235 protein-coding genes, 1 CRISPR repeat array and 2 riboswitches (1 of these 238 cut by a window edge) are annotated in these 230,686 nt (G+C 39.2%); of the genes, 216 read left to right on the top strand and 19 right to left on the bottom strand.

The window, feature by feature from the left end:
* Window positions 1-124, bottom strand: partial view of a DEAD/DEAH box helicase gene (locus tag EO127_RS02555; protein WP_127447883.1) — the start only. It extends 1,175 nt beyond the left edge of the window; the window shows 124 of its 1,299 coding nt (coding positions 1-124); the start codon lies at window positions 122-124; the stop codon falls past the left edge of the window.
* Between the two features lie 430 nt (window positions 125-554).
* On the opposite strand from EO127_RS02555, the gene EO127_RS02550 reads away from it, so the two are divergent.
* The 7 genes from EO127_RS02550 to EO127_RS02520 all read left to right on the top strand — a co-directional run bounded on the left by EO127_RS02550 (window position 555) and on the right by EO127_RS02520 (window position 7,427).
* On the top strand, window positions 555-785 hold the full coding sequence (locus EO127_RS02550; protein ID WP_127069011.1) for a FeoA family protein: 231 nt from the start codon (window positions 555-557) through the stop codon (window positions 783-785).
* Between the two features lie 14 nt (window positions 786-799).
* On the top strand, window positions 800-3,202 hold the full coding sequence (gene feoB, locus EO127_RS02545) for a ferrous iron transport protein B (RefSeq protein ID WP_127447882.1): 2,403 nt from the start codon (window positions 800-802) through the stop codon (window positions 3,200-3,202).
* Between the two features lie 140 nt (window positions 3,203-3,342).
* Window positions 3,343-3,531, top strand: coding sequence for a FeoB-associated Cys-rich membrane protein (locus tag EO127_RS02540; protein WP_127447881.1), 189 nt, complete (start codon window positions 3,343-3,345; stop codon window positions 3,529-3,531).
* Window positions 3,532-3,657: 126 nt separating this feature from the next.
* The gene (locus EO127_RS02535) at window positions 3,658-3,918 is read left to right on the top strand and encodes a DUF6110 family protein (protein WP_126938499.1); all 261 of its coding nucleotides are present in this window, start codon (window positions 3,658-3,660) and stop codon (window positions 3,916-3,918) included.
* 3 nt (window positions 3,919-3,921) lie between these two features.
* Window positions 3,922-6,051, top strand: coding sequence for a heavy metal translocating P-type ATPase (locus EO127_RS02530; RefSeq protein WP_127447880.1), 2,130 nt, complete (start codon window positions 3,922-3,924; stop codon window positions 6,049-6,051).
* A 124-nt stretch (window positions 6,052-6,175) separates the two neighbouring features.
* Entirely contained in the window at window positions 6,176-6,571 is a 396-nt protein-coding gene (locus EO127_RS02525) for a hypothetical protein (protein WP_127447879.1), read from the top strand.
* Between the two features lies 1 nt (window position 6,572).
* On the top strand, window positions 6,573-7,427 hold the full coding sequence (locus tag EO127_RS02520; protein ID WP_164742261.1) for a hypothetical protein: 855 nt from the start codon (window positions 6,573-6,575) through the stop codon (window positions 7,425-7,427).
* Between the two features lie 293 nt (window positions 7,428-7,720).
* Here EO127_RS02520 and EO127_RS02515 read toward each other — a convergent pair whose 3' ends face one another.
* Window positions 7,721-8,893, bottom strand: coding sequence for a class I SAM-dependent methyltransferase (locus EO127_RS02515; RefSeq protein ID WP_127447877.1), 1,173 nt, complete (start codon window positions 8,891-8,893; stop codon window positions 7,721-7,723).
* 457 nt (window positions 8,894-9,350) lie between these two features.
* Between EO127_RS02515 and waaF the strand changes: the two genes are divergently transcribed.
* From waaF to EO127_RS02420, 19 genes are all read left to right on the top strand, one after another.
* Window positions 9,351-10,370, top strand: coding sequence for a lipopolysaccharide heptosyltransferase II (gene waaF / locus EO127_RS02510; protein ID WP_127447876.1), 1,020 nt, complete (start codon window positions 9,351-9,353; stop codon window positions 10,368-10,370).
* Complete coding sequence (locus EO127_RS02505; protein WP_127448066.1) at window positions 10,370-11,413, top strand: glycosyltransferase family 9 protein; 1,044 nt, start codon at window positions 10,370-10,372, stop codon at window positions 11,411-11,413. The genes waaF and EO127_RS02505 overlap by 1 nt, the downstream gene beginning before the upstream one ends.
* Before the next feature lie 2 nt (window positions 11,414-11,415).
* The gene (locus tag EO127_RS02500) at window positions 11,416-12,327 is read left to right on the top strand and encodes a 3'-5' exonuclease (protein WP_127447875.1); all 912 of its coding nucleotides are present in this window, start codon (window positions 11,416-11,418) and stop codon (window positions 12,325-12,327) included.
* A gap of 27 nt (window positions 12,328-12,354) precedes the next feature.
* Window positions 12,355-13,740 (top strand): aminopeptidase, encoded by a 1,386-nt coding sequence (locus EO127_RS02495; protein WP_127447874.1) that lies wholly within the window; start codon window positions 12,355-12,357, stop codon window positions 13,738-13,740.
* Window positions 13,741-13,744: 4 nt separating this feature from the next.
* Window positions 13,745-14,125 carry a hypothetical protein gene (locus EO127_RS02490; protein WP_127165128.1) on the top strand — a complete coding sequence of 127 codons (381 nt, stop codon included), beginning with the start codon at window positions 13,745-13,747 and terminating at the stop codon, window positions 14,123-14,125.
* A 13-nt stretch (window positions 14,126-14,138) separates the two neighbouring features.
* The gene (locus EO127_RS02485) at window positions 14,139-14,507 is read left to right on the top strand and encodes an arsenate reductase family protein (RefSeq protein WP_126938202.1); all 369 of its coding nucleotides are present in this window, start codon (window positions 14,139-14,141) and stop codon (window positions 14,505-14,507) included.
* A 107-nt stretch (window positions 14,508-14,614) separates the two neighbouring features.
* Entirely contained in the window at window positions 14,615-15,073 is a 459-nt protein-coding gene (gene rimP, locus EO127_RS02480) for a ribosome maturation factor RimP (RefSeq protein WP_127068996.1), read from the top strand.
* Between the two features lie 12 nt (window positions 15,074-15,085).
* A complete protein-coding gene (gene nusA, locus EO127_RS02475) occupies window positions 15,086-16,183 on the top strand; it encodes a transcription termination factor NusA (RefSeq protein ID WP_127068995.1) in 1,098 nt (365 codons plus the stop codon).
* A 1-nt stretch (window position 16,184) separates the two neighbouring features.
* Window positions 16,185-16,451 carry an RNase P modulator RnpM gene (gene rnpM / locus EO127_RS02470; protein ID WP_038145077.1) on the top strand — a complete coding sequence of 89 codons (267 nt, stop codon included), beginning with the start codon at window positions 16,185-16,187 and terminating at the stop codon, window positions 16,449-16,451.
* Window positions 16,444-16,755 (top strand): ribosomal L7Ae/L30e/S12e/Gadd45 family protein, encoded by a 312-nt coding sequence (locus EO127_RS02465; protein WP_127447873.1) that lies wholly within the window; start codon window positions 16,444-16,446, stop codon window positions 16,753-16,755. The genes rnpM and EO127_RS02465 overlap by 8 nt, the downstream gene beginning before the upstream one ends.
* Before the next feature lie 13 nt (window positions 16,756-16,768).
* Window positions 16,769-19,399, top strand: a complete 2,631-nt coding sequence (gene infB, locus EO127_RS02460; RefSeq protein WP_127447872.1) for a translation initiation factor IF-2 — start codon at window positions 16,769-16,771, stop codon at window positions 19,397-19,399.
* Window positions 19,400-19,408: 9 nt separating this feature from the next.
* A complete protein-coding gene (gene rbfA, locus EO127_RS02455; RefSeq protein ID WP_126938196.1) occupies window positions 19,409-19,759 on the top strand; it encodes a 30S ribosome-binding factor RbfA in 351 nt (116 codons plus the stop codon).
* The gene (locus EO127_RS02450; RefSeq protein WP_127447871.1) at window positions 19,759-20,700 is read left to right on the top strand and encodes a bifunctional oligoribonuclease/PAP phosphatase NrnA; all 942 of its coding nucleotides are present in this window, start codon (window positions 19,759-19,761) and stop codon (window positions 20,698-20,700) included. Before rbfA ends, EO127_RS02450 begins: the two co-directional genes overlap by 1 nt.
* Entirely contained in the window at window positions 20,700-21,599 is a 900-nt protein-coding gene (truB, locus tag EO127_RS02445) for a tRNA pseudouridine(55) synthase TruB (protein ID WP_127447870.1), read from the top strand. The genes EO127_RS02450 and truB overlap by 1 nt, the downstream gene beginning before the upstream one ends.
* Window positions 21,600-21,716: 117 nt before the next feature.
* On the top strand, window positions 21,717-22,442 hold the full coding sequence (locus EO127_RS02440) for a hypothetical protein (protein ID WP_164742260.1): 726 nt from the start codon (window positions 21,717-21,719) through the stop codon (window positions 22,440-22,442).
* 165 nt (window positions 22,443-22,607) lie between these two features.
* A complete protein-coding gene (locus EO127_RS02435; RefSeq protein ID WP_127447868.1) occupies window positions 22,608-23,549 on the top strand; it encodes a bifunctional riboflavin kinase/FAD synthetase in 942 nt (313 codons plus the stop codon).
* An 11-nt stretch (window positions 23,550-23,560) separates the two neighbouring features.
* Complete coding sequence (locus EO127_RS02430; protein WP_127165121.1) at window positions 23,561-24,328, top strand: shikimate kinase; 768 nt, start codon at window positions 23,561-23,563, stop codon at window positions 24,326-24,328.
* Window positions 24,325-26,472, top strand: a complete 2,148-nt coding sequence (locus EO127_RS02425; RefSeq protein WP_127447867.1) for an ATP-dependent RecD-like DNA helicase — start codon at window positions 24,325-24,327, stop codon at window positions 26,470-26,472. The genes EO127_RS02430 and EO127_RS02425 overlap by 4 nt, the downstream gene beginning before the upstream one ends.
* Before the next feature lie 176 nt (window positions 26,473-26,648).
* Window positions 26,649-27,125 carry a ComF family protein gene (locus EO127_RS02420; RefSeq protein WP_127447866.1) on the top strand — a complete coding sequence of 159 codons (477 nt, stop codon included), beginning with the start codon at window positions 26,649-26,651 and terminating at the stop codon, window positions 27,123-27,125.
* 3 nt (window positions 27,126-27,128) lie between these two features.
* Here the strand turns inward: EO127_RS02420 and EO127_RS02415 are convergent, their stop codons facing one another.
* The gene (locus EO127_RS02415; protein WP_127447865.1) at window positions 27,129-27,731 is read right to left on the bottom strand and encodes an HD-GYP domain-containing protein; all 603 of its coding nucleotides are present in this window, start codon (window positions 27,729-27,731) and stop codon (window positions 27,129-27,131) included.
* A 740-nt stretch (window positions 27,732-28,471) separates the two neighbouring features.
* Here EO127_RS02415 and EO127_RS02410 point away from each other — a divergent pair.
* From EO127_RS02410 to hpf, 5 genes are all read left to right on the top strand, one after another.
* Window positions 28,472-29,287: a basic amino acid ABC transporter substrate-binding protein gene (locus tag EO127_RS02410; protein WP_371412850.1), complete on the top strand. Its 816-nt coding sequence runs from the start codon at window positions 28,472-28,474 to the stop codon at window positions 29,285-29,287.
* 64 nt (window positions 29,288-29,351) lie between these two features.
* On the top strand, window positions 29,352-30,035 hold the full coding sequence (locus tag EO127_RS02405; RefSeq protein WP_009372151.1) for an amino acid ABC transporter permease: 684 nt from the start codon (window positions 29,352-29,354) through the stop codon (window positions 30,033-30,035).
* Window positions 30,032-30,754: an amino acid ABC transporter ATP-binding protein gene (locus EO127_RS02400; protein ID WP_127447863.1), complete on the top strand. Its 723-nt coding sequence runs from the start codon at window positions 30,032-30,034 to the stop codon at window positions 30,752-30,754. The genes EO127_RS02405 and EO127_RS02400 overlap by 4 nt, the downstream gene beginning before the upstream one ends.
* Before the next feature lie 714 nt (window positions 30,755-31,468).
* Window positions 31,469-31,666, top strand: a complete 198-nt coding sequence (locus EO127_RS02395; protein WP_009354004.1) for a cold shock domain-containing protein — start codon at window positions 31,469-31,471, stop codon at window positions 31,664-31,666.
* A 240-nt stretch (window positions 31,667-31,906) separates the two neighbouring features.
* On the top strand, window positions 31,907-32,440 hold the full coding sequence (gene hpf, locus EO127_RS02390) for a ribosome hibernation-promoting factor, HPF/YfiA family (RefSeq protein ID WP_127447862.1): 534 nt from the start codon (window positions 31,907-31,909) through the stop codon (window positions 32,438-32,440).
* A gap of 168 nt (window positions 32,441-32,608) precedes the next feature.
* On the opposite strand, the gene EO127_RS02385 is transcribed toward hpf, so the two are convergent.
* Window positions 32,609-36,664 carry a phosphoribosylformylglycinamidine synthase gene (locus EO127_RS02385; protein WP_127447861.1) on the bottom strand — a complete coding sequence of 1,352 codons (4,056 nt, stop codon included), beginning with the start codon at window positions 36,662-36,664 and terminating at the stop codon, window positions 32,609-32,611.
* A gap of 232 nt (window positions 36,665-36,896) precedes the next feature.
* Here EO127_RS02385 and purF point away from each other — a divergent pair, with 232 nt between their 5' ends.
* The 37 genes from purF to sufU all read left to right on the top strand — a co-directional run bounded on the left by purF (window position 36,897) and on the right by sufU (window position 78,091).
* Window positions 36,897-38,312, top strand: a complete 1,416-nt coding sequence (gene purF, locus EO127_RS02380; protein WP_127447860.1) for an amidophosphoribosyltransferase — start codon at window positions 36,897-36,899, stop codon at window positions 38,310-38,312.
* Window positions 38,299-39,360, top strand: a complete 1,062-nt coding sequence (gene purM / locus EO127_RS02375) for a phosphoribosylformylglycinamidine cyclo-ligase (protein WP_127447859.1) — start codon at window positions 38,299-38,301, stop codon at window positions 39,358-39,360. Before purF ends, purM begins: the two co-directional genes overlap by 14 nt.
* A complete protein-coding gene (purN, locus tag EO127_RS02370; RefSeq protein ID WP_127447858.1) occupies window positions 39,353-39,961 on the top strand; it encodes a phosphoribosylglycinamide formyltransferase in 609 nt (202 codons plus the stop codon). Before purM ends, purN begins: the two co-directional genes overlap by 8 nt.
* Window positions 39,962-39,995: 34 nt before the next feature.
* Entirely contained in the window at window positions 39,996-41,279 is a 1,284-nt protein-coding gene (gene purD, locus EO127_RS02365; protein WP_127447857.1) for a phosphoribosylamine--glycine ligase, read from the top strand.
* Window positions 41,280-41,364: 85 nt separating this feature from the next.
* A complete protein-coding gene (nhaA, locus tag EO127_RS02360) occupies window positions 41,365-42,549 on the top strand; it encodes a Na+/H+ antiporter NhaA (protein ID WP_127069206.1) in 1,185 nt (394 codons plus the stop codon).
* Between the two features lie 170 nt (window positions 42,550-42,719).
* A complete protein-coding gene (locus EO127_RS02355; protein WP_127447856.1) occupies window positions 42,720-43,724 on the top strand; it encodes an iron ABC transporter permease in 1,005 nt (334 codons plus the stop codon).
* Window positions 43,724-44,530 carry an ABC transporter ATP-binding protein gene (locus EO127_RS02350; protein WP_127447855.1) on the top strand — a complete coding sequence of 269 codons (807 nt, stop codon included), beginning with the start codon at window positions 43,724-43,726 and terminating at the stop codon, window positions 44,528-44,530. The genes EO127_RS02355 and EO127_RS02350 overlap by 1 nt, the downstream gene beginning before the upstream one ends.
* A complete protein-coding gene (locus EO127_RS02345) occupies window positions 44,527-45,582 on the top strand; it encodes an ABC transporter substrate-binding protein (RefSeq protein WP_127447854.1) in 1,056 nt (351 codons plus the stop codon). The genes EO127_RS02350 and EO127_RS02345 overlap by 4 nt, the downstream gene beginning before the upstream one ends.
* A 61-nt stretch (window positions 45,583-45,643) precedes the next feature.
* Window positions 45,644-46,699, top strand: coding sequence for an ABC transporter substrate-binding protein (locus EO127_RS02340; protein WP_177428927.1), 1,056 nt, complete (start codon window positions 45,644-45,646; stop codon window positions 46,697-46,699).
* Window positions 46,700-46,995: 296 nt separating this feature from the next.
* Entirely contained in the window at window positions 46,996-47,253 is a 258-nt protein-coding gene (locus EO127_RS02335; protein ID WP_062403139.1) for a SemiSWEET family transporter, read from the top strand.
* Window positions 47,254-47,685: 432 nt separating this feature from the next.
* Complete coding sequence (locus tag EO127_RS02330; RefSeq protein ID WP_240645969.1) at window positions 47,686-48,489, top strand: peptidoglycan-binding protein; 804 nt, start codon at window positions 47,686-47,688, stop codon at window positions 48,487-48,489.
* A 204-nt stretch (window positions 48,490-48,693) separates the two neighbouring features.
* Window positions 48,694-49,353, top strand: a complete 660-nt coding sequence (locus EO127_RS02325) for a TerC family protein (protein WP_127448064.1) — start codon at window positions 48,694-48,696, stop codon at window positions 49,351-49,353.
* Between the two features lie 350 nt (window positions 49,354-49,703).
* Window positions 49,704-51,095 (top strand): 23S rRNA (uracil(1939)-C(5))-methyltransferase RlmD, encoded by a 1,392-nt coding sequence (gene rlmD, locus EO127_RS02320; RefSeq protein WP_127447853.1) that lies wholly within the window; start codon window positions 49,704-49,706, stop codon window positions 51,093-51,095.
* Between the two features lie 220 nt (window positions 51,096-51,315).
* Entirely contained in the window at window positions 51,316-51,555 is a 240-nt protein-coding gene (locus EO127_RS02315; protein WP_127447852.1) for a GlsB/YeaQ/YmgE family stress response membrane protein, read from the top strand.
* A 186-nt stretch (window positions 51,556-51,741) separates the two neighbouring features.
* Window positions 51,742-53,088 carry an anaerobic C4-dicarboxylate transporter gene (locus EO127_RS02310; protein ID WP_127447851.1) on the top strand — a complete coding sequence of 449 codons (1,347 nt, stop codon included), beginning with the start codon at window positions 51,742-51,744 and terminating at the stop codon, window positions 53,086-53,088.
* Between the two features lie 91 nt (window positions 53,089-53,179).
* Window positions 53,180-54,463: an APC family permease gene (locus tag EO127_RS02305; RefSeq protein WP_127447850.1), complete on the top strand. Its 1,284-nt coding sequence runs from the start codon at window positions 53,180-53,182 to the stop codon at window positions 54,461-54,463.
* Window positions 54,464-54,842: 379 nt separating this feature from the next.
* Entirely contained in the window at window positions 54,843-56,096 is a 1,254-nt protein-coding gene (locus EO127_RS02300; RefSeq protein ID WP_127447849.1) for an N-acetylmuramoyl-L-alanine amidase, read from the top strand.
* Window positions 56,097-56,099: 3 nt separating this feature from the next.
* Window positions 56,100-56,654 (top strand): GerMN domain-containing protein, encoded by a 555-nt coding sequence (locus EO127_RS02295; protein ID WP_127069191.1) that lies wholly within the window; start codon window positions 56,100-56,102, stop codon window positions 56,652-56,654.
* Between the two features lie 112 nt (window positions 56,655-56,766).
* The gene (locus EO127_RS02290) at window positions 56,767-58,308 is read left to right on the top strand and encodes a glycine betaine ABC transporter substrate-binding protein (RefSeq protein ID WP_127447848.1); all 1,542 of its coding nucleotides are present in this window, start codon (window positions 56,767-56,769) and stop codon (window positions 58,306-58,308) included.
* Window positions 58,309-59,037: an ABC transporter ATP-binding protein gene (locus EO127_RS02285; RefSeq protein WP_127447847.1), complete on the top strand. Its 729-nt coding sequence runs from the start codon at window positions 58,309-58,311 to the stop codon at window positions 59,035-59,037.
* 247 nt (window positions 59,038-59,284) lie between these two features.
* Window positions 59,285-61,240 (top strand): thiamine-phosphate kinase, encoded by a 1,956-nt coding sequence (thiL, locus tag EO127_RS02280; RefSeq protein WP_127447846.1) that lies wholly within the window; start codon window positions 59,285-59,287, stop codon window positions 61,238-61,240.
* 163 nt (window positions 61,241-61,403) lie between these two features.
* The gene (gene tsaE / locus EO127_RS02275; protein WP_127447845.1) at window positions 61,404-61,877 is read left to right on the top strand and encodes a tRNA (adenosine(37)-N6)-threonylcarbamoyltransferase complex ATPase subunit type 1 TsaE; all 474 of its coding nucleotides are present in this window, start codon (window positions 61,404-61,406) and stop codon (window positions 61,875-61,877) included.
* Entirely contained in the window at window positions 61,874-62,662 is a 789-nt protein-coding gene (tsaB, locus tag EO127_RS02270) for a tRNA (adenosine(37)-N6)-threonylcarbamoyltransferase complex dimerization subunit type 1 TsaB (RefSeq protein ID WP_127447844.1), read from the top strand. Before tsaE ends, tsaB begins: the two co-directional genes overlap by 4 nt.
* A complete protein-coding gene (gene rimI / locus EO127_RS02265; protein WP_127447843.1) occupies window positions 62,662-63,114 on the top strand; it encodes a ribosomal protein S18-alanine N-acetyltransferase in 453 nt (150 codons plus the stop codon). Before tsaB ends, rimI begins: the two co-directional genes overlap by 1 nt.
* Window positions 63,111-64,151, top strand: a complete 1,041-nt coding sequence (gene tsaD / locus EO127_RS02260; RefSeq protein ID WP_127447842.1) for a tRNA (adenosine(37)-N6)-threonylcarbamoyltransferase complex transferase subunit TsaD — start codon at window positions 63,111-63,113, stop codon at window positions 64,149-64,151. The genes rimI and tsaD overlap by 4 nt, the downstream gene beginning before the upstream one ends.
* The gene (locus EO127_RS02255) at window positions 64,144-65,604 is read left to right on the top strand and encodes a sensor histidine kinase (protein WP_164742258.1); all 1,461 of its coding nucleotides are present in this window, start codon (window positions 64,144-64,146) and stop codon (window positions 65,602-65,604) included. Before tsaD ends, EO127_RS02255 begins: the two co-directional genes overlap by 8 nt.
* The gene (locus EO127_RS02250) at window positions 65,582-66,154 is read left to right on the top strand and encodes an ANTAR domain-containing response regulator (RefSeq protein ID WP_127447840.1); all 573 of its coding nucleotides are present in this window, start codon (window positions 65,582-65,584) and stop codon (window positions 66,152-66,154) included. Before EO127_RS02255 ends, EO127_RS02250 begins: the two co-directional genes overlap by 23 nt.
* 174 nt (window positions 66,155-66,328) lie before the next feature.
* Complete coding sequence (gene groES, locus EO127_RS02245; RefSeq protein WP_126938549.1) at window positions 66,329-66,607, top strand: co-chaperone GroES; 279 nt, start codon at window positions 66,329-66,331, stop codon at window positions 66,605-66,607.
* Window positions 66,608-66,649: 42 nt separating this feature from the next.
* Window positions 66,650-68,278: a chaperonin GroEL gene (groL, locus tag EO127_RS02240; protein WP_127069181.1), complete on the top strand. Its 1,629-nt coding sequence runs from the start codon at window positions 66,650-66,652 to the stop codon at window positions 68,276-68,278.
* Between the two features lie 284 nt (window positions 68,279-68,562).
* Window positions 68,563-70,032 (top strand): catalase, encoded by a 1,470-nt coding sequence (locus EO127_RS02235; RefSeq protein ID WP_177427627.1) that lies wholly within the window; start codon window positions 68,563-68,565, stop codon window positions 70,030-70,032.
* Between the two features lie 530 nt (window positions 70,033-70,562).
* Window positions 70,563-70,982 (top strand): DoxX family protein, encoded by a 420-nt coding sequence (locus EO127_RS02230; protein ID WP_127447839.1) that lies wholly within the window; start codon window positions 70,563-70,565, stop codon window positions 70,980-70,982.
* A 429-nt stretch (window positions 70,983-71,411) separates the two neighbouring features.
* Window positions 71,412-72,665 (top strand): diaminopimelate decarboxylase, encoded by a 1,254-nt coding sequence (locus EO127_RS02225; RefSeq protein ID WP_127448063.1) that lies wholly within the window; start codon window positions 71,412-71,414, stop codon window positions 72,663-72,665.
* Window positions 72,666-73,189: 524 nt separating this feature from the next.
* Window positions 73,190-73,933, top strand: a complete 744-nt coding sequence (sufC, locus tag EO127_RS02220; protein ID WP_127069170.1) for a Fe-S cluster assembly ATPase SufC — start codon at window positions 73,190-73,192, stop codon at window positions 73,931-73,933.
* Between the two features lie 9 nt (window positions 73,934-73,942).
* The gene (gene sufB / locus EO127_RS02215) at window positions 73,943-75,352 is read left to right on the top strand and encodes a Fe-S cluster assembly protein SufB (protein ID WP_127447838.1); all 1,410 of its coding nucleotides are present in this window, start codon (window positions 73,943-73,945) and stop codon (window positions 75,350-75,352) included.
* 9 nt (window positions 75,353-75,361) lie between these two features.
* The gene (locus EO127_RS02210; RefSeq protein WP_127447837.1) at window positions 75,362-76,411 is read left to right on the top strand and encodes a SufD family Fe-S cluster assembly protein; all 1,050 of its coding nucleotides are present in this window, start codon (window positions 75,362-75,364) and stop codon (window positions 76,409-76,411) included.
* 14 nt (window positions 76,412-76,425) lie between these two features.
* Entirely contained in the window at window positions 76,426-77,655 is a 1,230-nt protein-coding gene (locus EO127_RS02205) for an aminotransferase class V-fold PLP-dependent enzyme (RefSeq protein ID WP_127447836.1), read from the top strand.
* 10 nt (window positions 77,656-77,665) lie between these two features.
* Window positions 77,666-78,091 (top strand): Fe-S cluster assembly sulfur transfer protein SufU, encoded by a 426-nt coding sequence (sufU, locus tag EO127_RS02200; RefSeq protein ID WP_127447835.1) that lies wholly within the window; start codon window positions 77,666-77,668, stop codon window positions 78,089-78,091.
* Window positions 78,092-78,230: 139 nt separating this feature from the next.
* On the opposite strand, the gene EO127_RS02195 is transcribed toward sufU, so the two are convergent.
* Window positions 78,231-78,455, bottom strand: coding sequence for a (2Fe-2S)-binding protein (locus tag EO127_RS02195; RefSeq protein WP_127447834.1), 225 nt, complete (start codon window positions 78,453-78,455; stop codon window positions 78,231-78,233).
* Window positions 78,456-78,732: 277 nt separating this feature from the next.
* Between EO127_RS02195 and EO127_RS02190 the strand changes: the two genes are divergently transcribed.
* Window positions 78,733-79,404, top strand: coding sequence for an HAD-IA family hydrolase (locus tag EO127_RS02190; protein WP_127447833.1), 672 nt, complete (start codon window positions 78,733-78,735; stop codon window positions 79,402-79,404).
* 217 nt (window positions 79,405-79,621) lie between these two features.
* On the opposite strand, the gene EO127_RS02185 is transcribed toward EO127_RS02190, so the two are convergent.
* A complete protein-coding gene (locus EO127_RS02185; RefSeq protein WP_127447832.1) occupies window positions 79,622-80,848 on the bottom strand; it encodes an aminopeptidase in 1,227 nt (408 codons plus the stop codon).
* A gap of 85 nt (window positions 80,849-80,933) precedes the next feature.
* Between EO127_RS02185 and EO127_RS02180 the strand changes: the two genes are divergently transcribed.
* Genes EO127_RS02180 through EO127_RS02150 form a run of 7 tightly spaced genes read left to right on the top strand, consistent with a single transcriptional unit; the run spans window position 80,934 to window position 92,690 of the window.
* Window positions 80,934-81,530, top strand: a complete 597-nt coding sequence (locus EO127_RS02180) for a helix-hairpin-helix domain-containing protein (protein ID WP_127447831.1) — start codon at window positions 80,934-80,936, stop codon at window positions 81,528-81,530.
* Window positions 81,527-83,737 (top strand): ComEC/Rec2 family competence protein, encoded by a 2,211-nt coding sequence (locus EO127_RS02175; RefSeq protein WP_127447830.1) that lies wholly within the window; start codon window positions 81,527-81,529, stop codon window positions 83,735-83,737. The genes EO127_RS02180 and EO127_RS02175 overlap by 4 nt, the downstream gene beginning before the upstream one ends.
* Window positions 83,738-83,747: 10 nt before the next feature.
* Window positions 83,748-84,716, top strand: coding sequence for a DNA polymerase III subunit delta (gene holA, locus EO127_RS02170; protein ID WP_127447829.1), 969 nt, complete (start codon window positions 83,748-83,750; stop codon window positions 84,714-84,716).
* A gap of 7 nt (window positions 84,717-84,723) precedes the next feature.
* Window positions 84,724-86,076 carry a VanW family protein gene (locus tag EO127_RS02165; RefSeq protein WP_127447828.1) on the top strand — a complete coding sequence of 451 codons (1,353 nt, stop codon included), beginning with the start codon at window positions 84,724-84,726 and terminating at the stop codon, window positions 86,074-86,076.
* Between the two features lie 12 nt (window positions 86,077-86,088).
* Window positions 86,089-89,787: a PolC-type DNA polymerase III gene (locus tag EO127_RS02160; RefSeq protein ID WP_127447827.1), complete on the top strand. Its 3,699-nt coding sequence runs from the start codon at window positions 86,089-86,091 to the stop codon at window positions 89,785-89,787.
* 12 nt (window positions 89,788-89,799) lie between these two features.
* A complete protein-coding gene (locus tag EO127_RS02155; RefSeq protein WP_127447826.1) occupies window positions 89,800-91,353 on the top strand; it encodes a gluconokinase in 1,554 nt (517 codons plus the stop codon).
* Between the two features lie 17 nt (window positions 91,354-91,370).
* Window positions 91,371-92,690 carry a gluconate:H+ symporter gene (locus tag EO127_RS02150; protein WP_127447825.1) on the top strand — a complete coding sequence of 440 codons (1,320 nt, stop codon included), beginning with the start codon at window positions 91,371-91,373 and terminating at the stop codon, window positions 92,688-92,690.
* A 289-nt stretch (window positions 92,691-92,979) separates the two neighbouring features.
* Here EO127_RS02150 and EO127_RS02145 read toward each other — a convergent pair whose 3' ends face one another.
* The 5 genes from EO127_RS02145 to EO127_RS02125 all read right to left on the bottom strand — a co-directional run bounded on the left by EO127_RS02145 (window position 92,980) and on the right by EO127_RS02125 (window position 100,081).
* Window positions 92,980-94,161 (bottom strand): sodium/glutamate symporter, encoded by a 1,182-nt coding sequence (locus EO127_RS02145; protein WP_127447824.1) that lies wholly within the window; start codon window positions 94,159-94,161, stop codon window positions 92,980-92,982.
* Window positions 94,162-94,518: 357 nt separating this feature from the next.
* Window positions 94,519-95,289: a pyruvate formate-lyase-activating protein gene (gene pflA, locus EO127_RS02140; protein WP_126940921.1), complete on the bottom strand. Its 771-nt coding sequence runs from the start codon at window positions 95,287-95,289 to the stop codon at window positions 94,519-94,521.
* 6 nt (window positions 95,290-95,295) lie between these two features.
* A complete protein-coding gene (gene grcA3 / locus EO127_RS08875) occupies window positions 95,296-95,535 on the bottom strand; it encodes an autonomous glycyl radical cofactor GrcA3 (protein ID WP_126938357.1) in 240 nt (79 codons plus the stop codon).
* A gap of 2 nt (window positions 95,536-95,537) precedes the next feature.
* Window positions 95,538-97,661 carry a formate C-acetyltransferase gene (gene pflB, locus EO127_RS02130; protein WP_164742257.1) on the bottom strand — a complete coding sequence of 708 codons (2,124 nt, stop codon included), beginning with the start codon at window positions 97,659-97,661 and terminating at the stop codon, window positions 95,538-95,540.
* A 248-nt stretch (window positions 97,662-97,909) separates the two neighbouring features.
* The gene (locus EO127_RS02125; RefSeq protein ID WP_127447823.1) at window positions 97,910-100,081 is read right to left on the bottom strand and encodes a nitrilase-related carbon-nitrogen hydrolase; all 2,172 of its coding nucleotides are present in this window, start codon (window positions 100,079-100,081) and stop codon (window positions 97,910-97,912) included.
* Between the two features lie 276 nt (window positions 100,082-100,357).
* On the opposite strand from EO127_RS02125, the gene EO127_RS02120 reads away from it, so the two are divergent.
* The 35 genes from EO127_RS02120 (at window position 100,358) to EO127_RS01950 (ending at window position 136,413) form a co-directional block, all read left to right on the top strand.
* Window positions 100,358-100,963, top strand: coding sequence for a hypothetical protein (locus EO127_RS02120; RefSeq protein WP_127447822.1), 606 nt, complete (start codon window positions 100,358-100,360; stop codon window positions 100,961-100,963).
* A gap of 320 nt (window positions 100,964-101,283) precedes the next feature.
* A CRISPR array of direct repeats spans window positions 101,284-102,161; the repeat unit is 35 nt; unit sequence GATAAAAAAATAATCCCCAGTACGGGGACGGAAAC.
* A gap of 123 nt (window positions 102,162-102,284) precedes the next feature.
* Complete coding sequence (cas1, locus tag EO127_RS02115) at window positions 102,285-103,280, top strand: CRISPR-associated endonuclease Cas1 (RefSeq protein WP_127447821.1); 996 nt, start codon at window positions 102,285-102,287, stop codon at window positions 103,278-103,280.
* A 37-nt stretch (window positions 103,281-103,317) separates the two neighbouring features.
* Window positions 103,318-103,593, top strand: a complete 276-nt coding sequence (gene cas2 / locus EO127_RS02110) for a CRISPR-associated endonuclease Cas2 (RefSeq protein WP_009353619.1) — start codon at window positions 103,318-103,320, stop codon at window positions 103,591-103,593.
* Window positions 103,594-103,615: 22 nt separating this feature from the next.
* A complete protein-coding gene (cas10, locus tag EO127_RS02105; protein WP_127447820.1) occupies window positions 103,616-106,144 on the top strand; it encodes a type III-A CRISPR-associated protein Cas10/Csm1 in 2,529 nt (842 codons plus the stop codon).
* Window positions 106,137-106,613, top strand: a complete 477-nt coding sequence (csm2, locus tag EO127_RS02100; RefSeq protein WP_127447819.1) for a type III-A CRISPR-associated protein Csm2 — start codon at window positions 106,137-106,139, stop codon at window positions 106,611-106,613. Before cas10 ends, csm2 begins: the two co-directional genes overlap by 8 nt.
* A 2-nt stretch (window positions 106,614-106,615) precedes the next feature.
* Window positions 106,616-107,296 (top strand): type III-A CRISPR-associated RAMP protein Csm3, encoded by a 681-nt coding sequence (gene csm3 / locus EO127_RS02095; RefSeq protein ID WP_127447818.1) that lies wholly within the window; start codon window positions 106,616-106,618, stop codon window positions 107,294-107,296.
* A 9-nt stretch (window positions 107,297-107,305) separates the two neighbouring features.
* A complete protein-coding gene (gene csm4 / locus EO127_RS02090; protein ID WP_127447817.1) occupies window positions 107,306-108,304 on the top strand; it encodes a type III-A CRISPR-associated RAMP protein Csm4 in 999 nt (332 codons plus the stop codon).
* Window positions 108,297-109,451 (top strand): type III-A CRISPR-associated RAMP protein Csm5, encoded by a 1,155-nt coding sequence (gene csm5 / locus EO127_RS02085; RefSeq protein WP_127447816.1) that lies wholly within the window; start codon window positions 108,297-108,299, stop codon window positions 109,449-109,451. Before csm4 ends, csm5 begins: the two co-directional genes overlap by 8 nt.
* Window positions 109,438-110,220 (top strand): CRISPR system precrRNA processing endoribonuclease RAMP protein Cas6, encoded by a 783-nt coding sequence (gene cas6, locus EO127_RS02080; RefSeq protein WP_127447815.1) that lies wholly within the window; start codon window positions 109,438-109,440, stop codon window positions 110,218-110,220. Before csm5 ends, cas6 begins: the two co-directional genes overlap by 14 nt.
* Entirely contained in the window at window positions 110,217-111,566 is a 1,350-nt protein-coding gene (locus tag EO127_RS02075; RefSeq protein WP_127447814.1) for a hypothetical protein, read from the top strand. Before cas6 ends, EO127_RS02075 begins: the two co-directional genes overlap by 4 nt.
* Before the next feature lie 126 nt (window positions 111,567-111,692).
* Window positions 111,693-112,487: an S-methyl-5'-thioadenosine phosphorylase gene (gene mtnP, locus EO127_RS02070; protein ID WP_127447813.1), complete on the top strand. Its 795-nt coding sequence runs from the start codon at window positions 111,693-111,695 to the stop codon at window positions 112,485-112,487.
* Window positions 112,488-112,519: 32 nt separating this feature from the next.
* Window positions 112,520-113,764 carry an adenosylhomocysteinase gene (locus tag EO127_RS02065; protein WP_127160232.1) on the top strand — a complete coding sequence of 415 codons (1,245 nt, stop codon included), beginning with the start codon at window positions 112,520-112,522 and terminating at the stop codon, window positions 113,762-113,764.
* A 426-nt stretch (window positions 113,765-114,190) separates the two neighbouring features.
* Window positions 114,191-115,339: an ABC transporter substrate-binding protein gene (locus tag EO127_RS02060; RefSeq protein WP_127447812.1), complete on the top strand. Its 1,149-nt coding sequence runs from the start codon at window positions 114,191-114,193 to the stop codon at window positions 115,337-115,339.
* Between the two features lie 10 nt (window positions 115,340-115,349).
* Window positions 115,350-116,231 (top strand): branched-chain amino acid ABC transporter permease, encoded by an 882-nt coding sequence (locus tag EO127_RS02055; RefSeq protein ID WP_127447811.1) that lies wholly within the window; start codon window positions 115,350-115,352, stop codon window positions 116,229-116,231.
* Entirely contained in the window at window positions 116,228-117,241 is a 1,014-nt protein-coding gene (locus tag EO127_RS02050) for a branched-chain amino acid ABC transporter permease (protein ID WP_127447810.1), read from the top strand. The genes EO127_RS02055 and EO127_RS02050 overlap by 4 nt, the downstream gene beginning before the upstream one ends.
* Window positions 117,242-117,250: 9 nt before the next feature.
* Window positions 117,251-118,009, top strand: coding sequence for an ABC transporter ATP-binding protein (locus tag EO127_RS02045; RefSeq protein ID WP_127068790.1), 759 nt, complete (start codon window positions 117,251-117,253; stop codon window positions 118,007-118,009).
* A 1-nt stretch (window position 118,010) separates the two neighbouring features.
* Window positions 118,011-118,721, top strand: coding sequence for an ABC transporter ATP-binding protein (locus tag EO127_RS02040; RefSeq protein ID WP_127447809.1), 711 nt, complete (start codon window positions 118,011-118,013; stop codon window positions 118,719-118,721).
* Between the two features lie 410 nt (window positions 118,722-119,131).
* On the top strand, window positions 119,132-120,376 hold the full coding sequence (locus tag EO127_RS02035) for a pyridoxal phosphate-dependent aminotransferase (protein ID WP_127447808.1): 1,245 nt from the start codon (window positions 119,132-119,134) through the stop codon (window positions 120,374-120,376).
* Between the two features lie 437 nt (window positions 120,377-120,813).
* Window positions 120,814-121,251: a division/cell wall cluster transcriptional repressor MraZ gene (mraZ, locus tag EO127_RS02030; RefSeq protein ID WP_127447807.1), complete on the top strand. Its 438-nt coding sequence runs from the start codon at window positions 120,814-120,816 to the stop codon at window positions 121,249-121,251.
* Between the two features lie 10 nt (window positions 121,252-121,261).
* Complete coding sequence (rsmH, locus tag EO127_RS02025; RefSeq protein ID WP_127447806.1) at window positions 121,262-122,194, top strand: 16S rRNA (cytosine(1402)-N(4))-methyltransferase RsmH; 933 nt, start codon at window positions 121,262-121,264, stop codon at window positions 122,192-122,194.
* A gap of 15 nt (window positions 122,195-122,209) precedes the next feature.
* Window positions 122,210-122,617 carry a hypothetical protein gene (locus tag EO127_RS02020; RefSeq protein ID WP_127447805.1) on the top strand — a complete coding sequence of 136 codons (408 nt, stop codon included), beginning with the start codon at window positions 122,210-122,212 and terminating at the stop codon, window positions 122,615-122,617.
* A 48-nt stretch (window positions 122,618-122,665) separates the two neighbouring features.
* The gene (locus EO127_RS02015) at window positions 122,666-124,150 is read left to right on the top strand and encodes a UDP-N-acetylmuramoyl-L-alanyl-D-glutamate--2,6-diaminopimelate ligase (RefSeq protein ID WP_127447804.1); all 1,485 of its coding nucleotides are present in this window, start codon (window positions 122,666-122,668) and stop codon (window positions 124,148-124,150) included.
* Window position 124,151: 1 nt separating this feature from the next.
* The gene (gene murF / locus EO127_RS02010) at window positions 124,152-125,516 is read left to right on the top strand and encodes a UDP-N-acetylmuramoyl-tripeptide--D-alanyl-D-alanine ligase (RefSeq protein ID WP_127447803.1); all 1,365 of its coding nucleotides are present in this window, start codon (window positions 124,152-124,154) and stop codon (window positions 125,514-125,516) included.
* Between the two features lie 17 nt (window positions 125,517-125,533).
* Window positions 125,534-126,496, top strand: a complete 963-nt coding sequence (gene mraY, locus EO127_RS02005) for a phospho-N-acetylmuramoyl-pentapeptide-transferase (RefSeq protein ID WP_127447802.1) — start codon at window positions 125,534-125,536, stop codon at window positions 126,494-126,496.
* Window positions 126,497-126,557: 61 nt separating this feature from the next.
* Entirely contained in the window at window positions 126,558-127,910 is a 1,353-nt protein-coding gene (murD, locus tag EO127_RS02000) for a UDP-N-acetylmuramoyl-L-alanine--D-glutamate ligase (protein WP_127447801.1), read from the top strand.
* A 10-nt stretch (window positions 127,911-127,920) separates the two neighbouring features.
* Window positions 127,921-129,027 carry an undecaprenyldiphospho-muramoylpentapeptide beta-N-acetylglucosaminyltransferase gene (gene murG / locus EO127_RS01995; protein ID WP_127447800.1) on the top strand — a complete coding sequence of 369 codons (1,107 nt, stop codon included), beginning with the start codon at window positions 127,921-127,923 and terminating at the stop codon, window positions 129,025-129,027.
* A gap of 14 nt (window positions 129,028-129,041) precedes the next feature.
* Complete coding sequence (murC, locus tag EO127_RS01990) at window positions 129,042-130,415, top strand: UDP-N-acetylmuramate--L-alanine ligase (RefSeq protein ID WP_127447799.1); 1,374 nt, start codon at window positions 129,042-129,044, stop codon at window positions 130,413-130,415.
* Between the two features lies 1 nt (window position 130,416).
* Entirely contained in the window at window positions 130,417-131,349 is a 933-nt protein-coding gene (locus tag EO127_RS01985) for a D-alanine--D-alanine ligase (protein ID WP_127447798.1), read from the top strand.
* An 8-nt stretch (window positions 131,350-131,357) separates the two neighbouring features.
* Window positions 131,358-132,224: a cell division protein FtsQ/DivIB gene (locus EO127_RS01980; RefSeq protein ID WP_127447797.1), complete on the top strand. Its 867-nt coding sequence runs from the start codon at window positions 131,358-131,360 to the stop codon at window positions 132,222-132,224.
* Window positions 132,225-132,236: 12 nt separating this feature from the next.
* Window positions 132,237-132,914, top strand: coding sequence for a DUF881 domain-containing protein (locus EO127_RS01975; protein WP_127447796.1), 678 nt, complete (start codon window positions 132,237-132,239; stop codon window positions 132,912-132,914).
* On the top strand, window positions 132,914-133,264 hold the full coding sequence (locus EO127_RS01970; RefSeq protein ID WP_127447795.1) for a small basic family protein: 351 nt from the start codon (window positions 132,914-132,916) through the stop codon (window positions 133,262-133,264). Before EO127_RS01975 ends, EO127_RS01970 begins: the two co-directional genes overlap by 1 nt.
* A gap of 150 nt (window positions 133,265-133,414) precedes the next feature.
* On the top strand, window positions 133,415-134,431 hold the full coding sequence (gene ftsZ, locus EO127_RS01965; RefSeq protein WP_240645966.1) for a cell division protein FtsZ: 1,017 nt from the start codon (window positions 133,415-133,417) through the stop codon (window positions 134,429-134,431).
* Between the two features lie 23 nt (window positions 134,432-134,454).
* On the top strand, window positions 134,455-135,030 hold the full coding sequence (locus EO127_RS01960) for an outer membrane beta-barrel protein (protein ID WP_127447793.1): 576 nt from the start codon (window positions 134,455-134,457) through the stop codon (window positions 135,028-135,030).
* 257 nt (window positions 135,031-135,287) lie between these two features.
* Window positions 135,288-135,896, top strand: coding sequence for a hypothetical protein (locus EO127_RS01955; RefSeq protein WP_127068772.1), 609 nt, complete (start codon window positions 135,288-135,290; stop codon window positions 135,894-135,896).
* Window positions 135,883-136,413, top strand: a complete 531-nt coding sequence (locus tag EO127_RS01950; protein WP_127447792.1) for a biotin transporter BioY — start codon at window positions 135,883-135,885, stop codon at window positions 136,411-136,413. The genes EO127_RS01955 and EO127_RS01950 overlap by 14 nt, the downstream gene beginning before the upstream one ends.
* 276 nt (window positions 136,414-136,689) lie before the next feature.
* Here EO127_RS01950 and EO127_RS01945 read toward each other — a convergent pair whose 3' ends face one another.
* The 3 genes from EO127_RS01945 to EO127_RS01935 all read right to left on the bottom strand — a co-directional run bounded on the left by EO127_RS01945 (window position 136,690) and on the right by EO127_RS01935 (window position 138,831).
* Window positions 136,690-137,745 carry a tyrosine-type recombinase/integrase gene (locus EO127_RS01945; protein ID WP_127447791.1) on the bottom strand — a complete coding sequence of 352 codons (1,056 nt, stop codon included), beginning with the start codon at window positions 137,743-137,745 and terminating at the stop codon, window positions 136,690-136,692.
* Window positions 137,746-137,857: 112 nt separating this feature from the next.
* Window positions 137,858-138,283, bottom strand: a complete 426-nt coding sequence (locus tag EO127_RS08920) for an ImmA/IrrE family metallo-endopeptidase (protein ID WP_127447790.1) — start codon at window positions 138,281-138,283, stop codon at window positions 137,858-137,860.
* Window positions 138,284-138,438: 155 nt separating this feature from the next.
* A complete protein-coding gene (locus EO127_RS01935; RefSeq protein ID WP_206168933.1) occupies window positions 138,439-138,831 on the bottom strand; it encodes a TIR domain-containing protein in 393 nt (130 codons plus the stop codon).
* Between the two features lie 28 nt (window positions 138,832-138,859).
* Between EO127_RS01935 and EO127_RS01930 the strand changes: the two genes are divergently transcribed.
* Window positions 138,860-139,075 carry a hypothetical protein gene (locus EO127_RS01930; RefSeq protein WP_127010571.1) on the top strand — a complete coding sequence of 72 codons (216 nt, stop codon included), beginning with the start codon at window positions 138,860-138,862 and terminating at the stop codon, window positions 139,073-139,075.
* Here EO127_RS01930 and EO127_RS08915 read toward each other — a convergent pair.
* Both EO127_RS08915 and EO127_RS01920 read right to left on the bottom strand, forming a co-directional pair.
* Entirely contained in the window at window positions 139,059-139,496 is a 438-nt protein-coding gene (locus tag EO127_RS08915; protein ID WP_127447789.1) for a DUF4231 domain-containing protein, read from the bottom strand. The genes EO127_RS01930 and EO127_RS08915 overlap by 17 nt on opposite strands.
* 1 nt (window position 139,497) lies before the next feature.
* The gene (locus tag EO127_RS01920) at window positions 139,498-139,920 is read right to left on the bottom strand and encodes a helix-turn-helix domain-containing protein (protein WP_127447788.1); all 423 of its coding nucleotides are present in this window, start codon (window positions 139,918-139,920) and stop codon (window positions 139,498-139,500) included.
* Window positions 139,921-140,078: 158 nt separating this feature from the next.
* On the opposite strand from EO127_RS01920, the gene EO127_RS01915 reads away from it, so the two are divergent.
* The 67 genes from EO127_RS01915 to nrdG all read left to right on the top strand — a co-directional run bounded on the left by EO127_RS01915 (window position 140,079) and on the right by nrdG (window position 180,427).
* Entirely contained in the window at window positions 140,079-140,273 is a 195-nt protein-coding gene (locus EO127_RS01915; protein ID WP_240645986.1) for a helix-turn-helix transcriptional regulator, read from the top strand.
* A 40-nt stretch (window positions 140,274-140,313) separates the two neighbouring features.
* Complete coding sequence (locus EO127_RS01910; protein WP_127447786.1) at window positions 140,314-140,544, top strand: hypothetical protein; 231 nt, start codon at window positions 140,314-140,316, stop codon at window positions 140,542-140,544.
* Between the two features lie 18 nt (window positions 140,545-140,562).
* On the top strand, window positions 140,563-140,775 hold the full coding sequence (locus tag EO127_RS01905) for a hypothetical protein (protein ID WP_127447785.1): 213 nt from the start codon (window positions 140,563-140,565) through the stop codon (window positions 140,773-140,775).
* An 11-nt stretch (window positions 140,776-140,786) separates the two neighbouring features.
* Entirely contained in the window at window positions 140,787-140,996 is a 210-nt protein-coding gene (locus EO127_RS01900) for a hypothetical protein (protein ID WP_127447784.1), read from the top strand.
* 14 nt (window positions 140,997-141,010) lie between these two features.
* Window positions 141,011-141,328 (top strand): hypothetical protein, encoded by a 318-nt coding sequence (locus EO127_RS01895; RefSeq protein WP_127447783.1) that lies wholly within the window; start codon window positions 141,011-141,013, stop codon window positions 141,326-141,328.
* The gene (locus EO127_RS01890) at window positions 141,328-141,639 is read left to right on the top strand and encodes a hypothetical protein (RefSeq protein ID WP_127447782.1); all 312 of its coding nucleotides are present in this window, start codon (window positions 141,328-141,330) and stop codon (window positions 141,637-141,639) included. The genes EO127_RS01895 and EO127_RS01890 overlap by 1 nt, the downstream gene beginning before the upstream one ends.
* A 295-nt stretch (window positions 141,640-141,934) precedes the next feature.
* The gene (locus EO127_RS01885; RefSeq protein WP_127447781.1) at window positions 141,935-142,285 is read left to right on the top strand and encodes a LysM peptidoglycan-binding domain-containing protein; all 351 of its coding nucleotides are present in this window, start codon (window positions 141,935-141,937) and stop codon (window positions 142,283-142,285) included.
* The gene (locus EO127_RS08910) at window positions 142,282-142,500 is read left to right on the top strand and encodes a helix-turn-helix domain-containing protein (protein WP_371412847.1); all 219 of its coding nucleotides are present in this window, start codon (window positions 142,282-142,284) and stop codon (window positions 142,498-142,500) included. The genes EO127_RS01885 and EO127_RS08910 overlap by 4 nt, the downstream gene beginning before the upstream one ends.
* 25 nt (window positions 142,501-142,525) lie before the next feature.
* Entirely contained in the window at window positions 142,526-142,699 is a 174-nt protein-coding gene (locus EO127_RS08690; protein WP_164742256.1) for a hypothetical protein, read from the top strand.
* A gap of 50 nt (window positions 142,700-142,749) precedes the next feature.
* Entirely contained in the window at window positions 142,750-142,884 is a 135-nt protein-coding gene (locus tag EO127_RS08870; protein WP_256359600.1) for a hypothetical protein, read from the top strand.
* Window positions 142,885-142,990: 106 nt separating this feature from the next.
* Entirely contained in the window at window positions 142,991-143,503 is a 513-nt protein-coding gene (locus EO127_RS01880; RefSeq protein ID WP_127447780.1) for a siphovirus Gp157 family protein, read from the top strand.
* On the top strand, window positions 143,503-144,144 hold the full coding sequence (locus tag EO127_RS01875; protein ID WP_127447779.1) for an ERF family protein: 642 nt from the start codon (window positions 143,503-143,505) through the stop codon (window positions 144,142-144,144). Before EO127_RS01880 ends, EO127_RS01875 begins: the two co-directional genes overlap by 1 nt.
* Window positions 144,128-144,685, top strand: a complete 558-nt coding sequence (locus tag EO127_RS01870) for a hypothetical protein (protein ID WP_127447778.1) — start codon at window positions 144,128-144,130, stop codon at window positions 144,683-144,685. The genes EO127_RS01875 and EO127_RS01870 overlap by 17 nt, the downstream gene beginning before the upstream one ends.
* A complete protein-coding gene (locus EO127_RS08905) occupies window positions 144,663-144,911 on the top strand; it encodes an HNH endonuclease (RefSeq protein WP_127447777.1) in 249 nt (82 codons plus the stop codon). The genes EO127_RS01870 and EO127_RS08905 overlap by 23 nt, the downstream gene beginning before the upstream one ends.
* A complete protein-coding gene (locus tag EO127_RS01860; protein ID WP_127447776.1) occupies window positions 144,908-145,126 on the top strand; it encodes a hypothetical protein in 219 nt (72 codons plus the stop codon). Before EO127_RS08905 ends, EO127_RS01860 begins: the two co-directional genes overlap by 4 nt.
* A 1-nt stretch (window position 145,127) precedes the next feature.
* Window positions 145,128-145,856 carry a hypothetical protein gene (locus EO127_RS01855; RefSeq protein WP_127447775.1) on the top strand — a complete coding sequence of 243 codons (729 nt, stop codon included), beginning with the start codon at window positions 145,128-145,130 and terminating at the stop codon, window positions 145,854-145,856.
* A complete protein-coding gene (locus EO127_RS01850) occupies window positions 145,795-146,673 on the top strand; it encodes an ATP-binding protein (RefSeq protein ID WP_164742255.1) in 879 nt (292 codons plus the stop codon). The genes EO127_RS01855 and EO127_RS01850 overlap by 62 nt, the downstream gene beginning before the upstream one ends.
* A gap of 4 nt (window positions 146,674-146,677) precedes the next feature.
* Entirely contained in the window at window positions 146,678-147,016 is a 339-nt protein-coding gene (locus EO127_RS01845; RefSeq protein ID WP_127447773.1) for a DUF3310 domain-containing protein, read from the top strand.
* 157 nt (window positions 147,017-147,173) lie between these two features.
* Window positions 147,174-147,503, top strand: a complete 330-nt coding sequence (locus EO127_RS01840; protein WP_127447772.1) for a hypothetical protein — start codon at window positions 147,174-147,176, stop codon at window positions 147,501-147,503.
* A 112-nt stretch (window positions 147,504-147,615) separates the two neighbouring features.
* Window positions 147,616-147,825 carry a hypothetical protein gene (locus tag EO127_RS01835; RefSeq protein WP_127447771.1) on the top strand — a complete coding sequence of 70 codons (210 nt, stop codon included), beginning with the start codon at window positions 147,616-147,618 and terminating at the stop codon, window positions 147,823-147,825.
* Window positions 147,826-147,831: 6 nt separating this feature from the next.
* Entirely contained in the window at window positions 147,832-148,269 is a 438-nt protein-coding gene (locus EO127_RS01830; protein WP_127447770.1) for a hypothetical protein, read from the top strand.
* Window positions 148,270-148,460: 191 nt separating this feature from the next.
* Window positions 148,461-148,649 (top strand): hypothetical protein, encoded by a 189-nt coding sequence (locus tag EO127_RS01825; RefSeq protein ID WP_127447769.1) that lies wholly within the window; start codon window positions 148,461-148,463, stop codon window positions 148,647-148,649.
* Window positions 148,633-149,076, top strand: a complete 444-nt coding sequence (locus EO127_RS01820) for a hypothetical protein (RefSeq protein WP_127447768.1) — start codon at window positions 148,633-148,635, stop codon at window positions 149,074-149,076. The genes EO127_RS01825 and EO127_RS01820 overlap by 17 nt, the downstream gene beginning before the upstream one ends.
* An 8-nt stretch (window positions 149,077-149,084) precedes the next feature.
* Window positions 149,085-149,249 carry a hypothetical protein gene (locus EO127_RS08685; RefSeq protein ID WP_164742254.1) on the top strand — a complete coding sequence of 55 codons (165 nt, stop codon included), beginning with the start codon at window positions 149,085-149,087 and terminating at the stop codon, window positions 149,247-149,249.
* An 11-nt stretch (window positions 149,250-149,260) separates the two neighbouring features.
* Window positions 149,261-149,689, top strand: coding sequence for a dUTP diphosphatase (gene dut, locus EO127_RS01815; RefSeq protein ID WP_127447767.1), 429 nt, complete (start codon window positions 149,261-149,263; stop codon window positions 149,687-149,689).
* Window positions 149,690-149,691: 2 nt separating this feature from the next.
* Window positions 149,692-150,075: a hypothetical protein gene (locus EO127_RS01810; RefSeq protein ID WP_127447766.1), complete on the top strand. Its 384-nt coding sequence runs from the start codon at window positions 149,692-149,694 to the stop codon at window positions 150,073-150,075.
* Window positions 150,076-150,153: 78 nt separating this feature from the next.
* The gene (locus EO127_RS01805; RefSeq protein WP_164742253.1) at window positions 150,154-150,516 is read left to right on the top strand and encodes a DUF5651 domain-containing protein; all 363 of its coding nucleotides are present in this window, start codon (window positions 150,154-150,156) and stop codon (window positions 150,514-150,516) included.
* 8 nt (window positions 150,517-150,524) lie between these two features.
* Window positions 150,525-150,893, top strand: a complete 369-nt coding sequence (locus tag EO127_RS01800) for a hypothetical protein (RefSeq protein ID WP_127447764.1) — start codon at window positions 150,525-150,527, stop codon at window positions 150,891-150,893.
* Entirely contained in the window at window positions 150,886-151,275 is a 390-nt protein-coding gene (locus tag EO127_RS01795) for a single-stranded DNA-binding protein (RefSeq protein WP_127447763.1), read from the top strand. Before EO127_RS01800 ends, EO127_RS01795 begins: the two co-directional genes overlap by 8 nt.
* A gap of 80 nt (window positions 151,276-151,355) precedes the next feature.
* Window positions 151,356-151,802, top strand: coding sequence for a hypothetical protein (locus EO127_RS01790; RefSeq protein ID WP_127447762.1), 447 nt, complete (start codon window positions 151,356-151,358; stop codon window positions 151,800-151,802).
* A 232-nt stretch (window positions 151,803-152,034) separates the two neighbouring features.
* Window positions 152,035-152,190 (top strand): hypothetical protein, encoded by a 156-nt coding sequence (locus tag EO127_RS08680; protein ID WP_164742252.1) that lies wholly within the window; start codon window positions 152,035-152,037, stop codon window positions 152,188-152,190.
* A 211-nt stretch (window positions 152,191-152,401) separates the two neighbouring features.
* Window positions 152,402-152,599, top strand: a complete 198-nt coding sequence (locus EO127_RS01785) for a hypothetical protein (protein WP_127447761.1) — start codon at window positions 152,402-152,404, stop codon at window positions 152,597-152,599.
* 58 nt (window positions 152,600-152,657) lie between these two features.
* The gene (locus EO127_RS01780) at window positions 152,658-152,849 is read left to right on the top strand and encodes a hypothetical protein (protein ID WP_127447760.1); all 192 of its coding nucleotides are present in this window, start codon (window positions 152,658-152,660) and stop codon (window positions 152,847-152,849) included.
* A complete protein-coding gene (locus EO127_RS01775; protein WP_127448060.1) occupies window positions 152,846-153,577 on the top strand; it encodes a ParB N-terminal domain-containing protein in 732 nt (243 codons plus the stop codon). The genes EO127_RS01780 and EO127_RS01775 overlap by 4 nt, the downstream gene beginning before the upstream one ends.
* The gene (locus EO127_RS01770) at window positions 153,570-154,430 is read left to right on the top strand and encodes a hypothetical protein (RefSeq protein ID WP_127448061.1); all 861 of its coding nucleotides are present in this window, start codon (window positions 153,570-153,572) and stop codon (window positions 154,428-154,430) included. Before EO127_RS01775 ends, EO127_RS01770 begins: the two co-directional genes overlap by 8 nt.
* Window positions 154,430-154,801 (top strand): hypothetical protein, encoded by a 372-nt coding sequence (locus EO127_RS01765; protein WP_127447759.1) that lies wholly within the window; start codon window positions 154,430-154,432, stop codon window positions 154,799-154,801. Before EO127_RS01770 ends, EO127_RS01765 begins: the two co-directional genes overlap by 1 nt.
* Complete coding sequence (terL, locus tag EO127_RS01760) at window positions 154,794-156,182, top strand: phage terminase large subunit (RefSeq protein WP_127447758.1); 1,389 nt, start codon at window positions 154,794-154,796, stop codon at window positions 156,180-156,182. Before EO127_RS01765 ends, terL begins: the two co-directional genes overlap by 8 nt.
* A gap of 10 nt (window positions 156,183-156,192) precedes the next feature.
* Window positions 156,193-157,638: a hypothetical protein gene (locus EO127_RS01755; protein ID WP_127447757.1), complete on the top strand. Its 1,446-nt coding sequence runs from the start codon at window positions 156,193-156,195 to the stop codon at window positions 157,636-157,638.
* Complete coding sequence (locus EO127_RS01750; RefSeq protein ID WP_164742251.1) at window positions 157,601-159,436, top strand: hypothetical protein; 1,836 nt, start codon at window positions 157,601-157,603, stop codon at window positions 159,434-159,436. The genes EO127_RS01755 and EO127_RS01750 overlap by 38 nt, the downstream gene beginning before the upstream one ends.
* Before the next feature lies 1 nt (window position 159,437).
* Window positions 159,438-159,611 carry a hypothetical protein gene (locus tag EO127_RS08675; protein WP_164742250.1) on the top strand — a complete coding sequence of 58 codons (174 nt, stop codon included), beginning with the start codon at window positions 159,438-159,440 and terminating at the stop codon, window positions 159,609-159,611.
* Window positions 159,612-159,660: 49 nt separating this feature from the next.
* Window positions 159,661-159,810, top strand: a complete 150-nt coding sequence (locus EO127_RS08670; RefSeq protein ID WP_164742249.1) for a hypothetical protein — start codon at window positions 159,661-159,663, stop codon at window positions 159,808-159,810.
* A 139-nt stretch (window positions 159,811-159,949) separates the two neighbouring features.
* Window positions 159,950-160,567 (top strand): hypothetical protein, encoded by a 618-nt coding sequence (locus EO127_RS01745; RefSeq protein WP_127447755.1) that lies wholly within the window; start codon window positions 159,950-159,952, stop codon window positions 160,565-160,567.
* Between the two features lie 21 nt (window positions 160,568-160,588).
* Window positions 160,589-161,548 (top strand): major capsid protein, encoded by a 960-nt coding sequence (locus tag EO127_RS01740; RefSeq protein ID WP_127447754.1) that lies wholly within the window; start codon window positions 160,589-160,591, stop codon window positions 161,546-161,548.
* A 10-nt stretch (window positions 161,549-161,558) separates the two neighbouring features.
* Entirely contained in the window at window positions 161,559-161,822 is a 264-nt protein-coding gene (locus EO127_RS01735; RefSeq protein ID WP_127447753.1) for a hypothetical protein, read from the top strand.
* On the top strand, window positions 161,815-162,279 hold the full coding sequence (locus EO127_RS01730) for a hypothetical protein (RefSeq protein ID WP_127447752.1): 465 nt from the start codon (window positions 161,815-161,817) through the stop codon (window positions 162,277-162,279). Before EO127_RS01735 ends, EO127_RS01730 begins: the two co-directional genes overlap by 8 nt.
* A complete protein-coding gene (locus EO127_RS01725) occupies window positions 162,236-162,661 on the top strand; it encodes a hypothetical protein (protein WP_127447751.1) in 426 nt (141 codons plus the stop codon). The genes EO127_RS01730 and EO127_RS01725 overlap by 44 nt, the downstream gene beginning before the upstream one ends.
* Before the next feature lies 1 nt (window position 162,662).
* Window positions 162,663-163,130: a hypothetical protein gene (locus EO127_RS01720; RefSeq protein ID WP_127447750.1), complete on the top strand. Its 468-nt coding sequence runs from the start codon at window positions 162,663-162,665 to the stop codon at window positions 163,128-163,130.
* Between the two features lie 15 nt (window positions 163,131-163,145).
* On the top strand, window positions 163,146-163,631 hold the full coding sequence (locus tag EO127_RS01715) for a phage tail tube protein (protein WP_127447749.1): 486 nt from the start codon (window positions 163,146-163,148) through the stop codon (window positions 163,629-163,631).
* Between the two features lie 10 nt (window positions 163,632-163,641).
* Window positions 163,642-164,040, top strand: a complete 399-nt coding sequence (locus EO127_RS01710; protein ID WP_127447748.1) for a hypothetical protein — start codon at window positions 163,642-163,644, stop codon at window positions 164,038-164,040.
* A gap of 143 nt (window positions 164,041-164,183) precedes the next feature.
* On the top strand, window positions 164,184-164,375 hold the full coding sequence (locus EO127_RS01705; RefSeq protein WP_127447747.1) for a hypothetical protein: 192 nt from the start codon (window positions 164,184-164,186) through the stop codon (window positions 164,373-164,375).
* Complete coding sequence (locus tag EO127_RS01700) at window positions 164,375-167,554, top strand: tape measure protein (protein ID WP_127447746.1); 3,180 nt, start codon at window positions 164,375-164,377, stop codon at window positions 167,552-167,554. The genes EO127_RS01705 and EO127_RS01700 overlap by 1 nt, the downstream gene beginning before the upstream one ends.
* Window positions 167,554-168,123, top strand: coding sequence for a DUF2460 domain-containing protein (locus EO127_RS01695; protein ID WP_127447745.1), 570 nt, complete (start codon window positions 167,554-167,556; stop codon window positions 168,121-168,123). The genes EO127_RS01700 and EO127_RS01695 overlap by 1 nt, the downstream gene beginning before the upstream one ends.
* Window positions 168,120-168,971, top strand: a complete 852-nt coding sequence (locus EO127_RS01690) for a DUF2163 domain-containing protein (protein ID WP_127447744.1) — start codon at window positions 168,120-168,122, stop codon at window positions 168,969-168,971. Before EO127_RS01695 ends, EO127_RS01690 begins: the two co-directional genes overlap by 4 nt.
* Window positions 168,968-169,417 carry a C40 family peptidase gene (locus EO127_RS01685; protein WP_127447743.1) on the top strand — a complete coding sequence of 150 codons (450 nt, stop codon included), beginning with the start codon at window positions 168,968-168,970 and terminating at the stop codon, window positions 169,415-169,417. The genes EO127_RS01690 and EO127_RS01685 overlap by 4 nt, the downstream gene beginning before the upstream one ends.
* Window positions 169,417-173,583, top strand: coding sequence for a phage tail protein (locus EO127_RS01680; protein WP_127447742.1), 4,167 nt, complete (start codon window positions 169,417-169,419; stop codon window positions 173,581-173,583). The genes EO127_RS01685 and EO127_RS01680 overlap by 1 nt, the downstream gene beginning before the upstream one ends.
* A 3-nt stretch (window positions 173,584-173,586) precedes the next feature.
* Window positions 173,587-173,898 (top strand): hypothetical protein, encoded by a 312-nt coding sequence (locus EO127_RS01675; RefSeq protein ID WP_127447741.1) that lies wholly within the window; start codon window positions 173,587-173,589, stop codon window positions 173,896-173,898.
* Entirely contained in the window at window positions 173,891-174,103 is a 213-nt protein-coding gene (locus EO127_RS01670; RefSeq protein WP_206169244.1) for a CD1375 family protein, read from the top strand. Before EO127_RS01675 ends, EO127_RS01670 begins: the two co-directional genes overlap by 8 nt.
* A gap of 63 nt (window positions 174,104-174,166) precedes the next feature.
* Window positions 174,167-174,511, top strand: a complete 345-nt coding sequence (locus EO127_RS01665; RefSeq protein WP_127447740.1) for a hypothetical protein — start codon at window positions 174,167-174,169, stop codon at window positions 174,509-174,511.
* On the top strand, window positions 174,508-174,678 hold the full coding sequence (locus EO127_RS08665; RefSeq protein WP_164742248.1) for a hypothetical protein: 171 nt from the start codon (window positions 174,508-174,510) through the stop codon (window positions 174,676-174,678). Before EO127_RS01665 ends, EO127_RS08665 begins: the two co-directional genes overlap by 4 nt.
* A 1-nt stretch (window position 174,679) precedes the next feature.
* Window positions 174,680-175,060 (top strand): hypothetical protein, encoded by a 381-nt coding sequence (locus EO127_RS01660; protein WP_127447739.1) that lies wholly within the window; start codon window positions 174,680-174,682, stop codon window positions 175,058-175,060.
* A gap of 9 nt (window positions 175,061-175,069) precedes the next feature.
* Window positions 175,070-175,720 carry a hypothetical protein gene (locus EO127_RS01655; protein ID WP_127447738.1) on the top strand — a complete coding sequence of 217 codons (651 nt, stop codon included), beginning with the start codon at window positions 175,070-175,072 and terminating at the stop codon, window positions 175,718-175,720.
* A 3-nt stretch (window positions 175,721-175,723) separates the two neighbouring features.
* A complete protein-coding gene (locus EO127_RS01650) occupies window positions 175,724-176,110 on the top strand; it encodes a hypothetical protein (RefSeq protein ID WP_127447737.1) in 387 nt (128 codons plus the stop codon).
* Window positions 176,103-176,258, top strand: a complete 156-nt coding sequence (locus tag EO127_RS08660; RefSeq protein WP_164742236.1) for a hypothetical protein — start codon at window positions 176,103-176,105, stop codon at window positions 176,256-176,258. Before EO127_RS01650 ends, EO127_RS08660 begins: the two co-directional genes overlap by 8 nt.
* On the top strand, window positions 176,255-176,638 hold the full coding sequence (locus EO127_RS01645) for a D-Ala-D-Ala carboxypeptidase family metallohydrolase (protein WP_127447736.1): 384 nt from the start codon (window positions 176,255-176,257) through the stop codon (window positions 176,636-176,638). The genes EO127_RS08660 and EO127_RS01645 overlap by 4 nt, the downstream gene beginning before the upstream one ends.
* Window positions 176,639-176,649: 11 nt before the next feature.
* Entirely contained in the window at window positions 176,650-176,913 is a 264-nt protein-coding gene (locus EO127_RS01640; protein ID WP_127447735.1) for a hypothetical protein, read from the top strand.
* Between the two features lie 840 nt (window positions 176,914-177,753).
* A complete protein-coding gene (nrdD, locus tag EO127_RS01635) occupies window positions 177,754-179,904 on the top strand; it encodes an anaerobic ribonucleoside-triphosphate reductase (RefSeq protein ID WP_127447734.1) in 2,151 nt (716 codons plus the stop codon).
* Window positions 179,905-179,929: 25 nt separating this feature from the next.
* Window positions 179,930-180,427 (top strand): anaerobic ribonucleoside-triphosphate reductase activating protein, encoded by a 498-nt coding sequence (gene nrdG, locus EO127_RS01630; RefSeq protein ID WP_127448058.1) that lies wholly within the window; start codon window positions 179,930-179,932, stop codon window positions 180,425-180,427.
* A gap of 66 nt (window positions 180,428-180,493) precedes the next feature.
* Here nrdG and EO127_RS01625 read toward each other — a convergent pair whose 3' ends face one another.
* Both EO127_RS01625 and EO127_RS01620 read right to left on the bottom strand, forming a co-directional pair.
* A complete protein-coding gene (locus EO127_RS01625; RefSeq protein ID WP_127447733.1) occupies window positions 180,494-181,042 on the bottom strand; it encodes a gamma carbonic anhydrase family protein in 549 nt (182 codons plus the stop codon).
* A 112-nt stretch (window positions 181,043-181,154) separates the two neighbouring features.
* Window positions 181,155-182,093, bottom strand: a complete 939-nt coding sequence (locus EO127_RS01620; RefSeq protein WP_127447732.1) for a nitronate monooxygenase — start codon at window positions 182,091-182,093, stop codon at window positions 181,155-181,157.
* Window positions 182,094-182,281: 188 nt separating this feature from the next.
* Between EO127_RS01620 and EO127_RS01615 the strand changes: the two genes are divergently transcribed.
* The 31 genes from EO127_RS01615 (at window position 182,282) to EO127_RS01465 (ending at window position 222,550) form a co-directional block, all read left to right on the top strand.
* Window positions 182,282-182,836: a LemA family protein gene (locus tag EO127_RS01615; protein ID WP_127447731.1), complete on the top strand. Its 555-nt coding sequence runs from the start codon at window positions 182,282-182,284 to the stop codon at window positions 182,834-182,836.
* Window positions 182,837-182,908: 72 nt separating this feature from the next.
* A complete protein-coding gene (locus EO127_RS01610; RefSeq protein WP_127447730.1) occupies window positions 182,909-183,679 on the top strand; it encodes a YgcG family protein in 771 nt (256 codons plus the stop codon).
* A gap of 190 nt (window positions 183,680-183,869) precedes the next feature.
* A complete protein-coding gene (locus EO127_RS01605) occupies window positions 183,870-184,007 on the top strand; it encodes a rubredoxin (RefSeq protein WP_009354175.1) in 138 nt (45 codons plus the stop codon).
* Window positions 184,008-184,185: 178 nt separating this feature from the next.
* The gene (locus EO127_RS01600; RefSeq protein ID WP_127447729.1) at window positions 184,186-184,698 is read left to right on the top strand and encodes a DUF177 domain-containing protein; all 513 of its coding nucleotides are present in this window, start codon (window positions 184,186-184,188) and stop codon (window positions 184,696-184,698) included.
* Between the two features lie 32 nt (window positions 184,699-184,730).
* The gene (gene rpmF, locus EO127_RS01595) at window positions 184,731-184,910 is read left to right on the top strand and encodes a 50S ribosomal protein L32 (RefSeq protein WP_009354192.1); all 180 of its coding nucleotides are present in this window, start codon (window positions 184,731-184,733) and stop codon (window positions 184,908-184,910) included.
* Between the two features lie 130 nt (window positions 184,911-185,040).
* Entirely contained in the window at window positions 185,041-186,327 is a 1,287-nt protein-coding gene (locus EO127_RS01590) for a manganese-dependent inorganic pyrophosphatase (RefSeq protein ID WP_127447728.1), read from the top strand.
* A gap of 65 nt (window positions 186,328-186,392) precedes the next feature.
* Entirely contained in the window at window positions 186,393-188,576 is a 2,184-nt protein-coding gene (gene pcrA / locus EO127_RS01585; protein WP_127447727.1) for a DNA helicase PcrA, read from the top strand.
* Window positions 188,577-188,588: 12 nt separating this feature from the next.
* Window positions 188,589-190,577, top strand: a complete 1,989-nt coding sequence (gene ligA / locus EO127_RS01580; protein ID WP_127447726.1) for an NAD-dependent DNA ligase LigA — start codon at window positions 188,589-188,591, stop codon at window positions 190,575-190,577.
* A gap of 68 nt (window positions 190,578-190,645) precedes the next feature.
* Window positions 190,646-191,098: a PaaI family thioesterase gene (locus tag EO127_RS01575; RefSeq protein ID WP_127447725.1), complete on the top strand. Its 453-nt coding sequence runs from the start codon at window positions 190,646-190,648 to the stop codon at window positions 191,096-191,098.
* A gap of 17 nt (window positions 191,099-191,115) precedes the next feature.
* Window positions 191,116-192,138, top strand: a complete 1,023-nt coding sequence (gene pheS / locus EO127_RS01570) for a phenylalanine--tRNA ligase subunit alpha (protein WP_127447724.1) — start codon at window positions 191,116-191,118, stop codon at window positions 192,136-192,138.
* 9 nt (window positions 192,139-192,147) lie between these two features.
* Window positions 192,148-194,592: a phenylalanine--tRNA ligase subunit beta gene (gene pheT, locus EO127_RS01565; RefSeq protein ID WP_127447723.1), complete on the top strand. Its 2,445-nt coding sequence runs from the start codon at window positions 192,148-192,150 to the stop codon at window positions 194,590-194,592.
* Between the two features lie 70 nt (window positions 194,593-194,662).
* Window positions 194,663-197,119 carry a DUF3656 domain-containing protein gene (locus tag EO127_RS01560; protein WP_240645964.1) on the top strand — a complete coding sequence of 819 codons (2,457 nt, stop codon included), beginning with the start codon at window positions 194,663-194,665 and terminating at the stop codon, window positions 197,117-197,119.
* Window positions 197,119-199,494 (top strand): endonuclease MutS2, encoded by a 2,376-nt coding sequence (locus EO127_RS01555; protein WP_127447721.1) that lies wholly within the window; start codon window positions 197,119-197,121, stop codon window positions 199,492-199,494. The genes EO127_RS01560 and EO127_RS01555 overlap by 1 nt, the downstream gene beginning before the upstream one ends.
* Before the next feature lie 97 nt (window positions 199,495-199,591).
* A complete protein-coding gene (locus tag EO127_RS01550; protein WP_127447720.1) occupies window positions 199,592-201,682 on the top strand; it encodes a penicillin-binding protein 1A in 2,091 nt (696 codons plus the stop codon).
* 14 nt (window positions 201,683-201,696) lie between these two features.
* Window positions 201,697-202,905, top strand: a complete 1,209-nt coding sequence (gene tyrS / locus EO127_RS01545) for a tyrosine--tRNA ligase (RefSeq protein WP_127447719.1) — start codon at window positions 201,697-201,699, stop codon at window positions 202,903-202,905.
* Between the two features lie 705 nt (window positions 202,906-203,610).
* Window positions 203,611-205,983, top strand: a complete 2,373-nt coding sequence (ppsA, locus tag EO127_RS01540; protein WP_127447718.1) for a phosphoenolpyruvate synthase — start codon at window positions 203,611-203,613, stop codon at window positions 205,981-205,983.
* Between the two features lie 51 nt (window positions 205,984-206,034).
* Entirely contained in the window at window positions 206,035-206,664 is a 630-nt protein-coding gene (locus EO127_RS01535) for a CBS domain-containing protein (RefSeq protein WP_009354020.1), read from the top strand.
* 8 nt (window positions 206,665-206,672) lie between these two features.
* Window positions 206,673-207,491, top strand: a complete 819-nt coding sequence (locus EO127_RS01530) for a pyruvate, water dikinase regulatory protein (RefSeq protein WP_062402939.1) — start codon at window positions 206,673-206,675, stop codon at window positions 207,489-207,491.
* Window positions 207,492-207,506: 15 nt separating this feature from the next.
* On the top strand, window positions 207,507-208,493 hold the full coding sequence (locus EO127_RS01525) for a deoxyguanosinetriphosphate triphosphohydrolase (protein ID WP_062402936.1): 987 nt from the start codon (window positions 207,507-207,509) through the stop codon (window positions 208,491-208,493).
* Window positions 208,494-208,763: 270 nt separating this feature from the next.
* Window positions 208,764-209,054, top strand: a complete 291-nt coding sequence (locus EO127_RS01520) for a TetR/AcrR family transcriptional regulator (protein WP_127160195.1) — start codon at window positions 208,764-208,766, stop codon at window positions 209,052-209,054.
* 6 nt (window positions 209,055-209,060) lie between these two features.
* Entirely contained in the window at window positions 209,061-209,351 is a 291-nt protein-coding gene (locus tag EO127_RS01515; protein WP_127160194.1) for a hypothetical protein, read from the top strand.
* Window positions 209,332-210,498 carry an efflux RND transporter periplasmic adaptor subunit gene (locus EO127_RS01510; RefSeq protein WP_127160193.1) on the top strand — a complete coding sequence of 389 codons (1,167 nt, stop codon included), beginning with the start codon at window positions 209,332-209,334 and terminating at the stop codon, window positions 210,496-210,498. The genes EO127_RS01515 and EO127_RS01510 overlap by 20 nt, the downstream gene beginning before the upstream one ends.
* Window positions 210,499-210,507: 9 nt before the next feature.
* Entirely contained in the window at window positions 210,508-213,672 is a 3,165-nt protein-coding gene (locus tag EO127_RS01505; protein WP_127447717.1) for an efflux RND transporter permease subunit, read from the top strand.
* 1,023 nt (window positions 213,673-214,695) lie between these two features.
* Complete coding sequence (locus EO127_RS01500; RefSeq protein ID WP_127448057.1) at window positions 214,696-216,522, top strand: B12-binding domain-containing radical SAM protein; 1,827 nt, start codon at window positions 214,696-214,698, stop codon at window positions 216,520-216,522.
* A gap of 1 nt (window position 216,523) precedes the next feature.
* Entirely contained in the window at window positions 216,524-217,486 is a 963-nt protein-coding gene (locus EO127_RS01495) for a TIGR01212 family radical SAM protein (protein ID WP_127447716.1), read from the top strand.
* Window positions 217,487-217,496: 10 nt separating this feature from the next.
* Window positions 217,497-218,468: a PhoH family protein gene (locus EO127_RS01490; RefSeq protein WP_127447715.1), complete on the top strand. Its 972-nt coding sequence runs from the start codon at window positions 217,497-217,499 to the stop codon at window positions 218,466-218,468.
* On the top strand, window positions 218,465-218,941 hold the full coding sequence (ybeY, locus tag EO127_RS01485; RefSeq protein ID WP_127447714.1) for an rRNA maturation RNase YbeY: 477 nt from the start codon (window positions 218,465-218,467) through the stop codon (window positions 218,939-218,941). Before EO127_RS01490 ends, ybeY begins: the two co-directional genes overlap by 4 nt.
* Entirely contained in the window at window positions 218,934-219,833 is a 900-nt protein-coding gene (era, locus tag EO127_RS01480; RefSeq protein WP_127447713.1) for a GTPase Era, read from the top strand. The genes ybeY and era overlap by 8 nt, the downstream gene beginning before the upstream one ends.
* Window positions 219,834-219,961: 128 nt before the next feature.
* On the top strand, window positions 219,962-221,296 hold the full coding sequence (locus tag EO127_RS01475) for a hemolysin family protein (protein WP_240645960.1): 1,335 nt from the start codon (window positions 219,962-219,964) through the stop codon (window positions 221,294-221,296).
* A gap of 43 nt (window positions 221,297-221,339) precedes the next feature.
* On the top strand, window positions 221,340-222,032 hold the full coding sequence (locus EO127_RS01470; RefSeq protein ID WP_127447712.1) for a DNA repair protein RecO: 693 nt from the start codon (window positions 221,340-221,342) through the stop codon (window positions 222,030-222,032).
* Window positions 222,033-222,109: 77 nt separating this feature from the next.
* Window positions 222,110-222,550 carry a GNAT family N-acetyltransferase gene (locus EO127_RS01465; protein WP_127447711.1) on the top strand — a complete coding sequence of 147 codons (441 nt, stop codon included), beginning with the start codon at window positions 222,110-222,112 and terminating at the stop codon, window positions 222,548-222,550.
* A 118-nt stretch (window positions 222,551-222,668) separates the two neighbouring features.
* Here the strand turns inward: EO127_RS01465 and cytX are convergent, their stop codons facing one another.
* Window positions 222,669-223,850 (bottom strand): putative hydroxymethylpyrimidine transporter CytX, encoded by a 1,182-nt coding sequence (gene cytX, locus EO127_RS01460; protein WP_127447710.1) that lies wholly within the window; start codon window positions 223,848-223,850, stop codon window positions 222,669-222,671.
* Between the two features lie 131 nt (window positions 223,851-223,981).
* Window positions 223,982-224,089, bottom strand: a riboswitch (TPP riboswitch).
* Between the two features lie 181 nt (window positions 224,090-224,270).
* Window positions 224,271-224,367: riboswitch (TPP riboswitch) on the top strand.
* A gap of 66 nt (window positions 224,368-224,433) precedes the next feature.
* Between cytX and thiD the strand changes: the two genes are divergently transcribed.
* From thiD to rplS, 6 genes are all read left to right on the top strand, one after another.
* A complete protein-coding gene (gene thiD / locus EO127_RS01455; protein WP_127447709.1) occupies window positions 224,434-225,240 on the top strand; it encodes a bifunctional hydroxymethylpyrimidine kinase/phosphomethylpyrimidine kinase in 807 nt (268 codons plus the stop codon).
* A 106-nt stretch (window positions 225,241-225,346) separates the two neighbouring features.
* Window positions 225,347-226,018 carry a thiamine phosphate synthase gene (gene thiE / locus EO127_RS01450; protein ID WP_127447708.1) on the top strand — a complete coding sequence of 224 codons (672 nt, stop codon included), beginning with the start codon at window positions 225,347-225,349 and terminating at the stop codon, window positions 226,016-226,018.
* Window positions 226,019-226,395: 377 nt separating this feature from the next.
* Window positions 226,396-227,271, top strand: a complete 876-nt coding sequence (glyQ, locus tag EO127_RS01445; protein WP_009354040.1) for a glycine--tRNA ligase subunit alpha — start codon at window positions 226,396-226,398, stop codon at window positions 227,269-227,271.
* A 1-nt stretch (window position 227,272) separates the two neighbouring features.
* Complete coding sequence (glyS, locus tag EO127_RS01440; RefSeq protein ID WP_127447707.1) at window positions 227,273-229,306, top strand: glycine--tRNA ligase subunit beta; 2,034 nt, start codon at window positions 227,273-227,275, stop codon at window positions 229,304-229,306.
* A 6-nt stretch (window positions 229,307-229,312) separates the two neighbouring features.
* Complete coding sequence (locus EO127_RS01435; RefSeq protein WP_127447706.1) at window positions 229,313-230,206, top strand: zinc metalloprotease HtpX; 894 nt, start codon at window positions 229,313-229,315, stop codon at window positions 230,204-230,206.
* A 127-nt stretch (window positions 230,207-230,333) separates the two neighbouring features.
* Window positions 230,334-230,675 carry a 50S ribosomal protein L19 gene (gene rplS / locus EO127_RS01430; protein ID WP_062402893.1) on the top strand — a complete coding sequence of 114 codons (342 nt, stop codon included), beginning with the start codon at window positions 230,334-230,336 and terminating at the stop codon, window positions 230,673-230,675.
* The last annotated feature ends 11 nt before the right edge of the window (window positions 230,676-230,686 follow it).

The following is a 230,686-nucleotide window of genomic DNA, read 5'->3' as shown; positions in this document are numbered from 1 at the left end:
CATCCTGACCTTTAAAGATAAGGGGAATCGATTTTTCTTGAATTGGTGTAGGCTCTTTTATTCCTATCTTTTGTAATGCTTGTATTAGTTCAGGCACAATGCCTAAGGATTGAAATGATTTCATAGTGTATCTCCGTTTCTAAATGACTTAATGCATATATTATATCATACTTCTATGAGACTATGATTGTAAAAGTTCTTGTGGTAGAGGGGGCTAGAATACCAAAAGAACACTTACGTATTGAGGTAAGCGGTCCTTGATTCTGAGAATATATAATTTAGAGAATGAGAAACATATGGTATACATTTCATTATTGATTAGTTAATGATATTGATAATAATAAAAACACATACCAAATATAACGCTATAATATACATGTCTTTAATAGGTTGTACTTGATAAAAATAAAATTATAATTTTAAAAATAATGGAAAATAAAATGAGATTCTTTATTGATTATATTTTATAATGTGCTATAATATAAATATTATTCATATATTGTCTATATATGTGATAGGTTTGGTTATTTTGTTTTATATGTAGGAGGTGTACTATGGTTAAGAAACTATCCGAGATGAAGCCTGGTGAAGTTGGTACTGTTGTAGCTATCAATGGATCTGGCAACATCAAGCATCGCTTGGTGGACATGGGTGTTGTACCAGGAACGGCTGTGCGTGTTATGAAGTATGCGCCATTGGCAGACCCAGTGGAAATTAAAGTGAAAAACTTCGAGTTATCACTACGCGTAAGTGAAGCACAAATGATCGAAATTGAAGTCCAATAAGGAGAGTTGCTAAGATGGCAGACAACACACATACCAAGATTGAGGTTGCTTTAGCGGGTAACCCTAACTGTGGTAAAACAAGTATTTTTAACAATATGACGGGATCCCGTCAACACGTAGGTAACTACGCAGGTGTTACAGTAGAGAAAAAAGTTGGGGATGCGAAAATTGATGGTCATGACATTGAAATCATCGACTTACCAGGTACGTACTCCTTAACAGCACGTTCTCTCGATGAATTGGCAGCACGTAATGTTATCATCAATGAAAATCCAGAATTGATTGCCAATGTAGTGGATGCATCTAATTTAGAACGTAACCTATACTTAACAGCGCAATTAATTGAATTAGAACAACCATTGCTACTTGTATTGAACATGGTCGATGTAGCAAAAGAAATGGGATTACAGTTCAATGTTAAAAAATTAGAAGAATTAACAGGATCCACTGTAGTAGAAACCATTGGTCGTTCCAATAAAGGTACAGAAGATGCCCTACGTGGTATTGTGAAAGTATCTAAAGAGCGTAAAATCCCTAATGTTCGCGTTAACTATGGCGACGTATTGGAGCCAGCTATCGCGGAATTGGAAGCGGAAGTAGCAAAACTTGACACTGGTCGTTATCCACATCGTTGGGTAGCTATCAAATTGTTAGAACAAGACACAGATATCTTAGAAAAAGTACAAGAATTAGACAAATCTGGTGCTGTGTTGAGCAAAGCAGAAGCATTACGCACAGAATTGAACAAATCTGTAGACATGGATATCGTGTTCCAAGAATATCGTCACCGTTTTGCAGTAGACGTATTCAACGGCGTCCTAGAAGTAGTTCCTGAACATAAAGATTCTAAATCCGATAACATCGATAAAATCTTAACGAACCGTTGGTTAGGGATTCCTATCTTCTTGTTTATCATGTGGGTAATGTTCTACTTGGTTATCAACGTAGCGGAATATCCAAAAGGATGGTTAGAAGATGCGTTCAAACTATTAACAGAATTTATCGGAGCTAACATGGATGACGGCTTGCTAAAATCCTTGATTAACGATGGTATCATCGGTGGTGTAGGGGCCGTTATTAGCTTTATCCCTCATATCGTTCTATTATTTGTATGTATTTCCTTCTTAGAAGATACTGGTTACATGGCTCGTGCGGCATTCGTTATCGACCGCGTGATGCGTGGTGTAGGTCTACATGGTAAATCTTTCATCCCTATGTTATTGGGCTTTGGTTGTAACGTTCCATCCATCATGGGTGCTCGTATTCTTGACAATCCAAGAGACCGTATGATTACGATTTTAGTATCTCCGTTCATGAGTTGTAGTGCTCGTTTGCCAGTATATACGTTGCTAGCAGCTGCATTCTTTGCACCAGAAGATGCACCAACTATCTTATTGGGTATCTATGTATTGGGTATCATAGTAGCTGTTGTGACTGCAAAAGTACTTCGTACATACGTATTTAAAGGTGCAGCAGAACCATTCGTAATGGAAATGCCTCCATACCACATGCCAACACTTCGTTCTGTAGGTATTCATATGTGGGAACGTTCTGTAATGTACCTTAAAAAAGCTGGTACATTCATTTTGGCAGCATCCATCCTTATTTGGTTCTTAACATCTTTCCCACAAGATGTAGAATACTCTAAAGACTATGATGCTGCGAAAGCAGAAGTAACAGCAATGCATGAGCAAAAAGCTGATTCTATTCTTGATGAAGCACAATTAGCAAATGACGAAGACAAAGATAAAGTCTCTGCTATTTATGATCAAATGCTTGCCTTAGATGAAGAGCATAAAGATGATCCAAAAGATGAGGAAGAAGAAGCAACAGCAGAAGATGCAACACAAGATGGAGCAGAAGCTGCTGATGAAAAAGAAGAAGTAGAAGAACCTGCGTACTTTGAAGAGTTAAAAGCTGAAGAGTTATATCCAGTGGCTTGGAACTTATATGTAAACCATAAAGCCGAAGAAGATGAAATTAAAGAATTAGATCTTCAACAAGGTAAAGAAAAAATTGAACAATCCTATGCTGCACAAATTGGTCATTTCATTGAACCTGTAACAGAACCACTTGGATTTAACTGGCGTGTTAATATCGCAGTAGTTGCGGCAGTAGCAGCGAAAGAAGTAATGATTAGTACATTAGGTACGATCTATGCGATCGAGGCTAGTGAAGATGATTCCACAACATTGCAAGAGTTCTTGGCAAACGATCCGGACTTCACACCATCTATTGGTTTAGGCTTGATGGTATTCGCCTTATTATACTTACCATGTTTAGCAACTATGGCTGTATTAAAACGTGAAACTGACTCCTGGAAATGGTTCGGTGCTGTATTTGCTTACACTAGTATCCTAGCTTGGGTAGGTGCATACTTAGCAGTTCATATTGGTCGTGCCTTAGGATTAGGTTAATCAATAATGATAGTGAACAATCAACATAATTGAGATTGAGAAAAGTTTTATTTCAAAATAATGCTTAATTATGCGGTTTGTTACATTCGCAAAATAATTTTTAAAAAGTACTTGAAAATGAGAAAGAGATGGTGTATACTATGGATAGTGTTATTGTATACGCAATTGGTTTACTAGCTGTTCTCTATGTTGCATACCGAGTATATAAAAGCGCCACAAGCGCAGGCGGTTGTGGTGGTGGATGCGGGGGAGGATGTGGTTCCTCTTCTGAATCCGAATCAGGATGCGGTTGTGGCTGTGGTGGTCATGAAGAACAATCTGAAAAGTAACTAATTCGATACCATAAGTTTGGTAAGAGGGACTCCGATAACACGGGCCCCTCTTATCTTTATAATTATTAATTGTATTATATTTTCATGTATTAATGTGACAGAGCTCACAGAAAGGAACTAACAATGTTCAACGTAAAAAAAGAAACTTTAAGAGATGCTAATGTATTCGCAGCTGGTTTAGCTTTAGGCACAGTAGGTTTGAAAGTATTAACTTCTAAAGATGCTCGCAAAGTATATGCTAACGTAGTAGCAGCAGGTCTTCGTGCAAAAGATAGCATCTTAAAAACAACTGAAAAATTACAAGCTTCCACAGACAGCATCTTAGCAGAAGCACAAGAAATCAACGAAACTCGTGACGAAGAAGTGTTAACAGAAGGAAAATAATCCATGATGCAATTTAAAATGTTGCAACGCTTGTCCCGTCGTCTTCATGTACGCATTGAGGGACGTAAGTTTAATGACGCACAGGCTCAATATATCGAAGATACATTGATGGCCTGTGAAGCCATTAACAAAGCGAACTTCTATACGCGTTCTGGAGACATCATCATCAAACATACTGGTGATGAAAGCGCTGTGAAAGCTGCTTTATTCGGACTTAACGATTTAGATTTAGCTAATGCACCAGCATTACATGAACTTTCACCTCGACTTGTCAACAAGCGTTACAAAGAAGAAATGATCGATAAAACATTGCTTTACATCGGTAAAAAAATCGTTTTACCAGCACCTATCGCAGCAGCGTGGTCCTGGTTCGACGGTATCAAGTTCATTGGTACAGCGATCAAAACATTGTGGAAACGCAAATTGACCGTAGAAGTATTAGACGGCGTAGCTATCGGTGCTGCATTGTTACAAAAAGATTACTCCACAGCGGGTGCTGTTATGTACTTATTGGGCATCGGTGAAATCTTAGAAGAGTGGACATTACGTAAATCCGTGCTGAACCTTGCTGAAAGCATGTCCTTGAACGTAGACAAAGTTTGGGTTCTTGTAGATGGCGTAGAAGTAAGCAAACCAATCGGTGAAGTTCAAGTTGGTGATATCGTAGTGGTTCGTCAAGGCGAAGTAGTGCCATTGGACGGTCAAGTTGTGGACGGCGTAGTACTTGTAAACGAAAGCTCCATGACAGGGGAACCTGAACCAGTACGTCGTGATGCAGGTACATCTGTGTATGCAGGTACTGTTGTAGAAGAAGGTCAGTGTTCCTTCGAAGTACGTACCACATGCAAACACACTCGCTTCGAGCAAATCGTAAACTTAATCGAAGAATCGGAACAAATGAAATCTGGTATGGAACAAAAAGCATATCGCATGGCAGATAAATTAGTACCAGTGAGTTTCCTAGGTGCATTCGCAACCTTCGCCTTAACTCGCAACTTAATGAAAGCTCTATCTTTTGTTATGGTAGATTTCTCTTGCGCATTGAAATTGTCCATTCCATTGGCGGTATTATCCGCTATGCAAGAAGCGTCCAACCGTGGTATCACTGTAAAAGGTGGTAAATTCTTGGAACGCATTGCAGAAGCAGATATGATCGTCTTCGATAAAACAGGTACCTTAACAAAAGCAGAACCTGTATTCCAAGAAATCATTCCTTTCAATGGTAATGATGCCGATGAAATGTTGACATTAGCAGCTTGCTTGGAAGAGCATTTCCCTCATTCCATGGCGAAAGCAGTTGTGTCTGCTGCACAAGATCATCATTTACCACATAAAGAAATGCACTCCAAAGTAGAATATGTTGTGGCACATGGTATTGCATCTAAAGTGGGTAACCGCAAAGTGCGTATTGGTAGCCATCACTTCATTTTTGAAGATGAAAAAACAACAGTTCCAGCAGGAGAAGAAGCTAAATTTGAAAACCTTCCAGAAGGTTGCTCCTATCTATATCTAGCAATTTCTAATGTCTTATCTGCGGTTATTTGTATTAAAGACCCAGTACGTGAAGAAGCAAAAGATGTTATCCGTGAACTTCACGAGTTAGGCGTGAAGAAAATTGTTATGATGACTGGTGATAGCCGTAAAAATGCTGAGCGCGTAGCAGCAGAAATTGGTATTGACGAAGTACATGCTGAAGTAATGCCAACTGATAAAGCTGATTACGTTCGTAAAGCAAAAGAAGAAGGTTACACAGTGATGATGGTAGGGGACGGCATTAACGACTCCTTGGCCTTATCTGAAGCGCATGTAGGTATTGGTATGAATGAAGGTGCACCAATTGCACAAAAAATTGCCAATGTTACAGTGTCCAGTGATAACTTGACTGCTATCGTTGACTTGCGTCGTATTTCCATGAAATTAATGGATCGTATTAAAATTAACTATAACTCCATCGTAGGCGTGAATGGTGGTCTTGTAGGATTGGGTGTATTAGGCGTAATGCCTCCTAGCTCCACTGCATGGATTCACAACTTGTTCACACTAGGTGTGGGTATGTATAGCATGACTCCATTATTGGAAAAACCTAAAACAACAAACGATGACTGCATCGAAGTAGAAGCAGTTGTAGCATAATACAGAAAAGCATCCGTAAGGGTGCTTTTTTGTTTGTAAAATTGAAACAGTATATGTATTTATAAGATGGCTGATGTTTGTTATACTATAGGGAGAGATGATTTTGGTATAGAAAGGAAATTATATGTCAACGATACAAGACGTAGTGCAACGCACAATGTATATGAGTATATTTTTTATATTGATTCCCCTAGGGGCCTATACGATTCATACGGGGATGAGTGCCATGGTAGCAGGGGTGAGCTATGGGGTATTGTCCCTATTCATTCCTATTTTCTACTTACGTTCTAGTGAAAGTGGATTTGGTCCAAAAGCTCGTAGAATACCGATTTGTGTGTATGTACTAGCTTGGGCGATTGTACAAGGGGGTACATTCTTAGTGTTCAATAATTTGGATTTATCTTGGCTGTGGAATCTATCTACTATCGGCCGTGATGTGGTATTTGCCATCATCATGTATTGCCAAGTGACCCTGTCTTTGATATTGGCATTAGCAGGTGGAAAGAATACAGAGGTGTAATATGAGAAGTTATATAAAATTTTACAGCTGGTCCATGCTCTGGATTATTCCGCTCAGTTTGGTGTTTAGCTTAGGACAGTTTGATACATCTAGCATCATCATGTTCGTCATTGCCTCCTTGGGCATTCCTTTGGGGCTGAAAGCTGTACCAAGACTGGCGGGGCAATTTGACTTTCACTTAGGAAAAGGTCATTATACGTACGCCTGGCTTTGGTGGAATCTATTCTTTTTCTTTGGCAATGGTGTGTTGCCCTTTACCTTGCCAAAAGAGCCAATCTATTTGCTCTTAGTTTGGGTGTTGACTATGTTAGTTGTGGTGGCACTCATGATCGGTACCGCAAAACTATTAGATTGCTGGATGGCGCGTAAAGAACGTCATTACTTTATCGACACAGTATTAAACATCTCTACCTATGCGTTGCCGTTGCCAATGCTATTTTTAGGGGATGTGATGTATCTGAACCTAAATGATCCTATCATCCAAGCCTCTTTAGATGCACAGGGCTTTGCGGGATTAATCGCAAGTTTGTATATCGGGGTCGTGCTCATGATGCTTACCACTATCGGCAGTATGGTATTGTATTTATACCCACGTCGTACAGCATTGTGGCCTCGTGTGACAGCCATTGTGGTCATGACAGTATGGTGGGTAGCAACCAATGCACATATCCTATTCGGTGGATATATTCCTGACATTGTGAAAGTATGGGCAGGAAAAGCATTGCCAGCTTTCACAGGCAGTCCATTGGTGTATATTACACCGTCCATCTTTGAAATCTGTGCCATTGCACTAAGCGTGGCGATTGGACTAGGCATTGAAAAATTGTGGCTGTCTAAAACAGATAGATCTAGCTAATATGTGGTGTAACAAAATAAAACTCAATAAAATAGAGGAAAGTTAATCAAAAGTATCAACTTTCCTCTATTTTTATGCTTTTCTAGGCAAATGGCATCTGTAGCTTTCTTATTCATTGCTATAATATAATTATGAAAAAATATATAGGAAGTATATATTTTTTGATGGCAGGACTGGCATAAATTATTTCTATAGAATGGCTCTTTTTGCACAATAAAGAGCTGTCACTCACATGTAGTAAATCCTACACATACAGTGACAGCTCTATAGTATTAAATACTACAATATATGATTTAGTACCAACGTGTTAACGGTAGTTCATTGTTAATGCATTTTGTCATCAAAATTTGATGTAAATCCATGTTGCCAATATAGAAACCAGCGGCACAACCGCAAAGGTATAAATCCCACATACGTACAAATTCAGTGCCCCGTACTTTTTCTACTTGGTCACGTACGCCTTGGAAATTATTGTACCAATGCATCAATGTTTTATAATAATGAAAGCGTAAATTTTCTACATCGACAACATTCATATCATTTTCGTAGGCAAGACCAATGATTTCTCGGAGGGAAGGTAAGGATCCACCTGGAAAGATATATTTACGAATCCATGCACTAGTTTCTTTTTCCGCTGGATCACTGATGTAATGAAGTAAAAATAATCCTCCTTCTTTTAGCATAGCTGAGGCATCTTCCATGTATATAGGTAAATTAGGGCGACCTACATGTTCTAACATACCTACACTTACCAAGCGATCGAACTGACGACCAGAGGCAGCCACATCGCGATAATCTATTAGATCAATTTCCACTTGACCTTCAAGACCAAATTGTTTAATTCTTTCTTGTCCTTTTTTCCATTGCTCTTCTGATAATGTACAGCCATAGCCTTTGACTCCATATTTTAGGGCCGCTTCAATGAGTAGGAAGCCCCAACCGCAACCGATATCAAGAAGTGTCATTCCTTCTTGTAAGTGTAATTTATCGAGAATATGATGTACTTTTTGATATTGTGCATCTTTAAGGCTGTCATCTTCCTCTTTGAAATAGGCGCAAGAATAGCTCATAGTTTCGTCAAGCCATAAACTATAGAAATCATTGCCTAAATCATAATGGGATGAAACTTGTTGTTTTTGGTCTTTCTTTCTAAGACCCATATTAAAGAGGGAACTGAGTACTTTTTTGTTAATAGAGTCTTTGTTAACATGCCCTAATACGACGCAAAGAGCTTTGAATAAATCTCCTTCAATTTCTATATCTTTACGCATGTAGGCTTCACCTAGTGCCAATTCTGCGGATACTAATATATCTTTTTTAGGGATATCTTTATTGACAATAATTGTAAACTCTGGATCTCCTTCACCGATGGTATATTCTTTATCGCCAACTTTTACAACAAAGCAATGATCATTGAATCGTTCCAAATAGTGTACTAAAAAAGTATCAAAAAGTTTAGAAAACATAAGTAAGTCCTTTCTTGTCTTTATACATAATATACAATATATGCACCATTTAGATATGCATTTACATCGTTTATCTAATCACACATGACACAGTTTGTAAAGCTGCATAGCAAATATATATAAGTGTAAAAGAAACAATCCTTGAAGTATGGGTATTTCTTGTATACCATATATATTTGCTATGAATAGGTAAACCTAATGAAGACATTATATACCCTTTATACAGAAAATACATTATATACATAATAAATCTATTTCATAAATACATTTATGTATTGTATTATAAAGTTTGCTTCACTTGTGATATAATAATTGATTACTAAATTTTAATACTATTTTACTAAAACTTTATTAAATCATGGTTACTAAAGAAAAATACAAAATACTTTGTCATCTTTGTTTCTATCTTATGGTATACTAGAAGAGTATAGTATTAGGTAAACGAAAGGGATGGAATATGAAAGAAGATGTACGAATTTTAATCATTAAAATGAGTTCTCTAGGCGATATTATTCATGCCTTACCAACGCTGTATGCATTGCGCCAGCAATATCCAAAAGCACATATTGCATGGGCTGTCCATGAACAGTTTAAAGATGTTATCCCTCCAAAACCTTGGGTGGATGAAATCATTATCATAGATAAGAAACAATTAAAACGTCTTTCCTATTGGAAACAATTATGGAAGTTATTGCATGATAAGCACTTTGATATTTCTTTAGATTTGCAATCCATTGCAAAAAGTGCTATCGTGGCTGCTCTTAGTGGAGTGAAGAAACGTTATGCGTACTGGGAACTTCGTGAGGGTAGTTGGCTGGTGAACACAGCGCTAGTAGGTGACCATAAAATGGATCACGTCATTGAGCGTTATTTAGATACGGCTCGTGCCTTGGGCTGTAATGTGGACGATATTGTGTTCCCATTGCCGACTTTCACAGAGGCAGAAACTTCGGTAACACAGAAATTGAATGATAGAGGCACTTTTATAGAAAACCCTTATATTGTTATTGCTCCAGGTGCTCGTTGGGCAGTGAAAGAATGGCCGATTTCTCATTTTATCGACCTTGGTAAGCGCTTGGTGGCAGCCGGTGAGACGGTGGTGCTCATTGGAGCTAAAGAGGATGCAGAAAAAGGGCGTGCCATTGTAGAGGGTGTTGGTAGTGACAATGTGGTGAATCTCATTGGGGATACGAACCTAAAAGAACTCATTGAGGTCATTCGTCATAGTGCTTTGTACATCAGTGCTGATACGGGCCCTCTGCATATTGCGAATGCTTTAAAAGTACCATTGATTGCTCTATTTGGGACGACGTGCCCAGAACGGACAGGTCCGTATGGGGGTGATCATATTCATATCATTGTGTCACCTACATCACGAGCGACGCTAGAACAACCGTTGGTGGAAGATTTAGAATGTATGGCACAGATTACGGTGGACACTGTATTTGATACGGTGAAAGAAATGAGGAATCTATGATAGAGTTAGATGGAAAACGGATTGTGGTAACCTTCTTGATGCATTTAGGCGATGTGGTGCTCACCACACCGTTTATCCATGCTCTTAGAAAGTTGGCGCCTCACAGTCATATTACTTATGTGATAGACAAGAAGCTAGCGGATGTATATCGTCATAGTCCTTACATTGATGAGTTAGTGGAAGTGGACAAAAAAGGCATCCATAATAGCATTGGAGGATTGAATCGAATTGCTAAAGACATTCGTAGTCAAGGACCTGTGGATGTAGTCATCAATTTGCATCCCAATGAACGGACGTCCTATTTAGCTTGGAAATTGAAAGCCAAGGTGACCACAGGGATGAGTCATTTTCTGTTCCGACCGTTCATGACGAAGGTCACACGGTTGAATCGTAAAACGGTGCATGCTGCTCAGATGTATATGAATGTGTTAGAACAGTTAGGATATACAGTAGAACATGAAGGATTAGAAATCTTTACTAGTTCTGAGTGGAAGCAAAGGGTACAGGAATTTTATGCCTCTCAAGGAGTGGCGGAAACAGATCGGATCATCGGATTTAATATTGGTAGTGCGGTTCCAGAAAAACGTTGGCCTAAGGAGCGATTTGCTCACATTGCAGATACCTTAGCTAAAGAAGGATATAAAATTGTATTCTTCGGTGGTCCCATGGATGAAGATATGGTGCAGGACGTGCTAGATACGATGACAGAACCAGCCATTAAGGGAACGGGACAATTCAGCATTGGAGAATTGGCAGCAGCCATGAAACGATGTGATTGTTTGGTGACTAATGACTCGGGTCCTATGCATGTAGGGGTAAGCCAGGGGGTGCCTATTGTGGCGCTTTATGGTCCGTCGAATCCAGCCTTGTATGGTCCTTTCACAGAGAATGCGGTGGTCTTAGAGTCTATGGATCATTATGATGTCAATAAAAACATGAAACAGGTTTTGAAAGAAGGCAACTACAAAGGTTTGTCTGTCATTTCTGAGGAATCTGTATTAGCAGGCATACGGACAATGTTAGAGAGAAAGGGTATGAACTAAGGATGCACTATATTGTATTTGACTTGGAATGGAACCAGCCCTATACATTAGAACCGAATATGATACGACGATCGGGCTTTCCCTTCATCGGTGAAATTATACAAATAGGCGCCGTAAAATTGGATGAAAGTTTGCAAATTGTAGACCAATTTGAAGTGTTTATTGCTCCTAAATTTTTACCTGTTATGCATCATTCCGTGGAGAAGTTAACTCATATTACTATGGATAAACTGCGTAAAGAAGGGGTGTCTTTCCGCCGTGGATGTGAGAAGTTTTTACGCTTTATTGGTTCTGATGGTATTTTGATATCTTGGGGACCTGATGATATTGAAATGTTGATGGATAATGCCCTTTGTCACAAGGTACATGTACATCAGGAAGTGCCTTGGTTTGATGCACAATCTTTATATGCAAAAACGATGCACAATTGTAGCCAACAATATGCATTGCAAAAAGCGATGGATGAGATGCATGTGCAAGCGCCTAATTTACAAGCTCATAATGGATTGCATGATGCCATCTGTACAGCCATGGTATGCCAACGATTTCCGTTTTTAGAAGCATTACAAAAGAAGCGAGAAAAACAAGGGAAACAACGATGTTTTTACGGACTTTCACGGCATGAACATAAAATATTTGAGTCCATTGTGACCATGCCTCGTATATTCCGACAAAGCAATCGAGCGAAAACCACATGTCCTGTTTGTAAGGAACCCCTGCACTTAGACCCTATTGTGGGGGTGGTAAAACATCGCTTTTTATCAATGGGATCTTGCAAGGAACATGGTACATTTGGGGTTCATTGGTATGTGGGAAAATCGATTAGTAAGCATTTAGGAAAACGATATTATGTTTCCAAAATGGTTACGAATGCACCTAAAGGATTGCGTGAATTGTATGCGCGTAAAAAATAACAATTAGAATTAAGAAAGGAGCTAAGTATGGAACGTAGAAATGCTTGGCATGAATATACAGAACAACAATTACAAGAAATTGATACTTTGGCAACGAAGTATCGCCATTTTCTAGATCATGGTAAAACTGAACGTGAATGTGTGGACCAAATTGTAGCGGCCGCGGAAGCAGCTGGATACCGTAATATGGATAGTATTATCAAAGAAGGTACTACCCTAAAAGCAGGGGATAAGGTGTATTATGTGCATATGAAAAAAGCGGTAGCTATGGTGAACATTGGTACAGAACCGATTGAACAGGGTATGAATATTCTTGGTGCACATATCGATTCTCCGCGTTTAGATGTGAAGCAAAATCCGTTTTATGTGGATAGCGATTTGGCTCTATTAGATACGCATTATTATGGGGGCATCAAAAAATACCAATGGGTGACTATGCCTTTAGCAATCCATGGGGTAGTGGTAAAACGTGATGGCACTGTCATCAATCTTGCCATCGGTGAAAGCCCAACGGATCCAGTATTTTGCGTAACCGACTTATTGCCACATTTGGGACAGGAACAAATGGAGAAAAAGGCTGCTAAAGTGGTAGAAGGGGAACAACTAGACCTTCTTATTGGTAGCCGCCCTGTGAAAGGGGAATTAAAGGATGGCGTTAAATCCTATGTATTACAAGTGCTACAAGAGCAATATGGTTTTGATGAAGAAGATTTCTTATCTGCAGAACTCGAAATCGTGCCAGCTGGTGCTGCTAGAGAATTAGGATTTGATCGTTCTATGATCATCGGTTATGGCCAAGATGACCGTGTATGTGCGTATACATCCTTAGTTGCGATGTTAGAAACAGAGAATGTGAGCCGAACTACATGTACTTTATTGGTGGATAAAGAAGAAATTGGCTCTGTTGGCGCAACAGGTATGCAATCTCGTTTCTTTGAAAACTTCATGGCAGAATTATTGGAAGCTATGGGCCATACTTCTCCATTAGCAGTACGTCGTACTTTATCTAACAGTCACATGTTATCTTCTGATGTTAGCGCCGGTTTTGATCCACTCTATGCGAGTGCCTTTGAAAAGAAAAATGCAGCTTTCTTAGGTCGTGGTGTAGTATTTAATAAATTTACTGGTTCCCGTGGTAAAAGTGGCTCTAATGATGCTAATGCAGAATACATGGCTCGTATTCGCCACTTGATGGACCAAGATAATATTTCTTATCAAACAGCTGAATTAGGTAGAGTAGACCTTGGCGGTGGCGGCACGATTGCCTATATCATGGCTTTGTATGGTATGAATGTTATCGACTGCGGTGTGGCTGTGCTCAGTATGCACTCTCCTTGGGAGGTTACGAGCAAAGCTGATATTTACGAAGCAAAACGTTGTTATTTAGCCTTCTTAGCGGCGAAAGGGGAATAACTCTATGACAACACATGGTGAAGCGGAACGTGTGAAAGTAGATATTTTTAGCATGACTAAAGAGGAAGCAGCACAGTTTGTGAAAGATAAAGCCTACTTTATGATGGTTCTTCGCAAATTGATGTATGAATATTGTCCCATTGTAAAGGTAGAACGATTTGAACCTACAGAGGGGGAAAGTATTTCGGCGTACTTGACGAAAAGTATGGAACAAGATCAAACCCCCGTGTTATCTGTGGTACTAGATCCTTTTGAAGTATCCGCCATGAAAGTCGCAGAGGAGCGAGGCAAACTAAAGGAATACGTCTTTGCTGCTAGCGAAATGACAGAAGTGTTATTACAGGTGTTAAAAGAAAAATTTTGTGAATCTAAAACAGAAAAATAGAAAGGACAGACATATGTTATATATTGAATATCCAAAATGTACGACTTGTAAACGAGCAAAAAAATATTTAGATGATCATGGTATTAGCTATACACACCGTGACATCAAAGAAGAGAATCCAACAGCGGAAGAATTAGGCGTATGGTATCCTAAGAGTAAAAAAGCAGATATTAAAGCCTTCTTTAATACATCTGGTCAAATTTATCGTGGGGAAGGCATTAAAGATAAATTGCCAACTATGACAGAAGATGAAAAATTAGCCTTATTGGCAACCAATGGTATGTTGGTGAAACGTCCTATTTTAGTTTTAGAAGATACAGTGCTTGTGGGATTCAAAGAAGCAGAGTGGGAAGAAGCGTTAAAACGCAATGGTTTACTGTAGCTATTTTTAGAGAGTTGTGGTATACTAAAAGTAACTTTTATAGAATCTATTAAAAGAGTGAGCTGCGGCTCACTCTTTCTCTTATACTGTGGCAAGGAGGGGATAAGATGAAACGTGACGCCGTAGAGGAATTTGTGTCCGGTGTAGTAGAAACGATTATAGAGTCTACGGAGTTAGAGCTTGTGGACGTGGAATACGTGCATGAGCGAGAATGGTACTTGCGCGTATTTTTAGACAAAGAGGGTGGCATCGATTTAGATGACTGCCAAATGGTGAGTGAAAAATTAAGCGAAGTATTGGATGCAAAGGACCCAATCAAAGAGAATTACTTGTTAGAAGTATCGTCTCCAGGACTGGATCGTGTGTTGAAGAAAGAAAAAGATTTCATCCGTTACCATGGACGTGATGTGGACATTCAATTGTTTAAACCCATAGATGGAAAAAAACAATATACAGGATCCTTACAAGGATATTCTGATGAAGTCATTACGATTCAGGTGCAAGAGGAAAGTATTGAACTAGAACGCGCAGCAATTGCACAAATTCGTTTGCATTTAGATTTTTAAGGGAGGAAACCAGTGAGTCAAGAATTAGTACAAGCGGTATTAGCAGTTACTAAACAAAAAGGTGTGGCACCAGAGATTATTTTTGATTCTCTTGAAGTGGCATTATTACAAGCCTATCGCAAAGAAGTAGGAGCAAATCAAGAGGCATATATTTATTTCAATCGTGAAACAGGAGATTATAAGGTGTTGGCTAAGAAAACCGTAGTGGACACTCCTGAAAACGAAGAAACAGAGATTGCCTTAGCAGATGCTCGTCAATTAGATAAGCGTATGGAAATCGGCGATATTATCGAAGTGGATGTAACGCCTAAAAACTTCGGTCGCAGTGCGGCTCATACGGCAAAACAATTATTGATTCAACGTTTGAAAGAAGCAGAACGCAATATTGTCTATGATGAATACTCCAGCCGTGAAGGCGATATTTTGACTGGTTTGGTGGAACGTATTGAAGGTCGAAATGTATTTATTAATCTAGGAAAAACTGAGGCGATTTTACCTGTGTCCGAACAAATTCCTAGTGAAAGCTATGCTGTGGGAGACCGCATTAAATGCTATATTGTGGAAGTGAAAAAGACCACAAAAGGCCCTCAAATCATGATTTCCCGCACACATCCTGGTTTATTAAAACGCTTATTTGAATTAGAAGTACCAGAAATTGCAGAAGGCACAGTGGAGTTGAAATCTGTAGCTCGTGAACCAGGTATGCGTTCTAAAATTGCTGTTGTATCTCGCGAGGAAGAAGTGGATGCAGTAGGCGCTTGTGTAGGTCCTAAAGGACAACGTGTACAAAATATCGTGGATGAGCTCAATGGCGAAAAAATCGATATTGTGAAATGGGATGAAGATCCAGCGGTATACATTGCTAATTCCTTGAGCCCAGCGAAGGTAGTAAGTGTAGTGGCTCGCGATGAAGAAAAAACATCTTCTGTGGTGGTGCCAGATTACCAACTTTCACTAGCTATCGGTAAAGCAGGTCAAAATGCCCGTTTAGCAGCGAAACTAACCAACTGGAAAATCGATATTAAAAGTGAAACACAAGCCGCTGAAGCCGGTGAATATGTGGAATCCGATGATATGATTTCCTTAGATGCTTTTGGAGATGAAGACTAATATGAAACAGAAGTCTCAGCCTATGCGAGTCTGTGTGGGATGTGGAGAACTTCTTCCCAAGAAAGAATTGACACGTGTTGTGTTGAGTCCAACGGGAGAGATTTCTATTGACCCTACAGGTAAAGCCCCTGGACGGGGAGCGTATATGGAAATGAAAGTGGAATGCTTAGATATGGCGTATAAAGCTAAACGATTAGAGCGTTCGTTGAAACATAAAGTTTCACAAGAAATTTATGAATCTTTAAAGGAACAAATATCCCATGAATAAAGAAAAAGTGTTGAATATATTAGGATTAGCACAGCGAGCAGGTCGCTTATTATCTGGCGATTTTGTAGTGGAACGATCCATGAAACGACAAGCCTATCCACTGTTGATTATGGCGGAAGATTGTGCGCAGAATAATGCTAACAAATATAGGCACTTAGCCGAATCTTATCAGGTACCCCTTCGTTTAGTAGGGACCAAAGAGGAATTAGGCAGAGCATTGGGAAAAGAAATGCGAGCAGTTATATTAGTAAATGATGCTGGATTTGCTAAATCCTTGCTAGCTGAAATAGATAAGAATCAGTAGAGGGGGAATGTAGATGTCCAAAAAAAGAGTATATGAAGTAGCAAAAGATCTAGGTGTAGAAAATAAAGTCGTTATTGATGCTTTAAAAAAACACAATGTAGAAGTGAAAAGCCATATGAGTACAGTGGAGGATTCACAAGTATCTATGATTAAACAATCGTTAGCAGGTGGCACTAAACAAGCACACAGTGAGGCACCAAAAGCAACGCAACAAGCACCGCAAAAGAAAGTTCACGAATACCATAGCAATGAGCAAGGTGAAAGACGTGGACCAAAACAAGATAGAAATCATCGCAATGATCGCAACGAGCGTGGAGACCGCAATGACCGTGGTGAAAAGCGTGACCGCCCATTCAATCGTGATGGTAAAAACAATGGTCAACGAGATCATCGCAATGACAGAAATGACCGCGGTGATAATCGCTCTAATCAACGTAATGGTCAAAACCGTGATGGCCGTCGTCCAGAAGGTCGCAATGATCAACGTCAAGATAATCGCAATGGTGGTAATCGCCCTAACAATGGTGGTAGATTCGACCGCAACAATGATCGTAATAACGACCGTAACCATGATCGTCGTAATGATGGACAACGTCGTGAACGTCGCTTAGAGATTCCACAAGTGGATCCAGCGATGACAGCAAAACCAGAAGGTCGTGATCGTCAAGCTAGCCGTGAAGCAGATCGTCAAAAAGAAAATCGCCGTTATGAATCTGAACATCGCAATGAAAATCGTAACGAGCGTCGCAATAAAAAAGATAAAAAAGGCAAAAAAGGCGAACGTACACAATCCTTAGTATCTTCTGCATTGCAAAAAAATAAAAATAAAGTTAAACAACGTAATGAACAACATATCAAACAAAAAGAAGAAGAGCGCCGTAAAGCAGAAGCTGCGATTGCTACTTCTATCGAATTGTCCGGTCCATTAACAGTAAAAGAATTGGCTGAAAAAATGGGCCGTGAAGTATCTGAAATTATCAAAAAATTGATGATGCTAGGTGTTATGGCTACGATCAACCAAGAAATTGATGTAGAAACAGCAATGGTACTGGCAGAAGACTTCGGCGTAGAAGTGGTAGAAGTAGAGCCTGAACAAGACCCTACAGAAATCATTGAAATCGAAGATAGCCCAGAAAGTCTAGTAGCTCGTCCACCAGTTGTTACTATCATGGGTCACGTTGACCATGGTAAAACCTCTTTATTGGATGTAATCCGTTCTACGAATGTTACTGCTTCCGAAGCAGGTGGTATTACGCAACATATCGGTGCATACCAAGTTCGCTATGAAGGAAATAAAATTACATTCCTAGATACACCAGGCCATGAAGCTTTCACAGCGATGCGTTTACGTGGTGCTCAATCTACAGATATTGCCGTTCTTGTGGTAGCTGCAGATGACGGTGTTATGCCACAAACCATCGAAGCCATCAACCATGCGAAATCTGCAGAAGTGCCAATCATCGTGGCTATTAATAAAATGGATAAACCAGGTGCTAACCCTGATCATGTAAAACAACAGTTGTCTGAGCATGGCTTATTACCAGAAGAGTGGGGCGGCGATACCATCATGGTTCCTGTATCTGCGAAACAGCGTCAAGGTATTGAAGACCTATTGGAAACAATCTTGCTTGTAGCAGAAGTGCAAGAATTAAAAGCGAATCCTAACCGTAAGGCACAAGGTATCGTTATTGAAGCACAATTGGATAAAGGCCGTGGTCCAGTATGTACTGTATTGGTACAAAAAGGTTCCTTGCGTGTAGGCGAAACCATCCTTGCTGGTGTAGCATACGGTAAAGTACGTGCTATGACGAATGAACGTGGTGAAAAAGTGAAAGTAGCTCGTCCATCTATGCCGGTGGAAATCTTGGGCTTGTCCGATGTGCCATTGGCAGGGGAAGTGATGTTCGCTGTAGATGACAACGAAGCACGTTCCATTGCGGAAAAACGTATCGAAAAACAACGCATTACTGAAATGAATGCGAAAACAAAAGTCACTCTTGATGATTTGTTCAACCAAATGCAACAAGGAGAATTGAAAGACTTAAATATTATTATCAAAGGTGACGTACAAGGCTCTGTAGAAGCATTACGTCAATCCTTAGAGGGCATTAAAAACCCAGAAGTACGCATCAATATTATCCACAGTGCAGTAGGTGCTATCAATGAATCTGACGTAATGTTAGCTTCTGCATCGGGTGCGATTATTATCGGCTTTAACGTACGTCCAGATGCAAATGTACGTAAAGAAGCAGAAAAAGAAAGTGTTGACCTTCGTACATACCGTGTCATCTATGATGCCATCAATGAAATCGAGGCCGCTATGCGTGGTATGTTAACTCCTGAATTTAAAGAAGTTATCTTAGGCCGTGCAGAAGTTCGCCAAGTGATTTCTACACCGAAAGCTATCGTAGCTGGTTCCTACGTGACGGAAGGTAAAATCACAAATAACTCTGAAATTCGCTTAATCCGTGATGGTATCGTTATCCATGAAGGTCATATCGATTCCTTGCGCCGTTTCAAAGATGAAGTGAAAGAAGTAGCTACAAGTTTTGAATGTGGTATTTCCTTGGAACGTTACCGTGACGTGAAAGAAGGCGACGTAATCGAAGCGTACAAAATGGAAGAAATTGCCCCAGAATTATAGGAGGTATCCATGAGCGAAGTTCGTGTACGAAAATTACAAGAGTTTATTAAACAAGAAGCAAGTCAAATCTTATTGCGTGGGTTGAAAGACCCTCGTATCGGATTTGTTACTGTTACCGATGTGCGTGTGACAGGTGATTTGCGAGAAGCTACGATTTATGTGAGCTTATTCGGCAGTGAAGCGGAGAAAAAACAGTCCCTAGAAACTTTGCGTAGAAGTGCTGGCTATTTCCGATCTGAACTAGGAAAGGTGCTCCAATTACGTCACATTCCTAGCATTGCTTTTGACGCAGATACATCCTTAGATTACAGCATGCACATCGAAGGATTATTAAATTCTATTAAACAAGAGGAACAATAATGGCGAAAATTAGTATTGATCAACTGAAAGCATCGATTGATACAGCCCATTCCATTCTTCTTACTGTTCATGTCAGTCCCGATGGGGATGCCATAGGCTCTATGCTTGCTATGTATGAAGCTTTGGTAACTCAAGGGAAAGCAGTCCGTATGGTAGTAGATGATGTAATTCCTGAAAAGTTTTCTTTTCTTTCCTTGTGCTCTAAGATTGAGCCCATAGAAAGTTTAGAAAATGGCTATACATCAGATATGCTACTCATTTTGGACGCTAGCACATTTGAACGAATTGGAGAAGTAGGTGTACGAGTGAGTGCACCTACTTTTAATATAGACCACCATATTTCTAATACAGAATTTGCAGACGGTTTATATTTGCGCCCAGATTTTTCTTCTACAGGAGAAACAGTAGCGTACCTATGTAAGATGTGGAATTGGGAGATTACCCAATCGATGGGGCAAGCCTTGTATATGGCTATGGCTACTGATACAGGGTTCTTTAAATTCTCCAACACCACAGCTCATACGATGGAAATGGCAAGCTTATGTTTACAAGCTGGAGCAGAGCCACATGTGATTTCCGAAGCTATCGAACAAGTGGAACCATGTCGTATCGAGGTGATGAAAGAAGTCTTAGATAATGTGTCCTTTCACCATAAAGGACAAGTGGTCTCCATGTGTTTGACCTTACCCTTGATGGAGCGTATTGGAAATGATACAGATGGATTTGTGGACATAATCCGAAACATTAAGGGCGTGGACGTGGCTATCGTATTGAAAGCTAAAACAGAGACCTTAACGCGTGCTAGCATTCGCTCTAAAGTGCGTGATGCGAACCAAATTGCTAGCCATTTTGGTGGCGGTGGACATATTCGTGCAGCCGGTTGCTCTATTGATCGTCCTATTCATGAAGCATTGGAACAAATCTTAGCGGTGATTGAGTAATGGATGGAGTTATTTCTTTAATCAAGCCACCAGGCATTACCAGCCACGATGCGATCGGTATTTGTCGACGCATTCTGAAAGAACGGCGTATTGGTCATAGTGGGACTTTAGATCCCTTAGCATACGGTGTGTTGCCTATCTTTGTGGGCAAAGCTACTCGTGCCATTGAATATACGGAATCCATTGGTAAAACCTATGTAGCAGAATGTAAATTAGGTATCGAAACAGATACAGAAGATAGTACAGGGAATGTGCTGCGGGCAATGGATATCTCTAAGGCTCCTAGCTGGGATGTTCTAGAGCAGGCAGTGAAGTCCTTTCAAGGTTCTATTGAGCAACGACCATCCAAGTATTCAGCCATTAAAATTAATGGGCAAAGAGCTTATGATTTAGCCCGTGCAGGAGTAGAGTTTACACTACCATCTCGTTTGATTCATATCTATGATATTGAGTTATTGGCGTATGCGTATCCATTCTTTACCATTCGTGTACGATGCTCTGCTGGCACTTATGTGCGTGCTTTGTTACGAGATATATGCCAGCAATTAGGCTTGTGTGGTATGATGACACAGCTATGCCGTACTGCAGTAGGACAATGTGATATTGAACAGTCTGTAACCATTGAAGAATTAGAAACACTGGTGGAACGAGCTGTGCAACCTGTGGATGCGTTGTTAACGCACTTGCCAGCGGTGTATATCAATGATATTAACCGTACCCGACTCGTACAGGGCAAACAAGTGCCGATCCATACAGTGAAACCGAACGGAACGTTCTGTGTGTCGCCAGATGAAATCCTAGTAGATACATTAGTGAGAGCCTATGATGCGAATGGATTTATGAGTATATTGCGACGGTTGGATAGCACTTTGAAAGTGGAAAAAAATATATACATATAACATACGTATAAGAAATGGTCAGGAACCTTATGGGATCCTGGCCATTTTTCTTTTTTTATAATATTTGATATAATACAAGCAAAATTATAATGTGTGGTAATGATGGAGGGAAAATTTTTGAGAGATATTAATGCGGGAATATGTGAAAAACTACGAGTTATTGGATATGATGCCATGAAGGATAGTAGTCCAGTAGAAAGAGTTAAAAAGTTAAAAAAAGCATATGATGATGGATATATTACTGTCGGAGAATTTGAAAATGCCTGTTGGTTTTTTGAAAAAACAAATGATAAAGGAAACCATGAGGCTAATATGCGTCGACGAAGAGATTTAAAAAATTTAAAAATATATGATTCTAAAAAGAAAAAAGAAGCTTTAGAGAATAGTGTTTTAATTGATTATGATATACCAGAGGATCTTCAAAATACTATAGATGCTTATAAAGATGTTCATGCTGATAGTGAAAAGTGTATAAAAGCGTTTCAAAGTATTATACATTCCTATGAAGATCTTGATAGTGGTAATGAGAATTGTATAGAAATGTTATTAGATTGTGTATTAGAGGTGACACAAATAACAGTTGATAAGCTTAGGTTTAATGAATATTTTTTATATGATGTTGATAAATGTCTTATTATTTCTTATGCAAATACTATTTGTGACGTAATGCATATTCATAATTTGTGTGGATATGAGTATACATGTGTTAATGAAGAAAACTCGCCAATGGTTAAGTTAGGAAAATTATCTATCAGTTTATTTGTAAAAGTTTTTGATGTGGAACTAGCTTTTTCATATATAGAAGATGTAAAACAATATGTAAATGTTTATTTAGAGAAATAATATATAGTTAATTATAATTTGCCAGGATATTACCATTACTATTGTATGTCCTGGTATTTTTTGCTTTCATACATGTATACACTTTCTATAGTCTACGGTTGTGTTATAATAAGGAGTACACTGAAATAAAAGTTCTATTTCATAGTTCAAAAGATAAGGATTAGTATGAATATTTTATATACGATATCAGAGTTAGATACGATACAGGAACCCATTGTGTATGGCATGGGAACCTTTGATGGATTGCATTTAGGTCATCAATCGATTATTAAAGAAGTCTGTGACAGTGCGAAGGCATGTAATGGAGTTTCTGTGATTGTTACCTTTGATGCTCATCCATTTACTATATTACAACCGAAACAAATTCCACCTCGTCTGCTACAACGAGAAGAACGATATGCCATGCTAGAGGCCATGGGTGTTGATTATGTGCTAGAACTACCTATGACAGAAGAATTAGTCACAAAGTCAGGGGAAGAGTTTATTCATGGTTTATGTGCCCATCGTAAGGTACGGAAAATAGTAGTCGGTGCAAATTTTAATTTCGGATATAAAGGCTTAGGAAGTTCAAAGCTAATTCGAGAATTATATCCGTCTATTGAAGTCCATGATCAAGAATTGGTTCGCTATGACTGGATTGATGCACCTATATCTAGTACGGCTATACGCAGTAGCATTGTACGGGGTGATATTGAGCTAGCTAATACAATGTTAGGTAGACCGTACCGTTTTACGGGGACCGTAGTGAAAGGGGATCAACGGGGACGTACCCTGGGATTTCCTACATTAAACTTTCATTTCCCCGATACAATGGCAACGCCAGCGGATGGTGTGTATGTAAATCAAGTATACATCGGTGGCAAATGGTATGGTGCAGTGGGGAATATGGGAGATAATCCAACTTTTATTAACCAATATCATCGATTTGAAACGCACCTATTTAATTTTTCCGATGATGTGTATGGAGAAGTGGCTACGGTAGAATTTCTTGCTTTCATCCGTGGAGAAGTAAAGTTTGATTCCCTCCAAGCCCTCATTGATCAAATGGAAGATGATAAGGCCTTTGCATTAGACCATTTACATAGTACGATCTATAAAAAATTCTAAGGAGTATGTTCATGAAATTACAAGAAAGTCGCAAAAAAATTGATGCTATTAATAAAGAGTTAATTCACTTGTTTGAAGAGCGTTTACGTATCGTGGTAGATATTGCGAAGTATAAAGAAGAGCATCAGATGAAAATTCATGATGTACAGAGAGAACAGGAAATTCTTGCATCCGCTGTACAAGCATTGGAAAATCCTGAATTAGCAGATTACGCAAAAGAATTTATGAATGAGATAATCCGTATTTCTAAAGATTATGAAAAGAACCACATTCATCAACATATTTTCCTAATTGGTATGCCAGGAGCGGGTAAAACAACCATAGGTAAGGCCTTAGCGCAAGCATTGGGATTAGAGTTCTTTGATGTGGATACAGAAATTCAAGAGCGTACTGGGAAATCTATTCAAAATATTATCATTCATGATGGAGAAGATGAATTCCATCAATTAGAACTTAATGTTATTCAAGATTTAGTGAGCAAAAAGAATGCCAGTGTCATTGCTACAGGCGGTGGTACGGTGTTGTGTGATGCCACGGCTGAACTGATGCGTGAATCTGGTTATGTGGTATTGATTCAACGAGATGTAAAACAAATTCTCGATGATTTAGATATGGAAATTCGTCCATTATTGAAAGAAAGTATTGAATATATTTTCCGCTTATACGAAGAACGTCAACCGATTTACGAACGTGTGAGTCATATTAAAATTGAAAACATCAGCAATGTAGCAGATGTGGTGCAAGCTGTCATTTCTGCATTGCCTAATGCATCCTTATGATAACGCTACTAGGAACGGTATACCGTGTGATCTATAAGTCTCCGCAAGAGAATTTTTGCGTATTTGTACTACGGGATTACCAAGAAGATACCCATATTTGTACCGGTAATATTACCCCTCCAAAGGTAGGAGAAGAGGTAGAAATCAAAGGTAACTATATTATCCACAAAAAATATGGGAAACAGATTTCAGTTCAAAGCATACAACGTGTGATGCCAGATACCTTGGCTGGGGCAAGACGATATTTAGAAAGTCTTGGTGTGAAAGGATTAGGCCCGAAGTCATTAGAGAAACTGTTGGATTATTTTGGTATTTCTATATTAGAAATTCTAAAAAAAGAGAATCCCATAGAAATACTCGAGGCACCGATTTCTTCTCGTAAAACTAAGCAAGAACTGTATAAAGTATTGCTGGGCGAAGGTGTTCTACAGGAAATTAATGACTTCTTTGCCAAGTACAACATGAGTAATCGTTGGAGTCGTCAGCTCTATGAAATATACGGTGCCAAAACGATTGAAATGTTACAGGATAATCCATATTATTTGTTGACCGTAGATACCAATTTACCATTTCATGTAGTAGACCATTTTGCAGAAGAGTTAGGATTTCCCTTCGATAATCCTAAGCGTATTGATGCAGGTATCCGCTTTACCATGGAACAAATTGGAGCTTCTGGACATTCTTGTATGCCCATAGAGGAATTGATGGTGCAGTTGTCGAATCTATTAGGTGATGACTATATTGATGTGACCGTAGACCGTTTGGAAACGTTAATTGAAACAAAACGCTATGTACAGGTGGATCACGATGATGTATTGTATATCTATCATCCTACTGTATATCGAGCAGAAGTTGATAGTGTAGAGTTCACAGAAGCCTTTTTAGATGAAGATGTGCTACCTTTACTGGATGGTGATGATTTCTGTAAATGCTACGAAATTAAGCATTCCATGGAGTTAGGTAAAGAACAAAAGAAAGCAATCAATATGGTGTTTAGTCATCGATTCTCTATTATCACTGGTGGCCCAGGTACGGGGAAGACTACTATTATTAAAGCCTTAGTAGAAGGATTCCAGCAAGGAAACTTAAAGCGTATTGTCCTCTGTGCACCTACGGGGCGTGCTACGAAACGATTGTCGGAAGCGACGGGGATGGAGGCTTTCACTATTCACCGTTTATTAGAACCGGAGTTAGAGAATAATACGTATACCTTTGCCCGTAATCAAGATGAACCATTAGAGGTGGATGTAGTTATCGTAGATGAATCATCTATGCTTAATTTGGAGCTGTACTATGCGCTGATACAGGCGATTCCACCTAGTGCATATGTGGTACTTGTGGGTGATGTAGACCAATTGCCACCGATTGGTGCAGGCTTTATCCTACGGGATATGTTGACTAGTTCTATCGTGCCGTACCAAGGATTGACGCAAATTTACCGTCAACAGGAAGGAAATCGTATCATCGATAATGCGTATGCTATCAATCATGGTGAGATACCCGATTTGTCCAGTTGTGATGAATTTCAATTTGAAGGTGCTCACGATGTGGAAAGTGTTCTTTCAGCAATTACTAAGCACTATAAAGAAGAGTTGCAACACGTAGAGTCTGATTTGGATATTCAAATTGTTTGTCCTATGCGTAAAGGTTCTATAGGAAGTGCAGCAATTTCTAAATATTTGCAAGAGGAATTGAATCCGAAACGAAGTGGCAAAGAAGAGCTGAAAGTAGATGGAACCGTGTATCGTATCGGCGATAAAGTCATTCAAATGGAGAATAACTACGACCAAGATGTGTATAATGGAGAAATTGGTGTTATCACAGATATTCTTGGGAAACAAGTGCATGTGAAATTTCCAGATAAATCCATGACTCTTGACGAAGAAGATATGATGATGATGGCACTTGCCTATGCCATTACGGTGCATAAAGCACAGGGTAGTGAATATGAACGGATTATTTTGCCATTTATTTCTGCCTATAATGTGATGTTGCAGCGGAATCTACTCTATACGGCAATCACTCGTGCCAAAGATAAAGTGATTCTCATCGGTAGTGAAACGGCTGTAGAGACAGCGGTGAATCGAATAGATACAAATTATCGGTATACATTATTTAAGGAACGCTTAGAGGGGGCGATCTAATGAGGTTATGGGACTTATTGTGTCCACCTACGTGTATTCATTGTGGTAAAGATGTATATACCCAAGGTGAGTGGTGTGATACATGCTTGCAAGTAGTTATGCATGAACGTTGTATAATGGGTCCAAAATATTCTTCTTTAGAATGTATATATATTCTAGCGGATTATGTAGGTGGTATGAAAACCATGCTACACGATATAAAATTTAATGGAAAAAAGGAGCGAGCTCTAGGAGCCGCTCCTTTTTTGCAACGTTTTACAGTTACTTGCTTGGATATGAATTACATGCCAACCATTGTTGTACCTATTCCCATTAGCGACAGCAAACGGAAACAACGGGGATATAATCAAGTAGATATGTTGTTTAAAAATTGGGTTAACCAACAAAATTGGAAGTGGGTAGATTTATTGGTGAAATTAGATGGCTCTAAACCGATGTGGACTTTGACGAAAGAAGAAAGACGGAAAAATATGAAGGGTCATTTTTTAGTTCGTTCTGATATGGTGAGTGCCTATGCAGATAAGAACATTAGTATATTATTAGTAGATGACATCTATACAACAGGGGCTACCTTGCTAGAAGCGGCGGACACAATCCACGCCGTCTTGCCCAGGGCAAAGATAAAGGCTCTCACTTTAGCAAGTGGAGCCTAATGATTATCCTAATATTTCTATAAATGCTTTTACCACATCTGGATCAAATTGTGTACCCGAGTGTCTAAATAGCTCTTGTTTGATTTCGCTGCGAGGTTGTAATGTTGTATCTGATGCAGGGTCGATAGCTGTTACATAGTAATCAGCAATGCCGATGATGCGAGCACCTAATGGAATGTTGGCACCTCTTAGATGTTTCGGAAACCCTGTACCATCCCAACGCTCATGATGGTATTTAATGTAAGGAATGATAGGCTGGCAACATGGATAGTTTTCAATCATGCTAGCCCCAAATACAGGATGCTGCTTGTATTTAGACAATTCCTGGCGGTTGAAGTAAGGAAACTTCATTAACACAGTGGAAGGTAAGCAAATTAAGCCTAAATCGTGTAAACATGCTGCGTGGCGAATCAATTCAATTTCACCTTTTGGCAATCCCATTTTAGCAGCAATGGCTACAGCATAATTGGCAACCTGCACCGAATGCACATATAAAGTTTGGCTTTTCATTTGAATCATTTGTAAGAGCTGTAAAGTGACTAACTCTAAGGTGCTCTTATCTTGCTCGTAAGCTCCTGATTCCTGAATTAGTGATAACATAAACATGCGCAAACCCTTCCTAACAAATAGAAACGGTGTACTCTCTTCTGGAAAACCACCGTTTTTATATTCTTCGTTTACTTAAGTACACACATTATACAATAAAATTTTATCCTTGAATATACCCTATGGAGTGGACAAAAATGTACTGAAAAGTTCTCATCATTCATTGAAAAAGTGAGAATGTGATAAGCATGGGGTATACTAAAGTTAATGTATATTTGGTGAAAAAAAGCAAGTCTTTTTTCTGAATGTACTATATAAAAATGATATAAGTAGAATGAAAAAAATCATGATGGTTCCTAAGTGACAAAAGTAAGAAATATAGATATAATAAGAGTACATAACGGGTCTGTGGTTGAAAGTCGAGGCCAGTCGCAGGCAAAACGATCCACATAAGCAATGAGAAATTGTGAGCATGGTGCGGCTTAGATGTAAGACCTGCCGACAAACTATGTCGAGAGGGGTAGTAGTGGGGAGCACGGCTTATGAGCGAACCTTCCAGCAGGCGAGTGTGGGGGCAAAGACCAGGTCAGCCGTATGAAACACAGCAGAAATTGTTCTGCTGTGTATTTTTTTATGCTTTTTCGGTATAACAGTCTTTGAAACTAGTTTATGCAATTTAGTACATGTAACAATGATTAATAAAAATACATAAAATTTGCAAAAATATGTTGACTAAATATTCATATAGATGTATAATCATTGCATAAGATACAACATGAGTGATTTAGTAAAGGAGAAACATCATGAAAACAAATGTAAAAAAACTAATATGTACTGGATTATTAGCCTTAGGTGTAGTAGCACTACTAGGAGGATGTGGTTCTCAAGGAGGAGAACAAGCACAAAAAAGTAATGTATTAAAAATAGGTACTAATGCAACATTTGTACCATTCGAGTTTAAGCAAGAAGGTTCAGAAGAATTACAAGGCTTTGACATCGATGTAGCTAAAGAAATTGCAAAACGGACTGGTAAAACTATTGAATTTAAAAATGTTCCCTTTGATGGACTAGTACCAGCCTTAGATAATGGTGAGATTGATTTGGCGGCATCAGGTATGACTATCACAAAAGCTCGGATGGAAAAAGTTGGTTTCAGTATGCCGTATTATGAATCTGGTATGGCTGTAGTGGTAAAAGAAAATTCTGCGATTAAAGGGTTAGATGATTTGACTGGTAAAACGATTGCTGTACAAATGGGGACTACAGGAGCAGATTTAGCTAGCAAAATCAATGGTGCTATGGTAAAAAACTTTGACCATACCAGTGATGCCTTATTAGAGTTACAAAATGGTGGTGTAGAAGGGGCATTGATCGATTTGCCAGTAGCACAGTATTACGTGGCTAAACATGGGGATCAACACTTAACGGTAATCGAATATCCAAATACGAAAGAATACTTTGGATTGGCTATGAATAAAAAGAATAAAGAGCTTATAGATAGTGTAAATAAAGCATTGACAGAGATGAAACAAGATGGTACTTTAAATAAGATTTACCAAACATGGTTTAAAACTGACATGCCTAAGGATATTCCCGTGACATATGAAGGAAAATAATGTACTATATAAGGAGGCTTTGTGCCTCCTTATCTGTGTTAAATGAAAGGATGGATAGGTAACGATGGATTTTAATTGGCAGTTAATTGTCGACTCTTTACCCCTGTTAATTGGAGGGGCTGGAATTACGATTCAAATCACCCTCATGAGTGTGGGGTTTGGTTTCTTTATTGGCCTTGTAGTGGCGCTGATGAACTTATCACGATTTAAAGTGATTCGTTTAATCGCAAAATGTTATGTAGAATTATTCCGTGGTACACCACTATTAGTTCAAATCTTTATGATTTATTTCGGTGGTCCTAAATTGTTGGGGGCTATCGTTAATGCCAATGGTGCGCCAGAGCCAATTGGACCGTATTTAGCAGCTGTATTGGCATGTTCTATTAACTCTGGTGCCTATGTATCTGAAATTTTCCGTGCCGGCATCCAATCCATTAATAAAGGGCAGATGGAAGCAGGTCGTTCTTTAGGTTTAACTTGGTTCCAAACGATGCGCTATGTAATCATGCCACAAGCTTTCAAAGCGATCATCCCACCATTGGGCAATGAATTTATTGCCATGTTGAAAGATACGTCTTTAGTGGCAGTTATCGGTTTTGAAGAATTGACACGTCGAGGACAATTAATCATCGCTCGTACCTATGGTTCCTTTGAAATCTGGACAGCTGTAGCGGTGATTTACTTGATTATGACATTAACCATTTCCCGACTCGTAGCGTACTTAGAAAGGAAATATAATATCAAATGATTCAATTACAGAATGTACATAAATACTTTGGACAATTGCATGTCTTAAAAGGCGTTTCTACAGAAATTGATGCTGGTGAGGTAGTAGTTATCATTGGACCATCTGGTTCTGGTAAAAGTACAGTATTGCGTTGCATGAACTATTTAGAAGAACCCACAGAAGGCGACGTAATTGTAGATGGTAAAAACTTAAATGTGAAAGAAAATATCAACAATGTACGTGCTGAAGTGGGCATGGTATTTCAACGATTTAATTTATTCCCTCATATGACCGTACTAGATAACATTACCCTAGCGCCGCAAAAAATTAGAGGGCTTTCAAAATCTGAAGCGGAAAGCATTGCTCATGATTTATTGGGAAAAGTAGGTTTATCCGACAAAGCAGCCGCGTACCCAGAACAATTATCCGGAGGCCAGCAACAACGTGTAGCCATTGCTCGTGCCTTAGCAATGAAACCGAAAGTAATGCTCTTTGACGAACCTACATCTGCTCTAGATCCAGAGATGGTTAGCGAAGTATTAGACGTTATGAAAGACTTGGCAAAAGAAGGCATGACAATGGTCATCGTTACTCATGAAATGAGCTTTGCTAAAGAAGTAGCTACTCGCGTACTATTTGTAGATGGTGGCGAAATTTTGGAAGAAGGAACACCAACAGAAGTGTTTGATACACCAAAAAATGAGCGGACAAAATCATTTTTATCAAAAGTGATTCGGTAAGGACTGGTTCTTTGTTACGCTTTAGATAGCAAATTTAGTTTTTTTCTATAAGAATTGTTACTACGAATATGTATATAAAAAACAACTACCCTATAAACGGAGTTTCCTATGTAGGGTAGTTTTTGCTTTGCCGTTATTATATTTCTAAATGATTTTCAATGTATTCCAGTGCATTGACGTATATGGCTATATATATGCTTGTATGTATTACCGTGATATATAGCCATATAATCGTAGTACATTATAGGCGATATAAAGGATAAAAATTTTGAGTTCTATTGTATGTACATTTATATAATTTGTTCTGAATAAAATAGGCAAAAAGAATAAATATTATGGTATTTCATAGTAGATAGTAAAGAAAAATAATTATTAAAATGATATACATACAGAATAAACACAACGATATGAATAAAATTTGTCAATACAATCTTGATAATTGATAGATTGTATAAATTTATAAAAATAAAAAATATTATGAATATAAATTGAATTAGATAATAAATATATAAAATGTGATATATATCCTAAATGTGTATAATATAAGTAATAATTGGAATTATTGATTAATAATTGTGTTGAATTATATCAATGTGGCATACACTTGAAAATAAAACGATATTTTGATTGACACCATACATATATAGTGATAACATGAAAGCAAGATTTAGATACTCTAAATCGCTTGCAGTATTAAAGGTAGGAGGAATTATCATGCTTGGGAAAGTAAAATGGTTCAGCGCAGAAAAAGGTTATGGCTTTATTGAAAGAGAAGATGGCAGCGATGTATTCGTTCATTTTTCTGCAATCCAAGAAGATGGCTTTAAGTCTTTATCCGAAGGACAACAAGTTGAATTTGAAATCGTAGATGGCAACCGCGGTCTTCAAGCGGCTAACGTATATAAAGCTTAGTTCAAAACAAAAAGGCTTAGGATATTCCTAGTAGGAGATCCTAAGCTTTTTTTATTGGTAATTAGTATAGTGAATCTGTAATATATCTATTGATTGTAGATATGTTGAGAATGGAAGCGTAGAAGAACAAAGAGCGATTAAACTAAAATTCTTTTGAAAAATAAAAAGGATTTTAAGGATTTCTGTAGAACTATATAAATATGGTACTTGTTTATAGGTAATACAGAAAGGATGAGCACTATGAAATTAACAGTACGAGGCAAAAATCTTGAAGTGACAGCAGCGTTACGTGAATATATTGAAAAACGAGTAGAAAAGTTATCTCGATATTTTGAAACTCCAGTGACAGTGCAAGTTGTATTATCCGTTGAAAAAGAAGAACGCAAAGTAGAAGTGACATGCTTTGTAGAAAGTGTAGTATTGCGTGGTGTAGAAAGCCATTTAGATATGTATGCTGCCATTGATTTAGTAGTGGATAAAATTGTTCGTCAAATCCATAAACATAAAACACGGTTAGCAAAACGATTCCGTAAAGAAACTGGATTCCATGTAGATGTAACACCTGTGGAAGCGATTCCAGAAGAAAAAGAGTTAGAAGTAGTACGTCGTAAAAACTTTACTGTACGTCCTATGAGCGTGGAAGAAGCAATCTTACAAATGAATCTATTGGAACATGACTTCTTTATGTTCTTCAATGAAGATACTGAAATTATGAATGTCGTATACCGTCGTCATGATGGCAAATATGGTTTATTAGAACCAGAAGTAGGTTAATCAGTTTATACGAATAGAATAAAGAGCTGTAACAACATGCAGATTGCATAGGGTTACAGCTCTTTTGTTATGTGAACATAGAAATGAGTAGAGGGCTAGTGATTAGCGGCTAATATGTATGTGCCCTCTAATTCAGATTGTTATAAGTTTAGTTTGGTTTGCATATGTTTACTCTGTAAAGTATTTAACTCCCGATGCAAAGATAGGCATCACAAGTTGTCCTTCTATATTTTTATGAACGCCGTATCCGATGCGCTCTACATGTGCCATTTTTCCGAACACACGACCATCAGGGCTGAGCAAGCCTTCTACAGCGCCCATGGATTGATTAGGATTCCATTGTGGACTCGTAGTGGTATTGCCTAAAGGGTCTACGTATTGGGTAGCTATTTGACCATTGGTATATAGTTCGCGTAGTTGCTCTTGGGATGCAAGGAAACGACCTTCTCCATGAGAAATAGGTACAGTATAGATATTACCTACTTCACAGGTACTTAGCCATGGTGAAGCGGTAGATATTACTTTAGTATGAACTATCCTAGATATATGATGCCCACTGGTGTTGTACGTCAAGGTAGGACTGTTTTTAGTCAATGTTTGTATATGTCCTGTAGGTAGAAGACCTAATTTAATGAGCGCCTGAAATCCATTACATATACCAAGGATTAATCCATCACGGTGGTACAACAAATTTTCAAGGGACTCTTGCAGATAGGGATTGTGAAACAGGGTAGCTATAAATTTACCAGATCCTGCTGGCTCATCACCGCCACTGAAACCTCCAGGGAAACATACAATTTGAGTACTGTCTATACTGCGTTTTAAGGCTAGTATAGATTCTTGCAACTCTTGGCTATTTCGATTGCGAATGATTAGAGTTTCTACTTTAGCACCTTGTTCTATGAAAGCCCGTGCAGATTCGTATTCACAATTGGTACCAGGGAATATAGGAATCAGCACTTTTGGATGAGATAGAGAGGTATACTTACTACATGGTTTGCTTTGTGTAGTGTGTAGTAGTTTGCTGTCAGTAGAGGTACTGGTGTCGCCGAATATATTTGATACATCAAGTTGTTTACACAGGTTACTAGATTTTGTATTCTGTAGTGCATTTGTTGCATGAAGTTCTATGAAATTTGTTTTCCTTTTTTGATTTGACATATTTCCTGTGGATAAGATTTTTTCTTTTGTGTAGATAGGAAAGATAGATGCTAAGGTGCTTTCATAGGAATTGGTTAAGTCATCTAATGAGATAGTGGTATCCCCCATAATAATTGTGGGGTCTTCTTGTGTAGTACCAATGTGGTAGATATGAGGCATTGTAAGTAATGCCTGAGCTGTCTCAGTATCCACCTCTATGAGGAGGGAACCACGGAAGGGGTAGAATAATATATCCTCAGGAGTTAAAGAGGTATGGAGGCTAGGATTCTCTGATGCATTGGAACTATGATTCTCTAATGTATTGGCACAGAATTGAGTTATGCTTGTTTGGTCTAGTTCTCGTTTTTTATGCATAGAAGATACAGCCATAACTAGTCTTTGCAGTTCGTCTTTATGGTAGACACAGCCAATGGCGTTGCCTAGACAAGCTTTCACAGTGGCAGGACCTATACCGTCCTGTTCTACTACATAAGCGCTATACACTTGTTGTGCGATATTGTAGGAACGCAAAGTATCAGAATGTGCTTTAAAGGTTATCCAATCAGGTGTGCCATCATAGTTCTCTGGTACGTGCAGAAATAGGATATGATGATGTGCTTCATGAACGTGTGGTGAGAGTATGCGGTGAATATCTTCAGTGGTGACAGCGAAAGAAATGAGTGTAGGGGGCACATGGAGATCTTGGAATGTACCGCTCATAGAATCTTTGCCACCAATGGCTGCCACACCTAATTGACGTTGTGCCTCATAGGCCCCTAAAAGGGCAGATACAACTTTGCCCCAGGAGGTAGGGCTATTGAGTTTTTCAAAATATTCTTGAAAACTTAGATAGGCCTTAGAGATATCTCCACCTAGAGCAGCTAATTTTGCTAAGCTAAGGAGCACAGCATACTGAGCGCCATGGTATGGACTCCATTCCGATAGAAACGGATCAAACCCGTGAGTCATGATACTTGTAGTCGTAGTAGTTCCCTGTAAAACTGGAAGTTTTGCCACCATCCCTTGGACAGGAGTTTTCAGATAGTTTCCACTGAAAGGAAAGAGTACAGTATTCCCACCTACGGTAGAGTCAAACATAGCTCGTAATCCCTCTTGCGAGGTACTGTTCAAATCTTTCAAGGCTTGATGAAAGCGTGTTTCAATGGAAGCTTTGGTTGTTGTAGAGATAGAAGATAGATTCGTAACAAACGAAGGATAATGGTTTGCTCTTGGAGATACAATATGAGCATTAGCACATTGTGTAGCCCCATTAGTAGCTAAAAATTGACGCTGCAGGTTAACGATAAGTTCTCCTTGGAACTCCATCACTAGGCGCCCAGTATTGGTCACTTCCCCTACGATAGTAGCATCCAGATTTTCCTCGGTACAATAGGACTGCAAGCATTCCCAATGAATAGGGTCTATGATGCAAGCCATTCGTTCTTGGGATTCTGAGATGGCTAGCTCTGTACTAGTGAGCCCAGTGTATTTGGTAGGTACCACATCTAGGTGAATATGAATACTATCTGCGAGCTCTCCAATAGCAACAGCTATACCGCCTGCTCCAAAATCGTTGCATCGTTTGATGCATTGTGTCACCTCTGGGATACGGAATAAACGTTGTAACTTTCGTTCTGTTACAGGATTTCCTTTTTGTACTTCTGCACCACATGTATAGAGGGAGTCTTTCGTATGAGTTTTAGAAGATCCCGTAGCCCCGCCACAGCCATCACGGCCGGTCTTACCACCTAATAATATAATAAGGTCTCCTTGGACAGGGCTTTCACGACGTACATGAGAGCGTGGCACAGCCCCAATGACGGCTCCTATTTCTAATCGTTTTGCTCTATAGGACTCATGGTAATATTCCCGTACTTCCCCTGTGGGAACACCGATTTGGTTACCGTAGGAGGAAAAACCTTTGGCAGCGGTTGTGGTGATATAGGATTGTGGTAATTTACCAGGTAAGGTATGTTCTTTTGAGACTAGAGGGCTCCCAGACCCAGTAATGCGCATGGCTTGGTATACATAGGCACGACCACTCAGAGGATCTCGAATACACCCACCTAAACAAGTAGCAGCACCACCGAAAGGTTCGATTTCAGTAGGGTGATTATGGGTTTCGTTTTTGAACAATAATAACCATTCTTCCTCTGTATCATCTACCTGCACTGGAACAATAATGGTGCAAGCATTGATTTCGTCCGACACATCTAATTGATGTAGTTTACCTTGATGACGAAGTTCTTGCATAGCCATTGTGGCCATGTCCATTAATGTGGGTACTACATTGCTCGATGGATTCAGTTGTTGTTTTGTTTCAAGATACGTTTGATACGTTTTTTGAATCGGCTCGGTAAGGGCAGACTCATCAAAAGTAATCTCCGTTAATTGGGTATTGAATGTAGTGTGGCGACAATGGTCTGACCAATAGGTGTCTAATACACGAATTTCGGTGACAGTTGGATTGCGGTGCTCCTTTTGAAAATACTTTTGAATGCATAGTAGGTCTTCTAAGGTCATAGCTAATTGCATGGAGTGTAGGAGTTCTTTTAGTTTCGCTTCCGACTGAGTGATAAACTCCTCTATGTGCGAAGTTGTTAGTACCACTGGTGTTACTATGTCTAGGGTTGTAGGAAGTTCCATGAAGCTTTCACAGGCATCGATAGGTTGTAAAAGATATTGGCGAGCCCTATCCATATGTACCTTAGAGAGAGGTCCTGTTAAAACATACACTCGTGCAGTACGGACTGTATTTTGATCATGACCAGTGAGGATGGATAGGCATTGCTCTGCAGAATCAGCGCGTTGGTCATATTGTCCTGGCATAGGTGCAATGGCAATAGGATGGTCTTGAGAGGTCAGAGGCAATGTGGTATAGGTAGCCTCTAGGGAAGGCTCAGAAAAGATGAGAGTTTTGGCACGTTCAAACTCTGATTCTGTAATTCCAAAGATATCGTATCGTTCGTAGATTGTGAGCTTGGTAAGAGGAATTTGTAAATCTTGTTCAAAGGTTATACGTAATTGTTCTGATTCTTGTGAAGTAGTTGTGCGAGGAGCGACGAATAGACGAAATATGTGCATACATAGCCTCCTTTAGGTGGATAGGACGATACTGGGATTTTCCATACATCCTATCGTGTGTTTGTTAGCGTTCCATACGTGATTGTTGTATCTTAAGTATACCACGTTTTTTTGTTGATTCCCTGAGTTTATATTGAAGATAGCGGTGTAGCAAGTTATAATAGAGATAGTTTGACATTTGATAATCTGTCCGATTGCACGATATGAGTAGGGTATAACTCTAGGGGGCATAATGAAATATGATGGCGTGTTAGATACATGGCATGAGGAGTGTGGGGTCTTTGGACTCTATGACAGGACCTCTACTATCGGAACAACTTTATATGAAGGGCTTGTGGCTTTACAGCACCGAGGGCAAGAGGGCGCGGGTATCGCTGTGGTTCATGGATCGCAAATAGATGTGGTGAAAGGTCCTGGACTGGTGAAAGAGGTCTTACAGGATGTTTCTACCTTAGTAGGTCATATAGGGATTGGACATGTACGGTATTCCACGACAGGTATAGAGAATCCTAATGATGTACAACCTCTTGTAGGAACATCACAGTGGGGGACCTTTGCAGTAGCCCATAATGGAAATTTGACAAATGCCCTAGTGTTACGACGTGAATTGGAATTGCAAGGCTCTAAGTTTACGACGACGATGGATTCAGAAGTGATCGTCCATTTGATCCAGCAGTCCAATGAATCGACGCTTCTAGGTGCTATTCAGCAAGCTTGTAGGAGATTAGAAGGAGCTTTTTCTCTAACAATTATTACGGATATGATGCTTATCGGTGTACGAGATTTTCGAGGGTATCGGCCTCTTTGTGTAGGGCGTACACCACATGGATATGTACTTGCCTCTGAAAGTTGCGCTATAGACGCTATAAAGGGGATTTTCATTCGTGATGTAAGACCCGGTGAGATAGTCATCATTGATAAAAAAGGAATCTGTAGTGTACCTTATCATCCTAAAGAGAATACACAGCATACTTGCGTGTTTGAATATATTTATTTTGCGCACCCTACTAGCGTTATAGATGGTCAAAGTATATCAGAAGCAAGGGTGGCTATGGGTCGTCAGTTGGCAAAAGAAACCCAATATGAAGCGGATATTGTTATGCCCATACCTAACTCAGGGACTTTATCGGCTCAGGGATATGCAGAGGAAGCTAGTATACCTTATAGGGAAGGATTAATACGTAATCCGAAGGTATTGCGGACTTTCATAGAGCCTAACCAATTGAGTCGAGAAGAAGCGGTACGTAACAAGTTTAGTGTTATTTCTGATGTGGTACAAGGTAAACGCATTGTTCTCATTGATGACTCCATTGTACGAGGTACCACAAGTCGATATATCGTTTCCATGTTGCGACAAGCGGGAGCGAAAGAAATATATTTATGCTTAGCTTCTGAACCAGTTCGATATCCTTGCTATTTTGGTATCGATACATCCGATACAGAAGAGTTGCTAGCTCATCGATATTCCATAGAAGAAATCCGCCAATACATTGGCGTTGATCGTTTATATTATTTGTCTCATGAAGGATTGATGCAGTCTATGAAACAATTAAAAGCACAACATTTGTGTGCGGCTTGTTTTACTGGATACTATCCAAGCCCTATAGGGGATGAGTATACCAAGGGAGGTACTTATGTCTGTGGATAATACACCTGTGACCTATTTAGATGCTGGCGTAGATGTGGAATCGGGGAACCAGCTCATTCAAAAGATTAAAGACCGTGTGGAACGCACCTATACACCATCTGTGTTAGGGTCCTTAGGCGGTTTTAGTGGACTCTATTCTTTGGCACAACATACTATGAAAGAACCTATTCTTGTATCTAGTACGGATGGAGTAGGTACGAAAATTCGGTTTGCCGTCCTTATGAATGAACACCGCCAGATTGGTCAAGATTGTGTGGCTATGAGTGTGAACGATGTAGTAGCACAGGGAGCAACACCTTTATTTTTCCTAGACTACATTGCAGTCGGTAAATTGGAACATGATCATATTGAAAGTATCATCGATGGTATTGGCGAGGCCTGTGAAACATGTGGTTGTGCCTTAATTGGTGGAGAAACATCGGAAATGTCAAGTTTCTACGGCGATGGCAATTATGATTTAGCCGGCTTTGCAGTGGGGATTGTAGACAAGGAACAATGCATTACGGGAGCCTCTATCGAGGCAGGGGATATGGTCCTAGGTTTACCTTCTTCAGGCTTGCACTCCAATGGATTTTCCTTAGTGCGTCATATTATTTTAGACAAAAAGCAAATGCCATTGGACACGTATATAGATGAGTTAGGATGCACGATAGGAGAAGAAGTACTACGACCAACGAAATTGTATGTAAAACCGATTCTACCACTACTGAAAGAACAGTTAGTGAAGGGGATGGCTCATATTACAGGAGGATCTTTCTACGACAATATTCCTCGTATATTACCGAAAGGATTGTCTGTCACGATTCATAGTGATGCTTGGCCAGTGCCACCTATTTTTAAATTATTACAAGAATGGGGACATGTGGAAACGAGAGAAATGTATCATACTTTCAATATGGGCATAGGTATGGTGCTAGTAGTGAAGCCAGAGTTAGTAGAACGTGTGGTAGAAGTGTTACAAGAGCAAGGAGAAGTGGTGTACTCCATTGGACTTGTTACAGAAGGGCAGGGAGATGTGAGGATTCTTGGTGAGGCATTCCATGCGTAAACGATTGGCTCTATTTGGCAGTGGCAGAGGGTCTAATGGAGAAGCCATCTATAAGGCCATAGAAGCGGGGCATATAGAGGGTGAAATAGTTCTTATCATTAGTGATAGATCCAATGTGGGTATTGTGGAGAAGGGATGTGCTTGGCACATTCCTGTACACGTAGTAGAGCCTACTCACTATGGTAATGGAGAAGCGTGGACACAGGCTATGCTAGATATATTGCAGCAATATGAAGTAGACGGCATTTTGCTAGCTGGGTATATGCGTATATTACTTCCTAGATTTGTGCAAGCCTACAGAGGAAAGATTTTGAATGTTCACCCTTCCTTGTTGCCAGCATTCAAAGGTATGCAGGCACAGAAACAAGCCTTGTTACACGGTGTAAAGTATACAGGATGTACCGTTCATTTTGTGGATGAAGGCATGGATACGGGTCCTATCATTGCGCAGGCGGTGGTACCTGTCTATGAAGATGATACGGTGGATACGCTATCGAAACGAATCTTACATGAAGAGCATCGCATCTACCCAGAGGCGGTGCGCTTATTTTGCGAGGATGCCTTGGAGATAGTGGAATTTCGAGTTTTCATTAGGAAGTAAGCTGTTAGAAAATAGTCTATATTGAGAGGTATCTATGAAAGTATGTATTATTGGCAATGGTGGTCGTGAACACGCATTAGCTTGGAAGTTACATCATAGCCCATCTGTAACAGATGTCTATGTAGTGCCAGGCAATGCAGGAATGACTTCGATAGCCACTGTAGTCAACCTAGATTGGAAGAACCGAGACACCTTACTAGCTTGGTTATTAGACTATAAGATTGATTTGGTTGTTATAGGGTCTGAATTGCCTCTTGTCGAGGGACTTAGCGATGCAATTCGAGCCGTGGGGATTCCAGTATTTGGACCATCCCAAGGGGCATCACGGATAGAAGGGTCTAAGTCTTTTGCGAAAGAGATGATGCATCGTTATGAGATTCCTACGGCTAAGTATGAGGTCTGCCAAGATGTAGAAACAGGAAAACGCATCATCCATCAATGGGGCGTGCCCATTGTATTAAAAAGGGATGGCCTCTGTGGTGGTAAAGGTGTTACCATTTGTAAGACTTTCACAGAAGCAGAACGAGTGTTGGAAGAGATGCTGAGTAGTTCCGAAGAAAGCATTATAATTGAGGAATATATGCGAGGACAGGAGCTATCCTTGTTGTCCTTTGTGGACGGCACTCACGTATTGCCTATGATAGGAGCAAGAGATCATAAACGATTGTTAGACCATGATGAAGGTCCTAATACGGGTGGTATGGGAGCCTATGCACCAGTGCCAGAACTGAATGAGACTTTGGAACAAGACGTGGTAGATACCATAGTAAAACCTATCGTGAAAGCTATGGCAGAAGCAGGGCATCCTTATGTGGGTTGTTTGTATACGGGTCTTATGCTTACTGAGGAAGGGCCGAAAGTGGTAGAGTTCAATGCCCGTTTTGGAGACCCAGAAGCACAAGTGGTATTACCATTATTAGAGAGTGATTTAGGAGAAATCATGTATGCTACGGCTACGGGTCAGTTAGAGGGGATGACCTTGGAGTGGTCCAAACAATATGCTTCTTGTGTGATCTTAGCATCCGAAGGATATCCACATCAGCCATTGATAGGTCGAAGCATCACCGGTGATATACAGGCTGTGGATATTAGGTCAATGGTATTTCACTCTGGAACAGTATTTGAAAGCGATCACTATGTAACACAAGGAGGCCGTGTTCTAGGTGTCGTAGGATTGGGAGATACCTTACAAGAATCTTTGGATATTGCCTACACAAGAGTGAGGACAATTCATTTTGAAGGACGACAATACCGTAAGGACATCGGGGAATTGAGTTTGGATTTTGTATACATGCATAATATAGAAAAAATTCGATAGATAAAGAATATATTTAGTGCTATAATAACAAAAGACGTAGTTTACTTATTCAATGATATATATTACATAGTAGAGGGGTAATTATATGAATCGAATTGTATCTTTTTTTACATCACCATCAGCAGGGGGCGTACTACTCTTCGTAGCTGCTGTGGTAGGGGTGCTATTGGCAAACTCTCCAGTAGAAAGTTTGTATCACTCTTTACTTCATGCTAAATTGGGACCATTATCCATTGAATTATGGATTAATGATGTGGCCATGGCGGTCTTCTTTTTATTTGTAGGCCTAGAAGTAAAACGGGAAATGATTGCAGGGGAATTGAATACCAATGCAAAACGATTTTTACCAGGTATTGCTGCATTCTTTGGTCTTTTAATGCCAGCCTTAATTTATTATTTCATCGTTGGTTACCATCCAGACTATATTCATGGTTGGGGGATACCAACAGCTACAGACATTGCCTTTGCCATTGGTATTGTTTCACTCTTAGGTGATCGAGTACCGATCGCAATGAAAGTATTTTTAACTACCTTGGCTGTTATGGATGATTTGATGGCTATTGTTATCATTGCTTTTTTCTATACAGCGGAGTTAAATTTCTTTTACTTATTCGTAGCAGCGATCATCGTGTTTATGTTGCAATACGTAAACCGTATGAACTATACACGACCAATCCCGTATTTAGCCTTAGGATTTGGCCTTTGGTTCTGTGTGTTTAAGTCTGGACTACATGCTACCTTAGCAGGCGTTATTCTAGCGGCTTTCATTCCATACCATGGTATACGTGATGGACGTCATGTATCTCCTTTATCGGAATGGGAGCACACATTAAGTAACTGGGTTACATACTTGATTATTCCAATTTTTGGATTTGCCAATGCAGGGGTATCCTTCCATGGATTTACCTTAGAAAGCTTTGCTCATCCAGTTGTATTAGGCGTAGCAGTAGGCTTAGTATTAGGTAAACAAGTAGGTGTATTTGGTACCTTATTTTTGCTAGTAAAATCTAAACTAGTAGAAATGCCAGCTCAAACTAATTGGACGCATGTGTATGGTATTGCTCTTTGTTGTGGTATTGGATTTACCATGAGCTTGTTCGTATCCTTATTAGCCTTCCCTCCAGGAGAAGCACAAGAAATGGCAAAGGTTGGCATCTTCGTAGGTTCCATCGTATCTGGTATCTTGGGATATACAGTATTACGAATTGCTGGACGAAAACAACAAGTGAGTGTGTCTGAATACGATATGATCAAAGGACAACATATTTAATTGCATACTTCATAGAGAGTAGAGGCTCTATATAAGCTGTAGTGAAAGGAAACTTTCATTACAGCTTTTTTAATTATGAATGTTTTCAATACGTAAAAAAACTCCTTGCAAATTTTGAAATAACTATCTATAGTAAGTGTATACGTGTAACTGAGAATAGGGGGATTATTATGTATCATTATAAACGGACTATGATGATAGCCATCCTTGTGTGTGCAGGAATTTTTTTGTTGTCTTTGGTGATGGGACGATTCTTTATTCCTGTTCAAGAAGTGTGGAACATATTACTATCAAGATTTTTAGTAATACCCATCACTTGGGATGCGTCGATGTATAATGTAGTTATGGAGATTCGATTGCCTCGTGTACTGGGTGCTATTTTGGTAGGCGTTGCGTTAGCTGTATCAGGAACAGCCTATCAAGGAGTTTTCCGCAATGATTTAGTATCACCAGATTTACTAGGTGTCTCACACGGTGCTAGTGTAGGAGCCTGCTTAGGTATCTTATTGCATTTGTCATTATATGGGGTAGCAGTGTGTGCTTTTATTGGTGGGATTGTAGCGGTATGCCTTACATTATTATTACCTAGATTGATTCAAAACCAATCTAGGATTGTTCTTGTCTTATGTGGCATCATTGTGTCTGGATTTATGTCAGCCATCATTGGACTGCTGAAATACATTGCAGATCCAGATACAGAGCTTCAAGATATTGTGTATTGGCAATTAGGTAGCTTGGCGAAAGTTACATGGGATAATTTGTATTATGTGTTGCCGATTATTGTGGTAGGAACAATAGCAATAGTAGCCTTGCGGTGGCGCTTAAATATTTTGTCCTTGTCTGATCAGGAAGCACAAAGTTTAGGTGTCAATGTACAGCGAGAACGGATTGTCATAATAGGTATTTCTACGTTATTGACGGCAGCGGCTGTATGTTTGAGTGGTACCATTGGTTGGGTAGGTCTTGTGATACCACATTTATCACGTATGTTAGTAGGTCATGATCATAAAAAATTGATTCCCGCTACGATAGTAGTCAGTGCCTCCTTTTTGATGGTGGCAGATTTATTTGCTAGAGCGTTAACAACAGCAGAGATTCCACTAGGAATACTCTGTGGATTCATTGGAACGCCATTCTTTGCGTGGGTATTGTATAAACAACGGAGGTATTTCTAATGGATTCCTTTGAACTTTCAGTAGATTCTATCTCTTTTTCGTATGGCAAGGGAGAGCCTAATATTTTTACGGATTTATCATTCTCTGTGAAAGCTAGCGATACCTTAGCTCTATTAGGGCGTAATGGGGTTGGAAAATCTACATTGCTTAGTTGTTTGATGTGTTTTCAGCCGGTGCAATCGGGACATATATACTGCAATGGTGTAGATTTAGGGAGTGTGTCTATTCAAGAACGAGCGAAGTTAATTGCTTTTGTACCACAGATTATAGGGGCAGATATACCCTATACGGTACGAGATTATATATCCTTTGGAGCGACGTTGCGAACGGGGATGTTTTCTTCGCCAGGAAAAGAAGAATTTCAAAAAACAGATGATATATTAGAGATGCTAGGGATTACAGAATTACGAGATAAACCGTGTCGCGATTTAAGTGGTGGACAACGTCAATTAGTGGCCATTGGACGCGCTTTATTGCAAGATACAAGATTATTATTGATGGATGAACCAACATCTGCATTGGATATACGTAATCAAGTGATTGTTCTAGAAACGATAGAACAGTTGCGAACACAAGGATATGCTATTATTTTTACTACACATGTGCCGGAACAGGCTTTATTACTGAATAGCCGTGTCGGTTTATGTCGTGGTGGAACAATAGATTTTTATGATTCTGTCAGTGATCTGACTGTGGAAGTATTGGAGAGAATTTACCGGACGAAGCTTAGTTTGTTTTACAGCGAAACGGTACATCGCACAGTTTGCGTAATCCCACAGTTAGGTCAGAAAGGGGAGATTTTATGAATCGTATTGTAGTATTGTTGTTAGCCTTATTTACCGCCATTTGTATGCTGGCTGGTTGTGGTACAGAAAATGCATCCCAAGGGAATACATCTTCTACGAGGGTTGTCACAGATATTGATGGAACGGAAGTGACGATTTCAAAAGATATCAAACAAGTAGCAGATTTATGGCATGCTAATAACCAAGTGGTATTGATGTTAGGGGGCGCAGATACATTAGTATCTACTACAAAAAATGTGCAAGGATTGCCTTGGTTTGTAAAAGTATATCCTAGAATTAAAGAGATTCCAGCTCCGGTAAAAGGAACAGATGTGCAAATGGAGGAAATTCAAAAATTAAATCCACAAGTGGTATTGGTTAGCAATAAGAACCAAATTGAAATGGCTCGCAAAGCAGGTCTTCCAGCAGTACGTGTGAATTTTACTGACTATGAAGGATTGCGCAAAACCGTGGCTATTACAGCCGATGTATTAGGTGGTAAAGCCATCGACATTAGTAAACAATATCTAGCTTATTTAGATGGTAATGTAAAATTAGCGGAAGAAAAAACTAAACATCTTAGCGATGCAGAACGTCCAACCGTGTTGCATATCGTAGGTGGAGATAATCTATTAAAAGTAGATGGAGACAAAACGATTATCAATGAATGGATTCGTTATGCAGGCGGTAAGAATGCCATTACAGCAGCAGGTCCACAAATCGTAGTAACTTTGGAAGAAATTATTAAAGCTGACCCAGATATTATCATCATTGGTGGCACACAAGCTCAAAAAGGTATAGACCAACTCATGAGTGATCCACAATGGGCAAGTTTAAAAGCTGTTAGGAATCATCGAGTATACCGCAATCCTGTAGGAACGTTCAACTGGGATCGTTATAGTGCAGAAGCGGCATTGCAAATTTTATGGGCAGGTCAAATCATTCAACCACAATTATTTGCGGATATTAACCTAGTGAAAGAAACACAAAAGTTCTATAAAGATTTCTTACATTTTGATTTATCTAGTGATGATGCAGAACGTATTATCCATGGTGAAAGTCCTGCAAATTAAATGTATAGACACGTGATTTTGAAGTAGTTAGTTTGTGTATGGAAGCTAGTTAGGAGACGTTATGAAACGAATTATTACTATGCTCTTTGCATTGTTGATTTCCATTGGCTTGTTAGCCGGTTGTGGTACAGAAAATGCATCAAAAGGAGCAACGCAAGAAGTACATACTATCACCGATATTGGTGGCACCCAAGTTCAATTACCAACACATGTGGAGCGGATTGCTGACTTATGGCCAGCGAATAATCAAGTTATGTTGATGCTAGGTGGAGCAGATAAGTTAGTTGCTACTACACAATATGTACAAACATTACCTTGGTTCTCACATATTTATCCAAATATTAAAAATATTGCTGCACCAGATCGTTTTGGCTTTGATTTACAATTAGAAGAACTACAAAAAGTATCACCACAAGTGATTATTGTAAATAGTAAAAAACAAGCAGAACAAGTCCGTCAAGGTGGCTTTACAGCAGTGCATATGGAGTTTACTGATTATAAAGGACTTCGCAATGTAGTATCCATGACTGCCGATATTCTTGGTGGCAATGCGGTAGAGATTGCTAAGAGTTACAATGCGTATTTAGATAAAAATATCGCTTTAGCAGAAGAAAAAACGAAAGCTTTAACTGATGCGGAACGTCCAAGAGTGATGCATATTGCGACAGGTGAAAATTTACTAAAAGTAGATGGTACTAAAACAATTATTGATGAATGGATTCACTATGCTGGGGGTATTAATGCGATCGAACAAAAAGGTCGTGGGCTTACACTAACCATGGAAGAAATCATCAAAGCGAACCCAGATATTATTATAGTGGGTGATGTGAACTCTAAAGCAGCTATTGAAAAAATTATGAATGATCCACAATGGAGTGGCATTAAAGCGGTTCAAATGGGTCGTGTATATAGTAATCCTGTAGGAACATTTAAATGGGATCGATATAGTGCTGAATCAGCATTACAAATCTTATGGGCAGGTCAAATCATCCAACCACAATTATTTGCGGATATTAACCTAGTGAAAGAAACACAAGATTTCTATAAAAACTTTATGCATTATGATTTATCTAACGTAGAGGCAGAGCGTATTATTGCTGGAGAAGGTCCACAATAGTGGCAATAGTAGCAAATAGTTCCGGTTGACTCTATATTAAAACCGTAGTAAAAGGACACTTTTACTACGGTTTTATTAGGTTTATTTTCACCGTGGCAAAATGGAAAGATAGAGCGAAGTCATAAGATTGATGGGGAGAGATTCTATACCAGAAAGTTTAGGGTTGTGTCACAAATGTTTGACTACTTCATAGATATTATATAAAAACTTAAATTTAAGTATTGATTTCCTAACATTTTGTGATATACTACTAAAATATTTAAGTTAATTGATCTTATAAGAGGGAAGATAATAGAATGAGTGAAAAAAATTTAAAAATGTTAGGATGGCTTGGAACATTCCTTTCAGTAATGATGTATGTGTCTTATGTTCCGCAAATCATGGGAAACTTGGATGGGAATAAAACATTTTTTCTGCAGCCCTTGGCAGCGACGATTAACTGTATCATATGGGCAAGTTACGGACTTTTAAAAGAAAAAAAGGACTATCCTTTGGCAGTAGCAAACTTGCCGGGAATTATCTTTGGATTGCTTGCAACCATTACGGCATTTTAAATAATCTCATTTTAAAGATGTATTGTGAAAAGCTCATTTGAATGATGATTAGTCATTTTAGTGAGCTTTTTGTTATAATTATTTTTCAAGATATAATTCTAACTTCTTCAATTTTAAAATACTATTTATTATGATTATTTTAATATGTAAAACTTTTGTATCACATCATATTGAAATGATCTATTATACCAATTTAGTATAGCAACTCCATTTTTATGCATATTTACTATAGAAATTGAGGAAAATTAACATTTTTTGTGTACATATGTAGTAGGTGGTGTTTCCTATGGGAAGTAATTTATACTATATGTGGGAAAAATGTGATAAAAATGGGCACTAAGTGGTGTTGAAGTGTTAAAAAAGCCCTGTTTTTTTGACGTATCTCCCAAAAAATGGTAAAATGTATAAGCATTTAGATATGAGGTGAACATCGTGAAAAAAATAACTCTCATAGCGATTTTACTCTTAGTTTGTTGTATGGCTACAGCTTTTGCAACATCTGGACGTGGTGATCGCGGTAAAGAGGTAGAGGAGTTACAAGCGTTGTTAGTAGCCCAAGGCTATTTGCTTGATACAGCAGATGGAGTATTTGGGAATAATACAGAATACGCAGTGCTCGTCTTTCAGAAAGAACACGGGTTAACTCCAGACGGTAGAGTAGGTACAGAAACAATGCGTGCTTTACTAGAGAATCAAAAACAATTTGAGGGGCAGCAAGCGTCTCGAAATACCCGTAGTGTGGAGGTATCACGGTTTGGTGACCGTGGTCGAAATATAGAAGAAGTACAACTTAAATTAGTAGATAGTGGATTTTCTCCAGGAGCTGTTGATGGAGTTTTTGGGAATGGTACGAAAGAAGCATTAATTCGTTTCCAACGTCATTATGGTTTACCAGTGACAGGGACTATTGATAGTGCTACATGGTCAAAATTATCTATAAAACGAGGCAAACCAACAAGCTATAAGAAAACGATAGACATGGAGGCCAGTGCCTATTCCAGTTATGAATCTGGTACACATACAGCTAGGGGTAATGCGCTTCGTCGTGGATATGTTTCGGTGGATCCTAATGTAATTCCATTAGGAACCGAGGTGTATGTGGAAGGATATGGTTATGCTGTAGCAGATGATACAGGTGGTGCTATTATAGGGCATCGTATTGATTTGGCTATGGATAGCTATAATGAGGCCATACAATTTGGTCGTCGAACGGTGAAAGTATATATTCTGAATTAGAGAAGTCATTGATTTGTTGTAAAACAGAAAGAACATCTAATTGCAAATGTGTAGTTACACAAAATAAAAGATAGGAAACTACTGTGATGTAGATCCTAACATACTAGAAGGATAGTCGGTTCATTGGAATCGGCTATCCTTTGTTTTACAGGTTCTCTATGATATAATAAAATGTATTCTAAGTAGTATATATAGGAGGAAATGGTGGATATTACATCAACACAAGGGTTATTAGCAATTCTACAAATTATTATTATTGATATATTATTGGCTGGAGACAATGCTATAGTGATTGGCATGGCGGCGAAAAATTTACCAGAAGCATTACGTAAACGTGCTATTTTCTGGGGCACTGCCGGTGCGATTGTTTTGCGTCTTGTGATGGCGATTTTATTCATTGAAGCCTTAGATAATATTCCAGCATTACGCATCGTTGGCGGTATTATGTTGCTTTGGATTGGTTACTCCTTATTGAAAGATGGAGATAATGAGCATAACATTGAAGCAAAAGACAATATCTGGGGTGCTATTGCCACTATCATCATTGCCGATGGTGTAATGGGCATCGATAATGTACTAGGTGTTGTGGCTGCAGCGGAAGGTCATTTTGGTCTTGTTGTGGCAGGTATGCTCGTGACAGTACCAATTATTGTTTGGGGCAGTACAATCTTTGTCAAACTAATCGATAAATTCCCTGTGATCTTATATGTAGGTGGCGGTATCTTAGGCTGGGTATCTGCTAGCATGATTCAGCATGATCCGATGGCAACACCATACATTGAACCATATAGCTTGCCATTCCATATCGGCTGTGTTGTATTGGTATTAGGCGCAGCAATCATCCGCAATCGTTTGGTAAAATAAACTGATATTAGTGAAAGTAACAGCTCAATGCACTAGAACATAAGACGGACTAGTTTAGAAAAAGAAGTGTAATACATAGGCATATAGCATCCATGATGGAGGCTGTATGCTTTTTCTTTTTTGAGAAGAGCAGGTTATAGGACGAAATGAACTGGTTTTACTAACGATGAGCCTTGTTCAATAGTAGGCTCATTGAATGTTAAAATTGTTTTAAAAGACTTTGAGGTAGAACAAAATGAGTTGCTTTTACTAACGATGATGTTGGAATCCGTATTAAGAACACCTAAAAAATGATATAATAAAAGGAAATACATTGATAAAACGATTACATTGTGTATAAGGATATATAGATGAGCGAGAAGAAGAAACAACAGAAGGCACCAGTGTGCGTTGGAAATACATATACCATTACTATTCACGGCACGGGTAGTAGTGGCGAAGGAGTAGGCAGATACGAAGGATTTACCGTATTTGTGCCCTATGCATTGCCCAATGAAACGGTACAAGTAAAAATTAATGTAGTTAAGAAAAATTATGCCGTAGGTGACATCGTATCGGTTATGACACCGTCTGCAGAGCGAGTATATCCGCAATGTGAAGTATATGGCAATTGTGGAGGCTGCCAATTACAACATGCATCCTATACAGAACAATTGCGACTAAAAACAGAATCTGTAAAAGCTGTCATTGAACGTATTGCTAAATGTGATCCAGAGTTAGTATTACCTTGCATAGGCCCCAAGGCTCCTTGGCGATATCGTAATAAAATGCAAATGCCTGTAAGTGGCACCATCGGCAACATCCGCATGGGCTTTTATCAAAAAGGTTCCCATAGCATTATCAATCACGAGCATTGTCCTATCCAAGATGCGGGCAATGATGAGATTCGAAAAGTTTGCTATGAAGCCATGAACGAATTAGGTATCGAGCCCTATGATGAGCACTCTGAAAGAGGCATCATACGCCATATCGTTGGACGTATTGGGAAAGACGAATGGATGGTTATCCTTGTGAGTCGCACCGCTAGTATTCCTCGTGAAACGGAATTGGTGGAGCGCATCGTAACTGTGTTGCCACAGGTGACATCTATCGTAGTGAATCACAATCCAAAACAAACGAATGTGATTTTAGGCCCTACGAATCGTACCATCTATGGGAAAGATCAAATTACAGATTATATTAAAGATTTGTCCTTTCAGTTATCACCGCATTCTTTCTTTCAAGTCAACCCAGAACAAACCACTGTGTTGTACGACACAGCCTTAGAATTTGCAGACTTGAAAGGCCATGAAACAGTGATTGACGCTTATTGTGGAACAGGAACTATTTCTTTGTTCTTGGCGCACAAAGCAAAGCACGTCATCGGTATTGAAATCGTTGAGCCTGCTATTGTAGATGCGAAAAAGAATGCAGAACGAAATGGATACACTAATACAGAATTTATCGTAGGCGATGCAGCCGTTGAAATGCCTCGCTTGTATAAACAAGGTATCGAACCTGACGTCATCGTATTCGACCCTATCCGTGCAGGTTGTAAAGAAGACGTGCTGCATGCAGCTATCGGTATGGCACCACAGCGTATCGTCTACGTGTCGTGCAACCCATCCTCTATGGCACGAGATATAGAAATCCTTACGAAGTATGGCTACAAATTAGTGAAAGTCCAACCAGTAGATATGTTCCCGCAGACATATCATACTGAGGCCGTATCTTTGCTTACTAGGAGCGAAGCGACGCAGTAAGCATTAGAGCGGCCCATGTCAGGGATGTCCAAGAATTCGAGCGAAGCGAAGAAGGAATGGAAACAGCCTACGACTGAGGCCGTATCTTTGCTTACTAGATGAGAAGGAAATTTGATTAATCACAACAGTTGATGTAGAATACAATTAAGTTTTTCGTTATAGAAGCTACTAAATATAGTGCTTCTATATAAATATATACAATTTATAAAGGAGGGGTAGTATGATTTGGTCATGTATTATTGGTGGATTTATAGGATTTTTAGCAGGAATCATCACTAAAAAAAGAGGCTCTATGGGCATTATTGCTAAGGTTGTAGCAGGTTTATTAGGATCCTCAGTAGGGCAGGCAATTTTTGGCACTTGGGGACCAAGTTTAGCTGGAATGGCCTTAATTCCTTCAGTCATCGGCGCAGTGATTGTTATTGCTGTGGTATCCTTTTTCTTTGGAAAGAAAAAGTAAAAATTCCGAATTGCTGATGATTTAGATAATGTAGAAAAGTGTATTAAGCTTTTTATCTCTGTAAACCATAACCAACTTTCATGTAAAATATATCCTATAGAAGAGGTTTATCACTGTTTTTATTGAGTCACTTGCCGTATAATGATTACGGCAAGTGTTTTTTATTAGAAAGGATTGAGTAATTTCATGATTATTTTATTCGGATTTATTCTATTGTTAGCTTGCTTAATTGTTGGTGTAAGACACGGTGGCTTAGGATTAGCTGCTGTATCTGGTATCGGTCTTGCTATTTACGTATTCGTAATTGGTCTTGTGCCGGGTAAACCACCAATTGATGTAATGCTAACTATCATGGCAGTGGTAACATGTTCTGGATTTTTACAAGCCTCCAAAGGGTTGGATGTTATGCTTGTATACGCAGAAAAATTTCTTCGTAGTAATCCAAAACAAATTACTATTTTAGCGCCTATCACAACATGGTTCTTAACTGTGTTATGCGGAACAGGTCACGTAGTATATACGATGTTCCCAATTATCTATGATATTTCTATCAAAGAAGGAATTCGTCCAGAACGACCAATGGCGGTGGCATCAGTGGCATCCCAAATGGGGATTTGTGCGTCACCAGCTTCAGTAGCTGTAGTGTCCATGGTGGCTATGTTGGGAGCTGTCAATTTCCACGCTAGTGTAGTGACAATCTTATCTATCACGATTCCAGCTACATTTGCTGGCGTTATTATAGCCGGTATCTGGAGTATGCGCCGTGGTAAAGAGTTGGCTAATGACCCTGAGTTCCAAGCTCGCATTCAAGATCCTGAGCAACGTGCCTATATCTATGAAGAAAATAAAGAAGCTAGTGTTGTGAAAGAACTTCCTCGCACAGCATATTGGGCAACTATCATTTTCTTACTTGGTATTTTAGTCATCGCTCTATTCGGTAGTTTCCCTAACCAATTATTGCCATTAGTTCCTAATGCAAAAGGTTTATGGAAACCATTGTCTATGACTCCTACTATTCAAATTGCAATGCTTGTAATGGCAGCATTAATTCTTCTTGTATGTAAAGTAAAAGTAAGCGATGTAACTAGTGGATCTGTCTTTAAATCTGGTATGATTGCCGTTGTATCTGTATACGGTGTAGCTTGGATGGCAGAAACCTACTTTGGTGCATATATTCCACAATTTAAAACGACTCTATCTACTATTGTAGTAGAGCATCCGTGGACCTATGCTATTGTATTGTTTATTATTTCTAAGCTAGTAAATTCTCAAGCAGCAGCACTTGCTATCGTAGTGCCTATGGGTTTAAGTGTTGGTGTAGAACCATTGATTATACTTTCTTTCATTCCTGCATGTTATGCGTACTTTGTATTGCCAACATATCCGTCTGACTTAGCATGTATTGGATTTGACCGTTCTGGTACAACGCGCATTGGTAAATTTGTTATTAATCATAGCTTTATTTTACCAGGTCTAATCGGAGTATTCACAAGCTGTGTTGTAGGTTATTTTATTGCTCACGCATTGTTTTAATATGACGTGAAAGTATGTGTATATCTTATGGATATACATTCTAGTAGTACAATTGTAAGCATTGAAAGGCGACAGTTTAGGAGAAAGTAGTATGTTAAATAACAAGCTAGGCCTTATGAGTATCATACTCTTAGGGGTAAATGCAATTATCGGTACAGGAATCTTCCTGCTTCCAGGTAAAGCGGCTGCATTAGTAGGCGTAAATAGTTTATGGGTTATCGTATTCGATGCGCTATTGGTTATGTCTATTGCCTTATGCTTTGCTGAAATGGGCGGTATGTTCAATAAGAACGGTGGTCCGTATGTGTATGCGAAAGAAGCTTTTGGTAACTTCGTAGGCTTTGAAGTAGGTTTTATGAAATGGGCCATCGCTACAATTGCTTGGTCTGCTATGGCTGTTGGATTTGCTACCGCTCTGGGGGCAGTATGGGAACCAGCAAGTACAGAAATGGGGAAAAATATCATCGCTACATTGATAATTGTGGTACTTGGTATCATGAATATCATGGGGGTTAAGATTTCTAAAATCATCAACAATATCGTAACTATTGGTAAATTGTTGCCGTTGATTTTCTTTATCCTAGTAGGTATTTTCTATGTGAAAGGTGTTAACTTCGCGCCAATGGAATCTGTACCAGACATGACACAAGCCAGCTTTGGTGCGGCAGCATTGATTATTTTCTATGCTTTCACAGGATTTGAATCCATTGCAGTAGCGGCGGAAGATATGGAAAAGCCTGAACGCAATGTACCGAAAGCGATTATTCTTGTGTTAACACTAGTATCTATTGTGTATATCTTAATCCAAGCAATTTGCATTGGTATTATGGGGGATGCTCTTGTAACTTCTAAAACTCCAGTGGCAGATGCGGCGTTCGTATTTATGGGACCTTTAGCGAAAGCTATTGTTACAGCGGGTACACTGATTTCTATCGGCGGTATCAATGTAGCATCTTCTTTCTTGGCGCCACGTTCTGGGGTAGCTATGTCGGATGATGGATTGATTCCTAAAGTAGTGTCTAAACGTAATAAAAAAGATGCTCCTTATGTAGCGATTATCGTCACTGTCGTATTTGCTGTTGTATTATCTTGGACTGGTAGCTTTGAAAAATTGGCAGCTATCTCCGTAGTATCTCGTTTTGCGCAATACTTGCCTACTTGCTTAGCAGTACTTGTATTCAGAAGCAAACGCCCAGATATGGCTAGAACATTCCGTGTTCCATTGGGACCAGTGATTCCAGTATTAGCAGTTGTAGTTAGTATTTGGTTAATCACTCAATCTTCCTTGGAAAAAGTATTCTGGGGACTTGGCGGTTTAGTAGTAGGTGCTGTATTGTACTACATTATGAACCGTAACGGAAAACAAACAGCGTAGCCGCTAAAATAATAAATTTATAACTTATTTGTAGATTACTAATATTAGAGGTTTACAAGTAGATTATGAATGCTCGAGTGGTACGTTCTAAGTAATAAATACATATAAAAAGTAGGAAACATAAGTAGGTAATGTAGTCAATGGTGATGAAAAAAGCCTGCTTATGTTTCTTTTGTATAGGAGTGAATGTTAGCCATAGGTTGACGATGAGAGAGGATACTTTCAAATCAAAAGGATAGGAAACAGCTGTGATTTGGATGAAATTAGAAAAAAGAATAATTTTCACTAATTTTTCATGTATGGACTTGGTAAGTGTGGTATAATTAAGATACTGTCTAAAGGAAAACTATCCAGTGCAACATAGATTGGAGTGAGATATTTGCGTAAGTTATTTGCCCTTTTGGGTATGTTAGTATTGGTGTTACCAGTCCTATTTGGAGCCACAAAGGCTGCAAATGTGACAGATCTTCATTGGGTGACGAGAAATGATGCGCCCATCCCTTTTGTGAGAATGGTCTTTAGCTTGTCTAGCCCCGTTCATGCGACGGCATCTATTAGTGCCAGTGGTACATCTACCACATTGGTTTTGAAAAATGCTACGCTTACAGGGATACCTACATCGATTGTGATGGACGATGGAATTGCAAAGAGTGCCACACTTTCACAGTCAGGATCAGATACGGTAGTGAAAATTGAAACACCGAAGGCCATCGATGTAGAAGATTTGAAAGTATTTACCCTAAAAAAAGATACAGTTAATAATAAACCATATCGCATGGTGGTGGATATTCAGAAAAAAGGAGTAGCTCCACGGGAGAATTATTACGGTAAAAAGCCAGTAGCTCCAGTGGCTGATAAAGCACCAGCTAAGGAACCACCAAAAGCAGAGGTAAAACCTACTGCAAAAGCAGCGGAAAAACCAACGGCTAAACCGGCTACACCGAAGTCGAATCCACCAGCTAAAACGGAGTCTAAACCAGCACCGAAGCAACAGATTACATTGCCCACAGTGCCTGAAAAACCAATTCCACAAGTGGTCAATTATCGAGCCACAGGTGGTATTAGTGGTAAAACTATCGTATTAGACCCAGGCCACGGTGGAAGTGATCCAGGTGCCATTGGGCCAACGGGATTACAAGAAAAACAAGTGACTTTGCCTATCGCTGAGTATTTAAAATCTATCTTAGAAGCAAAGGGCGCTAAGGTCATCTTGACTCGTACTACAGATGTGGATGTGTATGGTCCACATGCGAGTGGTGTGGATGAATTACAAGCCCGTGTCAATGTGGCGAATGGTAATCAAGCTGATGCATTTATTAGTATCCATATTAATTCTTTTTCAAATCCCAATGTAGGTGGTATCGCTACTTATTATTTTGATGGATCTGAGCAGTCGAAAAAATTAGCTTCTTCTGTACAAGGTCAGATTGCTGATCATAGTGGATTTAATGGTGATCGTGGTATTCAACCAGGCAATCTTTATGTATTACGACACTCTTTTATGCCATCTATATTGGTAGAGTTAGGGTTTATTTCAAATCCTAAGGAGGAAGGTCATTTAAAAGAATCATCTACACGACAAGCATTTGCTAATGAATTAGCGAAAGGTTTGGAACTATATTTTGGAGGTTAATTCATGAAACAATCATTACGCTATGGCTTAGTGGCTATGATGAGCGTATGTGTCATCGCATTGGCAGGTTGTAATTCTCAAGATTTGAAAGTAGATTTAGGGAAACAAACAACAGCACAATCTTCTGCGTCGCAAGATAAGAAGTCGATGGATAAAATGACAAAAATTGTGGTCTATGTACCGCGACAAGATGGGAAGGGCGTAATGCCACAACCGCTTACGATAGATAAAGAGCGTAAAACGGTAAAAGATGCCATAAATTTGATGATTGAGCAAGATGGTCGTGCTGACTATCCAGTCTTTGCAAAAGGCACAAAAGTAGTAGAAACGGCGAAACATGATGATACAGTTACCGTGGTATTAAATGATGACTTTTTGCAGGATGCAACAGGTTTAACAGCTACTCTTCGTATCGCAGCTATTGTGAATACGGCTGTAGAATTTGATGGTGTACATAAAGTGTATGTTAAGGTAAAAGGAGTGACCTTACCTACCTATGGCAACATTGATTTAACGCATCCATTAAAACAAATGAAAGATAAGATCGTAAAAGATTAAGTAGTATGTTGGGGGACTCTTAGCAAAGAGCCTCCAACATTTTTATACCTTGAATTCATGGTAATTTAGTATGAAAATAATCTACCAACATATTGTAGAAAGGGAGGATTTGATGATACAAAATTTATTAGAAGAGTTAGGCAAGAACGGATCATTTTATTTACATTTATTATTGGAGCATATAGGAATTACCTTTACAGCAGTTATTATTGCCACGATTTTGGGGTTGGCTATTGGGGTATTCATCGCACAAAAACAGAAACTGGCTAATTCGGTTATATCTGTGGTGAATATTGCATATACAATCCCTTCTATTGCCTTGTTAGGGTTTCTGATTTCTTTCACAGGAGTAGGGAATACAACAGCGATCATTGCTCTTACTATCTATGCGTTATTACCTATTGTGCGCAGCACTTATGTAGGGATTACCACCATTGATCCAAAAATTATTGAGGCTAGCCAGGCTATGGGTAGCACAGATAGCCAAATTTTATGGAAGATACAGTTGCCACTAGCATTCCCTGTTATCTTTGCAGGTATTATGAATATGGTGACCATGACCATTGCCTTAGCGGGGATTGCCTCCTTTGTGGGTGCAGGTGGGCTAGGTGTTGCTATTTATCGTGGGATTACCACTAATAATGAAGTGCTCATCTGGATTGGGGGCATCCTCATTGCTGTATTAGCCTTGGTGATTGATGGCATACTAAGTGTGATTGGTAAGTTGGTGGAAGAACACAAGGTGCATACGATTGTGAATAAAAAAGTAGGCTATGCATTGGGTATTCTCTTAGTGATTATTATAGGTATTGTAGGGATGCAACAGTATAGTAAAAGTGATACCATTCACATCGCATCAAAACCAGTATCGGAAGGATATATCTTGGCAGAGATCGTGGGGACGCTCATTGAGGCAGATACCAACCTAAAGGTCGAATATACCCATGGTGTAGGGGGTGGCACCTCTAATATTCATCCTGGTATGGTGCGAGGCGATTTCGATATGTATCCGGAGTATACAGGAACATCTTGGCAAATCGTGTTGAAACATAAGGAAGACTACAAGAACGACAAGTTTCCTATGTTGAGTGCAGAGTATAAGGACAAATATCATTTCTTATGGAAGGGTATGTTTGGTTTTAATGATACCTATAGTATTGGCATTCGAGCGGACCTAGCGAAGGAATATGGCATTAAAACGTTTACTGACTTGGCTAAGTATGCAGGACAGTTAACATTTGGAGCAGAATATGACTTCTTTGAACGAGAAGATGGTTATAAAGCGTTAGCTAATGCCTATAATTACCATTTCAAAAAAGTAGTAGATATGGATAATGGGTTAAAATACCAAGCCTTATTTGATAAGAAAATTGATGTTATGACTGTATTTACTACAGATGGTCAGTTGTCTGATCCACGGGTTGTTGTGTTAGAGGACGATCGAAATTTTTATCCAAGTTATATGGCAGGTATGGTCGTTCGTGAGGAAATATTGCAGAAACATCCTGAGTTAGAGGCCGTGTTACACCGTTTAGATGGTATTTTAGATGAAAGTACCATGGCACAATTAAATAAAAAAGTAGAGATTGATAAGGAAGATCCGAAACAAGTGGCGAAGGAATTTTTACAATCTAAAGGATTGGTGGTGAAATAAATGAATCAAATTATAGAGTATAAACATATTGGAAAGTCCTATCAAGGTAAATGGGTGGTAAGAGACTGTAATCTGTCTATCAATGAAGGAGACTTTCTTTGTATTGTAGGCACATCTGGGTCAGGAAAGACGACGCTGTTAAAAATGATTAATGGATTGATTGTACCGGATGAAGGAGATATTACTATTTTTGGAACTCGTGTCATCGATCAAGATATAATTTCCTTGCGTAGAAAGATTGGCTATGCTATTCAAGGAGATGGATTATTCCCACATATGACGGTAGCAGACAATATTGGGTATGTGCCTAAATTAGATGGCGTACCAAGAGGAGAAGTGGATACTATCGTAGATCGTATGCTTTCATTAGTGGGATTACCATTGGATAGTAAAGAAAAGTATCCTAAGGAATTATCTGGAGGTCAACAGCAACGAGTTGGTATCGCCAGAGCCTATGCTAACTCACCGAAGATATTACTCATGGATGAGCCGTTTGGTGCGGTGGACTCTATTACGAGATATCAACTGCAAGAAGACTTGAAGAAAATTCACAAACAAACTGACTGCACTATTGTATTCATTACCCATGACATGCACGAAGCTTTCAAGCTAGGCACACATATCCTTGTCATGCACGAAGGGAAAATACAACAATACGGAACCACCGAAGAAGTAAAGAACCATCCGAGCAATGACTATGTGAAACAGTTGGTGGAGATGACGAGGTAGTGTTACATAGTTAATGAAGATGATGAGGCAGAGGCACATAATTTGCAATCACATAATGAAAGGGGACTCTTATAGGAGTCCCTTTTATTTTTGTTATCCTTTAGGCTCTAGTATGGTACAATAAGAGCAACATGTATAGAGAAAGTGATATATAAATCGTATAGTTTAGTTGAAATAGTTTTGTTTCATTAGTCTGTGAGAATAGATAATTAGTTAATGACATGTATAAAAGAGACGAGGTGGTACGATGCACAAGGATCCCTTTGAGGAATATATACGGCAAGGAGAATCCAACCAGTATGAAAAAGCCCAAGCCTGGAAGACTGCCATTGGTTTGCAAGCGGTTGATGGCTTAACGCCGTCTGCATACTTGGTAGAACTAGCAAAGAAGAATATTGAGGGAGAGATGTCTCTGCAGGCTCTTCATACACTATTGGAAAATTATTACGAATCTTATCAAAACCCTAAAGATAGAACCGCAGAGGCGGATATAGTATCACTTCGGATTTCGGAATTGTTGTTAGAAAAAGCATTCAGTTTTACACCTAGCGAGTATCTATCGATTCATAGGCGATTGTTTACAGATATCTATCCTTATGCAGGCACTATGCGAAATTACAATATGACAAAAAAAGAATGGATTCTCGATGGTGATACGGTGACTTACGGCAGTGTATCTGAATTAGGGGCGACCTTACTCTATGACATAGAGCAAGAAAAAAGTTTTTCTTATGCGAACTTAGATATGTCAGAGAGTATTCATCATTTGGCAACTTTTGTTGCCAAATTGTGGCAGATTCATGTGTTCGGTGAAGGGAATACGAGAACGACGGCAGTATTTTTTATTAAATATCTTCGCACCCTAGGTTTTACGGTGACGAATGATATGTTCGCCAACCATGCGTGGTATTTTAGGAATGCTTTGGTACGTGCCAATTATCAAAATTTGAAACTGGGTGTGTATAGAACAACAGAGTATTTAGAACGTTTCTTGCGGAATGTGTTGTTAGACGAAGATCATGTGTTATCGAATCGGAGTATGCATATTCATAATGGTAATGGTAAGAATAATATCAACAACACTGACGATACTAATGGGAATAATAAGAGTAACAATAACTTGCGAGAAAGTAGCATAGAATATACTATTGATAGAGATACGATGCTACAAGACAATGTAAATAAGGATATAAAATATACTATAGAGAGTAATTCTAATGTATGCAAACCTATGACGCCTAGGCTCGATGAATTTGCTCTTATAGACAAACTAACACAACACACTATTAATGATTCTACATACGTAAAGGTCGGAGTCGGCGATGATTGTGCTGTGTATGATACTCCTCATGATGTAGATCAACTGGTGAGCACGGACATGATGGTGGAAGGGGTTCACTTTAGTGAAAGCACCACATCTCCGTTTGACGTAGGCTATCGTTTGGGGGCAGCGAACATCAGCGACATTGCAGCGATGGGTGGCACGCCACGGCATATGGTGGTTTCCATCGCAGTACCGAAGGAACGACATACGGCCTATGTAGAAGCAGTTTACAATGGGTTGCGTAACATCTGTGCAGACTACGATGTGAATATCATAGGTGGAGACACGGTGTCAACGGAGGGGCCTTTTGTGATTTCCGCCACAGTTTTTGGAGATGTTCCAAAACATCAATCTGTTTTACGCAGTGGTGCTCAGGACAGTGATGCAGTGTTTATCACGAATTATTTGGGATTATCCTATGTGGGTCTCCTCAGTTTACTAGAGGGTAGCAAGGAGTATCCGGTGAGTCAGTCTGTTCATCAACGGCCCATTCCTCATGTGGAATGTGGTATAATAGCAAGAGACTTAGGTGCCACGTCTATGAACGATATCAGTGATGGCTTGTCCAGTGAGCTCAACGAGATTGCTAAAGCATCGCAGGTGACCATTTACGTCGATGAAAGTACTTTACCTATCCATCCAGAGGTGCAGGCCTATTGTGAAAGTAAGGATATGAGTCCATACTTTCCTATGTGGACGGGAGGCGAAGACTTTCAGCTAGTGGGGACTATTCCAGCTGAGAAAGCAGATAGCTTGCCAAGTGAGACTTTTACCATTATTGGGTATGTCAAAGCAGGCAGTGCACAGGTATTAGTAGACCGTGATGGACAATGGATGACAGTGGAACCTAAAGGATATAATCATTTATCTAAGGCATAAGTAGTTAGCTGATTGACAATATGGTTACTCATAGAGCGATGTGAAAAATATTTAATTGTTATAGTGAGATAATATATAATAGTGGAATGCGCCTATATCATGAGTTAGAATCGTTAGAAATGCAACGTATAGATTAATAAACGATATAATATAAAGGATTAATATGAGTAGTATACAATATACAACACATTCCGTAGAGGAAACGTTGGCCCTAGGTCATAACCTAGGGAGATTTATGAAATATTATGAAGGCCCTATCTGTATTGCTTTAGATGGTACATTAGGGGCGGGAAAAACGCATTTTTCTCAAGGTATTGCCAAAGGTTTTGGGGTCACAGAAGAAGTGACAAGCCCTACGTTTGCCTTGATGAATACCTATGAAGTAGATGGAATCTATTTGTATCATTTTGATTTATATCGAATGGATTTGGTAGAAGAGTTGGAAACTATCGGCTTTTACGAATATACAGAGGAAACGAAGTCTGTTGTAGAATGGGCTAGTAAGTTTACGGACGAATTGCCAGATACGACGGTATGGATTGAAATTACCATCGATGATGATGGGTCTCGTCAGTTTGCAGTTCGGACAGATTTACTTTCAGTAGATGAATTACAACGCATAGGAGAGTACCTATGATTTTAGGAATCGAAACGAGTAGTGCCATTGCCAGCGTGGCGGTAGGAAATGACAAAGAAATACGGAGTGAACTCATTGTACAGGCAGGGCTTACGCATTCTGAACAATTAGTGCCACATATCGAAACAGTGCTGACAACGGGGAAAGTGAAGAAATCTGATATTACCGGCATTGCAGTAACTATTGGACCTGGTTCGTTCACAGGATTGCGTATTGGCTTGGGCACGGCGAAAGCCTTGGCATATGCTTGGAATGTGCCTGTTGTGGGCGTGCTCACCACAGACGTATTGGCACAAGGATTTATGTACTCAAATTATCGTGTGTGTACCGTTGTGGATGCGCAGAAAAAGCAAGTCTATGCCCGTCAATATGAGTGGAACGGTACAACTATAGATGCCTTGGATTCAGTGGAAGTTCATCAAGTGCCGGAATTGCTAACATCCTTAGTGAAATTATGTGAGGAACATCCAGTGGTGATTGTAGGAGATGGCCTGAAACGTCTGGAAAAAGAATATGCTCTAGGCATAGAAGAAGGGCGTATTGACCCTATGAGACTGGTACTCGGGCATGAATCAAAGCAACGACCACGGGCCTCTCATGTAATTCAAGTAGCATTGCCACAATTCGCAAATGGAAATATCCCTGAGGCACAGTCCATTGAGCCATTCTACATTCGTAAATCGGAGGCGGAAGTGGTCTGGGACGAGAAAAATAAAGACATGTTGGCTACAGGTACCTACATAGAACCTACGGTAGTAGTCCGTGAAGCGGCAGGTGAACGATAATGGTCACATTACGAGAAGCCTTACGAAGTGATATTGAAGGTATCTACGAAATAGAACTGGCCTGTTTTTCAACCCCTTGGTCGAAAGAGGCTTTATTAGATGATTTAGAAGTAGAAGATAAGCTATACCTCGTGGCAGAATTGGAAGATGGAAAAATTGTTGGCTATGCAGGATCATGGTTAGTCTTGGATGAAGGACAGATTACGAATATTGCTATTCATCCTGAATATCGTCGTGCAGGTTATGGAGCTAAAATGACTCGTAAATTAACACAAATGCTCCGTAAACGAGGTATGAAACATATTTTTTTAGAAGTGCGTGTCTCCAATATTGCTGCTCAAGCGATGTATCGTAGATTGGGTTTTACTGCAGTAGGAGTACGCAAACAATTTTATTCAGATCCAATAGAAGATGGATTGATTATGACGAAAGAAATGGAGGAACTGACATGAGTATCTACACATTAGCTATTGAAACTAGCTGTGATGAAACATCGGCAGCGGTGTTGCAAGATGGTAGAACAGTCATTTCTAATGTGATTTCCAGTCAAGTTCCTATACATAGAAAATTTGGCGGTGTCGTGCCAGAAGTAGCATCCCGTCATCATATTGAACAGATTATGCCAGTTATCTACCAAGCTTTGGAAGATGCGAATGTAACATTAGAGGATATAGATCATATTGGTGTCACTTATGGGCCAGGTTTAGTAGGGGCTTTGTTGGTAGGTGTATCGGCGGCGAAAGCGTTATCCTTTGCAAAAGACATTCCCTTAGTAGGTGTTCATCATATGGAAGGGCATATCTTTGCAAACTTCTTGTTACATCCTGATTTAGAACCGCCTTTCTTGTGCTTAGTTGTATCTGGTGGGCATACTATGATCGTTCATGTCACAGATTATGAAAGCTTCCAGGTACTGGGACAAACACGTGATGATGCGGCAGGTGAAGCCTTTGATAAAATTGCTCGTGTATTAGGTTATCCTTACCCAGGAGGGCCACATATTGATGGGTTGGCGAAAGAAGGTAATCCGGAGGCTATCGAGTTTCCACGGCCTTTATTGGAAAAAGGAAATTTTGACTTTAGTTTCAGTGGTCTGAAGTCAGCTGTTCTTAACTACATCAATGGAAAACAACAAAAAGGTGAATCTATCTGCCATGAAGATGTGGCAGCATCCTTTCAAAAGGCCATTACAGATGTATTGGTAGAAAAAATGAAAGAAGCGGCTCATACCTTGGGAGAAACGAAGATTGCCTTGGCTGGCGGTGTATCTGCGAATAGTGGATTGCAACGAGATTTACAGGCTATGTGTGAAGCAGAAGGATTGACATACCTCACAGCGGGATCGATGTTGGCTACCGACAATGCGGCCATGATTGGATGTCGAGCTTACTATATGGCACAAGCTGGCAAATTCAGCAATTACACATTGAATGCAAAACCGTCCATTCCATTGGGCAGCGATTTGTGGAAAGGAAACCAATATGGCTAGTTGGAAAGACATCCTAGACAAAGAAACCGATTTATATCCTACACAACAGGCTTTACTATTGCAATTTTCTCAGCGATTAAACTTTGGTAAAGCCATCAGTGAACAAGGGGTGTCCCTCTTAGTGCAAGCTAAGGACGGACACCTTTTACTCAGCGGAGCGTTAGATAACGGTCATACGGGAATGGTACAGAAATACGAAGTGCCTATAGACCATCCTATGCAGCAGATATTAAGTAGTGGTAAACCTTACGCAGGTATCATGGATTGGGAAGAACCTACGGATACAGGGTCCACCATCGAGTCCTACTATGCCTATGCATATCCTATCGTAGATAATGGGGGGAAGTGTATTGGGGCCTGTGCATTCACGAATCCTGTGTCTGAAGTGTATTCCAACCGTTATGACGAGTTCATGTCCATTGTGTCACAGACGACATTTCAAGGTATGTTGGTGCCACAATTGCAGCAACCAGAGCTGTATGAAGGAATTTCCGTCTTAGATGGGATCCTTTTTTTTGAGCAAGATGGAACCATACTCTATGCGAACCGAGCGGCTAAAAAGCTAGGGGACATCTTTGGTATCGATCGACGATTACAGGGAACATCCATTTACAGTAGTACTTTGAAAGTAGGCCGTATCAAAAAGGCCTTAGAAGATAGGGTGGGCACCATTGATGAAGAATTGTATGGTGATATCGCTCTGCGACAAGTGATGATTCCCGTTGTTCTTGGGGTGAAATGGAAACGTGGCATTTTAGTCTTACAAGATAAAACAGAATTACGTAAGCGAGACCAAGAATTACTGGTGAAAAACTCTGTCATTAAAGAGGTGCACCATCGTGTGAAAAATAATTTGCAATCTGTGGCAGGTTTACTGCGCATGCAAAGCCGTCGCAGTGGGTCTGATGATGTGAAACAAGCCTTACAAGACAGTATTCATCGGATTGAAAGTATGGCTCTGGTCCATGAAATTGTATCGAATTTTGATGAAGATTATGTAGCGTTGCGCAGTATTATAGAAGAATTGTGGCGCTTATTGCGACAAGGTTTGGGTTCTTCTGAACAACGGATCGACATGGAATACACAGGAGATGATATCATCATGTCATCTCACAAGGCCAGCTATGTGTCCTTGGTACTGAACGAACTGTTCTCCAATCTTTTTAAACATGCTTTCAAAGATAGAATGGAAGGACAAGTGCAGGTAGAGGTGCGAGAGGTGATGGATCAAGAGAATCGTGATATGTTGAACATTATCATCACCGATACAGGTTGTGGTTTGCCAGAGAATTTTGAAGACACTAGACAACGACGATTAGGATTGCAGATTATTGATAATCTAGTGCGGAATGAACTGGATGGAACGATTTCGTGGACATCCAAGGGAATAGGGACTGTCGTAGATATTTGGATTCATAAAGGAGAAGAGTATGCGCGTCTTACTAGTAGATGATGAGTCGCTGATTCGCATGGACTTGCGAGATATATTAGAAAGCCAAGGTCATACTGTTGTAGGGGAAGGTGCTAATGGAGTAGAAGCCATTCAACTATGCCAAGGCCTTGCGCCTGACATAGTGCTCATGGATGTGAAGATGCCTGAGTTAGACGGCATTGAGGCAGCGCGGCAAATCCGTCACAAGCGATTGGCGCCGGTGGTGCTATTAACGGCGTACAGCCAAGATGATTTAATTCAAAAAGCATCCCAATCTGGGGTATACGGCTATTTGATTAAACCTTTGCGGGAACCAGACTTAGGTCCAGCGCTGCAGATGGCTATGGGTCGCTTTCAAGAAGAACGGGATTTGCTAGAACAGGTAAAAGGTTTAACAAGTTCCTTAGAAGAACGAAAATATGTGTCGAAAGCGACAGGCATATTGATGGATCTGCACGGATTTTCTGAGGAAAAGGCGTACGAAAAAATACGAGCTTTCAGTATGGATAAACGTATTAGCCTAGTGGAAACGTGTAAAAAAATTATCGCAGCCCATGAGGCCAAATCATAAAATAATTATTGTGGCCCATGAAGCAAAGTTTTAACTATGAAAAAGTATTTGGTCAAAAAGTCAAAAAGGACTTGCAAAAATTTAAAAATGATTTATAATAATACTTGTGATTAGCACTCACTCTTATTGAGTGCTAACATCGATATTATAGTGTATAAGAGAAGAGGTATAACAATGAAACCATTAGGCGATCGTGTCATTATTCGTGTATTAGAAGTAGAAACAAAAACGGAAAGTGGTATCTTTTTAGCATCTTCCACAAAGGAACGTCCATCTGAAGGTACAGTTATCGCTGTGGGTCCTGGTAAATTATGTGATAATGGCGAACGTGTAAAACCAGAAGTAGAAGTGGGCAATACAGTTATGTTCTCCAAATATGCTGGTACTGAGTTCAAAATTGATGGTGTTGACCATTTAATCATCAGCGAAAAAGATATTTTAGCAGTATTATAATCTGACCAAAGAAGGGGACGACCCCATATAGGAGGCTATACAATGGCAAAAGAAATTTTATTTAACGAAGAAGCACGCCGTGCATTAGGCCGTGGCGTTGACCAATTAGCAAATGCTGTAAAAGTAACATTAGGACCTAAAGGTCGTAATGTAGTGTTAGAGAAAAAATTTGGCGCTCCAACAATCACTAACGATGGCGTGACTATCGCTCGTGATATTGAACTTCCAGATCCATTTGAAAATATGGGTGCACAATTAGTGAAAGAAGTAGCTACAAAAACTAACGATGTAGCTGGTGACGGTACTACAACAGCAACTGTATTAGCACAAGCTATGATCCAAGAAGGTATGCGCAATGTAGCTGCTGGTGCAAATCCAATGATCCTTAAAAAAGGTATCGAATTAGCTGTAAAAAAATTAGTAGCTGAAATTCAATCTAAAGCGATTGACGTAAACGGTAAACAAGACATTGCCCAAGTAGCATCTGTATCTGCAGCTGATGAAGAAATCGGCGCATTGATCGCAGAAGCAATGGACCGTGTAGGTAACGACGGTGTTATCACTGTGGAAGAATCTAAAACATTACAAACTGAATTGAACGTAGTAGAAGGTATGCAATTCGACCGTGGTTATTTATCTCCTTACATGGTAACTGACCCAGATAAAATGGAAGCTGTTGTAAACGAACCATTAATCTTAATCACTGACCGAAAAATCTCCGTAATCGCTGATTTATTACCAGCCCTTGAAAAAGTGGTAAAACTAGGTAAAGAACTTGTGATTATTGCTGAAGATGTAGATGGCGAAGCATTGGCTACATTAGTAGTGAACCGCCTTCGTGGAACATTAAAAGCAGTAGCTGTGAAAGCTCCTGGTTTCGGCGACCGTCGTAAAGCTATGTTAGAAGATATTGCTATCTTAACTGGTGGTGTTGTGATCAGTGAAGAAGTGGGCTTGAAATTAGAAAATGTAGATTTAGAACATTTGGGTACAGCTCGTCAAGTTCGCATCACAAAAGATGAAACGATCATCGTTGACGGCAATGGCAACAAAGACGTAATCGCTCGTCGTGTAGCACAAGTTCGTGCGCAAGCAGAAGAAGCGACTTCTGAATTCGACAAAGAAAAATTACAAGAACGTTTGGCTAAATTGTCTGGCGGTGTAGCTGTTATCGAAGTAGGTGCAGCAACAGAAGTAGAATTGAAAGATAAAAAACTTCGTATCGAAGATGCATTGAATGCTACTCGTGCAGCTGTGGAAGAAGGTATCGTTGCAGGTGGTGGTACTACATTGATCGACATCATCCCAGCATTAGACGGTATCGAAGCAACTGGCGACGTATTGACAGGTGTAAACCTTGTGCGCCGTGCAGTGGAAGAGCCTCTTCGCCAAATCGCTTATAATGCAGGTTTAGAAGGTTCCGTGGTAGTAGAACGTGTAAAATCTACTGAAAGCGGCATCGGTTTCAATGCATTAACAGAAGAATATGTAGACATGGTAAAAGCTGGTATCGTGGACCCTGCTAAAGTGACACGCTCTGCCTTGCAAAATGCAGCATCCATCGCAGCATTGGTATTAACTACTGAATCTATCGTAGCAGACAAAGTAGAAGAAAATGCGCCAATGATGCCTCCAATGCCTCCAATGGGTGGTATGGGCGGTATGATGTAATCTCAGATTGCATCCGTGGATCGCAGTATTGACTAAGTAAACATTATGGGGACTATGAAAGAATAGGTGACTATTCTTTCGTGGTCCCTTTTTGTTATTTCACAGATTGATAATGTTATAGTTTGTAACATCAAAAATAATATAAATTAATGGAAAATCATTATTGACAATGTATAGAAAAAGTTCTATAATGAGTTCATGAGTTAACGGATAATTATTATCCGTTGTAATAATTATAGGTTTTAATTTTATTATAAATGTATAAGTTTACAAAGGAGAAAGTTATGAAAGAAGAAAAATTGACAACAGCCTTTGGCGCCCCTGTGCCTGACAATAACAACAGTGCCACAGCTGGAAAACGTGGTCCTGTATTGATGCAAGACGTGTGGTTGATGGAAAAGTTAGGCCACTTCGCTCGTGAAGTGATTCCTGAACGCCGTATGCATGCGAAAGGATCTGGTGCGTTTGGTACTTTCACAGTAACAAATGACATTACAAAATATACGAAAGCAAAAGTGTTCTCTGAAGTGGGCAAACAAACTGATTTGTTCGTACGTTTTTCCACAGTAGCTGGCGAACGTGGTGCTGCTGATGCAGAACGAGATATCCGTGGTTTTGCTGTGAAAATGTACACAGAAGAAGGTAACTGGGATTTAGTAGGCAACAACACACCAGTATTCTTCATTCGCGATCCATTGCAATTCCCAGACTTGAATCGTGCAGTAAAACGTAATCCTGAAACTAACTTACGTGATGCCACTGCAAACTGGGATTTCTGGACTAGCTTGCCAGAAGCAATGCACCAAATTACTATCGTAATGAGTGATCGTGGTATTCCTGACGGATATCGTCATATGCATGGTTTCGGTTCCCACACATATAGCTTAATCAATGCAAATGACGAGCGCGTATGGGTTAAATTCCACTGGGTATGCCAACAACCAATTAAAAACTTAACTGAAGAAGAAGCATCTGCGATTATTGCAAATGATCGTGAAAGTGCACAACGTGACTTATTCGACGCTATCGCTAAAGGTGATTTCCCTCGTTGGAAATTGTACATCCAAGTGATGACAGAAGAACAAGCAGAAGCACTTCCATATAACCCATTCGACCTTACAAAAGTATGGTATAAAAAAGACTTCCCATTAATCGAAGTAGGGGTAATGGAATTGAATCGCAACCCTGAAAACTACTTCCAAGATGTAGAACAAGCAGCGTTTGCTCCATCCACAATCATTCCTGGTATTGGATTCAGTCCTGACCGCATGTTACAAGGTCGTTTGTTCTCCTATGCAGATGCGCAACGTTACCGCTTAGGTACAAACTATCCATCCATTCCTGTGAATGCGCCTAAATGCCCATTCAATTCTTACCATCGTGATGGACAAGGTCGTGTAGATGGCAACCATGGTGCGACTATTGGATATGCTCCAAATAGCTTTGGCCAATGGGCTAACCAACCACAATACAAAGATCCAGGATACGACGTATCTGGTAAAGCATACCAATACGACTTCCGTGAAGATGATTCCGATTACTACACACAACCTGGTAAATTGTTCCGTCTCATGACTCCAGAACAACAACAAGTATTGTTCAAAAATACAGCGAACAACATGGCAGGAGTTCCATTGTTCATCCAAGAACGCCATGCAAAACATTGCTATGCATGTGACCCTGCATATGGTGAAGGCGTAGCGAAAGCATTGGGAATTACAGTAGATTTCTCTACACCTGCTGACATCGGATAACACTTGAAGCGCTATTTGTCTATGGCGTTCCTTTGAAAATAGTATAATCGTAGGAGTGCGACACATTCCCTCACAAACGGTATTTCATAATGTTTGTTCGGGAACATGTCGCACTCCTTTTGCATTGTCATGACTTTGTCGGAAGGAACACCATAGGCTTCTACACGCAACTACGTTCAAAGGAAGGTTTGGGAACATGTCGCACTCCTTTTGTATTGTCATGACTTTGTTGGAAGGAACAGCATAGGCTTTTACACACAACTACGTTCAAAGAAAGGTTCGGGAACATGTTGCGGTCTTTTTGTGTTAGTATGATTTGGATGAAAGGAACGTCATAGACTGTTATGTGCAACTACGTTCAAAGGTTGGTTCTAGAGCATGTAGCAATTGTATTAATCTATTGTTACTATGATATAAGGTGTAGAATTATGAATAGATTTGTACTTAGGAGAGTGGTACGATGTTATGGTATACTTATGTATGTTAGTTCATTATTTGTAGGAAGATTTATTTAGGGAAGGGATATAATTATGGTTCATTTTTTGTTGCGTGGTAAACCTACGTATGTTAACTTTGGAATATTGGTGTTGAGATTAGCTTTAGGAATCTCTATGGCTTATCATGGATATTTGAAGTTTTTAGGCGGTGCATCTGGGTTATATAAGGTAGGTGCTATGTTGGCAGCCTTAGGAGTACCTGGATATTTCGAATTTTTTGGTGCGATGGCTGCAATTTGCGAGTTCTTAGGTGGTACTTTGGTTGCCTTTGGATTATTTACTCGATTAGGATCCTTATTGTTGGCTGGAGTTTTATTTACGGCTACGCTTCTTCATGTAGATGCAGGATTTTTTGCTTGGGATTATCCGTCACAAATGGGATTTTCTGCATTAGCTATATTCTTTATGGGTGGTGGGCGATATAGTGTGGATTGTTCCCTGTTCGGGAAGTAACATGTTGTGCTATGTAGCCTGTGGTATTCTAATCTGAATAGAAGTAAAGGGAAGAGCATGGTATACTTCTCACAAACGGCACTACGTAATGTTTGTTCGGAGCACACCGTGCTCTTCTTGAGGGTATCTAATGTATGCAGTAAGGAACGCCACAAGGCGATTACTTTCAACAGTTTTTAATTCTATAGAATCTTTACAATTCTATAGAATGTATGTTACAATACGTTACGGTATTCACAGATTACCATTGTTTGATGGCATAGTGTTATGTACATCTTTTAAGAGTAATCGTATATCTTGTTAAGGCTTAGGCAGGATGTGCCATCTCTTATCGAGATACTATTTGCAGAATGCCTATTGTTTTATAAATTGCTATGTTACAGAAAGAGGCTGTCACATGGTGTATTACAAATAGATTGAGGAGTTATGATGAACGCAAAAACAACACCATTTACAAAGGAACAATTAGAGGCGATTATTGCTCAATATCCAACGCCATTCCATATTTATGATGCAAAAGGGATTATGGATAATATGCGCGCATTTTTAGATGCTTTCAGTTGGGCACCTGGTTTTAAACAATATTTCGCTGTAAAAGCAACGCCGAATCCGCATATTATGAAAATGATGAAAGAAATTGGTATCGGCGCTGACTGTTCTTCTATGGCGGAATTAATCTTGAGTGAAAAGGTTGGTATCACAGGAGAGAATATTATGTTCTCTTCCAATGATACTCCTTACGAAGAATACAAAAAAGCTATGGATTTAGGAGCCATCATCAACTTGGATGATATTACGCATATTGCGTATTTAGAAGAGCATGGTACATTACCAGAACGTTTCTGTTTCCGTTACAACCCAGGTTCTTTAAAAGAAGGCGGTAATACAATTATCGGTCTTCCAGAAGAAGCAAAGTATGGTATGACTGAGGCGCAAATTATTGAGGCTATTACATACTTAAAAGGAAAAGGTATCACTAACTTCGGCTTGCATACAATGGTGGTGTCTAATGAATTAGACATCGATGGTTTAGTAGGTACAGCTGAATTAATGTTTAAATTAGCTTTACGAGTGAAAGAACAAACGGGTGTAGAAGTATCTTTCATTGACCTTGGTGGTGGTATTGGGGTAGCCTATAAACCTGAACAAACACCAGTGGATTACAAAGTATTAAGTGCAGGTGTGAAAGAGGCATATGATCGTTTAATTGTGGGTACTGGTCATAGCCCAATTCAATTGGCTTATGAATGTGGCCGTATGGTTACTGGACCGTATGGTTACCTGGTAGCTACTGCCATCCATAAAAAAGATATTTACAAACATTACATTGGTTTAGATGCATGTATGGCTAACTTGATGCGTCCAGCGTTGTATGGTTCTTACCATCATATTACGGTGATGGGGAAAGAGAATGAACCAGCCACTATGACGTATGATGTGACTGGCTCTTTATGTGAAAATAATGATAAGTTTGCTATCGATCGTCAATTACCAAAAATCGAGATGGGCGATCGTATTGTGATTCATGATGCGGGTGCTCATGGTCATGCTATGGGATTCAATTACAATGGTAAATTGCGTTCTGCTGAGTTGTTATTACACGAAGATGGTAGTGTCACACAAATTCGTCGTGCAGAAACATTAGACGATTATTTTGCTACATTAGATTTTTCTAATTTATAATTAGAAACATAGCGGACTATCTGTCGTGATAGGTATTTAGGGTTATATAGACATATACTTTATCTGCTTCTGAGAAACTGTTATATTTCTCAGAAAATGGAGTATATGTCTATTTGTATAGAGTATAGTATGTTATGACAATATCAAATGTTGTTCATAATCCCTAAAAAAATATGGGAATAGCATTTACAATATTGAGAAAATTCAGTATAATGAATATTGTTGAGTCTCTTGGTAGAGAATTAAAGTTTCAATATGCTATAGATGAATAGATGATATACAAAACTATCATCAAATTCATAGTAAAATAGTAGAAATTAGCTTGCGGTCCAAGTCTGTACACGGTATAATACATATAGTATATTTACTATTTTAGATTTGAGCCAAAGTGGCGTTCTCATGCTATGAATATGACAGCGGATTACACTTTGGTGGAATCCGTTTTTTTACGGTATTCGACACATTCTAAGACCTAACTAGTCTTCTTTTGTATATAGTAGCTTATTTGATAAGGAGTGACATACGTGGCAGAATTACTTCGCGTAGACAATGTGCGTGCCTCTATTGAAGAAAAAGAAATCTTAAAGGGCATCAATTTAACAATTAATAAAGGTGAAATCCATGTGGTAATGGGCACAAACGGTGCTGGTAAATCTACATTGGCAAATGTAATCATGGGCAATCCTGCTTATGAAGTAACAGAAGGTTCCATCGTATTCGATGGCGAAAACATCACAGAAGAAGCTGTAAACGATCGTGCGAAAAAAGGCATTTTCATGTCTTTCCAACATCCAATTTCCGTGCCTGGTATTACAGTAGAAAACTTCATCCGTACAGCTAAAAACACCATTACTGGTGAAAACGTGCGCGCTTTGGCTTTCAAAAAAGAATTGAAAGCAAAAATGGAAGAATTATCCTTCGATACATCTTATGCTAATCGTTATGTAAATGAAGGTTTCTCCGGTGGTGAAAGAAAGAAAAATGAAATTCTTCAAATGTCCATTTTAAATCCTAAATTGGCTATTCTTGATGAAACTGATTCTGGTCTTGACGTAGATGCGGTTCGTATTGTATCTGAAGGTGTAAACCGTTTCCACAATGAAGATAACGCAGTGTTAATCATCACTCACCACAATCAAATTCTTCAAAAATTACAACCAAACTTCGTACACATCTTAATCGATGGTCGTATTGTAAAAACTGGTGGCCCTGAACTTGTTCGTGAAATCGAAGAAAAAGGCTACGATGCATACAAAAATTTAGCATAGGAGGATCTCATGGAAGCGAGAAAGAAAACTCAAATTGAGGAGATGGATCGCGGCGTCTATGACATTCGTAATGAATTTGAATTCTCCTATAAATCAGAAGCTGGTTTAACAGAAGATATCATTCGTGAAATGTGGGCTAACAAAAATGAACCACAATGGATGTTAGATTTCCGTTTAAAATCCCTTGAAATTTACAATCAATTAGATGTTCCTAATTGGGTACCTGATATTAGCGCTTTAAATATGGCGGATATCGTGACCTATGTAAAACCAAAAGTTGATATGAAAGAAGACTGGAACGAAGTTCCAGACGATATTAAAGATACCTTTGACCGTCTTGGTATCCAAGAAGCTGAAAAAACTTCTTTGGCTGGTGTAGGCGCTCAATATGACTCTGAGGTTGTATATCACAGTATTCAAGAAGACTTGATTCGTCAAGGCGTTGTATATACAGATATGCAAACTGCATTACATGAACATGAAGATATTGTAAAACAATACTTTATGACATTGGTGCCACCTACAGATCATAAATTTGCAGCTTTACATGGTGCAGTATGGTCTGGCGGTTCCTTCGTATATGTGCCAAAAGGAGTGACTGTAGATATTCCATTACAGTCTTACTTCCGATTGAATGCGCCAGGAGCAGGTCAGTTTGAACATACGTTGATTATCGTAGAAGAAGGAGCGAAAGCACACTTCATTGAAGGTTGTTCCGCTCCAAAATACAATGTAGCTAACTTACATGCTGGTTGCGTTGAGTTGTTCGTAAAAGATAATGCGACTTTGCGTTATTCTACTATCGAAAACTGGTCCAAAAATATGTACAACTTGAATACAAAACGTAGTCGAGTAGGTAAAAATGGTACGATTGAGTGGGTATCCGGATCCTTTGGTTCCGCTGTATCTTGCTTGTATCCAATGAGTATTTTGGCTGGTGAAGGGGCACACTGTGAATTTACAGGTGTTACATTTGCTGGTGAAGGCCAATACTTAGACACAGGGGCAAAAGTAATTCATGCGGCACCACATACAACAAGTAATGTTAACTCCAAGTCCATTTCTAAGAGTGGTGGTACAGCAATTTATCGTGGTGTATTAAACATCGGTAAAAATGCAGACCATTCTAAAGCAACTGTATCTTGTGAGTCCTTGATGTTAGATCAAGAATCTCAATCCGATACAATTCCATCTATTACGATTGAAAATGACAATGTCGATTTAGGACACGAAGCAAAAATCGGTCGTATTTCTGATGAGGCTATTTTCTACTTAATGACTCGTGGTATTAGTGAAGAAGAAGCAAGAGCTATGCTTGTTCGTGGTTTCGTAGAACCAATTTCTAAAGAATTACCATTGGAATACGCTGTAGAAATGAATAATTTAATTACCTTAGAACTTGAAGGTTCTATCGGTTAGGAGGTTAGAATGAGCAACACATTACATTTTAATGAATTGCCTAGACCGACTTTCCGTTGGTTAAAGGTAAATCATACAGAAGGCAATGTATGGGCTGGTACAGAACCGGCAACGGTGACCGTAGAAGGCTCCAAGCACATTGTCACAGATATTACAAATAAAGAAGTATTAGAACCTTCGTATGAAGGGGTTCATGCTGGTGCGTTGCGCGATGCATCTCATCACTTTACACATGGCTATCACATTCAAGTGCCAGCAGGTGCTAAAGAAGCATTGACCATTGTTGTTGATGTGCAAGGTGCGGTCAGTGAAAGAACTCGTTTACAAATCGAGGCTGAAAAAGACTCTACTTTAGAGTTAACGCTTTGCTTGAAAGGTGAAGCTACTGATGGTCATGTAGGATTGCTTTCAGAAATCGTATCTCACACAGGGGCGTCTGTAGTATTCAAAAAAGTGCAGTTATTAACTGGTAAAGTGCAGCAATTTGAACATCGTTATACACGAGTAGAAGAGTCTGGTCATGTAGAGTTCATCAACATTGAGTTGGGTGGATCTGAAAACTTCTTGAATTATCAAGAAGACTTAGTAGGAGACTACGCAGAAGTGGAACATGATTTAGGCTACTGCGGTACTGGTACGCAAGTATTTGATATCGCCATGTTAATGAAACATATCGGTAGAAAAACAATCAGTAATATTAATAACTTAGGTGCATTGAATGGTTCTTCTAAAAAATCATTCCGTGGTACTTTAGATTTCTTGCGTGGTAGCTTGGCATCTGAAGGTGCAGAAGAGGATACATGTTTACTATTAACGCCACAAGTTAAATCCATCTCTTTACCATTGTTATTATGTAAAGAAGATAATGTATCGGGTAATCACGCATCCAGTGCTGGTCAATTAGATCAAGCTAAATTATTCTACCTTATGAGCCGTGGTTTTAACGAAGATGAAGCAAAACATATCATCGTAGAGTCCATGTTACGACCATTGATTGATCGTATTGGCCATGAAGAAGTGGAAGAAACTGCCTTAGCAGTACTACGACAAAAAATATAATTGAGAGGGATAGTATGAAACCAATAGCAGAGGCATATAAAGATTTTCCAATTTTAACAAGAACCAATCGTGGTAAACGCATTGCATATTTAGATAGTGGTGCCACCACACAAATTCCAGTACCTGTGATGAAAGCATTAGAAACGCATATGGCAAATCACAATGGGAACCCTCATCGTGGGGCCCATGTGCTTGCTATGGAAGCGTCCGAAGCATACGAAGGTACTCGTGACGTGGTGCAACGATTTATCAATGCTCGTAAACGTGAGGAAATTATTTTTACTCGCAATACAACAGAAAGCTTGAACTTAATTGCCCATTCCTATGGATTGAAGCATGTGAAAGCGGGAGATAAAATCGTTATCACTGTGGCGGAGCATCATGCAAATCTTGTGACTTGGCAATATGTATGCCGAATGACAGGGGCTACCTTGGAATATTTGTACCTAGATGAAACTGGTCATATTAAAGATGGTGAAATGGATAAAATTGACGCATCTACGAAAATTGTATCCTTTGCACATGTAAGTAATGTACTAGGTATGGAATTTCCTGTGAAAGAATTGGTAGAACGTGCTCATGCTGTTGGTGCTATCGCTATCCTAGACGGAGCGCAATCGGCTCCCCATCAAGTTATTGATGTGCAAGCTTTAGACTGTGATTTCTTCGTTTTCTCAGGACATAAAATGTGTGCCTCTCAAGGTATTGGTGTTGTATATGGTAAATATCACCTATTAGAAGACATGGATCCATTCCTTTTTGGTGGAGACATGATTGAATATGTGAAAGAACAAACTACAACATTCAATGAAGTGCCTTATAAATTTGAGGCAGGTACACCGAATGCACATGGTGCTATCACATTGAAAGCTGCCATTGAGTATTTGGAACAGTTTGGTATGGATGCCATTCATGAATATGAACAAGAATTAGTACGCTATGTATTACCTAAACTAGCGGCTATGCCACATATTCATTTACTAGGTAGCGCTAATCCAGAAGAAAAGCATGGTGTTATTACTTTCACTGTGGATGATGTACATCCACACGATGTGGCAACCATCATGGATAGCCATGGAGTGTGCTTACGTTCTGGCCATCATTGTGCGCAACCATTAGGTGCGTATTATGGGGTACCGGCATCCAACCGTATTAGTATGTACATTTATACTAAAAAAGAAGATTTAGATCAATTTTTGGAAGCCCTAAAAACAGTTCGACTAACCATGGGCTTGTCAGAATAAGGAGAATACCATGGAAATGGATCAAGTGTATACGGAACTGATTTTGGAGCATAATCAAGACAAGCGTAATAAGCGTTTGTTAGATGTGTTTACTGCTAGCGAGCATGGTCATAATCCAAGTTGTGGTGATGATTTAACATTGCAAGTGAATGTGGTAGACGGCATTGTAAAAGACGCTGCTTATACAGGTTCCGGCTGTGCTATCAGCCAAGCATCGGCTTCTATGATGATTGATGTCATTACTGGGAAGACCTTAGAAGAAGCGTTCCAATTAGTGGACCTTTTCTTAGGAATGATAAAAAAAGAAGTGACAGATGAAGAAGAATTGGAAGCCTTAGAAGATGCTATAGCTTTACAGAATATTTCTAACATGCCTGCTCGTGTGAAATGTGCAGTGCTGGCTTGGCATACATTGTGTGAAGCATTAAAGAAATAAATAGAAGGCTGCTACAGAATGGTGTACATTCTTGAGCAGCCTTTTTTGTGCCTTGAATTTATAATCTAAGTGTAACTAAAAAAGATAGGTCCCTGTAGGGCCTATCTTCAAGATCCGTATGTTTTGGTATATTGTAGAATTACCATTGTCCTTCTTGGTGTTCTTTTAACAGTTTCACCACTCGGGGGCCACAGCCTTTACCACCACATGCACCGGTACCAGCACTAGTGCGCTCTCTAACTTTAGGAAATGTATCGCAACCATCTAAGATGGCTTCCTTAATTGCTTTTCTTGTAATACTACGGCAGGTACAAACTTTTGTTAATTTATCTAAAATGGCCGTAGGAATTTGAGTATCTTCCATACTGTCCTCCTATATATAGAAACTTTTCTATATATAGTATACTCTGCAATTCTTGTATTGTAAAGGATGTTCATAAAGCTTTTATATTATACAAGGTGGATGGTTCTGTATTTTGTGGTTTGTATAGAATATTTTTGGAAGATGGATTAGAATTGGAAAGAGCGTATACGAGCTTAGATACTATCATAAGTAATGATATGGTTGAGTTGATAGCAAACTAAGCAATAGTGTGTATAGGCATATACAAAATGATATGTTAGATAATATAGGAGTTATTATGATTTGTGTTATTTTTGATTTAGATGGAACATTAACAGATTCTCATGAAGGGATTTTAAAATCTATACGTCATGCCTTAACGAGTATGAACTATCCCATTCCTGATGAGAAGACATTACAATTGTTTATTGGTCCACCCTTGGCAGATTCTTTTAAAGAACATTGCCATATGACAGATGAAGAGGTGGAGCAGGCCTATAACTTCTTCAAAGAACGGTATGATTCTGTGGGGAAATATGAAAATGCAGTGTATCCTCAAATTGAGGAAGCCTTAAAAGCACTCCGTAAGACGGGTGCTTATGTTGGGATTGCTACGGCAAAACCAGAAGAACAAGCGAAGGATATTATTAAGCATTTCAAATTGGATCAATACTTTGAAGTCATTCGCGGAGCCAATCGAGAAATTGGGTTAGTACATAAAAAAGATATCTTGCAAGAAGCCTTACAAGATATGAATAAGGTGACTGAACTAAAATATAAAATCTCTCGTTGGTATATGGTGGGAGATCGTAAATACGATATGGAAGCTGCTAAAGAATTAAACTGTGTGGCTATGGGGGTATCCTATGGCTATGGTTCAGTAGAAGAGCTAGAAACTGCTGGTGCTGATTACATCTGTGAAAGCCCATCAGATATAATAGTGAATATTGCGGTGGATACATTGTTATAAGCTCTACACATTAATTTACTATGAGATGCTCATAAGGACGTTAGTTGATACTAGATACGTACATATGAAACTTAGGCAAACAAAAAGAGGCGCATTGCTGTGATGCAATGTACCTCTTTTTTATATTACTATATATTAGTCCTTACAGACTCCAATAAGTGGGGAAGTTCTGATGGTTGCAAGGGAAACAGTATAGTATTATGTAAATAGAGTTTTCCTATACCTGCAATCTTCCTTCAATCATAATAGGAACTGTTTTCCCATCTTTTGTAGTGCCCATGATGTTCATGTTTTCGTGACCAATCATAAAGTCCGTATGAGCTAAGGATGTATTCAGTCCACGAGCATGGAGTTCTTCTTGAGATAATCCATCGCTATTTTCTAAACAAGTTGGATACGCAGCACCTAAGGCCAAGTGACAAGATGCATTTTCATCGTACAAGGTTTCAAAGAAAATCATATTGGATTGGCTAATAGGAGAGTAATGGTCTACGAGAGCTACCTCTCCTAGGTAGCAAGAGTTTTCATCTGTCTCAATGAGGTTTGTTAGATATTCGCGACCTTGTTTCGCATCATAGTCAACGACTTTTCCGTCTTTGAATGTGATGTAGAAGTCTTCGATACGGTTTCCATCATAGATTAATGGTTTTGTAGAGTACACTATACCGTTGGCGCGCGCATAGTGAGGTGCGGAAAATACTTCTTCTGTTGGGATATTGGCATCAAAGATGATGCCTTTCTTAGAGGCTTCTTTGCCACCTAACCATAAGTGACCTTTTGGCATTTGTAAGGTTAAATCTGTACCATTTGGACATGTGTAATGTAGGGACACGAGTTGTAAATCGTTTAGCGTTTTAGTACGTTTCGCTAAGCGATCTAAATGGTTAGCAAAAGATTCTTCTTCTGGTACATGTTTCATACGACATAAGGTGAAGATAGTATTCCATAAGCGATTGATTTTTTCTTCTTCTGTGCCTTCATAGCCCAGCAAATCAGCCCATGTAAGCGTTGCTACAGATGCCACACACCAAGTAAGGGTGGAATCCATAATGGCCTCGTGATAAAATTTAGTTAACTTACCCATACTACGAGAAGCGAGAGCAATTTTTTCAGATGGCACACCTTCATAAGCAAATGGATTAGCACTGATTAAGGATAAAATACAGGCATTGGAATCAAGGATATGATGATACATATCTTGGATCCAAGGAGCAGGGTTAGATAAGACTTCATCTTTTACATGGGATAGACGAGATTTAGCCGTAATAGTGCTACGCCAGTTAATATGTACATCTTTGGCGCCAAGTGCATAGGCTTCGTCCACAACGATATATACAAAATCTTTATTTTCAACATCTCCGTTGATGACCAATAGTTGGTCTTGTTGTAAATTGACACCTTCTTGTAGTAAAAGCCGGGCATATTGTTGTAAATCTTCTTTCATAATACCTCCGAATATATACTGGTAGTGAATTTTAAAGGATATAACTCATCTATGACGAACCTTTTGCTTGAAAGGATGTGATAGAATGAAAGTAACAAATCAAAAACGAATTGGCATCATCCTATGCCTATTCCTACTGTGTGTATGTGGATACTATCTTATTATAGCAGATACACCCATGAAAGGCGATGAATTACCATCCGATAGTCCAAAGATTGTCAAACAATCAGAAAAAGGGGACCGAGGTGGCCCAGTGGAGAAGGAAACGAAAGCAACTACAATTTTGGTGTATGTTACAGGAGCTGTAGAAGAGCCGGGGTTGTATGAGCTACAAAGTCCTGCGACAGTGAAAGCGGCTATTGAGGCGAGTAAAGGACTATTGCCTTACGCAGATGTCAATCATCTACAGCTACAGGATACCTTAGAAGAAAGTACACATATTCATGTAGACTTTAATTTTCACGGTAGCCCAGAAGAATTATTACGGAAACAAAACATATCCATTAATGATGGAACAGAAGCAGATTTACAAAAAGTATCTGGTATAGGTCCGAAGATGGCGAAGAAGATTGTGGACTATCGGCAGGAACATGGTCCGTTTAAAAGTTTAGAAGAATTACGACATGTGAAGGGCATAGGACCTGCATTGTATAAAAAAATTGTGGAGAAAGTGCGATTATGAAATGGTTACCAAAACCAATAGACTTAGGTATTACCAGCGTATTGGGAATACTGTTAGGCATCTGTATTGGATTATATCAAAATGAATTACATACCTACCTCATGCATTGGCTAGCTGTAATCACTACATTTGCTATCATTGGAGTGGTAGTTTTACGTGGGTATGAACAACGAAATAAACCTACCTATACATCGTTACGATATGTAGTAGCCATGGTAGGCGTTATGTGTACGTTTGCAAGCATAGGATATATCCATACAGATCGAGTTATCACACACTATTTTGAAGATAGACCTTTCTATTATGGTGCCGATGGTGCTTATTATGTACAGTTCACTAGCAATCCACAGTCTACAGTGACATTAGATGGGGTTATGACCATGGTAGATGCTACTGTGGAAGGAATGGATGTCGATAAAAATGGCACTACAGAGCATGTTCCAGCAAAGGGCAGTATCCGAGTGTATGTACCAGGAGAGCCAACAATTCATATGGGAGACCGCTACATCATTCGTGGTACCGTGAAAGGCTTTACGTATTATGAGCAAAGTGGTGCGTTGTCTATGAAAACGAGACACATCAATGATGGACTACAAGGTAATTTGTACCAAGGAACCATAGAAGGTACCTATACAGTAGAGAAAACCCTAAGTATACAGCTAGTTGGTGCTTGGTATACTATCGGTGCTTACCTAGATAAGGTCCACCATTGGGTGGCACAACAATTTGAAGAGAATCTAGATCCATCTATTGCTACCTTGGGTTCCTCTTTGGTACTAGGTGGTCAATACGCGATGTTGCCAGAAACGATGGTAAAGTTATTCAGTGAAACAGGGCTTATCCATATTTTGTCGGTGTCAGGATCTCATATTGCCTTGTTATTTCTTATCATTTCTACCTTGTTACAACGGTTGCAGTTACGTAAAGGCATAGAATTTTCCATCACCTGTACGTTGATTTTACTGTACTGTACGATTGTGGGCTGGAGCCCACCAGTATTACGGTCTGCCATGATGGGGCTATTAAGCGGATACGTGGTTATGCATGGTGGTACGTATCGGGCGTTACATGCGCTCTTATTAGCTGCCTTATGTTTGCTGTTGTGGAAACCATTGTTCGCGGTAGATATTAGTTTTGTCTTATCCTTTGGGTCTACCTTGGGCATCATTGGATTGTATCCCTATGTGTATCGACTGTTTCCGCCGAATCCTATCTCAAAAGGCATCGCCCTATGTATATCAGCACAAGTTCTCATCTTTCCTATAGAACTATATTATTTTCATATCCTCAGCCTTCTTAGTATCTTGTCTAATCTGATTGTAGGTCCCTTGTTAGATATAGCCATCATTGTAGGACTGTGCCTATCTTTGCTTAATGTAGTATTTACCTTTACATTAGGGTGGTCCCTCTTAGGTTTTATTTTGAAAGCCAGCATGTCTCTTTTATTTGCTATCCGTAATCTAGGATTATTGTGGTCACCGCCCATGCCGTTGTGGTTAGTGGTAGTATGGTATATGGGCGTAGGGTATGTATATTGGCTATTGGCACTGAAAGCGCCTATTCAAGTAGCATGGAATAGGATTGCTAGCATTGCACTATTAGTACTAGGTATGTTGCCCTTAGGACTATCCTATGTCAAACCAGTAGTGCAAGTGGTGCCTATCGCTATCTCTTCAGGACCAGCTTTCATGATCTGCAAAACAGGCTTTCATAGGGAGGCATACCTCTATATAGATGCTAAGAATGGCGATATTTCACCGCGAGCTATGAAACAATGTGTCGATGCCTTGCATCATCGTGGATTTAGTCAGTGGAATGGTGTTTTTATAGAGGGGTATCAGAAGGGATATACGCATGTTGATACCTTAGAACATCTATACAGTAAAGGACAAGCTGGTAAAGAGCTAACACTAGATTGGTTATCTGTACAACTTCATACCAAAGCAGGCTATGAAATTATCGTAACAGGACAGAGAAAGTTTCATTTTCACCCTAGAAAAGAAGGAGAAAAAGTTCAAGAAATAGTGTATAATACTAAGAGAGAAATGAATACAATATATGGCCTCACAGCTAGTAATCAATTGTTGCACTATCAAGAACAAGGGATAACGCAGTTTATCGTATGGAGTACCTTGCATAGTCAATTTGATGTGGAGGAAGGCGTGTATATTGTAGGCAGTGATGAAGACAATGTAGTAACATTATAAGAGGTGACAGATGGTTACATTACTCTATGGAGATGAACCACAATTATTAGAAGAAAAAAAACAGAATCTCTTACATCAATATACAGATCGGACCTTGCTTACCTTGCGTGAGGAGCAAGGTCCGGGTTCTATTTTAGGACAATTACAAGAAGTATCCCTCTTTGGTGAGCCACGAGTATTTTTGCTTATCCATTTGCCCATCTTTGATAAACCAAAGAAAAAGATGGATCCAGAGTGGCAAGGGTTGCGAGATTATTTACAAAGTTATAGTGGAGAAGACCCTATTATTCTAGTGTATGCCGAAACTATTGATGGACGGTTGCAAGGAAATAAATCATTTTTGGGAGCTGTAGAATCCTTTAAGTTTGAAAAAGTAGAGGGAGAAGCGCTCTTTCAGTGGATACAACAATATTGTAAGGCGCATAAGCAAAAGATAGATCCTGATGGCATGGCATATGTACGTGACTTGGTAGATTTGTGGAAAGATGTGCCCTTAGCATTTTTGCGTACAGAATTTGATCGATTGTTCCTCCTACTCAATAAAGGAGAATCCATAACAGCACCATTTTTAAAAGAGTATATGACGGACTTTGGAGAGAAAAATATTTTCCGTTTTAAAGATGCTTTATTAGCAAGAGATGCGAGGACATTGCTAGACCTGTTTCCTTCTATGTTAAAAAACAAAAGTGTAGATATGGCGATGGCTTATGTGCATAATCAAATGCATTTACAACTCATGGTCAGTGAATGTGCTTATTATGGGATGACATTACCGGAGATCCAATGTTTATTTAAGGAAAAGGGGATGAAAGCCAATCCCTATACAATCAAATTAGCCTTTGAAGCTCGCCGAAAAATTCAAATTCCAGCAGTGGCAAAGTTGATTAGCCAGTTGTATCATTTAATTTTGCAAAGTCGCCAAGGTATAGCAGATATGAATCAATTTCAAGATATATGTTTAGCCTATTGTGCAAACTAGGAGAAGTATGAAAGGAAAGTATATTGCCACTGTGGCAGCCTTAGTAGCTGTCGTGGGAGGAGCTGTAACAGGGCTTGCATGGCCTACAGGAAAGACTATTTATGGATTAACTATAGACGGTCATAGTCTATCCCATCAAAGCATGGATGAAGTAGATAGCTACTTACAAGAGCGGAATACACAATCACAATCGATTCGTATAGTGGGTCCCAAGGGAAAAGAAACAACTATTCATCTAGCGGATTTAGGAATTACCATAGATAGAATAGGAACTGTCACTGATGTAATGGATTATGGCTATGAAAGTGATGTCATGACTTATGTCATGCACCGAGTGGATGCGTTGCTCCATGGAAAGGAGATGAACATTCGCTATAAAGTTGATGGACCTATGGCTGAGTCGTATTTTTTGAATTATGCTAAGGCTATGGGACAAGTAGGAACTAATGCAACGATTACCCTTGAGGGTAATAAAGTTGTACATCAGCCTGCTAAGGTAGGTCGTAAGTTAGATGTGATAGCTACTATGAAGCGATTGCAAGAACAACTGCAAGAAGGTAAGGTAGAGACTTTAGAACTTGTTATTAATGAGTCTGCACAGCCTACGATTACAGATAAAGATTTAGTGTCTATCACGTCCATATTAGGGTCTTTTACGACGTATTTTGATGGATCTAATACAAGTCGAGCTCATAATATTCATTTAGCATCGCAAAAAATTCATCAAACCTTTATTCCTACAGGTGGTATTTTCTCCTTCAATCAAGTGGTAGGAGAACGTACTCCTGAAGCGGGCTATGATGATGCGCCTGTATTTATGGGCGGGCGATTAGTGCCAGGTATTGGTGGCGGTATCTGCCAAGTAAGTTCTACCTTGTTCAATACGGCATTATTATCTGGTATGGATATTGTAGAACGTGATACGCATTTTGCACCAGTGTCCTATATTCCAGTTGGGTTAGATGCTACTGTGGCGTGGGGCTATATAGACTTTCAGTTTAAAAATCCTTATTCCCATCCTATCTATGTGATTGCCGAAGAAGGTGCTGGTTACGTGACCATTACCATATTAGGAGCTAAGGAGGATGTACCACAGTCTGTAACGATTACGAAAGGTAGAGAACAGAAAATTCCTAATAAAAAGGTAGAAAAAATCGATGATACTGTGAAAGAAAAAACTATTGAAGAAGCTGGTCATGAGGGAATTTCCGTAGATACAACAAGAACCATTGTGTATGGTGATGGTCGATCTTCTACGTATACATTTAATTCTTATTATGAGCCAGTGGATCGTGTCGTTGTCACAGGACCTAATGTGGTGAAAAAAGCTAACGCTGAACCGGTGAAGTCAAATCCGTAAGGGAGACGTACTATGAAATGTTATCATATGGTACTAAAGGGAGAGTCTAAAGTAGACTTTCACTTTTATTTAAAAAACGGAAAATTGCATATATTTGGTTCTCAGTCGATAGGAGCCTTAGATAAGGCAGTACAAGCACGCATTGAAGAAATCTGTCACAGTATTGGTTGCACTTATGAACTTGTAGATACAGAGGATTTTAGGAACCAAATTGTTCTTACTCGTATACCTAATGGAACAGAAGGGACTCCTTTTGTGTCTAATATAGATGATAAAGGGCTAGAAGATACAGAGTATCTTTTTTTGCAACAAGCGAATGAAGTAGCAGATTACGATATCTATTGGGACATGGATGAAGAGAATCGATTCGATGAAATGGAGCTCTATGTAGGTAAGGATGGCACGATCAAAACATCATCGGATTATGATGTTTTGTATGATGCACCAGTGGTCATAGATCGTCCTAATACTGCGACTTCAACGGCGGCGGGTAATTCTGCCTATCCTATGCGGAGACGAAAGCTAACCACGGAAGATGGGATGTTGTTAGGACCAGCTTTTGATGAGGCAGACACGCATCGCACAGATGATTTCTTTGTGAGAACTGGAGAAAACGTTGTTATCTCTGGGTACTTTCACAGTTTGGATATACGAGAAATTCGCCCTAAGGAAGATAGCAAGGCTGTACAAAAAGCTCGTGAAAAAGGTGAGGAGCCCAAAAAACGGTATATTATTACAGGGCATCTAGTGGATGATCATAATAGTTTGGCTATTAAGCGATTCACCAGCCCTTCTGAAGATGGACCAAAGTTATTAAAAATTTTAAAATCTGTTGGGAAGGTGCAAATTAAAGGGGAAGTCATCTATGATGAGCAATTTGTACGAGACTATGTGTTAAATATGGATTCCATCCGTCCTGTGGAGGATACGGATAATGCAAAACGCACAGATACCCATGAGGAAACAAGGGTAGAACTTCACTTACATACGAAAATGTCAGAGAAAAATGCTTTGGTAGCAGTGAAAGACATTGTAAATCGTGTGAAAGATTGGGGACATCCAGCGGTAGCGATTACCGACCATGGGGTGGTACAAGCATTTCCAGAAGCTCAGGCCTATTCTTTGGAAAAAGGTGTGAAGATTCTCTATGGTGTAGAGGCCTATTTGATTGAAAAAGAGGACCAAGCCATACCACATCATATCATTATATTTGCAAAAAATATGGTAGGTTTGCGGAATCTGTATAAGATGATTTCCATAAGCCATTTAAACTATTTTGATGAGTACCCAAGATTGCCAAGAGCTGTCATTGAAGATCATCGTGAAGGGATTCTTATAGGAACATCTTGTAAATCTGGAGAATTAATTCAAGCTATAGCGCATGGTGCCACCGATGAAGACTTGCAAGAGATTGCTAAGTTTTATGATTACCTAGAAATTCAACCCCATGATAATTACAAGAGCTTTATTAAAGAAGGCTTGTTAAAACATGAGGAGGACTTAAAAGACATAAATCGTCGTATTGTTACTTTAGGGGAGACGTTGCAAATGCCTGTAGTAGCTACAGGGAATGTGCATTATATGGACCCTAAAGACAAGATGTATCGTGAAATCATGCTCACAGCGAGCGGTGTGAAAGATGCCAAAGACAAAGCGGATCAGCATATGCGTACTACCGATGAAATGTTGGAAGAGTTTGCCTACTTAGGAGAAGACATTGCTTACCAAGTGGTAGTCACCAATACCAGAGCATTGGAACAAAGTATAGATTATATCATACCTATTCCAAATGGTACGTATTCTCCGAAAATCGAAGGGGCCGACAAAGCCTTGGAAGATATGTGCTATGCTAAAGCGAAGTCTATCTATGGAGATCCTTTGCCAAAAACAGTGCAGGACCGCTTAGATTATGAGCTTAAAAGTATTATCGGCAATGGTTTCGGCGTGTTGTATTATATCGCTCATAAATTAGTAAAAAAATCTTTAGATGATGGGTATTTAGTAGGCTCCCGTGGTTCCGTAGGGTCTTCCTTCGTAGCCACCATGGCAGATATTACGGAAGTAAATCCACTGGAACCGCATTATGTGTGTCCAGAATGTAAGTGGAGTGAGTTTTATTTAAAAGGGGAATATGCAGGGGGCTTTGACTTACCGCGTCGTAATTGCCCTGAGTGCGGTACGCCACTTATCGCCAATGGACACGATATTCCCTTTGCCATCTTTATGGGATTCCACGGAGATAAAGTGCCAGATATTGACTTGAACTTCTCTGGTGATTACCAAGGTCGTGCCCATAAATATACGGAAGAATTGTTCGGACGAGACAATGTATTTAGAGCGGGAACAATAGGTACCATTGCAGATAAAACGGCTATTGGCTACGCCTACAAATATGCGGATGTCAATGACTTACAAAAACGGCGAGGCTTTATTGAAAAGTTATCCACAGGCTTTACGAAAGTAAAGAATACTACTGGTCAGCATCCGGGAGGCATTATGGTTTGCCCTCGAGATATGGATGTACATCATTTCACACCCGTTCAATATCCTGCGAATAAAAAAGAAAGTGGTATTATTACTACACACTTTGACTATCATTCTATTGAAGGTCGTATGACCAAACTAGATATACTGGGTCATGATGATCCTACGATTATCCGTATGTTGGAAGATATGACGGGTATTCCGTCTACGAGTATTCCTTTTGATGATCCTGCTACATTAAGCTTATTCTCATCAACGAAAGCATTAGGCCTGACACCAGCTCAATTGCAAGGGGATAAAGTGGCGACCTTGGCAGTACCTGAATCAGGTACTGGGTTCGTACGGGCCATGCTAGAAGATTCTAAGCCACAAACTTTTTCGGACTTAGTGCGGATTTCTGGTTTCTCCCATGGTACCAATGTATGGGTAGATAATGCACAAACTTTGATAAAAACGGGAACATGCAAATTGAATGAAGCTATCTCTACCCGTGATGACATTATGAACTTTTTGCGCAACCATGGGGTAGCAGATAATGTAGCCTTTTCCGTCATGGAAAATGTGCGTAAAGGGAAAGGTATCGAAAAGCGTAATAAAGAGGGGATTGCTCAAACAGATTATGAAGACCAAATGCGAGCAGCGCAAGTGCCGGAGTGGTTTATTGGATCTTGTAAAAAGATTTCCTATCTATTCCCTCGGGCCCATGCAGTGGCTTACGTTATGATGGCATTCCGCATTGCTTGGTATAAGATTAATTATCCATTGGCATTTTATGCATCATACTTTTCTATTCGGGCGAAAGCTTTTGATTTAAAAATTATGATGGGTTCCTTAGAAGAGCAACAACAAGAATTTAAACGGTTGAAAGCGTTAGCTGCTAAGTACGAAGCATCGCCAAAGGAAAAGGATTTGATGTCTGCTTTAGAGGTATCCTTGGAAATGAAACAGCGAGGCTACTCTTTCGCCAATGTAGAGTTATACAAATCACAAGCAAGGCGCTTTATGATTAAAGATGAAACATCTTTATTACCGCCATTTGTGGCTGTTACTAGTTTAGGCGAAAAGGTAGCGGATGCCATCGTAGAAGAACGAGAACAAGCGGAGTTTTTATCTATTAAAGATTTGCGAAGACGTACAAAAATGTCTCAAACCATTGCGAATCGCATGGTAGAATTAGATTGCTTAGGTGACTTACCAGAAGACGAACAAATGAGTTTATTTGGATGATAGGAGGTATATATGTCAGAAGTTAGAGAAGCAGTATGGATAGGCGTTGATGTGGGTACAACAGGCGTACGTGCTATGGCATATACAGCACAAGGTAAATCAGTAGCTGTACGAGATGCTTTTTATCCATTAGAAACACCACAATATGATCGAGCAGAACAGAATCCTCAACAGATTTATGATGCGGCAGAAGAAGTCATTGCTGGAGTGGTTAAAGAGTTACAATATAAACTTGTCACCATATCCGGAATTGCTTTGAGTTCAGTCATGCATAGTTTTATTCCTCAAGATGAACAGTTTGACTTATTAGGGAATATGATTACCTGGGCAGATAGCAGAAGTTCCAACATTGTACACCGCATGGAACAAAACGAAGCGTGCAAACAATTCTACTTTAGAACAGGCTGCCCTTTACATGCATCCTATCCATTGGCTAAAATCATATGGGTCAAAGAAAATCAACCTGAAATCTTTGATCGCATGGCTCATATTGGATCTATTAAAGATTACATGTTCCGGTTGATGACAGGAGAATGGGTCACAGATAAGTCTGTAGCCTCTAGTTCTGGTTTATTTAATGCCTTTACAGAAACTTGGGACCCTGAGATTTTAGACTATGTAGGGATTCAAGAAGAGCAACTGCCTAAGGTAGTATCCACTACATATAGTGGTAAGTTACTAGCTAACGTAGCAGAGCGTTTAGGGTTACCTGTGAATACACCTGTTGTCATCGGTGCTACGGATGGAGTACTGGTGAATGTAGGTATTGGCGCTGTGTCGAAAGGGCAGTTAAGTGCGACCATAGGTACATCTGGTGCGATACGCATGCTTACAGAAAAGCCGCAAATGGATCCTAAAGGTCGTACATGGTGCTATAATTTAACAGATACCATGTGGGTGGCTGGCGGAGCTATCAACAATGGCGGTATGATTTTGCGTTGGATGCGTGATCGGATTCTCCATTATCATGGCTCCCAAATGGAACAATTATCGGTGGACCCTTATGATTTAATGACCATGAAAGCAAGACATGTACCAGCTGGATCTGGTGGATTGCTATTAATGCCATATTTTACTGGCGAAAGAGCTCCGTACTGGAACTCAGATTTGCGTGGTGCATTCGTAGGCTTATCCTTAAATCATAGTCGATCTTACATGATTCGTGCCACAATGGAAGGCATTTGTTATAGCTTACGTTTTGTTCTTGATGCATTACGTGAGTTTGAAGATGTGAAAGATATCCGTATTAGTGGTTCTTTCACTAAATCTGAATTATGGGTACAAATTATGAGTGATATATTCGGTGAACATATCACCTTACCAAATAATAGTGAAGGCGCCTCCTTTGGTGCCGCTGTATTAGGGTTTATTTCTGATGGCACTTTATCAGATATTAAAGATACAGCTGAGTTAGTACAGCCCGAATGTATCTATCACCCTAAGGAGCAGAATCAAGCGGTATATGACGAACTTTTCTCTATTTATGAAAGTTTGTATATTCATATGAAAGACGATTTGGCACGTCTTGTTCAGTTCCAAAAGGAACATCCGTTTAGTCGTTTATAATTAGAAAGGAGACTTACATGCCATTAATTATTCTCGCATTAGGAATTATTTTACTATTTTTCCTAATTGTAAAAGTAAAGATGAATAGCTTTTTATCATTGCTATTAGTCTGTGTATTATTAGCCTTTGGAGAGGGATTGCCTATCGATAAGATTTTCCCAACTATTCAAAAAGGCTTAGGAGCTACCTTAGGGGGCTTAACCATCGTAGTAGGTTTTGGCGCTATTTTAGGTAAATTGATGGCCGATAGCGGTGGAGCACAACGTATAGCGACTACCTTGATTAATATGTTTGGTCGTAACAATGTAAGATGGGCTGTATGTTTAACTGGATTCATTGTAGGGATTGCTTTATTCTATGAAATTGGCTTCGTCTTATTGATTCCTTTAATCTTTACTATTGCTAAATCTGCAGATATTCCATTATTAGAAGTAGGTATGCCAATGGTAGCAGCCTTATCTGTAACACATGGTTTCTTACCGCCACATCCAGGTCCGACAGCAATTTCTGTATTATTTAATGCAGATATTGGATTAACGTTGGTATATGGTATCTTAATCGGTATTCCTACAGTTATTTTGGCAGGTCCATTATTGTACAATACGGTGAAAGATATTAAAACAGATATCCCAGAAGGTCTTCACAATGATAAAGAATTCACAGAAGAAGAAATGCCATCCTTTGGAGTATCCATCTTTACTGCCTTAGTACCAGTTATCTTGATGGCAGCGACAGCTATCGGTAAAATGATGAACTTGCCAAAAGCATCTCCGGTGATGGTCATACTTAATTTCATTGGCGATCCATCTGTGGCATTAACAATTTCCTTGATCATTGCCTTCTATACATTTGGCTTCGCTCGAGGCAAATCTATGAAAGAGATTATGGCTACTTCTGAAAAAGCAATTTTAACAGTAGCTATGATTTTATTCGTTGTAGGTGCTGGTGGAGCCTTAAAACAAGTATTAATCGATAGCGGTGTGGGTACTTATATTGGTGAACTAGTGATGCAAGTGAATGTATCTCCACTAGTATTAGCTTGGTTAATTGCTGTGGTGATTCGTATTGCTGTTGGCTCTGCTACCGTGGCAGCCATGACAGCTGGTGGTATCGTAGCTCCATTGATTCCATTAACAGGTGTAAGTCCTGAATTGATGGTAATCGCAGTCGGTGCTGGTTCAGTATTCTTTAGCCCACCAAATGACCCAGGATTCTGGTTGTTCAAAGAATTCTTCGGATTGTCTGTAAAACAAACATTGCGCTCTTGGTGTATGGTGGAAACAGTGATTGCTGTATGTGGATTAATTGGTGTAGAAATCATTAATTTATTCTTATAATTATAATCATGAGATGATAAGTACATATGTGATAAAAAAGGGCTGTAATAAAATAGCCCACAAATGAAATAGAGGAAAGTTGATTAAAAAGTATCAACTTTCCTCTATTTTTATATATAGTCTACAGTAATTGTTATAGCATGGGGATATAATGAAAAATCTGATGTTTTACATATGTAGTGTGTTAGTCTCAATAGTATGCAGTACATAATAAGAATACCCCAACCTAACAAAGTAGGTTGAGGTATATGTATTAAATAATTTTAAATTTAGTGTGGGAAAATTTAATTTACCAGTAGAACTGCATAATCCAATGCAAGATAGGAATACCGAACACATTGATTAGTACAGTAGCTGTAATGGGAACAACTAGGAAAGCTTTCACAGATTTTCTGTAGCGACCACCGAGGGTAGCGATGGTTGCTACCGTGTTTGGTGTGATGCCTAAGCCGTGACCAAGGAGAGCGGCGCCGATGACAACACCGTCGTAATCTTTGCAGAGCACAGGAAATACGATGAATCGTGTGAATAGAATAATCGCAATCACTTGTACAACCAGAATCACAAGCATTGGTCCTGTCAAAGATCGTAATGCGATTACAGGGACGCTCATGAACACAGTAGTTAAGAAGATAGTAATGCTAATTTGGCTGAATAAGGCAATGGCTTTGGAATTGATGAAAGTTTGCCCCATTGCATCACCACCGTTGCGGATAGCAATGGCCAATAACATAGATACGATGAACGTAGGAATATGTAATCCGAAGGTATCTAATAAGTAATGGGAACCGCCGATACCGATGCTGACACAGATAAGAACTAACAATAAGTTAACAATAATGCCAACCGGTGTGGGTGCTGGGGAATCTGGTGGCGGTGGAGCTGTTTCATAGCGATTGAACTTTTCGATTAAATATTGTCCCATAGGACCGCCGATGAACACGCCGATAATAGTAGTGAAAGCAATGATCCCATGCGCTACCGTCTCACCATTTAATGCATTCCCTAAATCATGACCTAAGGCAGAGACAAAGTTGTAACTACTTTCAAGAGATAAAGAGCCCAATAAAATGGCATAGTGTTTGTCCAATCCGAATAGACTCGCTAGTCCTAAGCCAATGCTAATTTGCATAATCACAAGTAAAGTACTCATACCCCAGTAGCGAGGGATGGCTTTCAGAGAAGATGTACAAATTTGCACGGGCGCTACTAGCCCCATAGTGGCGAAGAATGCCACCATAGCGGGAACGAGAACAGCTTTGTCTAAAGTGATTAGGATAAGACCAGAAATTTGTAATAGAAATACAAGCACTGCTACGGTTAAACCGCCAATAGCAGGTACTGGGATAGCCCAACGATGCAAGATATTGATGTGCTTGTGCATAAAGGTACCCAGTAAAAAGGAAAACAGTGAGAGTATGACCGTTTCTACGGCGCCAAGGTGTAATTGTAGCATGTATGACGATGCCATGAAATGCCTCCTAACTTTAGATACATAGCCTATGCAAGGGCATAGGATTCACTTGAATCAAAATCATAGTGAGATAGTCTGAAATAATACCCTCCTATTATACAACTAAACATCTAATATGTAAAAGCTATCCATTAGAAATACATATCAATATTTCAACAGAAGAGGCTAGTGTACTAGATATATACGCATATACAGATACAGACAAACCTATGTATACAGATACACATATGTATAGAGATACAGATACAGACATACATAGGTATACAGATATGCCGATAGAAGCATAGAGAAAAGCGCACCGTCCACGAGGGATAGTGCGCTTTCATGAAAGATCAGGAAAGTATTGTTATGAGTTTAACTTTCAGGTGTTTTAAGAGGACACCATAAACCTCGGCGGTAGTCGCGTATTCCAGAAAGGACAACGCGGAGTGCACGCTGTGCGTCAGCTTTTGAGAGGGGCGGGATTCCATCTAAGCGATAGGAAATGCCAAGACTTTCATATTTATTAACCCCCATGACGTGGTAAGGTAAGCAATCTACGGCTTTCAAATGTTTGAAAGCACCTAGAAAGAAACCAAGCCGATACCAGCGATCGCGATTATCTGTGATGGTTGGGACTACCACGTGGCGTACCCAAAAATCGGTACCTTGCTCGTCTATAAACTTAGCGAACTCTAGGACCGCATCATTAGGTTTGCCGGTTAGTGTTTCGTGTATAGAGGAATCGATCTCTTTCACATCAAGAATGACTAAATCCGTTACGTCAAGAAGCAGTTTGTACTCTCTAGCCTGTTCTTGTGTGTAGCAAATCCCGCTTGTATCTAAACAAGTATGAATTCCCTTTCCATGAAAGAAAGTAAAGAGTTCGATAATAAAAGGGAGTTGCAACAATGCTTCGCCACCAGTGACAGTAATGCCACCAGTGATATAAAAGTCACGATTCCTTTCAAATTGTGTCCACACATCTGCCACAGTCATCTCTTGGGCATACGTAGAGGGATCCCAAGTATCTGGATTATGGCAATAGGCACATCGCAATGGGCAACCTTGGAGGAACAAGACAAATCGCATGCCTGGGCCATCGACAGTACCCATGGTCTCAATGGAATGAATGCGACCTACCATAGTGCATTACATGGATTGATGGAATGTACGGGAGATCACTTCGTCTTGTTGAGCTTTTGTCAACTTGTTGAAATGAACAGCGTAACCAGAAACACGGATAGTCAATTGTGGATACAATTCAGGATGTTTTTGAGCATCTAATAATGTTTCACGATTGAATACGTTTACGTTTAAATGGTGGCCGCCTTTTTTGCTGTACCCATCTAACAATTGTACTAAATTATCTACTTGTTGTTCGTTAGTCATATTTACTCCTTTTCTTCAGGGAAAGTAACATTTGGCTCACGGCAAGCTAGATTTTCACAACCATCGGCTAAGGCATGTTCAATGTTGCCTAGGTCTAAGTCTAAGTCGCCTAGTGTCACCATAGACTCTCCGGATTTACCTAGAGAATCTGGAATAATAGAGAATGTATTAGAAATACCATCGCAACAATCACGCCATGGCATTTTAGCAACAGATGCTAGGGAAGAGATAGCACCGTGTTCGTCACGACCATGCATAGGGTTTGCACCTGGAGCAAATGGAATACCTGCTTTACGTCCGTCAGGAGTAGCACCAGTAGCATTACCATATACCACATTAGATGTAATGGTTAATAGTGACATAGTTGGTACGGATTGACGATAGGTTGGATGTTTACGAATTTTATTCATAAAGCCAGATACTACCGTAGCCGCCAAATCATCTACACGATCATCATCATTACCATATTTAGGGAATTCGCCTTCAATTTCAAAGTCAATAGCAATACCATTTTCATCACGAATTGGTTTTACTTTCGCATATTTAATAGCAGATAGAGAATCGGCTACTACGGAAAGTCCAGCAATACCTGTGGCAAACCAACGTGTTACCTTACGGTCATGTAATGCCATTTCTAATTTTTCATAGGCGTATTTGTCATGCATGTAATGAATGATATTTAAGGCATTCACATACACACCTGCTAACCATTCCGTCATATCTTCAAAGCGTTCCATCACTTCATCGAAGTCAAGGTATTCTGAAGTAATAGGGCGGAATTTTGGACCTACTTGTTTTTTCAGCTTTTCATCTACGCCACCATTGATAGCATATAGTAAGGCTTTCGCCAAGTTACAGCGAGCGCCAAAGAATTGCATTTCTTTACCGATACGCATAGGGGATACGCAGCAAGCAATCGCGTAATCATCACCGGAGTTAGGGCGCATGATTTCATCGTTCTCATATTGAATGGAAGAGGTTGCAATAGAGAGTTTCGCACAGAACTTTTTGAAACCTTCAGGAAGAGAAGGAGACCAAAGTACTGTTAAGTTTGGTTCAGGAGCAGGACCAAGGTTTTGCAATGTATGTAGGACACGGAATGCCGTTTTAGACACTAATGTACGTCCGTCAGTGCCCATACCACCGATAGACTCTGTTGTCCATACAGGATCACCAGTAAATAAATTGTTGTATTCATGGATACGTGCGAAACGTACCATGCGCAATTTCATAATGAAGTGATCCACCATTTCTTGGATTTGTTCTTCTGTATATTTACCAGATTTCAAATCACGTTCTGCATAGATGTCTAAGAAAGTGGAGTTACGTCCGATGGACATAGCTGCCCCGTTTTGTTCTTTGATAGCACCTAAATAGCCAAAGTATAGCCATTGGATAGCTTCTTTTACATCGGTAGCAGGTTTAGAGATGTCAAATCCGTAGGACGCTGCCATTTCTTTTAATTCTTTTAAAGAACGGATTTGATCTCGAATTTCTTCGCGGTCACGAATGACATCTGGCATCATATCGCCCATGGTAATGTTGAATTGATCTTCTTTGTCCTTAATCAAATAATCGATACCATATAAGGCTACACGGCGATAATCACCGATAATTCGGCCGCGACTATACGCGTCAGGTAGGCCCGTAATAATGTGAGCGGAGCGAGCAGCTCTCATCTCAGGTGTATATACATCAAATACACCGTCATTGTGTGTCTTACGATGAGTTTTAAAGAAAGCCTCAAGAGTTGGATCCATTTTGTAACCATACTCTTCGATAGCACTTTTAGCAGTTCGTAAACCACCATAAGGGAACATGGCACGTTTTAAAGGATAATCAGTTTGAAGACCAACGATTTGTTCATCTTCTTTAATAATATATCCAGGGGCATGCGCCGTAATATGAGTTGCTACATCAGTATCTGCATCGATGACAGAACCTTTTTGTCGTTCTTCCTCATATAAATCTAATACCCGTTGCCAAAGTCTAGTAGTTCGTTCTGTTGGACCTACTAGAAAAGAATCATCGCCTACATAAGGCACATAGTTTCGTTGGATAAAATCGCGTACGTCCACGGATTTATCCCATACACCTGTATTGAAGTCTTTCCATGCTTGTTGCATAATATACCTCCAAATACACATTAAAACGTAACCCATAGGGTTAACTTTATTGTAATCTATAACGATTATCATTACAATATACTTTTTATTGGTGGTTATATTATTTTTGAAAGTAGTGTATGAGTAAATGGTCAAACATTAAATAACGCTATATACAGGATGTAAGATATCTAATAAGGTATATTACAACGTTGTATATAGCGTTACTATAGTATAGGGTTATATTATTTAACTAAGAAATATACTCACTATTTAGATAGGTGATGTAGAATTCTATCTTTCATGACATAGTAAGTACGTGAGAAATATGGTTTTAATTGACTTTCACTTAGGTCACTGCCAAAGGCACGTTCGCTGATGAGAAGCAGCGGTGGAGACTGGATGCGTTTTGCCACGGCTAATCCATTGAACGATTTCCACCACCGTTCAAGGTCATTGATAAACTGTTCTGTTGACGTGAAATAGTGAGAAACAGGGTTTGGCAATCCTAAGAGTGACTCCAAAGTATCGTTCTCGTAGGCCCGCAAGATATCCTCAGGAGTCAAACGCTGATGAGGCAGTGTATGTGGTGTACCCTCTACAAAGGCACGGAATAAAAGGTCATGATATTCGTACTGTAATGGGTCGCCTAGGCCTTGGGTTACATCCTGTGCGTCAGATAACTCGGCGCTCGGCACCACATCGATAGAACCTTGTGGAATGACCTCACGTTGAAAGATTGTTTCATTCATGTAACGAGCCAGAGCATAGACGTCCGTTTTCCACACATCTCCCGTCACAGCGAGAAAACCAGCTAAATCACCATACATCGTAGCATAGCCAACAGTGAACTCTGTTTTATTGCCATTGCAGGTGAAAGCCCCATTCACAGCGGATGCTATACCGGCTAAGATGCGAGACGAACGATCACGGGCTTGGATGTTTTCCTTGGCGAGAGTGGATAGCTGTAAGAGTGTGGTAGTTTCTAAGTTGGTATCTACATGAGTCTGCTCGGTACAGTATGTAGTAGTTTGCTGTGATTCATATATAGTATCTGTAGTAGAATTGGAGATAGTAGAATCATCTACTGGTGTATGCTTATGTATATGACCAGAGGTCTTTATAGGAAATTTTGTGAAAGGTTGACTTTCTAGCTGTACAACCGTGGTATTCACACCTTCCTCAATAGGGAATACACCATAATGGCAACCGATGTTCTGTGCTAATTGGTAGGCCAAATCTTTCGTCATATCTGAGTTATAACGGCTTGGCATATTGACTAAGTATAAATTCTCTGGCGGTAATACCGTGCTGTACAAAGCAGCATTAAGGGCAGAGTCGATACCACCAGACGCACCAATGACAATCTTTTTAATCCCAGTTTGTGCTAAAAATTGACGAATACCGTATTGAAGGGCTTTGAACAGAGTAGGGATGTAGGTAGGAGTTGCATCCTGTATATGATATGTATCATTTTTATCACATCTATTATGTTCTAGGGACAGTTGAAGTGCTGTACTATCTTCAGAAGTATCCCGTTGTTCAGAGTTAGCATTTGAAAGTGGTTGCCACAAGGTATCTTTTAATAATGTAGGGCGTACTGTATTTTCAAAAGCTGGTACTTCTTCCACAACAGAACCGTTCACATCATACAAAGTAGAACATCCATCATAAATGCAGATGTTTTTGCCATTGTTTTGAATGCCTACATGATTTGCATAGGCAATCGGTGTAGAGTATCGTTTCGATTGGCTCCTAAATAAGGCACGACGTTGTTCTTGTTTGTGTATGGTGTAAGGAGATGAAGAACAATTGACAACTAGGTCAATATGCAGACCTTTCATTTTAGCAGATTCCAACATAAGACTTGTGGGACAATGTGGGTAGTGCGTATGCCAGCTATCTTCACAGATAACAGGAGCAATAGTGAAAGAACCTTGACGAGTGGAAAGGGTGAGTGGCTGATTAATATCAGATAACGATAGATTGCGCTCTTTCGCCACTACATTGGCGCTAGTAAAATACCGTGGCTCGTTAAAGTATCGATAACATGGCAATAATGTTTTTATGGTAAACGGATACGGTTGTGACGGATTAGATACTAATTTACCTTTGGATGCTACATAAAGAGCATTATACTTGCGAAGACTGCCGTCTAGATTGCGGAGACTTTCATCAATGCCTATATTGCCAAAGATAATCGTAAGGTTGGTGTTTGCTGTGGCTTTCACCAGTTCCTCACCGTAATAGAGACAATCCTTCACAAAGGGCACTTGGTCCCACAAGTCGCCAACCATGTAACCGCTGAGGCACAATTCTGGAAAGATAAGGATATCCGTGCTTACCGCCTTGGCATAGTCGATGGCATGCATCATAGATTGAAAGTTTGTAGCAGGATCACCAGGGTGCACCTGAATTTGACCAAAAGCAATACGAATCATGGGAAACTCCTTTGTTGTATAGATTAACGTGTTGATAATTGTTGAGTATATTATAGCATTTTATGGGGGATTTGTAGTGGGAAGCGGAAATAAAGAAAAATTGAGGGATCTCATGTGTGAGGCGTTATTATTGAGGAGAAAGAGTATATAAGGTGTATTTGAATGAAAAATTGTAGATTGGCATGACGTGAAATTATGGGATGTATACTAGTTTTTAATTGAAAGATTAAGTATAATGAACTCATATAGTTTTGGTTTGAGAGAGGACGTATATATATGAATAAATTAATAAAAGCGACAATATGCGTAGGCTTAGGCGTAGCTTTTCTAGGGGGAGTTTCCTCTGAAGCCAAGTTTAATAATGTGGATTCAGCAACAATTGATTTTAAAAACTATGATAAAGATTATAAGATATGGTTTAATAACGATGCAGATGAAGTGTATATGTACCCAAATGATGGCAAGCTTGAATTGAGAGCCAAAGGAAAGAAAACACAGGTGCCGACTACTTTAGGAGAAGATACTTTTCGGATTAGATCCTATTATGATGTTAATCGTGATATTACTTTATATGTGATTACAGCAAGCCGATTTGACTATAAATATGATACCAAAAGTCGTACCTTTATTTATCGATATAATCGACAAACAAAAATGTGGGAAAAACTGGTAGATTCTGCTAATTATTATTCTCCATATAAAAAGCAAGATTCTTCAATTCAGTCTTCTCAAGACTTAAGCATATATCAAGCAGATTTTGCGTTAGAATTTCGTAATTGGGATGATCATAGAGAAGGATATGGATATCCACTAGTTTGGAATGATAATACACAAAATATGGAATATGGTGAACCATATCATATTATGATAGATACGAATTGATTTATAAAAAAGAAAAGGGCTTATAAAGAGAAATTCTTGACAATTTGTTTGGATAAGATTATTCTGTAGACGAGTCAAACTCCTCACATCCGCAAGGACAGATATGCTAATCTGACGTGAGGCTTTTTTATTGCTTGAAATTTGCAATTTATTCTATATATATGGTATTCTTGTGTTAGATACAAATCTCCACCGATGTGATAAGAATAGGCTTGAATGACAGTTTTTGAGAGTCTTCTTGAAGTTAAAAGTATCTTTATAAAGACTCCGCCGATAACCATAGTTTAAACGCACTAGTTATCATAACTATAGAGGGTAGGGATAAAAAAATAATCCCCAGTACGGGGACGGAAACAATCTAACTACACCTGTTGATACTTTTGCCATGGTTAAAATGATAAAAAAATAATCCCCAGTACGGGGACGGAAACAATTCAAAACCTTTTTTATAAACTGCAATAACACACATGATAGATAAAAAAATAATCCCCAGTACGGGGACGGAAACCACAAAATAATCTTCTGCTAAACCTTCTTGAATGTCTTGTTTGATAAAAAAATAATCCCCAGTACGGGGACGGAAACTAACTTATAACATGTCAAGCATACTTTTAATCGTTTCTTCAAGATAAAAAAATAATCCCCAGTACGGGGACGGAAACGACTTCGTCCATAAATTACTCCTTTCTTAACTTATAAGTAAAGGATAAAAAAATAATCCCCAGTACGGGGACGGAAACCTGCATCATGCGTTTGTTCTTTCATTAATCCTCTCCTATTGATAAAAAAATAATCCCCAGTACGGGGACGGAAACGTTTCAAAACGGAAACTATTAATGTATTGTTTTCCAAAGTCCGATAAAAAAATAATCCCCAGTACGGGGACGGAAACACGAAACTCTCATTAGACATTTCAGCGATTTGTTTGTCCAGATAAAAAAATAATCCCCAATACGGGGACGGAAACGCTGGTATGCTCTTGCAGTATGTCATTTCGCATTGTGATAAAAAAATAATCCCCAGTACGGGGACGGAAACTCATATTCCAAACCCAAATCATCGAGTACTAATAAATCAACATGATAAAAAATAATCCCCAATATGGGGGACGGAAACTCGTCGTCTAAGTCGTTACCTAAATCATCGTTGAAGTCATTCACGCGATAAAAACATAATCTCCAGTATGGGGGCGGAACTCGGTAAAAAACTTAAGATTGTAGTACCTAATCCTACGCGTAAACAATGCACCGCGTTCTTTACGTCCTATAATATGGGATCGGAGAGTATAATAATAGTTATGTATGATAAGGGAGGCATTTGTATGACGACTTTATATGTGACAGAATCAGGCTCGTTTATTAAACGAAAAGGTGGGCATGTTATTGTTGGTAGGAATCATGAAGTATTATTTGAAGTACCATTTGAGTCTATTGATGATGTAACAGTGTTTGACTCGGTTCATATTTCATCATCATTATTGACTGATTTTATATCTAATGGTATTCCAGTGACCTGGCTATCAGGATATGGGAAATATTTCGGTACTTTGATTAATACAAATACTGTAGATATTCATAAGCATCAGAGACAATTTACTATAAGGGGAGATAAAGAGTTCTGTTTAACACTTAGCAAAAAGCTAATCAATGCTAAAATAAATAATCAGCTAACTATATTGAGACGCTATGAAAGGAATCTTGTTGATGATAGTGTTATGATGTCCATTAATAACATTTGTCATATCCGTAAGAATATACATAAAGCCGTAAGTATTGAAGAATTGATGGGATATGAGGGAATTATTAGCCGTTTATATTTTGAAGGGCTAGGCAAGATTGTCCCTTCAGAATTTGCTTTTACAAAACGAAGCAAACAGCCTCCATTAGATCCATTTAATGCTATGTTAGGATTAGGGTATAGTATGCTCTTTAATGAAATTATGGCAGGAGTTATTAATGCTGGATTACATCCTTTTGTAGGGTGCATGCATTCTATTAAGGGTGGGCATCCAGCCTTAGTATCTGATTTAATTGAAGAATGGAGAGCCCCCGTAATTGATTCATTAGTACTTAATTTAGTTAAACGAAATATGATAGATGTAGATGAAGACTTTCAATATTCTGGTGAAGGGTGCTATTTAAATGGAGAAGGAAGAAAACTATTTTTGAGTGCCTATAATAAAAAGATAAAAAGCATGAATCAATATATGGATAGAGGACAAACATTTAGAGAATCTATTTTTAGTCAATGTAAAGCCTATGCATCAACAATTATGAATATAGATCTTGAGCGATATACACCACTAGAGATAAGATAGATATCCAGAAAATGATAATTCGATAGAGTGCCTAATTATGAAAAAGTTTATAGTTTTGATTATTTATGATATAGTAGATAATAAGATACGATTAAAAATGGTGAAGTGCTTGGAACGATATGGTGTTCGTGTTCAAAAGTCAGCGTTTGAGGCATTGTTAAATCGTAAACAGTACGATGCTATGATTCGCCAATGTAGTCGTTTAATTAATCCGAATATTGATTCTTTGCGAATATATATTCTTGATGATTTAGTTAAGATATATACTTGGGGAATTGGAGAAAGAAAAGAACAAGATTGTGTCATATTATAAAGGATTCATGAGGGAGAAAACCATGGGGTGTTTAGAAACATTGGTAAAAGGTGCCTTATTACATGATATTGGGAAAGTAGTCTATCGCGCTAACGAAGGATTAGGAGATCATTCGATTGCGGGGGCTACTTTTTTGCGTTCTTATACAGAGGATAAGGAGTTATTGAGATGTGTTCAATATCACCATGGAAAGCAATTGTCTAAGGCCATAATTCCAGACACTAGTTTAGCCTATTTGGTGTATGAAGCAGATAATCTTGCATCGGCCCTGGACCGTAGAGAGTTTGATGAAGGTACTATGGTGGAGGGACAAACCTTCGACAAGAATATACCGTTAATATCTGTATTTCATACATTTGGTGGAAATATTTCGAACACTGAGCAAAAATATCATCTTCGAGGTTTAAATGTAGCTAGCAATTATAATTATCCGAAAGATGGAAATATTTTAGCCACATCTGATACCTATAAAATACTCTATCACACAATGAAAGATAATTTTTCTGTGCAAAGTATAGATGCCATGACGGTTAATGAATTATTACGGATTTATGAGGATACTACTAGTTTTGTTCCTTCTAGTACATACAGAAAAGAAGTAGCAGATATATCTTTGTACATGCACTCTAAGTTGACAGCAGCCATTGCTACATCTATGAAATTATATTTTCAAGAAAATGGCATAGAGGATTATAAAAAGTATTGCTTTACAGATTCAAAAGTATTTCGTGAACAAGAAGCTTTTATGATGATTTCTGGAGATGTGTCTGGTATACAAGATTTCATTTATACAGTGCCATCAACAGGTGCATTAAAATCCTTGCGTGGTCGCTCAGTGTATTTAGAGATATTATTAGAATCTATAATTGATTCTTTGTTAGAAGACTTACAGCTGAGTCGATGTAATGTATTGTATTCTGGTGGAGGACATTTCTATATACTAGGGCCTGCCACGGAAACTGCCAAAGGGATTGTCAGGGCTCTTGAAGCCGCAGTGAATCAATGGTTACTTGAACATGTGGGTACAAAGTTATATATCTCACTAGGAATGGCTACATGCACTGGGAACGATTTAATTAATGGAGAAAAACAGCATAAACTATTTGGTGAAGCTAGCCGAGAGACCGCAAAAGGTAAAATATTTAGATATACTAAAAAAATTTTAGAAGACTTATTTAACCCTAATAGTAGTATTAATTCTGTACGAGAAGGGGATAAGGAATGTTCTATTTGTCATACATCTTCAGTAGAATTGAAAATCTATGGGTATACGGAATCATTGGCTTGTCATATGTGTGATTCTTTATATCATTTGGGAGAGGTATTAGTACAATCTGAAGAATCGGTATTAGGAATTGCAGAAGAGCAAGAAGTATTAGAAATGATCCCATCTATTCCAATTTACAGTAGTAATGCAACAAATTTATATGTTATATCAAAGCGCAAATTAGAAGAGTTAGGATATAGTGCTACATGGAAACATATATATGTGATTAATGAAGCCGAAACAGGAAGTAAAGTAGCAAGTCGATTATGGATTGCAGACTATGTTAGTCGTAAACCCAATGGAGAAGTATATACATTTGAGGACTTAGCTCAGATGAGTGGAACTGAAAAAGTAGGTATGCAGCGATTAGGGGTCTTAAGAGCCGATGTGGATAATCTAGGGGCGGCTTTTATTAGTGGCTTTATAAGTGACACCAAAGAAAATCCATATCACTTTAATACATTTTCAAGATATGCAGATTTATCAAGAGCTTTATCCATGTTTTTTAAAGTAGGTGTTAATAAAATTGTATCTGGCAATGTTAGTGGTGTTGAAGATGTAAAAGATACGTATCGACTTTGGAATAAGGATACTAGTGAAAAGGGTCATATTCATATTATCTACTCTGGTGGAGATGATGTTTTTTTAGTAGGCCCTTGGGATGAGCTGATTGAGGTGGCTATTGATATTCGCAACAGGCTTAAAGATTTGACAGGTGGAAAAATTACTATGTCTGCTGGTCTAGGAATGTTTACACATAACTTTCCTATCACTAAAATGGCGGAGATAACAGGTAGTTTAGAGTCAACTGCAAAGGATATGCCTGAAAAAGATAGTATTGCTTTATTTGGATTTGATACAGAGAATGAAGGTAATGCTCCACGGTGTCGTCATGTATATACATGGGATCGATTTATACAATCTGTACTAGGTGAAAAGTTTAATATGTTGCAGTCAATATTAGCAATATCTAAAGAAGGACCCATTTCAGATTTATCGAAGATGACCTTTACAAGAAGTGCCATGTATAGAATTATGGAATTATTAGAAGAAATTATAGGAGATGATTTAGAGACGATTCATAGAGCTAGACTGTTATATACTTTGTCTCGTATGGAACCTGAGCAAGCTAGTGAAGCACAATTAGAGGCATATAAGAAGTTTATTTCTATGATGTATGAGCACACTAAGGATAAAGAATCGACTAGAGAATTATTAACAGCCATTCATATAGTAATATATAGTCTACGGGAGAAAGGTAAAAGGGAGGAATATCATGGTTGATTATGTAGCAGAAGCAGAAGCAGTGATTAAGGATTTAAAAAGAACAGATAAAGGTGTTATTGCCTTAAATACTAGTCAACTTAGAAAAATTTTATCTGCTATTACTGATGTAAAAAATAAAGTAAATGTTGAAGTAGCTAAAAGTAAAGAAAAAGTGAAAACAATATCCCCAGAATTACAAATGGAAATTCGCTTTCTTAAAACACTTTTCTGTTATCAAGCTGGTCGTGAGATTGAAAAAAATAATGAAAAATCTAATACGATTAATGCAGTTGATGATTTTATTCAAAAGGCAGAGTTGATTCCCCGTTTAGATAATATTCAAGGCGATATTAATGAGTTTAATAAATATTGTAAATATATTGAGGCGTTAGTTGCATTTCATAAATATTACTCAGCAGTATCATCAAGAGATAAAAAGGACAACAATAAAGTTAATAGAGTGAATAGCACTGGAGGGGGACGATAATTATGAATGAAAGATCCAAAGATGTACTGCGAAAAAAAATTATCATTCGAGGTGAATTACTTATAAAAACAGGAATGCATATAGGAGGAGGCAGTGATTATGCTCCAATTGGGTCAGTAGATAGTCCATTTGTAAGAGATATACTAACACAAGAGCCAATTATTCCTGGTAGTTCTTTAAAAGGGAAACTTCGAATTTTATTGGCTCGTTTTAGAAGTGAAACGTATTTTGTAAAGGACATAAATGATGATGATAAAGTGATAAAACGATTATTTGGCTCTACAAGCCCTCAAACTATCTCTCGTTTACAGTTTCAGGACTTATTTGTAACTGATAATAGTAAACGTGTATTTGAATCAATTGAAACTGATACTTATATGGGGGAAGTAAAATTCGAAAACAGTATCAAACGTAATACTTGTAAAGCTACTCCTAGACAAATAGAGCGAGTGCCAGCAGGAACAAAATTTGGATTCCACTTAGTATATACTGTTATTGATGAAGCGGAGATTGAAGAAGACTTGCAAACGTTACGTTTTGGATTAAATTTATTGGAACTAGACTATCTTGGAGGGCATGGTACTCGAGGTTATGGACGTGTGTCTATTGAACATATTACAGTAAAAACTTTCCCGGATGATTCTGAATTAAGTGAACGTTGTGAAGCTTATTTACAAGGTTAAGGTGATGTAATGAGATATTATATCTTTCCATTTACATTCACCAGTTCAGTACATTTTGGGAATACGAGCGAAGGCGGTTCGCTAGACAAAGTGCAACTCACAATATCATCAGATACATTTGTGTCTGCTTGTGTGAATGAAATTGGCTATAATCGAGCAGAAGTAGAGTGGTTTCTGGAGTCCTTACGATTGGGGTATATAAAAATTTCAAGTCTTTTTCCATTTAAAAATCTAAGTCAAGAGTTAGAGTTATTTGTACCACGTCCAATTTATGTGGGACATAGAAAGTATGATACCATTACTAATATTTCAATATTACAAGAACAAGTAAAACAACAGAAAAAAATAAAGAAAATAGGTTATGTACGTGCATCTAATCTATATAATGAGTTTGGTCAGTACTCACTTTCTGGAGTAACTGATGAACCTATTTTTGGACAGTTCCTCACATCTCAAAGAGTAGCATTACGAGAAGATAGCAGTAAGCCTTATGTAGTAGGAACTTTTAAGTTCGTGCCTGATACAGGGCTATATTGTATTCTTGGGGTCAAAAATGAAGCGGATATAGAAAGAGTTAGAACAATTTTTGAATCCTTAAGTTATACAGGAATCGGTGGAAAACGGAGTTCTGGTTATGGACAATTTATATTAGAGGATGAGTTCGAGTTAGACGAATTACCTTTATGTGGTGAAGATGATGCGGCATTATATCATTTGTTACATCAAGAAGGGTCTACATATATGTCTCTTAGTGCAATTACACCTAAGTTGGATGAAATTGAAACACTGAGTCAAGGTTCGTATAAATTGATGAGGAGAAGTGGATTTGTATATAGTGAATCTATAGAAGCCCCGTATAAACGAAATTCTTTTTATGCCTTGCAAGAAGGAAGTTGTATGCCTATACAACTAGAGGGACAAGTGATAGAACTATGTCATGATCAAATCTCACATCCAATTTATAAATATATGAAAGGATTTTGGCTGGGGGTGAATATTGATGAGTAGTGAATCCATGCCGATTACAATCCCATTTACATTAGAAGTAATCACACCAGTTTCTATTGGAAATGGACAAGTAGCAAAAGTGCTTGACTATATTTTGGATGCTTCCAATCAAGAGGTATATATTTTAAATCAGAAAAAATGGTTTCAATATCTATATTCGTTACATAAACTTGCTGACTATGAAGCATATATTAAAAGTTATACATCAGGATATACAAAAGAAACTATCTATGAATGGATGGCACGGACTATCGGTATTCCCAATGATACCGTGTTATCTAGTGTTTCAAAACGCCAATTGCGTTGTGTTAAAAGTTCTATATTTAAGCGATCATTGAATAATGTAAACTTATGTATGACTGATCTTGATGGAATGCCGTATATTCCAGGTAGTTCCTTAAAGGGAGTTATTATTTCTGCTGTGATAGCTTATATAGTAGAAAATAATGAAGTATTTCGTCGCGAATGGCAGAAAAAACTTATAGATGCCTCAAATAATGATAGAGAACTTCGTAGATGTATAAGAGAGTATGGAAAAGCTTTGGATATCTTAATACTATCTTGTATAAAAGAATCTACAGGAAAATGGCATAACGATGGTGCAAAAAAGCTATTTCATAGTATTTCAGTATCAGATGTTATTTTATCATCAAAGGATAAAATGACTACGTATATTTTACCTAGATATGATTCTGTAGCAGGACAATATAAAAGAAATACGTTATCTTTATATAGAGAGTGTATTACGCCAAATACAAAGTTAGAAGGTATGTTGAGTGTTAATATTCAGGAATTACGAAAAGTAGGAATACACTCCGTAACTGAATTAGTGAAAATTGTTGAAATGCATACGCAACGATTATTAAGTCGATGGAAGCAAGTTTTTAGAGGAGATATTGAACAATCATGTATACACGATTTAGAAAGTGTTACTTGTCTAATAGGAAATAGTATTGGATTTTTACACAAAACATTACTCATACCTTTGTTTGATGATCATAGATATGAAGTTAATGTGGTAAAATCAATTTTAGGTAATGGACATCGTAGGGATCGAATCATTTCCCCTCGAACGTTAAAGCTAACGAAGTATAAAGGAAAAGATTATATATTTGGAGGCGTGAAGTTACATCTTGAAAACGGTTGAAATTAAAGGCATAGAATTTGATATTCACTTAGATAATGGGCAGAAAATTGCTCAATCATTAGGAAGTGTGTTACATGGTGTGATTATGTCATATATCTCTACAGAATATGCTACATTTTTACATACTACACAGATACCACCATATCACCAATATGTGTACTATGATAAAGAGCGTAATACTAGTGTATGGAGAATTACTGCTTTATCAGAAGAGAGTATACAGAAGTTGATTGCGCCATTATGGGATGTATCTTCTACTATAGAGCTCATACAAAAAAATGGGAGTTTAATCATAGATGATAGACGCGTTGTATTAGAAACAGATTATGCCAGTATAGCCCAATCATTTTTAGGTGACACTAAGCAATATAAAAAAGTAGATATTACATTTGTAACACCAACTTCATTTAAGGTAAATCAAGCTTATGAGATCTTTCCCAATATTGAAAGAATCATGAGAAGTTTTCTAAAAAAATGGAATGCGTTCAGTACTTCAGATGTATATGATGACGAAGAGTTATTTCAAGCTCTGTGTGATAACATATATGTAGCGGACTATCGTATGCGATTACAAAAGTTTTATTTGGAACAAACTAAAATTCCAGGCTTTCAAGGAAACTATATATTGATTTGTAAACGAAATATGATTTTGTCTAATTTAGCCGCGATGCTATGTTATTATGGCTCCTTATGTGGTTGTGGAATTAAGGTAGCTGTCGGTATGGGAGCGTTGGATATAGAGTTAGAAGAAGTGAAGCGTGTATTATGAAAATATTATATTCTGCAATAGGAACTACAGATCCTATTCGTGGCTGTTATGATGGAGCAATGTTACATATCATTCGTCATTATAAACCAGACATGGCCGTTTTATTTCTATCAAAAGAAATGGTGGATGAGGAAGAGCGTAATCAGCAATATACAAAAGCGATTTTGTATGTAAATCCACAGTGTGAGGTAAGGTTAATCAAAACAGAACTTCAAGAAGTTCACAAAATTGATACATTGTATAGTTTAGTAGAGGAATTCTATAAATTGAAAGATGAGTTTTCAGAGGCTGAGTTTTTAATCAACTTAACATCTGGAACACCACAAATGTGTCAGTTACTCACATACATTGCGATTGAAAATTTAGATACAATTGGGGTTCAGGTTGATACACCTACTGAGCGTTCCAATAGAACAGAACATGCCTTACAAGGTAATGAAGATATTGATTATGTGATAGAATGTAACTTTGATAATGAACTAGGGACAATTAATCGCTGTCATGAACCAGTTTTAAAAATCATCAAACGACGTTTTTTAAAAGAACGATGTATATCATTAGTAAAAGCTTATGAATATAAACAAGCGATCCAGGTATTCAAAGAATATAAGATACTAGCTGAGGAGCAGGATAAGGAATATCTCGATGTAATAGGTAAGCTATTACAACATAGTATGTATCGAAGTGCTTTCGAGTATGATAAATCTCTGACCTATATACCTAAAGAATTGAAACAAAGTATTACACACTTTATACCTTCTTCAAAAGTGGAGATTAGAAATTTAATTGAATATTTATATATTGCACAAATTCGTATTGAAAAAGGGATGTATCAAGATTTTATAGTGAAATTGACTCCTTACTTATTTCAATTTATGAAATGTATTCTTAAAGATATATATGGAGTTAATTTTAGAAACATTGAGGTTAGAGGTCGTAGAGGGATGGTAGATCATATCAAACTATCTAAAGTATATCCTGATCTATATAAGTCCTGGGAATGTTCTATGAATCAGTTAAATTATGAAACTAAAGATTTTGAACTATCCTTTTTTCATATGCTTAATATGATACAGTTTCATTCCTATACTAGATCTGATTTAGTGAATAGTCTAAAAATATTTACCCCGATTTTAAAGAATGTTAGAAATATAGTAGCGCACGAAATTGCTACTATTACACAAGAGGATATACGTGAAGCTAGTGAAGGTAAAGACTGCCAAGAAATCTTAGCTAATATGCGTTCTATGATGGAAAAATACATGAATATTCCAAAACAACAATTAAAACTGGTGTATACTTTGATAAATGACAAAATTATACAGTATTTTGGCATGATGAAGTAGTTTTTTATATGTATTTTTTATAGTCCATAAAAGTTTTTACATATAATTGATTATACCTAGATTAAAGGTCGTTTATGATATACTAGTTATGTAATATGAATTCTATCTTTCACAAGGAGGAACTATATGTCAGCCATTGCTATTATTGGTGGTACCGGTGTGTACGATCCAAATATGTTTGAAACTATGACGGAATCGTCTTTGATGACACCTTATGGTGAGATTCATTATGTATGTGGCACTTATGAAGGTAAGACGGTGTACTTCTTAGCCCGTCATGGCCGTGATCATTCGATTCCACCACACAAGATTAATTATCGTGCTAATATTTGGGGCTTGAAAAAGTTAGGTGTTAATTTTATCGTATCTACCACAGCGGTAGGTTCTTTGGATCAAAAATTTGGACCTGGTCATTTTGTGTTGACTGACCAATTTTTAGACTTTACGAAAAACCGTGTGAATACATTCTACGAAGGTGGAGATCGTCCGGTGGCACATGTGGATGTAACGGAACCATATAGTCCTGAGTTGCGTTCTATTGTTGAAAGTGCCGCAAAATCTCTAGGCTTAACGGTTCACAATGGCGGCACCTACGTATGTACAGAGGGGCCTCGTTTTGAGTCTCCTGCTGAAATTCGTATGTATGCTATGTTAGGTGGCCAAACAGTGGGCATGACAAATGTACCAGAGGTGACCTTAGCTAATGAAGCAGAAATGGCATATATGACAATTTCCATGATCACTAACTATGCAGCGGGCATTTCTGAATCTGCCTTGACTCATGGGGAAGTAGTAGATATGATGCAACAAATGGCAGAACAATTGCAATCGCTAGTGAAAGAAGTCATCAAAGGCATCGATGTGAATGCAGATTATCCAGCCCATCATCGTATGGCTGAGTATGGTGGCTTTCAATTATAATTTATCATGAAGAATCTAAAAGGAGAACGCCAATGCAATCTTTAATTCGAGATATTTCCTTAGCCGCAGAAGGTCGTAAAAAAATCGACTGGGTAGCTAATTTTATGCCTACTTTAAACACATTAGGAGACCGTTTTGAAAAAGAACAAACTTTCAAAGGTCAAACCATCGTTGTATCTGTTCATTTAGAGGCGAAAACTGCCTATTTATCTACCGTGTTAAAACGTGGTGGTGCTGATGTTATCGTTACAGGATCCAATCCATTATCTACCCAAGATGATGTGGCAGCAGGACTTGTGGACATGGGTCTAACTGTCTATGCTTGGTACAATTGTACAGACGAAGAGTATACGATGTTCTTGAACAAAGCGTTGGATCATAAACCGCATATCATCATCGATGACGGTGGCGATTTAGTAAGCTTACTTCACACGACTCGTCAAGATGCGAAAGAACGTTTATTGGGGGGTAGTGAAGAAACCACTACAGGTGTACATCGTTTGAAAGCCCTTGCTGAAGCGGAACAATTGACATTCCCTATGATTGCAGTTAACGATTCCAACTGTAAATATTTATTCGACAATCGCTATGGTACAGGCCAATCTGTTTGGGATGGTATTATGCGTACTACGAACTTGACGGTAACAGGTAAAAATGTAGTCGTTGCTGGTTATGGTTGGTGCGGTAAAGGTGTGGCACTTCGTGCCAAAGGCTTAGGCGCCCACGTGTATGTAACAGAAGTGGATCCAATTAAAGCTATCGAGGCTGTATTTGATGGTTTCAAAGTATTGCCAATGGTGGAAGCTGCTAAAATCGGTGACATTTTCTGTACTGTCACAGGTTGTAAGGATGTCATCACGGAAGAACATTATGCAGTGATGAAAGACCGCGCTGTTCTTTGTAATGCGGGACATTTCGATTGCGAAGTGAATGTGAAAGACTTAGCAGCCATGGCAGTATCTCATGAACGAGTACGCCAAAATATCGAAGCCTACCATATGCAAGATGGCCGTCAATTGTATGTACTAGCCGAAGGCCGCCTTGTAAACTTAGCAGCAGGTGATGGACATCCAGCAGAAATCATGGACTTGTCTTTTGCAATGCAAGCCTTAGCAGCAGAATATATCTTGCACCATGGAGCAGATATGGAACATGATGTACATGTATTGCCATATGAAGTAGATGCAGAAATTGCGAAATTAAAATTGCAATCTATGGGTTACGATTTAGATACATTGACACAAGAACAATATGATTATTTATATACTGTAAACTAAATAATGATGAAATTTTATTGATACATAGTAAATAAAATTGCAACTGTGTTAAACTGGCGATGAGAGTGATCACTTTCATCGCCAGTTTTAATATGCTTAAGTAGTAGATCGGGGTATACTTTAAAAAAGGACATACTTGGTAATGGAACGTATCTATTTTTATATTTGCTTTTCAAAAAAAGATATTTGTCCACTATGCAAATACAAAAATGAGAAAAATATACGTGACTAGTTTACTAAATAAACTCATATATAAATTCTTATAATTATATTTGACAAACTACTCATGTTACATTCATAATAGATAAGAATAGGGTTTCTATAGAATTGTCATTTGTGTTTTAATCTGATAAAGAGAAAAAGATTGAGGTGGCTTTCAGAAACAGAAAATCCGTAAGATAGAGTTTTAAGGAGGAAGGTTGTAACATGAAAAAATCCATGTTCAAACGTGCACTAGCATTGGGTGCTACGGCTATTTTAGCTGCGGCGATCGCTGGTTGCGGTGGCAATAGTTCATCAACAAACAATGCAAATGAAGCAAAAGTAGCTTTATTGACAACAACGTCTGGCGCAGCAGCTGCCTATGGCGAATCCATTAAAAATGGTGCAGAGTTAGCAGTAGCACAAATTAATGGCGATGCTAACAATGTAAAAATCAATTTGTTAGTGGAAGATACAAAAGGTGACAAAAACGAAGCAATCAATGCGATGAATAAAGTCATTGCAAAAGATAAAGTCGTAGCTGTGATTGGACCTATGTTATCAGGTGAAATGATGGCAGCAGGCCCAATTGCTAACAAAAATAAAGTGGTAGCATTGGGTACTTCTACAACTGCAGAAGGTATCACTGATATTGGAGATTACATTTTCCGTAATGCCGTACCAGAATCTTTAGCAGTAGACGCAGCGATTCGTCAATCTCACAAAGTATTAGGCTTTAAAACAGCAGCGATTATGTACTCCAACAACAATGACCAAATGGTATCTGTAAATAATACTGCTAAAAAAGCATTGGAATCTGAAGGGGTTCAAATTGTAGCGACAGAAACATTTGCTGATAAAGATACAGATTTCTCTGCACAGTTGACTAAAATCCAACAAGCAAAACCTGATATTATCATCGTTGCTTCTTTGTACCAAGAAGGTGCATTGATTATGAAAAAAATGCGTGAACTTGGCATGAACCAACCAGTAGTAGGTTCCAATGGTTTCAACAGCCCAGCGTTCATTAAAAATGCGGGTGCCGCTGCTGATGGTGCGATCGTAGGTACACCTTGGTTCCCTAACAAAGATGACCAAAAAGTTCGCGACTTCCGCAAAGCCTATGTAGAAAAATATGGTCATGAACCAGATCAATTCGCAGCACAAGCATATGATGCAGTGTTCTTGTATGAATCAGCTTTGAAAGCAGCAGGCTCTACTACAGATCGCGAAAAATTCCGTAACGCCTTAAAAGGTATTACAGACTTCGTAGGGGTAACTGGTAAATTCCAATTTAACGAAAAACGTGACCCATCTATGGAAGTTCAAGTTTTACAAATTAAAAACGGTCAGTTTGACGCATTACAAAAATAGGAGTAACACGATGTTTTTACAGCAATTAGTGAATGGCCTTACTTTAGGCAGTCTCTATGCGGTATTAGCCATCGGATTGACACTCGTGTTTGGTGTGTTGAACATCATCAACATGGCTCACGGAGGCATCTTTATGATAGGTGCCTTCGTGGGTTTATTTATGGTGACAGTCTTTGAAGTTAATATCTTTGTAGCCATCCTTGTGGCTATGGTCGTAGGGGCAATTCTTGGATATCTATTAGAATTTGTGGCACTTCGTCCACTTCGTAAGAAAAACGTATCCCATTTGGCGCCATTAATTTCTACAATTGGTGTCTCTATTTTTATTGAAAGTGTAGCCTTGCTTGTATGGGGCCCACAAACACGTTCATTCCCACCAGACTTTATCGGTGGACTTATCGATTTTGGTATGTTCAAAATCTCCATGGTTCAAATCATTGGCCTTGGTGTATCCATTGTGTTAATGTTGATTTTAAATGTACTCATTAAAAAGACTAAAATCGGTAAAGCTATTCGTGCTGTATCTTTGAGCACAGAAACAGCATCCTTGTTGGGGATTAATCCAACTTTAGTTATTTCCGTAACAGTCATGTTAGCATCCGCCTTAGGTTCTGCTGCTGGTGTATTAGTTGGCTTATCCTTCGATGCCGTAGAGCCTATGATGGGTGTTGTTATCGGATTTAAAGGGTTAGCGGTGTTAATCCTTGGCGGACTTGGTAATATTACCGGTGCTATGGTAGGTGGATTCATCTTAGGTGTATCTGAGGTATTCTCCGTAGCTTATGGGGCATCTTCGTACCGTGATGCTGTAGCCTTCGGTTTAATCATTCTCTTATTATTCTGGAGACCACAAGGGTTATTCGGATCCAAAGATAAGGGGGGACGACCATGAGTGAAATTTTAAATCCATATTATCTACAAATTGTGATGTTCTTCATCATCAATGCTATCATGGGTATTTCCATTTTCTTCACCCTTTCTACAGGACAGTTGACGTTGGGTGCGGCTGGCTTTATGAGCGTAGGTGCCTATGTGGGTGCTTTGCTTACTCTGAAAGCGGAGTTACCGATTCCAATTGCTATCTTCATTGGTGGCATCGTAGCGGCATTAGTCGCTGTTGTGATTGGTTTACCAACTACACGCTTGAAAGGTTTATACTTGGCTATTGCTACACTAGGTTTTGGTGAAGTAGTACGTGTTATCTTTTTGAACTTAGAAGTAACCAATGGAGCTTTGGGCCTTTCTGGGATTCCAGCGATTGCACAAGAATTAACAAACTACGTCTATGAATTCGATATGGACGGTTTGTTAGACATCGACGCATTAACATGGGGTAACTTGTTAACGATCATTATCTTATTAGTGATTCTAGCGCTAGTGATATTGTTCTGTTTACGTATCCACAATAGTCGTGTAGGGCGTGCGTTCCAAGCTATCAAAGCTGATGACCATGCAGCAGAATTGATGGGTATCAATGTGGTGTATTACAAAATGTTAGCCTTTGTAATCGGTGCTTTTATTGCTGGTATTGGTGGTGGTTTGTATGCACATATTACAAACTTCATTAACCCTACAGATTTTAGCTATCACAAAGTAGTACAAATCTTATTGTTCCCTGTATTTGGTGGTTCCAATGTAGTATGGGGGTCTGTACTAGGCTCTTTCATTTTGACATTGTTACCAGAAGTATTACGTTTCTTAGCAGATTATAGGGATATTATTTATGGCGCATTACTAGTCATCTTGATGGCTGTTCGCCCAGATGGTATTTTGACAGAAGATTTGATGGACAAAATTTACCGTAAATTAGGCGTGAAAAAGAAAGCATATATTCCAGAAACGCAAGTGTTAACAGAACGCTTTGAAGCTTATAAAGCGCAAAGTAAGTCTGGTCAAGAATAGGAGGTACCCATGCTATTACAATTAGATGATGTAAGTAAAAGCTTTGGCGGTGTGGCTGCCTTGACAGGGGTTACCTTCCAAGTGAACCAAGGGGAAGTCTTTGGTGTAATTGGACCGAATGGTGCCGGCAAAACGACGCTGTTTAATTTAATTACAGGCGTGTTCCCGGTGAGCACTGGCAATATTGTGTTCGATGGTATGAATGTGGTGGGTATTAAGCCGCATCGTACAGTGGAAATGGGGATTGCTAGAACATTCCAAAATATTCGTTTGTTCGGTAATATGACGGCGTTAGAAACTGTATTGACAGGTATGCATTGTCGCACGGGTTCTGGTGTGTTATCTAGTTTCTTCCGTACGAAACGTCAACGAGTTGAAGAAGAGCGTTGCCGTGGTATTGCCTATGAGTTTTTAAAACTCGTTGGATTAGAAGAAGATGCAGAAGAAGTAGCCACATCCTTACCATATGGTAAACAACGTCGTTTGGAAATTGCTCGTGCCTTAGCAACGCATCCACAATTGATTCTGTTAGATGAACCAGCAGCCGGTATGAACGATAGTGAAACAGAAGTGTTGCGCCAATTAATCGGTAAAATCCGTGATTTGGGCATTACCGTGGTAGTCATTGAACATGATATGGCGTTGATGATGAATATTTGTGACCGCTTGGCGGTGTTAAACTTCGGTAAAAAAATTGCAGAAGGAACGCCACAGGAAATTCAAAATCATCCAGACGTTATTGAAGCATACTTAGGAAAGGAGGAATAATATGTTAAAAATTGAAAATGTAGTGGCTGGCTATGGTCATATTACAGCATTAAAATCTATTAACTTAGAAGTTCCTCAAGGGTCCATTGTATCTTTGATCGGTGCCAATGGTGCCGGTAAATCCACAACTATGCGTTCCATCATGGGCTTGGTAAAACCAACAGAAGGCCGCATTACCTTTGAAGGTAAGGATATAACATCTATGAAAACTCATGATATTGTGAAAGCTGGTATTTCCCTCGTTCCAGAAGGGCGCCAAATTTTACAAGATATGAGTGTTTATGAAAATCTTGAAATGGGCGCTTATATTCGTAAGGATGCTGAAATCAACGATGATATTAAAAAAGTATTCAAGCGATTTCCTATTCTTGATGAACGTAGTTACCAATTAGGTGGTACTTTGTCTGGTGGACAACAACAAATGCTTGCTATCGGCCGTGCTTTAATGGCTCGTCCTAAATTGTTGTTACTGGATGAACCATCCATGGGTTTGGCACCATTGGTGGTGAATGAAATCTTCGAGGTTATCAAGGAAATCAGTGCTGAAGGAACGACAGTGTTGTTGGTAGAACAAAACGTGCGTCAAGCTTTGAAAATTGCTGACTATGCATATGTACTAGAAACGGGTAAAATCGTTCTTTCCGGACCAGCCGAAGAGATTCGTCACGATCCTAGAGTGATGGAAGCGTACTTAGGCGGAAAAGTGGAATAATTCCCTAATTTTTATCTTGAATATTTTAGAGAAATATATATAAAGATATATATAGGATTTAACACAGGTGTAATGACCTTGGCAGATAACTATATAAAGATAGCAGATATACAATCCATTGTGGTTGTGTATCTGCTTTTTGTTTTCTTTATTTTGAATGCATAGTTGTTACAAAGAGAAATCAGCGTATATGATATCATAAAAATATACAGAAAAAGTTATATAAACGCATATATACACCTTTATATACTAGATATGGGAACAGGAGATATTTATCAAAATATAAAAAAGTTGAATAGTAGAAAAAACTATTGTGTATACATAAGCTACATGTCTTGTAGGAGAACCATTTTTCTTGTAAACTAATAATATAAGTATAAATGTATAACTACTATAGGAAGGTGTTTACTATGAGTATGGCAGCAAAACAAGCGCGTGGGAAAAAAGCAAATGATGTGATCTTTGCAACAAACTCACAAGCCCAAGAGGCAGTAAGACAATATGGCAAAGAAAACGTGTTAAATGGAACTGTCGGATCTATCCTAGATGAAAATGGTGATATTGTTTTCTTAAAAGTGGTAGAAGATGAGTTTCGTAATTTGCCACGTAATGAATATGTTGCATATGCACCGATTGAGGGATTAAAAGAGTTTGTGGAAGCATGTAAACAAGAATGTTTCGGTCAATCTAGACCTGATGCCTATATTGAAGGAATAGCCACAGCTGGCGGTACAGGTGGGATTCATCATTTAGTTCACAATTATACAGAGTTGGGTGATACGGTAATCACTGCAGATTGGTATTGGGGTGCGTACAAACAAATATGCCATGACAATGGACGCGAATTACTTACCTACGCTCTATTCAATGAGAACTATGAGTTCAACTTTGAGGCGTTAGAATCCTTAGTATTAGATATAGCTAAGAAACAAGAGAATATTTTAGTTATTTTTAACACACCTGGTAATAATCCAACAGGTTTTTCTCTATGTGACAGCGATTGGGATAAAGTATTAGTGCTTGCGAATCGTTTAGTAAGTGCAGGAAGAAACAAAGTGATTATTGGAGTTGATGCTGCGTATATTGATTTCTCTGGTCCTAAAGAAGAGGTGCGCCGATTCTTTAAGAAATTTGAACATTTGTCAAAAGATATTTTAACAGTCGTATGCTACAGTATTTCCAAAGGATTTACTATGTACGGTCAACGTGTTGGCTGTATGTTGGGCATTACTTCTGATAAAGAAGTGGCACAGGAGTTTTTTGATATTAATCAAATGACATCCCGTGGTACATGGTCTAATATTAATCGACCAGCTATGCGTACAGTAGCCAATATTGTGCTTGAACCTAAGAAATTAAAATGCTATGAAGAAGAACGTAATTGTTACTCTCGTCTTGTAGAAGAACGGGCAGGTATTTTAGAGTGTGAAGGAAAAGCAATCGGCTTACCAATGTTGCCATATATGGGTGGTTTCTTTGCAACGATTCCAAGCGATAATCCGAAAGCGTTGGCAGATGAATTGAAAAAGGAAAATGTATTTTTAATTCCTGTATCTGGTGGTGTTCGTATTGCTGTATGCTCCATTCCAAAACGACAAATTACTGGATTGGCACAACGAATTTATGATGCAATGAAACGAGTGGGTCAATTATAAAAATAGAGAAAAGATAGAGACAATTGAATAGTTATTATAGCGATGAAAAAAGATAGCTGAATCTATGATTTGGCTATCTTTTTTATTTTCTACTTGGTATTTAAATATGTTTTAATGGTGCTCATAGTCTCATTTTTTTAGGATAGAGATGCCTCGTTATATTGTTGGTAGAGTTAAAAATGAAGAAAAATGGAAAAACTTTCCCACTTTTCCCCACCTTAATGGGTAGTCAAAAATGTTCGATTTTATACGAAATATACGAACATATACATAAATATTTAAATAAGTGTTCGCTATTAACAAATTGTAGGAAAAAAGTGTATAAATATCTATAAAAAGGGTGGTTATTTTGTTGTGAAAAGTGGGGAATTGTGGTAAAATTTACCATATAGTGGTAAATAGGGCAAATAGGTGAGAGAAAAGGAGGTGTCCTTGCTATGTTTAAAGGTGAATTTTCACATACAATCGATAGTAAAGGGCGCATGATCATTCCTGCCAAAATGCGTGAGCAACTGGGGGACACTTGTGTTGTAACACGATATTTTGACAATACCTTAGCCATTTATACACAAGAAAAGTTTGAAGAGCTAGCAAAAAAATTAAGTTCTAAAAGCTCCAATAAAGCGAACCAACGTAGTTTGGTACGGTTTTTTGTAGGTGGTGCAGCAGACCTTGAGTTTGATAAACAAGGCCGTGTGTTGATACCAAGTAATCTTCGAGCCCACGGTGAGTTGAAAAAAGACGTGGTTGTAGTTGGTAATGGTGAACGCATCGAGATTTGGAGTAAAACTCGTTGGGATGCTTATAACAACGAAATTTACGGCAATATTGAGGCTATGGCAGAAGAACTTGATTTGGATGATATTGGATTTTAAGTGAGGAATTATGAACTTTCATCATGTGAGTGTATTACTCAATGAAACGCTAGACGGATTGGCGATTAAACCAAATGGAACCTATGTGGACTGTACATTAGGTGGTGGGGGACATTCCCATGCTATCGGTGAACGATTATCTTCAGAAGGCATGATGATTGGTTTAGATCAAGATGTGGCGGCATTAGAGGCAGCATCTCAGCGATTAGCTGATTTGACTTGCCAGGTGAAAGTCATCAAAACTAATTTCTCTAACTTAAAAGAAGCGTTACACGAGGCAGGTATTTTTGAAGTCGATGGATTCGTTTTTGATTTAGGTGTATCTAGTCATCAATTAGATACGGCGGATCGAGGATTTTCCTATATGCAAGACGGTCCGTTGGACATGCGTATGAATCAAACGGGAGCTTTAACGGCAGAAACTATCGTGAATACCTATTCTAGTGAAGACTTATATCGTATTATTTGGGACTATGGTGAAGAACGATGGGCTAAACGAATTGTTCAATTCATCCTAGAAGCTAGAGAAAAAGCTCCTGTAGTGACAACCTTTCAGTTGGTGGATATCATTAAACGTGCCATACCTGCAAAGGCTAGGCAAGATGGACCACATCCAGCAAAACGAACATTCCAAGCGCTGCGCATAGAAGTGAATCAGGAACTGCAAATTTTGCATGATGCATTTGTAGATGCTGTATCCATGTTACAACCAGGTGGAAGAATTGCAGTGATTACTTTCCATTCCTTAGAGGATAGAATTACAAAGCAAACGTTTAAAGAGTTAGCGCAGGGATGTACATGTCCACCGAATTTACCGGTGTGTGTGTGTCATCATGTACCCGTTGTAAAAGCGAAAAATAAGGCTATAGAGCCAAGTCACAAAGAAGTAGAAGAGAATCCACGGTCCCGTAGTGCCAAGTTGAGGGTAGCCGTGAAATTATAGTTGGGAGGAATTATTATGTTAGTACGAAAGGCTGCGTATTGGGAGCAATCAGCGCCTTATGTAGAACCGGTCAGAAAGAAAAAAGTAAAAACACAAGCATTCATTTGGGATTTGACCCCAGATATGCGCCAGTGTTTGTTAACTGTACTAATGGCGATGGTCTTAGGGTTGGCTTGTTTGCTCTTAACAGGTGTAACAGAAAATGCACGTAAAGAAACAGTCAATTTACAAGAACAAATTGTGTTAGAGAATCGTACTAATTATGAATATAATTTAGGCTTAGCAGAATTAAGATCTCCTACGCGCATTCAAAAAATAGCGCAACAAAAACTTGGCATGGTATTACCAGATAATTTCGTTTACACTAGCAAAAACACAGTGGAAGAACGCAAAGTGACGATGAAAAAGGATATTAGAGAATGATGAAGGCAGTCCTTTTGGGCTGCTTTCTCTATGATTGGAGGAATCAATATGAAACGAGTGGAAGAAATTGTGAAAGTTGTATCTCCTACGAAGGTAGAAGGTCCTTTGACATCCGTTGTTAGCCATATTACAGCTGACTCTAGAACGGTACAAGAAGGTAGTTTGTTTATCTGTTTAGTTGGCGCCACAGTGGATGCGCATAACTTTGTTGAAAAAGCAGTGGAAGATGGTGCGGTAGCGATTATTGCATCGAAACCTGTGGCCGTGCCAGAACATGTAGCAGTTCTCTATGTGGATGATACAAGACAAGCCTTGCAAGATGCTGTACCATTTTTCTATGATTACCCAGCTTCTAAAATGCGTATGATTGGTGTAACAGGAACAAATGGTAAAACTACAACGACTCATATTATTGGTCATATGTTGCGCTCCCAAGGCTACACAGTGGGGATTATTGGGACCGTACATATTTTGATTGATGACCAATCGTACCCAATTCACAATACCACACCGGACGTAGCAGATTTGCAGCAAATTTTACAACAAATGGTGGATGCTGGTGTAACACATTGTATTATGGAAGTGTCATCTCATGCACTAGCATTGGGACGTACAGCGGGTGTAGAATATGATACAGCTGTATTTACTAATTTAACGCAAGATCATTTGGACTTTCATAAGACATTCGATAATTATTTAGAGGCAAAAGCTAAGCTATTTAAACAAGTTAGTGCCTCCTATCAGGTGAAAGAAGGTAAAGGCGCTGTTATTAATGTAGATGATGCCTATGGTCAAGCGATTGTAGATGTGACAACAGCACCTATGATTACATACAGTACAGAAGGCAAAGGTACAATGAATGCTTCTGATTTAGCGATTACTGCTAAATCTTCCCAATTCACTTTATCCTATGATGGAAAAATGTACCCAATTTCTACGAAAATTGCAGGTATGTTCAATGTGTATAATACCTTGGCTGCCGTAGGCGCTGCATTATATGAAGGGTTGACGATGGAACAGATTGTGAAAGCATTATCTACTTTTACAGCTGTGCCAGGTCGATTTGAATTAATCGAAGAAGGGCAAGATTTTGCAGTCGTTGTAGATTATGCTCATACACCAGATGGATTAGAAAATATACTACAAACAGCGAAGAAAATTGTAGAAAATCGCATCTTAGTGGTCTTTGGCTGTGGTGGAGATAGAGATGCTACGAAACGTCCAATCATGGGACGTATTGCAGCGCAACTTGGAGATCGCGTATTTGTGACATCCGATAATCCTCGTACAGAAGATCCTGTACAAATCGTAAAAGATGTAGAGGTGGGTGTGAAAGAAGGTTTACATGATGGTGTCACTTATGAAGTCATTGTAGACCGTCGTGAAGCAATTCATAAGGCAATCAAAGAGGCAACTACAGGAGATGTAGTTATCATTGCAGGTAAAGGTCATGAAGATTATCAAATTTTAAAAGATGAAACGATCCACTTCGATGATCGTGAAGTGTCAAGAGAAGCCTTGAAGGAGAGATAATATGGCACAATTTACAGTGCAAGAAGTATTAGAGGCAACACAAGGAACTTGTAGAGAAATAAGTGCTTGCACCTTTGCTGATGTATCGACAGATACAAGGACGATTGGAAAAAATGGTTTATTTGTGGCATTGGAAGGGATGACATTTGATGGTCACGACTTTTTAACAGTTGCTAAAGAACGCGGTGCTACAGGTGCTGTAGTGAAACGTGGTAAAACCATTGATGGCTTAGTTTGTATTGAAGTAGAAGATACGTTACGGGCCTATCAGCAGTTAGCAACCTATCATCGTAGACGCTTTCCTATCCCTATCATTGGGATTACTGGTTCTTCTGGAAAAACAACAACAAAAGAAATGATTAGCGCTGTGTTAGAAAAAGCTTTTACAGTGCTTAAAACGGAGAAGAATTATAATAACGAAATCGGTGTTCCGAAAATGTTATTACAATTAACAGAAGACCATGATGTATGCGTACTTGAAATGGGGATGCGTGGACTTGGTCAAATTGCAGAATTAGCGGAGATTGCGGAACCTACAATAGGTGTAATTACCAATGTAGGCACTAGCCATATTGAACTATTAGGGTCTCAAGAAAATATTGGAAAAGCGAAGCAAGAATTGATTGAAGCCTTACCAAGTACGGGAGCAGCTGTATTAAATCATGATGATCCTTTTGTATTGCCTATGCAAGAGGTAACGGATGCAAACGTTATGACTTATGGTATACAAGAAGGATCTCACGTACAAGGGACTCAATTAGAATATACATCGAAAGGGATTAATTTTACCGTTCATGATACATTGGGTGATTGGAATGTTTTTTTGCCAATGATTGGGATTCACAATGTATATGATGCATTATCTGCTATTGCAGTAGGTATCATTTTAGGTGTGCCAAAAGCAGAAATTGTGGAGGCTTTTAAGGAGTTTCCAGGGATTTCTATGCGACAAGAGATTGTAGCATTTCCAACTTTCACAGTTTTGAACGATGCCTATAATGCCAATCCCAATAGTATGGCAGAGTCCATTCGTGCTATGGGACAGTTGCAAGGGACTCGTAAAATTGCTATGCTAGGAGATATGTTAGAGTTAGGTGACCATTCTAAAGCAGCTCATGAGGAGATTGGCAGGATTCTCGGCGAAGAACAGTATGATATGGTATTTACCTTTGGTGATATGATGAAGATAACTGCTTCTGTGGCGAAACAAGCAGGTGTTCCTTATGTCTATATAGGAAAGAGTCATCTTGATATTGCCAATACCTACTATGATGTAAAACAAGACGGTGATGTGATTCTAGTGAAAGGGTCTCGTGGCCTTAAAATGGAACGTATTATAGAAGATTTTAAAGAACGACATGAATAAGTAAGGAGACATGTGACATGAATATGGACTATGCAGTAGCCTTTGGCTTAGCCCTGATAAGTACATTAGTATTCGGTAAAATAGGGATTCCTCTGTTGCAACGACTGAAAGCGCAACAGTCGATTCGTGAAGATGGACCGCAGGCGCATTTAGCTAAAGCTGGGACACCTACAATGGGCGGTTTATTTATGATGCTAGCCTTAGTTATAACTGTATGCATAGTGCCACCCTATTCTGTAACATTGTGGATGCTATTATTTTTAACATTAGGTCATGGTGCATTAGGGTTTAGTGATGATTTTATTAAAGCTGTGAAACGCCGTAATTTAGGGTTAACAGCAAAACAAAAATTACTAGGTCAAGCGGTGCTAGCTATCGTATTTTGTTATATCTCTATCGCTTATGCAGCGTTGCCAACTACTTTGTGGATTCCTTTAGTGGATATCACTGTAGATCTTGGTTACGCCTATTATGTATTAGCGTTTATCATTATTTTGGGGACAACGAATGCTGTTAACTTAACAGATGGCTTAGATGGATTGGCAACTGGTATTTCTGCTATTGCAGGAGCGGCTTTTGCAGTGGTAGGATTATTAGTAGGTTCCTTAAGTGTCACTTTCTTTGGTATCATTGTGAGTGCAGTTTGCTTGGGATTCTTATATTTCAATGCAAATCCGGCGAAAGTATTTATGGGTGATACAGGCTCCCTAGCATTAGGTGGTGCTTTTGCGGGGATGGCCATTGCTACAAAAACAGAACTTCTATTAATTGTGATAGGCTTTGTATTTGTAGTAGAAGCATTATCTGTTATTTTACAGGTAGCCTCTTTTAAAACTAGAAGGGTTCGTATTTTCCGTATGAGCCCAATTCACCATCACTTTGAATTAGGTGGCTGGAGTGAGCGAAAAGTGGTATATGTATTCTGGGCTGTTTCTTTGGTAACGGCTTTGTTAGGCATTGCACTGTTAAGTATGAAATAATATAGATTACGGCTCTACTAATAAGAGCCGTTATTCTTGCATATAGGGTTAGGTGGTTAGAATGGATTATTCAGGTTCGCATGTATTGGTATTGGGTGCCGGTCTTAGTGGTATTGGCGTGGCCCACACATTGGCTAAATTAGGCGCTACAGTGACGCTTAATGATTATAAAAAAATTGATTTTGATCCAGCTGAAAGCCAGCGTTTGGCAGAGAATCATATAGAAGTGATTACAGGGCAACAAGATTTTGTGTTACTTGATACGGCTACGAGAGTGGTTGTATCACCTGGTATTTCTTTAGAGATACCTATCATTCAAGAGGCGAAAAAAAGAAATATTCCTGTAGTAGGAGAAGTGGAGATTGCGTATGAAGTATCAAAAGCTCCTATTTTAGGTGTGACAGGTACGAATGGTAAAACTACAACGACTTCTTTACTAGCAGAAGTACTGAAAGAAGCTAAATGGGATGTCTATGTAGGTGGTAATATTGGCTATTCTCTTAGTGAGCAAGCCTTGGCAGTGCCTGAAACAGGTGTGTTAGTGGCTGAACTTTCATCGTATCAATTGGAGAGTATTGATAAGTTCCGTACGAAAGGGGCTATCTTGCTAAATGTGACTCCAGACCACTTGTTACGTCATAAAACAATGGAACGATACCAAGAAGCGAAAGAAAACATTTTCCGTAATCAAGAATTAGGAGATTGGACAGTATTAAACTTTGATTCTCCTATTGTAGCGGATATGGCAAAACGAGTAAAAGGGCATGTGTTAGGAATTAGTCAAGAACGACCTGTCACAGATGGAGCGTATTTTGAAAACAATACATGCTATGCAGTGATGCATGGTAACTCAGTGCCAGTGATTACGACAAAAGATATCCATATTCCAGGGGCTCACAATATTGAAAATATTTTGAGTGTTATTGCCCTAACCTACGCATTGGGTGTGCCTGTAAAAGATATATATCAAGCTATTGCAAAATTCCATGGTGTGGCACATCGCTTAGAACGGATTCGTACTCTAAATGGAGTTACGTACTATAACGATTCTAAAGCAACCAATACGGATTCTACTATTAAAGCCTTAGAATCTTTTACATCCCCTCTTGTGTTGATCGCAGGCGGTAAGGATAAAATGACCGACTTAGAAGATATGATGGAACTAGTAAAAACCAATGTAAAAGAACTAATTCTTATTGGTGAAGCAGCACAGCGCTTTGCTGAAGCTGCAGTAAAAGTGGGGATACCTCATATTCATCGTTGTGAATCTATGGAAGATGCAGTATCCTTAAGTGCTCGTATAGCGGAAGATGGGGATGTAGTATTATTATCTCCAGCCTGTGCAAGTTTTGACTGGTATGCACGATTTGAAGATAGAGGCGATCATTTCAGAAGATTAGTAGAACGATTGTAAGGGGTCATACATGAATATCATGATTTCAGGTGGAGGTACTGGAGGCCACATTTATCCAGCTCTCACGATTTATAAAACTTTAGAAGCAATGGTAGATGCTAACTTTCTTTATGTAGGGACTGAAAGAGGACTTGAGTCAAGGATTGTTCCTAAAGAAGGGATTCCATTTACTACATTACCTGTGCAAGGATTGCAACGTAAATTATCCTTAGATACATTGGTAACAGCAGGTAAAACACTGTCTTCCTTGTGGAAAGCAAATCAGTTAATTTCCGAGTTTAAACCAGATATTGTTATTGGTACGGGTGGTTATGTATGTGGTCCTTTACTATTAGCAGCTGCTTTACGTGGAATTCCTACATTGATTCAAGAACAAAATGTAGTGCCAGGAATAACAAATAAAATTTTAAGTCGATTTGTAGATGTGGTAGCTGTAGGATATGAAGAAGCAGCTCGACATTTTCCAAGTGCAAAGCAAGTTGTATATACGGGTAATCCGGTGCGCCCTAGTGTAGTGACAGCAAATCGAGAAGAGGCTAGAGCGTACTTTGGCTTACAAGATAATCAAACAGCTATCTTAGTGGCTGGTGGATCCCGTGGTGCACGGAGTATTAATACAGCGATGCAAGCCGTTCATGAACAATACAAAGGTAGAGAGGATATTAGAATTATCCATGCTACAGGTACTGATGAATACAGTCGGGTTTGTGAAAGATTAGGCATACATGAAGGAGAGGTTTACAGTCCAACATCACATATTGTTCCTTACTTAGACAATATGGATATGACTATGGCTGCATCAGATATGGCCATATTCCGATCTGGAGCTATAGGGCTAGCAGAATTAGCTGTACGTGGCATACCATCTATCCTAATTCCTTATCCCTATGCAGCTGCTGACCATCAAACATTTAATGCAAAAGTATTCGTAGAGGCAGGTGCGTCTACGATGATTGTAGATAAAGAATTAGATGGCACAAGATTACTACAAGCGGTAGATGCAATGTTAGCGGATCGGGGATGTCGCGAACGTATGGCACAAGCCACATTACAATTAGGAAAGCCTGAGGCAGCTATAGAAATTGCTAAGTTGGCTCTATCTATTAAGAAATCATAGAAGGGAGTATCTCTATGTTAGATACCTATCAACGTATACATTTAATCGGCATCGCCGGTTCTGGCATGCGTGCTATTGCGCATGTATTGATTGAAAAAGGATTTATTGTATCTGGTTCCGATATTCAAGAATCTGCGATTACAGAAAAGTTTAGAAATGCAGGGGCTACTATTTTTATGGGCCATGATGCGGCTCATGTAGAAGGAGTAGATGTGGTTATTCGCTCTACTGCCATCCATGATGATAATCCTGAAATTGTCGGAGCTAGAGAACGAAATATTCCAATTTTACACCGTTCGGACGTGGTGAAAGCAGTGTTAGATGAAACCTATGGTATTGCTGTTGCTGGTGCACATGGTAAGACTACCACTACGTCTATGATTGGACAAATTTTCATGGAAGCAAATCAAGATCCAACTATCATCATCGGTGGAGAAGTGGATTATTTAAATGGCAGTAGTCATGTAGGTAAAGGTAAATATAGTATTGCTGAAGCTGATGAAAGTGATGGTTCTTTCTTGCACTTAAATCCTAAGCGCATTGTAATCACGAATATTGAAAATGACCACATGGACCATTATCGGACGGTGGAAAACTTATTGAGAGCTTTCACAGAGTTTTCTATGAAATTACCAGAAGATGGTATTGCTGTGGTATGTGGTGATAATCCATCAATTCGACGGATTATGCCGGATATTAAACGTCAATGCATTACGTATGGTTTAGGGGCAGGCAACGATTATCGTATTGAGAACTTGCGCATTGAACAAGGGATTACTACCTTTGAAGTGGTTCATAAAGATAGTGTATTAGGTACATTACGTTTAGCTGTACCAGGTCAACATAATGCGTTGAATGCACTAGGAGCACTTGTAGTGGCCTTAGGAGAAGGAATTTCCTTTGAAGTTGTAGCAAAAGCGTTGCGAAAATTTATTGGTGCGAAACGTCGTTTTGAAACAAAAGGTCATGTAAAAGACATTTGGGTGGTAGATGATTATGCACATCACCCTACAGAAATTGCGGCTACAATTAAAGCGGCAAAATCTCTGGAAGATCACCGAGTGGTAATTCTATTCCAACCGCATAGATATAGTCGTACCAAATTGTTACTACGTGAATTTGGCACGGCTTTCAAAGAAGCTGATTTAGTTTTTATTACAGATATTTATAGTGCTGGTGAAAAACCTGAGGCTGGAATTGATGGTATGTCTATTCCATTGATGATTAAAGAATTGACAGGTAAAGAGGTTCATTATGTGGCAGATGTAAATACTTTGCCAGAAACTGTATTAGAATATATTCAACCTAATGATTTGGTCATCACTATGGGAGCAGGTAATATTAATCAATTTGGACCTAAACTATTAGCTTTATTGGAGGAAAAATAAAGTGAAGGATAAACGTATTATTGTCCTCATGGGAGGACCATCAAAAGAAGCCGATGTATCTAGAAGAACAGCGGCAGCTATTGCAGACGCATTACAAAGCAAAGGCTATGCAGCTACAACATTAGAATGTAACCCTAGTACAGTAGTGAAAGATTTACAAGATTTACAATGCGACGTCGTATTTAATGCCATCCATGGAAAATATGGCGAAGATGGATCCTTGCAAGGGGCTCTTGAAATGGCGGGTATTCCTTACACAGGATCTGGCGTTATGGCTCATGCGGTAGGTATGAATAAAAAAATGAGTAAACATGTCTTTTTGGGAGCTCAGATTCCTACAGCTAATTCCAAATCCTATGATAACAAATTACAATCTGTGGATGCGATCCTAGAGGATATTCATGCTAATTTCAAAGTGCCATTTGTTGTGAAAGCAGCTAGTCAAGGATCTAGTATTGGTGTCGCTATTATTAAAGATGAAGCAACTGTTGATGTAGAAGTCAAACAAGTATTAGACATAGACCATGTCATCGTAGTAGAAGAATTTGTAGATGGTAGAGAATTTACTGTATCTGTATTAGATGGTAAAGCTTTGCCAGTGATTGAAATTCGACCACATTCAGGGGAATATGATTATGCCTCTAAATACACAACAGGTGCTACTGATTATTTGGTGCCAGCACCGATTACAGAAGAACAAGCTGCTGCCATGCAACGTATTGGCGAATCTGTTTATCAACAAATGCAATGCGCAGGTGTAATCCGTGTGGATATCATGATGAACAGTACAGATGATATGTTTGTATTGGAATATAATACGGTACCTGGTATGACGGCTACCTCATTAGTGCCAAAAGCAGCAAGAGCAGTGGGTATTGAATTTCCTGAATTATGCGAACAAATTCTTCAGTCCGCTGGACTGCATAAATTTTAGGAGTGGTTATGAAGGTACATGGGTTTCAAAACCAGGAGAAGCAGAGCAGGTCTCCAATTGGAGAACAACCAATCAGTGAAAGAACAATTTCTGGCATAGAAGATGGATGGGAAATTGTTACCATAGATACCCCTGAAGGACCTAAACGTGTGCGTCGAAGACGAAAGATGAAGCGACGTAAAGAATCAAAATCCGCAGTTTGGAAGGTGGTCATTGGTGCGTGCATCGTGATTGGTCTTTTTACATTACCTCTGCCAATTGGTCAAATTCAAGTGACAGGGACTAGTCAATTAACCTCAGAAGATGTGGTGCATATAGGTGATTTAGGATATCCTGTTAATATCCTAAGAGTTAGAACAGGCGCTTTAGAAGAACGTTTACAAAAGGATATACGTGTTGATACGGCACATGTATCCTATGCATTACCACTTACTTTGCAGGTAGATGTGAAAGAACGAAAGGCGTTGGTTGTAGTTTCTTCTCAATTTGGATTTGTTTCTTTGGATCGAAACGGTATGGTTATTGCTAGTAGTGCTACTATTCCTGACACAACGGTGCCTATTATTTCTGGAGTGCGGTTAGGGAATGCATTATTAGGCGATACTATTGAAGCCGAGGGAATCCGCGGAGCTATTGCGTATATGGAATCTTTCACTGAAGAGGAACGAAAGAAAATTGGTGAAATTAATGTAGGTGATGCCGACAAAATGATTGCCTATACAGTAGAGGGCTTACCAATTCACATTGGAGACCGTAATAATTTAGAAGAAAAAGCAAAGATAACTACAGATATGCTTGTAGATATTGCACAACGGCATGTATCTGCTGAGTTTATCGACGTAAATATTAAATCCCCTTTTATTAAATCACAATAAAGGAGTACAAAGTTGAAACAAGGGCGTATCGCCATAGCCGTAGTAAGTATGATTGTAGGGGTCATGCTTGTTACGCAGTACAGAATGACACAAACTATTGCAGAGGGCAATATAAACTTACAAAGAAGTGGAGAATTGGCACTAAAGATTAATTCTCTTCAAGAAGAACGGGCGGGCCTTAAAAAACAAATTGCTACTATGAAAGAAGAAGGAAGTCTAGAAGGGATGAAAGAAGAAAATCGACTATTATCCCTTAAGGCTTCCTTAGTCGATGTAGAAGGTCCAGGCGTGGTCTTAACCATAACGGATAGCAAAACGCCAGTAAAAGATGGGGAAAATCCCAATTTATATTTAATTCACGATGAAGATATGCTTCGTATTGTCAATGAATTAAGAGCGGCTGGAGCGGAGGCTATCTCTATTAATGACCAACGTTTAATAGGAACTTCGGAAATTCGTTGCTCCGGCCCTACCGTTACAGTTAACGGAAAAATTTTTGCCCCACCATTTATTATCAAGGCCATTGGAGACACAAAAACATTGCATTCGGCTCTTACTATGAGAGGTGGAGTCGTGGAGTCTCTTAAATATTGGGGGATTGAAGTAAAAATTCAAGATGAAGATCATGTAATAGTCCCAGCTTATGATGGAACGATAAAACAAAATTACATCAAAGTGAAGGGAGGTTAATGATGGTATACGTATGGGTTATAGGCGGGTTAATACTAGGGGTTATCATTGGTATTATGACACCTTTTGATATACCAGTAGCCTATGCTAAATATACTTCAGTGGCACTCCTAGCTGCTTTGGATTCTGTCTTTGGTGGTACAAGAGCGGCCATAGAAAGAACATTTGGATTATCTATATTTATTACAGGGTTCTTTTCCAACTCCTTATTAGCAGCTTTATTGGTGTTTTTAGGGAATGAGGTTGGCATAGATTTATATTATGTGGCACTGATTTCATTTGGGTTGCGCTTGTTCCAAAATACAGCAGCTATTCGTAGATTATTATTAACTAAACGACTACACACATAGAAAAAATAAAGACAATGATTGACTTTCATTGAAAAAATATTAAATATATTGTAAAATAAAAGCAAATTATAAATGATAAGATAGACTAGTAGTATAATGTCATTGTAAAAGTATATGAAATATATCTCTAGTAAAGAGGAGGAGCATTCGATGTCAGAGTTTGCAAAAATTAAAGTTATTGGTGTTGGTGGCGGCGGCGGAAATGCCGTATCTCGTATGATTGGCAGCGACTTAGAAAATGTTGATTTCTTAGTGGCTAATACAGAAACACAAGCCTTAGATGGTACTAATGTACCTGTTCGTATCCAAATCGGTGAGAAAGCTACTAAAGGCTTAGGCGCTGGTGCTAATCCAGAAGTAGGCCGTGAAGCAGCTGAAGAAAGTCGCGAAGATATTTTAAAAGCTTTGCAAGGCGCTGATATGGTATTCGTAACTGCTGGTATGGGCGGTGGTACTGGTACTGGTGCAGCTCCTGTAGTAGCAGAATGTGCTCGTGAAGCTGGCGCATTAACAGTAGGTGTTGTAACAAAACCATTCGGCTTTGAAGGTAAAAAACGTAAAGAACAAGCTGAACGTGGTATTGAAGCATTAACTGGTAAAGTTGATACAATCATCACAATTCCAAATGACCGTTTGTTGGGTATTATTGACCGTAAAACATCTTTAAAAGATGCGTTCTTGACTGCTGATGAAGTATTACGTCAAGGCATCAAAGGTATTTCTGACTTAATTACAAAACCAGGTTTAATCAACCTAGACTTTGCTGACGTAAAAACTATCATGACGAACCAAGGTGAAGCCTTGATGGGTATCGGCGTAGGCGAAGGTGAAAATCGTGCTGTAGATGCTGCAAAACAAGCAATCAATAGCCCATTATTGGAAACTTCCATTGACGGCGCAAAAGGTATCTTGTTAAACATTACTGGTAGCGAAGAATTAAGCTTATTTGAAATCAATGAAGCAGCTGAAATCATTTCTGAAGCAGCGGATCCAGAAGCAAATATTATCTTCGGTTCTGTTATCGATGAAAATGTTGGTGACAAAGTATTCATTACTGTTGTTGCTACTGGTTTTGGTGACCAAGGTTCTTCTAATGGTTTTGCTCGTAAAAGCCCATTTGGTGTTACAGGAAACTCTCCAGACGTACCAGCTTTCATGAAACGATAAGATTCTCATACAAGGAGGATATTATGAAGAAAATCATAGTAGCCACAGCAGTGTTAGCTGCCTTTAGTGCTTCTGCATTTGCAGCTGCTGTTCCCGTGACAAATATTAATGCTGGTGAAACAAAAGTAGCCGCTGAATATTCTCTATCTAAAAAAACAGCACAAGACACAAAACGCAAAGATGGTTTTGGTGTATCTGCACAGCAAGGTATATCCGATAATTTAGCTGCACAATATTCTTTTAATAAAGTGCATCGTACTGGAACAGATATCAAAGATCATCAATTAGCCGGTGCCTATGCGGTACATCCTAATATCAATGTCTATGGCGCTGGTACCTATGTAGATATGGGACCAAAACAAAATGGGTTTGGTTATCAAGCAGGCGTGATTGGACATACTCAATTAGCTGATAAAATTGAAGGCTTTGCTAAAGTAGGTTTTGGTAATGATATTAAAGGAACTTACCAAGTAGGAGCTTCCTATGGATTGCGTCCCGATATTGATTTGAATGTATATTACCAATACGATCAATATAATATGAATCAAAATAAAACTGATGTAAAAGGATTACATGCAGGTGTAGGGTATACTTTCTAATTTGAAAGTACCCTATCAGTTGTACTAGTTTGCATCATGTGAGGACTGTAGTGTAAGAGTGTAAACTCTGCATTACAGTCCTTTTGATTTTATTATGTGATATATATGAGTAGGCAATCACTGTATGTAAACAATTAATTTGAAAAATAGGTTGACTATCTACAGTTTGATTAATTATAATAAAGGTGTAACAGAATGTAAGAATCATGTAAGCTTGTAAGATCCAGTATAACCCATGCTATGGGGGAGGAGGCACTATGCATACACTATGTAAGGGCTTGACAAGTGTAAGGGAAATTCCTAATACCGTGATTGTACGTAATGTACAATTTAAACGAACTACAAGATCACCACAGTTACAAATTAACTATACCCCAAGAAAGCAAGAACATATAGTGACTGTTTGTAATTCGAAAGGCACTTTGGTGTCCACGATGTTAGAACGGTTCGATTCCGAAGGGAATCACCATGATGAAGTTTCATTGGGAGAAATGCCAAAGGTTTGGCCAGGTGAATTGAAAGATAAAACAAGAACAAAGTTCGTGTTTACACCGGAATCCATTCTCGAATTTGCTGATGCTATTCAGGATGATAATCCTATCTATCGAGAAGAAATTCCCGTAGTACCAGAACTAATGGTTTTATCACATATGGCACATCATGTATTAGATGAAGCAATGTTACTTCAATTAGATATTACGTTTTCTGCACCGTTTTATGGTGGAGATGTTATTTCTGTAGAAAAACTTATGATCCATTCGGAAAAGCATACGCAAATTGGTGAGTGTGAATTAGTCGGCACTCATGGTGGGCGTGCCCGTTGTAAATGGATTTATGAAGAGGAGTTAGCGAATGTTACAGACTAGAGATTTGACAAAAATGGCGTTATTAGTGGCACTAGCCTGTGTAATGGCACAATTATCGATTCCAAACCCTATGGGTGTGGGAATGATTTCTTTAATTACCATTGCCTTGTGTTTGATTGGCTTATTGTTACCACCGAAACAAGCATTTTTGACATTATTAGTCTATGTACTGTTAGGAGCAGTTGGATTACCTGTATTTACTGGATTTACTGGTGGCATGGGAAAAATACTGGGTCCTACAGGCGGATTTATTTTGATTTGGCCTATCGCTTATACTGCGGTTAGTTGTTTAAAGGGAACAGAAAAAAGTTTCCTTAGATATGCTGTAGTAGCTACGGTAGTGAGTATTGTGATTACCTATGTAGCGGCGGTGCCGTACTTCATGTCTGTTGCAAGCATACCATTCACTGCTGATGGATTACAAAAAGCTTTGGGTATTTTGTTCTATCCATTTGTTATTGGTGATATTATAAAAGCAATTTTATCTGCATGGATTGCTATAAAAATTAAATTCTAAATATTTATGTAGAATGGCGATCAAATCCTTTTGGATTTGGTCGCTTTTATTATTTGGAAGATGTCAACCAATGTTCTATATCTATTTGTCATTATTTGAAAGTCTTTATCCCAGGCAAATTTTAAAGAATAATGGAATATAGTTCTCCATAAAAGTGTGATTCTACTAATTTTTACATCAATGCTATATCTAATTGGTATGTATTAATTAATGAGAAACCGCATAATATTGCGGTTCTTTTTTTATTCGTCAGATGAACGGCAAAAAATAATAAAATTAGTCGAAAATTCGTTGAATTTCTGCACGAGCATTCTCCCTCATTTCGTCCGAGTAATGAATGTAAGTGTTTATGACGGTAGCAACCGTATCACCTAATAGAGAGGCTACAGTTTTAATATCCACCCCATTAGAAAGTAGCTTAGTTGCATATGTATGCCTAAAATCGTGGGGGCTATGTTTGTTGATATTCGTGCTTATATACCCATACAGCATTGATGAATAATTGATAGGGATTATTCTAGCATGTGTAGATTGTTCTTTATATTCTTTTAATTTTGTTACTAACACCATAGGAATAGGCAATATACGTTTGCTATTCTTTGTTTTTAATTGACCAAATCCAAAATTATTTTCAGGTCCAATTCGCACCCATTGCTTATTAATAGAGATAGTCATATCATCTAAATTAATATCGTCCCATGTTAAGCCTAACAGTTCGCCAACACGAATGCCAGTATTATATAGTAGTGCAACAGCAATGTGATAGGGTGACAATGGATCTGAATTATTTAAATACAGTTCTATTTCTTCCGCATTTACTATCCGTTTTCTTGTCATTTTAGGCTTGTAGGGTATGGAATTTGTAACTGGGTTACGTGGTAATAAATCATAGTGCGATATGGCGTGCGATAAGATAGTTTTAAGGCACCGCAAGGGGTAATGTTTGGATGGTGCAGGTAGTGTCATTTCTTGCACCATAGAGTGAATTATAGAGGGGGTTATATCTGCTACCTTAACATTATGGATGGGGTGTAGGTGTTTGATAGCATTTTGATAGGTTATTAGTGAATTAGGTCGCAATTTATCTTTCATATCGTCAAAGTACAAACGAGTAAACTCAATGAATGTCATATTAGCCAATTCTTCATTATTGGTCAGCAGTAGATTCTCCTTGATGTCTTTCACAATTACATCGCCGTAATCTTTGGCTTGCCGTTTAGTAGCGAAACCCTGCTTGCTTTTTTGTCGCCATTTGCCATAGCGGTCTTTGTAGCTAACGATAACCTGCCAACCTTTATCCTTTTGACGTGTAGAAATAGAATAACTAGCCATGATTGCTCCTTTCAGTGGGTATTGCAGAAAATGCAAGTACCATGTATTGGAAATATTCCAATAGTTGAATTATATAAAACATATGTTCTTAGTAGTGGTAAAAAATAAAAGCCTACTGGCTGAAAGTCTTTAGATCCGTAAACTCTAACGGTATTCCATATTCAGTTGCAAGGTCGGTACTGGTGAGACAGTCGCAAAAGTTGATACACTCATCGGGTATGAGTAATTCCACGGCGAATGTATTGGCTTCCCTTTCAATTCTATCCACGTTGGTATGCGTGTAGTGGTGCAAGTATGGCACATTGCGGTTAGGGTGTAGGAATATATGCCCTAATTCGTGGGCTATTATAAACGGCACATGGTGGTCGGGAACAGAGGAATTGACGCATATACACCGTATGCGGTTACTGTAAAAGCAATAACCGCCTATGTTACCTAACTCACTATATATAATTTGAATATCTAATTCTCTAGCTAGTCGGATAGGGTCACGAGTACCGTATTTCTTGACTAGCTTTTTTATTGTATCTTTAATCAAATGACATCTTCCTTAGTGCATTATAGTATGGATTCTAAACCCGTCGAATTCGACTGGTTTAAAGGGGGTCGAAATCGACCCCTTTATAAAACAGACCATTTTGTTGAGGTCAACAAATTCGTAAGAATGGGCTATTTACGGTATATCTTTAGTTGTTATTGTGTACATCGATAAATAGCTGACAGCAACGATTGGCTATTCCAATTAATTATTTCATGGGCTACATTTTGCAAATTCGTAGGCATATTGGTATTTCCACGAGGTTTAATGGCAATAATTTTCTTGCCCATTCTTACAGCTTCATCAATTTCGTGTTGAATCCAATAACTATGATTAGTGTACATACCAGCAATGATAATTACTACACTTGCATGACGTATTTGTTCTGTAAGTTGTTCTTTCAATTTTTTTGTGTTGTTTGCGTCTAGTGGGTCATGTTCTGGTACACTATAATTGTGGTATACTAAATATGATGCATCTAACCAAATTTTAATAGTATAGTAATCTTTGCTATACTTCCATGCATGGCTAATAAAAATATTAATCATGTAAATTCCTTTCATCGGAGGTGAGTATATGAAAAAAAAGTTTGTTAAAAAGCCAGTAGTAATTGAGGCGTATCAAACAGATAAGGAAATGGTTATTCAAACATTAGAGGGACCAATGCAAGCCAGTGTTGGGGATTGGATTATTACAGGAATCCGAGGGGAAGAATACCCATGTAAGCCTGATGTGTTTGATAGAACTTATGAGGAAGTTCCACAAGATACAGAACTTACTGCTTACATTTAGAACCGCTATTGATGTTAGCCCAATTTATATTTTCATGGGAAATAATCGATTCGCAACGTTCAACTAACAGAATAAACCTATCTTCATCGGATAGATTTTTATATACACCTGCTTTGTATAAGTAGGTGTATTTTTCATTTTTAAGTAGTTCTGCTGTTTTTCTGTATTCGATCCAATTCTCATGAAAGTTATGTAATCCATGCAAAGCGACAATCACAACCAGTATGGATGATAGGACTATAGTAACAATACGGAGGCAGTTATATTCGTTACTGTAATAGGTGGCAATCGTGATACAACATCCAATGCTTAACTCTATCCATTTATACCTATTGAAATATTTCTTGTTTATAGAGCTTTTTTTGCTGTACCATGCAATTTGGTCGTTTAGTCGTTCGTTGATATATGTAGAAGTATCCATATTATCCCTTATACTTGTTAGGTGTAAATTTCTCTTTCGCTTTCAATTTAGTAATCCGCAGTGCAGATTCTAAAGAGGCACGGAGCAATTCCCTTGTTTCATCATCCATCTCACCGTCGCCGTTGTAGAATGCAAGCCCTGTTTCAGAATCCAAATCATTCATAAGCAGTTCGAGCCGTTTTTGGATGTCCTTTTCATCACGTTCGGAAAGAGTAGGCTTGAATGCAGGAGCACCTAATAAAAAATCTGTGGTTACATTAAATATATTGGCTATTTTTAATAGTGTAGAGTTATCTATTTCACGTTTGTTATGTTCCCACAGAGAAATAGCGGGAGCAGTAACACCGAGTTTATCTGCTAACTCTTGTGCGGTCATATTATATTTATTTCTTAGTGCACGGAGTTTGTCACCAGTAGAGTTCATTATGTTCACCTCATGTTAATATATCGTATTAAAATTATAACAATTTGTTATGTAAAAAAGTAATAACAATTTGTTATTTTTATGGTTGACTTAATAACAAAGTGTTAGTATAATGAAACCATAAGATAACAAAATGTTAAGGAGGTGATAGATTGAAAATGAAATTATCGGATTTGCGAACACGGTATAAATTAACCCAACAGGATATGGCAAAGGCTATAGGGTTATCACAACCACTATATGCAATGAAAGAGGGTGGCAAAAGAAAGTTTACACCAGATGAAATGACAAAAATATTTACTTTCTTCAAAAAAAGAAATGCAAAACTAAATATGCAGGATATATTTTTTTAAAGAAAATAATAACAAATTGTTAAGTACAAGGAGCAGAAACATGACAAACATGGAAACCAAAAAATTTATATTCACAAAAGAATTTCACGACACATTAAATCTGCTGATTAGAGCAGAAGATTTAGAAACATTCAATAACAAAAGCATTCACATCTTATCTGTTTTACAAGAATTGAAAACCATCTATAGCAAAGATGAGGTAGATAAATTCTACGATGAGGCAATAGATGGGATGGCACAAGCTGCAAGAAGATTGATTCATGGAGCGTAAAGATTAAGGAGTAGAAATATGAATGAATTAGAAAGAGTAAAACAAAAATACGAGGAATACATAGGTTATGCTGAAAAATGGTTACGAAAATATAAGGAAACTAAAGAGGAGATTTTTAAAATTGGATTTGAGCTAAATATGATGCAGGCAGGGGTATATATTGAATTTTGTGGAATTGAACCCTACTCAAGATATTTAGAAATGAAAGTGGAATTGGAAACATTGAAATAAGGAGTAGAAATATGAAACTAATCAATTTAACTGAAGAACAGAACGAACAATTAAAGAAAATGCACATGGATGCAATGAATGATTGCGATAAATTCTCGTTGATAGCAAATGAGTTAGGCGATGATGGTTTTAAGCGGTTAGGTTTAGTCGCGTATACAATTGCAAGAGTTTGTTTTGATTTAGGAGATTTCGAGAAACATCCAAACTTCTATGAGTCGTAATAAGGAGTAGAAATATGAACACGTTGAAAAAGTATAACGAAACAAAAACAGAACAAGGCTTCACATTCCACTATGGATGGTGGGGAGAGTTCTCCCCTACTGGTGAACTGGTAACAGCTTATGCGTATCCAAGAGTGGAAATCAATGAATATGATTGGTCGTACAATTGGAAACAGTGCAAAATCTTCTATCCGTTTGATGGTGGATTCGTTGGAGATTTGGAACTTAGGTATAAACTCCCTGCCGAGGTAATAGGCGATTTTGATGTAGTGGCAGAACAAGAGATGTTAAAACGCAAAGAATTGGTTGAGTATTGGAGAGGGGTGTATTAATGGACAGCCCAATTTGTAAGGCAGAGGAAGTAATGGAAATGCTAGGGTGTTCAAAAAGCACCCTACTCAATTACAAGAATAGAGGCATATTAGTTCCTATTGATGGGGTAAAGCCTATGGCGTATAGCCGTAGAAATGTAATGGCATTCATTGATGGAGGTCAAGAGTTTACACCTTGGGAATATGAACAGCTTAAAAGAGAAAATAAAAGACTTAAAGATGAGAACCGCCGACTAAAGGCGAAATTCTTTAAAGTGCAAAATGTTATCACGGTTGAGGCAGGTGATTTAATAGAACAACTTGCTTACTAACAACAGTATATAGAAATCAAGGGGTGAACGAAATGAACAGAAGTGCAAAGAAGCCTCGCAGTGAATTTGAAAACGCACTACGAGGCATAATCCTAACGCAAGACCAATTCGCCGAACGGCTATGTATAAGCAAACGAGCGTTTGTGAAGTATCTGTACAATGATCTGTATCCGCCTTGTGATGTAATCGCAAAGACCGTGGAAGAGTTCGATGTACATTCTATGGCGGTGTATCACCTAGTAAACCAATGCCCTATTGTTAGGGCGTATATGAAGAAGATAAAGGAGTTGATGAAATGAAACAGCATGAAAAAAGAACCTATATCGGAGGGCATAGGGTTGTATATAAAATAAAACCAAAAAAAAGAACCTATACCCGATGGGATAGGATTATAGCGGTCGCAATGATTCCGCTAGTGCTAGCAGGGCTATATGCTGCGGTAGTACAAGAACCAATTCAATATGAAGATAAAACAGTAATCGTACAAGAGGGCGACACCTTATGGGGAATCGCTAAAGATGCCGTAGGTGAGAAAGTGGATGTACGCCAATCCATTCGAGAAATTATTACCGAAAATAATTTAGATGGTGCAAACATTCACCCAGGCATGACGCTCAAGGTTAGAGCGATTAAGGAGGCAAAATGAAACCTTTCAACGTTCTAAGAGGATATATAGTGAGGGCTAATATTACTCAACTGGAATTATCCAAATTGGTGGGCATTTCACATGTTGCTTTATCCAAACGATTTATGGGCAAAGTTGAGTTTACTAGAAGAGATATGTTGGTAATCCAAAACGTATTAAACAGACGTTTAGGTAGGCAACTAACTATTGATGAATTGTTTTTTAGGGATGTATGAGTTTTAAAAGTAAATGAGGTGAAACATGAAAGGTAAATATAAGTATGTGGCGAATGTGATTGCCTTCGTTCCTTTGTTGGTCAAAGTGAGGGCAGACGATACGGAAGAGGCAATAGAAAAGATCCGAAAGAAAGTACATAAACAGATTGATATGGAAATAAACAATATAGCATTCAGAACGTTAGGCAAATTAGATTAGTCGTGAAAGGGGGTGAGTATATGAAACAATAGTACGCCGTAGAGGGGTATGTGAAAATTCCGTTTAATATCGCAGTACGAGGTCGAAACCTTGAAGAAATCCAAGAGAACGCAATCGAGGAATTGACACGAAAATATGATTGCGATGCTGAAAATTGCAGAATCGACTATGTAACAGAGGAATAAAAAAAGACCCTCAAAACTGAGGGTCACTGCTTCCAAATAAGGAGCAGAAATATGAATTATATTTATTATACCACAAGTTAAATTAAAACACTAGGAGGAACAGACATTGAAATTGTATGAATTAGCAGAGAATTACCAAGAAGTAGCCACAATGATGGAGCAGGTCGAGATGGGGTCGGAAGATTGGCAAATAATCCAAGATACATTGGAGGCTATCGATGGTGAGTTCGACATTAAGGTGCAGAATATCTGTGCATTAGTAAAAGAATACAAGTACAACGTTGAGATGGTCAAGGCGGAAAAGAAACGGCTTGATGAGGTAGCAAAAGGCTATGAGAACAAAGCGACATGGCTAGAATCCTACTTGCAAGAGCAGTTGCAAAAAACAGGCAATCTCAAAAGCACTATGTTGTATGGTCCACATAAATTGACATACCGTAAGGGTGTGTCTACCGAGGTAACAGACGTAAATGCTTTACCTATTGAGTTTTTGAAAACAAAGATAGAGGCGGATAAAACCGCAATTAAAAAAGCGTTACAAGATGGCGTTGAAATAACTGGTGCAAGACTGGTTGATACAACATCGCTCAAAGTAACAATCGGAAAGGATGAGAAATAATGACGACTACAAGCATTTATAGTGCACTGAACTATATTCAATCTAATCTAAAAGCCCCGAAAGGGCAATTCAATAGTTTTGGTAAATACCATTACCGTAGTTGTGAGGACATTTTGGAGGGGGTTAAACCTCATTTAAAAGAAACCAATACATGCCTTGTGATTAGTGATGAGATTGTAACAATCGGAGACCACAATTACATCAAGGCAACCGCCACGTTGTATGGTGCAGACGGTGGAGCGGTAGCCAATAGTGCATTTGCCAAAGAGCCGTTAGATAAAAAGGGAATGGATCCAAGCCAAATCACTGGTGCTACATCCTCTTATGCGAGGAAGTATGCGTTGAATGGGTTGTTCTGTATTGATGATACCAAGGACGCAGACACAGACGCATACACGGCTAATACAACGCAAACAAAAGCTAAAGCAAAAGCACCAGAGACAAATTCAATTAAAGAAAAAAGAATCAAGGAAGAATATTTTAATTCCATTAAACAGCAAATGGGAATAAAAGGAATTGACAACAAAACGATTGGCGAACAGATGATGAAGATGTTTGGAAAACAAAATTCCAAAGCATTAAGCGAAGAAGAATTAAAAGCACTACTTAATTGGGCGACTAACTATGAAGTGGCAAGTTGATTGCTTGCAGATTGTCAAAACTCCAGTGGGTGCCATGCTGATGGTACCTGCAGGAGTGGAGGTACTCAATCAGATCCAAGAAGATAAGCGGTATAACATTGAATTGAGGTTACACCGTGAAAGACGGTCACTAACGGCTAATAGTTATTGTTGGGTGTTATGCCAAAAGATTGCTGAGGAACTTTCAAAACATGGCACATATACGAGCCGTGAGGACGTATATAGGCAAGCAATCAAAGGTTGCCAAGCCTTTACACCTATGCCAATCAAGGCGGAGGCTGTAGAACGATTTACCGAAATATGGCAATCCAATGGGATAGGTTGGATTGTTGAAGATGTAGGAAATAGCAAATTAGATGGCTACAAAGTGATCCATGCTTATTATGGCAGTAGCACTTATGACACCAAGGAAATGGCAAGGCTCATTGATTCTCTAGTATCTGAGGCTACTCAATTAGGAATAGAGACAAAAACGCAAGAGGAAGTGAACAGCCTATTAGAAGATTGGGAGGGGATGGATGAACAAAAGCAAGGCGGATGACAATAAATTATATCAGCGAACAAGGAAATGGGCGATAGAACGTGATGAGGGCTTATGCGTACTATGTAAAGCACCTGCAACGGAAGTACATCATATTCTATTTAGATCTAGGGGCGGAGATAGTAGATTATCTAACTTAGCATGCCTATGCAGAGAATGCCACAATATGGCACATGGTAGTTACCATGAGGAAGTTTATAGATCGTTAAAGGAGCGAATCAAATGAAACGAGACCAATTAATTAAATTCATGATTGCACAAAGAATTAAGATGTATGAATCAATACAAGCATATGGATATGAATATAGAATCAAAGAATTACAAGCAGTGATTGAGATTATCGATGGGTTAGCACAATTAGAAGAAGATGATATGTGTTCGGTATCGATGGATGATTTCTTAAAATGGGTTACTAATAACGATAGTAACAACAACGAATAATATGGGATACATCGACGAATTAAACAGCTTTCAAAGATGGATACTGACGGAACCCACTATTACAACATCAGAAATTGCGTTGTGGTATGCATTAATGCACTATAACAATACTACTGGATGGAAAGAAGAGTTCAATGTGGCCATCAACGTACTAGAAGTATCTACGAAGATGACTTCCAAAACGATATTGAAAGCAAGGAATCGATTAAAGCAATTAGGGCGGATTGATTTCTATAGTCGAACTGGTAGACAGTCAGCGGTATATCGAATAATCCCATTTGTAGGGAATAATTCCCAACAAATGGTACAACAAACAGTACAACAAATAGAACCGTTACTGGTACAACAACCAGTTCAACAATCGGTATATATACCTAGAATAGAAGAGACTAGACTATTATCTACTAATACTCATGTATTAGTAGATGGTGAATCACCACCTGTGAAAGAAAAGAAGAAAGCAACGAGGAAAGTATTTGTCAAACCTACTCCATTGGAAATACAAACCTATGTTGATGAACACAATCTACATGTAGATGTGAATCGCTTCTTTGATTACTACGAGGGGAACGGATGGAAAGTCGGAAAGAATCCGATGAAAGATTGGAAAGCGACTGCGAGGAACTGGAGCAGGAACAGCTTTGACAAAGGAGGTGGATCTAATCAACGTGCAAGCTTTAATAGAACGGCTGAACCTAAGCAAGATGAATATGCCGACCTCTATCTATGATGAGTTAGAACTACGAGCCTATTTACAGGATGACAAGGTGGAATTAGTAGAGGGAGCGACTGACAGACCTCTATTCGATATAAGGGCGAGCCAGTACATCGAAAGCAAGCGAATGTGTAGTAAATGCACTGGTGGCGAGGGTTGCAGGACTAAAGGAATCATGACACGCATGCATGCAGATGGCGAGTTGTATGTCTTGAAATGTGGCTTATATGGGGTGTGGCGAAATCAAAAGGATCTAGAGAAAGTGACCTTGCGAGCAAATATTCCTACATCTTATACAGAAACCACCTTAGAAAACTACGAAAAACGCACCGTAGAGAGTGAGAAAGCACATGACTATATGATTACACTAGCCAATGATGAAAGCACGCAAGGAGCGTACATATTCGGTGCTAGTGGGTTAGGCAAAACACATCTTGCTATTGGATTACTTAGAAAGAAGATGGAGCAAGGCAAAACAGGTTTATTTGTGATAGTACCCGAACTCATGGAAAGCCTGCGGAGATGTCTGCGAGAGAATGGTGATGATTTTGAGATACTCCAAGCACTGTACAATGTCGATTGCTTAGTATTGGATGATCTAGGAGCTGAGAAAGCCACCGAATGGGTTGCAGAAAGATTATACCTTGTGATTAACCAACGATATTTAAATAATCGAATGACGGTCATAACTAGCAATTGCACTTTACAAGAAGTAAAGGAACGGCTAGGGGAACAGGGCAAACGAATTACATCAAGGGTGTTGGAGATGTGCAAAATCATCCAATTAAAAGGTGAAGATTATAGACGATTGAAAGCGAAAGGAGAACGGTAAGGTAATGAGTGATAACGTAAAGAATCCACAATATTACAACCGAGGAAAGATTGAAGTATGGGAATTTATCGAAGACCAAGGATTAGATTACCATACAGGGAATGCGGTCAAGTATATTGCGAGAGCAGGGTTCAAAGACCCATCAAAAGAGGTGGAGGATTTGCAAAAGGCAATCGCATTCTTAGAGCGGAAGATTAAAGTGTTAACAGAAAAACACGAAGAAGAATTAGATAAGAAATTTGATGAAATGCTGCCTAAACCTTGCCTAGATTATTTGGAATGGAGATATGAACGAATATTAGATTTTTTGCAAAAAAACTTAGCAGAAACAATGGAGAATTAACCGAATTTGGTAAAAGATTATTGTTGCGAGTTTATTATGTAGGAGAAGAATATAGACGATTATTGCCATCTAGCAAACAAAATGAAATGTTAGATCAAATAGATAGCATTATGGTGGGAAAGGGTTTATTGTAATTGAATTCAAAAGGAGCAGAAATATGAAGAAGAAAATATGTGTAGATTGTGGAAAAAAGTTTTTGCCTAAGTATGACCATATCGAGCGGTGCCATGAATGTGAAATGATCCACCGCAAGCAGAAATTGACCATTGGACAAGTATTGATTTTACAAGGAATGGAACAGAAAATAGAGGAACAGCGAGTGCGAGATGGCTATTATCCATTCACGCACAGATGCGTAGTGTGTGGTAAGAAATTCGGTAATAACAGAGGAAATTCAACAACATGTAGCGATAAGTGTAAAAGGAAGAACAAATATGCAAAAGCGGTGGCAAAGAAACAGGCACAGAGCATGCAGGCTCATGTATAAAAAGTTTGATAGCAGGTACTGGAGGCGAATCAGTGAGTAATCATAACAAGGCAATAAATAAGATGTTAGCAGTTAATGAGTGGCAAGAACCGTTGTTTTAAGGGGTAGAAATATGAGTGAAGAAGTTGGATTTTATACGCAAATAGAAGGTCGATTTACAATCAAAATGAAAGACTGGATAGATGAGGATTTTGAAGATGTAGAGCTAGTTTTACAAAAAGAAATTAATAAGGCGTTGAGGTTCATTAATGCAAATTTTGAATTTAATATAGCTATAGATGAAATAAATCATATTTTAAATTGTCCTTATAAAGCGGAGTAGGAAATAATGCGGAATGACATAGTAAAAGAACATGACCGAATCATTGGTGAATGTGTTACCGAGTTGAATGATATGCTGTACAACGTTGGGGCATACATCCCTAGGACGGTTAAAGATTTGGATGTTGAAGAGGCGAAAGAGTGGGCTAAAGAAAATGATGAGGAAGAAATTCCACCAGTAGTGTATTCCGATTTGATAATAGAATCTATAACGGCTAATTTAGAATTAGCAAGCCAAATTATCTTTTATATTCAAAGTACAAAATATGCATGGAATGATAAGAAAACAGTACCACGGCTTATGGTCGTTGCTAGCTTGTTAACCTGCTGTATCGTGCAATTAGAAAAGAATGTAGATGCTAAAGAGTATGCAGTGGTATTCCTTATGCAGTTGAAGTATGTGCGTGAGATGGTGAGACATCTGATTAATGTGTTGTGGGGGTGATAATGTGAAGATAACTATAACCACGTTTTTTGAATTGTCATCATTGCAAATGAACTTATTATTTGATTGTACAGGAAGAAGAGCAAGATATTTAAGAAGTAAAAGATCTAAGAAACGAATTGTTGGAACAGATAAAGCGGTTGATTTAGTAATTATGGGACTAATTAGGAAGAGCAGAGGAAAATGACAGGATGGAAAGAAGTCAGCTAGACGAGAAAATTAAATACGATAAGCGATTGATTGAACATGTATGCGATTCGTTATTGGATTATTGGGGTAATCTGAATATTAAAAAGAAACGAATTTGTGGATCGATAAAAGCCTATGTATTATTTATACGAGGGATGGAAAAAAGGAAACGTAATGCAAAGAAAATGTAGATCCTGTGGTGCAGTATTTACAGTAGGTGGTGAGTGCCAAGATAGATGTAAATCGTGCATTGATGGAGTACCTAAAGAGGGGAGGATGGTGTTGGGATATACACCGCCGCCTAAGGTGGAGGAAATCGAAGAAGAACCGATAGAGGTTGAAGAAGAATATACACCGCCAAAGTATTGGAACACATGCGTTGAGTGTGGGAAATTCTTTGGAACAGATAACAAAAGATGTGTGTTGTGTTCAGATGAATGCAAGAAAATCAGAAATAGAAGAAATTCAAAAAATAGATGGTTGCAATACAAGGATAGTCGAAAGCTGACAAAGAAATGCGAATATTGTGGTAAGCAGTTTAAAACAGCTAGAGTTAATCAGAGATATTGCACAAAAGAATGTAGCAAGAGCGGAGGCAAACTCACAGTAAAAAATTAGGAGGTAGCATGAAAGAACTATTGATTTTACAGCTGATTATGTTAGTTTTACAAAAATTTGAATACATTAGTGTGAATGCATTTTGGCTATTCTTGCCGTTATGGCTAATCATTGCATATACAGCTATTTTAGTGATTCTATTTATTATCGGATTAGTGGTTAAATTAAAATAATGGTGGAAAAGATGAAAGTAAAAATTAAGAAAACACATTCTAATGGTAAGATTCCAACATATGCAACAGATGGATCTGGTGCATTCGATTTCTACAGTGCGGAAGATGTGAAAGTTACAGAAACACATGTACATGCTATTAACTTAGGTGTGGCGATGGAGATACCACAAGGACATGTATTGCTGTTATTCCCACGTTCTAGCATTGGTAAGAATACTTGGTTACGGATGGCTAATAGTGTTGGAGTTATAGATAGTGATTACCGAGGTACAATTCATGCCTTATATGAAAATTCTTACTGTTATGATGAAAACATAAGAAAAGGTGACAGAATAGCACAAGGAATTATCGTGCCAATTCCGAAAGTGGAATTTGAAGAAGTAGAAGAGTTATCGACTACTGAACGTGGCGAGGGTGGATTTGGTAGTACTGGAGTATAACAATGAATGATGAATTATTAGAAGAATTAGATAATAGTGCAGGCTTAGTACTTGAAGGATTAAACAAATTAATAGAGACGAATGAAGAAATACAAGTAGAATTAAGGGCACATACTATAGCGTTAGCCACAGTCTTTATGAAAATAGAGTCTGATTTATGTGAGTACTTTAATGGTCATTATGAATATCAAGAGTTGCTTATAGACTTAGCAGGAGCATTTGTTTTATTACAACATATATGCAAAGACAAAAGAAAGTACTATGTAATTGTATTAAATTCTTGTAAAGATGATATTGATATATGGGAAGAGTTTGATAATACAAAAGAGTACTTGAAGCATTTGTTTTTATTAGATTACCTTAGCAGCGATGAGGATGGTGAATAGGTGAAACGTAGGTATTTAAATAGTAGGAACAAGCAAAATGTGCTGTTGCTGGCATGCATGAACCAAGAAGCAAAAAATATGGTCGAGTCATTCAACCTTGATGGTGAATGGAAACGCAAGGCAAATACGATTGCCACATTTGCGGAAAAATTGATGTACCACGTAATTGAACATCTTGACGAAGAGCAACGAAAGCAGTTAACAAGGTTAGTTAGTCATTATGAAGTTAAGACCGTACAGACATCTGCTTATACAAAGAAAGAGGAAGAGGAAAGCGATGACTATTTAAACACATTCGCAGAGTATGCCATAGGTGGAGCATGTACTAATTGTGAAAGGGAGGATTACAAAAAATGTGATCTAAGAACAGCACTAATACATGCAGGTATGCCAGTGTTTGATGAATGTGCCGAGTGTTGCCCATACAAGGTGCAAGCATGAAGAATACATTGCGAATAGATTGCGATTTCGTATATCTGAACGAATATATAGAGCGAGAACGCACTAATAGAATGATTGCCTCTAGCATTAAAAAGAAATTAACAAATACAGTTATGGTGCAGGCTTTATGTGCGAATTGTAATAAGCCAAAACGGCAGGTAGATATGATTTTTACATGGCACGTAAAGGGTAGACACGACAGCGACAATATTGCATTTGCCAAGAAATTCGTATTAGATGGAATGGTAAAAGCTGGAATATTACAGAACGATAACCCTAAATGGGTTAGGCATTTAAAAGATTACATCTATCATGATGTAAATAAAGGTTCATCAGATTATGTTGAAGTAGCATGGGAGGAAATAGACGATGAATAGTGTTCAATTAATGGGGCATTTAGCAAAAGATGTGGAGTTAAGATATACAAATAGTGGTAAGCCAGTAGCTACATTTACAGTAGCGGCTACAAATACATACAAGGATCCGAATGGAGATGCAAAAGAGTTCACCGCATTTGTAAACTGCGTAGTATGGGGACAACAGGCAGAATATTTTAGCCAATTCCAAAAGGGCGATAGGGTATTTGTGCAAGGCAGATTGCAAACACGGTCATATGAGGCGAATGATGGCACTAAACGATATGTGACTGAGGTAGTAGCAGATTTCTGTACAGGCTATGCAAAAACACCACAACCACAGGGACAAGGCAATTTTGATATGATGGCCAATACTGAACCACGAGAGGAATTGCCGTTTTAATAATTAGGGATGTAGCAAAACAAAACCACCCTATCAAATGATGGGGTGGTATTCGTGCGGTTAAGGCAAAGGAGCGGTACATGGAATTAAGCAAAAAAGAGCAGCGAGAATGGGCAAAAGCAGAATTGGGTAAATTGTGGGAGATACGAGAAGAAGGTAAATGGGCAAGCTATCAGATTAAGAAATTAGAACGAGAGATGGGACCGAGGGAGCTAAGTGGATCTAGCCTAAGCGGAGAGGGTGGCGGAGGATACCAAGCACCAACAATAGAACAGCTAAATAAATTACAGGAATTATATGACCAATTAGAAGAGTATAAACAACGGTCGATAGAATTAGAGTTACATACGTTACGAATTATTGATAAAATTGATGATGGAATATTGCGAGTGATATTGAAACGTGTATATATTAGCGGTCAACGATTGAGACATATGTATAAAAGCATAACGCCATCGTATCAGACGGTTAAAGGGTGGCATTCGCAAGCATTAGAAGAATTTTATAGAAAAGCGAATGAAATTTGAACCCTAAATATACCTAAATGTACCTAAATATACCTAAATATACCTATCAAGTGTGATATAATATAAAATGTAATAAGTGCGTAAAGCACGTTACAACAGAAATCCACATGAAGGCAAGAATAGCATTATCCATTAGTTGGGATAGTGCTATTTTTGTACCTTTTTTCTATTATTTATCTTTACGTTTTAATCATAAAGTGTTATAATATAAGTATAGAAAGGAGGTGAAGATGTGAAAGAGTTTTATGATTCATTGTTTGAAACAGTTTCATTCCTTGCTAATATGATTGCAGTAATAACTGGAGCATATCAAGGGTATAAGAAATTAAATCAAATTTTGAAAAATAAAAAACCCTCTAAAAGGAATAAACGCAAGCAACGCAAATAACCTATAGAGGGTATACAGAGGGGGAGCAATCCCCCAATGTATCTCAATTGTATCACGTCAAACAGTATGAAAACAAGAACGAAAAAATTATTATTGTTGGCATTGGCTATTGTTTCATTTGCATCTAATCTTTATTCGGGGATGAATTGGAGCTCATGGATTAATGGAGCATTCATTGGTTACCTTTATAAAATGTGGTTAGGTGATAGAAATGCCTAGAGGTGGAGCACGAGAAGGTGCAGGTCGCAAGGTCGGGTGGCGTAAAGGATATAGCGAGGCTAGACAAGGTCACCAATTGCGATTACATGAAGATGAATGGCAAGTAGTGAAAGCCTTTTCTACATTAGTAAAGAAAGATATAGACAAGGCAAGGCAAAAGCTAGAAGAGTTACAAGAAGAAATGAAATAATGTACAAGGACGCTTAGAAATGGGCGTCCTTTTGTATTGCATGAAAGGTGGTGAGAGTGTGACACGGATAGCATGTACTAAAAAACAATGTTTAAACAACAAGCACGGCGTATGTACTGCTAGTGACATCGTATATGATGGGCGTTGTCAGACTTTCACAACGCCTAATGATAGCATGCGTGCAGATGTGCATATGGTATATCGTGTGCATGGAAAGATTAAATCGAAGAAATGGCAGATATTGCGATGAATATTGTAGAATTAAGCATTCATGATCTAGTGCCGTATGAGAACAATCCACGAAATAATATAGAGGCCGTGGAATATGTGGCCAACAGCATTGAAAAGTTCGGATTTAAAGTACCGATTGTGGTAGATAAGGATAATGTTATCGTAGCAGGTCACACACGATATATGGCAAGCAAAAAGCTAGGACTGGAGACAGTGCCATGTATTGTGGCTGATGATTTGACCGAGGAACAGATTAAGGCATTCCGATTGGCTGATAACAAAGTATCAGAGATTGCGACATGGGACGATGAGTTGTTGGCGATTGAGTTAAGCGATATTGTCGATATAGATATGTCGGATTTTGGATTTGTTGACCTATCGGACGTGGTTGCGGAAAGTGATGATACATATACTACTGATATAAACATTCCACAATATGAACCTACTGGGGAGAACGTAGCATTAGGTGCTTGCCTTGACGATAGTAAAACAGAATCGCTACTCATGGAGATAGAGAACAGCAACTTGTCTGCCGAGGAAAAAGAATTTTTGCGAAAGGCTGCACAACGTCATAACATATTCAATTACAAAAATATTGCCAATTACTATGTGAATGCAAGCGAAGAAATGCAGGAACTTATGGAGCGGTCAGCTTTGGTCATTATTGATTACGAGGACGCAATTCGTGATGGATATGTGCAATTATCGAGTAGCTTAGAGGCGATATTAGGTGAGGACAATGAATGATAAATTTGCAGTATTCATATTAAGCCATGGACGACCAAACAATGTAATCACACTTAATACACTCAAAAAATGTGGATACACTGGAGACTGGTACATCGTGATAGATAATGAGGACGATACAGCTGAGGAATATTACAAGAATTTTGGGCGAGAACGAGTGATTATGTTTGACAAGCTAGCGATAGCAGAAACATTTGATACGGCTGATACGTTTGAAGATAGACGAACGATAGTATATGCAAGAAACGCATGTTTTGATATTGCCAAAAAGTTAGGCATAAAATATTTCTTAGAGTTAGACGATGACTATACAGGATTTATGCACCGATATATTGATGGTGACAAATTAAGAAGTGTAACGACTAAAAACCTTGATAAGGTATTCGACATGATGATTAAATTCATGAATGATACTGGAGCAATCACAGTGGCATTTGCACAAGGTGGTGACTTAATAGGCGGAGCGACTAACAAGAACTTTCATAAGAAAGTACTAAGAAAAGCGATGAACAGTTTTTTCTGCGATGTAGACAAGCCGTTTCAATTCTTAGGCAGAGTGAATGAGGATGTAAACACATACACCCTATTAGGACAACAAGGCAAACTCATTATGAGTATTAGCGAGTTTATGTTAAATCAAAAGCAAACGCAATCTAATGCAGGAGGGATGACTTCCACATATTTAGATAATGGGACGTATGTAAAGTCATTTTATACGGTAATGTACTCACCGTCATGTGTAAAAGTAGCGATGATGGGGGAGAAACATAAGCGGATGCACCATAATGTGAACTGGGATACTTGTACACCCAAGATATTAAACGAGAAATATAAGAAAGGGGGGCGAACATAATGGCAAAGATGGGACGACCACCAAAAAAGATAGACCAACAACAATTCGAAGGAATGTGCCAAATACAAGCTACGCAAGAAGAAATATGCCTTGTATTAGGGATTACAGATAAGACGTTAAATACATGGTGTCGTAAAACATATGGCACAACATTTTCCGAAATTTTCAAACAAAAGCGAGAACTTGGAAAGATTAGCTTGCGAAGAAAACAATGGAAACTAGCAGAAAAGAACGCAACGATGGCGATATTCTTGGGCAAACAGTATTTAGGCCAACGAGATTATAGCGAAGTTGAGGTAAAAGCTGACATCAACAACCCATTTAACGGGGTGAGTACCGAGGACATTAAGAAGTTGATAGGCGATGAATAAAGCGAATATATTACATCAAGCACGTTTAGAATTGGCTAGACGTGATTTCTTTTATTTCTGTAATTTGATGGCAGGTGATTTTTACAAAAAAGATAGGCAGTATCTTGTGGATCTATGTAAAGAGTTACAACAGTTCTATGAGGATAAGACCGCCAAAGTATTAATCATGAACATGCCTCCCCGTCATGGCAAAAGTCGGAGTGCTCAGATGTTGGTTAAGTGGATATTAGGCACACACCCGCACGAGAAAATCATGACAGGGAGTTACAATACTACACTATCGACAACCTTTGCGAAGAATGTTAGAAATGATATTCAGATGGTAAAGGCTGACAAGGATATTGTGGTATATAGCGATATATTTCCAAATACACGCATTAAACGTGGCGATGGTAGTATGGACATGTGGTCTTTAGAGGGTGGTTATAACAGCTATCTTGCCACGTCTCCGAGTGGTACTGCTACAGGCTTTGGTGCTAGCCTACTGATATTAGACGATATTATAAAGAACGCCGAAGAAGCGTACAACGAGAACGTAAAGGCTAAGCATTGGGATTGGTTCACCAACACGATGTTATCGAGGTTAGAAGAGGGCGGTAAGATAATAATCATCATGACACGATGGGCTAGCGATGACTTAGCAGGGCGAGCGATGGAACACTTTGGAGAACGTGCCAAGGTGATTACGATGAAAGCCTTGCAGGACGATGGCACGATGTTATGCGATGAAGTATTAAGCCGTGATTCATATCGAGATAAGGTATCAGCTATGGGGGAAGACATAGCGAGTGCGAACTATCAGCAAATACCTATCGACCTCAAAGGGTGCTTGTATAGTGGGTTTAAAACGTACGATACATTACCACCGTTTGAGATGATTAAAAACTATACAGACACCGCAGATGAAGGGGCAGATTACCTATGCAGTATTATATACGGAGTATACAAGAACGAGGCTTATCTGCTTGATGTGATATACACAAAAGAATCGATGGAGATTACCGAGCCACAAGTGGCCAAGGCAATCTATGATTACAATGTGGCCATTGCTGACATTGAAAGTAATAATGGCGGTCGTGGATTTGTTCGGAGTGTAAGGCGGATATTGGAGGAAGTTTACAACAGTAATCGTACAAAGATAGTCGCTTTTCATCAATCGAAGAACAAGGAAAGCCGTATATTGTCACAGGCAACATGGGTGATGGATCACATCTATATGCCTATGGATTGGCAGGAACGATGGAAAGACTTTGCCAAGGCAATACTACGCTTTCAACGAGAGGGCAAGAACGAGCATGATGACGCACCAGACGCATTGACAGGGGTGGCAGAGAAAATCAACGCACCTATATTGCGTAGTGGTCGAGTTAACTTATATTAAGGGGGATAGAATGGCGGATAGAGTATTTGACAAAACAATCAAAATAGACAATTATAAAATGCTACACGATGCCTATAACGGTAGCGGAATATTTAGCTATGGCCAAGGGATCCAACAGCATGCTAGAGAAAGCATTGAGAATTATATTAGGCGTAAATCATTGGCGTACTATTGGAACTACACAAGGCCAGTAGTGGATGCAACAGTAGACCCTATATTCAAAGACGAAATCAAAAGGGATTACAAAGATAGCGTGTTATTCCAACTATTCCTAAATAACGCAGACCATGCAGGAACGACCCTACAAGAATACCTAAGACGTGTTGCGGTAATGGCTAAGCTGTATGGTGTTGTGTATGTATTGGTAAACAATACCGAGAACGTGGCAGAAACGAGAGATGAGGATATAGCGAATGGTAATTATCCATTCGTTACGGAAATAATGCCCGATGATGTGATGTCGTGGAAGTTAGACGAGAACGGAGCAATTACTGAATTTGTATTCCGTCAAGTCGGAGAGTATACAGAGGCAGGCAAACAATACATCTACCATAGATGGGATAGGGAAACATGGTCAGTACATAAGACACTAACTATGACTAGTGAGGACATGACACATCAAGGTGTGCATGGGTTAGGTGTAGTACCTATCGTACAGTGGTTTGGACGTGCTACTCCACCTAGCACCATCAAGCCGTCTAGTGAGTTCATAAGCATTGCACAGACGAATTACTCACTCTATCAGTTATGCTCATGGCACACGCAGTTATTGGCAGACCAAGCATTCAATATCTTAACGTATCCTGATGATGGGAATTTGGCAGATAATTTAACAATAGGAACGGATAACTTATTGGCATATCCTGCTGAGAGTTCAAAAGCACCTGCTTTTATTTCTCCTGATGCCTCACCTGCTAATATGCTAACTGACCAAATGGACAGACACATTCAAGAAATCTATCGAATGAGTGGCATGGATAGTGTGGTGGGTGTTCAATCTGCAAAGAGTGGCGTTGCTAAACAGTGGGATTTTCAACGGATTAACCAACGATTAGCAGACTTTGCCGTACAATGTGAGAGTGCTGAACGTAAGATAGTTCAATTGTTTGAATTATGGACGGGAGAAACGACCGATTTTACTTGCGAATATCCACGAGATTTTAGCATTAATGATGTAACGGAATCACTAGGGCAAGCACAATCTGCTATTGATTTGAACCTTGGATCTAATGCGTTTACGGTAGAGGTGGCCAAAAAAGTGCTAGAGGCTTATATGCCTAACATCGAACCCGACATATATGACAACATTGTGAAAGAGGTTGAGGAAAGCACAGCACAATCCAAGCAAGATAGAGAATATAGTAATCTATTGAATCATGCTAGTATGTTGCAAGCATTAGGCGGAGATGACGAGGACGATGGACAAGACGAGCCAAAAGATAGACACCTTAATTAGTGGGTTCAAGAGTGTAGTCGCATATCTGCTGACACAAGGATTTGATGTAAATAGTGCGATAGACGAGGCATACAAGCTATATCCAGTCATGGACGGAATGAAAGAATCGATAGTCGATGATATGGTGAAAGCCTTTACAAGTGGATACATAAAAGCAGGCGTTGCTGTAGGGGTCGATACTGGAGATATACCATTCTCTAGTGAATCCATATCTACTGCAATGCAAAAAGCGTGGGCGAAAGACAATTTGAACCTATCTCATCGGCTACACTCAAGAGGTAGTGCGGTTAGAAAAGAGGTAGGGGATATACTCAAGTCCACTATAGGTAAGGGCAATACCAATAAAAAGATAGCCACAGAGCTATTCAACCGAGGTGTGATTGATACGGCAGAATTGCCACAATTTATGGATCAAGTAGCAAAACTCCCTATCGATACTAGTGCAGAAGAAAAGCGAAAATTGCTAAGGAAAGTACAAAGACAAGTAAGCAAGCGAACCACCGCAGGACTTAGGGCAGGTTACAGTGAAGTAATTAAAGCCGTAGAGAGTGACAATGAACGAAAGCTAGAAAAAGCGATTGAGATTGCCACGGAAGAAAAGACACGGTATAACGCAGAACGTATCGCAAGGACTGAGACCGCAAGGGCATATGCTGATGGCCAAGTATCACGATATAAGGATGATGAGGATGTAGTCGCCTTTCAATGGAAGTTAGGCAGTAGGCATCCAGTATTTGATATTTGCGATTTTTACGCAAACGCAGACCTCTATGGCATGGGTAAGGGTGTTTACCCTAAAGACAAAGTACCAACGTTGCCAGCACATCCGCATTGTATGTGTAGGCTAAAACCTATCGTTGATGGTATGATTGATAACCCTACACCTAAGGAGAACATCGAGCAGGGTGGTATGGATCTATTGAAATCCTTATCAGTGAAAGAACAAGAACGATTGTTGGGCGTGCATGGTCGAGTAGCAGTACTTGAGGGCAAGGCACGATGGCAAGACCACTTAAGAGGATGGGATAATGGTAAGTTCGAGGTAAGGACACCGAAAAGAGACTACAAACGCTTGAAAGAGGGCGTGAAAGGTGTTAGGATTAAGAAAGAAGAACCAATCCAAGCTAAAGAATATTCGTTCAAAGATAGAAATGAGATGAATGATTATCTAATAGAACGGTTCGGTGTTGGATTTAGTGACAAAGATTTGAAGAAATTAAATCCAAAAACCATAATGGCTAACATCGCTCATTTAATGAAATTAGAAGATGAATTCGGAGCTATAAGCGAATTCATTAAAAGCGGTGGCGAGTGGGAATATTCTGCAAATGGGAAGATAGCTAGAAATGCAAATGCTTGTGTAGTTGGGCAGTTTTATCAAACAAACTATCAATTCATAAACATGAAGTTGAATTTGACACCAAAGTATTACAATCAGACTATTCAAGAAATGAGAGATGGAAAGATAAGTTCTCAAGAGCGAAATTGGTCCATGAGAACTGATAAAGATAAGGCTCATTTACAAACAATTACTCATGAATATGGTCATATCATACATAATCAGTGGATGAACAAAGTAGGTCGCAATATAGACCGTGAAGTACATAAACTTGTTAAGGAGCAGGCGACTATAGATGGGATTGAGTACACAGAGGCGTTAGAGAAATATGTTAGCAGGTATGGGCAAACAAATGAACGGGAGACATTTGCAGAGTTGTTTGCACATGCTATGTTATATAGCGAGCCTAACCCCTTAGCATTAAGATTATTGGATTGGATCAATAAGGAGATGAAATAACATGATGGACATGCCGTATTTTTTGGAAAATGAAGAATGGTATAAGGAATACAGAGATGAAAGAGGGCGATTGAAGTTTAAACTAACAGACAAAGCACCTCAAAAGGCTGTTGATTCGTATAATGAGTATTACGAAGATTTGAAATACGCAGAAGAAAACAATATCAATTTATAACCACTTGCATTAGTAAGTGGTTTTTTCATGAAAAAATTAAGGAGGCACAATGATTGGATACATTGCATTTATGCTTTATGCCACATGGATTATGGCATTCATCGTGTTGTTGATGTTGCTATATGCTTGCGTTGTCGAATGGAAAGAAGATAGAGATGAGCGAAAGCGACAAGAATGGTTAAACAAATATACTAGGTAATTAGCACTCTAGGCACTAGCCTATGGGTGCTTTTATATTGCCGTTTTAGTATTGTTAGGCGAAAAACAACAAGACAGTAGGCGTGAGGTGTGGCTCACGAAAAACAAGCGAATCGTGAATTTAGAAAAGGAGTTAAGCGATGACAAAAGAAGAATTAAAAGCACTAGGATTAACGGACGAACAAGCAGAGGAAGTGGTTGCAGATTATGGCAAGAATTACGTAAGTAAAACACAATTCAACAACCAATTGCAGGATTTGAAAGACGCAAAGAAAACGGTGCAAGAGTTAACGGATATGCAAGCTGATTTAAAAAATAAGTTAGAGGGCTTTACATCTGCTGGTGCGAATAGTGGTGCTGACATTGCCAAATTGCAAAACGATTTGAAGAAACTACAGCAACAGTATGAGGACGCAGAGAAAGCAAGACAAGAAGAACAGGACAAGCGGGTGCAGTCTGAGATTACAACACAAGTTGTCGATGCGTTGAGCAAACATAACGCAGTGGATCCGAACACCCTAGCACAGTTATTAATTCCAAAAGTAACCGTAGGGGAAGATGGTGCATATTCTTATACAGATGATAAGGGCAATGCACATTCTATCGCTGACGGTACGAAAGCATGGCTTGACGGCAATGCGTGGGCTGTTAAAAGCACGCAAAAAGCAGGTAGTGGTCACAATCGAGGTAATAATGACGGTGGCCAACCAGTGGGGTTAAGAGCGTCAATTGCGAATGCGATTGGGGTTCAAGAGTAATTAATGTAAAGGAGAACAAACATGGCGGTAACATTATTGGAAGCAAAAAAGAACGTGCAAGATGATTTGCAGATTGGGATTATTGATGAATTTAGAAAATCCAATTTCTTGTGGGATACATTAACATTCGATGATGTGGTATCTCCTACAGGTGGTGGGGCTACGTTGACGTATGCATACACACGTTTATTGACACAACCTACAGCGTCCTTCCGTGAAATCAATCACGAGTACACACCACAAGAAGTGACACGCCAAAAATTCACTGCTGATTTGGCAGTATTTGGTGGAGCGTTTGAAATCGACCGTATCATTGCTAATATGGGTGGTATTGTTGATGAGGTGCAATTGCAGTTACAACAAAAAATTAAGGCAGCGTCCGCATTATTTAACGATACCGTTATCAATGGTGATTCTGCATTAGGTACACATGCTTTTGATGGTTTAGAAAAAGCATTAAAAGGATCTTCTACAGAGATTAATGCAACAGGTCAAGCGATTGACTTATCTACGTCTGATAAAGTGACAGAGAATGCCGTTAAATTCTTAGACCAATTAGACGAATTTTTATCTGCTTTAGATGGTCGCCCAGGTGCATTAATGGGCAACTCCAAATTAATCAACAAAATTAAAGCAGTCGCCCGCCGTACATCTATGTATACGCAAACTGCTGACGCATTTGGTCGCCAAGTATCTACTTATGACGGCATTCCATTGATTGACTTAGGAGCAAAAGCAGGCACTAATGATGATGTAGTAGCAACCAAAGCAGGAGATGGCACAACATCTTTATATGCGGTACGTTTTGGCTTAGACGGATTCCATGCTATTTCCATGGCAGGACAAGCACCAGTACGAACATATTTGCCAGACTTCAAAACAGCTGGAGCTGTAAAACGTGGCGAGGTAGAGATGACAGCAGGCGTTGTATTGAAAGCAACAAAATCCGCAGGCGTATTACGAAACATCAAAGTTAAGTAGGAGGTACATCATGGCTAAAGTATATGCACCATTACAAGATTACAATGGCATTTCTGCGTCTGTAGAGTTCGTGAATGGAGTAGGCGAAACAGACAATGAAAACTTGCTAGAGTGGTTTGAGGAAAAAGGCTACACAGTAGAGCGTGACGAAAAGCCGAAACGTGCAAAAAAAGCTAAAGAAGTAACCGAGGAAACATCCGAGGAAACATCCGAAGGAGCAACTGAGGAAGTAACCGAGGAAGTAGCCGAAGAAGTAGCTGAGGGCAATGAGTAACGGCAATGCCATTTTCAATAAACGCTTACGTCAAGCGATAAAGGCCAGTACCATCGAGGTGCAAGATGAAGCACAGACTAATCATAGGTTTATAAGCCGAACAGGGCAGTTAGAGCGTTCTATTGATGTAAAGTTCAATGAAAATAGCGGGATCGTTTACATTGATTCGCAATCAGCACCGCATGGGCCATTTGTTCATCAAGGAACGGTGGCTCATGACATCTTCCCAAAGAATAAGAAAGCTTTGCGATGGGTGCCACAAGGTGGCAGTGCTTTTAGATTTGCTAAAGCGGTACACCATCCAGGCACTGGAGCAGATCCATTCTTATTTGACGCATTGAAAGCAAAGCACGATGATATACGCAATATCTTTGCGAAGTACACGAAAACGGCATTGAAAGAGGTGATTAGCAGTGAACTCAGAGACGAATACAGCTATTCAGTCAACATTAAATAATGACATATACGAAAGCATACGACTAGGCGATGAACTGGTAGGGCGTGAAGTCTCCGAGGATATTATGACTAAAGCCTATGAGTGGTTATTTTATTTTGCAAACAAATTAGGAGTAGAGCGAGAGGACATCGCCTACTCCTTTATTGTGCGTGAATTATTGGCCATGTATGCGTATCGTGAGGTTTGTATCAAAAAGGGGTATGGAGCGATTGGCACACCGTACCGAGGACAGAATGGGGATGACCATTACACGAATAAATCCAAAACATATGACGCACGCATTAAGCAGTTAGAGTCAAAACTCACTGCCGAAGATTTAACAGGCGACAATACAAGCGGAAAACGGTCGAATTACCGCACGATTCGCATATTTAGGGGGTAACATGTGGTACGAAACACTGAAAGCTCTTAAAGGGGCAATAAATGAGGTTAATTCCAACGTTGAAGTAAGTCTTGGGGCAATTCCACCACAACACTTAGATGTGGGAATTGGTGGCCATGTTGTCCTTATGCGTGGCGATGAGGCGTTGGGCAATGCTAAGGATACACGGACACTTGATGTGACAGTGTATTTAGAGGCATGGGTTCGTGAAGATAGTCCGAAGTTAGAATATGGCTATGCAAGTCTATCTGAGTTAGAAAAAACGGTAGACAAGGCACTCACTCATTTACGAGAGAGAGTAACAAAGCTAGATACAAAGTATTGTGTGTTAGATGAGCAATATCAACTGATGGATCTAGTCGTAGAAAGAAGAATTGGCGATGCTGACAGTATACGACCACATGTAGGCAGTCAATACACGATACGGTGCAAGCTATATTCATTAATGGATAACTTGGACATATGGTAAGAAAAGGAGAACAATATGGGAACTGAGGCAGTAACAGTAACACCAAAGAAAAAAGCATTAGCACCTACTAAGGCACAAGTCATGCCTACTGTAGGTAAAAATTATTTTATTTACGTTAATACAGGAACAGATGAAACGACTGGAGCAGAATGGTTGCTAATCGGTGGCCAACGAGGTGGCACATTATCACGTAAGGCGGATTCTATTGACGCCTCTCATAAGGGCAGTGGTGGATGGAAATCTACATTGCAAGGCTTGAAAGAATGGTCAATCGATTTGGATACATTGGTAATGCCAAATGACGAGGGTTTGCAAGTAATCAATCAAGCTTATCTTGATTCCCAAACAATCCATTTGAAATTTGAGTATCCCGATAAGTCCTACATGGTTGGATGGGCATCTATTACAGAAATGTCTTTAGAGGCTCCGCATGACGATGTGGCAACATATAAAGGCTCATTGAATGGTGTGGGTCCATTATCTGATTTGAAACAAGCATAGGAGAGAATGAATGAAAGTATTATCTTGTAACTATTTTGGTGCAAACGAAACAATCTATTTCAACGTTAAGCGATTGGCAGAGTTAGAAACGGCGATTGGTAAGCCTATCATGAGTATGATGTCAACAGGCAATCTATCTCTATTCGATATGATCCATGTGTATATCATTGGTATGCAACACATCGATAATGGTAGACGTACACAAGACTTTTACGAAGAAAAGATTCAAGAGTTGATTGATTCAGAAGAATATGAGTTAACCGACTTTATTCAAACGGCTGTAAAAGTATTGCTTGCGAGTGGCGTGTTTGGGAAAAAGGCCTACTACAGTGCATTCCCCAATGAGGTAACGCCTACGGTAGAAAAGAAAATCGCTGAGGAAGAGGCAGAAGCCGAATCAAAAAACTAGAGGGGAGAGATGTTGCTCCCCTATCTATATTTGAATGGATAGAACGAGTCAAGCCAATTTGTTACGGATATTTACGAATGACACCGAGGGAACTAGACGAACTAGTTCCCTTTGATTTCGTGGATCTGGTCGAGGCACATAAGATGGCGACTAAGACGCAAGATGTAAAAGACGCCTACTATGCGTGCATGATTACTAACGTGCAGATTGCAAAAGGTAAGCACATCAAGGTTCAAGATGTGGTGGAAACGTTCCATCCAGTAACTAGAATAGACAGGAAACGAGAAGAACAGCGATTCATTGAAGAATGGACAACCGCAGGAGGTGAGATTTAATGCGTGAGGAAATAAAAGTCATAATTGGTGGCAATAGTGATGGTGCACAACAAGCTATTCAAGAAGTAGGCAATAAAGCTGAAAGCGTACTAGGAAAACGCATGGGGTCGATAGTCTCAAAAGCCTTTAGTGCGTTGCCAATGGCAGGCATGGTCGCAGGTGTTGCACTGGTTGGCCAAGAGGTGCTAGAGGTAGGAGCAAAAGCCACTGCTGTTAGTGATAAGTTCGCAGCCATCAAGGCACGTATTAATTTAATCAATGACGGCTCACAGTCTACGGCTAGCATTATGGACAAAGTATATCAAGCCTCCGAAAGAACAAGAGGTTCATACACTGACATGCTTGATAGCGTGGCCAAGTTGAATATGTTAGCGAAAGATAGTTTTACATCGAATGATGAGGCGATTCGGTTTGTTGAACAGTTGAATATGCAGTTCAAATTATCGGGTGCGAATGTTAATGAAGTAAGTTCAGCAATGACACAGCTAACGCAAGCAATGGCAGCAGGTCGATTACAAGGCGATGAGTTTAATTCCATTATGGAAAACGCACCAATGTTGGCTCAAGCTATCTCACAAGAAATGGGTGTGCCTATCGGACAGTTGAAGGAGTTAGGTTCAGAGGGTGCAATTACTGCTGAGGTCATTAAGAATGCATTATTTAATAGTGCAGATGAAACACAAGCCAAGTTCAATGAAATGCCAATGACATTCCAAGAAGTGGGGCAACAACTATCCAATGCGATGTTCCAAGCTTTTCAACCTGTCATGGAAGAGTTATCGTCAATGACGGCTAGTGAAGATTTTAAAACAGCTATAGATGGTATAGGTGTTGCAATACAAGGAATGGCAGTTGTTGCAACAGGAGCGATTGCATTAGTCAAAGTAGCATTTGCAGGCATTAAGGCGGTAATTAGTGGCACAGTGGCTCATATTAAAATGGTTGGCACTGTTTTAAATGGCATATTTGTAGCTCCATCAGTAGCAATTAGGACGTTTGGCGTATTGTTGATTGGATTAGCAGGGTATTTTGTTGGGGTACGAATAGCCTCAATGGCATTTGCTAGTGGATTGACGGTGCAAAAGGTAGCAATGATGGCTATGACTGCTGTAACGAAAACCTGCCAATTAGCTACAATGGCATACAATGGCACGATTATGGCTTTGAAAGTCATCATGTTTGCGACAGGTTTTGCCATTATGGCGGTAGTAAAGCCTATGCAGTTCATGAAAGGCTTAATGGTAGCGGTTAGAAGCTCTACATTAGCAACGGCAGGGGCACAAGGTATTCTTAATGCAGTAATGCGTATGAATCCTATCCCAATCCTTGTAGCTTTATTGGCAGCATTAGCGGCTGCTTTTATTGGTCCAAAGATAGCGACTGAGGGATTAGGGGCAACCATGAGTAGCATATGGAATAGCATTGTGCATACGGTCACATGGGCGATTAATCAGATTATTCGCTTTATCAACAAGCTAACTAGTGCATTCAATAGTGTTAGTGGAGTCATTAGCAAAGTACTCAATGTAGATATTGGAAAATTTGGAGAGATTAGCGAAATATCTGCTGACGATGCCGAGGGATTTGCGAATAAGACGAAAGAAGTATTTGGTAATATGGCTAGTGCATTCACTGGTGGTGGCACTACTGATACAGATACTAATACAGAAACTGATACTGATACAAAAAAACAAAAGAAAGGTCATGGTGGTGGCCATGGCAAAGGTAAGGATGAGAGTAAAGAGCTAGAAAGAGCTCTTGAAGAAGCCAAACGAGCTCATGAACAGATGGAGGACGCATACCGCCAAATGTTTGGCACTAAAGTTGATGAAGTTGAGGCGTGGCGTATAAAAGAGTTAGAAGAGCTCGATAAATCTAAAGAAAATAATGTGCATTACAACGAAGATTTGAACATGCTCAATCAGATGTATGCGAAAAAGCGGGAGCAAGCAGTATATGAAGAGGCTAAGCGTATTAGAGAAATTCAAAAAGAAGTTCGAGATATGGATGTAGCTTTCAATATTAAGGTTGCTAACACTGATTCTACTGGATCCGTTTCACCGTTTGAGAAATTGAACCAAGAACACGCAGAGGCAATGCGTGAGATTGCCAATAGACACCAAAAAATGAGTGATGATTTTGCTGAAAAGACGGATAGAGACAAGAAAGTATGGCTTGATTCGTTGAAAGAACAAAATATCGCTTATGAATTGTCCGAAGATGGACGAATTACGTATTCTGAACGCAAACGTCAAGAAGAGTTGGCACAGCTGGAGTTATTTAACAAAAAACGTGCTGAAATTGCAAGGACTGGTGCAGAAACAGAGTTTGCGATTCAAGAGGCTTTGCGTACGCAAAACTTTGAGGCATTACAAACCGCACTCACTGATGAATATGTGGCACAACAAAATGCATATGAGATGAAGAAAGAACTGATGAACCAATATATTGAGGCGGTGAAAGAATCATATTTCTCCCTTGATGAATTGGTGAATAATTCACTCATGGCAGGTGTTGGCACATTGAAAGATAGCATTAGCGGATTATTGCAAGGCACGATGACGTTAACTCAAGCCTTGCAAAATTTGGGAAAAGAGTTGCTTAAATCAATTATGGATTACGTAGCACAATGGGCGACTGCACAAGTTAAACAAATGGTATTAGGTAGATCGTTACAAGCACAGCAGGCAACCGCAAGTATTGCATCCGCTCAATCTCAAATACCAGTATGGTCGCAGTTAGCACAACAAATGTCGATGGCCACATTCGGTGCTAGTGCAACCGCAGGGATGACAGCTTACACAACGGCATCGGCAGGAATGGCGAGCATGAGTTCATTCGGTGGTGGCAGTATCTTTAGTGGTCGATTAGATGTTAGCGGTGGAATGGTGCAACCTAAAATGAAGATGGCCACAGGTGGGCTTGCATATGGTCGTACATTTGCAGAGATTGGCGAAGGTAATTATCCCGAGGCTGTATTGCCATTATCTGATACGGTATTTAGTCGATTAGGCGAGGGCATTCGTGAGAATGGTGGAGGTAGCAACATTACATTGAATGTGAGTGCTATTGACGCTCACTCATTCGGTAGTTGGTTAGAACATACAGGCGGTAAGGTATTACGTCAATTCACGGCGAATACTGAACGTGAATTCGGTACAGAAGTAGGGGTATGGTGATGGAGAAGTTGAAGATATTCCCACAAATTACATCATTGGCTTGGAAGTCAACGAAAATGCAAAAATGGAATACGGTTACAAAAACAGCAGGTAGTGGTAAGGCAAGAACTATGACCACATGGCAGTTACCGCAATGGACAATCAACACATCCTTTGCTCACTTAACGGATGAACAGTATAAGCAGGTGATGGGATTCTTTGCCACCGTCAAAGGTGGGTTCGAGCCATTCTTATGGTTGGATCCTGAGGATAACCACGAAAAGGGTATCAAGTTAGGAACTGGAGCGACTAGAGAATGGCAAGCACTACGCCGATGGGGGGATTATTTAGAACCAATTAACCACATTACCGATGTAAAGTTATACGTCAATGGCCAAGAAAGACCGTGCGAAGTCGATAATGGCAAAATTCGTTTGCGTGTAGGCGATGAGATACCGCAGGATGCAACGATAACGGCGGACTATACGTATTATTGGAAAGTTCGGTTATCAGGAGATTCTTTTACCGCTGAACTGGTGTATAAGAATATTATGAAGTCAAAAGAAATGAAATTGGTGACGGTACGATGAAAGATGTAAGTAATGTATTAGAAACGCATTTGAACAATACAAAGCAATTCATGTCATGTGATCTGTATGATATTCGCTTGAAGAGTGGCGTATCTTACTACTATGCAGACACTGATAAAGACGTTGCCTACGGTGGTAAGGTGTACCGAGTTGATGGGCCAATCATTACAAGAACTCAAATCAAGACGAGTTCCAAAGTGAGTGTAGACAAATTGACATTGACTATCCACTCAGCACCTAATGACACGATTGGCGGAGTACCTATCATGACAGTAGCACACAATGGTGGTTTTGATGGTGCTACAGTTCGCTTGATTCGTGTATTCTTTGGAGATGGTGGCACGGTCATTGGTGGCTTGAATTTATTCCAAGGGCAAGCCGAGGTAAAGAGTGGCGGAGGATTAACCCTACAACTAGAGGTCAAATCTGTAGTGCAAAAGCTCAACACAGAGTGGCCAAACCGCAGGTATTATCCTCAATGCCCATACACGTTGTATGACAAAGAATGTGGCGTAAATATTCGTGATTTCAGAAAACGAGTAGTAGTAACACAAGTGCCAGACCATAACACGGTTGTTATTAATATTAACCATGACAATGGATTCTATACAGCTGGTGGAATCGAATGGGTAAGCGGTGCATTGGTAGGTCAAACAACGCAAGTGATGAAAGACGATGGATCGAGAATTTATTTTATAACTCCATCAGAGGCTCAACCAAGTGTAGGGGACGAGGCGTACATCTACCCTGGTTGCGATAAAACACCTGCCACGTGCAAAGCCAAGTTTAATAATTTCAGTAGAAATAGGGCAACGCCTTATGTTCCGTTAAAGGAGACAGTACGATGACAAATGGTGAGTTAATAGCAAAAGAGGCTTTGACGTGGTTGGGTACCCCACACGTAGACAATTGTATGGCCAAGAAATACGGAGTGGATTGTGCTCATCTGATGTTAGGCGTACTGATTGATGCAAACCTAATAGGCGAGGGAGATATGCGAATAGAGCATTATTCTAACGAATGGCATTTACACCGTTCGGAAGATAAGTTCTTGAAGTACATGGAACTAGTCGCCTACGAGGTCGATATTGACGATTTACAAGTAGGCGATTTCATCCTTTACCAATATGGGCGTTGCATTAGTCATGGTGCCATCTATATTGGCGATAACCAAGTAATACACGCATATGTGGATATGGGTGTGATTATATCTAATTGCGATGACGTTATATTCTACGATAGCAAAGGCAATAGCCGTATACGCAAGGTTTATAGATTTAAGGAGCAGGAATAATGGGCGGTTTATTTGGTCGTGGTGGTGGAATTACCACAAGAGCGGATAGAATTTCAGACTTTCAAATTAATAGTGCGAGTTATGGCGAAGTCGTTCCAGTGGTATTAGGAACTACACGACTAAGTGGCAATATTATCCAATGGGAAGATTTTACGGCTCATGAACACCGAACATCACAACGTGTGGGTAAAGGTGGTAAGAAACGAGCGACAAGCATTTCTTATACCTATACCGTGGCAGTAGCAATTGGATTGTGTGAGGGTCCGATAAAACGGATTGGCAAGGTATGGATTGATAAGGAAACATACCAGTATCCGAACGATAAAATAGGCTTAACAGCTTATTTGGGCGAAGTAGGGCAAGCACCATGGCCGTATGCAGTGAGTAAACACCCCGATAGGGCATTGCCGTATAGTGGCTTATGTTACATGGCGGGAGTGGTTGACATGGGTGAACGAGCTAGCTTGCCTACATTCAATTTTGAGATACAAGGACAGCTATTAGAAACAGGTGATGGGGTCGATGTCAATCCTGCTGATTATATCGTTCATGTGCTTAAATCTGTAGGGATTGAAGAAACGGCGATAGATGGGATTGACAATTTTAGAAACTATTGTAGTCAAGCGGACATTCTGATTAGTTCACCGCCCGAAACTAAGACGCAGAAAGCACAGCAAATCGTATCGGATATTGCCGACATCTGTAATTGCTACCTATTTTGGTCCAATGACAGGCTCAAGATTGTACCGTTGGCAGACAAACCGATAAAGTCGTGGAATCCATATTCACAAATTCAATATGATCTAACCGAAGATGACTTCCTAAGCGGTAGTGATGGGCGACTAGTTGAGTACAAACGCAAATCGAATAGTGAAAGCTATAACACGGCAACAGTTGAGTTCATTAACCGTGCTAATTCTTATGAGAAAGAGGCGGTCACATTCGAGGTGTTGGCAGACGTGCAACGAAACGGAATGAAACCTGCTCCGAGTTATTCCGCTCATTACATCTATACCAAAGCAAGAGCAATGTATTTAGCGGAACAGTTAGCCATGAAACGACTATATGAACGCAATCAGTATTCTTTCAAATTGGATTGGGCATTTTGCAGACTGGAACCAGGCGACTTAGTGACATTGACGGAAAGCACATGCGGATTGCATAAGCAAATCGTGGTAATTACTGATGTACAAGAGGCACAAGACGGCGAATTACAAATCACGGCGATTGGTAAGCCACCAGGCATGTATGCACCTACTAAGTATGATGTGCATGAGAATGAAAGACCATTCGTAGATTACAATAAGCCTGCTCAGTCAATATTGGACGCCACATTCATTCAACCACCTGCTGACGTTGTAGGACAGGGGCAAGAATTATGGGTAGGAGTATCTACGCCACAAGAATGGGGTGGGTGTGAAGTGTGGATGAGCGATGATCCGACAGCGAACTTCCAATCTATGGGAATGCTAAACACAACGGCACGTATAGGTAAGTTAGTAAGTCCATTAGCAAGTGATGGTAATTCGTGTATTATCCGTATGGTCAATGGTACGCTCAAAAGTGGTACACATATTGACGCAGAGAGAGGTAACACGGTTTGCTATATCAATGGTGAGTGCTTATCCTATGAAACGGCTACACTCAATACAGATGGTACTGTAACGCTGAATAACCTTGTTAGAGGGCAGTTCAATACGCCTATAGGCAGTCATAGTGCAGGGGATAAGCTAAGCCGTCTTGACGAGGCTTTTATGCGTATTACATACCGTAAGCAAGATGTAGGTAAGAAAATTTATGCAAAGTTTACATCACTCAATAATCTAGGTGGCCAACAAGAGGACATCTCAAGAGTTAAACAATACGAATACACCATTCAAGAGTATTTTATTCCTGAGGTTAGCGAGTTTACTTTGTCGAATAAATACCGCCAATTAGGTGGGAAAGCGATTGCGTATGATTTGGTGGCCAAGTTTACACCGCCTAACCTCAAAACCTTATCCACGGTGGTGGCATGGTATCGTGAACAGGGTATTAGCGAATGGATTTATGGCGGAGATGGTAGTGGTCAAATCGTGATAAGCCAATGTGAAGTAGGCAAAACATATGATGTGAAATTACAGGTTAAGGATATCAATGGGAACTATTCCGAGGGTATCGTCAAGTCGTTACAGATTGCATTGAAAAGCGATAAGCCGAATACACCCGAGGGGTTCACTATTCGATTTGCTGAACAAGCGATTTATAATTGGCGAGAAGTAACCAATGCAGATGTTGATTTCTACGAAGTTAGATTGAATACCGCAGTAGGTAATGACGATGGATTATTAGCAAAGAGTAGCAATACAACTGCCTCTAGCTTGTTACAGAATAGACAAGGTACGGTATATTTGTATGCTCATAATCCAGTAAAAGGCTACTCCGCTCCAGCTATGTTGGAATATAACGTTCCTAAACCAATAACACCTACAGATGTAACAATTAAAACTACGATGAATGGGTTAGTCGTTACATACTCTCCTATTCCGAGTGGGTCACATCATGCCAATATTTATGTAAACGCTCAGAGGTATCAATCAACATCGAACACTATATTCATTCCAATAGATGCAGGTGTGCATAAGGTAAAAGTCGCTTATGTAGACATCTTTGGCGAGGGTGATACAAGTGGCGAACAATTGGCCACAGTCAAGGCTGAAATACCGCCCGAATTGTTAAAAGGGCAAAACGATGCCATTAAAGCTGTAGAGGCTAAGGCTAGAGAAATTGACGCAGTGCGAAGTCGTATTGATGGGTTTGATGGTAAATTTACTGAACAGGGTAAGAAAATCAGTTCATTAGAGGCGAATTACAACACTACATCAAGGTGGGCGACACAAACGCACCAACGAGTGAACCAAGCGATTGCAGATTTGTCTAAAATCGACAATAAGATAACGACTGCTATCACTAGCAAAACAGGTGAAATCTCAAGTAAGGTCGTTCAGTTAGAAAGTTTGATTAATCAAAAGGTAGAAGATGTACGAAGTGGCGTATCGACACAAATTAGCCAATTAAGCGATACCGTCAACACATCGGTAACGAATAAGATTAAAGGTATTGAAACCCATTTAACACAAACAGATGGGGCAATCACTAAAGCTATTGCAGATAGTAAGGCGTATACGAATACTCAAGTCACTCAATTATCAAATTCTATTGACAGTAAAGTGAATAATGCAACGAGTGGATTATCTACGAGAATTACACAGCTAGATAGTGCAATCGATAGTCGAGTAAGTAATGCGAACAAGAACATATCTACAAGGATTACACAGCTTGAGGGCAGTATTGATTCTAAGGTGGCTAATGGGTTGCAAGGTGTGAATTCACAAATTACGCAAGTTGCCAATTCTATTGATTTAAAGGTTGCCAATGCGAACAAAGCATTAACTGGTCAAGAGATTGTATCTCGTATCAACTTATCACCCGAAGGCACACGAATCGATGGCAAATTGCTTCATGTAACAGGTAAAGCGAAGTTTGATGATGACATCATTACAAGCAAGATGTTACAGGCCAGTGCGGTAACCGCAGATAAAATCAAGGTAGATTCGCTGAGTTCTATCACTGCCAATGTAGGCACATTGACAGGTGGCACAATTACAGGTAGCACGATCATTGGTACAACGATACAAAACTCCAGTGGCACATTTAGTGTATCAAGCGAGGGTGTAATCAAAGGGGCAACGATAGACGCTCAATCGTTTAGGAAATCAGGATTTGAAATTACGGCTTTAAAGGTTGAAACATATAATTTGCGAAATAAAGCTCCATTACCAGTACCAGAAGGCTTTAGTTTTGAAGAATGTAGATATATTGTGTTAAATATAGATAAATGGGAAGTAGTTATAGAGAGTGATAGACCTTATTGGGAAAGCGGAAGACATGTAAACGACCCGGAGGCGCCAAAACAAGATGAAATATGGATGGTTGGTTCACAGCACGATACAAAAAGAATTGGATGGCAAAAACACCATGATAGTAAAACAGATATAACAGTAATTAAATGTGGCATAACTAAAAGTAGGAAAATTTTTGCCTTTGAGGTTTATGAAAAATATAGTTGGGGGCAGTTTAGGGAAGGGTTTTTAAATGTTATGTGTATTGCGACAAAAGGATGGTAAACCATGCATTATATATTCGACAGCACAGGCACTTGCGTTATCACAGCCCAATCTCCAATAGAACCAATCGATGGTTATACATCATTTGAAAGCACGGAAGTATACAACCCATGGGAAATACGGCTAGTAGATGGTGCAATCGTCAAGCAAGAGCCAAAAGAAAAACCTACAGAAGAGCATCCGCAGGAAGAACAAGGAGATACTCCCCTGCCACCGTCTGTAGAGGATTTAGCGGAAAGTGTGGCAGGATTATATGAGCTGTTAGCAAGCGTAGTTCCTCCGAGCGAGGAAGAAAGCGAGGGCAAACATGAATAATGGTAGAGCGATTTATGATTATGTGAAAGGAAAGATTACAATGAAAGTACAAGAATTTATGATTCCAGTTTATGGTTATTTGGTATCCGCAGGAAAATACGCATTAACAAAGAAAGACCGCAAAGAGGGTCAAAAAGTAATTCCAGTGGCTTATGTAGAGGCAGTAGCTGAATGGATTGCCAAACAAGTCGAAGAAGAACAATAAGAATTGATGATAGAGGTCGGCTCAAGTAGTCGACCTTTTATCTTGCAAAGAAAGAGGTAATGGATGTACGGCGGATTAGTAAGAGCGAACATAGAACTCTATACAGGCATTGATAATGTCGTTGAATTAACATTAGATGATGGCACAAGCACGGTCAAGTTAGAGGGTGGTACATTCACGGCAGTATTTAAGCGACATGTTGACGATAGAACACCAGTATTGACAGCTACGTTATCTATTACTGGAGATATGGCAGTGTTGACGTTAACCGCAGAGCAAATGAAAGCAGTAGGGCGTATACCATCACATGGTGCAGTACTGTATTACGACATCGTGCAAGAGGTCGACGGCCAAACTAATGGCATTGCTTTTGGTCGTGCCTACGTCATAGGGGGCATGCTGCGATGAACAAGGTAACGATACGATACAACAAGCCTTATAGGGTGGTAGTCAATCCACGTGATGATGAGTTGGAATTGATTAACGAGAACGATGGGGAAACTGGATCTATGTGCAAACCTGCATTAGAGGATAGAGATTTCTTAATGATTTATATTCTAGAACGAGGTAATTAAGATGAATATAGTAGAACGCATTACATTGGTAGTGAAAGAGATTGGTAAGGACATTAAGGCTTTGAAAGGCCGTGTATCAACGTTGGAAACAAGTGGCACAGGCGGTACGGTTGATGAATCCGTGATTACAAATAAAGTAAGTGAAGAAATCGCCAAAGTAGTGGGCGGTGCTCCTGCTACATTCGACACATTGAAAGAGATTGCTGACTACATCGAAACAGACAAAACGGGTGCGTCTGCAATGGCAACATCCATCAATAACAGATTACGTTTTGATGAGCAACAAAGCTTGTCTGAACAACAGCAAGGCAACGTATTAGGAGCGTTAGGATTGGGCGATGTGGATTTAGTCGCTGAATATACTACAGCGGTAAACGGTTAGGAGACTAATATGAGTTTAGTCGGCAAAATTAAGGAATTAGCCAAAGCAGTAGGGGCAGATATTAAGTCACTAAAATCTAGGGTCTTAACCCTTGAAACAAAGCAGAATGAAACGCAAGTACAAACAATTGAAAAGAAGTATGTATATAAAACGCCAAAAGGAGCGTCATGGCTCAATGGTAACAGCTACTTTCAATTAACACGAATAGGTAATTTAGTGGTTGCTGGTGCAGATGGTGACAGTTGGGCGACGATCTCAATTACACCACCTACAGACGCTAACTTCAATAAACTACCAAAACGTGAATCTACCGTTGATGGGAAAGGTGGAACGTGGTTGCAAATACAAAAGCCAAATGGTAACGGTGGCTATCAATCAAACTATATAATTCCAGAGGGGTTTACGCCTGTTAAATCTACGTATGGAATGCTTGTAAACGATAATGGTATACCAATTGCAACCGTCATGTTCGGTGATAAAGACAATCAACGCTTGATGCGTATACATTTCGATGGGATGGGTAGCGAGGCAAGAGGAAAGTTTCCTACTAGATTATTACGACTAGGTACTTGCTCATGGATAACGGATGACAATCCGCCTAAAGCTGAATTTAATAACAATGATGGGATATTACAAATTCAAACCGTCAAGAAAGGATAAGGCATGAATTATAGCATATTGGAGATTGTGACACTTATCAGTGGCATATTCGCCATTGCTAAGATGGTCGTGTGGTTGTATGACAGCAAAGTATCGACCGAACGTGAGATGGAGTTACAAAAGGTCAAAAATGATTTCTTGCTCAAGCAAGATGAGTTGCAATCACGGCTTGAGGTGCAAACTCACAACGCAGAGCATACTGTTAAGATGAACACATTGGCTATGCAACATCTGACTGAATCAATCGGAGAATTGAAAGAAACGTTGAAAGAGACGCAGGAACGATTGCTTGACTTGTCAAAGGAGCAGGCAAGTATTAAAGAATCGGTAAAATCTGCACACAAACGGATTACCGAAATCAACGATAGGGGGTGCAGATGTAGTGAGTAGAAATACTGACATGGTAGTAGCGACAGGGCTAACTGTTGCATTATTTATGGCAATTTATTTCCGCATGAACGAATTGGCCACTAATATTGCTAGCGGATTGATTGGCTATATCGGTGGTGCAGTAGCAAAAGGAGGGTTTTACAAATGAAAGTAGGCAAGTATTTTGATGATTACGAGTTCGCTTGTAATTGTGATAGGCATAACGTGGTGGATGGCCACAACGTATTAGATCATGTTATCGACAAGCGATTGGTTGATGTATTAGACAATATCCGAGAAACAGTAGGACAACCAGTACATATCACTAGTGGCTATCGTTGCCCTGAACATAATGCAGATGTAGGGGGAGTGCCAAACTCTCAGCATACGTTGGGAACTGCTAGCGATATTTATGTGGACGGCATGGGCGTAGATGAATTGGCAGATATTGCCATTGAATGTGGTGCAATGGGTGTAGGTCGATACTATGACCAAGGATTTGTCCATGTTGATGTTAGAGATTACAGAGCAGACTGGGATGACCAATAGGAGGTACACATATGAGAATCGATAAAACAATCTTTGATAAAGGCGTAGAATTAGCAAAAGCACATGCGGAATTGGCATTGAAAGGTATGGATACAAAGGCCATTGAGGAATGGGTGGCTCATGAATTGGAGCGAGTAACACAGCCATTAGAGGACGAAATCAAAACTACCAAATCATGGTGGGTGAAGTTACGAAACCGAGTGTACATTAATGTGATCCAACAGAGTGCAGGGGCAATCGTTGCGAATATTCAAGAAGAAATCAAAAAATTATAACCACAATTGAATAACAAAAAGAGGACATCCAAAGTGTTATCAGCACTTACTAGATGTCCTCTTTTTGAAAGGGGGTGAAACCTTGATAAAATTCCTCAAACTATTAAAGGTAGTAGACCTTGTGTTACAGCACATGGAATCTATCATTAATACAATAAAATCAATTATTCACCTATTTTGTTAATAGCTATTACAATGCTATTATACAACATTCGTGAATCAGATACAATATAGAGCCTATCAGCATAAGGTTGATAGGCTTTTTGTGCTATAATATAAGCAAGAAAACAGTTGTTGTTGGATCTAGTGACGGCAGAAAAACGGCAAAAAGCAGTTGTGCGTTGTTGGGTGTTGTTGATTAAAAATCAAAAGTGTAAAGAATGGCCAATGCGTTATATTGGTGGATTTTAACACTTTATTGCAAAGGTGATGTAATATGTCCTATACCTAATTGATATACATGATATAGTGGTTTTTATTGAAATGAACTACAATATATAGTAAACTGAACATAATGAATCCCATAAGGGTAACCGATAGTGGTAATCTTACGTTATAAATGTAGATTTAAGACACTTTACATAGGTGCTCCGAAGAATCAAGATATTTTTTGGAACTTATAAAATGCCTAGGCACTACAGGTTAAGTAAGAATTATCTACATGTGTAGACAGAAGTTGGATAGGAGCATAGAGTGCTCTTTTTATATGTCCAAATATTGATCAACATCTACATAGTATGTATATCTTTGTTTATACATTGTATGTATGATTCATACTAAATCGATACTGCTCCGTTGTGATTATTTGAACGGTACAGCGAGTAAATAGGAGGCTATATTATGATACACGTGATAAAAAGAGATGGTACGATTGCTGATTTCGATAAAGAAAAAATTATTGTGGCTATCGAAAAGGCTATGCATAGTAGTACAGGAGTATATACACCTGGATTGGCTTTAAAAATTTCTGATGAAATTGAATCCTATGCAGAAAAAATGGGGCGCAATATTACTATCTATGCTATCGAAGATCAAGTGTACTATAAACTCCTAGAGAATAATAATCCTGCAACAGCACGGGCCTATGAAAATTATAAAGCAGTACAAGCTTTCAAACGTGTAGAAAATACAACGGATAAAGATGTATTTGGTTTATTGAATAAATCAAATGTGGCAGTTCTTGATGAAAATTCCAATAAAGATGCTTCTATTGTATCTACACAACGTGATTTAATCGCTGGAGAAGTAAGTAAAGATATTGCTCGCAGAAAGTTAATTCCTACAGATATTGTACAAGCGCATGATAGCGGGGCCATTCATTTTCATGATATGGATTATATCATCCAGCCTATGTTCAATTGCTGTTTAGTGAATTTAGAAGATATGCTAACCAATGGAACAGTTATTAATGGTAAACGCATTGATACACCGAAGTCATTCCAAGTAGCATGTACGGTGACGACACAAATTATTGCGCAGGTTGCTTCTGGTCAATATGGTGGTCAAAGTATTAATGGGATCGACCGCATTTTGGCGCCTTATGTACGAAAATCTTATGATAAATATTTAGAGTTGACCTTGCAAGAGCAGGTCGAAGTGTATGGTATGTCTCCTGATGTAGCAAAAGCAGAAGAAATTGCTTGGCAACGGACGAAAAAAGAAGTGAAAGATGGGATTCAAACTATCCAATATCAAATTAATACATTGATGACGACTAATGGACAAGCTCCTTTTGTGACATTGTTCATGCATTTTGATCCATCTAGTGAGTTAGCAAAAGAGGCAGCGTTAATTGATGAAGAAATTTTAAAGCAACGCATACAAGGTATTAAAAATGAGGCAGATGTATATATTACACCGGCCTTCCCTAAGCTGATTTATGTATTGGATGAGCATAATGTTCATCCTCATAGTGAATACTATTATTTAACTGAGTTAGCTGCGCAATGTACAGCTAAACGGATGTATCCGGACTATATTTCTGCGAAAAAAATGAAAGAAATTTACGAAGGCAATGTATTTGCCCCTATGGGATGCCGTTCCTTCTTATCCCCTTGGAAAAATGACAGAGGAGAATATGTATTCAATGGTCGTTTTAATATAGGCGTGGTGAGCCTCAACTTGCCTCAAATTGGTATTTTGGCGCAAGGTAAGGAAGATACTTTCTTTGATATATTAGAAAAGCGCTTGGGCTTAGCTGAAAAAGCATTGTTGTTCCGTTATGAACTATTGAAAGATGTAACCAGTGATGTATCTCCTATCCACTGGCAATATGGTGCCATTGCGCGTCTTCCTAAAGGAGCTCCTATTCGACCTTTATTAGAAGGTGGATATGCGACGATTTCTTTGGGGTATATTGGCTTATATGAAGCGACAAAGCTCATTGTAGGTACATCAAATACGTCGGATGAGGGTCATCGTTTTGCTAGAAAAGTGATGGAACGTTTGCACAATGCTACGGAAACATGGCGCAGCAAACACAACATCGGATTTGCTTTATATGGCACGCCAGCTGAAAGTTTAACTAATCGCTTCTCTTCCATTGATAGAGCTCGCTTTGGTGAGATTCCGGATATTACTGATAAAGGATATTACACGAATAGTTATCATGTGAATGTACGTGAAGAAATCAATGTATTTGATAAATTTGCTTTTGAATCAGAGTTCCAACGTCTCTCCACAGGTGGTTGCATTTCCTATGCGGAAATCCCTAATATGAACAAGAATATTCCTGCCCTATTGACGATGATGCAGTATATTTATAATACGATTTCCTATGCAGAGTTTAATACAAAATCTGACTATTGCCATGAATGTGGCTTTGACGGTGAGATTATTGTGAATGATGACGTGCAATGGGAATGCCCACGATGCCACAATACGAATCGTGATACTTTGACGGTGATTCGTAGAACCTGCGGTTACTTAGGGGAAAACTTCTGGAACGAAGGTCGTACAAAAGAAATTAAAGATCGTGTGATGCACATTTAATGCTATTATGAAAGAAGGATGTACTATGCGATATGGACAGCTTAGACAATATGATATTGCTAATGGTGAGGGCATTCGTACATCCTTATTTGTTACTGGTTGCACTCATGGTTGCTATAATTGCTTTAATGAAGAATATCAAGACTTTTCTGCTGGCAAAGAGTGGACAGAATCGGATACTGAAAAATTACTTTCCTATGTAAGTGCTCCTGCTTGCAGTGGATTAACCTTATTAGGAGGAGAGCCTTTTCAAAATGTAGATGGATTACTACCTCTTGTTGATAGAGTGCTAACAGTAGCACCGCAGAAACCAATTTGGGTCTACTCGGGTTATACTTATGAAGAACTCATAGCGTGTCCTAATAAACGAGCCTTATTAGAAAGATGCCATATTTTAGTAGATGGGAAATTTGTGGATGCTCTAAGAGATCCAGGCTTAGCTTTTAGAGGAAGTAGTAACCAGCGGATTATTGATATACAACAATCTCTACAACGTGGAGAAGTGGTTTTGTATATGGAATAAAGTGTAAATTAAAAAAGAGCTGTATAGCAATTGCTATACAGCTCTTTTTTGAATTTAATTATATATTTACACAATGGTTTGACTAGGATCCCATACTTCGCCGTCAGCATTTGGCAAGAATCCATATTCTTTTGTCCATAATGTTTTGTATTTCACAGCTTGGTTATGGATTTTTTCGATCATTTTTTCGTCTGTACGGATGACTTTGGCAGGGCTACCTACGACTAAGGAGTAGGGTGGAATTTCTGTACCTTCTAACACAAGAGCGCCTGCACCGATGATGGAACCACGACCGATGTGACAACGGCTAAGAACGATAGCTCCCATGCCGACTAATACGTGGTCTTCCAAAGTGGATGCGTGGATGATGGCACTGTGACCGATGGTTACAAAGTCGCCAAGGATACAAGCGTGGTCATCGTCTACATGTAGTACGGAATTGTCTTGCACATTGGAGTAACGACCGACAACAATTTTATTGACATCTCCGCGAGCGGATACATTTTGCCATACAGAGGCATATTCTTTTAACTCTACGTCACCTGCTAGTTCAGCGCCTGGCATAGCGTGACTTTTTGGATCTAATTTTGGATATTTTCCTTTAAATGGTAACATACTATCCTCCTATATAACGCTGTGTATAGTTAGTTTTTGTTTGAGAATCCTCTTAGCTATGATAATAAGCTAAGAGGATGTAATGCATGTATTAATGAATAGTTGTGAAAGTCTAGATAAAGCGTTGGGCCTGCTTGATAGCCTCTTTAGCCTCTGCTATAACGGATTCTACAATAGTTTTCGCAGGTTCTACTTGAGTTAAGCGGTTTAAACCTTGACCAACTTGGACAACACCGTTTACAGTGTCTCCATCAACGGCAGCTTTTTTATTCGTACCAATGGCCATAGCAGTTAACTCACTTTTAGGAGCGCAACTGTATTCAGCTTCTAAATACCGAGCTGTGAATTCACTTTTAAGGCCACGTACACCGTGATTGAAAGTAAGACCTGTCACTGTGGAGTCTGTATCAGTAGCATTGATAATAGCCTCTTTACAGTTTTGATGCATTTTACATTCTTCTGCTAAGATAAAGCGAGATCCCATTTGAACGCCAGCAGCGCCCATAGTAAGACCAGCAGCAAGTCCACGGCCATCAACGATACCGCCAGCGATGACCACAGGGATAGTTACTTCTGGTACAACGTTTTCTAGCAATGCCATCGTTGTTTGTGTACCAATGTGGCCACCAGCTTCTTGACCCTCGATGATGATAGCATCAGCTCCAGCAGCTGCTACGCGTTTAGCTAATTTTACATTTGGCACCACAGGGATGACTTTGATACCTGCTGCATGTAATGGTTCGATGAAAGGAACTGGATTACCTGCACCTAATGTAACGAAAGCCGGTTTCTCTTCTACGATAACAGCTAGGATATCATCTAAGTTAGGCGCCATTAACATTAGGTTGACACCGAATGGTTTATCAGTTAAAGATTTGCATTGACGGATTTCTTGCCGTACCCATTCCGTGTCACGACCGCCAGTGGCAATGATTCCTGTAGCACCTGCATTAGCCACAGCTGCTGCTAAGGTATGTTCTGATGTCCAAGCCATAGCACCTTGGATAATAGGGTATTGGATACCTAATAATTCTGTTAAGCTAGTTTTCATAATACCTCCTATATAGAGTAGCGATTCATCATCAGAATCACTGGGACTTTCAACATGCTTTCATTATAGCTCAATAGAATGAAAAAATATAGTTGCTATAAAAGAAGATAAAAAGGATGTATAATGTAGGTAAGCCCATCGTGGCTATGAGGTATATGCAATACAAGAAAATGTATAAAGGAGGACTTATGAAGAAGTCATGGTTAATTGCTTTAGGTATTTTAGGAGTTATTTTAATATGGATATTTAGCTCTTACAATGGATTAGTACAAACAGAAGAACAAGTGAATGGACAATGGGCACAAGTACAAACACAATTGCAACGTCGTTCTGATTTAATTCCGAATTTGGTGAATACTGTGAAGGGTTATGCTACGCATGAAAAAGAAACAATTCAGGCGGTAGCGGATGCTAGGGCAAAACTAGGTGGTGCCAAAACAGTAGAGGAAATAGCGAAAGCCAATCAAGAGTTGAGCAGTGCTTTAAGTCGTTTGTTGGTGGTAGTGGAAAATTACCCAAACTTAAAAGCAGATGCTAATTTCAGAGCTTTACAAGATGAATTAGCAGGCACAGAAAATCGTATTGCCGTGGCACGTAAGGATTATAATGGAAGTGTACAAGCCTATAATATGAAAATTCGGACCTTACCAACTTCTTTAATTGCTAGTCCAATGGGATTCCAAGTAAAACCATATTTTGAAGCAGATCAAGGGGCGCAAAGTGCACCTAAAGTACAGTTTTAGTTAAGGGCTCAGTGTGGAATCACTTGGAAATCATAGGTAGTATGAAGAGATTACTTGTGTTGAGGAGGTCGGATGAGGAGAAAATTTACATGGTCTACGATTCTTAGCGCTATACTTGTAACGACGCTGTTGTTTTTTTGTAGCCTATCTGTGCTTGCCCTAGATGTACCCAATCCACCTAAGAATGGATATGTATTAGATCAAACACAAACTCTGACAAAAGAAGAAATAAATACCATGAACCGTATGGGCTTAGAACTTCAAAAGAAAACGAAAGCGCAAATTGCAGTCCTATTGATTCCAACCTTAGAGGGTGAGGATGTTTCAGATTACGCGAATCGTGTCTTTCGCGCTTGGGGAATTGGTGACAAAGAAAAAAATAATGGAGTACTTTTTTTAATTGCCCTAAAGGACAAGCAAATGCGCATTGAAGTAGGCTATGGATTAGAAGGTGCTATCAATGATGGGAAAGCTGGAGAAATCCTAGATCAATATACTATACCGTACTTTCAAAAAGGAAAGTTTGGACCTGGCGTCATGGAAACGTATAAAGTCCTAGTAGGTGAGGTCAGCAAAGAGTATGGAGTGAGTATTGATGGCAGTCGTACCTATGCAAAGCAAGATTCTATTGAGTTAAGTCCTTTCCAATTATTGTTGATTGGTGTAGGGATCTTGGCATTAATCATAGTGGATATGACATTTTTTGGCGGTGCTATTACCCAATCTATCCTTTTGATATTGGCCTCTGGTCGAGGAGGTGGATCTGGCCGTTCCGGTGGCGGCGGATTCGGTGGATTTGGCGGCGGCTCCTCTGGCGGCGGTGGAGCCAGTCGTAGATGGTGATAACTATGCATTCGTTGATGATATTCCGTGTGTTGTACTATTGATTTGCTATGCATAGTTTGCAAATATGTATCTAAAAATAACATAGAAAATGATTGAGAATATATTGAAAGTTTTCGATTGTAGTGGTATACTGTTTGTAGATGAAGTATCTGAGACAAATCTTTTAGTACGAAAGGTGGTGCACATAATGGATAAAAAATACGTTTGCGTAGTATGCGGTTGGGTTTACGATGAAGCTGTTGAAGGCGTTAAATTCGAAGATCAACCAGCTGATTACCTTTGCCCAGTTTGTGGGGTTGGTAAAGACCAATTCGAAGAAATGTAATTAATTTTTCGATAAATTAATCCACATACATAAGGGCTCTCCAATAGGGGAGCTCTTTTTAACATGATAAGTTAGTGCTGTGTCTTGTATGGGTTTTATGAAAACTTAACAACATATAGTGGCTAGCATTTGACAAAGATAGTATAGGTAGCTATAATAGTATAGTCGAGGTAAAATTATGAAACTGCAAGTAGAGCAAGCAAAAGAACAGATTGGACGAGTAGTCCCTTTTCTATGTACGACATCAGGTGATGATCTTGGTGACGTATCTGCTTTTCCTTGGAGCCGTCATGATATAACCATTAGTGGTGAGCTTCGTTATGATGGTCAACATTATGTGGTGAATGGTACCATAACAACAAATGGACAATATGAGTGCTCAAGATGCTTAACCGATACTAATTATACCCATACTGTTCCATTTGAAGAGACTTTTGGTGTTACACATTCCAACTATGGAGACGATGAAATAATTTCTTTCGATGGAGAAGAAATTGATCTAACGGAGACCATTCGGGAAACATTAATCATCAATGAGCCCTCTCAAGTGTTATGTCAGGATGATTGCAAAGGATTGTGTGTTCAGTGTGGAGCTAATCAAAATGTTTCACCATGCTCTTGTGAATCCTTTGTGGTAGATCCTCGATTAGCAGTGCTAAGAACATTGCTGAAGGAAGAAAATGATGATTAATACCTAGTGATTATGTTAAGGAGGTGCAGATAATGGCAGTACCAAAGCGTAGACTTTCCAAATGCCGTCGCGATCGTCGTCGTGCTAACTGGAAATTAGAAGTACCTGGTTATGTAGCTTGTCCACAATGTCACGAACCAATGATGCCGCATCGCGTTTGCCCAACATGTGGTTCTTACAAAGGAGAACAAGTAGTTTCTAAAAATGCGTAATAGGAACGAATGAGAAGGCCTTGTAAACTATTGTTTACGAGGTCTTTTTTGTATGCATTTTACAGCTACTTATGATATAATAAAGAAACATTAATATATAACTCAAGTGATGATTATACGAGGTGACATTATGTTAAGAGATACAATTTTAGTAACAGGACATAAGAGTCCAGATACTGATTCAATTTGTTCTGCCATTTCCTATGCAAACTTAAAAAATCAAATGGGATTCGGAGCACAACCAATTTGTGCAGGTCAAGCAAACAAAGAAACAACTTTCGCATTAAACTATTTCGGATTTGAACATCCAGAAATCGTAACGTCTTTTGCAGTTACAGTGGAAGATGTAGTAGAATCTATTCCAGCAGTGGATAGTAAAGCATCTTTGCAAGATGTATTAGCATGGCGCAAACAATATGAAATGAATCGTATTCCAGTTGTGGAGAATGGTAATTCCTATGTAGGTACGATTACAGCACAACGTTTGATTGATACGTTAGAAGCTGCTATGAACGGTAACTCTGGTGTAACAGCTGGTGAAATTTGCACAAAAACTTCTTGCCAAGTGATTAGCAAAGAAACTAAATTACGTGATTTCAAAGCTAACTCTCACATCGGTGGATATCCAGTAGTAGATAATGGTACATACTTGGGTATCATTCGTTCCAATGTGGAAGCACCAAAGCAAAAAACAAAAGTAGTTTTGGTAGACCACAATGAAAAAGTTCAAATTATTGATGATATTGAGGAAGCAGAATTAATCGAAAATATCGATCACCATCGTATTGGTGGATTGGTAACAGACAATCCGATTTTCATTCATTATGAAACTGTAGGATGTACTTGTACAATTCTTGCTAACTTATACTGGCAATATGGTCAAGAAATTCCTAAAAATATTGCAGGCTTAATGTTATCTGCCATCATTTCTGATACAGTATTATTCCGTTCTCCTACTTGCACTGAAAAAGATAAAGAGACAGCAAGAAAATTAGCAACTATTGCTGGTGTGAACTTAGAAGAATATGGTATGGAATTGTTGAAAGCTGGATCTGATGTGTCCGACTATTCTGATGAAAAAATTGTTCGTACAGATTTAAAAGAATTTGAAGCGAATGGTAAAATCATTAGTATTGGTCAAATTCAAGTTATGGATACAACAGATATTTTAGGTCGCAAAGGTTGTTTGTTAAAAGCTATGGAAGAGTTGCGCAATGCTAACAACTATAGTGCATCTTACTTAATGATTACGAATATTTTAACAGAAGCAACAAACTTAATCTTTGTTGGCGATGCGAACAATGTGGTAGCAGCTGCATTCAATGCACAACCTGTGGACAATGAAGTATACTTAGAACATACATTATCCCGTAAAAAACAAGTAGTACCACCAATTGTGGGTGCTATGAAAGGCTAATTATCATAGGGGTGCGTTGGAGTACGATAACTCGACGCACCCTTGTTATATACAAGAGAGGTATTATGATATTTGACGGTTTAAATAAAGAGCAACAAGAGGCTGTATACGCTACAGAAGGGCCTCTACTTATATTAGCTGGCGCTGGGTCAGGAAAAACAAGAGTGTTAACATATCGTATCGCCTATTTGTTGACACAAGGGGTAAGCCCCTATGAAATATTAGCTATTACTTTTACCAATAAAGCAGCCAAAGAAATGAAAGAGCGTGTGGAAACTTTAGTGGGAGATACAGCACACCGCATTTGGCTTAGCACATTTCATTCTTTTTGTGCAAAGTTTTTGCGCTTTGAGCTAGATTCTTTTATGGGATATAGTAAAAACTTTTCTATTTATGATTCCAGTGATTCTCAGGCTGTTATCAAGCAGGCTATAAAAGCCTTAAATTTGGATGATAAATATTATCCTGTAGGAGCCATGCAGGCGCAGATTAGTGATGCTAAGAACAGAATGAAATTAGCGAAAGATTTTCGTAGTGAAGCCCGTGATTTTTATACACAACAAGTGTCTAAGGTATATGATTATTATGAAGCAGAATTATGTAAAAATAATGCCTTAGACTTTGATGATTTACTACTAGTAGCGGTTAAACTATTACAAGAAAATCCAGCTGTATTAGAAAAGTATAGTCATCGATTCCGATACATTATGATTGATGAATATCAAGATACAAACCATGCACAATATACGTTGGCATCTTTATTAGCGTCTAAATGGAATAATCTATGCGTTGTAGGGGATGTGGATCAAAGTATTTATGCTTGGCGTGGTGCTGATATCCAAAATATTTTGGACTTTGAAAAAGACTATCCTAAGGCAAAGCTTATTAAATTAGAGCAAAACTATCGGTCTACGAAAACGATTTTAGAGGCTGCTAATGCTGTCATTGATTACAATGAGGGACGCCCTGAGAAAGTATTGTGGACGGATAAAGAAGAAGGTGTCAAAATTCGTCATTTTGAAGCTCAATCAGAACAAGAAGAGGGAGCTTTCATTGGTGATACCATCAAAAAACAAAAAGAAATTCACAATCGTAGCTATGGGGATATGGCTGTTTTATACCGAACAAATGCCCAATCTCGTGTGCTCGAAGAATCCATGATCAAACGAGGTATTCCTTACACTATGGTGGGGGGAACAAAGTTCTATGATCGTAAAGAAATCAAAGATGTGTTGGCCTATTTACGGATATTAATCAATCCATTTGATGATATCTGCTTACAACGTATTATCAATGTGCCAAAACGTAGTATCGGATTAACTACAGTGGGTAAATTACAAGACTTTGCTAGAGAATTAAATATTTCTTTGTTTTTAGCATTAAGTCAAGTGGAACAAATTCCTACGATTAAAGGAAAAACAAGAGATAAATTAGTTGATTTTACTGGATTAATTTTTACTTTGGTTAATGAGGCTACAGAACTTTCAGTACAAGGTATCATTGAGGCCGTATTAGATCGGACTGGATATGTAGTGGAATTAGAGAATAGTACAGATCCACAAGACCAGGCGCGGTTGGAAAATATTGGTGAGTTAGTATCAGTAGCAAAAGAGTTTATGGATACAAATCCAGAAGGTACATTGCAAGATTTCCTTGAGCAAGTAGCGTTGGTGAATGATGTAGATTCCTTTGAACAAGAAGAATCAAAAGTGACATTAATGACTTTACATGCTGCAAAGGGTCTAGAGTTCCCAGTAGTATTCTTAGCTGGTTTAGAAGAAGGTTTATTCCCACATAGTCGTACGTTGATGAACCCAGAAGAAGTAGAAGAAGAGCGTCGTATTGCCTATGTAGGGATTACTCGAGCTGAAGAAGAGTTATACGTATCGAACGCCACAACACGGACTGTGTTTGGTAAAACTACAGGGTATTTACCATCTCGCTTCTTGAAAGAAATTCCCAGCGAGCTCGTGGAAGAAGTGCGTCCTAAACGAACCGTGAAGGAAGAATTACAACGAAATGTGCCGTTCCATCAATCCGTAGCGAATCGACCTGTTACAAAACCTATGATTCGCAATCCACAAGTAGTAGATTGGACTGTAGGAGATACTGCGATCCATGCTAAATGGGGAGAAGGAACTGTAGTAGATGTAGTCGGTGAAGGGGCCAATGTAAAATTAAAAATTGAGTTCCCTACACAGGGATTGCGACAAATTATGGCTAAATTTGCGCCTATACGAAAAAAATAAGGAAATCATATAATGAGTATTCAAGAAGAAATTCAACAATTACAAAAAGAATTGGCCCATCATGCCTATTTATATTATGTAAAAGATGCCCCTATCATTTCTGACTATGATTATGATGTGTTGTATAGAAAATTAGTAGAACTAGAAACTGCTCATCCAGAATACATTGTGCCTACCTCGCCTACACAACGTGTAGGGGCAAAAGTGGAAGGCAGCTTTGAAAAAGTAGTACATGGACAACGTATGCTCAGCCTAGGCAATGTCTTTAATGATGCCGAAGTGGAACAATTTGGCGCACGCTGTGAAAAAGAACTGGGTCACAAGCCACACTATGTGGTGGAGTTAAAGATTGATGGGTTGGCAGTGAACCTGCATTATGAAAAAGGTCTTTTTGTACGAGCTGTCACACGTGGTGATGGTCGTGTAGGGGAAGATGTAACAGCCAATGTAAAGACCATACAGTCTATTCCATTGGTTATTGACAATGCACCACCATTCATTGAAATCCGTGGTGAAGCCTATATGCCACATAAGGAATTTACACGCATTAATGCAGAACGAGAAGAGGCTGGCTTACAAACTTTTGTAAATCCACGTAATGCGGCAGCTGGTTCCTTGCGCCAACAAGATCCAGCCATTACGGCGAGTCGTAACTTAGACTTTTTCGCCTATGCGATTGGTTCATCAGAAGGGTCTAACATACATACACAACAGGAATTATTAGAGCAACTAGAAGCGTTCAAATTTCATGTCAATCCACACTATAAAGTATGTGAATCCATAGCCGAAGTTGTGGAGCATATTCACTATTGGGATACAGAACGTCACAACTTGCCGTATGATACAGATGGTATGGTCATAAAAGTAAATGATTTTGAAGACCAAGAGACATTGGGGACCACAGCGAAGGATCCGAAATGGGCGACGGCTTTCAAATATCCACCAGAAGAAGTGGAAACAATTGTGAAGGACATTACTATTAATGTAGGTCGTACAGGGGTATTGACACCAACTGCAGAATTAGAATCTGTTTTTGTGTCTGGTACGAACGTATCACGTGCCACCTTGCACAATGAAGACTTTATTAAAGAAAAGGATATTCGCATTGGTGATACGGTGCGTATTCATAAGGCCGCAGAAATTATTCCAGAGGTTATTTCTGTAGTAATGGACAAGCGACAAGCTGATGCTGCACCTTATGAAATGCCTACTGCCTGTCCAGTTTGTGAATCTCCTACGTTACGTCGTGAAGGAGAAGTGGCCATCTATTGTAGTAATGAACATTGTCCAGCGGTGGAAAAGGAAGGAATCATTCACTTTGCCTCCCGTGATGCGATGAATATTGATGGATTAGGTCCAAGTATCGTAGAGGCATTGGTCACTAATCATCGTATTGAAACAGTAGTGGACCTATATCATTTGCAAGAGGAAGATATTACTTCTTTGGAACGAATGGGAAAAAAATCTGCCCAAAATCTGTTACAAGCTATCGAAGATTCGAAAGAACGAGGCTTAGGCCGTGTGTTATTTGGCCTAGGGATTCGTCTTATCGGAGCAAAAGCGGGTCAAACTATTGCGAAATACTTTACTTCCATCGATAGTTTGATGCAGGCCACTATGGATGAATTGACGAGTATAGATGAAATTGGACCTACTATGGCGAAAAGCTTGGTGGAATATTTCGGTGATGAACGAAACCGACAAATAGTAGAAGGATTGCGTAGTGCTGGTGTACGATTAGAAGAGGAAGCACAGGAAGCTGCAGGCAATGAACTAGAAGGTCAGATTATCGTATTGACTGGTAAGCTTTCTGCGATGGGGCGTACAGAGGCAGGTGCCATCCTAGAAGCACATGGAGCCAAGGTAACAGGATCTGTGAGCAAAAAAACGACATTAGTTATCGCCGGCGAAGATGCTGGTAGCAAATTGACGAAGGCGGAGCAATTAGGTATCCCTGTTATAGATGAGCAAGGTTTATTGGATTTAATCAAGGATTTCTAGGCCTATCTATTGATAATGAGGTGGTATTTCCTCTATAATAAAAGGATAAGCTTAGAAAGGTTGCAAATATGGAATATAAGACATTATTGGAATACTTCCAAGACCATACAAGTGCTCATCCCTTTGAGGTATTGCATCATGTGACACTTCGCAATGTGTCCCCTGGTCATGTGGAATTAGACTTTTACAGTGAAAAACAGTTACATAGCAATCCACGAGGCGATGTGTATGGCGGGGTGCATCTGAGTTTGTCAGATTATCTCATGGGATTGGCTTGTATTACATTAGGAAAACAAGTGACAACGGCGCAAATCAATGGCAATTTTGTGAAAGCATTGCCAAAGAATGCAAGGATTCGAGGCGTGTCCAATGTGGAACACAACGGACAGACGACGATGGTTACATCCTGTCGCCTATATAATGATATGGGAGAGCTTGTGTTTATGGGAAGTGGAACCTTCATGGTATTGGGTGACATGGAATTGCCAGCATTACCATGGTCGTTGTTAGATGAAGAATAGTTGGAGGATAGGAATCAATGAAAGAACAATTGCAAGCATTGCAAGAAAAGGCAATTGCCCAAATTCAAGGGGCCGCAAACTTGCAGGAATTACAAGATATTCGTGTTACCTATTTAGGTAAAAAAGGGGAAGTCACATCGTTATTAAAAGGATTGGGCAAACTGTCTCCTGAAGAACGTCCTGCTATGGGTGCTTTGGTAAATACAGTTCGTGTAGCTTTGGAAGAAGCTTTAGACGGAGTGCAACGACAAATGGAAGCTGCTGTATTGGCGGCTAAATTAGAACAAGAGACGATCGACATCACATTGCCAGGTCGTCCTGTTCGCAAAGGCCATTTACATCCATTGACACAAATCAATGAAGAAATTGAACAATTCTTTGTATCCATGGGTTATGCAGTAGAAGAAGGCCCTGAAATTGAATCGGACTATTTTAACTTTGAATGCTTGAATTTAGCGGCGGACCATCCAGCTCGCGATATGCAGGACTCTTTCTATATCACTGATTCCGTATTACTTCGGACGCATACGTCTCCTGTACAAGCTAGAACATTGCAAGGTAGTGAAAAAAATGCGCCTATCCGCATGATTGCGCCAGGTAAAGTATATCGTTGGGACTATGATGCTACGCATTCCCCAGTATTCCATCAAGTAGAAGGTCTTGTGATCGACAAACATATTACCTTCTCTGATTTGAAAGGTACATTGGAATTGTTCTTGAAAAAAATGTTTGGTGAAGATACTGCGGTTCGTTTCCGTACAAGTTTCTTCCCTTTCACAGAACCAAGTGCAGAAGTAGATATTTCTTGCTGCATGTGCCATGGTGAAGGATGCCGTGTATGTTCTCACACAGGTTGGTTAGAAATTCTTGGTTGTGGTATGGTACATCCAAATGTGTTAAAGTTGAATGGTTACGATCCAAATGAAGTGCAAGGGTTTGCTTTTGGTATGGGCGTAGAACGTATTGCAATGTTGAAATATGGTATTAATGATTTACGTTTATTCTATGAAAATGATAAACGTTTCTTAACGCAATTCTAGGAGGTTATCGTGAAAGCTAGTTTACAATGGATGAAAGACTATGTATCTGTGAATATTGGCGAGAACCCACAAGAATTTGCAGATGCTTTGACACAAGCAGGGATTCCAGTAGAAGAAGTAATCCACTGCGATACAGGCATTAAAAAAATCTATACAGGAAAAATCGTAGAGATTACAAGACATCCTGATGCTGATAAATTACAAGTGTGCCAAGTAGAATGCTTAACAGAAGAAGGGGAACCAGTTACGAAACAAATCGTAACAGCCGCAACGAATGTGGCAGTGGGACAAATTGTTCCAGTGGCGTACCATAAATCTCGCTTAGCAGATGGCACTGAAATTAAAAAAGGCAAACTTCGTGGCGAAGTGTCGGAAGGCATGTTCTGCTCTGTGGCTGAGTTCGGCTTATCCACAGACGTAGTATTGCCAGAAGAAGCGACAGGGATCTACATTTTCCCTGAAGGCACAGCTATCGGACGAGATGTAAAAGAAGTGCTAGGTCTTACTGATGTAGTGTACGAATTTGAGCTAACACCAAATCGTGCAGATTGTTTCTCTATGGTAGGTCTAAGCCGAGAATTTGCTGTATTAGGTAAATCAGAAGCTACATTCCCAGAGGTTACAGTACCAGAAGAGGGACCATCTATTGAAGGTCGTTTGAGTATCTCCATTGAAGATACCGAGTTGTGCTCTCGTTTCATGGGACGTTTGATTGAAAATGTAACAGTTCAAAAATCTCCATTATGGTTACAAAATCGTTTGCGCAATTGCGGTATCCGTCCTATCAACAATGTGGTGGACGTAACAAACTATGTGATGTTGGAGTTAGGTCAACCAATGCATGCGTACGACTATGATCATCTTCATGGACATAGTTTAGTGGCTCGCAAAGCAACAGCAGGCGAAGTGATTCAAACCTTAGATAGCAATGATCGCACATTAGCAGATACTATGCTTGTTATTGCTGATGCTGATCGTCCTGTAGGGGTCGCTGGTGTCATGGGTGGTGCTGATAGTGAAGTATCTACTGAAACAACAACGGTTGTATTGGAAGCTGCTGTATTTAATGGAGCATCTATTCGCCGTACCTCTCGTGCATTAGGCTTACGTTCTGAAGCATCTGGTCGCTTTGAACGTGGTGTAAATAGTGAAATGACACCATTAGCATTAGACCGAGCAGCACAATTGTTATTAGACATTACACCAGGTGCTACGGTTGCCAAAGGTGTGATTGATGTATATGCAGCACCAAAAGAAGTACGTACTGTGTCTTTCACAAGTGCAGCTGTTAATGCTTATTTAGGAACTGCAATTGATGAAGCAGAAATGGTGAATATCTTAGCAACATTGTCCTTTACAGTGCAACAAGAGGGTGACGTGTTAGTTGCTACAATCCCATCTTGGCGTGATGATGTAACCGGTATGCCAGATATTGCGGAAGAAGTAGCACGTATTCATAATTATGATGAGATTCAACCAACTACACCATTGGCACGGATCCAAACTGGTACCGTATCTCCTATGCATACTTTGGTGCACGATGTAAAACATAGTTTGGCAGGAGCTGGATTAGATGAAATTATTACTTTCAGTTTCATGCATAAAGATAGTTTACAAGATTTGTTGATTCCAGACACAGATAGCAGACATCAAGCGATTCCTATTTTGAATCCAATTTCAGAGGAATTCCCAGTGATGCGTACTACATTGGTACCTAGCGTATTAGAAACAGCAAAACGCAATGTAGCGCAAAAGAATTTGGATTTGGCATTGTTTGAGGTTGCCGCAGTATATGAACCAAAAGCATTACCTCTTACAGAATTGCCTAAAGAACGCATGATGGCAACAGGTGTGATCCTAGGTAAATGGGATCGTCAAGAATGGAATGTGCCGGCTAGAAATGTAGATTTCTACGATGTAAAAGGTATCATTGAATCTGTACTTGCTGGTTTGGGTATTGATGAGTATGGTATTGCTCGTAGTAAAGAACATTACTTACACCCAGGTGTAAGTGCAAGCATTACTGTAGATGGTGTTGAAATCGTTCGCTTTGGCGAGTTACACCCACAAGTGGCAAGCCACTATGATGTGAATGGAAAAGCCTACTTGTTTGAAATGGATTTAGAAGCTATGTTGCAAGTGAACAGAAAAGGAATTTCTTTCACAGGTATTTCTAAATTCCCAGGCACAAGCCGTGACTTAGCGATTGTGGCACCAAACACGGTACAAGCGGGTGACATCTTAGCAGTGATGCAAGAAGAAGGCGGCGAATATTTAGAATCTGTTCGTATTTTCGATGTGTATGAAGGGGAACATATTCAAGATGGATATCGTAGCTTAGCCTATACATTATCTTTCCGTTCTCATGAAGGAACATTAGTAGATGCTGATATTGAAGATAAAATCCAAGGGATTTTAGCAAAATTAGCTGATAAAGGTTGTACATTACGATAATACGTAAATCCTACGGGATGTTAGAATCGGTCATTTCTCTCAGGAGGTGACCGATTTTATATAAGGAGTTATGATGGAATTATTAGCCCCAGCAGGGACAATGGAAAATTTCATGGCCGCCCTTGAAGCAGGGGCTGATGCCATTTATTTAGGCGGTAAGGTCTTTAATGCTCGCTCCCATGCGGGCAACTTTGACTATGAAGAGTTGCGAGAAGCATTACGCCTAGCACATATATTACAGGTGGGTATTTATGTAACTGTAAATATTCTAGTAGGTGACCGTGAAAGTAAAGCTTTAGCAGAGCACTTATGTGAGTTAGAACACATTGGTGTAGATGGTATTATTGTGCAAGACCTTGGCGTTGCAAGAATAGCGCGACAAGTGGCACCTACCTTAGAGTTACATGGTAGTACACAAATGACAGCTACTAATTTGGAGACTGTACAATTTTTAGAACGATTGGGATTTACTAGAGTTGTTTTATCTAGGGAATTAAGCTTAGATGAAATTCGTCATATTTGTAAACATGCAAAAGCGGAAATTGAAGTCTTTATTCATGGAGCTCTTTGTATTTCCTATTCTGGACAATGTTTGATGAGTAGTTTTATCGGTGGACGCAGTGGGAATAGGGGTTCTTGTGCACAGCCGTGTCGATTGCCGTATCAACTGGTTACAGTAGATGGTGAGCAGATCACCCATGATAAAGAAACCTATATTATGAGCCCTAAGGATTTGAACTATAGTGCGTATATGAAAGAACTCATAGAAGCTGGTGTGGCCTCTTTCAAAGTAGAAGGTCGCATGAAAAAGGTATCCTACGTGCATGAAGTCATCGGCACTTATCGGACTATCATCGATCGTGCGGGACAGGCTACTGCAGAAGATTTTGCTCGCTTGGAAGAGGGATTTAACCGTGGCTTTTCGACTGCCTATTTGGAAAATAATGGTTCCAAGTCCATGATGACCATCAGTGCTCCTAATCATTTAGGGAAATACCTTGGAGAAGGGCATGTCAAAGGACGCACCTTAACGGTAGAAACTACAGAAACAATTGCTGTAGGAGATTTGCTGAAGGTCATTGCCCATACAGGTGATGTGCACTACATTACAGTTATGGAAGATATGACGTGTCATCATTCGGTATATAAGATTCCACTCAGTGAAAGCATGGGTTCTGGTAAAGTATACCGTGCCAGTCAAGGGGGGTATACAAAACAACGGGGATTAAAAGATTTTACTCGTAAATACAAATCCTATATGTTCTTACATGGCGAAGAAGGTAGCACTGTTTCGTTGACTATGATGTTAGAGTCTGGTCAAACGGTAACGGTTACTGATGAGTATATACTACAAATAGCTCATAACAAACCGACGTCAACGGAGAAGATTACGGAACAATTAGGCCGTTTAGGGAATACCCTATTTGACTTAGATCATGTAACAGTTCCAGAAGGTCCTTTCATGTGGCCTAGCAGTGTCTTAAATAGTCTTCGTAGAAATGCTGTAGAGTCTATGGAAGAATTGCTAATAGAAGAATATGTGACATCATGGGAAGCTCGGAAAGCGAGTTTGCCAACAGGGATGGAATTATTAGGGGATATGACTCAATCTGTAGGACAGGTATTAGGGTTTACGCAGGTTCATCCCCTAGAATCTGATACAAAACAATTAGAAATCCTAGTGGATTCTGTAGAAGGCGTTCAGCAAGCAGTCATGACACCAGTAGACCGTATTGTGTTTGGTGATCCATTACATCGAATCCCAGTACCACAGACGGCCTATGAGGAGATTGTACATCTTTGCCGTGAGGCGAATAAAACAATTATCTTTAGTACTCCAAGGGTAATTAAGGATAATGAAAGTACAGCCTTTAAGGAAATGGTAGTTCACATGGTACAAGCCAAGCCAGATGGAATTCGAGTACATTTCTTAGGGGCTTTGGAAGTGTTACATCAATTGGGATATACCGGAGTTGTGGAAGGTGATACGGGATTGCAAACGTTTAACTCTCACACCTTAGGTATATTAAATGACTTAGGATTTAGTACAGTTAATGTGTCCTTAGAGGCTACCTTGCATCAAATGAATATGATGGCAAATAAAGGGATTATGCCTATTGGTGCTATTGTACAGGGCCGTGTAGAATTGATGATTTCAGAGTATTGTCCAATCAGTAGCTTTGCAGGTACTGGGTATAAACGGGGTTGTCCATTAGTGTGTACGAAAAAAGACTATGCTTTACAGGATAGAAAAGGTGAGTTATTTCCTATCTTTACAGATCCATTCTGCCGTACCCATATTATGAATAGTCGAGAATTAGATATGAAAAGCTATATTGATGACTTACGACGTTCTGGATTGCAGCGCTTAGTGATTGATGGAAGACAACGAAGTCCTAAATGGATTGCTAAAGAGATGAGTATGTATCACCAATTACTGGAGGGGACTGTGAAAGCGCCGAGTAAAGAAGGAGTTACACATATTACGCGGGGACACTTTTTTAAAGGAATTTTAGGGGAATCATAATGAATAGTGAACAAGTCTTAGACTTTCAACATATACGGCAAAAGTTAGCGGATGTGTGTTCCTCTGCTATAGCTAAAGAATATGCACTTAATCTGCAACCTATGCACAACCGTCAAAAAATTGAAGATGCTCTAGATGAAACAGTGGAAGCTATGCGTTCCTTAGAGCAAGAAGTGGAGCAACCCATCAGTGGCACGAAGGATATTCGCACCACTTGCTCCAAGAGTCGTAAAGAAATTATTTTGACTCGTGAAGAGCTTTGGGATTTGCATACTACGATTTTGGCATATAATCGGATGTATCGTTTTTTCAAAGAAAAGTATTTGCTGTATCCTTTGCTATCCTTATGGGTGCAGGATTTACCAAGTCATGATAAGCTGACAAAACGCTTTGAAAGAACTTTTGATGCGTACGGTGTATTATTGGATAGTGCTACACCAAAATTACAACAGTTACGTATGACTATGAGTCGTACAAAGAATGCTATTAAAAATGATCTACAAAGAATTTTGCAAGATAAGGACAATCAAAAATATTTTCAAGAAGCCATCGTTACCATGCGTAATAATCGATACGTTATTCCTGTAAAACAAGAATATCGAGGAGCATTTCCTGGCCTTATCCATGATAGATCTGCTACAGGTGCGACCTTATATATCGAGCCTATGCGATTAGTGGATTTAAATAATGAATTACAAGAGGCGACATTAGCTGAGGAACAGGAAGTACTTCGTATTTATAAAGAATTAACAGAGCTAGTACGAGCTCATGCGGATACACTGCTAGATGCCTGTAAGCGAGTGTCACATGTTGAATTTGTCTATGGCAAGGCAGAACTCGCCATACAGATGAAAGCTGTACGAGCTACCATCAGTCAAGGCCGAGAAGTGAACTTATTACAAGCTCGTCATCCTATGTTGGCACCTAATGTAGTCGTACCTACTACCATTACGTTAGGAACGAAGTATCGTATTTTACTTATCACAGGTTCCAATACAGGCGGTAAAACAGTGTCGTTGAAAACATTGGGATTGTTGGCATTGATGAACCAAAGTGGGTTATGTATTCCTGCGGACAGTGGGTCTACCTTACCCATCTTTCACCATATCTATGCTGATATTGGAGATGAACAAAGTATTGAAGCAAGCTTGAGTACCTTCTCTGCTCACATGACGCAGGTGATTCGGATTCTTAAAAAAGTGGGACCTAATGATTTGGTGCTCCTCGATGAGTTGGGGTCTGGTACAGATCCAGAGGAAGGTAGTGCGTTAGGGATCGCCATCATTGAATACTTCCGGAAAAAGGGAGCACTCATGATGGTCAGCACCCACTATAATGAACTAAAAACATATGCGTACCAAACAGAAGGCGTAGAAAACGGTCATGTAGAGTTTGATGAAAGGACTTTACGCCCTACATACCGCTTACATATTGGCGTAGCAGGTAGTTCGCATGCACTTAGCATTGCGGCTCGCTTAGGATTACCTCAAGAGGTAGTCGATTTAGCTCGTAAACAATGGGAACTAAATGGACGAAGTGCTATTGAAGATATGCTCCGTGAATTAAATCAAGAGTTACGTAAAACGCAAGAGCGTGAACGAGCTTTGAAAAAAGAGCAAGAAGAAGTTCGTCGCATGCGTACGCAAGTGATGAGAGATAAAAAAGCATTACAAGATAAGAAAAAAGTAATCTTAGAAAAAGCTCGTGAAGAAGCGCAAAATATGAAGCGCTCCGTTCGTATTGAAAGTGAACAAATCATTAAAGAGTTAAAAGGTTCTTTCAATGAAACAGATAAACAAAAGCGACAAGATGCGATTTCTAAAGCTAGAAAAGGTGTTTCCAATGTGTCTGTTCCTACAGGTGTTATAGAAAAACGAGAACGTTTAGATGTGACGAAAATAAAAGCAGGGGATGTAGTGTTCTTAGATAACTTACAGTCTTTAGGTACTATATTGGCTATCCAAGGAAAACGCATTCAAGTGGATATGAATGGATTGACGGTCACTGTTAAAGAGAAAGATTTACTGGCAGCCACTCGAGAGGAAGCTAGTGCCTTATTGCGCAAAGAAAATCCTGTGCCGATGTCCAATCGTCAGCGGAAACGATCTGGTATGGCGGTGATTCGACAACAGCAAGCCTCCACAGAACTTAATATTATTGGAAGGACTGTGGATGAAGCTGTTGTAGAAGTAGGTAGATTTATTGATCAAGCTATCCTAGCTGGTTTAAATTCGGTGCGTATTGTTCATGGTAAAGGAACTGGTGCGTTGCGTGCGGGAGTACATGACTATTTAAGAACCTTACCAGGTATTAAAAGTTATGACCTAGCTAGTTTAGATGAAGGTGGTGCAGGTGCGACCACAGTCATCCTATAGATGGTATCCTAGGACAATTCGATTTGTACAAAAATTAGCAAATAGAGTATAATTAAGGAAGTTCTATAGGAAATAATGAGCTTTAGAGAGGTGACATATGAATCCTAGTTCATCAAGACCCATTCCTCCTCGGAGACGAGTTGTGAAAAAGAGACCAGTGAAGAAAAAATCATCATGGAAACGTTCCTTTTGGATTTTCTTCATCTTATTTATATTAATTGTAGCAGGAGCAGGCTGTGGCTTTTTAGGTGCCACCATGTCTTCCTTGCCGGATGTAGGCAACGTAAAACCAGCAGCATCATCTCAAATTTATGATGCTAATGGTGATTTGATTACTACTGTTCATTCAGAGGAAAACCGCTTACCAGTAAAATTGGCGGATATTCCACAAAAGTTTCAAGATGCTTTTATTGCGACAGAAGATAATCGGTTCTACAGTCATCATGGGATTGACCCTATCGGTATTTTACGTGCTGTATGGGTAAATATTGCTCATGATGGTGTAGCAGAGGGTGGATCTACCATTACTCAACAGCTAGCTCGTAATGCTTTCTTGACACAAGATCGTACCTTTAAACGTAAGATTATGGAAGCTTTATTGGCATTGCGTATTGAGCAACATTATACGAAAAAAGAAATCCTAGAAATGTATATGAACCAAATTTATTTTGGTCAAGGTGCTTATGGTGTGCAAACGGCAGCGCATGTGTATTTTGGCAAAGATGTACAAGATTTATCCTTAGCTCAAATGGCGATTTTAGCAGGATTACCTCAAAGTCCTAACTATTACTCTCCATTTAACAATTTAAAAGCAGCAAAGGCACGGCAAGCTGTTGTGTTAGGGCAGATGGTAAAATATGAATACTTGTCTCAAGCTGATGCAGAAGAAGCGAAACAAGCGGATATTCACTTGCTAGATAAACCACAATCATCCAATGGTTATGGTAGCATGGGGTATTTCATTAACTATGTTATCAATGAAGTGTCGGAGCGCTATGGAGATAATGCAGTTTACAAAGAAGGTATGAAAATCTATACTACTATCGATATGAAAGCCCAACGCGCTGCGGAAAAAGCAATGGAAAACTTGCCAGATTATTATACTGATGAAAATGGATTGCGCCAACCACAAGGGGCTCTGATTTCCCTAAACCCTCATAATGGACATATTGTAGCTATGGTTGGTGGTAGAGGAACAGATTCTTTTAACCGTGCTACTATGGCGGTTCGTCAACCAGGATCCTCCTTTAAACCATTTGTTTACTTGGCGGCCTTAAAACATGGCGATAATCCAGGTACTGTATATGTGGATAAACCATCGGAGTTCCATGGTTGGAAACCGCAGAACTATTCTCGTAAACATTCTGGTGCTATGACATTGCGTAATGCGTTAGCACATTCTAATAACGTAGTAGCTGTATTGGTAGCTGATAAAGTAGGAATGTCCAATGTATTGGATTTAGCAGAAAAAATGGGTATTTCCACATTGGATAAAAAAGGTGATGATAATTTAGCTGTAGCCTTAGGTGGTTTAACAAAAGGTGTAACCCCAATGGATATGGCAGTAGCCTATGGCGTGCTTGCTAATAATGGTGTGAAAGTAAAACCTGTATCTATTACAAAAATTGTAGATCGTAATGGCAATATCGTTGAAGAATCATCTGTTGATGAAACCCGTGTTGTAGAACCAAAATATGCGTATATGATGACGAATATGTTGGAATCTGTTATTAAATATGGTACAGGTGGAAACGCATACTTCGGTCGTCCAGCAGCAGGTAAAACAGGAACTACAGACGAAGAAAAAGATGCTTGGTTTGCTGGATATACGCCTGATTTGGTAACCGTTGTTTGGATGGGTGATGACAGTGGTTCTGAAACATTGCACGGCACTACAGGTGGTCAAACACCAGCTATTATTTGGAGACAATATATGCAAGCAGCATTGGCTGATACACCTGGTTCAAACTTTACTGTGCCAGATGGGGTAGGACCAGAGGCTTATGCAGGTAATGAAAATCCAGCTACAGATAAGAAAAAAGACGATAAAGATAAAAAAGATAAAAAAGATGGAGATTTAGATAGTGATGATGGTACAACATCAAATGATGAAAGCCCCTCTAAATCAAAAAGTAATAAGGGGAAAGATCCCGTTATTGCTCCTAAATTCTCTAAAAGTTCACAGTAATATAGGAGATAATCATGATTAGTGCAGCAGAACAGTTTCGCCTCATTTCCCATGGGGTAGCTGATCTTTTACCAGAAGATGAATTTAAGAAGAAATTAGAGAAATCCGTAGCAACCAATACACCATTGATTGTTAAATTAGGCTTGGATCCAACAGCTCCAGATATTCATTTAGGTCATACTGTAGTCTTGCGTAAGTTAAAATTATTCCAAGACTTTGGACATAAAGTTATCATTTTAATCGGCGATTTTACAGCTCGCATTGGTGACCCAACCGGTAAAAGTGTAACTCGTCCACCATTGACAGAAGAACAAGTCATTACGAATGCGAAAACATACCAAGAGCAAATTTTCAAAGTTTTAGATCCAGAAAAAACAGAAGTTCGTTTCAATAGCGAATGGTTGAGTAAATTAGACTTTGCTGATGTGTTGAAACTAGCATCTAAGTATACCGTAGCTCGTATGCTAGAACGAGATGACTTTCATAAACGATATACAGAAGGTCGACCAATTAGCATTCATGAGTTTATGTATCCATTGATGCAAGGTTACGATTCTATCGCTTTGAAAGCGGATGTAGAATTTGGTGGTACTGACCAAACTTTTAACTTGTTGATGGGGCGTCATCTACAAGGTGAAGAGGGCATGCCTGAGCAAACAATCATCACAATGCCGATCTTAGAAGGCCTTGATGGTGTCCAAAAAATGAGTAAATCACTTGGTAACTACATTGGTATTAGCGAGGCTCCATCTGAAATGTATGGTAAAGCCATGTCTATTCCAGATGAATTGATGATGCGTTACTTTATGTTGGTAACGGATATGAGTATTGAAGAACAAGAACAACTTGGCAAGGATTTAGAATCTGGTGCAGCACATCCAAGAGATGTGAAGATGAAACTCGCTCACACCATTGTTCGCTTATACCATGGTGAAGAAGCAGCTAATTTTGGGCAAGAAGAGTTTGTTCGTGTGTTCCAAAAACATGCGATGCCAACAGATATTCCTGAATACAAAGTGGCTTTTACAGAAGAACCTGTTTTCGTACCACAATTACTATCTGACGCAGGCTTAACAGCAAGTAATGGAGAAGCTAGACGCTCCATTAAAGCTGGTGCTTTTAAAATCGATGGTGAAAAATGCAATGAAGAACATATCGTATTAAAAGATGGTATGGTATTGCAAGTTGGGAAACGGAAATTCATCAAAATCGTCTCTTGCTAGTCTATGTAGCCTGTGGCGTTCGTAACTGAATATTGCAAAGGGAAGAGCACGACATATTCCTCCGCAAACTGATACAGTGGTTAGGTTTGCTCCGGAACATGTCGTGCTCTTCTGCTTTTGTGTGATTTAGGTAGTAAGGGAACGCCACAAGGCTACTACACCTAACTGCGTTCCTCTGGTGTTCTTATTGTATTTTTTGTATGGATCATTAATCATTTTGCTCTTTGCTTTCATTACTGTTTATCAAAGTATTTAGTTTTAATAAACAGTACGAATAGATTAGTACATCTCATTGATTTATTTAAATAATTAATGAAAAGCCTAACGTATAAGATAAGTACCGCTAATACTTATACACGTTAGGCTATCCATTTTGAAAGTTTTAAGATGAGCCTAACGCCAGCTACACGTTGATGGCTCTTCTTTTGTTATCTTAATTATAGCACAGTTAGTAGGTGTATTACCAATATCACTTGCTTCCCTATGTAGCCTGTGGTGTTCTTAACTGAATAGGGCAAATGGAAGAGCATCCTATAAGGATACTTTTTTATTTAAAATTACATTATTATGATGTATCTTTTATTAATAATGGGGTTTAATTTGCAACTTACTTTTGATTCCAATCCTAATAGTGCTTGACTATTTATTATATATGTTGTACTATATAATTAAATTATGAATACTATTTGTGATGGAGGGATAATCATGAGTCGTGATACTGCATATGTTCTTTGGTTTGATGAATTGCATCGTGAGGATGTGGATATTGTTGGTGGTAAGTCTTCTTCTTTAGGAGAAATGACTTCTTCTACGAATGTACCTGTTCCTTATGGATATGCTACAACAGCCCATGGCTATCGTTATTTCATGGAAGAAACTGGTTTAGTAGATCGAATTAAAGCTAAACTAGAAGAGTTACATGATGTGGAAAATTCTGCTTTGTTACGTAAGGTGACTGCAGAAGTACGTCAAATGATTATGGATGAGGAAATGCCAGCTCCATTAGCTGAGGCTATTCGTGAAGGCTATGAAGAGTTAGCACGTAAAGTAGGGGAAGAAAATCCATTTGTAGCGGTAAGATCTAGTGCCACTGCAGAGGACTTGCCAGATGCTAGTTTTGCAGGTCAACAAGATACATACTTAAATGTTCGTGGCGCTGATATGATCATTGCTAAAGTAAAAGAATGCTATGCATCTACTTTTACTGACCGTGCTACCTACTATCGTGTAAAACAAGGTTTCGATCATATGACAGTAGCCTTGTCAGCAGCCATCCAAATGATGGTATACTCCAAAGCTGCAGGCGTTATGTTCTCTGTGAATATTATGAATGGTGATGACAAATCCATTATTATCGAAGGATCTTGGGGTCTTGGTGAGTATGTAGTGCAAGGTACAGTAACACCAGATAATTTCACTGTAGATAAAGGGACGATGCAAATTACAGATCGTATGATTAACGATAAAAATCTTGCATTAGTACGTAAACCAGAAGGGGATTGCGTTGAAATTCAAATTCCTGAAGACCAAGCTCGTCAACAAGTTATTACAGACGAACAAGTTATCGAATTAGCAACTTATGCAAAAGCAATTGAAAAACATTATGGTTGCTATATGGATATGGAATGGGGCATCGATGAGCGCGATGGAAAAGTATGGATTTTACAAGCCCGTCCAGAAACTGTATTCTCTCAAAAGAAAGAAAAAGAAGAAACTGTAGTGGAAGCGACTACAACAGAACGTAAGATTGTGGTAAAAGGTCTTCCTGCGAGCCCTGGTAAAGCAGCAGGTCGAGCTCATGTGATTGAAAATCCAGAAGATATCGATGATTTCAAAGAAGGAGAAATCCTTGTTACTACTATGACTGCTCCTGACTGGGTACCGGCGATGAAAAAAGCAAAAGCTATTGTCACAGATGCAGGTGGTATGACTTGTCATGCGTCTATTGTAAGTCGTGAGTTGGGGATTCCTTGTATTGTAGGTACAAAATCTCGCAGTGAAGAGGCGACGAAAACGATTTCTGACGGTCAAATGATTACTGTAGATGCTACCAATGGTATTGTGTATGATGGAATTTTAGAAGAGGCTACCAAAAAAGTAGAACCGGCAGCAGAAGCTCGCTATGTAGAGCCAACACCGATTACAGCTACTAAAATCTACATGAACTTAGGCGATCCAGACTTGGCTGAAAAATATGGCGTATTACCTTGTGATGGTATTGGTTTAATGCGTGAGGAATTCATTTGGACTACTTTTATTCATGAACACCCAATGCATTTAATCGAAACAGGTCGTCGTGATTTTGCCATCGATACCTTAGCCGAAGGTATGCGTAAAGTATGTGCAGCCTTAGCCCCTCGACAAGTTGTATTGCGTTTGAGTGACTTCAAATCTAGCGAATACCGTGATTTAAATGGTGGTGATAAATACGAGCCAGAAGAATCTAGCGCATTACTTGGATTCCGTGGTGCTTCTCGCTACTATGATGAACGCTATGCACCAGCGTTCTTGTTAGAAATAGAAGCCATTAAGAAAGTACGCAATGAATTCGGTTTTAAAAATTTGCAAGTTATGATTCCATTCTGTCGTACTGTGAAGGAAGCAGCAGAAGTAACTCGTATTATGGCAGAACACGGCTTACAACGTAATGCGGACTTCAAAGTATGGTTGATGGCTGAAATCCCTGCGAACATTATCTTGGCGGATCAATTCAATCAATATGTAGATGGTTACTCTATCGGTTCCAATGACTTAACGATGCTTGTATTAGGCTGTGATCGAGATAATGAAACTGTACAACATATTTATGATGAAAGAAACTTGGCTGTAAAACGTGCTATTAAACATTTAATTGAAACAGCACACAAAGATGGCAAAACAGTATCCATCTGTGGACAAGCGCCAAGTGTATATCCAGAGTTCTGTGAGTTCTTAGTAAAACATGGTATTGACTCTATTTCTGTAAATCCAGATGCTGTGGTGTCTACGAAAAAAATGGTGGCACAATTAGAACAACGCATTATGTTAGATGCTTTGACAGGCAAAGGTCGTCAAAATACAGAAGCTTTAGATTGGTAATAGATGAGGAGGCTCTGGAAGGAGCCTCCTTTTTCATAGAAAGGTAACAATATGAATCTTTCAAAACGACAAGAATCGATTGTACAAATTGTACAACAAGAAGGGCCTATCACGGGTAAAGCGATCGCTACAAAATTGGACTTAACGAGGTCAGCGTTGCGATCAGATTTAACGGTACTGACAATGATGGGTATTTTAGATGCACGGCCAAAGGTAGGGTATTACTATGTTGGTAAAGTGGCAAATAATCCCTTAGCGGCTGAGATTAATAGTTTCACAGTGGCACAAGTTATGTCCAGTGTGGTAGCAGTCAGTTCCACAGCATCTGTGTATGACACAATTGTTACCATGTTCACAGAAGATGTAGGAACTATCTTAATCTGTGATGATGGTATATTAAAAGGCGTGGTTTCTCGTAAAGATTTATTGCGTGCCTCTCTTGGTGGGTCTGATTTAAATACTATGCCTATTTCCATGATCATGACACCTACTAGTAAAGTCGTAGTGGCATATCCCGATATGCCTGTTGTGGAAGCAGTAGAACGGATGATTGATTTTGAAATCGATTGCGTACCGGTAGTAGATAAGGTATTATTAGAGACAAGTAAAGAATATCGTGTAGTAGGTCGTATTTCTAAAACCACAGTGACCCGTTTATTTTGGGACTGTGGAAAACGATAGGAGTAATTATGGCTAAAATTATTTATGCAATTTCTGACTCCCTAGGAGAAACAGCTGAATCAGTGGCACGTGCTACGGCAAGTCAATATGATAAGGAAACGATTGATATCGTTCGTGTGCCCTATATTAATGATGAATTACAAATAAATGAAGTGGTAAAAGAAGCTGCTACCGGCGGACATGTGATCTGTCATACCATTGTATCACCAGCATTGCGGTCTTATTTAGATACAGCTTGTAAAGCACAGGGTGTGCAAGCCGTAGATATTATGGGCCCTGTTATGGATGCAGTAGGAACTATGACAGATACAGAGCCTAGATTGGCACCTGGTATGATTCATAAACTAGACCAAGAATATTTCAAAAAGGTAGAGGCTATTGAATTTGCCGTGAAATACGACGATGGTAAAAATCCAAAAGGCTTTGAAAAAGCAGATATTGTCATTATTGGTATTTCTCGTACTAGTAAGACACCATTATCTATGTTCTTAGCCTATAAAAAAATAAAAGCAGCCAATTTACCATTGGTACCAGAAGTACCGTTACCAGAAGAATTGTTCCAAATTCCAGGGCGCAAGATTGTGGGGTTAATTATTGATCCTTTCAAATTGAATAATATTCGTGAAGAACGTCTTCGTACCATGGGATTACATGCGGACGCTAATTATGCGAATGTAAGCCGTATTGAAGAAGAGTTAAATTATGCAAAAACTGTGATGAGACGGTTACATTGTCCAGTACTTGATGTAACTAATAAATCTATCGAAGAAACAGCTGGTATGGTGATGCAAATCATTCAAAAAAATCGTGTCATGGATACACGCTAAGCTAGGAGGTGTCATATGAGTATTCGTGAAATGCTAGAAGAACGAGAATATACTATGTTAAGTCCTTATGCGGCTAAAAGTAGAGAATCTGTAAGAGATCGTAAGGAAGAGCCTGATCCATATCGGACGGATTTTCAACGAGATCGAGATCGTATTTTACATAGCAAATGTTTCCGTCGATTAAAACATAAAACACAAGTATATATTGCTCCAGGGGACCATTATCGGACTCGTATGACACATACCTTAGAAGTGGGACAGATTGGACGTACCATTGCACGGGCGTTGCGGTTGAATGAAGATTTGACAGAGGCTATCGCTATGGGGCATGATGTGGGACATACACCATTTGGACATGTGGGGGAATACGCCCTTCGTGATATGGTAGGTCATTTCAATCATAATGAGCAAAGCTTGCGCATGGTGGAAAGTATAGAAAAGGATGGACAAGGTCTTAACCTAACAACTGCTGTTCGTGATGGTATTTTAGGGCATACAGGTTCTCATATGCCTCTTACCTTGGAAGGGCAGATTATACGCACTGCTGATCGTATCGCCTATTTGTGTCATGATTTTGATGATGCGTTGCGAGCACATATGCTCAGGGTGAATGATTTACCGAAAGAAGTGGTACAGGTCTTTGGAGATACCCATTCCAAAATGATTACTGCCATGGTCACAGACATGGTGACATCCTCTATGGATCAACCGGTGATTTCTATGTCAGAACGTGGTGTGGAAACTATGAATATTTTCCGTCGTTTTATGTTTGAACGTGTCTATCGGGCACCGTCGTTAATTCCAGATCGGAATAAAGGTGACTATGTGGTAAAACACTTATTTATGTACTATAAAGAACATCCCGAGGCGATTCGCCATGAAATCCATCATGACAATCCCATTACAGACCAAGATATTGTGGACTATGTGGCGGGTCTGACAGATAACTATGCGATAAAACTATTTACTGAGTATTATATTCCTAAAGTATGGGATAATTAATCTGCTTTCAAAGAAATGCTGCGCTAAGGCGTGGCATTTTTTGCTTGCAAATTTAGGTTATTCATACCCTAAACTCTTTAAAAATAAAAGTTTGGGTTATTCATACCCTAAACTTTCTAAAAATGAAAGTTTGGGGTATATAGACATCATCGAATTGATGAGTTTCTTAGTTTGACATTTGTTCCTATTTTAAGTAAACTAAAGAGTAGTACTGAGTAGTATACTTTGAGTTTTAATAGATATAAAAGAGAGTATGAAAGGAGGGCTATATTGGTTACGGTTAAAGAGAAAATTTTAGCAGCGGCGGCCATAATGATTGAAGAGCAAGGCATATCATTCCGCATGGATGATTTAGCAAAAGCACTGACTATCAGTAAACGTACGTTGTATGAACAATTTCGTTCTAAACATGAAATTGTAGAAACCATTTTAGTCCATGGGGCAGAAGATTTTTACAGACAGCATGAGAATATTGTGAACAATAAAAGTCTTACTGTAGAAGAAGTATTAGATAGGTATTTTAAAGTACGATCAAATTTGTATGCGGCTTTCAGTGGATAATCTTTCATGGAAATCTTCTTATCTATACCGCAACTACAAGAAACGTTGAAAACTTTGTTCAAGAAAGATTGGGACTTACTTAAACACTATTTACTACACCAACAAGAGCAAGGAACTATTGCTCGCTATGTGGATGTTGATATTATCATTATGATGTTGCAAGGTGCTGTACGACGCATTGTGTTTGAAAGCTCCAATCATCATGAGGATATTTATAAATATATGCCAAAGGTTATTTCAGTTATATTACAGGGTATTACAAATAAGGGTGAAATGAATGAAAAAACAAGCGTATAATGGTTTAGTGGCAGCTAGCTTGGCAGCCCTTGTACTTGTATCTGGTTGTGGTGGACAAGCTCCGGGGCAAGGTCCAACGGAGGTTAACTCCTATAAAATCACAGCTACTGATACAAATGTACAAGAATCTTTCAATGGTACTGTATTGGCGCAAAACTCTATTGTGATTCGCGCGAATGTATCCGGTCGAGTTGTTGAAAAATATGTAAAAGGGGGCGACACGGTAAAAGCCGGTCAAGCATTGTATCGTCTCGATGGACGTCAATATGAAGCGAACCTAGCTAGTGCACAAGCCAATGCAGCACGATCTAGCGCAGCGTACCAAAACTCTCAAGTCGATTTACAGCGCTATCAAACATTGGCCAATGAAGATGCTATTGCCCGCCAAACATTAGATACACAAGCTAGTGTGGCAGCCCAAAATCGCGCAGCCTTAGAAGCTATGGAAGCACAAATCCGCTTAGCGGAAAATAATTTACAAGATACGGTTGTATATGCGCCATTTGATGGTACATTGGAAATGGATGATGTAGATTTAGGTACATTCGTTACAGCTGGACAAACAGCACTTGTCACATTGAACTCTACAGATCCAGTATATGTACAATTTAGCATGAGTGAAGCAGAGTACTTAGAATATAAAAAAGCACATCGTTCTGTTGATGGGGAAGTAGAATTGAAATTGTCCAATGGTGAGATTTATGGTACCTATGATGACAATCATAAAATTGTAAGTACTATTAAAGGTCATATTGTAGAAGCTGCGAAAAACTTGGATAATGGTACAGGTCAGTTGATTTTGAAAGCGGCCTTCCCGAACCCAAATCATATGTTGTTGCCAAATATGTATGCATCCGTTATTACTAGCGGTGAAACTATTCAAGGGGCGATCTTAGTGCCATCTCGTGCTTTATTACAAGTACTAGATAAAACATTTGTGATGGTCATCCGAGATGGTAAAGTAGAACAAGTACCTGTCACAACAAGTGGTACTAGTGGTAAATACACAATTATTCGTCCTTCCAAAGATGGAAAAGGTTTAACTGTAGGCGATGAAATCGTTGTTGACGGCTTAACAAAAGCGAAAAATGGAGCAGAAGTTAAGGCAACTTTATTAAGCAAGGAAGATATTGAGAAAGGTAATTAGGGTGATATTGTGTCAAAATTCTTTATTAATCGCCCTATCTTTGCCATCGTAATCTCTATTATTATTACATTGCTAGGGTTGATTTCCTTATCAAAACTGCCGATCGACAGATATCCACAGATTTCTCCACCGCAAGTACAGGTACGTACTGCCTACATGGGGGCCAATGCTGAGGTTGTAAGCGAATCGGTAGCGGCAGTCATCGAAAAACAAATCGTTGGCGTCCAAAATATGGATTATATGCAATCCACGAGTACAGGGGATGGTTCCTATAACTTGACAGTTCAATTTGAGCAAGGAACTGATGCCGATATGGATACGGTAAACGTACAAAACCGTGTAGCCCGTGCCTTGGCATCTTTGCCATCCGAAGTACAAACGGTAGGTGTGACAACTACGAAATCTTCTGGGGATATGGCCATGGTATTCTCCTTGGTATCTCCAAACGGTAGTTATGATAGAACTTTCTTAAAAAACTATGCCACTAACTATATGATGGATGCCATCAAATCTGTGAATGGTGTGGGTACAGTGCAAGAGTTCGGTGCTGATTATGCCATGCGTATTTGGCTTGACCCAACAAAAATGTCTAAATTTGGGGTTACTATTACAGATGTAAGTAATGCAATTCGTAGCCAAAACAAACAGGCTGCAGCGGGTGCATTAGGTTCTGACCCAATCGATAAAGATCAGGCGTTCAACACATCTGTAAAAGTGCAAGGTCGTTTGGCTGAAATTTCTGAATTTGAAAATATTGTTATTAAAAAGGATAAAAAGAATAATTTATTGCATTTAAAAGATGTAGCTCGTGTTGAATTAGGGGCACAAAGTTATTCTGTAGAGCCTACAAGTTTCTCAAAAGAAACGGGCAATGATAAACCAGTAGCTGTATTTGCTGTTTCTTTAACGAATGATGCGAATGCATTAGAAACAATCAATGCTGTAAAAGAGGTTATTCACCAACAAGAAGAAGCATTCCCACCGGATATGCAAGCGAAGATTATTGTAGATAATACAAAATTTGTAAAAGCTTCTATGAAAGAAGTAGTAAAAACCTTTGAAGAAGCCTTGATTCTCGTAGCGATTATTGTGTACTTGTTCTTGCAAACATGGCAGTCTACAGTGATTCCAATGATTGCAGTGCCAGTATCTTTGATTGGTACTTTTGCGGCGTTCCAAGTAATGGGCTTTACTGTTAATACATTGACTTTGCTAGCCATGGTGTTAGCGATCGGTCTCGTCGTGGATGATGCGATCGTCGTAATCGAAGCTGTAGAATATGAAATGCGCTACAATGGGTTGAAACCAAAGGCGGCTACCGTAGCAGCCATGGAAAAAGTACAAGGCCCTGTTGTTGGTATTGCTTTCGTATTGATTTCCGTATTCGTTCCAGTGGCCTTCATGGGTGGTTTAACGGGGGTATTGTATAAACAATTCGCTTTAACAGTAGCTATTTCTGTTATTATTTCTGCCTTTGTAGCATTGACATTGACGCCTGCATTGTGTGGTATTATGTTAAAACCACATAAGCCAAAAGAGACTACTAATATAGTGGGTCGTTTCTTGGAGTGGTTTAATGGATTCTTGGATCGAAGAATCGATCAGTATGGTATTCTTTTAGCTCGTTGGTCCAATCGTCTATGGGCCACATGGTTGGCATTGGCTATCTTCTTAGGTGCAGCTTTTGGTATGATGCGTATGGTGCCAAGTGGATTCGTACCAGCTGAAGATAGTGGCTATTTCATGGTTGCTGTATCCTTACCTCCAGGGGCGACTTCTAGTCGTACAAAAGATGTATTAACTGATTTAGGTCATTTCTTGAACGAAGATAAAGATTCTGATGGGACCATCACAGTACCTGGCTTTGATATCTTAGCTGGGGCAGCACAAACGAGTGGTGGTGTAATCTTTACATCCTTAACAGATTGGGGTGAAAGAACGCAACCAGATCAACAGCTTGGCTTAAAGATTCGAAATACTTTCATGCATGGTTCTAAAGATCCACGAGGAACAATTATTCCATTGAATCCGCCATCCCTCCCAGGTCTTGGTAATACAGGTGGTTTCTCCATGTACCTCATCAATAAAGCGGGTCATAGTACAGAACAAATGAATGCGGTAGTGCAACAGTTCTTAGGAGAAGCTCAAAAACGTCCTGAGTTCCGCAGTATTTATACGACTTTCAATGCGGCCACACCATCCTATAATTTTGATGTGAATCGTGATAGAGCGGCTCGTGATGGCGTAGCGGTGACAGATATTTATACAGCCTTACAAGGATATTATGGTGGTATGCAGTTAAATGACTTTACTAAGTTTGGTAAAAACTACAAAGTTATGTTACAAGCGGACAATCAGTTCCGTACCGATCCTAGTATGAATCATCTATTGACTGTTCGTAATGCAGCAGGTCAAATGGTGCCAGTTGATACGTATATTACACCGCAAAAAACGACATCTGCCTTTGTGGTAACACGATATAACAACTTCCCAGCAGTGAGCATTGGTGGTAATACTAAGCAAGGTGTTAGCTCTGGTGATGCTATCAAAGCCTTAGAAGAAGTGGCGAAAAATACATTGCCACAAGGATATACCTATGATTGGGGTGGACAAACTCGTGAGGAAATCAAAGCGGGATCCCAAGTGTTGATTATCTTTGGATTCGGTATTGTCTTTGTATTCCTTGTGTTGGCTGCCTTGTATGAATCTTGGAAAGTGCCATTTGCAGTATTATTATCTGTTCCAACAGGTATCTTTGGTGCTGTTCTTGGTCCATGGTTATTCAATATGATTGGTGCCATGATGAAATCTACACATTTCTTTGCCTTGGATATTTACTTCCAAATCGGCTTACTTACATTAGTGGGCTTGGCAGCGAAGAATGCGATCTTAATCATTGAATATGCTAAGATTCGTGTTGATGAAAGAGGTATGAACTATGTAGACGCAGCTATTGAAGCAGCGAAGATTCGTTTACGTCCTATCTTGATGACGTCCTTTGCATTCATCATTGGATGCTCGCCATTGATGTTGGCAAGTGGCGCTGGTGCTGGTGCCCGTGCATCCTTGGGTGTGACCGTAGTATTTGGTATGATTACAGCCACATTCTTTGGAGTGGCAATCATCCCTATGCTGTTCATCATTATAGAAAAACTAGGCTTTAAACGTCACTAATTAGGCTATGCAGCCTTGTGGCGGTCTTAATTAGATAAAGGGAAGAGCACGACATATTCCTACGCAAACTGATACAGTGGTTAGGTTTGCTTCGGAACATGTCGTGCTCTTCTTGTGTTTGTGTTATTTAGTCAGTAAGGGGCGCCACGAAGGCTGCTACACTTAATGACGTTCCTCATATTAAAAATATAAACGATTTGTCGAAAATTATGATATAATGAAAATGTAGAAGAGTCATTGGCGTGTTGTTAGGCTCATCTCTTCCTTTTATGGGGGGAGGTGATTTCTATGAAGTTTTTGAAAAGATTATCTTTATTGGTAAAATTTTTGAAATTAATTATAGATATTTATCGTTTCTTTAACTAGAAATGACAAAGCCTAACGTAAATGATAAGTGTTAGCACCACTTATACACGTTAGGCTTGTCATCTTTTTACTGTTTTTTAGATGAGCCTAACGCCTGCACACGTTGATGGCTCTTCTTTTTACATGTCAAGTATACCATACTTTGAGGTAAAATACTACTTGTTCTTTATGGACTGTGTGCTGTATGTAACTAAATAAGATAAAGGGAAGAGCACGACATATTCCTTCACAAACTGATCCTATGGTAGGTTTGCTCCGGAACATGTCGCGCTCTTCTTGTATTTGTTTGATTTAGTCAATAAAGACCCGCCACAAAGGCTGCTACGTCTAACTGCGTTCCTCATGGGAAATTAATTATAGATATTTATCGTTTCTTTAACTAGAAATGACAAAGCCTAACGTAAATGATAAGTGTTAGGACCACTTATACACGTTAGGCGAGTCAAATTTTCCAACATTTGAGATGAGCCTAACGCCTGCACACGTTGATGGCTCTTCTTTTTACATGTCAAGTATACCATACATTGCAAAAAAATACTATTTCTTCCTAGGTTTATCTGCGTTTTCTAGGATTTTATTATGTGGGAGAGGTTTGTATTATATGGTATAATAGAGCAATAGCCGATGAACTAGGTTCATTCGATGAGTGAGGTACAAATGAAAGTTATTATTTCAACGTTGAATTCAAAATATATACACTCTTCTTTGGCATTGCGTTATTTGCAGGCTTATGGAAGAACGAAGGACGAGGCATATGAGATAGTGGAGTACACTATTAATATGCCTATTTTAGATATCTTAAATCATGTGACTACGTTAGATGCAGATGTATTAGGCTTTGCTTGTTATATTTGGAATATTGATATGACATTGCATCTTTGTTCTATGATTAAAGCGGTTCGTCCTAATATAAAAATTATCTTAGGTGGTCCTGAGGTAAGTTATACGGCGCGGGAACTATTAGAAAAACACCCGTATATTGACTATGTTGTACAAGGGGAAGCTGAGGAGGCTTTCACTGCTTTTGTGAAAGCTATTCGTACAGGTCAATCTCCGGTGAGTCCTGTCATACCTGGTATTTTAGGCCGGGAACAGGATCACATTCAAGGATCTGAAGAAGCCGTAGAGGTAACGGACTTAAGTACGATACCATTCCCGTACACGGAAGAAGATATGCTCACCTTAGGAAATAAAATTGTTTATTATGAATCTTCTCGAGGTTGTCCGTTTAGTTGCCAGTATTGTTTATCTGGTAATCGTAACACCGTACGATTTTTTCCACGAGAGCGGGTATTACAGGAGTTAGCATGGTTTGTGGATCACAATGTAAAACAAGTGAAGTTTGTGGATCGTACGTTCAACTGTGCGCCTCATCATCATATTCCATTAATGGAGTGGATGCGCGACCACGGAGGAAATACGAACTTTCACTTGGAAATGGAATCCATTTTAATGACAGAAAAAGAAGTGGAGATTTTAAGTTCTACTCGTCATGGTCAAATACAAATTGAGGTAGGCGTTCAAAGTACGCATGAGAAGACATTGGAGGCCATTCATCGTCGTAATGATTGGGGCCGTATTGAGTCTGTGATTCCTCCTATTATCAAATCAGGGCGTACACATGTGCATATGGATTTAATTGTGGGTTTGCCCTATGAAAGTAAAGCTATTTTTGAAACATCTTTCAATGATTTGTTCAGTTTACAACCCCATGCGTTGCAGATTGGATTTTTAAAGCTATTAAAAGGTTCTGGCGTGCGTTCTATGGCAGAATACGAGTACATTGCGAATCCGAAAGCACCTTACGAAGTGTTACAAACTCATGTCTTGCCGTATAATGATGTGCGTATGCTGAAACATTTTGAGGATGTATTCGAACGTTTTTATAATAGTGAACGGTATCGGACTGTCTTTGGTTACATTAGTGAAAGCTTAATCCGAGAGGGCTCTGCCTTTGCCTACTTTGAAGAGATGACTAAGCTATGGTTAGACAAAGGAAATCAAGATAGAAAGTTAAATGATGCTGATCAAATTGCTTTTCTATATGAGTTTTTCACCTTGAAAGAGGACCGAGTGGCCTGCGATTTACTGCGCTATGATGTGTTAACTTCTTTCAAGGGTAAAATACGGGATGAACGATTTGCTTTATCTAAAGATAGAAAACAAGAGATGCAAGAGGCTGAGGTATTCTGGCGTGAGGAAAGTTTGGTACAACAATATATTCCTAACTATTCGTTCGTAGAATGGCGAAGAATTCGACAAGATTATCATACTATTGAGGTCTGTGGAGAATCATTGCCATACATAGGGATTCCACGAAGTTCCTTCGGTACTGCGGAGGTTGAACGATCCAAAGATACTTATACTATCATTATTGATGTAAAAGGTGAGACAAAACCTTTTATACGTCCCCCACAATGTGGAAATGACCATATACATCATCACGAAGATACTACTAGTTCAACAATTAGGGAGGAGGTGTGACATGAGTGATACATCAAAACCAAAGCGGTATCGTATGATATCTTCGTTTTATAAAGAACGATATGGAGAAAAGGCCTATAAAATTCCAGTAGCACTACCGTTGACTTGCCCTAATCGTGATGGATCCGCTGGTGTAGGTGGATGTACCTTTTGTGGTGAAATTGGAGCAGGCTATGAAAATCGACCAGCCTCTATGACGGTGAAACAGCAAATTGATGAAACAGTGGTGCATATTGCGAAAAAGTATAAGGCTTATAAATATATACCGTACTTTCAGAATTTTAGTAATACCTATTTACCACCAGAGAAGTTTCGCCAGTATGTGGAGGAAGCTTGTTTAGAACATGTGGTAGGTATTGCCATTGCCACACGCCCTGACTGTGTACATGATGCGTATTTAGATATTTTAAAAGAAATACAGCATAAATACGGTGTTGATATCTATGTAGAACTTGGCTTGCAATCGGTGAACTATCACACATTACAAAAGGTGAATCGAGGACATACGATGGCGGAGTTTATCGACGCTGTGCTGCGCATCAAGCGCTATGGATTTGAAGTGTGTACGCATATGATACTGAACCTTCCGTGGGACACCATGGATGATGTCATTGAAGGGGCGAAAACTTTATCAGCCTTACAAGTAGACCAAGTGAAGCTCCATGCATTATACTTAGTAAAGAATACGATAATGGCGCGAGATTACGAGGCTGGTGAATTTACTTTAATCAGTGCGGAAGAGTATGCACGACGAGTGGTGGAATTTTTGCGCTACTTAGATCCTAAGATTGTTTTACAAAGATTGGTAGGTCGTGCGCCAGAGGATAATACAATTTTTACGAATTGGTCTATGGGATGGTGGCGCGTACAAGATTTAATTGATCAAATTATGGAAGACGAAGATATTTCTCAAGGCAGTGCTTATAACTACTTACATGGTGCTGCGGTACAAAAGTTTCTGTGAAAGGGAGCATATGGCTAATCAGAGATTTACCATACCTACTTATGACATGGTAGGACCTATAGTGGGACCACAGGGTTCCCATATCAAAGTATTAGAAGAATTAGTAACAGTAGATATCTTACATCGAGATACGACCGTAGATGTGACAGGTTCTGACACATCGGTACAGGTGGCAATAGAGGTGCTGGATGTATTGCTATATTTATTTAAAAATCATATTAAGATTACGGACCATCATGTGCGAACCACTGCGAATATGATTTTGAAAGGCGAAAAAGAGGCCCTCTTTCAGCTTTATGAAGATACCATCAATGTGACTGTAAAGGGAAATCCTATTATTCCTAAAACAGTGGGTCAAAAACAGTATGTAGATAGTATCCGTCGCAATACGATTACCTTTGGTATTGGTCCTGCAGGTACGGGCAAGACTTATTTAGCAGTGGCATTAGGTGCATTTTACCTGAAAAATCGTGAAGTAGACCGAATAATTTTGACGAGACCTGCAGTAGAGGCAGGGGAAAAGCTAGGGTATTTGCCGGGTGATTTACAAGAAAAAGTGGATCCTTATTTACGTCCTCTTTATGATGCCTTACATGATATGTTTGGTGTAGAACGAGTGCAGAAGATGCTCTTACAAGGGACCATCGAAGTAGCTCCTTTAGCATATATGCGGGGACGTACCCTAGAACGGTCCTTTGTCATCCTTGACGAAGGGCAAAATACGACACCAGAACAGATGAAAATGTTTTTGACGCGCTTGGGATATCAATCGAAAATGGTGGTCAATGGGGATCCTACGCAAATCGACTTACCGCCGAAAATGACATCTGGTTTGATAGAGGCAGAACAAGTGTTACAACGCATCAAAGGGATTCGATCTATTTATTTCTCTGACCAGGATGTGGTGCGTCATGATTTGGTAGGTCGTATTGTGAAAGCTTATGAAGAGTATCAACTTTCAGAGAAAGGGAAAGAATCATGATTGTAAGTATTTCCTATGATGAGGGGATAGAACAGAATAGCACCTATGAAGAGGTCATTCAACGGTGCTGTAATGAGGTAGCTCGTGTCTATGGGTTACATGAAGAAGATGAGTACAGTGTACTCCTTTGCAATAATGGAAAAATTCAAGAGTTAAACCGTGAATATCGTGGTAAGGATTTGCCTACGGATGTATTATCTTTTGCTCTTAATGAGGGAGATACGACTTATACGGAAGAAGAGGGGCAATTACTAGGGGATATTGTAATATCCTTAGAGAGAGCAGCCGAGCAAGCGAAAGAGTATAATCACGATTTTATTCGTGAACTTGCCTATTTAACTGTCCATAGCTGTTTACATATTTTAGGTTATGACCATATGACAGAGGACGATAAGAAAGAAATGCGCACAGAAGAAGAATTTGTGCTTGGTAATTTAGGTTATGTACGAGAGGATATGCCATATAATGAATAGTGGAAAAGGATTTAAATCAGGTTTTGTAGCAGTCGTAGGGCGCCCTAATGTAGGGAAGTCTACCTTAATTAATGCCTTAATTGATGATAAAATTGTCATTGTTTCAGATAAAGCGCAAACGACACGAAACCGTATTGTTTGTGTCTATACAGATGAAAAGAAACAAATCGTCTTCATGGATACACCGGGGATTCATAAGCCAAAACATAAATTAGGTGAATTTATGGTGGACCAAGCGGTAGATTCTTTGCGTGAAGTAGAGGCTGTTTTATTTGTGGTGGCAGCTAATGAAAAACGTGGTCCTGGCGACAATTTTGTCATTGAACAGTTAAAAAAGGTTAATGTACCAGTATTCCTCATTGTGAATAAAATTGATACTATGGAAAAACAAGACTTGTTAGAAGCTATTGTATCCTATGAAAATAGCTATCCTTTTGAGGCTGTGATACCGATTTCTGCGAAGGAAAAAGATAATATTGAAGAAGTAGTCAATTTGTTGGAAAAACATTTGCCAGAAGGTCCAAAATACTTCCCAGATGATATGATTACCGACCAACCAGAGCGGTTGATTATCTCTGATATTGTACGTGAAAAAATTCTATTACAAACTCATGATGAAATTCCTCATGCCATCGCTGTAGATGTAGATGAAATGAAAACGAGAGACGATGGCACCACCTATGTACGCGCTACTATCTATGTAGAACGAGATTCTCAAAAAGGGATTATCATCGGCAAACAAGGTGCTATGTTGAAAACCATTGGTAGACAAGCTCGTGGTGATGTAGAACATTTATTGGCTACAAAAGTATTTTTAGATTTATGGGTGAAAGTGAAAAAAGACTGGCGCAATAAATCTGGTATGTTGTCTGAATTGGGATACCGGAATTAGCACTTAGGAAGATATCTTTTATATAAGGTGTTAATTTGTTTCAGTGTTTACCGTATAAGAATTAAGGCATAAAAAAAATATATGCTCTAAGATGTCGCATTTTGTTTATGTATCACATAAGGAAAGGAATGATTGTTATCGATACCCCCGTCACGGGTGGCATGATTCTATTTGCCATCTTTTGTATTTTAATTATTAGTGTATTTGTGATTAGTAAATTCTCTTTTGCTCGTTTACGAGAAGAACATCTAGAAGATATGGACACATTGAGCGATGGAAAAAAAGAGGATTTACGTGAATTATACAAACGGCCTGAGCGGTTCATGAATACGTCCACCTTCTTTATTCTTTTCTTCATTGTCGTTTTGGCAGTCTATGTAGGACGCTATTTAGAAGATGGGACTGATTTGGTATTACATCATTTAGGCGTTTATGATGCCACATATGCCATTGTAGTGGAATGGATTATACTAGCATTATTTGCAGTAGTGGTACTCATATTTGGGGAAATTATTCCCAAAGGACTGGCATTATCTTTTCCTGAACGATATGTGGGGACTACAGTGACCATCGTCCGGTTAGCTGGAAACATTGCAATTCCTTTTGTATATCTTGCAGAACGAATTGGCAATACGGTACTGAAAGCTTTCAAAGCTCCATATCGTACAGAAATTGATTTAGTGCACACAGAAGAAGAAATTCGTGCCTTGGTCAGTCGTAGTCATCAACAAGGTGAAATTGACCATGTTGAAGGTGAGCTCATCGACAATGTATTCGATTTCGTAGACCGTATTGCGAAAGAAGTTATGATTCCTCGGCAAGATGTAGTGTGCGTCTATACCCAAGATAGCTTTGAGGAGACTATGCATATCGTATCTTCTACAAGCCACACGAGATATCCTTTATGTTTAGAGGATAAGGATCATATCATTGGTCTTGTTCATATTAAGGACCTCATGGAGCGCCGTGAAGAAGCGAGTAAAGATTTACGTTCCATACGTCGTAATATTCTTGTCATTCCAGAAGTGATGAAATTATCTGTTCTATTACAGCACATGCGGACTCGTCGTATTTACCAAGCTGTTGTGGTGGATGAATACGGTGGTATGGTCGGCTTAGTAGGTTTGGAGGATATTTTAGAAGAATTGGTTGGGGATATTCAAGACGAACACGAACGTGATTTACCGGCTATTGTAGAAAATCCAAATGGTACCTACAATTTTGCTGGAAAAGTCTTAGTGGATGAAGTGGAAGATCTATTAGATATTTCCTTCGGTGATGTGGATGAAGATACTATCGGTGGTGTTATCTTTGGTATCTTAGAAAGAACTCCAGCCGTTGGTGATGTCATTACCGTAGATGGATATACTTTTACGGTGACAGAAATGCAGGGTTATCGCATTGAACGTGTCTATGCCGTGCCAGTACCGACTGATATTGAAGACGCTGAGGAAACAAAATAAGTATACCTGTATGGAGAGGACATATAGATGAGAGGACATATAGATGAAAGCAAATACGTTTACCAGTGAAGCCATCGTGCTGTGGCGTAAAAAACGAAAATACTATAGTATCTATGCGTTCCTCACAAAATTAGAAGGCATTATACTTTGTTCTGTACCCCATAAACGAAAAGCTAACTATAAAGAAGGTGCTTATTTGCAACCTTTAAGCCGTTTATATTTGACAGTAGCTCCTAATGGAGACATGTACGATATTATCCAGATGGATGGGATTTCTACACGTGATTATGAAAGCTTAGAAGATATTTTCTATGCTACCTTTAGCGGTGAACTGGTGAGTGCTTTATTTGAAAAAGGTAAATTAGACCGCGGTGTGTATACGAATATGAGTCGATTTTTACAAGCTATACAAGATAAACCAGTTCGATTAGGATCTATTGTATTAGGTTGGCATATGTTAAGTATTGCTGGATTTGTTCCACAAGGACAACATTGTGAAGATCCGGAGGCAATGGGAAGCCTTTGTGATGAAATCTATGAAACCTGTCAATATGTAGTGAATCGAGAGCTACAACAAGGGATAACAATGCTTTTGAACTATGATTGGATTCCTACGAAGCCCTTACGTCTAAATGCGAATCAATGGGATCAATTAGAAATTCTTTTACGAAAGATTTTGACTTATCAGCTAGGATATACATTGCATAGTATAGAGTTTTTAGAGACAATAGTATAAAAATTTTGTAGTATAAATTTACATAGTATTGTAGTATTTAACTTTTAATTTGATATTTTTATAGATAGGAATCATATATGTGGAAAGTAAGTAAATTAACTGATTTGTCACCATTAGAACTTTTTGAAATATTTAGACTTAGAATAGATACATTTGTTGTTGAACAAAATCGTATATATCATGAATGTGATAATATAGATCTTAAAGCAGTACATCTATTTCATTGGAATGAAAAAACAAGTCGAGTAGATGCCTATGCACGTATATTCGAAGACAATGGAATCATTGTATTTGGACGAGTTGTGACTCATAACTCAACACGTGGTTTAGGAATGGGGCGTCAGTTAGTACAGAATATAATGAATTATATACAAAAATACTGGAATGGAAAATCTGTGAATATTGAAGCGCAAGAACAAGTAGTTGGATTATATGAAAAATTTGGTTTTAAAATTAAGGGAGAATCATTTATTCATGAAGGATCCCCACATGTAAAGATGGTCTATATACCTAAGTAAATATGAAATAATAAAAACGCGGTCATGTAACCGCGTTTTGTTGTTAAATAAGATATTAATATAAATGATATTTGATACAGCATTAGATATTTAATAAATCTATATGGGAACCTGAATCTTAACTTTTACTTAATTTGCTAATAATATACGCCGTAGCAATGGTTGCCAAGGATGTTCCTACGATGGTAGACAAGCTAGCTCCTAAGAATGGGTTACTATCTAGGAAACGATGGTACATAACGGTGCCGGATGCCCAGCAAATGATGTATAGTGTTGGACCATGGTCAAGGCATGGACAATGACGTAAGAAGAAATAATGGGTCAATAAAATAGCAATCATAGGAGCAAATACAGATCCGATGGTATATAAGAATGGGATAATATTATCCATTGGATAGATGGATGCACCGATGGTGCCAATGATGGTAACGATGATACCGATGGTACGACCAGAATATTTAGATTGCAAACTTTCAGAGGAAATACCAGCAGATAGGGCGTCCATAAAAGTTGTGGTCACAGTAGAGAATACAATGATGATTAACCCACCAAATCCTAAACCAGCATGAAGGAGCACCTTCGCAATGTTGCTTTCATTTGTATATAGAGCAGCAGCAAGGCCTAACACATACATGACAGAACTAGTCACACCATACACAATGGCACTAGCCGCAGTGCCTGCCACAGGATTTTTAGATAAACGAGTGTAATCGCTGATTAGCGGTAGCCAAGATAATGGCATAGCAATGGATAATTCTAAGGCAGCTGTGAAAGTCAGTTCATCAGTGATGATACCTTGGCTATGAATAGAACTTTCTTGTAACAAGCTAATCAATAAATAGATGCAGAGGATACCTAGACCGTAGCCCATAATACTGTTGATATAGCCCATGTTGCGAATGCCGATGAAGAGCCATACAATGATTAAAGCGCCGATGATGACAGTCCACGCAGTGAATGGTAGATTCCACAATTCTACGGCGCCAAGTGCACCGTCATAAATCATAATGCCGGTCCAGCCGATGAGTTGTAATACGTTTAAAATGGAAAATAATTTCATGCCCCCATTGCCAAAGACAGTGGATACAGTTTGCATGGAGCTCATGTGTTCACGAGCACCGATGAGTCCAGCACCAAACAATAACAAACAGCCGATGACGTGCCCAATGATGATAGCTAATAGGCCGTCGGAAAATCCTAGGGGCGCAAAATAGGTGCCCGTCATAATTTCCGCAATGGAAAGAGCGGCGCCGAACCAAATGAGGGACAACCGCGATGATGAAAGTTTTGAATCAGTCATGAATACTCCTATCCATGCCAGTGGGAAGAAAAAAGACTAATCTGAATCGATTAGCCTGTAGATGATATATATTCTCTGATAGTAAGTACACCATAAGTGAGAGTTCACTATGTTTTGTATAGGCACTACAAAAGAATATATACGTATATCCCTACGTTGGCATTATCCAAATCAGGTTATGGGTTAGTCACACATAGCGACTTCTCAGCCCACTTCAGTGAGCACCCCTTATAGGTGTATTATACGAATTGAATGATACTACGTCAATAGGAATGTATAGGTGAATCTAATGTAGTATATGAAATACATAGGCTATATGAATATCTATATTGAGAAAAAATATCTTAATAGTGAAAATGATTCAGATGGTATTTATTGTATTGCATTGAGTACTATTTCATGTTATAACTAAATTAATACAAGAACCACTAGGGGTGCTTATGCTGAGATTGATGAGTATCAAAACCCTAGACCTGAACCAGATAATGCTGGCGTAGGAAAGTGGATGGCATCGAATACTAGGAATTGTACAAGAACCGTCCCAAGGATTGGTTCTTTTTTGTTACTAGTAAAGGAGATACCTATGAAATTACATAGAGCGTTAACGATTGCAGGAACAGATCCAACAGGTGGTGCAGGGGTGATGGCGGACTTGAAAAGCTTTCAAAGTCGTCATGTCTATGGTATGGCTGTCATTACATCCGTAGTGGCGCAAAATACGAAAGGTGTTACGCATATTACTCATATGGATCTATCTATGATTGAAGCGCAGTTGCAATCGGTGTATACAGATATCGTACCAGAAGCAGTGAAAACTGGCATGTTAGCCACAGCAGAGATGATGGAACTCATCGGTACTTATATTGATTCTAAGGTACCTTATGTATTAGACCCAGTGATGATTGCTACCAGTGGAGACCGTCTTATCTCCGATGAGGCTGTGAAAGCTTTGCAAAGTATATTAATTCCTAAGGCTACCTTGATTACGCCCAACCGCAGTGAAGCGGAAGTGTTGACAGATATGAAAATCGATACGGTAGAAGCTTTGCATACAGCAGGGATTCGTATATTACAAGAATTGGGCCCTCAAGCGGTCATCATCAAAGGCGGTCATATCGGAGATGAAGCGACAGATTACTTGTTTACAAAAGATACTATGTCCATGCGCCGGTCTTGGACCAGTCCTAAATACGACACAGTACATACTCACGGTACAGGCTGCACATTCTCGGCGGTGATCACAGCAGAATTAGCAAAAGGTAAATCCTTAGAAGAAGCCATCACCATTGGTAAAGAATATATCCGTTTAGCTATCTTACATAATCCAGGGTTGGGTACAGGCAATGGACCAGTGAACCATATGGCTTATGGGGATGAGTATTCAGAATAATCTGTCCAGTTATATAGGTATGATGCAAGTCATATCGAATAGTTTTGATGTCGTGGTATACTATAGGTAATCTTTTATCGTTGTTATATAAGAAATGAGGATTATTTTGAAACGCTATGATATAGAAACGGTACAGTCTATGATGGGCTTGTATTTCATTTGTGGAACACCTAATACTAAGGATATACATACAAAGTTGACAGAAGCTTGTAAAGGCGGTATTACGTGCTTTCAATTTCGTGAAAAAGGGGAAGGTGCTCTAGTAGGAGAACAAAAAGAACAAATGGCACGAGAGTTACAGCACATTTGTAAAGAATATGGTGTGCCTTTCATCGTTAATGATGATGTGGAACTAGCAGAACGTATTGGTGCTGATGGTGTTCATGTAGGACAAGATGATATGGACCTTGAAGAAGTGCGCAAACGTTTACCATATACTCTTGTAGGTACGTCTATTAATTCTGTGGAAGAGTTAGAACATACGAAGCTAGACTATGTGGATTACATCGGTGTAGGCCCTATGTATGCGACAAGCACAAAAAAAGATGCCAAAACTGTACGAGGACCAGAATTAATTTTAGCTTTACGTGCTCATAATCCAACTATTCCCATGGTGGCTATTGGTGGCATTAATCGAGATAACTTTGATGATGTCTTAGCGGAACCAGTAGACGGTATTGCGGTCATCTCTGCTATTACGGAAATGGAAGATATCGAGTATGAAACGGCCATGTGGATAGAGAACATGGAATGGTGTAAGATGTTCTTGGAAAAATAATATATTGAACATTTTACAGCACTATTTAGAATAGGGGTACAGTAAAAGCAATTAAGAATTTATCTCGTCGATTAGATGGATACACCTTGACACTAACCACTTTTATCCATACAATAGTATATATACGTAGGCGATGAAGCAGAGGAGTATACTCCCTTTAGCGAGTGAGGATGGTGAAAGCTCACAATGGAGTAGAAGGCGCTGTGGAGCATGAGCAGGAACGTTGTACAATACTAGGTATGGACAATTAGTAAAGGCTATTTTTTAAAAGAGGGCATTAGCCAATTAGGGTGGAACCGCGGGTATATCTCGTCCCTGTAGCGATTTTCGTTGCAGGGACTTTTTTTATTCCCTGTAAAACATAAGGAGGAATGGAAATGACATTTCAAGAGATGATTTTTACACTCCAAAATTTCTGGGGTGAACAAGGTTGCATTTTGCAACAACCATATGACATTGAAAAAGGGGCGGGTACTATGAACCCAGCTACCTTCTTACATGCTTTAGGGCCTGAACCTTGGTCTGTATGCTATGTAGAGCCATCCCGTCGTCCAGCAGACGGTCGCTATGGTGACAATCCAAACCGTTTGTTCCAACATCATCAATTCCAAGTTATCATCAAACCATCTCCAGACAATATTCAAGAATTATACCTACAAAGTTTGGCAGCTCTTGGTATTCATGCAGAAGATCACGATATCCGTTTTGTAGAAGATAACTGGGAATCTCCAACATTAGGCGCTTGGGGTCTTGGTTGGGAAGTTTGGTTAGACGGCATGGAAGTAACGCAATTTACCTATTTCCAACAAGTGGGCTCCATCGATGTAAAACCAGTATCTGTTGAAATTACATACGGTTTAGAGCGGTTAGCTATGTACATTCAAGGCGTAGAAAATGTGTATGACTTACAATGGAACGAACAGTATACCTATGGTGATGTATGGCATGCGAACGAAGTAGAACAATCTACATACAGCTTTGAATTAGCCGATACAGATATGTTGTTCAAATTGTTCGACATGTACGAAGCAGAGGCTACACGAGTATGTCAATTAGGCTTTGTGTTGCCGGCTTACGATTATGTGTTGAAATGTTCTCACACATTTAACTTGTTAGATGCGCGTGGTGCGATTTCTATTTCTGAAAGAACAGCTTTCATCGGTCGTGTTCGTAACATGGCTCGTATTTGTGCGCAAAACTATTTGGCGAAACGAGAAGAACTTGGTTTCCCATTGTTGAAAGGAGATAAATAAGATGGCTAAGGATTTACTCTTTGAAATTGGGGCAGAAGAAATTCCTGCAGGATTTTTGCCAAATATTATCAAACAATTAGGTGAATTGGCGACAGCTGCTTTGGCAGAGCGTCATATTCCACATGGCGCTGTAAAAGTATACGCCACACCTCGTCGTGTAGCTTTGTTGATCAATGATGTAGCAGAACGTGGTGAAGATGTTCATGAAACTCACAAAGGTCCATCTGTATCTATCGCCTATGATGGAGACGGTAACCCTACAAAAGCAGCCATCGGTTTTGCTCGAGGTAAAGGATTAGATGTATCTGAATTGAAAGTAGTAGATGGTTACATCTTTGCTGATACAACGACAGCTGGTTTAGATACAAAAGAAGTTTTATCTGAGGTATTACCATCTTTAATTACAGGATTAAGTTTCCCTAAATCTATGCATTGGGGCGATTTAGAAGAACGTTTTGTACGTCCCGTACGTTGGTTGGTGGCGTTGTTCGGTCAAGACGTGGTACCAGTGACATTTGCCAATGTAACAAGCACGAACGTGAGCCGTGGACATCGTTTCCTTGGCGAATCTGAATTGACCATAGCTGAACCAAAAGATTATGTAGATACATTAACTAAGAACTTCATTATGATCGACCAAGACGTACGTCGTGAAACAATCCGTAAACAATTAACAGAACTAGCAGCTACGAAAGGTGCTACTGTGGTGTGGGACGAAGGTTTGTTGGACGAAGTTACGTTCTTAGTAGAATATCCAACGGCTCTTTGTGGTACCTTTGATGAAAGCTATTTAGCGTTGCCATCTGATTGCATCATCACACCAATGAAAGACCATCAACGTTACTTCCCAATGGTGGATGGCAAAGGAAAATTGCTTCCTATGTTCTTGACAGTTCGCAATGGGGATAGCAAATCCTTAGAAGTTGTGGCAGCTGGTAATGAACGTGTGCTTCGTGCTCGTTTAGATGATGCGAAATTCTTCTTTAATGAAGACCGTAAAACCCCATTAGCAGGTCGTTATGAAGCATTGACAAAAATTGTCTTCCAAGAAGGGTTGGGCAATTTGAAAGATAAAACAGAACGTCTATTAACATTAGGTGCTGCCTTAGCAAAAGAAGTAGGCTTTGCAGATACAGCTACCTTAGAACGTGCTACACATCTTGCTAAAACAGACTTAACTACAGGCATGGTCAGCGAATTTACTGAATTACAAGGTATTATGGGTAAAGAATATGCTTTACTAGATGGCGAAACACCAGCCGTAGGACAAGCAATTTTTGAACAATACTTACCTCGTTTTGCAGGGGATATTTTACCAGCTACCGATGCAGGCCGTATTTTGAGTATCGTTGACAAGGTAGATACGATTGTAGCTACTTTCAGCCGTGGTTTAATTCCAACAGGTTCTCAAGATCCATATGCATTGCGCCGTCAAACCATTGGTATTATCAACATCTTGATGGATAGCAAATGGTCCTTATCCATGCGTCCAATTTGGGTAAAAGCGATGGAATTATTGGGTGTGTCTAGTGAAAAACAAGAAGAATTACTAGGTCAATTAGAAAACTTCTTTATTCTTCGCTTGAAAAATATCTTGTTAGAACAAGGTATGCCATACCAAGTGGTAGATATCGTATTGAGCCAAGAGACTGTGACTGTAGCACTGGCAGAAGGGTTGGGACAAGCCTTAACAGCTAACCGTTTGGATGAAAACGAACTATTAATGCAAGCCTACACACGTATTTTCAATATGGTAAAAGACGTGACTTTCACAGGCGTTGACGAATCCTTATTGAAAGAAGATTCTGAACAAGCCTTGTACAAAGCGGCATTACCTGTGTATACAACGAATCGCAATGCCCTAGAAGCTGGAGACTATGTGAAAGCTGTAAGCTTGGCAGAATCTTTGGTCCCTTATATTGAAACATTCTTTGAGCATGTTATGGTTATGGATAAAGATGAAGCTGTAAAACAAAATCGTCTTCAATTATTGCGTATGACTTATGAAGTAAGTAACTTGGGTAAATTGAAGTAGGGTCATATGATTGTTACAGTACTAACATTTTTTGCCAATCTATTCATCATTGGCAGTATTGTGTATATGTACCAGGTTATCTTTGGGCCTATTGATCATCCGTTTTTGATGAAAGCGATGGACCTCTTTCATGTGCGTATTAATCTGGAAAATATTAGCTATGCCGTAGCAGGTACCTCTGTGTTACTTGTGGCGGCACTAGCGCAAATTCCTTGGTTTCATCGCATTACCATGTGGCTCTATGGGGGGCGTCGACCAATAGGGCAAGAGGTAGAGATTCTACAGATGATTCAGAAGGATATACAAAACCATACGGGCATCGATATGTCGCAATTCGATTGGTTTATCAAAAATGATGATTCCATCAACGCCTTTGCAATGGGACATAATCGAATTTGTCTCAATACGGGAGCTATTATACAGCTGCCATATGACGAATTACTAGGTATAGTGGCTCACGAAATGGGGCATATTCATCATAAAGATGGAGCCTATGGATTCTCTTGCTTCTATATGAACTATTTGGGACAAATGTGCATTCGTGTATATGAACTCTTTGCGCGCGTTATATTATGGATTCAATATTTACGACTACCAGTGATTACGTTCATTGTACAGATTTTTTATCTTCTCGTAGTTTTACAAATTCTATTTATGCAGTGGGTCATTAAGGCGCCTTTGGTTATTATTGACTTATTCACAGGTAGACGTGCGGAGTACCGAGCTGATAAATATGCTTATGAAATCGGCTTAGGTGCTGAACTCCATAATGCATTGATTACCTTACGCAACTATACAGTTGAAACTGGTGAAAGTGGGCTCATGAGCAAACTCTATAGCACACATCCAGCTACAGAAAAACGTATCGAACGATTACGTCAATATGTGGAGGGAAAATAGGATAAATTTTAATTTTTATGCTTGCATAAAAACTTTCTTTTGTGATAGAATAATACTGTTAATTTGAGATGGTCCTCTGCTTATAAGGTGTAAGTAACGAACGTCTGCAAAATAGGAGGAAAAAATCGTGAATATTATTGATGTATTAGAAAAAGAACAGCTTCGCTCTGACATTCCTGAGTTCCGCGCTGGTGATACTGTAAAAGTACACGTAAAAGTTGTGGAAGGTAGCCGTGAACGTATTCAGGTTTTCGAAGGTTTGGTAATCAACCGTCAAGGTGGTTCCGTTCGTGAAACTTTCACAGTTCGTCGTATCGCTTCTGGCGTTGGTGTTGAACGTGTATTCCCACTTCACAGCCCACGTCTAGCAAAAATCGAAGTAACTCGTCGCGGTATCGTTCGTCGTGCTAAATTGTACTACTTACGTAGCCTTACTGGTAAAGCTGCTCGTATTCGCGAAAAACGCTAATTTAAAAGGGT

Origin of the sequence: Veillonella sp. 3310 (assembly GCF_003999875.1) — a bacterium.
GTDB lineage: Bacteria > Bacillota > Negativicutes > Veillonellales > Veillonellaceae > F0422.
Note: the sequence above shows the minus strand (reverse complement) of the source record. Positions and strands in the feature narration are given on the sequence as shown.

What these genes read in the sequence shown, in the direction of transcription:
- nrdG (WP_127448058.1), top strand. Translation starts at nt 179,930, where the DNA reads ATGCGATATGGACAGCTTAGACAATATGATATTGCTAATGGTGAGGGC.
- EO127_RS02550 (WP_127069011.1), top strand. Translation starts at nt 555, where the DNA reads ATGGTTAAGAAACTATCCGAGATGAAGCCTGGTGAAGTTGGTACTGTT.
- csm5 (WP_127447816.1), top strand. Translation starts at nt 108,297, where the DNA reads ATGAGTAGTGAATCCATGCCGATTACAATCCCATTTACATTAGAAGTA.
- tsaD (WP_127447842.1), top strand. Translation starts at nt 63,111, where the DNA reads ATGAGTATCTACACATTAGCTATTGAAACTAGCTGTGATGAAACATCG.
- EO127_RS02400 (WP_127447863.1), top strand. Translation starts at nt 30,032, where the DNA reads ATGATTCAATTACAGAATGTACATAAATACTTTGGACAATTGCATGTC.
- EO127_RS01645 (WP_127447736.1), top strand. Translation starts at nt 176,255, where the DNA reads ATGAAAGTAGGCAAGTATTTTGATGATTACGAGTTCGCTTGTAATTGT.
- EO127_RS01910 (WP_127447786.1), top strand. Translation starts at nt 140,314, where the DNA reads ATGACAAACATGGAAACCAAAAAATTTATATTCACAAAAGAATTTCAC.
- EO127_RS01495 (WP_127447716.1), top strand. Translation starts at nt 216,524, where the DNA reads ATGAGTGATACATCAAAACCAAAGCGGTATCGTATGATATCTTCGTTT.
- murF (WP_127447803.1), top strand. Translation starts at nt 124,152, where the DNA reads ATGGCACAATTTACAGTGCAAGAAGTATTAGAGGCAACACAAGGAACT.
- EO127_RS01680 (WP_127447742.1), top strand. Translation starts at nt 169,417, where the DNA reads ATGGGCGGTTTATTTGGTCGTGGTGGTGGAATTACCACAAGAGCGGAT.
- ftsZ (WP_240645966.1), top strand. Translation starts at nt 133,415, where the DNA reads ATGTCAGAGTTTGCAAAAATTAAAGTTATTGGTGTTGGTGGCGGCGGC.
- EO127_RS01765 (WP_127447759.1), top strand. Translation starts at nt 154,430, where the DNA reads ATGGCAAAGATGGGACGACCACCAAAAAAGATAGACCAACAACAATTC.
- EO127_RS01515 (WP_127160194.1), top strand. Translation starts at nt 209,061, where the DNA reads ATGGAAATCTTCTTATCTATACCGCAACTACAAGAAACGTTGAAAACT.
- EO127_RS01465 (WP_127447711.1), top strand. Translation starts at nt 222,110, where the DNA reads ATGTGGAAAGTAAGTAAATTAACTGATTTGTCACCATTAGAACTTTTT.
- ybeY (WP_127447714.1), top strand. Translation starts at nt 218,465, where the DNA reads ATGATTGTAAGTATTTCCTATGATGAGGGGATAGAACAGAATAGCACC.
- EO127_RS02425 (WP_127447867.1), top strand. Translation starts at nt 24,325, where the DNA reads ATGATAACGCTACTAGGAACGGTATACCGTGTGATCTATAAGTCTCCG.
- mraZ (WP_127447807.1), top strand. Translation starts at nt 120,814, where the DNA reads ATGTTTAAAGGTGAATTTTCACATACAATCGATAGTAAAGGGCGCATG.
- hpf (WP_127447862.1), top strand. Translation starts at nt 31,907, where the DNA reads ATGAAATTAACAGTACGAGGCAAAAATCTTGAAGTGACAGCAGCGTTA.
- EO127_RS01670 (WP_206169244.1), top strand. Translation starts at nt 173,891, where the DNA reads ATGAATAATGGTAGAGCGATTTATGATTATGTGAAAGGAAAGATTACA.
- nhaA (WP_127069206.1), top strand. Translation starts at nt 41,365, where the DNA reads ATGAATCGAATTGTATCTTTTTTTACATCACCATCAGCAGGGGGCGTA.
- EO127_RS02015 (WP_127447804.1), top strand. Translation starts at nt 122,666, where the DNA reads ATGAAACGAGTGGAAGAAATTGTGAAAGTTGTATCTCCTACGAAGGTA.
- EO127_RS08665 (WP_164742248.1), top strand. Translation starts at nt 174,508, where the DNA reads ATGAACAAGGTAACGATACGATACAACAAGCCTTATAGGGTGGTAGTC.
- EO127_RS01755 (WP_127447757.1), top strand. Translation starts at nt 156,193, where the DNA reads ATGGCGGATAGAGTATTTGACAAAACAATCAAAATAGACAATTATAAA.
- thiL (WP_127447846.1), top strand. Translation starts at nt 59,285, where the DNA reads ATGCACAAGGATCCCTTTGAGGAATATATACGGCAAGGAGAATCCAAC.
- EO127_RS01820 (WP_127447768.1), top strand. Translation starts at nt 148,633, where the DNA reads ATGCAAAGAAAATGTAGATCCTGTGGTGCAGTATTTACAGTAGGTGGT.
- rimI (WP_127447843.1), top strand. Translation starts at nt 62,662, where the DNA reads ATGGTCACATTACGAGAAGCCTTACGAAGTGATATTGAAGGTATCTAC.
- EO127_RS02340 (WP_177428927.1), top strand. Translation starts at nt 45,644, where the DNA reads ATGAAACGAATTATTACTATGCTCTTTGCATTGTTGATTTCCATTGGC.
- EO127_RS02185 (WP_127447832.1), bottom strand. Translation starts at nt 80,848, where the DNA reads ATGAAAGAAGATTTACAACAATATGCCCGGCTTTTACTACAAGAAGGT.
- rnpM (WP_038145077.1), top strand. Translation starts at nt 16,185, where the DNA reads ATGAAACAGAAGTCTCAGCCTATGCGAGTCTGTGTGGGATGTGGAGAA.
- EO127_RS02290 (WP_127447848.1), top strand. Translation starts at nt 56,767, where the DNA reads ATGATACAAAATTTATTAGAAGAGTTAGGCAAGAACGGATCATTTTAT.
- purD (WP_127447857.1), top strand. Translation starts at nt 39,996, where the DNA reads ATGAAAGTATGTATTATTGGCAATGGTGGTCGTGAACACGCATTAGCT.
- EO127_RS01435 (WP_127447706.1), top strand. Translation starts at nt 229,313, where the DNA reads ATGATTGTTACAGTACTAACATTTTTTGCCAATCTATTCATCATTGGC.
- glyQ (WP_009354040.1), top strand. Translation starts at nt 226,396, where the DNA reads ATGACATTTCAAGAGATGATTTTTACACTCCAAAATTTCTGGGGTGAA.
- EO127_RS01900 (WP_127447784.1), top strand. Translation starts at nt 140,787, where the DNA reads ATGAAACTAATCAATTTAACTGAAGAACAGAACGAACAATTAAAGAAA.
- EO127_RS01855 (WP_127447775.1), top strand. Translation starts at nt 145,128, where the DNA reads ATGGGATACATCGACGAATTAAACAGCTTTCAAAGATGGATACTGACG.
- EO127_RS01835 (WP_127447771.1), top strand. Translation starts at nt 147,616, where the DNA reads ATGAGTGAAGAAGTTGGATTTTATACGCAAATAGAAGGTCGATTTACA.
- mtnP (WP_127447813.1), top strand. Translation starts at nt 111,693, where the DNA reads ATGTCAGCCATTGCTATTATTGGTGGTACCGGTGTGTACGATCCAAAT.
- EO127_RS01720 (WP_127447750.1), top strand. Translation starts at nt 162,663, where the DNA reads ATGTGGTACGAAACACTGAAAGCTCTTAAAGGGGCAATAAATGAGGTT.
- EO127_RS01735 (WP_127447753.1), top strand. Translation starts at nt 161,559, where the DNA reads ATGGCTAAAGTATATGCACCATTACAAGATTACAATGGCATTTCTGCG.
- EO127_RS02155 (WP_127447826.1), top strand. Translation starts at nt 89,800, where the DNA reads ATGTCAGAAGTTAGAGAAGCAGTATGGATAGGCGTTGATGTGGGTACA.
- EO127_RS08685 (WP_164742254.1), top strand. Translation starts at nt 149,085, where the DNA reads ATGAAAGAACTATTGATTTTACAGCTGATTATGTTAGTTTTACAAAAA.
- EO127_RS02405 (WP_009372151.1), top strand. Translation starts at nt 29,352, where the DNA reads ATGGATTTTAATTGGCAGTTAATTGTCGACTCTTTACCCCTGTTAATT.
- EO127_RS01830 (WP_127447770.1), top strand. Translation starts at nt 147,832, where the DNA reads ATGCGGAATGACATAGTAAAAGAACATGACCGAATCATTGGTGAATGT.
- pheS (WP_127447724.1), top strand. Translation starts at nt 191,116, where the DNA reads ATGAAAGAACAATTGCAAGCATTGCAAGAAAAGGCAATTGCCCAAATT.
- EO127_RS02350 (WP_127447855.1), top strand. Translation starts at nt 43,724, where the DNA reads ATGGATTCCTTTGAACTTTCAGTAGATTCTATCTCTTTTTCGTATGGC.
- rpmF (WP_009354192.1), top strand. Translation starts at nt 184,731, where the DNA reads ATGGCAGTACCAAAGCGTAGACTTTCCAAATGCCGTCGCGATCGTCGT.
- EO127_RS02075 (WP_127447814.1), top strand. Translation starts at nt 110,217, where the DNA reads ATGAAAATATTATATTCTGCAATAGGAACTACAGATCCTATTCGTGGC.
- EO127_RS01535 (WP_009354020.1), top strand. Translation starts at nt 206,035, where the DNA reads ATGAATCTTTCAAAACGACAAGAATCGATTGTACAAATTGTACAACAA.
- EO127_RS01775 (WP_127448060.1), top strand. Translation starts at nt 152,846, where the DNA reads ATGAATATTGTAGAATTAAGCATTCATGATCTAGTGCCGTATGAGAAC.
- EO127_RS02225 (WP_127448063.1), top strand. Translation starts at nt 71,412, where the DNA reads ATGAACGCAAAAACAACACCATTTACAAAGGAACAATTAGAGGCGATT.
- EO127_RS08675 (WP_164742250.1), top strand. Translation starts at nt 159,438, where the DNA reads ATGATGGACATGCCGTATTTTTTGGAAAATGAAGAATGGTATAAGGAA.
- EO127_RS02195 (WP_127447834.1), bottom strand. Translation starts at nt 78,455, where the DNA reads ATGGAAGATACTCAAATTCCTACGGCCATTTTAGATAAATTAACAAAA.
- EO127_RS01650 (WP_127447737.1), top strand. Translation starts at nt 175,724, where the DNA reads ATGAATTATAGCATATTGGAGATTGTGACACTTATCAGTGGCATATTC.
- EO127_RS02065 (WP_127160232.1), top strand. Translation starts at nt 112,520, where the DNA reads ATGCAATCTTTAATTCGAGATATTTCCTTAGCCGCAGAAGGTCGTAAA.
- EO127_RS01870 (WP_127447778.1), top strand. Translation starts at nt 144,128, where the DNA reads ATGAAGTGGCAAGTTGATTGCTTGCAGATTGTCAAAACTCCAGTGGGT.
- groL (WP_127069181.1), top strand. Translation starts at nt 66,650, where the DNA reads ATGGCAAAAGAAATTTTATTTAACGAAGAAGCACGCCGTGCATTAGGC.
- dut (WP_127447767.1), top strand. Translation starts at nt 149,261, where the DNA reads ATGAAAGTAAAAATTAAGAAAACACATTCTAATGGTAAGATTCCAACA.
- EO127_RS02520 (WP_164742261.1), top strand. Translation starts at nt 6,573, where the DNA reads ATGAGAAGTTATATAAAATTTTACAGCTGGTCCATGCTCTGGATTATT.
- purF (WP_127447860.1), top strand. Translation starts at nt 36,897, where the DNA reads ATGAAATATGATGGCGTGTTAGATACATGGCATGAGGAGTGTGGGGTC.
- EO127_RS02180 (WP_127447831.1), top strand. Translation starts at nt 80,934, where the DNA reads ATGAAAGTAACAAATCAAAAACGAATTGGCATCATCCTATGCCTATTC.
- EO127_RS02045 (WP_127068790.1), top strand. Translation starts at nt 117,251, where the DNA reads ATGCTATTACAATTAGATGATGTAAGTAAAAGCTTTGGCGGTGTGGCT.
- EO127_RS02345 (WP_127447854.1), top strand. Translation starts at nt 44,527, where the DNA reads ATGAATCGTATTGTAGTATTGTTGTTAGCCTTATTTACCGCCATTTGT.
- EO127_RS01470 (WP_127447712.1), top strand. Translation starts at nt 221,340, where the DNA reads ATGAAAGCAAATACGTTTACCAGTGAAGCCATCGTGCTGTGGCGTAAA.
- EO127_RS01615 (WP_127447731.1), top strand. Translation starts at nt 182,282, where the DNA reads ATGAAGAAGTCATGGTTAATTGCTTTAGGTATTTTAGGAGTTATTTTA.
- glyS (WP_127447707.1), top strand. Translation starts at nt 227,273, where the DNA reads ATGGCTAAGGATTTACTCTTTGAAATTGGGGCAGAAGAAATTCCTGCA.
- rimP (WP_127068996.1), top strand. Translation starts at nt 14,615, where the DNA reads ATGAAACGTGACGCCGTAGAGGAATTTGTGTCCGGTGTAGTAGAAACG.
- EO127_RS02145 (WP_127447824.1), bottom strand. Translation starts at nt 94,161, where the DNA reads ATGGCATCGTCATACATGCTACAATTACACCTTGGCGCCGTAGAAACG.
- EO127_RS01905 (WP_127447785.1), top strand. Translation starts at nt 140,563, where the DNA reads ATGAATGAATTAGAAAGAGTAAAACAAAAATACGAGGAATACATAGGT.
- EO127_RS01845 (WP_127447773.1), top strand. Translation starts at nt 146,678, where the DNA reads ATGAGTGATAACGTAAAGAATCCACAATATTACAACCGAGGAAAGATT.
- csm4 (WP_127447817.1), top strand. Translation starts at nt 107,306, where the DNA reads ATGAGATATTATATCTTTCCATTTACATTCACCAGTTCAGTACATTTT.
- EO127_RS02150 (WP_127447825.1), top strand. Translation starts at nt 91,371, where the DNA reads ATGCCATTAATTATTCTCGCATTAGGAATTATTTTACTATTTTTCCTA.
- EO127_RS01875 (WP_127447779.1), top strand. Translation starts at nt 143,503, where the DNA reads ATGACGACTACAAGCATTTATAGTGCACTGAACTATATTCAATCTAAT.
- EO127_RS01575 (WP_127447725.1), top strand. Translation starts at nt 190,646, where the DNA reads ATGGAATATAAGACATTATTGGAATACTTCCAAGACCATACAAGTGCT.
- purN (WP_127447858.1), top strand. Translation starts at nt 39,353, where the DNA reads ATGCGTAAACGATTGGCTCTATTTGGCAGTGGCAGAGGGTCTAATGGA.
- EO127_RS02050 (WP_127447810.1), top strand. Translation starts at nt 116,228, where the DNA reads ATGAGTGAAATTTTAAATCCATATTATCTACAAATTGTGATGTTCTTC.
- EO127_RS01705 (WP_127447747.1), top strand. Translation starts at nt 164,184, where the DNA reads ATGGCGACTAAGACGCAAGATGTAAAAGACGCCTACTATGCGTGCATG.
- EO127_RS02165 (WP_127447828.1), top strand. Translation starts at nt 84,724, where the DNA reads ATGAAAGGAAAGTATATTGCCACTGTGGCAGCCTTAGTAGCTGTCGTG.
- EO127_RS01475 (WP_240645960.1), top strand. Translation starts at nt 219,962, where the DNA reads ATGATTGTTATCGATACCCCCGTCACGGGTGGCATGATTCTATTTGCC.
- cytX (WP_127447710.1), bottom strand. Translation starts at nt 223,850, where the DNA reads ATGACTGATTCAAAACTTTCATCATCGCGGTTGTCCCTCATTTGGTTC.
- EO127_RS01690 (WP_127447744.1), top strand. Translation starts at nt 168,120, where the DNA reads ATGAAAGATGTAAGTAATGTATTAGAAACGCATTTGAACAATACAAAG.
- EO127_RS01980 (WP_127447797.1), top strand. Translation starts at nt 131,358, where the DNA reads ATGAAGGTACATGGGTTTCAAAACCAGGAGAAGCAGAGCAGGTCTCCA.
- EO127_RS02335 (WP_062403139.1), top strand. Translation starts at nt 46,996, where the DNA reads ATGAGTGAAAAAAATTTAAAAATGTTAGGATGGCTTGGAACATTCCTT.
- EO127_RS01970 (WP_127447795.1), top strand. Translation starts at nt 132,914, where the DNA reads ATGATGGTATACGTATGGGTTATAGGCGGGTTAATACTAGGGGTTATC.
- EO127_RS01660 (WP_127447739.1), top strand. Translation starts at nt 174,680, where the DNA reads ATGAATATAGTAGAACGCATTACATTGGTAGTGAAAGAGATTGGTAAG.
- feoB (WP_127447882.1), top strand. Translation starts at nt 800, where the DNA reads ATGGCAGACAACACACATACCAAGATTGAGGTTGCTTTAGCGGGTAAC.
- EO127_RS01950 (WP_127447792.1), top strand. Translation starts at nt 135,883, where the DNA reads ATGTTACAGACTAGAGATTTGACAAAAATGGCGTTATTAGTGGCACTA.
- EO127_RS01525 (WP_062402936.1), top strand. Translation starts at nt 207,507, where the DNA reads ATGAGTATTCGTGAAATGCTAGAAGAACGAGAATATACTATGTTAAGT.
- cas2 (WP_009353619.1), top strand. Translation starts at nt 103,318, where the DNA reads ATGAAAAAGTTTATAGTTTTGATTATTTATGATATAGTAGATAATAAG.
- EO127_RS02420 (WP_127447866.1), top strand. Translation starts at nt 26,649, where the DNA reads ATGAAAACCATGCTACACGATATAAAATTTAATGGAAAAAAGGAGCGA.
- EO127_RS01805 (WP_164742253.1), top strand. Translation starts at nt 150,154, where the DNA reads ATGGTCGAGTCATTCAACCTTGATGGTGAATGGAAACGCAAGGCAAAT.
- EO127_RS02525 (WP_127447879.1), top strand. Translation starts at nt 6,176, where the DNA reads ATGTCAACGATACAAGACGTAGTGCAACGCACAATGTATATGAGTATA.
- EO127_RS01700 (WP_127447746.1), top strand. Translation starts at nt 164,375, where the DNA reads ATGCGTGAGGAAATAAAAGTCATAATTGGTGGCAATAGTGATGGTGCA.
- EO127_RS02125 (WP_127447823.1), bottom strand. Translation starts at nt 100,081, where the DNA reads ATGATTCGTATTGCTTTTGGTCAAATTCAGGTGCACCCTGGTGATCCT.
- EO127_RS01715 (WP_127447749.1), top strand. Translation starts at nt 163,146, where the DNA reads ATGGGAACTGAGGCAGTAACAGTAACACCAAAGAAAAAAGCATTAGCA.
- infB (WP_127447872.1), top strand. Translation starts at nt 16,769, where the DNA reads ATGTCCAAAAAAAGAGTATATGAAGTAGCAAAAGATCTAGGTGTAGAA.
- EO127_RS01810 (WP_127447766.1), top strand. Translation starts at nt 149,692, where the DNA reads ATGAATGATGAATTATTAGAAGAATTAGATAATAGTGCAGGCTTAGTA.
- EO127_RS08915 (WP_127447789.1), bottom strand. Translation starts at nt 139,496, where the DNA reads ATGGATACTTCTACATATATCAACGAACGACTAAACGACCAAATTGCA.
- EO127_RS01675 (WP_127447741.1), top strand. Translation starts at nt 173,587, where the DNA reads ATGCATTATATATTCGACAGCACAGGCACTTGCGTTATCACAGCCCAA.
- EO127_RS01695 (WP_127447745.1), top strand. Translation starts at nt 167,554, where the DNA reads ATGGAGAAGTTGAAGATATTCCCACAAATTACATCATTGGCTTGGAAG.
- EO127_RS01770 (WP_127448061.1), top strand. Translation starts at nt 153,570, where the DNA reads ATGAATGATAAATTTGCAGTATTCATATTAAGCCATGGACGACCAAAC.
- EO127_RS02255 (WP_164742258.1), top strand. Translation starts at nt 64,144, where the DNA reads ATGGCTAGTTGGAAAGACATCCTAGACAAAGAAACCGATTTATATCCT.
- EO127_RS01610 (WP_127447730.1), top strand. Translation starts at nt 182,909, where the DNA reads ATGAGGAGAAAATTTACATGGTCTACGATTCTTAGCGCTATACTTGTA.
- EO127_RS02210 (WP_127447837.1), top strand. Translation starts at nt 75,362, where the DNA reads ATGAGCAACACATTACATTTTAATGAATTGCCTAGACCGACTTTCCGT.
- EO127_RS02500 (WP_127447875.1), top strand. Translation starts at nt 11,416, where the DNA reads ATGCACTATATTGTATTTGACTTGGAATGGAACCAGCCCTATACATTA.
- EO127_RS01915 (WP_240645986.1), top strand. Translation starts at nt 140,079, where the DNA reads ATGAAATTATCGGATTTGCGAACACGGTATAAATTAACCCAACAGGAT.
- EO127_RS01550 (WP_127447720.1), top strand. Translation starts at nt 199,592, where the DNA reads ATGAATCCTAGTTCATCAAGACCCATTCCTCCTCGGAGACGAGTTGTG.
- EO127_RS08910 (WP_371412847.1), top strand. Translation starts at nt 142,282, where the DNA reads ATGAAACCTTTCAACGTTCTAAGAGGATATATAGTGAGGGCTAATATT.
- sufU (WP_127447835.1), top strand. Translation starts at nt 77,666, where the DNA reads ATGGAAATGGATCAAGTGTATACGGAACTGATTTTGGAGCATAATCAA.
- grcA3 (WP_126938357.1), bottom strand. Translation starts at nt 95,535, where the DNA reads ATGACTAACGAACAACAAGTAGATAATTTAGTACAATTGTTAGATGGG.
- EO127_RS01500 (WP_127448057.1), top strand. Translation starts at nt 214,696, where the DNA reads ATGAAAGTTATTATTTCAACGTTGAATTCAAAATATATACACTCTTCT.
- EO127_RS02465 (WP_127447873.1), top strand. Translation starts at nt 16,444, where the DNA reads ATGAATAAAGAAAAAGTGTTGAATATATTAGGATTAGCACAGCGAGCA.
- pcrA (WP_127447727.1), top strand. Translation starts at nt 186,393, where the DNA reads ATGATATTTGACGGTTTAAATAAAGAGCAACAAGAGGCTGTATACGCT.
- EO127_RS02235 (WP_177427627.1), top strand. Translation starts at nt 68,563, where the DNA reads ATGAAAGAAGAAAAATTGACAACAGCCTTTGGCGCCCCTGTGCCTGAC.
- csm3 (WP_127447818.1), top strand. Translation starts at nt 106,616, where the DNA reads ATGAATGAAAGATCCAAAGATGTACTGCGAAAAAAAATTATCATTCGA.
- terL (WP_127447758.1), top strand. Translation starts at nt 154,794, where the DNA reads ATGAATAAAGCGAATATATTACATCAAGCACGTTTAGAATTGGCTAGA.
- EO127_RS01555 (WP_127447721.1), top strand. Translation starts at nt 197,119, where the DNA reads ATGAATAGTGAACAAGTCTTAGACTTTCAACATATACGGCAAAAGTTA.
- EO127_RS01885 (WP_127447781.1), top strand. Translation starts at nt 141,935, where the DNA reads ATGAAACAGCATGAAAAAAGAACCTATATCGGAGGGCATAGGGTTGTA.
- EO127_RS01665 (WP_127447740.1), top strand. Translation starts at nt 174,167, where the DNA reads ATGTACGGCGGATTAGTAAGAGCGAACATAGAACTCTATACAGGCATT.
- EO127_RS01740 (WP_127447754.1), top strand. Translation starts at nt 160,589, where the DNA reads ATGGCGGTAACATTATTGGAAGCAAAAAAGAACGTGCAAGATGATTTG.
- EO127_RS02540 (WP_127447881.1), top strand. Translation starts at nt 3,343, where the DNA reads ATGGATAGTGTTATTGTATACGCAATTGGTTTACTAGCTGTTCTCTAT.
- EO127_RS02055 (WP_127447811.1), top strand. Translation starts at nt 115,350, where the DNA reads ATGTTTTTACAGCAATTAGTGAATGGCCTTACTTTAGGCAGTCTCTAT.
- EO127_RS01930 (WP_127010571.1), top strand. Translation starts at nt 138,860, where the DNA reads ATGAAAAAAAAGTTTGTTAAAAAGCCAGTAGTAATTGAGGCGTATCAA.
- EO127_RS08690 (WP_164742256.1), top strand. Translation starts at nt 142,526, where the DNA reads ATGAAAGGTAAATATAAGTATGTGGCGAATGTGATTGCCTTCGTTCCT.
- tsaB (WP_127447844.1), top strand. Translation starts at nt 61,874, where the DNA reads ATGATTTTAGGAATCGAAACGAGTAGTGCCATTGCCAGCGTGGCGGTA.
- EO127_RS01685 (WP_127447743.1), top strand. Translation starts at nt 168,968, where the DNA reads ATGACAAATGGTGAGTTAATAGCAAAAGAGGCTTTGACGTGGTTGGGT.
- EO127_RS01945 (WP_127447791.1), bottom strand. Translation starts at nt 137,745, where the DNA reads ATGGCTAGTTATTCTATTTCTACACGTCAAAAGGATAAAGGTTGGCAG.
- EO127_RS01625 (WP_127447733.1), bottom strand. Translation starts at nt 181,042, where the DNA reads ATGTTACCATTTAAAGGAAAATATCCAAAATTAGATCCAAAAAGTCAC.
- EO127_RS02515 (WP_127447877.1), bottom strand. Translation starts at nt 8,893, where the DNA reads ATGTTTTCTAAACTTTTTGATACTTTTTTAGTACACTATTTGGAACGA.
- EO127_RS01750 (WP_164742251.1), top strand. Translation starts at nt 157,601, where the DNA reads ATGGACAAGACGAGCCAAAAGATAGACACCTTAATTAGTGGGTTCAAG.
- EO127_RS02530 (WP_127447880.1), top strand. Translation starts at nt 3,922, where the DNA reads ATGATGCAATTTAAAATGTTGCAACGCTTGTCCCGTCGTCTTCATGTA.
- EO127_RS02430 (WP_127165121.1), top strand. Translation starts at nt 23,561, where the DNA reads ATGAAATTACAAGAAAGTCGCAAAAAAATTGATGCTATTAATAAAGAG.
- EO127_RS01530 (WP_062402939.1), top strand. Translation starts at nt 206,673, where the DNA reads ATGGCTAAAATTATTTATGCAATTTCTGACTCCCTAGGAGAAACAGCT.
- cas10 (WP_127447820.1), top strand. Translation starts at nt 103,616, where the DNA reads ATGGGGTGTTTAGAAACATTGGTAAAAGGTGCCTTATTACATGATATT.
- EO127_RS01560 (WP_240645964.1), top strand. Translation starts at nt 194,663, where the DNA reads ATGATGGAATTATTAGCCCCAGCAGGGACAATGGAAAATTTCATGGCC.
- EO127_RS01860 (WP_127447776.1), top strand. Translation starts at nt 144,908, where the DNA reads ATGAAACGAGACCAATTAATTAAATTCATGATTGCACAAAGAATTAAG.
- EO127_RS01840 (WP_127447772.1), top strand. Translation starts at nt 147,174, where the DNA reads ATGAAGAAGAAAATATGTGTAGATTGTGGAAAAAAGTTTTTGCCTAAG.
- pflA (WP_126940921.1), bottom strand. Translation starts at nt 95,289, where the DNA reads ATGGTAGGTCGCATTCATTCCATTGAGACCATGGGTACTGTCGATGGC.
- ppsA (WP_127447718.1), top strand. Translation starts at nt 203,611, where the DNA reads ATGAGTCGTGATACTGCATATGTTCTTTGGTTTGATGAATTGCATCGT.
- waaF (WP_127447876.1), top strand. Translation starts at nt 9,351, where the DNA reads ATGAAAGAAGATGTACGAATTTTAATCATTAAAATGAGTTCTCTAGGC.
- EO127_RS01640 (WP_127447735.1), top strand. Translation starts at nt 176,650, where the DNA reads ATGAGAATCGATAAAACAATCTTTGATAAAGGCGTAGAATTAGCAAAA.
- EO127_RS02285 (WP_127447847.1), top strand. Translation starts at nt 58,309, where the DNA reads ATGAATCAAATTATAGAGTATAAACATATTGGAAAGTCCTATCAAGGT.
- EO127_RS01510 (WP_127160193.1), top strand. Translation starts at nt 209,332, where the DNA reads ATGAAAAAACAAGCGTATAATGGTTTAGTGGCAGCTAGCTTGGCAGCC.
- tyrS (WP_127447719.1), top strand. Translation starts at nt 201,697, where the DNA reads ATGATTAGTGCAGCAGAACAGTTTCGCCTCATTTCCCATGGGGTAGCT.
- EO127_RS02535 (WP_126938499.1), top strand. Translation starts at nt 3,658, where the DNA reads ATGTTCAACGTAAAAAAAGAAACTTTAAGAGATGCTAATGTATTCGCA.
- rlmD (WP_127447853.1), top strand. Translation starts at nt 49,704, where the DNA reads ATGAGCGAGAAGAAGAAACAACAGAAGGCACCAGTGTGCGTTGGAAAT.
- EO127_RS08905 (WP_127447777.1), top strand. Translation starts at nt 144,663, where the DNA reads ATGAACAAAAGCAAGGCGGATGACAATAAATTATATCAGCGAACAAGG.
- EO127_RS02490 (WP_127165128.1), top strand. Translation starts at nt 13,745, where the DNA reads ATGACAACACATGGTGAAGCGGAACGTGTGAAAGTAGATATTTTTAGC.
- EO127_RS02435 (WP_127447868.1), top strand. Translation starts at nt 22,608, where the DNA reads ATGAATATTTTATATACGATATCAGAGTTAGATACGATACAGGAACCC.
- EO127_RS02495 (WP_127447874.1), top strand. Translation starts at nt 12,355, where the DNA reads ATGGAACGTAGAAATGCTTGGCATGAATATACAGAACAACAATTACAA.
- EO127_RS02355 (WP_127447856.1), top strand. Translation starts at nt 42,720, where the DNA reads ATGTATCATTATAAACGGACTATGATGATAGCCATCCTTGTGTGTGCA.
- EO127_RS02485 (WP_126938202.1), top strand. Translation starts at nt 14,139, where the DNA reads ATGTTATATATTGAATATCCAAAATGTACGACTTGTAAACGAGCAAAA.
- EO127_RS02395 (WP_009354004.1), top strand. Translation starts at nt 31,469, where the DNA reads ATGCTTGGGAAAGTAAAATGGTTCAGCGCAGAAAAAGGTTATGGCTTT.
- sufB (WP_127447838.1), top strand. Translation starts at nt 73,943, where the DNA reads ATGGAAGCGAGAAAGAAAACTCAAATTGAGGAGATGGATCGCGGCGTC.
- EO127_RS01895 (WP_127447783.1), top strand. Translation starts at nt 141,011, where the DNA reads ATGAACACGTTGAAAAAGTATAACGAAACAAAAACAGAACAAGGCTTC.
- EO127_RS02190 (WP_127447833.1), top strand. Translation starts at nt 78,733, where the DNA reads ATGATTTGTGTTATTTTTGATTTAGATGGAACATTAACAGATTCTCAT.
- EO127_RS02450 (WP_127447871.1), top strand. Translation starts at nt 19,759, where the DNA reads ATGGCGAAAATTAGTATTGATCAACTGAAAGCATCGATTGATACAGCC.
- EO127_RS02310 (WP_127447851.1), top strand. Translation starts at nt 51,742, where the DNA reads ATGATTATTTTATTCGGATTTATTCTATTGTTAGCTTGCTTAATTGTT.
- EO127_RS02160 (WP_127447827.1), top strand. Translation starts at nt 86,089, where the DNA reads ATGAAATGTTATCATATGGTACTAAAGGGAGAGTCTAAAGTAGACTTT.
- EO127_RS02230 (WP_127447839.1), top strand. Translation starts at nt 70,563, where the DNA reads ATGGTTCATTTTTTGTTGCGTGGTAAACCTACGTATGTTAACTTTGGA.
- mraY (WP_127447802.1), top strand. Translation starts at nt 125,534, where the DNA reads ATGAATATGGACTATGCAGTAGCCTTTGGCTTAGCCCTGATAAGTACA.
- EO127_RS01620 (WP_127447732.1), bottom strand. Translation starts at nt 182,093, where the DNA reads ATGAAAACTAGCTTAACAGAATTATTAGGTATCCAATACCCTATTATC.
- EO127_RS01745 (WP_127447755.1), top strand. Translation starts at nt 159,950, where the DNA reads ATGACAAAAGAAGAATTAAAAGCACTAGGATTAACGGACGAACAAGCA.
- EO127_RS02175 (WP_127447830.1), top strand. Translation starts at nt 81,527, where the DNA reads ATGAAATGGTTACCAAAACCAATAGACTTAGGTATTACCAGCGTATTG.
- EO127_RS02415 (WP_127447865.1), bottom strand. Translation starts at nt 27,731, where the DNA reads ATGTTTATGTTATCACTAATTCAGGAATCAGGAGCTTACGAGCAAGAT.
- tsaE (WP_127447845.1), top strand. Translation starts at nt 61,404, where the DNA reads ATGAGTAGTATACAATATACAACACATTCCGTAGAGGAAACGTTGGCC.
- rsmH (WP_127447806.1), top strand. Translation starts at nt 121,262, where the DNA reads ATGAACTTTCATCATGTGAGTGTATTACTCAATGAAACGCTAGACGGA.
- EO127_RS01960 (WP_127447793.1), top strand. Translation starts at nt 134,455, where the DNA reads ATGAAGAAAATCATAGTAGCCACAGCAGTGTTAGCTGCCTTTAGTGCT.
- EO127_RS02035 (WP_127447808.1), top strand. Translation starts at nt 119,132, where the DNA reads ATGAGTATGGCAGCAAAACAAGCGCGTGGGAAAAAAGCAAATGATGTG.
- thiD (WP_127447709.1), top strand. Translation starts at nt 224,434, where the DNA reads ATGAAATTACATAGAGCGTTAACGATTGCAGGAACAGATCCAACAGGT.
- murD (WP_127447801.1), top strand. Translation starts at nt 126,558, where the DNA reads ATGGATTATTCAGGTTCGCATGTATTGGTATTGGGTGCCGGTCTTAGT.
- EO127_RS01920 (WP_127447788.1), bottom strand. Translation starts at nt 139,920, where the DNA reads ATGAACTCTACTGGTGACAAACTCCGTGCACTAAGAAATAAATATAAT.
- EO127_RS01890 (WP_127447782.1), top strand. Translation starts at nt 141,328, where the DNA reads ATGGACAGCCCAATTTGTAAGGCAGAGGAAGTAATGGAAATGCTAGGG.
- EO127_RS02315 (WP_127447852.1), top strand. Translation starts at nt 51,316, where the DNA reads ATGATTTGGTCATGTATTATTGGTGGATTTATAGGATTTTTAGCAGGA.
- EO127_RS01730 (WP_127447752.1), top strand. Translation starts at nt 161,815, where the DNA reads ATGAGTAACGGCAATGCCATTTTCAATAAACGCTTACGTCAAGCGATA.
- EO127_RS01710 (WP_127447748.1), top strand. Translation starts at nt 163,642, where the DNA reads ATGAAAGTATTATCTTGTAACTATTTTGGTGCAAACGAAACAATCTAT.
- era (WP_127447713.1), top strand. Translation starts at nt 218,934, where the DNA reads ATGAATAGTGGAAAAGGATTTAAATCAGGTTTTGTAGCAGTCGTAGGG.
- EO127_RS02205 (WP_127447836.1), top strand. Translation starts at nt 76,426, where the DNA reads ATGAAACCAATAGCAGAGGCATATAAAGATTTTCCAATTTTAACAAGA.
- EO127_RS02305 (WP_127447850.1), top strand. Translation starts at nt 53,180, where the DNA reads ATGTTAAATAACAAGCTAGGCCTTATGAGTATCATACTCTTAGGGGTA.
- EO127_RS01825 (WP_127447769.1), top strand. Translation starts at nt 148,461, where the DNA reads ATGGAAAGAAGTCAGCTAGACGAGAAAATTAAATACGATAAGCGATTG.
- EO127_RS02120 (WP_127447822.1), top strand. Translation starts at nt 100,358, where the DNA reads ATGAATAAATTAATAAAAGCGACAATATGCGTAGGCTTAGGCGTAGCT.
- murG (WP_127447800.1), top strand. Translation starts at nt 127,921, where the DNA reads ATGAATATCATGATTTCAGGTGGAGGTACTGGAGGCCACATTTATCCA.
- EO127_RS01490 (WP_127447715.1), top strand. Translation starts at nt 217,497, where the DNA reads ATGGCTAATCAGAGATTTACCATACCTACTTATGACATGGTAGGACCT.
- pflB (WP_164742257.1), bottom strand. Translation starts at nt 97,661, where the DNA reads ATGCAACAAGCATGGAAAGACTTCAATACAGGTGTATGGGATAAATCC.
- EO127_RS01790 (WP_127447762.1), top strand. Translation starts at nt 151,356, where the DNA reads ATGGAATTAAGCAAAAAAGAGCAGCGAGAATGGGCAAAAGCAGAATTG.
- rbfA (WP_126938196.1), top strand. Translation starts at nt 19,409, where the DNA reads ATGAGCGAAGTTCGTGTACGAAAATTACAAGAGTTTATTAAACAAGAA.
- EO127_RS01935 (WP_206168933.1), bottom strand. Translation starts at nt 138,831, where the DNA reads ATGATTAATATTTTTATTAGCCATGCATGGAAGTATAGCAAAGATTAC.
- EO127_RS08670 (WP_164742249.1), top strand. Translation starts at nt 159,661, where the DNA reads ATGATTGGATACATTGCATTTATGCTTTATGCCACATGGATTATGGCA.
- EO127_RS02385 (WP_127447861.1), bottom strand. Translation starts at nt 36,664, where the DNA reads ATGCACATATTTCGTCTATTCGTCGCTCCTCGCACAACTACTTCACAA.
- EO127_RS01795 (WP_127447763.1), top strand. Translation starts at nt 150,886, where the DNA reads ATGAATAGTGTTCAATTAATGGGGCATTTAGCAAAAGATGTGGAGTTA.
- cas1 (WP_127447821.1), top strand. Translation starts at nt 102,285, where the DNA reads ATGACGACTTTATATGTGACAGAATCAGGCTCGTTTATTAAACGAAAA.
- EO127_RS01785 (WP_127447761.1), top strand. Translation starts at nt 152,402, where the DNA reads ATGCCTAGAGGTGGAGCACGAGAAGGTGCAGGTCGCAAGGTCGGGTGG.
- EO127_RS01605 (WP_009354175.1), top strand. Translation starts at nt 183,870, where the DNA reads ATGGATAAAAAATACGTTTGCGTAGTATGCGGTTGGGTTTACGATGAA.
- EO127_RS02060 (WP_127447812.1), top strand. Translation starts at nt 114,191, where the DNA reads ATGAAAAAATCCATGTTCAAACGTGCACTAGCATTGGGTGCTACGGCT.
- EO127_RS01600 (WP_127447729.1), top strand. Translation starts at nt 184,186, where the DNA reads ATGAAACTGCAAGTAGAGCAAGCAAAAGAACAGATTGGACGAGTAGTC.
- EO127_RS02250 (WP_127447840.1), top strand. Translation starts at nt 65,582, where the DNA reads ATGCGCGTCTTACTAGTAGATGATGAGTCGCTGATTCGCATGGACTTG.
- purM (WP_127447859.1), top strand. Translation starts at nt 38,299, where the DNA reads ATGTCTGTGGATAATACACCTGTGACCTATTTAGATGCTGGCGTAGAT.
- EO127_RS02020 (WP_127447805.1), top strand. Translation starts at nt 122,210, where the DNA reads ATGTTAGTACGAAAGGCTGCGTATTGGGAGCAATCAGCGCCTTATGTA.
- truB (WP_127447870.1), top strand. Translation starts at nt 20,700, where the DNA reads ATGGATGGAGTTATTTCTTTAATCAAGCCACCAGGCATTACCAGCCAC.
- EO127_RS02295 (WP_127069191.1), top strand. Translation starts at nt 56,100, where the DNA reads ATGAAACAATCATTACGCTATGGCTTAGTGGCTATGATGAGCGTATGT.
- EO127_RS01955 (WP_127068772.1), top strand. Translation starts at nt 135,288, where the DNA reads ATGCATACACTATGTAAGGGCTTGACAAGTGTAAGGGAAATTCCTAAT.
- murC (WP_127447799.1), top strand. Translation starts at nt 129,042, where the DNA reads ATGTTAGATACCTATCAACGTATACATTTAATCGGCATCGCCGGTTCT.
- csm2 (WP_127447819.1), top strand. Translation starts at nt 106,137, where the DNA reads ATGGTTGATTATGTAGCAGAAGCAGAAGCAGTGATTAAGGATTTAAAA.
- EO127_RS01590 (WP_127447728.1), top strand. Translation starts at nt 185,041, where the DNA reads ATGTTAAGAGATACAATTTTAGTAACAGGACATAAGAGTCCAGATACT.
- ligA (WP_127447726.1), top strand. Translation starts at nt 188,589, where the DNA reads ATGAGTATTCAAGAAGAAATTCAACAATTACAAAAAGAATTGGCCCAT.
- EO127_RS01655 (WP_127447738.1), top strand. Translation starts at nt 175,070, where the DNA reads ATGAGTTTAGTCGGCAAAATTAAGGAATTAGCCAAAGCAGTAGGGGCA.
- holA (WP_127447829.1), top strand. Translation starts at nt 83,748, where the DNA reads ATGGTTACATTACTCTATGGAGATGAACCACAATTATTAGAAGAAAAA.
- EO127_RS02040 (WP_127447809.1), top strand. Translation starts at nt 118,011, where the DNA reads ATGTTAAAAATTGAAAATGTAGTGGCTGGCTATGGTCATATTACAGCA.
- groES (WP_126938549.1), top strand. Translation starts at nt 66,329, where the DNA reads ATGAAACCATTAGGCGATCGTGTCATTATTCGTGTATTAGAAGTAGAA.
- nrdD (WP_127447734.1), top strand. Translation starts at nt 177,754, where the DNA reads ATGATACACGTGATAAAAAGAGATGGTACGATTGCTGATTTCGATAAA.